Source organism: Epilithonimonas xixisoli (assembly GCF_004365655.1).
Taxonomy (GTDB): domain Bacteria; phylum Bacteroidota; class Bacteroidia; order Flavobacteriales; family Weeksellaceae; genus Epilithonimonas; species Epilithonimonas xixisoli.
The window spans coordinates 1-229183 of the sequence record NZ_SOEO01000002.1 but is presented as its reverse complement, the minus strand read 5'-3'; the positions used below and the strand labels follow the sequence as shown (position 1 = coordinate 229183).

At 36.1% G+C, this 229183-nt stretch carries 259 protein-coding genes, 1 tRNA gene and 1 other RNA gene (1 of these 261 cut by a window edge); 140 read left to right on the top strand and 121 right to left on the bottom strand.

The genetic code is table 11. The features are described from left to right. The 5 genes from B0I22_RS08340 to B0I22_RS08320 all read left to right on the top strand — a co-directional run. On the top strand, positions 1–735 hold the 3' portion of the coding sequence (locus B0I22_RS08340) for a serine hydrolase domain-containing protein (protein ID WP_133944203.1). It extends 522 nt beyond the left edge of the window; only the last 735 of its 1257 coding nucleotides appear in the window; the start codon falls outside the window, past its left edge; the stop codon is at positions 733–735. A 375-nt stretch (positions 736–1110) separates the two neighbouring features. Further along, positions 1111–1629: an RNA polymerase sigma factor gene (locus B0I22_RS08335; protein WP_133944202.1), complete on the top strand. Its 519-nt coding sequence runs from the start codon at positions 1111–1113 to the stop codon at positions 1627–1629. Further along, the gene (locus B0I22_RS08330; RefSeq protein ID WP_133944201.1) at positions 1595–2332 is read left to right on the top strand and encodes a hypothetical protein; all 738 of its coding nucleotides are present in this window, start codon (positions 1595–1597) and stop codon (positions 2330–2332) included. The genes B0I22_RS08335 and B0I22_RS08330 overlap by 35 nt, the downstream gene beginning before the upstream one ends. A gap of 91 nt (positions 2333–2423) precedes the next feature. Further along, positions 2424–3671, top strand: a complete 1248-nt coding sequence (locus tag B0I22_RS08325) for a DUF4252 domain-containing protein (RefSeq protein WP_133944200.1) — start codon at positions 2424–2426, stop codon at positions 3669–3671. Positions 3672–3683: 12 nt separating this feature from the next. Next, complete coding sequence (locus tag B0I22_RS08320; RefSeq protein ID WP_133944199.1) at positions 3684–4208, top strand: DUF4252 domain-containing protein; 525 nt, start codon at positions 3684–3686, stop codon at positions 4206–4208. A 15-nt stretch (positions 4209–4223) separates the two neighbouring features. On the opposite strand, the gene B0I22_RS08315 is transcribed toward B0I22_RS08320, so the two are convergent. From B0I22_RS08315 to B0I22_RS08290, 7 genes are all read right to left on the bottom strand, one after another. Next, positions 4224–4595: an iron chaperone gene (locus B0I22_RS08315; RefSeq protein ID WP_133944198.1), complete on the bottom strand. Its 372-nt coding sequence runs from the start codon at positions 4593–4595 to the stop codon at positions 4224–4226. Beyond that, a complete protein-coding gene (locus B0I22_RS08310) occupies positions 4595–5050 on the bottom strand; it encodes a YciI family protein (protein WP_133944197.1) in 456 nt (151 codons plus the stop codon). The genes B0I22_RS08315 and B0I22_RS08310 overlap by 1 nt, the downstream gene beginning before the upstream one ends. Before the next feature lie 60 nt (positions 5051–5110). Continuing rightward, a complete protein-coding gene (locus B0I22_RS08305; RefSeq protein ID WP_133944196.1) occupies positions 5111–6316 on the bottom strand; it encodes an NAD(P)/FAD-dependent oxidoreductase in 1206 nt (401 codons plus the stop codon). 109 nt (positions 6317–6425) lie between these two features. Continuing rightward, on the bottom strand, positions 6426–6617 hold the full coding sequence (locus tag B0I22_RS16245) for a hypothetical protein (RefSeq protein ID WP_221411226.1): 192 nt from the start codon (positions 6615–6617) through the stop codon (positions 6426–6428). A gap of 97 nt (positions 6618–6714) precedes the next feature. Then, positions 6715–10062 (bottom strand): methylmalonyl-CoA mutase family protein, encoded by a 3348-nt coding sequence (locus tag B0I22_RS08300; protein WP_133944195.1) that lies wholly within the window; start codon positions 10060–10062, stop codon positions 6715–6717. A 262-nt stretch (positions 10063–10324) separates the two neighbouring features. Beyond that, positions 10325–11962 (bottom strand): leucine-rich repeat domain-containing protein, encoded by a 1638-nt coding sequence (locus B0I22_RS08295; RefSeq protein WP_133944194.1) that lies wholly within the window; start codon positions 11960–11962, stop codon positions 10325–10327. Between the two features lie 166 nt (positions 11963–12128). Beyond that, positions 12129–12605, bottom strand: coding sequence for a Dps family protein (locus B0I22_RS08290; RefSeq protein ID WP_133944193.1), 477 nt, complete (start codon positions 12603–12605; stop codon positions 12129–12131). Between the two features lie 138 nt (positions 12606–12743). On the opposite strand from B0I22_RS08290, the gene B0I22_RS08285 reads away from it, so the two are divergent. The 39 genes from B0I22_RS08285 (at position 12744) to B0I22_RS08095 (ending at position 39683) form a co-directional block, all read left to right on the top strand. Then, positions 12744–14117 (top strand): hypothetical protein, encoded by a 1374-nt coding sequence (locus tag B0I22_RS08285; protein ID WP_133944192.1) that lies wholly within the window; start codon positions 12744–12746, stop codon positions 14115–14117. Between the two features lie 115 nt (positions 14118–14232). Then, positions 14233–14646: a 30S ribosomal protein S12 gene (gene rpsL / locus B0I22_RS08280; RefSeq protein ID WP_028122160.1), complete on the top strand. Its 414-nt coding sequence runs from the start codon at positions 14233–14235 to the stop codon at positions 14644–14646. 23 nt (positions 14647–14669) lie between these two features. Beyond that, positions 14670–15146 carry a 30S ribosomal protein S7 gene (gene rpsG, locus B0I22_RS08275; RefSeq protein ID WP_034962875.1) on the top strand — a complete coding sequence of 159 codons (477 nt, stop codon included), beginning with the start codon at positions 14670–14672 and terminating at the stop codon, positions 15144–15146. Positions 15147–15152: 6 nt separating this feature from the next. Then, positions 15153–17270: an elongation factor G gene (gene fusA, locus B0I22_RS08270; RefSeq protein ID WP_133944191.1), complete on the top strand. Its 2118-nt coding sequence runs from the start codon at positions 15153–15155 to the stop codon at positions 17268–17270. Between the two features lie 17 nt (positions 17271–17287). Beyond that, on the top strand, positions 17288–17593 hold the full coding sequence (rpsJ, locus tag B0I22_RS08265; protein WP_002661363.1) for a 30S ribosomal protein S10: 306 nt from the start codon (positions 17288–17290) through the stop codon (positions 17591–17593). A gap of 330 nt (positions 17594–17923) precedes the next feature. Continuing rightward, complete coding sequence (locus B0I22_RS08260; RefSeq protein WP_133944190.1) at positions 17924–20131, top strand: zinc-dependent metalloprotease; 2208 nt, start codon at positions 17924–17926, stop codon at positions 20129–20131. Between the two features lie 99 nt (positions 20132–20230). Beyond that, on the top strand, positions 20231–20677 hold the full coding sequence (locus B0I22_RS08255; protein ID WP_133944189.1) for a low affinity iron permease family protein: 447 nt from the start codon (positions 20231–20233) through the stop codon (positions 20675–20677). 222 nt (positions 20678–20899) lie between these two features. After that, a complete protein-coding gene (gene rplC / locus B0I22_RS08250; RefSeq protein ID WP_133944188.1) occupies positions 20900–21526 on the top strand; it encodes a 50S ribosomal protein L3 in 627 nt (208 codons plus the stop codon). After that, entirely contained in the window at positions 21517–22146 is a 630-nt protein-coding gene (gene rplD, locus B0I22_RS08245) for a 50S ribosomal protein L4 (RefSeq protein ID WP_133944187.1), read from the top strand. Before rplC ends, rplD begins: the two co-directional genes overlap by 10 nt. Positions 22147–22149: 3 nt before the next feature. Then, positions 22150–22437, top strand: a complete 288-nt coding sequence (gene rplW / locus B0I22_RS08240) for a 50S ribosomal protein L23 (RefSeq protein WP_133944186.1) — start codon at positions 22150–22152, stop codon at positions 22435–22437. A 19-nt stretch (positions 22438–22456) separates the two neighbouring features. After that, positions 22457–23278: a 50S ribosomal protein L2 gene (gene rplB, locus B0I22_RS08235; protein ID WP_133944185.1), complete on the top strand. Its 822-nt coding sequence runs from the start codon at positions 22457–22459 to the stop codon at positions 23276–23278. Between the two features lie 2 nt (positions 23279–23280). Further along, positions 23281–23559 (top strand): 30S ribosomal protein S19, encoded by a 279-nt coding sequence (gene rpsS / locus B0I22_RS08230; protein ID WP_028122169.1) that lies wholly within the window; start codon positions 23281–23283, stop codon positions 23557–23559. A 2-nt stretch (positions 23560–23561) separates the two neighbouring features. Next, positions 23562–23957: a 50S ribosomal protein L22 gene (gene rplV / locus B0I22_RS08225; protein ID WP_133944184.1), complete on the top strand. Its 396-nt coding sequence runs from the start codon at positions 23562–23564 to the stop codon at positions 23955–23957. An 8-nt stretch (positions 23958–23965) separates the two neighbouring features. Next, positions 23966–24703 (top strand): 30S ribosomal protein S3, encoded by a 738-nt coding sequence (gene rpsC / locus B0I22_RS08220; protein WP_133944183.1) that lies wholly within the window; start codon positions 23966–23968, stop codon positions 24701–24703. A 78-nt stretch (positions 24704–24781) separates the two neighbouring features. Continuing rightward, positions 24782–25207: a 50S ribosomal protein L16 gene (gene rplP, locus B0I22_RS08215; protein WP_133944182.1), complete on the top strand. Its 426-nt coding sequence runs from the start codon at positions 24782–24784 to the stop codon at positions 25205–25207. 11 nt (positions 25208–25218) lie between these two features. Next, positions 25219–25404, top strand: coding sequence for a 50S ribosomal protein L29 (gene rpmC, locus B0I22_RS08210; protein ID WP_133944181.1), 186 nt, complete (start codon positions 25219–25221; stop codon positions 25402–25404). Positions 25405–25415: 11 nt separating this feature from the next. Further along, positions 25416–25670: a 30S ribosomal protein S17 gene (gene rpsQ / locus B0I22_RS08205; protein ID WP_015806738.1), complete on the top strand. Its 255-nt coding sequence runs from the start codon at positions 25416–25418 to the stop codon at positions 25668–25670. Next, on the top strand, positions 25670–26038 hold the full coding sequence (gene rplN, locus B0I22_RS08200; RefSeq protein ID WP_027383311.1) for a 50S ribosomal protein L14: 369 nt from the start codon (positions 25670–25672) through the stop codon (positions 26036–26038). Before rpsQ ends, rplN begins: the two co-directional genes overlap by 1 nt. A gap of 17 nt (positions 26039–26055) precedes the next feature. Further along, positions 26056–26376 (top strand): 50S ribosomal protein L24, encoded by a 321-nt coding sequence (gene rplX, locus B0I22_RS08195; protein ID WP_133944180.1) that lies wholly within the window; start codon positions 26056–26058, stop codon positions 26374–26376. A 10-nt stretch (positions 26377–26386) separates the two neighbouring features. After that, positions 26387–26938: a 50S ribosomal protein L5 gene (gene rplE, locus B0I22_RS08190; protein WP_133944179.1), complete on the top strand. Its 552-nt coding sequence runs from the start codon at positions 26387–26389 to the stop codon at positions 26936–26938. Between the two features lie 3 nt (positions 26939–26941). Then, a complete protein-coding gene (rpsN, locus tag B0I22_RS08185) occupies positions 26942–27211 on the top strand; it encodes a 30S ribosomal protein S14 (RefSeq protein ID WP_034962852.1) in 270 nt (89 codons plus the stop codon). A gap of 126 nt (positions 27212–27337) precedes the next feature. Further along, a complete protein-coding gene (gene rpsH / locus B0I22_RS08180; protein WP_027383307.1) occupies positions 27338–27736 on the top strand; it encodes a 30S ribosomal protein S8 in 399 nt (132 codons plus the stop codon). Positions 27737–27754: 18 nt separating this feature from the next. After that, the gene (gene rplF, locus B0I22_RS08175) at positions 27755–28300 is read left to right on the top strand and encodes a 50S ribosomal protein L6 (protein ID WP_133944178.1); all 546 of its coding nucleotides are present in this window, start codon (positions 27755–27757) and stop codon (positions 28298–28300) included. A gap of 11 nt (positions 28301–28311) precedes the next feature. Then, on the top strand, positions 28312–28665 hold the full coding sequence (rplR, locus tag B0I22_RS08170) for a 50S ribosomal protein L18 (protein ID WP_133944177.1): 354 nt from the start codon (positions 28312–28314) through the stop codon (positions 28663–28665). 19 nt (positions 28666–28684) lie between these two features. Beyond that, positions 28685–29203, top strand: coding sequence for a 30S ribosomal protein S5 (rpsE, locus tag B0I22_RS08165; protein WP_133944176.1), 519 nt, complete (start codon positions 28685–28687; stop codon positions 29201–29203). 11 nt (positions 29204–29214) lie between these two features. Beyond that, positions 29215–29391, top strand: coding sequence for a 50S ribosomal protein L30 (gene rpmD, locus B0I22_RS08160; protein WP_027383303.1), 177 nt, complete (start codon positions 29215–29217; stop codon positions 29389–29391). Positions 29392–29476: 85 nt separating this feature from the next. After that, on the top strand, positions 29477–29926 hold the full coding sequence (gene rplO / locus B0I22_RS08155; RefSeq protein WP_027383302.1) for a 50S ribosomal protein L15: 450 nt from the start codon (positions 29477–29479) through the stop codon (positions 29924–29926). Between the two features lie 10 nt (positions 29927–29936). Next, on the top strand, positions 29937–31316 hold the full coding sequence (secY, locus tag B0I22_RS08150; RefSeq protein ID WP_133944175.1) for a preprotein translocase subunit SecY: 1380 nt from the start codon (positions 29937–29939) through the stop codon (positions 31314–31316). Between the two features lie 9 nt (positions 31317–31325). Beyond that, positions 31326–31541 (top strand): translation initiation factor IF-1, encoded by a 216-nt coding sequence (gene infA, locus B0I22_RS08145; RefSeq protein WP_027383300.1) that lies wholly within the window; start codon positions 31326–31328, stop codon positions 31539–31541. 10 nt (positions 31542–31551) lie between these two features. Next, on the top strand, positions 31552–31668 hold the full coding sequence (gene rpmJ / locus B0I22_RS08140; protein WP_007839480.1) for a 50S ribosomal protein L36: 117 nt from the start codon (positions 31552–31554) through the stop codon (positions 31666–31668). 15 nt (positions 31669–31683) lie between these two features. After that, positions 31684–32061: a 30S ribosomal protein S13 gene (rpsM, locus tag B0I22_RS08135; RefSeq protein WP_116034136.1), complete on the top strand. Its 378-nt coding sequence runs from the start codon at positions 31684–31686 to the stop codon at positions 32059–32061. Positions 32062–32073: 12 nt separating this feature from the next. Further along, positions 32074–32463, top strand: coding sequence for a 30S ribosomal protein S11 (rpsK, locus tag B0I22_RS08130; RefSeq protein ID WP_027383298.1), 390 nt, complete (start codon positions 32074–32076; stop codon positions 32461–32463). A gap of 24 nt (positions 32464–32487) precedes the next feature. Further along, entirely contained in the window at positions 32488–33096 is a 609-nt protein-coding gene (gene rpsD / locus B0I22_RS08125) for a 30S ribosomal protein S4 (protein WP_133944174.1), read from the top strand. Positions 33097–33127: 31 nt separating this feature from the next. Further along, on the top strand, positions 33128–34123 hold the full coding sequence (locus B0I22_RS08120) for a DNA-directed RNA polymerase subunit alpha (protein ID WP_133944173.1): 996 nt from the start codon (positions 33128–33130) through the stop codon (positions 34121–34123). A gap of 8 nt (positions 34124–34131) precedes the next feature. After that, a complete protein-coding gene (gene rplQ / locus B0I22_RS08115) occupies positions 34132–34647 on the top strand; it encodes a 50S ribosomal protein L17 (protein ID WP_133944172.1) in 516 nt (171 codons plus the stop codon). 171 nt (positions 34648–34818) lie between these two features. Then, positions 34819–35523, top strand: a complete 705-nt coding sequence (locus B0I22_RS08110) for a T9SS type A sorting domain-containing protein (protein ID WP_133944171.1) — start codon at positions 34819–34821, stop codon at positions 35521–35523. Between the two features lie 94 nt (positions 35524–35617). Next, a complete protein-coding gene (locus B0I22_RS08105; protein ID WP_185145342.1) occupies positions 35618–37624 on the top strand; it encodes a glycoside hydrolase family 97 protein in 2007 nt (668 codons plus the stop codon). 191 nt (positions 37625–37815) lie between these two features. After that, positions 37816–38175 (top strand): hypothetical protein, encoded by a 360-nt coding sequence (locus B0I22_RS08100; RefSeq protein ID WP_133944170.1) that lies wholly within the window; start codon positions 37816–37818, stop codon positions 38173–38175. A 131-nt stretch (positions 38176–38306) separates the two neighbouring features. Next, complete coding sequence (locus tag B0I22_RS08095; RefSeq protein ID WP_246022171.1) at positions 38307–39683, top strand: DUF4403 family protein; 1377 nt, start codon at positions 38307–38309, stop codon at positions 39681–39683. Here the strand turns inward: B0I22_RS08095 and B0I22_RS08090 are convergent. The 11 genes from B0I22_RS08090 to B0I22_RS08040 form a co-directional block, all read right to left on the bottom strand. After that, complete coding sequence (locus tag B0I22_RS08090) at positions 39680–40198, bottom strand: DUF6759 domain-containing protein (protein WP_166668205.1); 519 nt, start codon at positions 40196–40198, stop codon at positions 39680–39682. The two genes, B0I22_RS08095 and B0I22_RS08090, sit on opposite strands and share 4 nt — an antisense overlap. A gap of 449 nt (positions 40199–40647) precedes the next feature. Then, positions 40648–41355 carry a purine-nucleoside phosphorylase gene (gene deoD / locus B0I22_RS08085; protein WP_133944168.1) on the bottom strand — a complete coding sequence of 236 codons (708 nt, stop codon included), beginning with the start codon at positions 41353–41355 and terminating at the stop codon, positions 40648–40650. Positions 41356–41504: 149 nt separating this feature from the next. Beyond that, positions 41505–42455, bottom strand: a complete 951-nt coding sequence (locus B0I22_RS08080) for a transporter (protein ID WP_133944167.1) — start codon at positions 42453–42455, stop codon at positions 41505–41507. After that, a complete protein-coding gene (locus B0I22_RS08075) occupies positions 42455–43531 on the bottom strand; it encodes a cytochrome-c peroxidase (RefSeq protein WP_133944166.1) in 1077 nt (358 codons plus the stop codon). Before B0I22_RS08075 ends, B0I22_RS08080 begins: the two co-directional genes overlap by 1 nt. Beyond that, entirely contained in the window at positions 43524–44351 is an 828-nt protein-coding gene (locus tag B0I22_RS08070; RefSeq protein WP_133944165.1) for an MbnP family protein, read from the bottom strand. The genes B0I22_RS08075 and B0I22_RS08070 overlap by 8 nt, the downstream gene beginning before the upstream one ends. A 433-nt stretch (positions 44352–44784) precedes the next feature. Beyond that, entirely contained in the window at positions 44785–45111 is a 327-nt protein-coding gene (locus B0I22_RS08065) for a hypothetical protein (protein WP_246022170.1), read from the bottom strand. Positions 45112–45157: 46 nt separating this feature from the next. Further along, the gene (locus B0I22_RS08060) at positions 45158–45826 is read right to left on the bottom strand and encodes a superoxide dismutase (RefSeq protein ID WP_133944163.1); all 669 of its coding nucleotides are present in this window, start codon (positions 45824–45826) and stop codon (positions 45158–45160) included. Positions 45827–45896: 70 nt separating this feature from the next. Continuing rightward, on the bottom strand, positions 45897–46589 hold the full coding sequence (locus B0I22_RS08055) for an SCO family protein (protein ID WP_133944162.1): 693 nt from the start codon (positions 46587–46589) through the stop codon (positions 45897–45899). Beyond that, positions 46570–46845: a YHS domain-containing protein gene (locus B0I22_RS08050; protein WP_133944161.1), complete on the bottom strand. Its 276-nt coding sequence runs from the start codon at positions 46843–46845 to the stop codon at positions 46570–46572. The genes B0I22_RS08055 and B0I22_RS08050 overlap by 20 nt, the downstream gene beginning before the upstream one ends. A 65-nt stretch (positions 46846–46910) precedes the next feature. After that, positions 46911–47279 (bottom strand): hypothetical protein, encoded by a 369-nt coding sequence (locus B0I22_RS08045; RefSeq protein WP_133944160.1) that lies wholly within the window; start codon positions 47277–47279, stop codon positions 46911–46913. Positions 47280–47408: 129 nt separating this feature from the next. After that, entirely contained in the window at positions 47409–47579 is a 171-nt protein-coding gene (locus B0I22_RS08040) for a lmo0937 family membrane protein (RefSeq protein WP_133944159.1), read from the bottom strand. A 173-nt stretch (positions 47580–47752) separates the two neighbouring features. On the opposite strand from B0I22_RS08040, the gene B0I22_RS08035 reads away from it, so the two are divergent. Both B0I22_RS08035 and B0I22_RS08030 read left to right on the top strand, forming a co-directional pair. Continuing rightward, a complete protein-coding gene (locus B0I22_RS08035; protein ID WP_133944158.1) occupies positions 47753–48745 on the top strand; it encodes an SDR family oxidoreductase in 993 nt (330 codons plus the stop codon). A 77-nt stretch (positions 48746–48822) separates the two neighbouring features. Then, a complete protein-coding gene (locus B0I22_RS08030) occupies positions 48823–49020 on the top strand; it encodes a hypothetical protein (RefSeq protein ID WP_133944157.1) in 198 nt (65 codons plus the stop codon). A gap of 67 nt (positions 49021–49087) precedes the next feature. Here B0I22_RS08030 and ssrA read toward each other — a convergent pair. Beyond that, positions 49088–49487: a transfer-messenger RNA gene (gene ssrA / locus B0I22_RS08025) on the bottom strand. Positions 49488–50108: 621 nt separating this feature from the next. Here ssrA and B0I22_RS08020 point away from each other — a divergent pair. The 5 genes from B0I22_RS08020 (at position 50109) to B0I22_RS08000 (ending at position 55589) form a co-directional block, all read left to right on the top strand. Beyond that, a complete protein-coding gene (locus B0I22_RS08020) occupies positions 50109–50942 on the top strand; it encodes a hypothetical protein (RefSeq protein WP_166668204.1) in 834 nt (277 codons plus the stop codon). Between the two features lie 381 nt (positions 50943–51323). Next, a complete protein-coding gene (locus B0I22_RS08015) occupies positions 51324–52298 on the top strand; it encodes a ribonucleotide-diphosphate reductase subunit beta (RefSeq protein WP_133944155.1) in 975 nt (324 codons plus the stop codon). Positions 52299–52739: 441 nt separating this feature from the next. Continuing rightward, the gene (locus B0I22_RS08010; RefSeq protein WP_133945134.1) at positions 52740–54395 is read left to right on the top strand and encodes a ribonucleoside-diphosphate reductase subunit alpha; all 1656 of its coding nucleotides are present in this window, start codon (positions 52740–52742) and stop codon (positions 54393–54395) included. Between the two features lie 9 nt (positions 54396–54404). Further along, positions 54405–54632, top strand: coding sequence for a hypothetical protein (locus tag B0I22_RS08005; RefSeq protein WP_133944154.1), 228 nt, complete (start codon positions 54405–54407; stop codon positions 54630–54632). 69 nt (positions 54633–54701) lie between these two features. Beyond that, the gene (locus B0I22_RS08000) at positions 54702–55589 is read left to right on the top strand and encodes a DUF72 domain-containing protein (protein ID WP_133944153.1); all 888 of its coding nucleotides are present in this window, start codon (positions 54702–54704) and stop codon (positions 55587–55589) included. 90 nt (positions 55590–55679) lie between these two features. Here the strand turns inward: B0I22_RS08000 and B0I22_RS07995 are convergent, their stop codons facing one another. Continuing rightward, entirely contained in the window at positions 55680–55976 is a 297-nt protein-coding gene (locus B0I22_RS07995) for a hypothetical protein (protein ID WP_133944152.1), read from the bottom strand. Between the two features lie 219 nt (positions 55977–56195). On the opposite strand from B0I22_RS07995, the gene glyA reads away from it, so the two are divergent. The 23 genes from glyA to B0I22_RS07880 all read left to right on the top strand — a co-directional run bounded on the left by glyA (position 56196) and on the right by B0I22_RS07880 (position 81942). Further along, complete coding sequence (glyA, locus tag B0I22_RS07990; protein WP_133944151.1) at positions 56196–57464, top strand: serine hydroxymethyltransferase; 1269 nt, start codon at positions 56196–56198, stop codon at positions 57462–57464. Between the two features lie 59 nt (positions 57465–57523). Beyond that, positions 57524–57994: a regulatory protein RecX gene (locus B0I22_RS07985; protein ID WP_425459596.1), complete on the top strand. Its 471-nt coding sequence runs from the start codon at positions 57524–57526 to the stop codon at positions 57992–57994. A gap of 113 nt (positions 57995–58107) precedes the next feature. Beyond that, positions 58108–58806 (top strand): outer membrane beta-barrel protein, encoded by a 699-nt coding sequence (locus B0I22_RS07980; protein WP_133944149.1) that lies wholly within the window; start codon positions 58108–58110, stop codon positions 58804–58806. A gap of 79 nt (positions 58807–58885) precedes the next feature. Further along, on the top strand, positions 58886–59641 hold the full coding sequence (locus tag B0I22_RS07975; RefSeq protein ID WP_246022168.1) for a polysaccharide biosynthesis/export family protein: 756 nt from the start codon (positions 58886–58888) through the stop codon (positions 59639–59641). 5 nt (positions 59642–59646) lie between these two features. Beyond that, positions 59647–61956 (top strand): GumC family protein, encoded by a 2310-nt coding sequence (locus tag B0I22_RS07970; protein ID WP_133944147.1) that lies wholly within the window; start codon positions 59647–59649, stop codon positions 61954–61956. 32 nt (positions 61957–61988) lie between these two features. Next, entirely contained in the window at positions 61989–63176 is a 1188-nt protein-coding gene (locus B0I22_RS07965; RefSeq protein ID WP_133944146.1) for a UDP-N-acetylglucosamine 4,6-dehydratase, read from the top strand. Positions 63177–63178: 2 nt separating this feature from the next. Then, positions 63179–64321 (top strand): LegC family aminotransferase, encoded by a 1143-nt coding sequence (locus B0I22_RS07960; RefSeq protein ID WP_185145341.1) that lies wholly within the window; start codon positions 63179–63181, stop codon positions 64319–64321. Continuing rightward, a complete protein-coding gene (locus B0I22_RS07955; RefSeq protein ID WP_133944145.1) occupies positions 64311–64937 on the top strand; it encodes an acetyltransferase in 627 nt (208 codons plus the stop codon). The genes B0I22_RS07960 and B0I22_RS07955 overlap by 11 nt, the downstream gene beginning before the upstream one ends. Then, positions 64938–65948, top strand: coding sequence for an N-acetylneuraminate synthase (gene neuB / locus B0I22_RS07950; protein WP_133944144.1), 1011 nt, complete (start codon positions 64938–64940; stop codon positions 65946–65948). 1 nt (position 65949) lies between these two features. Continuing rightward, the gene (gene neuC, locus B0I22_RS07945) at positions 65950–67107 is read left to right on the top strand and encodes a UDP-N-acetylglucosamine 2-epimerase (RefSeq protein WP_133944143.1); all 1158 of its coding nucleotides are present in this window, start codon (positions 65950–65952) and stop codon (positions 67105–67107) included. Between the two features lie 2 nt (positions 67108–67109). Then, entirely contained in the window at positions 67110–68159 is a 1050-nt protein-coding gene (locus B0I22_RS07940) for a nucleotidyltransferase family protein (protein WP_133944142.1), read from the top strand. 4 nt (positions 68160–68163) lie between these two features. Then, positions 68164–68847: an acylneuraminate cytidylyltransferase family protein gene (locus B0I22_RS07935; RefSeq protein WP_133944141.1), complete on the top strand. Its 684-nt coding sequence runs from the start codon at positions 68164–68166 to the stop codon at positions 68845–68847. Beyond that, positions 68844–70280, top strand: a complete 1437-nt coding sequence (locus tag B0I22_RS07930; RefSeq protein ID WP_133944140.1) for a lipopolysaccharide biosynthesis protein — start codon at positions 68844–68846, stop codon at positions 70278–70280. The genes B0I22_RS07935 and B0I22_RS07930 overlap by 4 nt, the downstream gene beginning before the upstream one ends. After that, complete coding sequence (locus B0I22_RS07925; protein ID WP_133944139.1) at positions 70277–71443, top strand: hypothetical protein; 1167 nt, start codon at positions 70277–70279, stop codon at positions 71441–71443. Before B0I22_RS07930 ends, B0I22_RS07925 begins: the two co-directional genes overlap by 4 nt. A 12-nt stretch (positions 71444–71455) precedes the next feature. Next, positions 71456–72610, top strand: a complete 1155-nt coding sequence (locus B0I22_RS07920) for a glycosyltransferase (protein WP_133944138.1) — start codon at positions 71456–71458, stop codon at positions 72608–72610. Further along, positions 72610–73758 (top strand): glycosyltransferase, encoded by a 1149-nt coding sequence (locus B0I22_RS07915; RefSeq protein ID WP_133944137.1) that lies wholly within the window; start codon positions 72610–72612, stop codon positions 73756–73758. The genes B0I22_RS07920 and B0I22_RS07915 overlap by 1 nt, the downstream gene beginning before the upstream one ends. Then, positions 73752–74831, top strand: coding sequence for a polysialyltransferase family glycosyltransferase (locus B0I22_RS07910; protein ID WP_133944136.1), 1080 nt, complete (start codon positions 73752–73754; stop codon positions 74829–74831). Before B0I22_RS07915 ends, B0I22_RS07910 begins: the two co-directional genes overlap by 7 nt. 9 nt (positions 74832–74840) lie before the next feature. Then, complete coding sequence (locus tag B0I22_RS07905) at positions 74841–75920, top strand: glycosyltransferase (protein ID WP_133944135.1); 1080 nt, start codon at positions 74841–74843, stop codon at positions 75918–75920. Positions 75921–75939: 19 nt separating this feature from the next. Next, positions 75940–77136 carry a glycosyltransferase gene (locus tag B0I22_RS07900; RefSeq protein WP_133944134.1) on the top strand — a complete coding sequence of 399 codons (1197 nt, stop codon included), beginning with the start codon at positions 75940–75942 and terminating at the stop codon, positions 77134–77136. Continuing rightward, on the top strand, positions 77133–78263 hold the full coding sequence (locus B0I22_RS07895; RefSeq protein ID WP_133944133.1) for an SDR family NAD(P)-dependent oxidoreductase: 1131 nt from the start codon (positions 77133–77135) through the stop codon (positions 78261–78263). The genes B0I22_RS07900 and B0I22_RS07895 overlap by 4 nt, the downstream gene beginning before the upstream one ends. After that, entirely contained in the window at positions 78260–79492 is a 1233-nt protein-coding gene (locus tag B0I22_RS07890; protein ID WP_133944132.1) for a glycosyltransferase, read from the top strand. The genes B0I22_RS07895 and B0I22_RS07890 overlap by 4 nt, the downstream gene beginning before the upstream one ends. 223 nt (positions 79493–79715) lie before the next feature. Continuing rightward, complete coding sequence (locus tag B0I22_RS07885) at positions 79716–80675, top strand: hypothetical protein (protein ID WP_166668203.1); 960 nt, start codon at positions 79716–79718, stop codon at positions 80673–80675. Positions 80676–80880: 205 nt separating this feature from the next. After that, the gene (locus B0I22_RS07880; RefSeq protein ID WP_133944130.1) at positions 80881–81942 is read left to right on the top strand and encodes a hypothetical protein; all 1062 of its coding nucleotides are present in this window, start codon (positions 80881–80883) and stop codon (positions 81940–81942) included. Positions 81943–82191: 249 nt separating this feature from the next. Here B0I22_RS07880 and B0I22_RS07875 read toward each other — a convergent pair whose 3' ends face one another. Beyond that, complete coding sequence (locus tag B0I22_RS07875; protein ID WP_133944129.1) at positions 82192–82485, bottom strand: helix-turn-helix domain-containing protein; 294 nt, start codon at positions 82483–82485, stop codon at positions 82192–82194. A gap of 543 nt (positions 82486–83028) precedes the next feature. Here B0I22_RS07875 and B0I22_RS07870 point away from each other — a divergent pair. The 5 genes from B0I22_RS07870 to B0I22_RS07850 all read left to right on the top strand — a co-directional run bounded on the left by B0I22_RS07870 (position 83029) and on the right by B0I22_RS07850 (position 89390). Further along, on the top strand, positions 83029–83673 hold the full coding sequence (locus B0I22_RS07870) for a DUF6266 family protein (protein ID WP_133944128.1): 645 nt from the start codon (positions 83029–83031) through the stop codon (positions 83671–83673). Between the two features lie 508 nt (positions 83674–84181). Continuing rightward, positions 84182–85360: a glycosyltransferase family 4 protein gene (locus tag B0I22_RS07865; protein WP_133944127.1), complete on the top strand. Its 1179-nt coding sequence runs from the start codon at positions 84182–84184 to the stop codon at positions 85358–85360. A 98-nt stretch (positions 85361–85458) separates the two neighbouring features. After that, on the top strand, positions 85459–87666 hold the full coding sequence (locus B0I22_RS07860) for a T9SS type A sorting domain-containing protein (RefSeq protein WP_166668202.1): 2208 nt from the start codon (positions 85459–85461) through the stop codon (positions 87664–87666). 210 nt (positions 87667–87876) lie between these two features. Beyond that, positions 87877–88467 carry a hypothetical protein gene (locus B0I22_RS07855; RefSeq protein ID WP_133944125.1) on the top strand — a complete coding sequence of 197 codons (591 nt, stop codon included), beginning with the start codon at positions 87877–87879 and terminating at the stop codon, positions 88465–88467. An 86-nt stretch (positions 88468–88553) separates the two neighbouring features. Continuing rightward, positions 88554–89390 carry a mechanosensitive ion channel family protein gene (locus B0I22_RS07850; RefSeq protein WP_133944124.1) on the top strand — a complete coding sequence of 279 codons (837 nt, stop codon included), beginning with the start codon at positions 88554–88556 and terminating at the stop codon, positions 89388–89390. Positions 89391–89546: 156 nt separating this feature from the next. On the opposite strand, the gene B0I22_RS07845 is transcribed toward B0I22_RS07850, so the two are convergent. The 3 genes from B0I22_RS07845 to sucC form a co-directional block, all read right to left on the bottom strand. Further along, complete coding sequence (locus B0I22_RS07845; RefSeq protein WP_246022166.1) at positions 89547–90773, bottom strand: hypothetical protein; 1227 nt, start codon at positions 90771–90773, stop codon at positions 89547–89549. Beyond that, a complete protein-coding gene (locus B0I22_RS07840; protein ID WP_133944122.1) occupies positions 90757–93309 on the bottom strand; it encodes a DUF2339 domain-containing protein in 2553 nt (850 codons plus the stop codon). Before B0I22_RS07840 ends, B0I22_RS07845 begins: the two co-directional genes overlap by 17 nt. Positions 93310–93688: 379 nt before the next feature. Next, complete coding sequence (gene sucC, locus B0I22_RS07835; protein WP_133944121.1) at positions 93689–94879, bottom strand: ADP-forming succinate--CoA ligase subunit beta; 1191 nt, start codon at positions 94877–94879, stop codon at positions 93689–93691. A gap of 427 nt (positions 94880–95306) precedes the next feature. Here sucC and B0I22_RS07830 point away from each other — a divergent pair, with 427 nt between their 5' ends. Genes B0I22_RS07830 through B0I22_RS07820 form a run of 3 tightly spaced genes read left to right on the top strand, consistent with a single transcriptional unit; the run spans position 95307 to position 99692 of the window. Beyond that, positions 95307–96980, top strand: a complete 1674-nt coding sequence (locus B0I22_RS07830) for a peptidase domain-containing ABC transporter (RefSeq protein ID WP_133944120.1) — start codon at positions 95307–95309, stop codon at positions 96978–96980. Between the two features lie 5 nt (positions 96981–96985). Further along, positions 96986–98302, top strand: a complete 1317-nt coding sequence (locus tag B0I22_RS07825; protein WP_133944119.1) for an HlyD family secretion protein — start codon at positions 96986–96988, stop codon at positions 98300–98302. Next, complete coding sequence (locus B0I22_RS07820) at positions 98286–99692, top strand: TolC family protein (protein ID WP_133944118.1); 1407 nt, start codon at positions 98286–98288, stop codon at positions 99690–99692. The genes B0I22_RS07825 and B0I22_RS07820 overlap by 17 nt, the downstream gene beginning before the upstream one ends. A 14-nt stretch (positions 99693–99706) precedes the next feature. On the opposite strand, the gene B0I22_RS07815 is transcribed toward B0I22_RS07820, so the two are convergent. Genes B0I22_RS07815 through B0I22_RS07795 form a run of 6 tightly spaced genes read right to left on the bottom strand, consistent with a single transcriptional unit; the run spans position 99707 to position 102803 of the window. Further along, a complete protein-coding gene (locus tag B0I22_RS07815; protein ID WP_034962750.1) occupies positions 99707–99967 on the bottom strand; it encodes a zinc ribbon domain-containing protein in 261 nt (86 codons plus the stop codon). Between the two features lie 19 nt (positions 99968–99986). Beyond that, complete coding sequence (locus tag B0I22_RS07810) at positions 99987–100526, bottom strand: hypothetical protein (RefSeq protein ID WP_133944117.1); 540 nt, start codon at positions 100524–100526, stop codon at positions 99987–99989. 4 nt (positions 100527–100530) lie between these two features. Beyond that, entirely contained in the window at positions 100531–100917 is a 387-nt protein-coding gene (locus B0I22_RS07805; protein WP_133944116.1) for a DUF423 domain-containing protein, read from the bottom strand. Between the two features lie 3 nt (positions 100918–100920). Beyond that, positions 100921–101250, bottom strand: a complete 330-nt coding sequence (locus B0I22_RS07800) for a hypothetical protein (RefSeq protein WP_133944115.1) — start codon at positions 101248–101250, stop codon at positions 100921–100923. Between the two features lie 49 nt (positions 101251–101299). Further along, complete coding sequence (locus tag B0I22_RS16135) at positions 101300–101470, bottom strand: hypothetical protein (protein ID WP_166668201.1); 171 nt, start codon at positions 101468–101470, stop codon at positions 101300–101302. 4 nt (positions 101471–101474) lie between these two features. Continuing rightward, positions 101475–102803 carry a hydroxymethylglutaryl-CoA reductase, degradative gene (locus tag B0I22_RS07795; protein WP_133944114.1) on the bottom strand — a complete coding sequence of 443 codons (1329 nt, stop codon included), beginning with the start codon at positions 102801–102803 and terminating at the stop codon, positions 101475–101477. Positions 102804–102976: 173 nt separating this feature from the next. Here B0I22_RS07795 and B0I22_RS07790 point away from each other — a divergent pair, with 173 nt between their 5' ends. Together B0I22_RS07790 and B0I22_RS07785 are read left to right on the top strand one after the other, a co-directional pair. Then, positions 102977–103654 (top strand): carboxypeptidase-like regulatory domain-containing protein, encoded by a 678-nt coding sequence (locus B0I22_RS07790; protein WP_133944113.1) that lies wholly within the window; start codon positions 102977–102979, stop codon positions 103652–103654. A 132-nt stretch (positions 103655–103786) separates the two neighbouring features. Then, on the top strand, positions 103787–105043 hold the full coding sequence (locus B0I22_RS07785) for a putative DNA modification/repair radical SAM protein (RefSeq protein ID WP_133944112.1): 1257 nt from the start codon (positions 103787–103789) through the stop codon (positions 105041–105043). On the opposite strand, the gene B0I22_RS07780 is transcribed toward B0I22_RS07785, so the two are convergent. Both B0I22_RS07780 and B0I22_RS07775 read right to left on the bottom strand, forming a co-directional pair. After that, entirely contained in the window at positions 105040–106470 is a 1431-nt protein-coding gene (locus tag B0I22_RS07780; protein ID WP_133944111.1) for a S41 family peptidase, read from the bottom strand. The two genes, B0I22_RS07785 and B0I22_RS07780, sit on opposite strands and share 4 nt — an antisense overlap. 63 nt (positions 106471–106533) lie before the next feature. After that, a complete protein-coding gene (locus tag B0I22_RS07775; RefSeq protein WP_133944110.1) occupies positions 106534–107355 on the bottom strand; it encodes a helix-turn-helix transcriptional regulator in 822 nt (273 codons plus the stop codon). A 136-nt stretch (positions 107356–107491) separates the two neighbouring features. On the opposite strand from B0I22_RS07775, the gene B0I22_RS07770 reads away from it, so the two are divergent. Next, positions 107492–108250 carry a TIGR03915 family putative DNA repair protein gene (locus tag B0I22_RS07770; RefSeq protein WP_133944109.1) on the top strand — a complete coding sequence of 253 codons (759 nt, stop codon included), beginning with the start codon at positions 107492–107494 and terminating at the stop codon, positions 108248–108250. A 93-nt stretch (positions 108251–108343) separates the two neighbouring features. Here B0I22_RS07770 and B0I22_RS07765 read toward each other — a convergent pair whose 3' ends face one another. Beyond that, a complete protein-coding gene (locus B0I22_RS07765) occupies positions 108344–110371 on the bottom strand; it encodes a TonB-dependent receptor (RefSeq protein ID WP_133944108.1) in 2028 nt (675 codons plus the stop codon). A 143-nt stretch (positions 110372–110514) separates the two neighbouring features. On the opposite strand from B0I22_RS07765, the gene B0I22_RS07760 reads away from it, so the two are divergent. After that, positions 110515–111024 (top strand): YceI family protein, encoded by a 510-nt coding sequence (locus B0I22_RS07760; RefSeq protein WP_133944107.1) that lies wholly within the window; start codon positions 110515–110517, stop codon positions 111022–111024. Between the two features lie 58 nt (positions 111025–111082). Here B0I22_RS07760 and B0I22_RS16130 read toward each other — a convergent pair whose 3' ends face one another. The 3 genes from B0I22_RS16130 to B0I22_RS07750 all read right to left on the bottom strand — a co-directional run bounded on the left by B0I22_RS16130 (position 111083) and on the right by B0I22_RS07750 (position 112865). Further along, complete coding sequence (locus B0I22_RS16130) at positions 111083–111229, bottom strand: hypothetical protein (protein WP_166668200.1); 147 nt, start codon at positions 111227–111229, stop codon at positions 111083–111085. Between the two features lie 255 nt (positions 111230–111484). Next, on the bottom strand, positions 111485–112324 hold the full coding sequence (locus B0I22_RS07755; protein WP_133944106.1) for a hypothetical protein: 840 nt from the start codon (positions 112322–112324) through the stop codon (positions 111485–111487). Positions 112325–112631: 307 nt separating this feature from the next. Further along, positions 112632–112865 carry a hypothetical protein gene (locus tag B0I22_RS07750; RefSeq protein WP_133944105.1) on the bottom strand — a complete coding sequence of 78 codons (234 nt, stop codon included), beginning with the start codon at positions 112863–112865 and terminating at the stop codon, positions 112632–112634. Positions 112866–113056: 191 nt separating this feature from the next. Between B0I22_RS07750 and B0I22_RS07740 the strand changes: the two genes are divergently transcribed. Beyond that, positions 113057–113341: a hypothetical protein gene (locus B0I22_RS07740; RefSeq protein WP_133944103.1), complete on the top strand. Its 285-nt coding sequence runs from the start codon at positions 113057–113059 to the stop codon at positions 113339–113341. Positions 113342–113345: 4 nt separating this feature from the next. Then, complete coding sequence (locus B0I22_RS07735) at positions 113346–113543, top strand: hypothetical protein (RefSeq protein ID WP_133944102.1); 198 nt, start codon at positions 113346–113348, stop codon at positions 113541–113543. A 5-nt stretch (positions 113544–113548) separates the two neighbouring features. On the opposite strand, the gene B0I22_RS07730 is transcribed toward B0I22_RS07735, so the two are convergent. From B0I22_RS07730 to B0I22_RS07685, 10 genes are all read right to left on the bottom strand, one after another. After that, on the bottom strand, positions 113549–114154 hold the full coding sequence (locus tag B0I22_RS07730; protein WP_133944101.1) for a hypothetical protein: 606 nt from the start codon (positions 114152–114154) through the stop codon (positions 113549–113551). After that, positions 114108–115277, bottom strand: a complete 1170-nt coding sequence (locus B0I22_RS07725; RefSeq protein ID WP_133944100.1) for a hypothetical protein — start codon at positions 115275–115277, stop codon at positions 114108–114110. Before B0I22_RS07725 ends, B0I22_RS07730 begins: the two co-directional genes overlap by 47 nt. 22 nt (positions 115278–115299) lie before the next feature. Further along, positions 115300–115584, bottom strand: coding sequence for a terminase gpP N-terminus-related DNA-binding protein (locus tag B0I22_RS07720; RefSeq protein WP_133944099.1), 285 nt, complete (start codon positions 115582–115584; stop codon positions 115300–115302). After that, positions 115581–116096: a hypothetical protein gene (locus tag B0I22_RS07715; RefSeq protein WP_133944098.1), complete on the bottom strand. Its 516-nt coding sequence runs from the start codon at positions 116094–116096 to the stop codon at positions 115581–115583. Before B0I22_RS07715 ends, B0I22_RS07720 begins: the two co-directional genes overlap by 4 nt. Positions 116097–116232: 136 nt before the next feature. Beyond that, positions 116233–116865: a hypothetical protein gene (locus tag B0I22_RS07710; RefSeq protein ID WP_133944097.1), complete on the bottom strand. Its 633-nt coding sequence runs from the start codon at positions 116863–116865 to the stop codon at positions 116233–116235. 104 nt (positions 116866–116969) lie between these two features. Next, entirely contained in the window at positions 116970–117431 is a 462-nt protein-coding gene (locus B0I22_RS07705; protein ID WP_133944096.1) for a hypothetical protein, read from the bottom strand. A gap of 8 nt (positions 117432–117439) precedes the next feature. Continuing rightward, the gene (locus B0I22_RS07700; RefSeq protein WP_133944095.1) at positions 117440–117682 is read right to left on the bottom strand and encodes a hypothetical protein; all 243 of its coding nucleotides are present in this window, start codon (positions 117680–117682) and stop codon (positions 117440–117442) included. 31 nt (positions 117683–117713) lie between these two features. Beyond that, entirely contained in the window at positions 117714–118589 is an 876-nt protein-coding gene (locus tag B0I22_RS07695; protein ID WP_133944094.1) for an ATP-binding protein, read from the bottom strand. A gap of 16 nt (positions 118590–118605) precedes the next feature. Next, complete coding sequence (locus B0I22_RS07690; RefSeq protein ID WP_133944093.1) at positions 118606–120684, bottom strand: hypothetical protein; 2079 nt, start codon at positions 120682–120684, stop codon at positions 118606–118608. Positions 120685–120843: 159 nt separating this feature from the next. Beyond that, on the bottom strand, positions 120844–121047 hold the full coding sequence (locus B0I22_RS07685) for a hypothetical protein (protein WP_133944092.1): 204 nt from the start codon (positions 121045–121047) through the stop codon (positions 120844–120846). Between the two features lie 59 nt (positions 121048–121106). Here B0I22_RS07685 and B0I22_RS07680 point away from each other — a divergent pair, with 59 nt between their 5' ends. From B0I22_RS07680 to B0I22_RS07670, 3 genes are all read left to right on the top strand, one after another. Next, positions 121107–121703, top strand: coding sequence for a hypothetical protein (locus B0I22_RS07680; protein ID WP_133944091.1), 597 nt, complete (start codon positions 121107–121109; stop codon positions 121701–121703). Between the two features lie 720 nt (positions 121704–122423). Then, positions 122424–123251, top strand: coding sequence for a 4,5-DOPA-extradiol-dioxygenase (ygiD, locus tag B0I22_RS07675; RefSeq protein ID WP_133944090.1), 828 nt, complete (start codon positions 122424–122426; stop codon positions 123249–123251). Between the two features lie 873 nt (positions 123252–124124). Then, entirely contained in the window at positions 124125–125297 is a 1173-nt protein-coding gene (locus B0I22_RS07670) for a peptidase associated/transthyretin-like domain-containing protein (protein WP_133944089.1), read from the top strand. A 94-nt stretch (positions 125298–125391) separates the two neighbouring features. On the opposite strand, the gene B0I22_RS07665 is transcribed toward B0I22_RS07670, so the two are convergent. The 7 genes from B0I22_RS07665 to B0I22_RS07635 form a co-directional block, all read right to left on the bottom strand. Continuing rightward, positions 125392–125838, bottom strand: coding sequence for a GNAT family N-acetyltransferase (locus B0I22_RS07665; RefSeq protein WP_133944088.1), 447 nt, complete (start codon positions 125836–125838; stop codon positions 125392–125394). Beyond that, on the bottom strand, positions 125787–126431 hold the full coding sequence (locus B0I22_RS07660; protein WP_133944087.1) for a hypothetical protein: 645 nt from the start codon (positions 126429–126431) through the stop codon (positions 125787–125789). The genes B0I22_RS07665 and B0I22_RS07660 overlap by 52 nt, the downstream gene beginning before the upstream one ends. 68 nt (positions 126432–126499) lie before the next feature. After that, positions 126500–127987, bottom strand: a complete 1488-nt coding sequence (gene hutH / locus B0I22_RS07655; RefSeq protein WP_133944086.1) for a histidine ammonia-lyase — start codon at positions 127985–127987, stop codon at positions 126500–126502. An 81-nt stretch (positions 127988–128068) separates the two neighbouring features. Beyond that, positions 128069–129412 (bottom strand): metal-dependent hydrolase family protein, encoded by a 1344-nt coding sequence (locus B0I22_RS07650; protein WP_133944085.1) that lies wholly within the window; start codon positions 129410–129412, stop codon positions 128069–128071. A gap of 247 nt (positions 129413–129659) precedes the next feature. Then, positions 129660–129902 (bottom strand): lysozyme inhibitor LprI family protein, encoded by a 243-nt coding sequence (locus B0I22_RS07645; RefSeq protein WP_133944084.1) that lies wholly within the window; start codon positions 129900–129902, stop codon positions 129660–129662. An 18-nt stretch (positions 129903–129920) separates the two neighbouring features. Next, on the bottom strand, positions 129921–130451 hold the full coding sequence (locus tag B0I22_RS07640) for a YfiT family bacillithiol transferase (protein WP_133944083.1): 531 nt from the start codon (positions 130449–130451) through the stop codon (positions 129921–129923). After that, positions 130451–131104 carry an SGNH/GDSL hydrolase family protein gene (locus B0I22_RS07635; protein WP_133944082.1) on the bottom strand — a complete coding sequence of 218 codons (654 nt, stop codon included), beginning with the start codon at positions 131102–131104 and terminating at the stop codon, positions 130451–130453. Before B0I22_RS07635 ends, B0I22_RS07640 begins: the two co-directional genes overlap by 1 nt. Before the next feature lie 82 nt (positions 131105–131186). Between B0I22_RS07635 and B0I22_RS07630 the strand changes: the two genes are divergently transcribed. Then, entirely contained in the window at positions 131187–131432 is a 246-nt protein-coding gene (locus B0I22_RS07630) for a VF530 family protein (protein WP_133944081.1), read from the top strand. Positions 131433–131435: 3 nt separating this feature from the next. Here the strand turns inward: B0I22_RS07630 and B0I22_RS07625 are convergent, their stop codons facing one another. Genes B0I22_RS07625 through B0I22_RS07615 form a run of 3 tightly spaced genes read right to left on the bottom strand, consistent with a single transcriptional unit; the run spans position 131436 to position 134358 of the window. Next, positions 131436–131813 carry a YchJ family protein gene (locus tag B0I22_RS07625; protein WP_133944080.1) on the bottom strand — a complete coding sequence of 126 codons (378 nt, stop codon included), beginning with the start codon at positions 131811–131813 and terminating at the stop codon, positions 131436–131438. Between the two features lie 9 nt (positions 131814–131822). Beyond that, positions 131823–132203, bottom strand: a complete 381-nt coding sequence (locus tag B0I22_RS07620; RefSeq protein ID WP_133944079.1) for a DUF2255 family protein — start codon at positions 132201–132203, stop codon at positions 131823–131825. A gap of 58 nt (positions 132204–132261) precedes the next feature. Continuing rightward, on the bottom strand, positions 132262–134358 hold the full coding sequence (locus B0I22_RS07615) for a M3 family metallopeptidase (protein ID WP_133944078.1): 2097 nt from the start codon (positions 134356–134358) through the stop codon (positions 132262–132264). A gap of 406 nt (positions 134359–134764) precedes the next feature. Here B0I22_RS07615 and B0I22_RS07610 point away from each other — a divergent pair, with 406 nt between their 5' ends. Further along, on the top strand, positions 134765–135295 hold the full coding sequence (locus tag B0I22_RS07610) for an SRPBCC family protein (protein WP_133944077.1): 531 nt from the start codon (positions 134765–134767) through the stop codon (positions 135293–135295). A gap of 54 nt (positions 135296–135349) precedes the next feature. Here the strand turns inward: B0I22_RS07610 and B0I22_RS07605 are convergent, their stop codons facing one another. Next, complete coding sequence (locus B0I22_RS07605) at positions 135350–138175, bottom strand: alpha-amylase family glycosyl hydrolase (RefSeq protein WP_133944076.1); 2826 nt, start codon at positions 138173–138175, stop codon at positions 135350–135352. A 421-nt stretch (positions 138176–138596) separates the two neighbouring features. Here B0I22_RS07605 and B0I22_RS07600 point away from each other — a divergent pair, with 421 nt between their 5' ends. The 3 genes from B0I22_RS07600 (at position 138597) to B0I22_RS07590 (ending at position 142731) form a co-directional block, all read left to right on the top strand. After that, positions 138597–139067: an Lrp/AsnC ligand binding domain-containing protein gene (locus B0I22_RS07600; protein WP_063970831.1), complete on the top strand. Its 471-nt coding sequence runs from the start codon at positions 138597–138599 to the stop codon at positions 139065–139067. 164 nt (positions 139068–139231) lie between these two features. Beyond that, entirely contained in the window at positions 139232–140230 is a 999-nt protein-coding gene (gene deoC, locus B0I22_RS07595) for a deoxyribose-phosphate aldolase (protein ID WP_133944075.1), read from the top strand. Between the two features lie 92 nt (positions 140231–140322). Beyond that, positions 140323–142731, top strand: coding sequence for an aldehyde dehydrogenase family protein (locus tag B0I22_RS07590; RefSeq protein WP_133944074.1), 2409 nt, complete (start codon positions 140323–140325; stop codon positions 142729–142731). Between the two features lie 60 nt (positions 142732–142791). On the opposite strand, the gene B0I22_RS07585 is transcribed toward B0I22_RS07590, so the two are convergent. Together B0I22_RS07585 and B0I22_RS07580 are read right to left on the bottom strand one after the other, a co-directional pair. Beyond that, the gene (locus B0I22_RS07585) at positions 142792–143706 is read right to left on the bottom strand and encodes a hypothetical protein (RefSeq protein WP_133944073.1); all 915 of its coding nucleotides are present in this window, start codon (positions 143704–143706) and stop codon (positions 142792–142794) included. A 97-nt stretch (positions 143707–143803) separates the two neighbouring features. Continuing rightward, a complete protein-coding gene (locus B0I22_RS07580; RefSeq protein WP_133944072.1) occupies positions 143804–145273 on the bottom strand; it encodes an alpha-amylase in 1470 nt (489 codons plus the stop codon). A 68-nt stretch (positions 145274–145341) separates the two neighbouring features. Between B0I22_RS07580 and B0I22_RS07575 the strand changes: the two genes are divergently transcribed. Then, entirely contained in the window at positions 145342–145578 is a 237-nt protein-coding gene (locus tag B0I22_RS07575; protein WP_133944071.1) for a hypothetical protein, read from the top strand. Between the two features lie 90 nt (positions 145579–145668). Here B0I22_RS07575 and dinB read toward each other — a convergent pair whose 3' ends face one another. From dinB to lpxK, 4 genes are all read right to left on the bottom strand, one after another. Next, positions 145669–146754: a DNA polymerase IV gene (dinB, locus tag B0I22_RS07570; RefSeq protein WP_133944070.1), complete on the bottom strand. Its 1086-nt coding sequence runs from the start codon at positions 146752–146754 to the stop codon at positions 145669–145671. Positions 146755–146936: 182 nt separating this feature from the next. Then, complete coding sequence (locus tag B0I22_RS07565) at positions 146937–147452, bottom strand: TlpA family protein disulfide reductase (RefSeq protein WP_133944069.1); 516 nt, start codon at positions 147450–147452, stop codon at positions 146937–146939. A 99-nt stretch (positions 147453–147551) separates the two neighbouring features. Further along, entirely contained in the window at positions 147552–148364 is an 813-nt protein-coding gene (locus tag B0I22_RS07560) for a purine-nucleoside phosphorylase (protein ID WP_133944068.1), read from the bottom strand. Next, positions 148348–149373 (bottom strand): tetraacyldisaccharide 4'-kinase, encoded by a 1026-nt coding sequence (lpxK, locus tag B0I22_RS07555; RefSeq protein ID WP_133945130.1) that lies wholly within the window; start codon positions 149371–149373, stop codon positions 148348–148350. The genes B0I22_RS07560 and lpxK overlap by 17 nt, the downstream gene beginning before the upstream one ends. Before the next feature lie 124 nt (positions 149374–149497). Between lpxK and B0I22_RS07550 the strand changes: the two genes are divergently transcribed. From B0I22_RS07550 to nadA, 4 genes are all read left to right on the top strand, one after another. Continuing rightward, the gene (locus B0I22_RS07550; protein WP_133944067.1) at positions 149498–150355 is read left to right on the top strand and encodes a YicC/YloC family endoribonuclease; all 858 of its coding nucleotides are present in this window, start codon (positions 149498–149500) and stop codon (positions 150353–150355) included. Positions 150356–150537: 182 nt separating this feature from the next. Then, positions 150538–151131, top strand: coding sequence for a hypothetical protein (locus B0I22_RS07545; protein WP_133944066.1), 594 nt, complete (start codon positions 150538–150540; stop codon positions 151129–151131). Between the two features lie 10 nt (positions 151132–151141). Continuing rightward, positions 151142–151708, top strand: coding sequence for a guanylate kinase (gmk, locus tag B0I22_RS07540; protein ID WP_133944065.1), 567 nt, complete (start codon positions 151142–151144; stop codon positions 151706–151708). Positions 151709–151723: 15 nt separating this feature from the next. Further along, the gene (gene nadA / locus B0I22_RS07535) at positions 151724–152740 is read left to right on the top strand and encodes a quinolinate synthase NadA (RefSeq protein WP_185145340.1); all 1017 of its coding nucleotides are present in this window, start codon (positions 151724–151726) and stop codon (positions 152738–152740) included. Between the two features lie 4 nt (positions 152741–152744). On the opposite strand, the gene B0I22_RS16125 is transcribed toward nadA, so the two are convergent. After that, complete coding sequence (locus B0I22_RS16125) at positions 152745–152933, bottom strand: hypothetical protein (protein ID WP_166668199.1); 189 nt, start codon at positions 152931–152933, stop codon at positions 152745–152747. A gap of 197 nt (positions 152934–153130) precedes the next feature. Here B0I22_RS16125 and folB point away from each other — a divergent pair, with 197 nt between their 5' ends. Then, complete coding sequence (folB, locus tag B0I22_RS07525) at positions 153131–153505, top strand: dihydroneopterin aldolase (protein ID WP_133944062.1); 375 nt, start codon at positions 153131–153133, stop codon at positions 153503–153505. Between the two features lie 163 nt (positions 153506–153668). Beyond that, positions 153669–154400: an SIMPL domain-containing protein gene (locus B0I22_RS07520; RefSeq protein WP_133944061.1), complete on the top strand. Its 732-nt coding sequence runs from the start codon at positions 153669–153671 to the stop codon at positions 154398–154400. 25 nt (positions 154401–154425) lie between these two features. Here B0I22_RS07520 and dtd read toward each other — a convergent pair whose 3' ends face one another. After that, positions 154426–154875 (bottom strand): D-aminoacyl-tRNA deacylase, encoded by a 450-nt coding sequence (gene dtd, locus B0I22_RS07515; protein ID WP_133944060.1) that lies wholly within the window; start codon positions 154873–154875, stop codon positions 154426–154428. Positions 154876–154877: 2 nt separating this feature from the next. Continuing rightward, positions 154878–155336, bottom strand: a complete 459-nt coding sequence (locus B0I22_RS07510) for a Rieske (2Fe-2S) protein (protein ID WP_133944059.1) — start codon at positions 155334–155336, stop codon at positions 154878–154880. A 98-nt stretch (positions 155337–155434) separates the two neighbouring features. Between B0I22_RS07510 and greA the strand changes: the two genes are divergently transcribed. The 8 genes from greA to B0I22_RS07470 all read left to right on the top strand — a co-directional run bounded on the left by greA (position 155435) and on the right by B0I22_RS07470 (position 161745). Further along, entirely contained in the window at positions 155435–155902 is a 468-nt protein-coding gene (gene greA, locus B0I22_RS07505; protein ID WP_133944058.1) for a transcription elongation factor GreA, read from the top strand. A 57-nt stretch (positions 155903–155959) separates the two neighbouring features. Continuing rightward, on the top strand, positions 155960–156349 hold the full coding sequence (locus tag B0I22_RS07500; protein ID WP_133944057.1) for an HIT family protein: 390 nt from the start codon (positions 155960–155962) through the stop codon (positions 156347–156349). A 48-nt stretch (positions 156350–156397) separates the two neighbouring features. Next, the gene (gene clpX / locus B0I22_RS07495; RefSeq protein ID WP_133944056.1) at positions 156398–157582 is read left to right on the top strand and encodes an ATP-dependent Clp protease ATP-binding subunit ClpX; all 1185 of its coding nucleotides are present in this window, start codon (positions 156398–156400) and stop codon (positions 157580–157582) included. 71 nt (positions 157583–157653) lie between these two features. Beyond that, positions 157654–159621, top strand: a complete 1968-nt coding sequence (locus B0I22_RS07490; RefSeq protein ID WP_133944055.1) for a T9SS type A sorting domain-containing protein — start codon at positions 157654–157656, stop codon at positions 159619–159621. A 52-nt stretch (positions 159622–159673) separates the two neighbouring features. Next, positions 159674–159862 carry a hypothetical protein gene (locus B0I22_RS07485; protein WP_133944054.1) on the top strand — a complete coding sequence of 63 codons (189 nt, stop codon included), beginning with the start codon at positions 159674–159676 and terminating at the stop codon, positions 159860–159862. A gap of 61 nt (positions 159863–159923) precedes the next feature. Continuing rightward, the gene (locus B0I22_RS07480; RefSeq protein ID WP_133944053.1) at positions 159924–161204 is read left to right on the top strand and encodes a peroxiredoxin family protein; all 1281 of its coding nucleotides are present in this window, start codon (positions 159924–159926) and stop codon (positions 161202–161204) included. Between the two features lie 46 nt (positions 161205–161250). Further along, a tRNA-Met gene (locus B0I22_RS07475) sits at positions 161251–161324 on the top strand. Positions 161325–161472: 148 nt separating this feature from the next. Further along, positions 161473–161745 (top strand): hypothetical protein, encoded by a 273-nt coding sequence (locus B0I22_RS07470; RefSeq protein WP_133944052.1) that lies wholly within the window; start codon positions 161473–161475, stop codon positions 161743–161745. Positions 161746–161755: 10 nt separating this feature from the next. Here B0I22_RS07470 and B0I22_RS07465 read toward each other — a convergent pair whose 3' ends face one another. From B0I22_RS07465 to B0I22_RS07370, 20 genes are all read right to left on the bottom strand, one after another. Continuing rightward, positions 161756–161953, bottom strand: a complete 198-nt coding sequence (locus B0I22_RS07465; RefSeq protein WP_133944051.1) for a hypothetical protein — start codon at positions 161951–161953, stop codon at positions 161756–161758. A gap of 50 nt (positions 161954–162003) precedes the next feature. Further along, a complete protein-coding gene (locus B0I22_RS07460; RefSeq protein ID WP_133944050.1) occupies positions 162004–162855 on the bottom strand; it encodes a hypothetical protein in 852 nt (283 codons plus the stop codon). 2 nt (positions 162856–162857) lie between these two features. Beyond that, entirely contained in the window at positions 162858–163991 is a 1134-nt protein-coding gene (locus tag B0I22_RS16340; protein WP_246022165.1) for a head fiber protein, read from the bottom strand. Then, positions 163988–164623 (bottom strand): glycoside hydrolase family 19 protein, encoded by a 636-nt coding sequence (locus B0I22_RS07450; RefSeq protein WP_133944049.1) that lies wholly within the window; start codon positions 164621–164623, stop codon positions 163988–163990. The genes B0I22_RS16340 and B0I22_RS07450 overlap by 4 nt, the downstream gene beginning before the upstream one ends. A 3-nt stretch (positions 164624–164626) precedes the next feature. Continuing rightward, the gene (locus tag B0I22_RS07445; RefSeq protein ID WP_133944048.1) at positions 164627–165331 is read right to left on the bottom strand and encodes a hypothetical protein; all 705 of its coding nucleotides are present in this window, start codon (positions 165329–165331) and stop codon (positions 164627–164629) included. Beyond that, on the bottom strand, positions 165328–165624 hold the full coding sequence (locus tag B0I22_RS07440) for a hypothetical protein (RefSeq protein WP_133944047.1): 297 nt from the start codon (positions 165622–165624) through the stop codon (positions 165328–165330). Before B0I22_RS07440 ends, B0I22_RS07445 begins: the two co-directional genes overlap by 4 nt. Positions 165625–165635: 11 nt before the next feature. Further along, the gene (locus tag B0I22_RS07435; RefSeq protein ID WP_133944046.1) at positions 165636–165902 is read right to left on the bottom strand and encodes a hypothetical protein; all 267 of its coding nucleotides are present in this window, start codon (positions 165900–165902) and stop codon (positions 165636–165638) included. A 6-nt stretch (positions 165903–165908) separates the two neighbouring features. Beyond that, on the bottom strand, positions 165909–166226 hold the full coding sequence (locus tag B0I22_RS07430) for a hypothetical protein (RefSeq protein WP_133944045.1): 318 nt from the start codon (positions 166224–166226) through the stop codon (positions 165909–165911). Between the two features lie 11 nt (positions 166227–166237). Beyond that, positions 166238–170764, bottom strand: a complete 4527-nt coding sequence (locus B0I22_RS07425; protein WP_133944044.1) for a coiled-coil domain-containing protein — start codon at positions 170762–170764, stop codon at positions 166238–166240. Continuing rightward, positions 170749–171762: a hypothetical protein gene (locus B0I22_RS07420; RefSeq protein WP_133944043.1), complete on the bottom strand. Its 1014-nt coding sequence runs from the start codon at positions 171760–171762 to the stop codon at positions 170749–170751. Before B0I22_RS07420 ends, B0I22_RS07425 begins: the two co-directional genes overlap by 16 nt. Further along, positions 171750–172253: a hypothetical protein gene (locus tag B0I22_RS07415; RefSeq protein ID WP_133944042.1), complete on the bottom strand. Its 504-nt coding sequence runs from the start codon at positions 172251–172253 to the stop codon at positions 171750–171752. The genes B0I22_RS07420 and B0I22_RS07415 overlap by 13 nt, the downstream gene beginning before the upstream one ends. A 5-nt stretch (positions 172254–172258) precedes the next feature. Beyond that, entirely contained in the window at positions 172259–176293 is a 4035-nt protein-coding gene (locus B0I22_RS07410) for a hypothetical protein (protein WP_133944041.1), read from the bottom strand. 212 nt (positions 176294–176505) lie between these two features. Then, positions 176506–177024, bottom strand: a complete 519-nt coding sequence (locus B0I22_RS07405; protein ID WP_133944040.1) for a hypothetical protein — start codon at positions 177022–177024, stop codon at positions 176506–176508. A gap of 71 nt (positions 177025–177095) precedes the next feature. Beyond that, positions 177096–177563: a hypothetical protein gene (locus B0I22_RS07400; protein ID WP_133944039.1), complete on the bottom strand. Its 468-nt coding sequence runs from the start codon at positions 177561–177563 to the stop codon at positions 177096–177098. Positions 177564–177582: 19 nt separating this feature from the next. Continuing rightward, complete coding sequence (locus B0I22_RS07395) at positions 177583–178032, bottom strand: hypothetical protein (protein WP_133944038.1); 450 nt, start codon at positions 178030–178032, stop codon at positions 177583–177585. Then, positions 178023–178397, bottom strand: coding sequence for a hypothetical protein (locus tag B0I22_RS07390; RefSeq protein WP_133944037.1), 375 nt, complete (start codon positions 178395–178397; stop codon positions 178023–178025). Before B0I22_RS07390 ends, B0I22_RS07395 begins: the two co-directional genes overlap by 10 nt. Further along, on the bottom strand, positions 178397–178708 hold the full coding sequence (locus B0I22_RS07385; protein WP_133944036.1) for a DUF6706 family protein: 312 nt from the start codon (positions 178706–178708) through the stop codon (positions 178397–178399). The genes B0I22_RS07390 and B0I22_RS07385 overlap by 1 nt, the downstream gene beginning before the upstream one ends. A 3-nt stretch (positions 178709–178711) precedes the next feature. Further along, positions 178712–179785 (bottom strand): major capsid protein, encoded by a 1074-nt coding sequence (locus B0I22_RS07380; protein ID WP_221411224.1) that lies wholly within the window; start codon positions 179783–179785, stop codon positions 178712–178714. A 28-nt stretch (positions 179786–179813) separates the two neighbouring features. Next, positions 179814–180344, bottom strand: coding sequence for a hypothetical protein (locus B0I22_RS07375; protein ID WP_133944035.1), 531 nt, complete (start codon positions 180342–180344; stop codon positions 179814–179816). Positions 180345–180362: 18 nt separating this feature from the next. Further along, positions 180363–181067 (bottom strand): hypothetical protein, encoded by a 705-nt coding sequence (locus B0I22_RS07370; protein WP_133944034.1) that lies wholly within the window; start codon positions 181065–181067, stop codon positions 180363–180365. A gap of 42 nt (positions 181068–181109) precedes the next feature. Between B0I22_RS07370 and B0I22_RS07365 the strand changes: the two genes are divergently transcribed. The 15 genes from B0I22_RS07365 (at position 181110) to B0I22_RS07300 (ending at position 187018) form a co-directional block, all read left to right on the top strand. Further along, positions 181110–181613: a YopX family protein gene (locus B0I22_RS07365; protein WP_221411223.1), complete on the top strand. Its 504-nt coding sequence runs from the start codon at positions 181110–181112 to the stop codon at positions 181611–181613. Positions 181614–181659: 46 nt separating this feature from the next. Further along, complete coding sequence (locus B0I22_RS07360) at positions 181660–181845, top strand: hypothetical protein (protein ID WP_133944033.1); 186 nt, start codon at positions 181660–181662, stop codon at positions 181843–181845. Between the two features lie 32 nt (positions 181846–181877). Further along, a complete protein-coding gene (locus tag B0I22_RS07355; RefSeq protein WP_133944032.1) occupies positions 181878–182186 on the top strand; it encodes a hypothetical protein in 309 nt (102 codons plus the stop codon). Positions 182187–182219: 33 nt separating this feature from the next. Next, entirely contained in the window at positions 182220–182624 is a 405-nt protein-coding gene (locus B0I22_RS07350) for a hypothetical protein (protein WP_133944031.1), read from the top strand. A gap of 24 nt (positions 182625–182648) precedes the next feature. Then, positions 182649–182843 carry a hypothetical protein gene (locus B0I22_RS07345; protein ID WP_133944030.1) on the top strand — a complete coding sequence of 65 codons (195 nt, stop codon included), beginning with the start codon at positions 182649–182651 and terminating at the stop codon, positions 182841–182843. Between the two features lie 12 nt (positions 182844–182855). Then, positions 182856–182984 carry a hypothetical protein gene (locus tag B0I22_RS16420; protein WP_281276578.1) on the top strand — a complete coding sequence of 43 codons (129 nt, stop codon included), beginning with the start codon at positions 182856–182858 and terminating at the stop codon, positions 182982–182984. Between the two features lie 2 nt (positions 182985–182986). Continuing rightward, positions 182987–183283 (top strand): hypothetical protein, encoded by a 297-nt coding sequence (locus B0I22_RS07340; protein WP_133944029.1) that lies wholly within the window; start codon positions 182987–182989, stop codon positions 183281–183283. Continuing rightward, the gene (locus tag B0I22_RS07335; protein WP_133944028.1) at positions 183280–183525 is read left to right on the top strand and encodes a phosphopantetheine-binding protein; all 246 of its coding nucleotides are present in this window, start codon (positions 183280–183282) and stop codon (positions 183523–183525) included. Before B0I22_RS07340 ends, B0I22_RS07335 begins: the two co-directional genes overlap by 4 nt. Before the next feature lie 85 nt (positions 183526–183610). Then, positions 183611–184087 carry a hypothetical protein gene (locus tag B0I22_RS07330; RefSeq protein WP_133944027.1) on the top strand — a complete coding sequence of 159 codons (477 nt, stop codon included), beginning with the start codon at positions 183611–183613 and terminating at the stop codon, positions 184085–184087. Between the two features lie 2 nt (positions 184088–184089). Next, the gene (locus B0I22_RS07325) at positions 184090–184638 is read left to right on the top strand and encodes an NUMOD4 domain-containing protein (protein ID WP_133944026.1); all 549 of its coding nucleotides are present in this window, start codon (positions 184090–184092) and stop codon (positions 184636–184638) included. A 76-nt stretch (positions 184639–184714) separates the two neighbouring features. Further along, the gene (locus B0I22_RS07320; RefSeq protein ID WP_133944025.1) at positions 184715–185056 is read left to right on the top strand and encodes a hypothetical protein; all 342 of its coding nucleotides are present in this window, start codon (positions 184715–184717) and stop codon (positions 185054–185056) included. Beyond that, complete coding sequence (locus B0I22_RS07315; protein ID WP_133944024.1) at positions 185053–185382, top strand: DUF7736 domain-containing protein; 330 nt, start codon at positions 185053–185055, stop codon at positions 185380–185382. The genes B0I22_RS07320 and B0I22_RS07315 overlap by 4 nt, the downstream gene beginning before the upstream one ends. A 55-nt stretch (positions 185383–185437) precedes the next feature. Further along, the gene (locus tag B0I22_RS07310; protein ID WP_133944023.1) at positions 185438–186043 is read left to right on the top strand and encodes a SprT-like domain-containing protein; all 606 of its coding nucleotides are present in this window, start codon (positions 185438–185440) and stop codon (positions 186041–186043) included. A gap of 9 nt (positions 186044–186052) precedes the next feature. After that, positions 186053–186634 (top strand): hypothetical protein, encoded by a 582-nt coding sequence (locus B0I22_RS07305; protein WP_133944022.1) that lies wholly within the window; start codon positions 186053–186055, stop codon positions 186632–186634. Positions 186635–186775: 141 nt separating this feature from the next. Continuing rightward, positions 186776–187018, top strand: a complete 243-nt coding sequence (locus tag B0I22_RS07300; protein ID WP_133944021.1) for a hypothetical protein — start codon at positions 186776–186778, stop codon at positions 187016–187018. Between the two features lie 196 nt (positions 187019–187214). Here the strand turns inward: B0I22_RS07300 and B0I22_RS07295 are convergent, their stop codons facing one another. From B0I22_RS07295 to B0I22_RS07150, 31 genes are all read right to left on the bottom strand, one after another. Continuing rightward, positions 187215–187628 carry a hypothetical protein gene (locus B0I22_RS07295; protein ID WP_133944020.1) on the bottom strand — a complete coding sequence of 138 codons (414 nt, stop codon included), beginning with the start codon at positions 187626–187628 and terminating at the stop codon, positions 187215–187217. 12 nt (positions 187629–187640) lie between these two features. Next, positions 187641–188726, bottom strand: coding sequence for a structural protein (locus B0I22_RS07290; RefSeq protein WP_133944019.1), 1086 nt, complete (start codon positions 188724–188726; stop codon positions 187641–187643). Continuing rightward, positions 188727–189212, bottom strand: a complete 486-nt coding sequence (locus B0I22_RS07285) for a hypothetical protein (protein ID WP_133944018.1) — start codon at positions 189210–189212, stop codon at positions 188727–188729. 7 nt (positions 189213–189219) lie between these two features. Then, complete coding sequence (locus tag B0I22_RS07280; RefSeq protein WP_133944017.1) at positions 189220–190695, bottom strand: phage portal protein; 1476 nt, start codon at positions 190693–190695, stop codon at positions 189220–189222. A 21-nt stretch (positions 190696–190716) separates the two neighbouring features. Next, complete coding sequence (terL, locus tag B0I22_RS07275; RefSeq protein WP_133944016.1) at positions 190717–192204, bottom strand: phage terminase large subunit; 1488 nt, start codon at positions 192202–192204, stop codon at positions 190717–190719. A gap of 3 nt (positions 192205–192207) precedes the next feature. Continuing rightward, positions 192208–192594: an HNH endonuclease signature motif containing protein gene (locus B0I22_RS07270; RefSeq protein ID WP_133944015.1), complete on the bottom strand. Its 387-nt coding sequence runs from the start codon at positions 192592–192594 to the stop codon at positions 192208–192210. Between the two features lie 17 nt (positions 192595–192611). Continuing rightward, complete coding sequence (locus B0I22_RS07265; RefSeq protein ID WP_133944014.1) at positions 192612–193022, bottom strand: hypothetical protein; 411 nt, start codon at positions 193020–193022, stop codon at positions 192612–192614. Between the two features lie 12 nt (positions 193023–193034). Continuing rightward, a complete protein-coding gene (locus B0I22_RS07260) occupies positions 193035–194237 on the bottom strand; it encodes a radical SAM family protein (RefSeq protein WP_133944013.1) in 1203 nt (400 codons plus the stop codon). Beyond that, positions 194234–194563, bottom strand: a complete 330-nt coding sequence (locus B0I22_RS07255) for a hypothetical protein (protein ID WP_133944012.1) — start codon at positions 194561–194563, stop codon at positions 194234–194236. The genes B0I22_RS07260 and B0I22_RS07255 overlap by 4 nt, the downstream gene beginning before the upstream one ends. A gap of 4 nt (positions 194564–194567) precedes the next feature. Continuing rightward, a complete protein-coding gene (locus B0I22_RS07250; RefSeq protein WP_133944011.1) occupies positions 194568–195149 on the bottom strand; it encodes a ParB N-terminal domain-containing protein in 582 nt (193 codons plus the stop codon). Positions 195150–195277: 128 nt separating this feature from the next. Further along, on the bottom strand, positions 195278–195658 hold the full coding sequence (locus B0I22_RS07245) for a VRR-NUC domain-containing protein (protein WP_133944010.1): 381 nt from the start codon (positions 195656–195658) through the stop codon (positions 195278–195280). Further along, positions 195646–195963 carry a hypothetical protein gene (locus B0I22_RS07240; RefSeq protein WP_133944009.1) on the bottom strand — a complete coding sequence of 106 codons (318 nt, stop codon included), beginning with the start codon at positions 195961–195963 and terminating at the stop codon, positions 195646–195648. Before B0I22_RS07240 ends, B0I22_RS07245 begins: the two co-directional genes overlap by 13 nt. 38 nt (positions 195964–196001) lie before the next feature. Next, on the bottom strand, positions 196002–197510 hold the full coding sequence (locus B0I22_RS07235; RefSeq protein ID WP_133944008.1) for a replicative DNA helicase: 1509 nt from the start codon (positions 197508–197510) through the stop codon (positions 196002–196004). After that, entirely contained in the window at positions 197500–198351 is an 852-nt protein-coding gene (locus tag B0I22_RS07230) for a DUF6291 domain-containing protein (RefSeq protein ID WP_133944007.1), read from the bottom strand. Before B0I22_RS07230 ends, B0I22_RS07235 begins: the two co-directional genes overlap by 11 nt. A 1-nt stretch (position 198352) precedes the next feature. After that, entirely contained in the window at positions 198353–198517 is a 165-nt protein-coding gene (locus B0I22_RS16120) for a hypothetical protein (RefSeq protein WP_166668198.1), read from the bottom strand. A 2-nt stretch (positions 198518–198519) separates the two neighbouring features. Continuing rightward, entirely contained in the window at positions 198520–198693 is a 174-nt protein-coding gene (locus tag B0I22_RS07225; protein WP_166668197.1) for a hypothetical protein, read from the bottom strand. 20 nt (positions 198694–198713) lie between these two features. Beyond that, a complete protein-coding gene (locus B0I22_RS07220; protein ID WP_133944005.1) occupies positions 198714–198977 on the bottom strand; it encodes a hypothetical protein in 264 nt (87 codons plus the stop codon). Beyond that, positions 198974–199660 (bottom strand): DNA cytosine methyltransferase, encoded by a 687-nt coding sequence (locus tag B0I22_RS07215; protein WP_133944004.1) that lies wholly within the window; start codon positions 199658–199660, stop codon positions 198974–198976. The genes B0I22_RS07220 and B0I22_RS07215 overlap by 4 nt, the downstream gene beginning before the upstream one ends. Before the next feature lie 2 nt (positions 199661–199662). Beyond that, on the bottom strand, positions 199663–200382 hold the full coding sequence (locus B0I22_RS07210; RefSeq protein WP_133944003.1) for an MBL fold metallo-hydrolase: 720 nt from the start codon (positions 200380–200382) through the stop codon (positions 199663–199665). 6 nt (positions 200383–200388) lie between these two features. Then, positions 200389–201150, bottom strand: coding sequence for a phage recombination protein Bet (gene bet / locus B0I22_RS07205; protein ID WP_133944002.1), 762 nt, complete (start codon positions 201148–201150; stop codon positions 200389–200391). Between the two features lie 22 nt (positions 201151–201172). Then, positions 201173–201493: a hypothetical protein gene (locus tag B0I22_RS07200; protein ID WP_133944001.1), complete on the bottom strand. Its 321-nt coding sequence runs from the start codon at positions 201491–201493 to the stop codon at positions 201173–201175. Next, positions 201462–201893, bottom strand: coding sequence for a topoisomerase DNA-binding C4 zinc finger domain-containing protein (locus B0I22_RS07195; RefSeq protein WP_133944000.1), 432 nt, complete (start codon positions 201891–201893; stop codon positions 201462–201464). The genes B0I22_RS07200 and B0I22_RS07195 overlap by 32 nt, the downstream gene beginning before the upstream one ends. 2 nt (positions 201894–201895) lie before the next feature. Beyond that, positions 201896–203869 (bottom strand): ATP-binding protein, encoded by a 1974-nt coding sequence (locus B0I22_RS07190; protein ID WP_133943999.1) that lies wholly within the window; start codon positions 203867–203869, stop codon positions 201896–201898. Positions 203870–203871: 2 nt separating this feature from the next. Then, a complete protein-coding gene (locus B0I22_RS07185; protein ID WP_133943998.1) occupies positions 203872–204141 on the bottom strand; it encodes a hypothetical protein in 270 nt (89 codons plus the stop codon). Then, complete coding sequence (locus B0I22_RS07180; RefSeq protein ID WP_133943997.1) at positions 204138–204479, bottom strand: hypothetical protein; 342 nt, start codon at positions 204477–204479, stop codon at positions 204138–204140. Before B0I22_RS07180 ends, B0I22_RS07185 begins: the two co-directional genes overlap by 4 nt. Next, complete coding sequence (locus B0I22_RS07175) at positions 204476–204787, bottom strand: DUF3853 family protein (RefSeq protein WP_246022164.1); 312 nt, start codon at positions 204785–204787, stop codon at positions 204476–204478. The genes B0I22_RS07180 and B0I22_RS07175 overlap by 4 nt, the downstream gene beginning before the upstream one ends. 101 nt (positions 204788–204888) lie before the next feature. Further along, on the bottom strand, positions 204889–205143 hold the full coding sequence (locus B0I22_RS07170) for a hypothetical protein (protein WP_133943996.1): 255 nt from the start codon (positions 205141–205143) through the stop codon (positions 204889–204891). A 6-nt stretch (positions 205144–205149) separates the two neighbouring features. Continuing rightward, complete coding sequence (locus tag B0I22_RS07165) at positions 205150–205497, bottom strand: LuxR C-terminal-related transcriptional regulator (RefSeq protein WP_133943995.1); 348 nt, start codon at positions 205495–205497, stop codon at positions 205150–205152. Next, positions 205494–205790, bottom strand: a complete 297-nt coding sequence (locus tag B0I22_RS07160; RefSeq protein WP_133943994.1) for a hypothetical protein — start codon at positions 205788–205790, stop codon at positions 205494–205496. Before B0I22_RS07160 ends, B0I22_RS07165 begins: the two co-directional genes overlap by 4 nt. Further along, the gene (locus B0I22_RS07155; RefSeq protein ID WP_133943993.1) at positions 205790–206518 is read right to left on the bottom strand and encodes an antA/AntB antirepressor family protein; all 729 of its coding nucleotides are present in this window, start codon (positions 206516–206518) and stop codon (positions 205790–205792) included. The genes B0I22_RS07160 and B0I22_RS07155 overlap by 1 nt, the downstream gene beginning before the upstream one ends. Positions 206519–206529: 11 nt before the next feature. Continuing rightward, positions 206530–206739, bottom strand: a complete 210-nt coding sequence (locus tag B0I22_RS07150; protein WP_133943992.1) for a hypothetical protein — start codon at positions 206737–206739, stop codon at positions 206530–206532. 194 nt (positions 206740–206933) lie between these two features. Between B0I22_RS07150 and B0I22_RS07145 the strand changes: the two genes are divergently transcribed. Genes B0I22_RS07145 through B0I22_RS07125 form a run of 5 tightly spaced genes read left to right on the top strand, consistent with a single transcriptional unit; the run spans position 206934 to position 210616 of the window. Then, positions 206934–207725, top strand: a complete 792-nt coding sequence (locus B0I22_RS07145; RefSeq protein WP_133943991.1) for a S24 family peptidase — start codon at positions 206934–206936, stop codon at positions 207723–207725. Beyond that, positions 207722–208516: a hypothetical protein gene (locus tag B0I22_RS07140; protein ID WP_133943990.1), complete on the top strand. Its 795-nt coding sequence runs from the start codon at positions 207722–207724 to the stop codon at positions 208514–208516. Before B0I22_RS07145 ends, B0I22_RS07140 begins: the two co-directional genes overlap by 4 nt. Continuing rightward, complete coding sequence (locus B0I22_RS07135) at positions 208517–209044, top strand: hypothetical protein (protein WP_133943989.1); 528 nt, start codon at positions 208517–208519, stop codon at positions 209042–209044. A 5-nt stretch (positions 209045–209049) separates the two neighbouring features. Continuing rightward, complete coding sequence (locus B0I22_RS07130) at positions 209050–209334, top strand: hypothetical protein (protein WP_133943988.1); 285 nt, start codon at positions 209050–209052, stop codon at positions 209332–209334. Further along, positions 209327–210616, top strand: a complete 1290-nt coding sequence (locus B0I22_RS07125) for a site-specific integrase (RefSeq protein ID WP_133943987.1) — start codon at positions 209327–209329, stop codon at positions 210614–210616. The genes B0I22_RS07130 and B0I22_RS07125 overlap by 8 nt, the downstream gene beginning before the upstream one ends. 430 nt (positions 210617–211046) lie before the next feature. Here B0I22_RS07125 and B0I22_RS07120 read toward each other — a convergent pair whose 3' ends face one another. From B0I22_RS07120 to B0I22_RS07105, 4 genes are all read right to left on the bottom strand, one after another. Beyond that, complete coding sequence (locus B0I22_RS07120) at positions 211047–212114, bottom strand: DUF3810 domain-containing protein (RefSeq protein ID WP_133943986.1); 1068 nt, start codon at positions 212112–212114, stop codon at positions 211047–211049. Then, positions 212101–213537 (bottom strand): MFS transporter, encoded by a 1437-nt coding sequence (locus B0I22_RS07115; protein ID WP_133943985.1) that lies wholly within the window; start codon positions 213535–213537, stop codon positions 212101–212103. The genes B0I22_RS07120 and B0I22_RS07115 overlap by 14 nt, the downstream gene beginning before the upstream one ends. A gap of 74 nt (positions 213538–213611) precedes the next feature. Beyond that, positions 213612–214340: a lysophospholipid acyltransferase family protein gene (locus B0I22_RS07110; protein WP_133943984.1), complete on the bottom strand. Its 729-nt coding sequence runs from the start codon at positions 214338–214340 to the stop codon at positions 213612–213614. A 42-nt stretch (positions 214341–214382) separates the two neighbouring features. Further along, the gene (locus tag B0I22_RS07105; RefSeq protein ID WP_133943983.1) at positions 214383–214841 is read right to left on the bottom strand and encodes a GtrA family protein; all 459 of its coding nucleotides are present in this window, start codon (positions 214839–214841) and stop codon (positions 214383–214385) included. Positions 214842–215100: 259 nt separating this feature from the next. Here B0I22_RS07105 and B0I22_RS07100 point away from each other — a divergent pair, with 259 nt between their 5' ends. From B0I22_RS07100 to B0I22_RS07060, 9 genes are all read left to right on the top strand, one after another. Beyond that, the gene (locus tag B0I22_RS07100; protein ID WP_133943982.1) at positions 215101–215355 is read left to right on the top strand and encodes a hypothetical protein; all 255 of its coding nucleotides are present in this window, start codon (positions 215101–215103) and stop codon (positions 215353–215355) included. Between the two features lie 53 nt (positions 215356–215408). Beyond that, complete coding sequence (locus B0I22_RS07095; RefSeq protein WP_133943981.1) at positions 215409–216269, top strand: BadF/BadG/BcrA/BcrD ATPase family protein; 861 nt, start codon at positions 215409–215411, stop codon at positions 216267–216269. A gap of 244 nt (positions 216270–216513) precedes the next feature. Beyond that, entirely contained in the window at positions 216514–218796 is a 2283-nt protein-coding gene (locus B0I22_RS07090) for an NADP-dependent malic enzyme (RefSeq protein ID WP_133943980.1), read from the top strand. Between the two features lie 102 nt (positions 218797–218898). Beyond that, the gene (locus tag B0I22_RS07085) at positions 218899–219135 is read left to right on the top strand and encodes a hypothetical protein (protein ID WP_133943979.1); all 237 of its coding nucleotides are present in this window, start codon (positions 218899–218901) and stop codon (positions 219133–219135) included. Positions 219136–219144: 9 nt separating this feature from the next. Next, on the top strand, positions 219145–219741 hold the full coding sequence (locus B0I22_RS07080; protein WP_166668196.1) for a leucine-rich repeat domain-containing protein: 597 nt from the start codon (positions 219145–219147) through the stop codon (positions 219739–219741). Positions 219742–219942: 201 nt separating this feature from the next. Beyond that, a complete protein-coding gene (gene ruvA / locus B0I22_RS07075; protein WP_133943977.1) occupies positions 219943–220527 on the top strand; it encodes a Holliday junction branch migration protein RuvA in 585 nt (194 codons plus the stop codon). A 42-nt stretch (positions 220528–220569) separates the two neighbouring features. After that, positions 220570–227718 carry a T9SS outer membrane translocon Sov/SprA gene (gene sov / locus B0I22_RS07070; protein WP_133943976.1) on the top strand — a complete coding sequence of 2383 codons (7149 nt, stop codon included), beginning with the start codon at positions 220570–220572 and terminating at the stop codon, positions 227716–227718. A gap of 152 nt (positions 227719–227870) precedes the next feature. Then, on the top strand, positions 227871–228248 hold the full coding sequence (gcvH, locus tag B0I22_RS07065) for a glycine cleavage system protein GcvH (RefSeq protein WP_133943975.1): 378 nt from the start codon (positions 227871–227873) through the stop codon (positions 228246–228248). Next, positions 228241–228609: a VanZ family protein gene (locus tag B0I22_RS07060; protein ID WP_342772851.1), complete on the top strand. Its 369-nt coding sequence runs from the start codon at positions 228241–228243 to the stop codon at positions 228607–228609. The genes gcvH and B0I22_RS07060 overlap by 8 nt, the downstream gene beginning before the upstream one ends. Positions 228610–229183 lie beyond the last annotated feature (574 nt).

The following is a 229183-nucleotide window of genomic DNA, read 5'->3' as shown; positions in this document are numbered from 1 at the left end:
ACGCCTGCGCCCGAAGAATTGAAACAGGAATTCCTGACCAATCAAAGCGTTTTGGAAATGCTCATCAAGTACAAACCCGAGTTGGCAAGGATGTCCAACACCGGATTTATGTATTGCAACACCAACTTTGCGCTCTTGGCTCTGATTATCGAAAAAGTGACGGAAACACCTTTCCCTGAGGCGATGCAGGAGATTGTTTTCAAACCTTTGAAGATGAATCATTCCTACATTTTCCAGAAAAAAGACATTCCCACTGCGTCGCAATCCTTCTTCAGCGGTTATAGATTGTATCCATTGGACAATCTCGATTTGATTTATGGAGACAAAAATGTTTACACCACGCCAAGGGATTTGCTCAATTTTTCTGTGGCGATGTTTTCCAAAGATTTCCTGAAGCCAGAACTAGCAAACAAAATCTTCGAACCTTACAGCAACGAGAAAAAAGGAATAAACAATTACGGTCTTGGGTTCCGGATGAAGCAATTCGATAATGGCGAAAAACTGACCTATCACAACGGTTGGTGGCACGGAACCAATTCGGTTTTTGCCCATCTTTTGAAATCGAAAGTCACGATAATTGCCATTGGGAACAAGTATTCTCAGCGCGTTTATTCTGCGTTGGCATTGTCCGGATTGTTTGAAAATTTCCCTTACGAGACGGAGAAATTGAACAAAACATTGAATCCGAAAGGCGCAACTGAAACCGATTCCGCAACTGTGAATTCTGGGGAGTAATAATTTAGCGGGCGCCTATTTCCGCCTTCCACTCCCAATCTTTTTGCCTAGCTTTTCCAGCCACAAAAAAGGATTTCCGCTCAAGTCGGGGCGCAGATTCTGCATAAAATCAACATTCAAAATAAAAATTTAGTTTTGTAATTCTATCGGAAGCTAAAAAGTTGAGATTCTTTCAGAATGACAAATCAACGTAAGAAATGTAAAAATATTTCGCAAAATAATAAATTGATTATCAGAACTTTAATAATTATTGAAGTTCTTTTTTTATTTTTGATGTAATAAAAGTGAAACTACAGATGTCTTACTTTTAAACAACCAAGAAATACGAGGTTTCAAAACCAAAAACTTTGAACCTCAAAACATTAAACTGAATCTATGACTCAAGAAAACTTTAAAGAAACCGTATATATTCTCAAGGATGAGATGTATCGTTTCGCCAAAAAGTTTTTGATGAGCGCAGACGAAGCGGAAGATGTGGTAATGGATTTGATGATGAAGTTTTGGCAAAAGAAAGACGAGCTATCAATCATCGAAAACGTGAAAAGTTTTGCAATGAGAAGTGTCAAAAACGAATGCCTCAACCGACTGAAACACCACGAAGTAAAATTAGGATTTGCAAGCCAGACGAGACATCGGTCCGAGCTTTATCAAATCGAAACAAACAATATGAAAGAGCAGATTTTGGGATTCATCTCCCAACTGCCCGAGAAACAAAAAATGGTCATTCACCTGAAAGATGTAGAGGAATATGAAATCTCAGAAATCGGAGAAATGCTGGATATGGAAGACAACGCCGTCCGAATCAACCTGATGAGAGCCAGACAAAAAGTGAAAGAATCTATTAACAAACTTTATGCGTATGAAAACCGACAGATACAAGGATTGGGAATCTAAATTCTTCGAAGGCGAGGAATTGACGCCAGAAGAAGAATTGTTCCTGAAAAATGAAAGCGATAATCTATATTTCTCTTTTCTGAAAGAAGAGAAACAGGAGAAACTAGACATCAGCTTCGAGGATTTCTTAAACAAAGCGACAAAGCAAAATGTGACAGAAGAACATAAAATAGTGGCACTTCCAGTTGCGAAAAAGAAATCTTACCAACAATATTGGATGGCCGCAAGTTTGGTTTTATTGATGGGAATCAGCGGATTTTGGATTTTTAATAATCCAGAAAATGTAGAACCACAAATTGCAAATGTTGTAGAAACACCAAAACCAATTGAAGAGCCGAAAGCTTCTCCAGCAGAAGATGTTACAGCACAACAACCGGCTTTAGCTCAACAAAATGTACAGCCTGAGAAAGAAAAAATTGAGAAAAAAACTGTTTTTGGAAAGCAGGAATCAAAAGCGCAGTTCGCGTCTCATCAACCAAAACAAAAAGATGAAAATCTTAATCAAAATAAAGTAAACTCCGATTCAGATTACAATCCGAATTACGTCATCATCAACGGAAAACCAATCTACAACGAGCAGGAGGCGATTGCTGTGGCAGAGGATACTTTTAATTATTTCGCAAGTAACGTTACCCAAACCATAAATCAAGCGGAATCTGCACAAAATCAAACGGTTGATTTTTACAAGATTCTTAATTTTTAACACCAAACAAATAATGAATTGCTATCGTAGAATATTCGATAAATCAGTACTTAATAAGTAGCAAATCATTAATTAAATTTTAATATCAATTATGAAAAAAATATCATTATTAATCGTATTATTTCTCCTGTCCACCAATATTTTCGGACAAACGGAGGAACTTAATAAGCTCTTTGATAGATATCAGGACACGGAAGGTGTGACCTCTATCAAGATTGCAAAACCGATGTTCAAATTGTTGAATAATCTTAAAATCGACAATGAAGAACTTGGGAAAATCCAACCACTTTTAGGAAAAGTGAATGGGCTGAAAATGCTGGTTCTTGAGAAATCTGGAACTTCAAAAAATCCAAATTTGAATGAAGGAAAGATTGAAAAGGAAATTGCTAATTCTCTCAAAAATATGAAATATGAGGAATTGGTTACTGTGAACAATCGTGATGCTAAAATCAAATTTATGACTCAGGATATCACTGCGAATGTGATGGATAATTTGATTCTCAACATTATGTCAGAAGATAGTTCTGTGCTGATGATGCTGGATGGCAAAATCTCTATGGACGATGTGAGCAAACTGATGGAAGAAACTCAGACAAAAACTTCTGTAAACCCAGTTTCAACGATTAAATCTGATAACACTAATCTGGTAAGTGTGAGAAATGTTCCCGCTTTCACGGGAATTGAAGCTTCGACTGGCGTTTCTGTAGATTTCACGCAAAGCAACAATCAAAGTGTGACCGTGAATGTGGATTCGGACAAACAGCAATACGTCATCACCGAAGTGGAAAATGGAATTTTGAAAATCTTCATCCGAAACAAAGGTGTGAAAAACCTGAATATCAATAATCTGAAAGTGGCCGTTTCTGGTCCAAAATTATCAAGATTGACGACAAAATCCGGCGCTTCTTTCAAAGCGGTGACGCCTATCAACGAAAGTAGTTTTGTGGCAAGTTGCAACTCGGGATCATTGGTTTCCGGAACTTTCAAAATCGCTACCAATACTGCTTTGGAAATAGAATCTGGCTCCAGCGTAAAAATGAATCTTGATACCAAATCTTTGGCTCTGGATGCGAGTAGCGGAAGTTCTTTGAAATTATCTGGAACTGCCAATACAAGCGTCATCAGCGCGAGCAGTGGAAGTTCGGTTTCTGCAGGTGATTTTGTGACAAAATCTACAGTTGTGGATGCGTCTTCGGGATCCAGTGTGAAAATCAACACCACGGAAAGCATTACTGCAAGTGCAAGTTCTGCCGCTTCTATCCAGTACAAAGGAAATCCTTCCAAAGTGACCAAGTCTGCCCAGGAAGTGACGGGCGCAAGTATCTCACCAATCAATTAAAACTAAAGAATTATGTTACGATTTTTATACATTATTATTTTGACGATTGTCGGTTTTTTTCTACAGTCGTGTATGGTTTCTCATAAAAAAGTTCACACCGATTTCTTTGACAATCCGGGATTCAAAAACAGTTCGACTTTTATAAGCATCAACGTTCCGACTTTTCTTGCAAGATCTTATGTGAAAAAAGCTTTGCGTGAAGATAATGAGAGCCAAGAAGTGATAGATCTGGTAAAGAAAGTGAAAGATGTGAAAGTGCTGATCGTTGGAGATTCTAAAACGCCTATTAGAACTGAATTTCAGAAATATCTGAACAAAAATAATTACGAAGAATGGATGTCTATAAAGCAAGAAGGCAATCTCATCAGCCTCAATGCACAGCAATCTTCGGACATCATCAAACGAATGATTATCACGGTGAGAGCAGAAAATGACGAAACGATCTTTGTGGACGTTAAGGGAAAATTTTCGCCAGATGATATTTCAAAATTGATGAATGCTACAGAGAAAAATCAAATCAAAATCAATAGAAATTAATTTTTCACCAAGCCACTATTTATTAGTGGTTTTTGTGGTTTTGAGAATTCGTTCCTTTCCGTGTTGCACGATTTTTTTGATTAAATCTAATGGAACATCTTCCTCCAAAGGAATTTGAATTGCGCCTTTCGAAGTTTTATAATTTGATAATTCTTTTTCGTAGAAGGTAATAGCTTCTGGACCAGGATAGATTCCGATATGATTTTTGTAGGACGCAAAGTGAATCAGATTTTTCTTGTGGAAAATGAAAGTCGGCATCGCATATTTGATACATTCTTCAACCTCCGGAATTTCTTTCTTGATATCAATTCTGATTTGTTCTAATTTCTCAATCACATCCTCATTGAAGTGAGAAAAATAATCCTCAAAAGTTTTGTAAGTTTCCATCAGAATTTGACTTTGGTGATTTTGTCGTGAGATTTCAAATAGAGTGGAAGTGCAGCAGAACCATACCATTTGTAAATTTCCACATCGAAGATTCCTGATTTTACAGAAGGATCTGTCAGAACCAAACTTTCCGCTTCTTCTTTGGTTTTCGCATCCAGAATAAAAATCCCGCTGTAATCACTTTGATTTTTCTCCGCCATTGGTCCAGCGACAATCAGTTTTCCATCTTTTGCCAGTTTGTTGATGTTGTCCATATGACCTTTCATCAATTCTGATTTCTTGGCTTTGTCCGTGATTTCAGCTTTTCCTTTTTTGAGAATGACAAGATAATAGGATTTCATTCCATATTGGTCTGCTCCAAGAGAATCTGCCAGTTTTTGATTAAAATCTTTATTCTGAGCATTTGCGAACGAAGAAAATATAACTAAAGAAAGAATTGCAAACAGTGATTTCATTTGTTTAAGTTTATTCCAAATTTAGAATAAAAAATGACATCTCAAATTCGCATAAGACAATTATCTTCGGAATCTGAAATATTCTGATAATTCGTGTTTTTTTCCTTTGAGAAAATCAGAAGCCATTTCCATCCCGATAACAGAAAAAGTAATCCCATTTCCGCCAAAACCTAAAACAAAATAAGCACTCGGAAATTCTGGATGTTCACCGATGTAAGGCAGTCCATCTTTGGTTTCACCGAAAGTTCCTGCCCAGACAAAATCTGTGCGGAAATCATTTTTAGGTAAATATTTGTCCAATTTTTTAACCAGCTTTTGTTCCTTTTCGTGAAGTAAAGAATCTCGTTTTTTTGCATTCACAAATTCCTCATCTTCACCACCGATCAAAACCCGATTGTCATCAGTCGTTCTCATATAAATGTAAGGTTCGGCCGTATTCCAAACCAAAAGGTCATTCAATTCTTTGTGGTTTTTCTCGTTTTGTTCACCGACAATCGCATAAGTTGACAATAGATTTACAAATTTGTCTTTGATGATTTCTGTACTTTCGAAACCATTGCAGAAAATCACTTTCTTGGCTTTGATTTTATTTCCAAATTCTGTGGTTGCAGTCACTCCATTTTTTTTATAATCGAATTTAATGATGTCGGTCTTATCAAAAACTTGCAAACCTTTTTTATGATTGTAATTCAGAATATCGTGCGCCAGGCAAAAAGCATCGATGCTTCCGCCTTGTTCGGAAAGGATTCCGCCAAACGTATTTTCGATTTTAAATGTCTTGCTGATTTCCTCAGACGAAAGCCATTTCACAGGAAACTTCGCCGATTTTCTGGCTTCGAATTCCTTTTTCAAATCCGCAACATCCTTTTTGAAAGCTGCAAAATAAAGGGATTGTTTTTTCCTAAAACCACATTCTGATTTCACTTCTTTAGCAATTTTCTGCAAATCATTAATAGAATCATAACAAGCCCAATAAGATTTCTCCGCACCTTCTTTCCCAATCATTTCTGAGAGTTCGAAAAGCGGAATATCAATCTCATATTGCAGCATTGATGTTGTAGCACTCGTACTTCCGTTCCCGATTTCTCGTCGGTCAACTAAAACAGTTTTGAAGCCGTCTTTTATCATTTGATGTGCAAGAAAAGAACCGGTAATTCCACCACCGATGATTAGAATTTCAGTTTCGATGTTTTCTCTGAGCGAAGGATAAGAATGTTTGATGCCGTCTTTTACAAGCCAGAATGGTTCGGGAGATTTGAGTTTCATAAATTAATATTTGATTCTGATGCTTGTAATCAAAAAGCAAACCGAGAATTTTTGGAATCAAAAAACCGCAGAGATTTCTGCGGTTTTGGATTTTTTTCGTTAATGAATCTTATCGAGATCCAGGCTTTCCAAAATCATTTATTGAATTGACTTCCACTTTTGTTGTTTCTATTGTCTTTTTCGATTCTTCTGTATTTCTACTGATATCACTTGGTGGATATTGGCTCATTTGTTGAGGCTTACAAGAGTTTAATAATGAAACGCAGGATATTATTGAAATGATTGTAATTAATTTGTTCATTTTTTGTTATTTTTTACAAATATAAATTTCCTTTTTAGAAAATAATTATTTTAAGAAAACTTTATATTTTTATGAAAACAAACTATTAATACTTCGCCTACATATTTCTTCTGTACTTCCCACCCACTTCAAACAAAGCATTGGTAATCTGCCCAAGCGAACAGTATTTCACAGCATCCATCATTACATTAAATAAATTTTGTTGATTGATAGCAGCGTGTTGTAACGTTTTCAAAGCGGCCTCCGATTTATCTTCATTAGACTTCTGGAAATTATGAAGCGTTTCAATCTGAACCTGTTTTTCTTCTTCAGTCGAACGAATCACTTCTCCCGGACGAACCGTTGGCGAACCATCTTTTCCTAAGAAAGTATTTACCCCGATGATTGGATATTCTCCGGTGTGTTTCAGCCATTCATAATGCATTGATTCTTCCTGAATTTTCGAACGTTGGTACATCGTTTCCATTGCACCCAAAACGCCACCTCTTTCTGTGATTCTGTCGAATTCTGCATAAACAGCTTCTTCCACCAAATCCGTTAATTCTTCAATAATAAATGAACCTTGAAGCGGGTTTTCATTCTTCGCCAATCCTAATTCTTTATTGATAATCAACTGAATCGCCATCGCTCTTCTTACAGACTGCTCAGTCGGCGTTGTAATTGCCTCGTCATACGCATTGGTGTGAAGTGAATTACAGTTATCGTAAATTGCATAAAGCGCCTGAAGCGTTGTTCTGATATCATTGAAATCAATTTCCTGAGCGTGAAGCGAACGACCCGAAGTTTGAATGTGGTATTTCAACATCTGGCTTCTTTCATCGGCTCCGTACTTTAATTTCATTGCTTTTGCCCAGATTCTTCTTGCTACACGTCCGATTACTGAATATTCAGGGTCGATACCGTTGGAGAAGAAGAAGGATAAGTTGGGTGCAAAATCATTGATGTTCATTCCTCTTGACAGATAATATTCCACATACGTGAAACCATTTGCCAATGTAAATGCCAACTGAGAAACCGGATTTGCACCCGCTTCGGCAATGTGATAACCTGAGATGGAAACCGAGTAAAAGTTTCTTACTTTTTCTGTGATGAAATATTCCTGAACGTCACCCATCAATCTAAGGGCGAATTCAGTGGAGAAAATACAGGTATTTTGAGCCTGGTCTTCTTTTAAAATATCAGCCTGAACTGTTCCACGAACGGTCGCGATTGTTTTAGCCTTAATTTCAGCATAAGCTTCGGCTGGAATCACTTCGTCTCCGGTAAGTCCTAATAATTTTAAACCTAAACCATTATTAGAAGGCGGAAGTTCTCCGTTATATTTTGGTCTTGCTAAACCTTTATCGTCAAATTTTGCTTTTAAAGCTCTCTCAACATTCGCTTCAAGATTGTGTTCAGCAATATATTTTTCAACATTTTGGTCGATCGCGGCATTCATAAAGAAAGCCAGCAACATCGGCGCAGGTCCGTTGATCGTCATTGAAACGGAAGTCATTGCATTCACCAAATCAAATCCGGAATACAATTTTTTAGCATCATCTAATGTTGCGATTGAAACTCCCGCATTTCCAATTTTACCGTAAATATCCGGTGGTAGGGCAGGATCCTGTCCGTACAAAGTCACCGAGTCAAACGCGGTTGACAAACGCTTTGCATCCATTTCAGCAGAAACGTAATGGAATCTTCTGTTGGTTCTTTCCGGTCCGCCTTCTCCGGCAAACATTCGCGTCGGGTCTTCACCAGTTCTTTTGAAAGGATAAATTCCCGCTGTGTACGGGAATCCTCCAGGAAGATTTTCCTGACCTTTCCATTTAATCAAATCTCCCCAATCGGTATATTTTGGAAGAGATATTTTTGGAATTTTTAAATGAGATAAAGATTCTGTTGAGGTTTCTACTTTAATTTCTTTTCCACGAACGAAATAGGAATAAAATTCAGCTTTGAAAGCCTCTTTCGTGTCATCCCAGTTTTTCAAAAAGTCGATATTTTCCTGTTGAAGGTCTTTTTCTGCTTTCTGATATTCAGTATCTAAAGTTTCATTAGAAAGGAATTTTTTCACTCCTTCAATATGATACATTTTTCTTGCTAATTCTGCCTGTTTTTCAACATTGGCGTCGTAGATTCTATTATTTTCAACAATTTCAGATAAATAACGGACTCTTTTTGGAGGAATAATCGTGATGTCTTCTGAAACTTCCTGTTCAACAAAACCTTTCAGATTTAAATCAGAATATTTAGCATTAACTTTTTCGATTAATCGATTATATAAATCGGTCGTTCCGTGGTCATTGAACTGAGATGCTTTTGTAGCATAAACCGGCATATCATCCAACGGACTTTCCCACAGCAAATGGTTTCGCTGGAACTGTTTTCTTACCGCTTGAAGTGCATCCAAAGCACCACGTTTGTCGGATTTATTTAATGCAACCAAATCTGCATAATCCAACATATCAATTTTTTCCAACTGTGTGGAAGCTCCATATTCAGGAGTCATTACGTACATTGAAACATCAGCAAAATCCGAAACTTCCGAACCGGATTGTCCGATACCTGAAGTTTCCAAAATGATAACATCCGGATGAGCTAATTTCAACACATTTAAAGCAGAATGAATGAACGGAGAAACAGAAACATTGTTTTCTCTCGTCGCCATCGAACGCATATAAACTCTCGGGTCATTGATCGCATTCATACGGATTCTGTCTCCTAAAAGTGCACCTCCGGTTTTCTTTTTTGAAGGGTCGATGGAAATAATCGCAATTTTTTTACCAGGATTTGAACGGAGGAAACGTCTTACCAATTCATCTGTCAAAGAGGATTTTCCGGCTCCACCTGTACCCGTAATCCCGATGATTGGAATATTTAAATCTTTTGATTTTTCGTCAATGGCTTTAACCAATTTCGGTTTTTCTTCTGAAAAGTTTTCAACGGCAGAAATGATTTTTGCAATGCTTGTAGAATTTTCAAAACTGATATTATCTAAATCTTCGGCAGTCACTTCTTTTCCTGTTGCAAAGTCTGATCTTTTCACCAAATCGTCGATCATTCCCTGTAAACCAAGTTCACGGCCGTCGTCCGGAGAATAAATTCTGTCGATTCCGTAAGACATAATATCTTCGATTTCTTCGGGCAGAATGACGCCGCCGCCACCACCGAAAATTTTGATTTGCGGAGAGTTTTTTTCCCTTAAAAGGTCGTAGATGTATTTGAAATATTCGTTGTGACCACCTTGATAAGAAGTTAATGCAATGGCATTGGCATCTTCCTGAATCGCTGTGTTCACTACTTCTTCAGCAGATTTGTCGTGGCCAAGGTGGATAACTTCGCATCCTGTTCCCTGAATGACACGACGCATAATATTGATGGCCGCATCGTGCCCGTCGAATAATGAAGCTGCTGTTACAATTCTTACTTTGTTTGTTGGCGTATATTTTTGGGTTTCCATTTTATATTATCGATAGGTTTCAAAGATAATATTTTTTGGGAAATGGGAAAGGATGGGAGATGGATGTTTGGGAGATGCGAGATTAAAAGATTTGGAGATTAGAGACAGAGAAATGAAAAAAACAAGGCTTCGATTTTTTTTGACTTTTTGATTGGATGACAAACCCCATAGCCCCGATTGCAACGGATACCCCACAGCTAGCGATGGGAAATGCATTGGCGCGAGGAGTAGCAGTGAAAAGCGGGAAATAGCTCCTAAAAAATTATTGTTTGATGAATTTGAAATTTTTGATGCCAACATTTGTTTTTACGGACAGCAAATAAACACCTGATGGGAGTTTGGAAACGTGGATTCTTTGTTTGCTGTCTGATAGCATTTGCTTGCCACTTAGGTCAAAAATTACAACTTTTTCTATGTTGTGTCTTAGATTGATGATGTTGACATAATCTGTTGCTGGATTGGGATAGATGTTGAGATCCTTAAGTTCTGATGTTTCTAAAGTTGCCAAGGCATCGCCCAATGTGATCGGCTCACGGAATAAAGAAAGATCGAATAGAATATTGTTTTGCAACATTTTGTAACTGTAAGCTTCGGCGGTGTAAACAGCAAAATCTGTTTGTTCTACATTGTTGAAGTTGAGGTTTTCTGTGCTGTTATTAAGTTTTTGATCTAGATTTTTGAACCACGTGAAAGTGTAATCTCCAGAAAGGGATTGATCCAAAGTTGCCGGTTGACCTGCGACTGCCAAAACGGTTTTCACAGCATCGTAACGCTGAGGCGAATAGTTGAAATCTGTTTGCTCTGCAAAATCTTCGATATAATTGGAGAGGTCATTTTTGGAAAAACGATTGTTGCTGATGTGCGTGATTGCCGGAAGTCGGTTTGGCAACTCGCCAGTGAGTTGGTTGCTGTTGAGATTCAGCATCATCAATCTGGACATTCCCAATAAAGCTGATGGAAAACCGCCTGAAAGTTGATTGTTGTTTAGAAATAATTGCTGAAGACTGGATAAAGATGCCAATGCAGAAACGCCTCCAGTGATTTGGTTTCTACCGAGATTAAGTGTTTGTAGCTTTGTGAGTTGCGGAAGTTGTGCCGGAACTTGAGCCAATTGGTTGTTCTCCAAAGAGAGCCATTGTAGGTTTACTAGATTGGAAAGTCCGGTAAGCGTTTGCTCGGTGAGAGCGTTGTTGCCAAGATTCAAGTTTGTGAGTTGCGTGCGTTGAGAAACCTGAGTTGGGATTTGAGCCAGGCTATTTCCGGAAAGTGAAAGTGTTTTCAAATTGGTAAGTCCGGCGATGTTTCCATATCCGTTTGGAACAATTGGATTGTTGTCCAAAACCAAAGTTTCTAAATTGCTGAAAGTGGCAATCTTTGCAGGAACTGTTGTCAAACCTAAATCTCCAATATTTAGAATCTTGATGTTGTTGAAGTTTTGGAGTAACCCATTCACATCAGAAATTGTAAATTGATTACCGCCCAAGCCAAGATCTTCCAGATTGAAAAGTCCGGCAAGAGAATTGGTAGGGTCGCCAATGAGTCGGTTGTTGCTGACGTCCAGTCTTGATAAAGAACTAAGAGCGGAAACGCCCATTGCAACTTCACCGGTCAGTTTGTTGTTGCTAAGATCTAGTTTTGTAAGTCTGGATAGAGAGGAAACGTAAGTTGGGAAATAACCACTTAACGCATTGCCAGAAAGATTCAGTTCTACCACAACACCATTTTTGATAGCAACACCAAACCAGTTTCTAGGATCTTTTTCCAAATCCCAAGTTCTGTTCCAGTTTTCGCCGTCGGTAGCGTTGTAAATATTAATCAATGCGCCTCTTTCTGCATTGGAAATGCTCCATTGCGCCAGGATAAAATTGGAAATCAGTAAAAAGAATAAAGTTTTTTTCAAGACTGTGTAAAATTAAAACGCAAATATAAAGGATAATAGAATTAGTTAATCTGTTTTGTGAAAAATTAATGATATTTTTATATGAAGATAGTATGCGATTTTGATTTAAAATAAAAAAATCCAACCTCGGAATAAGGCTGGATTTTATTTTTTCGTGAAATTAATTTTACTTCCCAAGATAAGAATTGTACATCCACACTTCTTTTTCCTGTTCTGTAATATAGTCGCTCATTTGGGAATTGGTTCCCTCGTCGCCAGCTTTTTCTGTGATATCCAGAAGTTCTCTTTGGAGATCAATCACCACTTTGAAGGCGTTGAGAATGATTTCCACACTTTTGTTTCCATCGCTCACTTCTTTGCTTTCTTTGATCGTGGAAACTTGAAGATAATGAGAATAGTTGTGAGCGGGCGTTGCACCAAGAGTCAGGATTCTTTCCGCAATCTCATCAATCTTAAGAACCAGACTATTGTACAATTCTTCAAATTTTGGATGAAGCGTGAAAAACTGTTCACCTTTGATGTTCCAGTGCGAACCTCTGGTGTTCTGATAGAAAACGGAATAGTTGGCGAGTAAGATATTTAGTTTTTCTGAGATTTTTTTGCAATCGGTTTCTTTAAGCCCGATCAATGCTGCATTTTTCATATTTTATTAATATTTTGGTTGCTCAGATTTAAGAAAAATCCGTGCCGAAAAAGCAAGGTTTGATAAAAATCAAGTTTCAAATTTTTTCAGAGAAAACACTTAAAATCCTTAATATTGCTCAAAACTTACTTTCGAACCATGGCAAAATATATAGTTCTGGCTGTTGTCATCCTTATTCTAAATTTCATTCATAGTTTTTTTCTTCCTTCTGGCGGAGTTTATGCGGACAGTTTATCATATTTTGGGATTGCTGCAGATTTGCCAAATCCGGAGACCAATCTTTTTCCCATGGGATATCCGGCGGCTTTAAGATTGTTTTTTGAAATTTTTGGCGATTATTTTTGGGCATCAAAAATTTTGAATACTACAATGATGATTTTCATCTTGCTGTTTTCCTATTTCAAAAGATTTTTTTCCCGAGAAACAGTTTTGCTGATGACAGGGAAGACGATTTTGTTTGTTTTCTCGATTGCCATTTCTGAAAGCTTATTCATATTTCTGTTTTATTTTTTGCTTTATTATTTGTACAAAATCCTTAGTGATGAAACTAAATCTTACAGGAATATCATCTTTGCATCTGCATTGATGTTGCTCATGTTTTCTGCCAGATATTCCGGGATTTATGTTTACATCTCGATTGCCGCATTCTTTGCGCTGATGTTGTTAAGAAAAGCTGAGAAATCTCAACTGAAAGGTATTTTTATATTTTTGGTGTTGTCTGGATTGGGAATTGCAGGTTATCTATTGTTCAATGTTACGCAGTTTGGGAGTTTTACGGGCGAAAATCTTCGAGGAAAGCCGGCGGAGATTCTTCCTATATATATAGTTAGAGATTTGTTGGGAACTGCAAATTCAGTAAATCCCTACATCGGGTTGAAACCGGCTTCCAATAGTTTGACAAGTTTGGCATTTCAATTTTTTATTTTACTGATAGATATTGGTGTATTGGTTTATCTCATTAAATATTTCAGAAAAGCAAAAGAAACGAGATTGCAGGTTTTTCACATTCTACTATGGACAATCGCTTCTGTTTACGCTGTTTCTCTTTTGGTTTCCGGATGGATGCAACAGATCGAAGAGATGAATACAAGGATGATGGCGGCTGCCAATGTTTGTCTTTTCTTTTCGTTTTTAATATTGTATTTTAATAATTTAAAATCTGATAAAACACTTTTTAAGATTGCTTGTTTCTTTCTTATATTTTTCACGGTTTACAGTCTGAAAAGTCCTGCGAATTACTTCGAAAATAGAAGTCAGATAGAACCTCAAATGTCAAAATTCAGTCATAAGAAATATCTTTATAATAATGAAAGAGGCGGAAGCGAATCTTTGACAACGTATCAAATTCCTTTGATTAATAAATCTTTCCAGTACAAACATACCAACAACCAAAAAGGCGATGTGAAACAATCCATTGCCGGAACCATCAATCCGAAAATAAAATGGTTAAAATATGATACCATCAAAGATAAATCTCAGGTTCTATATACTTCTGAAATTATTTTAAAATAACCATTCCATAGTGCTTTTGTTTTTGTGAAAATTTATTTGCTAATTATTTTAATCTAACTACTTGTGGATTAAAAAATTATTCATAATTTTGCACCCTAAAATAAAAAGCAATTAAATGCCTACTATTCAACAATTAGTTAGAAAAGGAAGAGTCGCACTTACCAAGAAGAGTAAATCGGCTGCCCTTGATTCTTGTCCTCAAAGACGAGGTGTATGTACGAGAGTATATACTACCACTCCTAAGAAACCTAACTCTGCACTTAGAAAAGTTGCAAGGGTAAGACTTTCAAACGGTAAAGAGATCAACGCCTATATCCCAGGTGAAGGACATAATCTTCAAGAGCACTCGATAGTATTGGTACGCGGGGGGAGAGTAAAAGATTTACCAGGAGTAAGATACCACATCGTAAGAGGTGCGTTGGATACTGCTGGAGTAAGCGGTAGAACTCAAAGAAGATCTAAGTATGGAGCTAAGAGACCTAAGCCAGGTCAAGCTGCAGCTGCACCGGCTAAAGGAAAGAAAAAATAATCATTAAATAAGGTACAGAAACAATGAGAAAGACAAAAGCGAAAAAAAGACCGTTGTTACCAGATCCAAAGTTTAATGATCAATTGGTAACTAGATTCGTAAACAACTTGATGCTAGATGGTAAAAAATCTATCGCATTCAAAATATTCTATGATGCATTAGATATCGTAGAAACTAAAAAAGGAGAAACTGAAAAAACTGCCCTTGAAATCTGGAAAGATGCATTGACAAACGTTATGCCTCACGTAGAAGTACGTTCTAGAAGAGTAGGTGGAGCTAACTTCCAGATTCCTATGCCAATCAGAGCTGATAGAAAAATTTCTATGGCTATGAAATGGTTAATCCTTTACTCTAAAAAGAGAAATGATAAGTCAATGGCTTTGAAATTGGCTAACGAAGTGGTAGCTGCTTCAAGAGAAGAAGGTGCTGCTTACAAGAAAAAATCTGATACTCACAAAATGGCGGAAGCTAACAAGGCTTTCTCACACTTTAAATTCTAATTAGAAATGAGTAGAGATCTTAAATTTACAAGAAATATTGGTATTGCCGCGCACATTGATGCTGGTAAAACTACCACTACAGAAAGAATTTTATTCTATACAGGAGTAAATCACAAAATTGGTGAGGTTCACGATGGTGCTTCTACAATGGACTGGATGGAGCAAGAAGCAGAAAGAGGTATTACTATTACTTCTGCTGCAACGACTTGTTCTTGGAACTTCCCAACAGACCAAGGCAAACCATTAGTTGATACTAAACCTTACCACTTCAACATCATCGATACACCGGGACACGTTGACTTCACAGTAGAGGTTAACAGATCTTTGAGAGTATTGGATGGTTTGGTATTCCTTTTCTCTGCAGTAGATGGAGTAGAGCCTCAGTCTGAAACAAACTGGAGACTTGCTGACAACTACAAAGTGGCGAGAATGGGATTCGTAAACAAAATGGACCGTCAAGGTGCTGACTTCCTTAACGTGGTAAACCAGGTTAAGACTATGTTGGGATCAAACGCAGTTCCAATCGTTTTGCCAATCGGTGCTGAAGAAGATTTCAAAGGTGTTGTTGACTTGATCAAAAACAGAGCGATCATCTGGGATGAGGCAGGACAAGGTGCTACTTTCGAGGTAGTTCCAATTCCAGAAGACATGAAAGCTGAAGTTCTGGAATACAGAGAGAAATTAGTAGAAGCTGTTTCTGAATATGACGAAACTTTGATGGAGAAATTCTTCGAAGATCCGGATTCAATTACAGAAGAAGAAATTAATGCTGCATTGAGAGCTGCTACTATCGATCTTTCTATTATACCAATGACTTGTGGTTCTTCATTCAAGAACAAAGGAGTACAGTTTATGTTGGATGCAGTATGTAAATACTTGCCTTCTCCATTGGATAAAGATGATATCAAAGGTACAGATCCAAGAACTGATGCTGAGATTTTCAGAAAACCAGACGTAAAAGAACCTTTCGCAGCTTTGGCATTTAAAATTGCTACCGATCCTTTCGTAGGAAGATTGGCATTCTTCAGAGCATACTCTGGAAGACTTGATGCTGGTTCTTATATCTTGAACACGCGTTCAGGAGATAAAGAAAGAATCTCTAGAATCTATCAGATGCACGCTAACAAGCAAAATCCTGTAGAATATATTGAAGCAGGAGATATTGGTGCAGCTGTAGGTTTCAAATCTATCAAAACTGGTGATACAATGTGTGACGAGAAAAATCCAATCGTTCTAGAATCGATGGTTTTCCCTGATCCGGTAATTGGTATCGCTGTTGAGCCTAAAACTAAAGCTGACCAGGATAAAATGGGTAACGCTCTAGCTAAATTGGCTGAAGAAGATCCTACTTTCACAGTGAGAACTGATGAAGCTTCTGGACAAACGATCATTTCTGGTATGGGTGAGCTTCACTTAGATATCATTGTTGACCGTATGAGAAGAGAATTCAAAGTTGAAGTTAACCAGGGTCAGCCTCAGGTAGAATACAAAGAAAACTTAACAAAAGTTGCCAGCCACAGAGAAGTTTACAAAAAGCAGTCTGGTGGTAAAGGTAAATTTGCTGATATCGTATTCGAACTTGGACCTGCAGAAGAAGGTAAAGTTGGTTTGGAATTCATCAATGAGATCAAAGGTGGTAACGTTCCTAGAGAATTTGTTCCTGCAATTGAAAAAGGCTTTAAAGCTGCAATGAAGAACGGTCCTTTGGCTGGTTTCGAAGTTGAAGGTATTAAAGTTACTCTTAAAGACGGATCTTTCCACGCGGTGGATTCTGATGCACTTTCTTTTGAATTAGCTGCTAAGCTTGGTTTCAAGGAAGCAGGTAAAGCTGCTAAGCCAGTAATTATGGAGCCTATTATGAAATTGGAGGTTGTAACTCCAGAGGAATATATGGGTAACATCATTGGTGACCTTAACAAGAGAAGAGGTACAATCAGTGGACAAGAAGAAAAGAACGGTGCCGTTGTAATCAAAGGTTCAGTTCCATTATCTGAAATGTTCGGATATGTTACGACTCTAAGAACACTTTCATCAGGAAGAGCTACTTCTTCTATGGAATTAGAGAAGTATCAAGCTACTCCTCAAAACGTTGCTGAAGATATTATTGCTAAAGCAAAAGGTTAATTTTTAAAGTTAAAGAAATGTCACAAAGAATCAGAATAAAATTAAAATCTTACGATTACAACTTGGTGGACAAGTCTGCTGAGAAAATCGTAAAAACGGTAAAGGCTACTGGTGCTGTTGTAAACGGACCAATTCCATTGCCAACGAACAAGAGAATCTTTACAGTACTAAGATCTCCGCACGTAAACAAGAAAGCAAGAGAGCAGTTCCAATTATCAGCTCACAAGAGATTGATGGATATCTACTCTTCTTCTTCAAAAACTGTAGATGCTCTAATGAAATTAGAACTTCCTTCAGGAGTTGACGTAGAAATTAAAGTGTGATAAATGCACGAAGATGGAAGTCGGAAGATGGAAGTCGGAAGATGGAAGTTTTCAAAGCAAATCAAACTTTGCAACTATACTAAATCCGTTCTCGAAAGAGAGCGGATTTTTTTGTTGATAATATAGTTGATGTTCTTCTGATTTATTATATTATTTTAAAGTGACTTTATTTCTTTCGATATTGGTAATAATAATTTATTATTTTAATTGTGTTTGGATTGGTTATTTGATGTTAAAAAACGTTTTAAATTGTCAAATATTTATTTTTTTTGAAATAATATTTGGGATTTATCATTAATTGATTACATTTGTCGCCCTAATTTTAATGATATGAATAAAAAATTAACTACTTTGCTATTCCTTGGAGGTTTATCCCTTGTGAATGCGCAATGGAGCAAAGGAACTCCTAATGAAACGATAAACAGAAAAAGTGATAACTCGGTTTATTATAAGTTAGATATCAACGCCATCAGAGGTCAGTTGTTGGCTGCTGACAAACTTGAAAATTCAGCAGGAAAAGTAACTGTAAGTTTACCAACTGCAGATGGGAAAATCGAAAGATTTGCTGTTAATAGTTTTCCAGTAATGGATGAGGCTTTGGCAAATCAGTACCAACTGGGTTCTTATGTTGGAGTCGGGATAGATGATCCTTCCAAATATGTAAGATTCAGTGTAGCACCAAATGATTTCCAATCAATGATGATCAGTAATGGGAAGTATGAGTTTATAGAGCCTGCTACAAGTAGTAAATCTTTTTACTCCATTAAAGGGAAATCTTCCAAAGAAGGTCATGCTTTTGTTTGTTCTACAACAGAAAGTCCAGAACTAAGAGCAAAAATGAAAAGCTTGCAAAAACAATCAGATAGAACAGCTTTTGCGCGTGCCGGAAATAAGAAGTTTCATACACTAAGACTTGCTTTGTCAACTACTGCAGAATATACAAATTATTTTGGAGGTGTTGCTGGAGCCTTGACTCAGATGAATGCTACTCTTACCCGTGTAAATGGAGTCTTTGAGCAAGAGTTCAATCTTCATATGAATATGATAAATGCACCAGGAATTATTTTCACTAATGCAAGTACTGATCCTTATAGCAATGCTTCTGCGATGGATAATTGGAATTTGCAGTTGATGAATACCCTACACGGAGGTAGTTATGGTGTTACAGATGCGAGTTTTGATATAGGGCACTTGTTTGGAGCTACAGGTGGTGGAGGTAATGCAGGATGTTTGGAATGTGTTTGTAGTAATGACACTTCTACAGAAGTATATCAAGGTGTAACCTATCCAATTAATTATAAAGGAAGCGCATACACCTCTCCTGCAGATGGTGTTCCAAAAGGGGATAGTTTTGATATTGACTATGTAGCTCATGAGTTTGGGCATCAGTTGGGAGGTTCTCACAATCACAGCGAGTACGAAAATTACAAAAATAAAGAAGTTGAGCCAGGAACAGGGTCTACAATTATGGGATATGCGGGACTTTGGGGGGCAAACTCTGATGTTCAAGCCCATTCGGATCCTTATTTTAGTCATACAAGTATAGAACAAGTTCAGATACATTTGGCGGCTGTGTCCTGTGATGTCGAAACCAATATAGCAAATAATCCACCTGTCGTTACTGCTATGCCTACTGTTTACAATATTCCTAAAAGTACAGCATTTGTACTAACTGCCAATGCGACAGATCCGGATGGCGATGCGCTCACTTATACTTGGGAGCAGTCAGATCCTAGCAAATTATCCTCTGGCATTACAAAATCAAATTTAGGAAATACGGCTTCGGGCGGTTCTTTTAGATCACTCAGTCCTACGAGTAGTCCTACGCGTTTTTTTCCTAGATTAGCTACGGTTTTAGGCGGAGCTGTTAAGAATACAACAAATTGGGAGGCTGCTTCTACTGTCGCCAGAACAACCAATTTTACTGTAACTGTAAGAGATAACAAACCTGGAGGACAGGCGCAAACAGCTGCGGCAACACAAAGAGTAATTGTTGGATCCGCAAATGCATTTACAGTAAACTCTATTCCTACATTAATTGCTGGTGGAAATTCCACGATTACTTGGGTGGTTTCCGGTACCAATGCTTCGCCATACAATGCCACCAATGTGAAAATTGATTTCACTTCCGATGCTGGTGCAACTTGGACAACTTTGGCAGTTTCCGTTCCGAATAATGGAACAGCAAGTGTTGCAATCCCTGCAAGCTTGGTAGGAAAATCTGGACATGTCAGGGTTTCTGCAATTGGTAATATTTTCTATGCGGTGAAACCTGCAACGGTAAGCTCGACTTTGGCAGTTTCCGATGTTAATGCCAAGTCTGTACAGATCTATCCAAATCCAGTAAAAGATGTTTTGAATGTTTCTAATGTTACGATCAATTCTGCGTACGAGATTTTCAATGCAGCAGGACAATTGGTTTCCAAAGGCAATCTTGGAACAGGAAAAATTATGGTCAACAAATTAGTGAAAGGTGTTTATTTTATTAATATTGATGACAACGGAACTTCTGTTAAGACCAAATTTGTAAAAGACTAATAATTTAGTTTTTCAATAATTAAGAAAGGCCTTCAATTTTTTTGGAGGTCTTTTTTTGTTTAATTAATGATAACTTCGAATTCTCAAATATTATTAAAAATGAAGAACAAAAATCTTTTTGAAAAATTCTCGAACTGGGCAACCAACTTTACGGGAAGCTCACACGCATTTATCGGAGCAGTACTAATTGTTGTGATTTGGGCGGTGAGTGGTCCGGTTTTCAAATATTCAGAAACTTGGCAACTTGTCATTAATACGGGGACTACAATTATTACTTTCTTAATGGTTTTCTTAATACAAAAAGCACAAAACAAGGATAGCAAAGCCATACAATTAAAACTGAATGAACTAATCGCGGCCAGCAAACAGGCTAGCAATAGAATGGTAGATATTGAGGATCTTACGGAAAAAGAATTGGATCAGCTCCATTCGTACTTTGTGAAAATTGCAGAATTGTCCAAGCAGGACGAGAATATTCATAAGTGTTATTCTATAGACGCAGCAGTAAAGAAACACCATCACAAATATCAAGACCAAAATCAATAATTGTAAATCAATCATCTTGACCGGGGTTTTTCAGCCGATTCTTTGTCAAAATTCCGTAACTCACAAATTATCAAATAATTTCCGAATAATTATTTGTCATTATAAAAAATATTCTTACATTTGCACACTCATTTTAGGGAAGGAGTATGCCTATTTCAAACATAGAATATGACGAAAACCGCTAAAATGCTAAGTTTTAATATAATAGATATATAATAAATAATGTCAGGTATTATTGGTAAAAAAATCGGTATGACATCTTTGTTTAACGAAGACGGGAAAAACATTCCTTGTACAGTTATTCAAGCTGGTCCATGCGCGGTTTTACAGGTCAGAACCATTGAAAAGGACGGTTACAAATCCGTTCAGTTAGGTTTCGATGACAAGAGTGAGAAGAACGTTGGTAAAGCGTTAGCTGGTCATTTCAAAAAGGCTGGTTCAACTCCTAAAGCTAAGTTGGTAGAGTTCTATAGAGAATTCGTTGACGAAGTAAAAGTAGGAGAAAATGTAACTGTTAACTTGTTTGGCGAAGGAGAATTCGTAGATGTAACAGGTACTTCAAAAGGTAAAGGTTTCCAAGGTGTTGTTAAAAGACACGGCTTTGGAGGTGTAATGCAAGCTACTCACGGACAGCACAACAGACTTAGAGCTCCAGGTTCTATCGGTGCGGGTTCAGATCCATCTAGAGTATTCAAAGGGATGAGAATGGCAGGCAGAATGGGAGGTAAGCAGGTAACTGTTCAAAACCTTCAAGTGTTAAAAGTAGATGAGGAACAAAATCTTTTAGTAGTAAAAGGTGCTATTCCGGGAGCGAAAAATTCTTATGTAATTATCAGAAAATGGAACTAGTAGTATTAAATACATCAGGAAAAGAAACCGGAAGAAAAGTAACTCTTGACGAAACAGTTTTCGGAATTGAGCCAAATCAGCACGCGGTTTACTTAGAGGTTAAACAATATCTTGCTGCTCAGCGTCAAGGTACTCATAAGTCTAAAGAAAGAAGCGAGATTACTGCTTCTACTAGAAAACTTAAAAAGCAAAAAGGTTCAGGTTCTGCAAGATATGGTGATATCAAGTCGCCAACTTTCAGAGGTGGAGGTAGAGTTTTTGGTCCAAAACCAAGAGACTACAGATTCAAATTGAACAAATCTTTGAAAAGATTAGCTAAAAAATCTGTTCTTTCTCAAAAATTGAAAGATAACAGCGTTAGAGTTTTGGAGAATTTCAGTTTTGATGCGCCTAAGACAAAAGAATTCATCACATTGTTGGATGCTTTGACTCTTACAGGTAAGAAATCATTATTCGTACTTCCTGAATCTAACAAGAATGTATATTTATCTTCAAGAAACTTACCTAAAACTAAAGTTTTGAATTATAACGAGATTTCTTCTTATGATTTGATCAACGCAGGTGAGATTATCTTCTTGGAAGATGCAGTAGAAAAATTTCAGGAAAACTTAAAGAAATAAATCATGTCACTTATTATTAAACCAATTATTTCAGAAAAAGCAAATTATCTTACTGAGTTGAGAGGTGCTTATTCTTTCTTGGTAGCTCCAAAAGCGAACAAGATACAGATTAAAGGTGCTATAGAAGCAGCTTACGGTGTAAAAGTAGCAGACGTTAGAACGATGATTTATGCGCCTAAAGTTTCTACTAAAAATACAAAAAAAGGACTTCAAGTTGGGAAAACCAATAAATTGAAAAAAGCAGTTGTGACTTTAGCAGCTGGAGAAGTTATTGACGTTTTCGCAAATTAATTAATTATAAATAATAGTAATGTCTGTTAGAAAATTAAAACCTATCACCCCGGGACAGAGATTCAGAGTTGTAAACAACTTTGAGGAAATTACTACCAACAAACCAGAGAAATCTCTAACTGTTGGTATTAGTAAGTCAGGTGGACGTAACCAAACTGGTAAAATGACCATGCGTTACACCGGCGGTGGACACAAAAAGAAATACAGAATTATCGACTTCAAAAGAAACAAACATGACGTTGAAGCTACGGTAAAAACTGTAGAATATGATCCAAATAGAACTGCTTTCATCGCATTGGTGGAGTACACAGACGGAGAGAAAAGATATATCATCGCTCCAAATGGTATCAAAGTAGATCAAGTAATCATCTCAGGAGAAAGCGTAGAACCTAATGTTGGTAATGCAATGAAACTGAAAAGCATTCCACTAGGAACTGTGATTTCTTGTATCGAAATGAAGCCAGGGCAAGGTGCAATTCTTGCTAGAAGTGCTGGATCATCTGCTCAATTAACTTCAAGAGACGGAAAATATGCAATCGTTAAATTGCCTTCAGGAGAATCTAGAATGATTCTTACTGAGTGTTATGCAATGGTTGGATCTGTTTCTAACTCAGACCATCAGTTGACTGTATCAGGTAAGGCTGGTAGAAGCAGATGGTTAGGAAGAAGACCTAGAACAAGACCAGTAGTAATGAACCCTGTAGATCACCCAATGGGAGGTGGTGAAGGACGTTCTTCTGGAGGTCACCCAAGATCTAGAAACGGTATGCCGGCTAAAGGTTACAAAACTAGAAAGAAAAACAAAGCGTCTAACCGTCATATCATATCTAAACGTAAATAATTATGGCAAGATCACTTAAAAAAGGACCATTTATTCATCATACTTTAGATAAAAAGGTTCAGGCAAATATAGAGTCTAACAAAAAGACTGTCATCAAAACTTGGTCTAGAGCGTCTATGATCTCTCCAGACTTCGTAGGTCAAACTATCGCAGTACACAACGGGAAATCCTTTATCCCAGTTTATGTTACAGAAAACATGGTAGGACACAAGCTAGGCGAATTTTCTCCGACAAGATCTTTCAGAGGTCACGGTGGTAACAAAAATAAAGGAGGTAGATAATCATGGGATCAAGAAAAAGAGAAAGTGCATTAGCACGTAAAATAGCAAACCAAGATGTGGCAAAAGCGTTGCACAACGACTGCCCATCTTCTCCAAGAAAAATGAGATTAGTTGCTGATATCATTAGAGGAGTAGAGGTAGAAAAAGCTCTATCTATTCTTAAATATTCTAAGAAAGGTGCTTCTGAGAAATTAGAAAAAGTATTACTTTCTGCTATTGCTAACTGGCAATCTAAAAACGAAGGTGCTGACATCGAGGAGGCGAACCTTATCGTGAAAGAAATATTTGTGGATAGCGCAAGACAATTGAAGAGACTAAGACCAGCACCACAAGGTAGAGGTTACAGAATCAGAAAAAGATCTAACCACATTACATTAATCTTAGGTACTAAAAATTAATTCAAGGTATGGGACAGAAGACAAATCCAATTGGTAACAGATTAGGTATCATCAGAGGATGGGATTCTAACTGGTTTGGTGGTAAAAACTACGGTGATAGAATCGCTGAAGATTACAAAATCAGAAGATACCTTGAAGCAAGATTATCTAAAGGTGGTATTTCAAAAATATATATTGAGAGAACACTTAAATTAGTAACTGTAACTATCACAACTGCTAGACCAGGTTTAATCATCGGGAAAGGTGGACAAGAAGTTGACAAACTAAAAGAAGAGTTGAAAAAATTGACTGGAAAAGATATCCAAATCAATATTTTCGAAATCAAAAGACCTGAGCTAGATGCAGTACTTGTTGCTGACAGCATTGCTAAGCAAATTGAAAACCGTATCTCTTACAGAAGAGCTGTGAAAATGGCAATCGCTTCTACAATGAGAATGGGTGCAGAAGGAATCAAAGTTCAGATCTCTGGAAGATTGAACGGCGCTGAGATGGCACGTTCTGAAAACTTCAAAGAAGGAAGAATTCCATTATCTACTTTCCGTGCAGATATCGATTATCACATCGGTGAAGCATTGACTCAATACGGTAAGTTAGGTGTTAAAGTTTGGATTATGAAAGGAGAAGTGTACGGTAAAAGAGACCTTACTCCACTTGTAGGACAACAGAAAAAAGCACCAGCTGGCGGTAGAAACGAGAGAAACGACAGAGGAGATAGAGGCGACAGAAAACCAAGAAGAAATAATTAATAAAATTTTAGAGGATAGTTTTTAAATGACCGTTACTTTTTTAAAATCTAAATTCTAAAATCTAAAATTTAAGAAATTATGTTACAACCAAAAAGAACCAAATTCCGTAGAGTTCATAAGATGAAAATGAAGGGGATTGCCCAAAGAGGGAATCAACTTGCTTACGGAACTTTCGGAATCAAAGCGACTGAGGGAGCTTGGGTTACTGCAAGACAAATTGAAGCAGCTCGTATTGCTGCGACAAGATATATGAAAAGAGAAGGTCAGTTATGGATCAAAATATTCCCAGACAAGCCTATTACTAAAAAACCAGCCGAAGTAAGGATGGGTAAAGGTAAAGGAGCTGTAGAATATTGGGTAGCTGTAGTGAAACCTGGTAAAATTATGTTCGAAGTTGGTGGAGTACCTTACGAAGTAGCAAAAGAAGCGCTTAGGCTTGCTGCTCAGAAGTTACCAATTGTTACCAAATTTGTAGTTGCAAACGATTTTGTTAAACCTCTATAATCTCTATTAAAATGAAAAACGCTGACATCAAAAATTTAAGCAAAGAGGATTTAATCAACCAATTGGCAGAGGCTCAAGCTAACTATTCAAAATTGAAATTGGCTCACAGAATCAGCCCAGTTGAAAATCCAATTCAGATCAGAGATTTGAGAAGATCAATTGCAAGACTAAACACAGAGTTAACTAACAAACAATAATTCCTTTTACAATGGACAGAAATTTAAGAAAAGAACGTATTGGAATCGTTTCCAGCAATAAAATGGAAAAGACGATTGTTGTTAGCGAAACTACAAGAGTTAAGCATCCAATGTACGGTAAATTCGTTTTGAAAACGAAAAAATATACTGCACACGATGAGAATAACGAGTGTACAGAAGGGGATACAGTTTTAATCACTGAAACTAGACCTTTGAGCAAGAGCAAGAGATGGAGATTAGTAAGAATCATAGAAAAAGCTAAATAATGTTACAAACCGAATCAAGACTAAAAGTTGCTGATAACACAGGTGCTAAAGAAGTACTAGTGATCAGAGTTCTAGGTGGTACTAGAAGAAGATATGCTTCAGTTGGTGATAAAATCGTTGTAACTATCAAAGATTCTACACCATCAGGAAACGCTAAAAAAGGTCAAGTATCTAAAGCAGTTGTAGTAAGAACTAAAAAAGCAGTTAGAAGAAAAGATGGATCTTACATCAAATTCGAAGACAATGCTTGTGTACTTCTAAACGCTGCTGGAGAGATGAGAGGAACGCGTGTTTTCGGACCGGTTGCTCGTGAGTTGAGAGACAAAGAATATATGAAAGTTATTTCATTAGCTCCTGAAGTACTTTAATTTTAAAATTTACAAAAATGACAAAAGTTAAAATAAAAAGAGGAGACAACGTACTTGTAACTACTGGAAAAAACAAAGGTAGTAAAGGTGAAGTTCTTGAAGTAATTAAGAAAGAAGGTAAAGATCCAAGAGTAATTGTTGCAGGTATTAATATTGTTAAAAAACATACTAAGCCATCTGCACAAAACCCTCAAGGTGGAATTGTAGAAAAAGAAGCTTCTTTGCATATCTCAAACGTAGCACTTGTTGATAAAAACGGGAAAGCTACTAAGACTGGTACTAAAGTAGAAGGTGATAAAAAAGTAAGAGTAGCTAAAACTACCGGTGAAACTTTATAATTAAATTACGATGGAATATATAGTAAGACCAAAACAACAATATAAAGAGAAAATTGTTCCTGCAATGATGGAAGAATTTGGGTACAAATCTGTGATGCAGGTTCCTAAATTATTGAAAATCGTTGTGAGCCAAGGACTTGGTGCAGCTGTTCAAGATAAAAAAATCGTTGACTATGCTGTAGAAGAATTGACTGCAATCACTGGACAAAAAGCTGTAGGTACTTTATCTAAAAAAGATGAGGCTGCTTTCAAACTAAGAAAAGGAATGCCAATCGGAGCTAGAGTAACTCTTAGAGCTGATAAAATGTATGAATTCTTAGACAGATTGACATCTTCTGCATTACCAAGAATTAGAGATTTTTCTGGTATCAAAGCTGAAGGTTTCGACGGAAGAGGTAACTACAACTTAGGAATCACTGAGCAAATTATCTTCCCAGAGATCGTAATTGACAAAGTGAAAAAAATCCAAGGGATGGACATCACTTTCGTTACAACTGCGAACACTGATAAAGAAGCTAAAGCATTATTAACTCACTTCGGTTTACCGTTCAAAAAGAACTAAGAAATGGCTAAAGAATCAATGAAAGCGCGTGAGCGCAAAAGAGAAGCTACTGTAGCTAAATATGCTGAAAAAAGAAAAGCTTTGAAAGAAGCTGGAGATTATGATGCATTACAAAAATTGCCTAAAAATGCTTCTCCTGTAAGATTACACAACAGATGTAAACTAACAGGAAGACCAAGAGGATATATGAGAACATTCGGGATTTCCAGAGTAACTTTCAGAGAAATGGCAAACAATGGTCTTATCCCAGGAGTTAAAAAAGCTAGTTGGTAAGCAATTAAAAACAATCGAGGCAATTAAGTTGTTGAGATACTAAAGATAGAGATGTCATTTTTGATGTCTCTATCTTCAAGTCTTTTCAATACTGGTTGTCATAAACCAATAATTTAAAACAAAGAAATGGTAACAGATCCAATTTCAGATTTCCTAACTAGAGTAAGGAACGCACAAAGCGCAGGCCACAAAGTGGTGGAAATTCCTGCATCGAAAATCAAAAAAGAGATCACTAAGATTCTTTTTGACCAAGGTTATATCTTGAACTACAAGTTCGAGGACAACGCTGTTCAAGGAGCTATCAAGATCGCTTTGAAGTATGACAAGCAAACGAACAAACCGGCTATCAAGTCTATCCAAAGAGCTTCTAGACCAGGTCTTCGTCAGTACAAAGGTTCTGAGGAACTTCCAAGAGTACTAAACGGACTAGGTGTAGCTATCATCTCTACTTCTAAAGGAGTAATGACTGATAAAAAAGCGAGACAAGAGAAAGTTGGAGGTGAAGTAATTTGCTACGTATATTAATTTTTTAAAACAAGGAAAATGTCAAGAATTGGTAAAGCAATTATAGAAGTTCCTGCTGGTATTACAATTTCTCAAAAAGATAATGTTGTAACAGTTAAAGGTCCAAAGGGTGAATTAACTCAGGAGCTTACAGGAGGAATCAGCTTCTCACAAGAGGATGGTGTACTTACGTTCACTCGTCCTTCTGACTCAAAAGAACACAAAGCGCTTCACGGTTTGTACCGCGCGCTTGTCAACAATATGATTGTTGGTACTTCTACAGGATTCACTAAGCAATTAGAACTAGTAGGAGTTGGATACAGAGCATCTCACAATGGCCAAAGATTAGAATTGGCTCTTGGATTTTCTCACGGTATCGTATTGGAACTTCCAAAAGAAGTAACATTGGATACATTGACTGAAAAAGGGAAAAACCCGATCATTACATTATCTTCTTACGATAATCAACTTCTTGGAATGGTGGCTGCGAAGATCAGATCTTTCAGAAAACCTGAACCTTACAAAGGAAAAGGTGTGAAATTCGTGGGTGAAATCATCAGAAGAAAAGCCGGTAAATCTGCATAAAATTTAAGAAAATGGCATTAACAAAAGTTGAGAAAAGAAACAGAATCAAAAGAAGAGTAAGAGGGAAGATCTCCGGATCTGCAGTATTACCAAGATTATCTGTATTCAAAAGTAATAAAGAAATCTACGCACAATTGGTAGATGACAAAGAAGGTAAAACATTAGTATCTGCTTCTTCTAGAGATAAAGGAGTTGACGCTAAGGGTACAAAAACAGAAATATCTACTGCTGTAGGTAAAGCAATTGCTGAAAAAGCAAAAGCGGCTGGTATCGAGAATATTGTATTTGATAGAAATGGTTTCGTTTACCACGGTAGAGTGAAAGCTCTTGCTGACGGTGCTAGAGAAGCTGGTCTTAAATTCTAATTTTAAAAATTCAGAAAACATGGTAGATAGTAATATAGAAAGAGTAAAACCTGGAGGATTAGAATTAAAAGATCGTCTGGTTGCTGTTAACAGAGTAACTAAGGTAACCAAAGGTGGTAGAGCATTCGGATTTTCTGCAATCGTTGTTGTAGGAAACGAGGACGGAATCATCGGATACGGACTTGGAAAATCTAAGGAAGTAGCTTCTGCTATTGCAAAAGCAGTAGAAGATGCTAAGAAAAACTTGGTAAAAGTTCCGGTAATCAACCATACAATTCCTCACCAAACTTCTGCAAGATATGGTGGTGCTGATATCTTCTTGAGACCTGCGTCTCACGGTACAGGACTTATCGCTGGTGGTGCTGTAAGAGCGGTACTAGAATCTGCAGGTGTACACGATGTATTGTCAAAATCTAAAGGTTCTTCTAACCCGCACAATGTGGTGAAAGCTACTTTCAACGCATTGTTGGACATCAGAAGACCAGAAGAGATAGCAAGAATGAGAGGAGTTTCTTTAGATAAAGTGTTTAACGGTTAATCAATATAGCAATGGCAACAATCAAAGTAAAATTAGTTAGAAGTGCTATTAATCGTTCTAAAACTCAAAAAAGAACACTTGAAGCACTAGGATTTAAAAGACTTCAACAAGTTGTAGAGCACGAAGCAACACCTTCTATTTTAGGAATGATTGCTTCTGTAAGTCACTTATTAGAAGTTCAAAAATAATAATAGATCATTGAGATACGAGATTGGAGACTTGGTCTTCGATCTCAAACCTCAAATCTTTTAATCTCAAATAGTCAATACAACAATGAATTTAAATAACTTAAAACCATCAACTGGTTCTACATTCAGCACAAAGAGAATTGGTAGAGGTCAGGGAAGTGGATACGGTGGTACTTCAACAAAAGGACATAAAGGTCAAAAAGCTAGAGCTGGTTATTCTCAGAAAATCGGTTTCGAAGGTGGACAGATGCCTTTGCAAAGAAGATTACCAAAATTTGGTTTCAAAAATATTAATAGAAAAGAGTTTAGAGCAATCAATCTTGATACCATCCAAACTTTGATCGATACCAAAAACATCACTGGTGATATCACTAGAGACGTATTGGTAGAAAACGGTCTTGCATCTAAAAACGAATTGGTAAAAATCTTAGGAAGAGGTGATTTGAAATCTGGTGTTTCAATCTCTGCTGACAAGTTTACTAAATCTGCTGAAGAAGCAATCAACAAAGCTGGAGGTAAAGCAATTACTCTTTAATTAATATATAATGAAAGAATTTATACAAACACTTAAAAACATTTGGAGTCTAAAAGAGCTTAGAGACAAGATTCTCTTGACGCTTTCTTTGGTCCTTGTGTATAGATTCGCATCTTACGTTTCTCTTCCAGCTATTAATACAGCAGAAGTTGGAAACCTATTACAACATTATCAAAACCAAGGCGGGAACCAACAAGGGGCCGGCCTTTTGGGTTTATTGTCATCTTTCACAGGAGGGGCATTTAGCCGTGCTTCTATTATGGCATTAGGAATTATGCCATACATTTCTGCATCGATTATTGTACAGCTGATGGGTATGGCAATCCCATATCTTCAGAAGTTGCAAAAAGATGGAGAAAGTGGAAGAAACACTTTGAACCAAATCACACGATGGTTGACTATTTTGGTTTGTCTGGTTCAGGCACCATCATATTTGACTTCTGTGACGCAGTTTTTCTTACCTTATTCACAGTTCCAGTCAGCATATTTTATAGACCCAGCGTCTATTATGTTCTGGTTGCCAAGTATCATCATCCTGGTAGCAGGATCGGTATTTGCAATGTGGTTGGGAGAGAAGATTACGGACAAAGGGATTGGTAATGGTATTTCTATCTTGATTATGGTGGGTATCCTTGCGGATCTTCCTACAGCTTTCTACCAAGAAGTTTTGACACAGAATGGTAAAGGTGGATTGGGTAGCATTATGATTTTGATTGAGATCGTGTTCTGGTTATTAGTTATTTTATTAGCTATTATTCTATCTGTAGCAGTAAGAAAAATTCCAATCCAGTATGTAAGCAGAGCTCAGGCAAGAGGTGGCGTAAGCAGAAATCTGATGGAAGGTGCTAGACAATGGATTCCTTTGAAAGTAAATGCGGCGGGTGTAATGCCTATCATCTTTGCGCAAGCATTGATGTTTGTTCCAGGATTGCTGACAAAAGTTGATGAGTCTAACACATTTTTGGCAGGTTTCAAGAATGTTTTTAGCTGGCAGTACAACGTATTGTTTGCATTATTAATTATAATTTTCTCATTTTTCTATACAGCAATCACTATTCCTGTAAATCAGATGGCTGATGATTTGAAGCGTAATGGTGGGCTGATTCCTAAGGTAAGACCAGGGAAAGAAACGGCAGATTACTTGGATGATATTTTATCTAAGATTACCTTGCCAGGTGCAATATTTTTATCTATCTTTGCAGTCCTTCCGGCAGTAGTGCACGGAACCTTTGTTCAGACAGATAGATTTGCTCTCTTTTTCGGGGGTACTTCGTTGTTAATTATGGTTGGAGTTGTCCTAGACACTGTACAACAAATTAATACGTATCTGCTGAACCATCATTATGACGGGTTGATGCAATCTAAATTATCAAGATCATCAAACCTATAATAGAAGTAAATGGCTAAACAGAAACATATAGAACAAGACGGCGTGATTACGGAAGCACTTTCCAACGCACAGTTCCGTGTAGAGCTAGAGAATGGGCATGTATTGATTGCCCATATTTCTGGTAAAATGAGAATGCATTATATTAAACTCTTACCTGGAGACAAGGTAAGACTCGAACTCTCTCCTTATGACTTGACTAAAGGGAGAATAACTTTTAGATATTAAAATTAACAAAATGAAGGTTAGAGCATCTATCAAAAAAAGAAGTGCTGATTGCAAAATTGTACGTAGAAAAGGCGTACTTTTCGTAATCAACAAAAAGAACCCTAAATTTAAACAAAGACAAGGTTAAGAACCAAATTAAATTATGGCGAGAATTTCAGGTATTGATTTACCAAAGAACAAAAGAGGCGTTATCGGTCTTACTTACATCTATGGTGTTGGAAGAAGTACAGCTTCAGAAATTTTGAAAAGCGCTGGAATCAGCGAAGACAAGAAAGTCAACGAATGGAATGACGATGAATTGGCAGCAATCAGAACTTATATCTTAGACAACGTAAAAGTTGAAGGAGAATTGCGTTCTGAAGTGCAATTGAACATCAAGCGATTGATGGACATTGGATGCCAACGAGGAATACGTCACAGACTAGGACTACCTTTAAGAGGCCAGAGAACGAAAAACAACTCTAGAACCCGTAAAGGAAAGAGAAAAACAGTTGCTAACAAGAAAAAAGCAAGTAAATAATCGTTAGGAATTATGGCAAAACAAACTAAAGTAGTTAAGAAAAGAAAAGTAAAAGTTGAGGCTATTGGTGAAGCGCATATTCAAGCTTCTTTCAATAACATCATCATTTCTTTAACAAATAAAGCAGGAGAAGTGATCTCTTGGGCTTCTGCCGGTAAAATGGGTTTCAGAGGTTCTAAAAAGAATACTCCATTCGCAGCTCAAATGGCTGCAGAAAACTGTTCTCAGGTCGCTTTCGAAGCTGGTCTTAGAAGAGTTAAGGTGTTTGTAAAAGGTCCAGGTGCTGGTAGAGAGTCTGCAATCAGAACGCTACACAACTCAGGGATTGAAGTAAGCGAAATCGTTGACGTGACGCCTATGCCACACAACGGATGTCGTCCACCTAAAAGAAGAAGAGTATAATCTTTTAACCTCAAATCTAAAACAATGGCAAGATATATTGGCCCTAAAACAAAAATTGCTAGAAAATTTGGTCAAGCAATTTTCGGAGATGATAAAAACTTCGAGAAAAGAAAAAATCAACCACCTGGACAACACGGTGTAAACAAAAGAAGAGGCGCAAAGAAATCTGAGTATGCAGTACAGTTGATGGAAAAGCAAAAAGCTAAGTACACGTACGGTATTCTTGAGAGACAATTTGCTAACCTTTTTGACAAAGCTCATAGAAGTAAAGGTGTAACAGGTGAAGTCCTATTGCAACTTTGCGAATCAAGATTGGATAACGTAGTTTACAGATTAGGTTTTGCTAAAACCAGAGCTGGAGCTAGACAATTGGTTTCTCACAGACACATCACTGTGAACGGAGAGCTGGTAAACATTCCTTCTTATTTGCTAAAAGCTGGTGACGTAATTGCGATCAGAGAGAAGTCAAAATCTCTTGAAGTAATTGCTGACGCTCTAGCTTACAAAGCAAATTATGAGTGGTTACAATTCAATGACGAGAAAAAAACTGGTACTTTTACGACTGCGCCTGAGAGAATTCAGATTCCTGAGGACATCAAAGAACAGTTAATCGTCGAATTATACTCTAAATAATAATTTTTTCAAATTTTTGCTCAACCAGACTATGGCAATTTTAACATTTATAAAACCCGATAAAGTAATCCTTTTAAACTCGACTGATTTTAAAGGTCAATTTGAATTCAGACCTCTTGAACAAGGTTTCGGGCTTACAATCGGTAATGCATTGAGAAGAGTTTTACTATCTTCTCTGGAAGGATATGCTATTTCATCTATCAAAATAGAAGGCGTAGAGCACGAATTTTCAACTATACCAGGAGTGATCGAAGATGTTACTGAAATCATTCTTAATCTAAAACAACTTCGTCTTAAAGCGAAAACTGAAAACCCGGGAAGCGAGCAGGTAACTGCAAAAATCTCTGGTAAAGATGTTGTAACTGCTGGAGATCTAGGAGATTCAATCGTTAATTTTGAAATCCTTAATCCAGATTTGGTTATTGCAACTCTAGCTAAAGACGTGACGTTTGAAATTACTTTCAACGTAGAAAAAGGAAGAGGATATGTTCCGAGCGATCAGAACAAATCAAACAATGCGCCTGTTGGGACTATTGCTATCGACTCTATCTTTACACCTATCAAGAAAGTACAGTATAGTATCGAGAATTATCGTGTAGAGCAAAAAACAGATTACGAAAAATTAGTATTGGATATTGAAACTGACGGATCTATCACTCCTCAGAATGCTTTGACAGAAGCTTCTAAGATTTTGATCTATCACTTTATGTTGTTCTCCGATGAGAGAATCACATTAGAGACTGAGGCTGTAAAAGCTTCTATCCAGTACGATGAAGAAACCCTTCACACAAGACAACTTCTTAAGTCTAAGTTAGCAGATATGGATCTTTCTGTAAGAGCCCTAAACTGTCTGAAAGCAGCTGAAGTAGAAACTCTTGGAGAATTGGTATCTTTCAGTAAATCTGATTTGATGAAATTCAGAAATTTTGGTAAAAAATCTTTAACAGAACTTGAAGAATTGGTTCACTCAAAAGGACTTAATTTCGGGTTTGATGTTGCAAAATATAAGTTAGACGCTGATAAATAATCCTTACAATGAGACACGGTAAAAAAATAAATCACTTAGGGAGAACAGCCCCTCATAGAAAAGCAATGCTTGCTAATATGGCTTGTTCACTAATTGAACATAAAAGAATCAACACCACTGTTGCTAAAGCGAAAGCTTTAAGAGTTTACGTGGAACCACTCCTTACAAAAGCTAAAGAAGATACAACACACAATAGAAGAACAGTTTTCTCTTACCTACAAAGTAAAGAAGCTGTAACTGAATTGTTCAGAACTGTAGCTCCTAAAATCGCTGAAAGAAACGGTGGTTACACAAGAATCATCAAAACTGGTTTCAGACTTGGTGATGCTGCCGATATGGCAATGATCGAGTTGGTAGATTTCAACGAGATCTACAATCCAAACGCAGAAGAGAAGAAAACCACCAGAAGAAGTAGAAGATCTACTGCAGCTCCTAAAAAGGAAACTGCTGCTGTGGAAGCTACTGAAGCTAAAGTTGAAGAAACGCCTGCTGAAACTTCTACAGAAGAAAAAACTGAAGAATAAGAATTCTAAGTTTTTAAATATAAAACCATCTCTTTTAGGGATGGTTTTTTGCTTTTTTATCAATGAGATATTAAATTTATATTATAATTCAATATTGTTTTAATGATTATTGATTTTTATTTTGTTGAAATTACTAACTTAGTAAGTATTAATAACCTATATTGAAAACTTATGAAATCTATTTATGTTTTTTTATTAATAGTTGTTGGACTTTTTACAAAAGCTCAACAATCTGATTTGATTAATAATACTTGGTATTTAGAAAAATTAGTTTTGAATAATCAGGAATATTATTATCCTAATACACCAATAGAGGGTAATCATCCAATACCGGAAGGAAAAGCGCAATTTTTAGAAGATGTATTTGTAGCAAAAATTTGCAATAGTATGGGAGGAGATATTGTTTATTCTGAAAATAATGTTACTATAAAAGCTTCAGGTCTTACATTGGGTGGTTGCCCAACTGGTTATGATAGTTATGAAAACCATTATTTCGGAGGCTTTTTTGGTGTTAGTAATTCAATTGGGATTAATTTGGTTTATTCTTATACTATAAACAATACAGATATTGCAAAACGTCTTATTTTAATTAATCCTAATGGAGATAAAGCGTTTTATTATTCTAACAAAGCATTTATGTCTGTTGGTGCTATTGAAAAAGAAAAAATATCATTGTATCCAAATCCAGTAAAACAACATTTCACGATAGATATTAATGATCAAATTGAACAAGTAGAAATCTATTCCATTAATGGACAATTATTAAAAACGGTAAAATCTAAAAAAATTAATATTTCTGATTTGGCAAAAGGAAATTATCTTGTCAAAATAAAAACGGATAAAGAGATAATTACTCAAAAAATCATCAAAGAATAATTACAAAAACCATCTCAATTGAGATGGTTTTTTGTTTTAACCAATTTCAAAAATGTACTTTTGTAGATATATAAACCTTTTAAATTTATTATTAATGAAAGTAATTCACAGAAATCTGCTGAGGATTTTTTCTGTCGTTGTTTTATTGTTCGGATTTTCGGCAATGATTAGTGCACAGAAACTTAAAAATAGTATTGTGAAGTCACCCGACGGAAAAATTGTCCTAGAAGTAGGATTAGAGAATTCCAAAATCTATTACAAAGTTTCCAAAGAAGGAAAATCAATTTTAAAACCATCATTTCTTGGTTTTGATTTGAAAGATGGTTCGCTTAAGGACAATCTTTCTGTGAAGAATATTTCTCATTCTAAGTGTGATGAAACCTGGAAGCAGCCTTGGGGCGAAGAGATCGAGGTACAAAATCATTACAATGAGATGAAGGTCTTGATCAAGGACAATTCGAAGCTATCCAGAGAATTCATCATCAATTTTAAAGTTTATGATGATGGCTTCGGTTTCCGATATGAGTTTCCTAAACAAAAGAATCTGAATGAATTTGTTATAATGGATGAACTCACGGAATTTAACTTTCCTGAGGATCATAAAACCTGGTCGATTCCTTACAATACAGAATTCTATGAAGGTTTGTTTAAGTCCAATCCGATTTCAAAGCTTGACACCATTGCAACACCTTTGACGATGGAAACAAAGTCAGGTTTATTCCTAACCGTTCATCAAGCAAATCTAACCGATTACGCGTCAATGAATCTTGCAAAAGTTGGAAATTCAACCAAACTAAAAAGTTATCTCACACCTTGGGCAACTGGTGAAAAAGTATTTGCGAAAGTTCCTTTCAACACACCTTGGAGAACAATGATTATTGCCAATTCTGCAGGTGACTTGATGCTCTCAAGATTGATGCTGAATCTGAACGAACCAAACAAACTTGGTGATGTTTCGTGGATCAAACCTGGAAGATATATTGGCATCTGGTGGGCAATCCATATGGAAAAATACACTTGGAAAGCCGGACCGAAACACGGCGCAAAAACCGAGAATGTTCTAAGATATATTGACTTCGCTGCAAAACATAAGTTTTCCGGTGTTTTGGTAGAAGGTTGGAACAAAGGTTGGGAAGATTGGAAAGATTTCAAATTTACAGAACCATATCCGGATTTTGACATCAAGAAGATCACAGATTACGCGAAGTCGAAAAATGTAAAGTTGATAGGTCACCACGAGACAGCAGGAAACACAGTCAACTACGAAAACCAAATGAGCGATGCTTTTGCTTATTATAAAAAATATGGAGTCGATGTGGTGAAGACCGGTTACGTTGGTGGAAAATTGGATGGCAAGCAGCCACACAGCAGCCAATATGGCGTTCGTCATTATAGAAAAGTCATCGAAGAAGCGGCGAAGCACAAAATAATAATCGATAACCACGAACCCGTAATGCCAACAGGTTTGCAGAGAACACTTCCTAATCTGATGACGCAGGAAGGCGTAAGAGGTCAGGAATGGGACGCGTGGTCCAAAGATGGTGGCAATCCGCCTGAACATACTACGATCATTCCTTTTACGAGAGGTTTGGCTGGTCCAATCGACTTCACGCCGGGAACTTTCAATTTCACAAATCCAGTATTGCCAAACACCAAAGTTCACACGACCTTGGCAAAGCAGTTGGCATTGTCGGTTGTAATTTATAGTCCACTTCAAATGGCATCTGATATGATCGAGAATTATGAGAACAATCCAGCTTTCGAATTCATCACATCTTGCCCGACAGATTGGAGTAAAACGGTAGTTCCAGATGCGAAGATCGGTGAATTTGTGACGATTGCCAGAAGAGACAAAGCGACGGATAATTGGTTCCTAGGAAGCATCACCAACAAAGATGCAAGAACTGTAAAATTAGATTTGAAGTTTTTGGACGCAAATAAAAAATACAAAGCGAAAATCTTCCGAGACGGGAAAGGTGCAGATTATGAAACGAATCCTTATCCAGTCATCATCGAAGAAAAAGAAGTGAATAGCAAAACTATTTTGTCAGTTGACTTAGCGAGAAGTGGTGGTGTTGCGATTATTTTGACGAAGATTTAAAAATATTCTATTGTCACCTTGTTTCTAATTTATCGAAGATTAAGCGGATTTAGTTTGGATAAAAAAAGGTGACTTTTTCATTCTTAAGGAAGCCTAGTTTATTCTAACGGATATCCTATTTTTTAGCAGATATCTTAATCGCTTTGGCGGAAGGTTTTAAGTGGATAGGACAATTAGATAAATTTATTACTATGAAAAATATAATAATACTTGCGACTATATTTATCTGTTTTAATTCTTGTATTGATTGTAAGAGAGATACTGAGGCGGCATACAAAGAACAGTGCAACTTAGTAGTAGAGATACCTCCATCACAATATCCATATTTATTCAAAGCTAAGGGCTACAATCCAAATACACAAGAAAGAGAAATTTGCCATAATGATAGTAGATGGTGGAGTTTATATAAAAAAGAGATTGAAGAAGGAGATACCATTGTGAAGAAGAGGGGGGATTTAGTGTTTTATATCCATAAGAAAGATACTGTAATTGCTCACGAATGGGTTTGTTATGATGGAGATAATAAACATACATATAGTAAGAAAAAGTAATTTTATTTGTAAAAAAAAATAGGGCGCAAATGATTGAGACTTATAACAAGTGTATCAGATTTATTGATGAGATTTTCTATCTCATTAATAAAACCATTAATTTTGCGTTTTAAATTTCATCAAAAACATTTATGAATCCAATTCGAAAAATTACTTCAATATATTTTCTACTGATTAGTTTGATCGCTTTTTCTCAAGCAGCAGAGCCTGTTTACACTTTGCCAAAGATTAAATCTAATATCACATTGCCAGTTTCGCTTCCTATTTCGGAAATCAATAGTTTGATTAATCAATCCGTGAAAGGTGTTTTGTACGAAGATCAATCTTATACAGACAATAACAATGATCAATTCAAAGTGAAAGTCGAGAAGCAAGGAAACATCACCATAAAAGCTTTGACAGAAAATCGATTGATGATTTCTGTTCCATTGAAAATCTGGGCGGATAAAGGTTACGGAACATTTGGAGTTTATGTTTACAAAGACACGAATTTCAATTTGATAATGAATTTCATCACCGAAATCTCTGCATCGAACAATTGGAAACTGAATACCAAAACCACAACCGCAGGATTTGTCTGGACTCAGAAACCAGTTCTTGATTACGGAAAAATCAAAATCCCAATTGCGCCTTTGATTGAAAGTACTTTGAAGGAACAGCAAGCGAAATTCACTACAATTATCGATCAGCAAATCAAATCTCAATTCAATCTTCAGCCTTATCTGGTGATGGCTTGGAATCAATTTTCAAAACCAATCAATGTTTCTGAAGAGTATAACACTTGGCTAAAAATTTCGCCTCAAAACACCTTTATGTCACCGCTTCAGGTTTTTCAGGATAAGATTAAAACGACTATTGGAATTGACCTTTATTCTGAAACTTATGTTGGGCAAGTTCCGTTGGCGGCAAGAGATGTGAACACGATCCCGAATTTTACACTAAACCCAAATCTTCCAAACATTTTCAATCTTCAAACGACTGCAAATATTAGTTTCGATGAAGCCACAAGAATCGCAAAACAGCAATTCCTTAACAAAGAATTTGCGATGAGTAGCGAGGATAAAAAAGTGAAAATTACGGATATTAAAGTTTATCAAGAAAAAGAAAATATCGTGATAGAAGCGCAAACAAGTGGCGAAGTGAATGGAACGGCTTTCATCAAAGGGAAACCTTTTTACAACGCAGAAGAGCATAAGATAAAATTGAATGTCACGGATTTTAATCTTAAAACGAAAAACTTTTTCCAAAAAGCTCTAACCGTTCTATTTGAAGGGAAAATCCGGAGAATGATAGAAAAAGATTATGGAATTCCGCTTCTCGATATCGAGAATGCTTCTAAAAAAAGTATGATGGAAAACTTCAACAAAGAATATGTGAAAGGCATCAAACTCCAAGGAAACGTTATCGATTTGAAACCAACGCAATTTCTACTTTCAGAAAAATATATCACGATTGTGATAGACACCAAAGCGCAATTGCAGATGAATGTTTCCGGCTTGAGTTTTTAATTAATTTGGCTGTGTTTTAGTGTAATCATTTGATTTTGAGTAAGATCTTTTCTTTTCAGATATTCCGAATTGCAGATTTTACCTTTGATGATGTAAGAATCTTTATTGATATTAATGAAATTTTCTCCTTTCGAAGGCACGGGTAAATTATATTGCGTTTTACCTTGAAGTCTTAGAATAATATCGCAGGAAGAATCATTTCTAACAAATAAAACCGTTTCTGACTCTTCTTTGCCAGTGTTGAAAATGTTGTTTAGAAGCATTACCGTTCTCTTAAGTTGCAGTTCAGCAGATTCTTTCATTAGGATGTGGAACTCTTCTTTTTCAGGATCTATGGGGATCTCCACAGATTTTTTTTCGGCATTTAAAATATCAGATATGAGCAATCGTGGTTCAGATTTCCAACTTCCATTTTTTAGTTGTTTCAGTCGGTTTAAAACTGCTTTCTTTTGAGGATCATCTTGCTGTAAATTTTTAAGATAATTTGAAATTTCAAAAATATTTGTACTTGCCAAGACTTGATGATAATTATTTATATTTTGTGATTTGACTAAAGTATTTGTGAATATTAAAATAAAAATTAATAATAACAGATAAAATTTTCGCATTTATTCTTTTTGTTTGACGAATGCTAAAATAATAAAAATGTTATAATTATTAACAAAAATTTAAGTTTTGGAGTTTATTGTAAATTTTATTTCTAATAATTCGTAAATAATTATTTTAATCTAAATAATAATTAATTTTAAATATGTTTGACTAATTATGATTAATTTTCTTTTATAATTGTGGTAATGGTAATTTTAATGAGAATTCTTTTAACTGGATGAAGCTCGATGTAATTTTATTTTTTTTTAATTTATTTAATTGTAATTCATTAAAAATCAAATCCTAAATAAACCTTGACCAAAAAAAATACCTCTGAAAAATCAGAAGTATTTTTTAAAAATTTATAGAAATTTGATTAAAACTTAATGGCAGTTTCCAAAGATAATTCCATCATTTTTCTCAAAGCCATCTCTCTTTCGTCTGCCGAAATCTGTTCGTGCGTTGGGATGATGTCGGAAACGGTCAAAATAGTTGCCGCATTTTTTCTTAGATGTTTCGCATTGGCAAACAAAGCAAAAGCTTCCATTTCTACCGCAGGACAATCATGTTTAACTGCGATTTCCGGAACAGCTGGATCTTTTCTGTAAAAAATATCGCTGGAATGGATGTTGGTCGCTTTAACAGTTAGATTAAGTTCTTTCGCTGTTTCATTGATTTTCTCAAAAGCTGATCCTTGGTTAGAAATCGCGTCTTCTTCAATTCCCCAAGCAAATTTTGCGTAAGTACTTTCGCTCGCCGCGTTTTCTACATTCAGAATGTCAAACAATTTCAAATCTGTTGTGTAAGCACCGCAAGTCCCGATTCTAATGATCGTATCAACTTCGTATTCCGTGAACAATTCAAAAGAATAGATCCCGATACTTGGAAATCCCATTCCGCTGGCACCAACCGTAATTTCTTTGCCTTTGTAAAAACCCGTGTAGAAGAAAATATTTCTCGTTTTGCTTACCAATTTAGAATCAGTCAGATAATTATCTGCAATGTATTTTGCTCTCAAGGGATCGCCCGGCATCAAAACCGTTTTGGCAATTTCTCCTTTTTTAGCACTAATGTGAACACTCATTTTTATGAATTTTTTTAAGAACGTGAAGATAAAATTAATTTCCAATCTGAGCCAAACTTAGCCTATCATAATTTATGAAGGATGACTGGTCTTAAATATTATCTCAAAATCTGCTCAATCTGCGAGCGTATTTTTTTTGTTTAATTTAATTAAATTCCAAAATTCACAAACAACCCAAACCTCGATTTAGCCTCAATATCGCCACTGGCAAGATTCGTATAAGCCGGCAACATCACTTCACTTCCGATGCTCCATTTTTTATAAGAAGCTTCGAAACCGATTTTTCCGTAAAGCGCACTTCCAGCGGTTCTCGGCATCACTTCGCCAAACTGTTTGTTCCAATCGTAAACTTCGCCTTGCAATCCCAATTTTCCGGAAATAATACTGTTTTCATTTCGCCAAATCCGCTGAAATCCAGTCATCGCATAATTCCATTGATTACCAAATTGATAATGTTTTTTATTTTCAGTTTTTAAAGTGTAATCTGTATTAATGAGCAATGCGAAAAGATTTTTCTGAAATTTATAATTAAGAGCCAGCTGATAATCCCAACTTCCCGTTCCCAATTGAAAACTTGGATTCACGCCCGAAATTCCTCTTTCATCAAATTTACCAATCGGAATTTTTACTCCGAAACCACCATTCAATTGATGAAATGTATTTTTAGAATTAAGGATTTGATAAATTCCCATCAAACTCGCATCGCCGATTCCATTGATTCTGATGTCGCCTTGCAAAGTCTTTTTCTCGTGAAACTGAAATGGCAAACTTCCATAAACACTCAGCTTTTCCGTAATCGGAATCTTTCCCCAAATCTGAATCGTGTTGAAATATTGGTCTTGCGTCAACTCATTTGTAAAGAGATTTTCCTTCGCTTTGTAATGTTGTGAAAAATATTTGATGCCGATGAATTGTGGATTTAATAAAGATTCAAAACCGGAAGAACCATTTCCCGCACCGCAACCACAAGCGTCACAAAAGAATTCCTGAGATTTCAAAAGATTCTGTGTTTCATACTTCGGAATATAGAGACTGTCTTTCTCATTCGCCGAAATTGAAATATTAAGGATTAAAAATATAATTAAAATAAGCTTCTTCATTATTCTGCAAATTTTTTGTTTTTGATGAAATTTTGGTCGGTCAAGGTTTTCAGAAAAGCGATGATGTATTGTTTTTCCAAGTTTGTCATTGAGATTCCGATGTGTCCGTTTTGTTTTAAAATCGGGTCAAGGTTTGGCTGATTTTCCACATTGTCGGAATAGAAATTCAGAACGGCTTCCAAAGAATAAAATCTTCCGTCGTGCATATAAGGCGCGGTCAATTCTACATTTCTCAAACTCGGAACACGGAATTTCATATTGTCACTCCAGTCCAAAGTCACGCGATATCGTCCGCGGTCATCGTACTGCGAATTGTAGTACATTCCAGTATTTCGATAACTTTCATCCGTGAATAATTCTCCTGAATGGCAACTCGAACATTTGTTTTCGAATAAAGTTTTTCCCTGAGATTCTTCAATTGTGAAATTCGCTGTTCCATTTTTGACTTGGTCGTATTTGGACTCCGCAGAAACCATCGTGACCATAAATTGGGATAAAGCTTTCAGAATTCTTTCGCCATTAATTTGGTCATCGCCAAAAGCCGATTTGAACATTTTTTTATAATTCGCATCCGCACTTAACTTCGAAATCACTTCCGGAATCGAGCTGTCCATTTCAAAATCTGTGGTGATTGGAACCAGCGAACGCTCATCCAAATTATGACTCACGCCGTCCCAAGTGTAATTTTTCAGCCAAGCCATATTTTGAATCGCCGGCGCATTTCGTATTCCCAATTTGTCGTCGATGCCGTGACTTACAGGATGGCCGTGGTGTGTGAAAGCATATTCCTGAATGTGGCAAAATCCACAGGAAATTGTATTATTTCGGGACAATTTTCCTTCATAAAATAATTTTTTCCCCAACGCAACGCCATTGACAGTCACCGGATTTTTATCTAAATCAAAAGCCAAAGCCGGAAAATAAGTTGGGATTTCCAGATTGTAAGCTTTGTCTTCCTCGAAAACTTCGCCTTCTATTTCGTTGGAGCAGGACGTTAAAATTCCTGCAACTAAAACAAGGAAAATCCAAAGAGAACGCAATCGTCCTCTCTGGAATTGTTGAAATGGATTAATCATTATGAACGTGGTCAACTTTGAACATTTGGATTAAGTTGTTGCTCACACTCACCAGATGCGGACTGCTTCCCATCGCCATTTGGTTCGCTTGGGTTAATGTCAAAGCGGTTTGTCCACTCAAATATTGATTGAAATCTGCCAGAATATGAATCGAAGGTGTGATTTCTTTGCTGACTCTCGCCGTTGTTGGCAAATCCAAAACCACTTCTCTGTACAAGTCTGCAGTTCCGTTGACAGTTGTATCGCCCATATTTCCGGTGTGATTCATAAATTCTGTGTCGGCAGATGAAGTTCCATATTTCCCTTCGATTCTGGCAAAAATATAGCCGGCTGACCAAGACCAAGCCATTCCTTCCTGCTTGGCTTTGTCCCAGAAAATCCCTTGTCCGTCTTGTCCAATCAAATAAGCTGTTGGGCTGATTCCCAATCCGAGTTTGATTTTCTTGTAATTTCCTTTTGGGATTTCTGTGAGATTGGCATAGACTATTCCGCCTTTTGCATCGGCTTGGTTGATGATGAAGGCGCCTTTGTCTGGATTGTTGTAATTGTATTTGAACTCGGTGCCGTTTTCATCGATGAGGGAAATGTTGCTGATGACATATTTCAAAGTGGAAAATTGGTGCTTTTGCCCGCTGGAAGATGTTTGTATCGTTTGATTTAAAACGATGTTTCCGAGGTTGTTGAATCCGTTTTCGAATTTGATTTGGAGATTTCCTGGTTCTGTGTTTTGTACTTCATCGTCGTCGTTATTTGAACAAGATGAGATTGTTATTAAGGTAAAAGCAATAAGTAATAATGATAAAAATTTATAAATTTTCATATGATTTTTATTTTTTTAATGGTTGTCCGATAAAAAATATAAACAAATTGAAGAACTCAATCTTTATAAGATAAATTAACAGTTCGCTCCTATGGAGCTTTGTTTTTGGGACTTCTTTTTTCTATTAACAGTATGTCCTGATGGGACTTTACAAAGCTTCGTTAGAAGCGAACTGTTAATAGCAAATAGATATCATAGAATTAAAGCTCTGGAAGAGCGACCTGATAATTGTATTTTAATATTATTGGACAATAATGATTTTTTAGTTGAAACGTTGATTTTATACTGTATCCCGCGATAGGGATGGTAGCGGATATCCTTTTTTCGTTGCCTGAGCGTAGTCGAAGGCAATGAAAAAAGATAGTAGCGGACAGCCCGACCCGAGCTAAGGCCTTAGCGTTGGAGAGGGAATCGCCCAAATTAATATGTTCAACTAAAAAATTGGAGGTCTGAAAATGTGTCTCAGAAAGAGGAATGTATAACCTGTTTTGTACGTGAAAGTCAGGTTTGGGAGGGAGAAATTGTGCTCGATTGAGGCTTTGAAAATCTCAGTCGGAATGTAAAAATCCAATACTTTTTGGACTTGGTTTTTGCCTTTGGAAAGTGGCGATGAATCGGATTCGGTGGATTTTGCCAGTTCTTTTCCGAGGTAGCATTTTCCGTTGCAATTGAGTTCGGGTCGCGCCTTGTTGATGCAGAGAACCTGAATTTGATTATAATTTACAACATATTCCGCCAGTGGAAATGCGGGTTTGCACACCAAATAAAGGATGAGGAATATGTTGCAAATTAATTTCAAGGAGGGATTATTTTGTAGCTTCTTCGTAACGTTTGCTCACTTCTTTCCAGTTGGTCACGTTCCAGAATGCGGTCAAATAATCGGCTCTTTTGTTCTGATATTTAAGGTAATACGCGTGTTCCCAAACATCGATGCCCAAGATTGGCGTTCCTTTGATTTCGGCAATGTCCATCAATGGATTGTCTTGATTTCCGCTGGAAGTGACTGCCAATTTTTTGTCAGCCGTCACGACCAACCAAGCCCAACCAGAACCGAAACGGTCTGCGCCAGCTTTGCTTAATTTCTCTTTCAAAGCGTCCAAACTTCCGAAAGATTCGTTAATGGCTTTCGTCAGTTTTGCGGATGGTTGCGTGTTTTTCTCAGGCGTCAAAACGGTCCAGAACAATTCGTGGTTGTAATGTCCACCGGCGTTGTTTCTCACGGCTGGCGTTTCTTTGGAAATGTGCGAAAGGATTTTGGTGATGCTTTCTTTTTCCAAAGGTGTTCCGGCGATGGCTTTGTTCAAATTGGAAACGTAAGCTGCGGCGTGTTTGGAGTAATGAATTTCCATCGTCTCCGCATCAATAGAACCTTCCAAAGCGTTGTAAGCGTAAGGTAAAGGCGTTTGTTTGAATTGTGCCGTCGCGAAAGTGGCTACAGAAAGCGCACTTGCGAGAAATAATTTCTTGATTTTCATAATATTGGATTTAGATTAATATTTAATTTTTTAAATGCAAAAAAGCTAATAGCCATAAGAGAATCGCTCTTTATTGTTTTAATAATTTTCTAATGTCTTCTATCAACTTTTCACGGTCGGGATGATATTTGCCGACGAGCGAAGTTGTTTTACCTTCTGGGTCTTCATAATTCAAGCCAGAGTAGTATAAAATCGGGCTGTTGTTTTCATCAAATCTGGAACGGAGATTTCCTTCTTGGTCAACCAGAGCAATCATTCCGCTGTGGTTCAGGCTTTCCGCTTCATCTTCTTTATCGCCAACAAAAATATCAAATTGCTCTGCCAATTTTCCGATGTAATCTCTGTCGCCGGAAAGAAAATGCCAGTTTTCAGATTTAGTTCCCAGTTTTTTAGCGTGGTTTTTCAAAACTTCCGGCGTGTCATTCGTTGGGTCGATGCTGATTGATATGATTCCGAAATTTTTGTCATTGATGTTTTCTTCGATGTGTTTCATATTGGAATTCATCACGGGACAAATCGTTGGACATTTGCTGAAGAAAAACTCTACCAGATAGACTTTGCCAAGCATATCTTTGTTGCTGATTTTCTGATTGTTTTGATTTGTCAGTTCAAAATCAGGAACTTTCATCACAGTAAAAAGACTTTTTTTAAAATAGCTCATTCCAGCGCCAATTGTTACAAAAATCAAAGCTAAAACAACAATCGGAATGATGATTTTGCTCTTCGGGTTTTGCTTTGCTTTCTTATTTCGCATTTTGGGCATATTTCTCAGGATTCTTTTTGAATTCCGCTTTGCAATGGTCACTGCAAAAACCGTACTTTTTTCCTTTGTAGTCGGCGGTATCTTTCAGATAATCTGCAGTTTTCATTTTACAGATAGGGTCTTCGGTGTTGACGACTTTGACATTTTTGAGGTCGGTCGCTGGTTTCATTTTCGAAACGTGTTTTACCTTTGGCGTTTCCTGAGCGCAGGAAAATGCAGATACGGAAAGGAGTATCGCTAAAACGAATATTTTCATTGATGTTGATTTTAATTTTAATAATTTAAAAAATTGCTCTTGTAGAAGAGAATTAGACTATTAAATCAAACCAACGGCGGATGGAAAATTTGTGAGAATAGGGAGAAATTATAAGAAGTTGAAAAATCAGAATTGATTTTTAAGTTTTCAATTAGAATAAAATCATTAGATGAAAAAGTGAATGTTTCATTAATGATAAAAGTATCTGCTAAAGCGGAAATGTTGATTCGGGAATCATTCTTAGATTGGTCTGTAGAAGACTTTGCGATTTCCTTTTTCAAATAACATTTACCGTTGCAAAGCAATTCTGGTTTCTTTTTGTTTTCGCAGAGATTTTTTGAAATGAACTTGTAATTTACCGCATAATTCATCAATGGCATCAGCGGACGCAATGCAAGGGAAAAGATGACGAAAAATGTGATAAATACTTTCAATACTAAAAATTACTACAAATATAAAGCATTATTTTTTTCGATACATCAATGATTTTGGTCACGAAAAAACCCACAAATTTGTGGGTTAGATTTTCGTTTGCAAAATGTTGCAAGTGTCATTTGGTAAATTTAATCCAAAGGCTTACGTCCTGAAATAATATTGAATAAAACCACGATAATTGCGATTACCAATAAAACGTGAACCAAATATCCTGTACTCATTCCGGGAACGATGCCCAACATTCCTAGCAGCCAAACGATGATGCAAATCACTGCTACTAGCCATAATAGATTTCTCATAACTTTTATTTTTTTGTTTATTTGAATTAATGCTAAACATATTTTGTGCCGTAATTTCAAAAACTGGAAATTGAATTTTTACAACTGCAGAAAAATTATTGTGGTATTAGAATTGATTGCTAAGGAGTTATAAAAATTATTTCTAAAATTTTTTTAATTCAAAATATACTACTATGAATTCTAATCATAATTTAACAAGAAGTTTAGCAGGAAAAACAGTCGTCATCACAGGCGGAAGCAGTGGTGTAGGAAGAGCGACGGCTGAGGCATTTGCTTTGGAAGGTTGCAACGTTGTTATTGCGTCCAGAGGACAGGAAGCTTTGGATGAAACAGTCAGCTTGTGTCGTGATTTGGGTGCGATCGCGTTAGGTGTTCCGACCGACGTTTCTGTTGCAGAAGATGTTCAAAAACTAGCTGAAGAAGCTTTGCAATTCAATGGGCGAATCGATATTTGGGTGAATAATGCTGGTGTGATGTCCAGCGGAAAATTTGAAGAAATCCCAATGGCAATCAACGAGCAGGTTATTAAAACTAATCTTTTCGGTTATATGCACGGCGCCTACAGCGTTCTACCGATTTTCAAAAAACAGGAAGAAGGAATCTTGATTAATAATGTTTCAATTGGTGGGTTTATGCCCGCGCCGTACAGTGCCGTTTATTCCTCTACAAAATTTGGAATCCGTGGAATGATGGAAGGTTTGCAAGGCGAAATTTCGGATTTTGCGAACATTCATATTTGTAATCTCTTTCCTCAAATTCAACGCTCGACAGGAAATGCACATTCTGCAAAATTCTCAGGATTGGATTTCAAAGTACCACCTTTCGCGGCGGATCCAAGAGACACAGCTTCTAAAATAGTTGAGCTAGCGAAGAATCCACGAAAAGGACTTTTCCCAGATGTTCAATCACTCATCATAAAAAACCTTTACGGACTTTTTCCAAAAACGATTATGAATACTGCGTCCGCAGCTATGCGCACTATGATGAAAATCAAAAATGCAGACCCAACCCCAGGAAACATTATGTGGCCATCTCCAAAACCCCACAGAATCTACGGCGAAACCAGTTTGCCAGTCCCGAGTAGAAAAACCAAATTAGCTTTGTTAGCAGGAATCGGATTGGGATTGTCTTATATGATTATTAAGAATAATTCTTCGAAGAAGTAAATTCTCAAAATTTAAGCAAAAACTTGTTTCTGTGTATGCTGTATTACTTTTGTTTGATTAATTATAAAAAAATCAAAATGAAAAAAGAAGTATTAAAATTTGGAACAAGAATTCGATTAACAGATTATGTGCAAGGCTATTCGGCAGGAAGTATTTTTATAATAAGTTCTTTACATAGTGATATGCAAAAGAGCTTTGAATATAATTGTTATCTTGAATCTGATAAAAGTAAAAGAAGTACATTTTTTGATGATGAATTTGAAATTATTTATTGAACGAAATAAATAGTATTCAACTAAAAAAAAACAAAAACCACTGACAATCAGTGGTTTTTGTTCTGTAAAGTGGAGTTGGAGGGATTCGAACCCTCGTCCAAACAAGCAATACATAAGATTTCTACATGCTTATTTCGCTATTGATTTTCGAGCCCAGGCAGAGAGCAAACACCCAACCTAAACCTTATCTTCTAAAATTTTCGAATCTTGGTCGAAGTGCCCAAAACCTTATTTCTGCATTGCTATGCCCCAGAATCAAACGCCGCAGAACAGAGCGTTTGTGAGACATCTTGCTTCCTTACTATCTTCGGGAAAGCGCTTGAAACCTACTAAACTTCGGATTAAGCTGCAAGAGCGAACTCTTCGTTGCCAGTTAAAATTTTGTAGCAAGGGATTTAAGAGATCGCGCTACGGTTCTCTGCATGCTTACTTACCCATTGACCTTGCTGTCGAAACCAGTCAACCCCAATTGTAAAATAAGACAACAAATTTATACAAAAAAAGCAGTCAAACAAAATCATTTATCAATCATCACTTATCATTCATAAATATCTGGGCGTATCCCTCGCCAAGCTTTTCCCACCGCTCGGGTCGGGCTGTCCGCTACAATCTTTTTGTCTTCCCACACTAAATTTACGAAAGACGATTTCAAAAAGACAAAAAGGATTTCCACTACCATCCCTTACGCAGCTTCGCAAAAATCCACCATTCCCAACATTTTGAGCTTCACTCAAAAAAATGAAGGTTCAGAAATTTAAACAAAATAAACAACCACCAAATTTCCTTCACAACCTTCTCATCAAAACAAAAAAAATCCGCACAACCAGCCAAATCTACAAGAGACTCCAAACTCTGCTAAGCGAAGCGCCTTTGCGGACCTCAAAAATATTTTCAATAATGACAAAAAATCTTAGTGCTCTTTGCGTTTAAAATCCTTAACCATAGCCAATAATTTTAACAAAATCCAAAACCTCAATTTCTAAAAAAATCACAAAACTCCTTAAAGTCGGTTAAACTACTGATTCATACAAATCAGATTCAGCATAGCAACTCAAATTAGAATTAATTTTGTGCAAAACTTTAAAACCGTGAAAATAAAATTACTCTTCCTCCTCATATTCTTTAGTTCAGTTAAGATCTTGGCGCAGTCAGATTATATTCTCGGCAACGTGGCCAATCAGGACGGCGACAAGTTGCCCACGACCCGGATTTACAACTTGCGCACAGATCAGGTAGTGCTGGCGGACAAGATGGGAAACTTCGCCATTCTCGCAAAGACGTCAGACGAATTGCGGATTGTGAAAGAAGGCTACGAGAGACAAACAGTCGTGCTCACACCCGAGAGCTTTTCCAAAAGTCTGGATGTAAAACTCACGGTCATCCCCTTAGAAATTGAAGAAGTAGCTATCGGTTTCAATCCAACTGGAAATCTCAAAAAAGACGTTCCAAAGCTCAATCCGCCTGCAAAAGTCACCGCACTCAATATGGCGATGAACAATTATATGAGAACACCAATGAACGAGGTGGCGCCAACGGCGAAAATCCCGTCAGCTTTTGCACCAAAAAATCCGGGAGAAGGTCAGCTCAGTTTATTTTCCATCGGATCTGGCGGTGGCGGACTCGTGGGAGCGCTTGCTGGATTGGCGAAAAAATCGGTGAGTTCGCCTAAAACCACCGCAAACTATGCGGAGAAGCAGGAGTTCTACAAACGCGTAAAATCTGTTATCACGCTAGATTATGCAAAATATGGCTTGGATGAGTACGACTTCGACATCTTTCTCGCTTTTGCAGATGAGGCGCACGGGCTTTCTAAGAACTACAGGAAGAATTTCAACAGAGCCGCGATAGAATCTCAACTCAAAATGGCATTCGAAGAATATATCAAGACCCATAATTTCTCCAAGAAAGTGACAGAAGGTTAATATTTTTAACCTTTTTTCGATTTGTTAATATTGGATTTGTAAGATTTGATTGTTTTGTTTAGTTGTTTTGATTAGGTTCTAAAGCGTAAATTTGATTAATGTTTAATTTAATTTAAACGAAATAATCGCCTTTAAGAATTACAAAATCCAAAGAAATCCCTATCCATCCACCTTTTAACATAATGTGGAAAACTTTTACAGATGATTGTCAGTTTTTTGACTTTTTTCCGCGCTTTGCCCTTTTATTTTCACACATCTATTTCTACTTTTGTATCTCACGTCAGAAGCTAAAAACGATTTTGTTTCCTACTTATAAACGAACAACTTACAGCGCTTCTCACTTCACAAAACAAAAATATTAATTGATAAAACTGAATGCTAATGGGAATTTTTGAGAAAAGAATAAACTACAAACCTTTTGAATATCCAGAAGTATTACAATTTATAGAGGCCATCAACAAGTCTTACTGGGTTCACTCCGAGGTAGATTTTACGGCAGATGTTCAGGATTTTCATTCTCAATTAGAACCACACGAGAAAAATGCAGTTAAAAATGCCTTGCTGGCAATTGCTCAGATCGAAGTGAACGTGAAAACCTTTTGGGGAAATCTTTACGACCACCTTCCAAAACCAGAATTGAATGGGTTGGGAGCAACATTCGCTGAGTGCGAGTTTCGCCATTCCGAGGCTTACTCCAGATTGTTGGAAGTTCTAGGTTATAATGATGAGTTTTTGGATGTGGTAAATGTTCCAGCCGTAAAAGACAGAATCGAATATCTTGGGAAAATGTTGAAAAATGCGAATTCTCAAGATCCGAAAGCTTACGTTTCTTCATTGTTGCTATTCAGTATTTTGATAGAAAATGTGTCTTTGTTCAGTCAGTTTGCGATTATTTTGTCGTTCACGAGATTCCAAGGCTATATGAAAAATGTGTCCAACATCATCGCTTGGACTTCTGTAGATGAGCAAATCCACGCGAATGGAGGAATTTATTTGATTAATAAAATCCGCGAAGAGCAACCAGACCTTTTGACGAATGCTGATATAGAATCCATTTACGATTTGGTAGATGAATCCATCGAGATGGAATCTAACATCTTGGATTGGATTTTCGAATTAGGAGAACTGAACAAGATTTCCAAAAAGAACCTTCTCGATTTTATGAAATACAGAGTAGATGACTCTTTGAAGAAAATCGGGATGAAAACGAGATATAACATTTCTGGTGAAGATTACAAACCGATGATCTGGTTCGAAGAAGAAGTTTTCGCCAACTCTATGGATGATTTCTTCGCAAAGCGTCCGGTAGATTATACGAAACACGATAAGAGTATTACGGCGAACGATTTGTTTTAGATTTCTGCTGGAAGCTTGGATGTCGGAAGATGGAAGTTTTTTGACTGCAAGTTTTGGATATGGAATTTGAAAGCGACGAAGTCGTGACATATTGGTAGAAAATTCAGACACAGCAGATTTAAGGTGCGAAGCACCGACATAATGAGCTTGAATTTATAAACAAATCCTTTCAAAGTTTCAAACGGAGAAAGGTGTAAAAAAGAAAATTTTAAGAAATAGTTGATAAATCTTGGAGTTTTCTTTTTTATGTGAAATCGTCAAAAATGGCGAAGCGCGCCCCGGCTTGAGTGGAGCTCTTTTTCTGGCATTGCGATGTGGAAATGTTCAAATGGAAAGATTCACGTCGTTCGGAATGTCAGAAAAAAGCGGGAACGGAAGACGGATAAAGGCGCCCAAAATAAAATTAATAAGTTGCTAATTCCCTAAAATATAAAAGTTATGATGGACGAAAATATAGATATCTGGTGGCTCAACGAAGAGTCTGAACAAATGTTGAACAGAGGCTACCTTTTGAAAGGTGAAACTGTAGATGGCGCAATCGACCGTATCACAACGGCAGCGGCAAAACGTCTTTACAAACCGGAATTGCAACCGGCTTTCAAAGAAATGATTGTGAAAGGCTGGATTAGTTTCTCTTCTCCTGTTTGGGCGAATATGGGAACGCAGCGTGGTTTGCCGATCTCTTGTTTCAACGTCCACGTTCCGGATAATATCGAAGGCATCACGCACAAGTTGGGAGAGGTCATTATGCAGACGAAAATCGGTGGTGGAACGTCTGGTTATTTTGGTGAATTAAGAAACAGAGGAACTGCAGTGACAGACAACGGAAAATCTTCCGGAGCAGTATCTTTTATGAAATTATATGACACGGCGATGGATGTTGTGTCGCAAGGTGGCGTGAGAAGAGGTGCGTTTGCTGCGTATCTTGACATCGACCACGGTGATATTGAGGAATTCTTGAGTATCAAAGATATTGGAAGTCCAATCCAGAACTTGTTTACAGGTGTTTGCGTTCCAGATTATTGGATGCAGGATATGATTGATGGTGATGCGGACAAACGTAAAATCTGGGCGAGAGTTTTGGAAAGCCGTCAACAAAAAGGTTTGCCTTATATTTTCTTCACAGATAATGTGAACAGAAATAAGCCTCAAGTTTATAAAGATGCAGGATTGATGGTCAATGCAAGTAACCTTTGTTCCGAGATTATGTTGCCTTCTACGGCTAACGAATCTTTCATTTGCTGTCTGTCTTCTATGAATTTGGAATTATACGACGAGTGGAAAGATACAAACGCTGTGAAATTGGCAATCTATTTCTTAGACGCAGTTTTATCAGAATTCATTGAGAAAACTGAAGGAAATTATTACCTGACTTCAGCTAGAAATTTTGCAATGCGTCACAGAGCTTTAGGTTTGGGTGTTCTTGGATACCATTCTTATTTGCAGAAAAATATGATTCCGTTCGAAAGTTTCGAGGCGACTCAGTTCAATGCGAGAGCGTTCCGTCACATCAAAGAACAATCTGAGATTGCTTCCAAAGAATTGGCAAACATCTATGGAGAGCCAGATATGTTGAAAGGTTACGGATTGAGAAACACGACGTTGATGGCTATTGCACCAACAACTTCAAGTTCTGCAATCCTTGGACAAACTTCTCCTGGAATAGAGCCATTTGCTTCCAACTATTACAAAGCTGGTTTGGCAAAAGGAAACTTTATGCGTAAGAACAAATATTTGGCGAAATTGTTAGACGAAAAAGGTCTTGATAACGAAGAAACTTGGAGAACGATTATGCTAAACCACGGTTCTGTACAGCATCTTGAAGGATTGTCTGATGAGGAAAAAGCGGTATTCAAAACGTTTAGAGAGATCTCTCCAATGGAGATTGTTTCTCAGGCGGCGCAAAGGCAACAATATATTGACCAAGCGCAGTCGCTTAACTTGCAGATTCCATCTACAATGCCAGTAAAAGACGTGAACTACGTAATGATTGAAGCTTGGAAGAAAGGTGTTAAAACCTTGTATTACCAAAGAAGTTCATCAGTTTCCAAGGAGATGATGGTGAACTTTGTGACTTGCTCTGCTTGTGAAGCTTAATATCTTATAATGGATAATAGTTTTGAAATTATAAAAGAGAGGAGAAGTTGCTTTGATGATAAATTATTAATGATTCAAGAGGATTTTAAAGTTTTCTTCGAGAATAGGAAAATTTTAGATTATATAGTTACTACTCATACAGCAACAGGAATTGGATTATTTAAGATTGATGAAGAAATACCTTTAGAAATTAAGAATAAAATTGAAAATGCATTTAATGAGTGCTATAAAAAATGATTTTAAAACCACAGAATTTTCTGTGGTTTTTTTGTTAACTTTAAACCTCGAACTTTAAATCAAATTCCAATGAAATTCGGACAAGTCCCAGATCCTTCGCAGATAGATTTTACATTACCAAAAGATCATTCTCAAACCAAATTCATTCTCGAGCAGAATAAAAAAGGTTTGGAAAATATCTCCATCGGTTGTGCAAAATGGAACAAAACCGATCTCAAAGGTTTTTATCCGAAAGGAACTAAAGATGAGCTGACGTATTATTCCACACAATTCAATTCAATTGAGTTGAATGCGACTTTCTACGGAATGCCAACTGCAGAACAAGTTCAGACGTGGAAAGAGAAAACACCGAAAGATTTCAAATTCTTCCCGAAGATTACTAATACGGTTTCCCACTTTCGAAGATTGCTTAATATTACAGATGTGGTTACACAATTCGCTTCGGCAGTTTTGAATTTTGATGAAAAGTTAGGAATGGTTTTTCTTCAGCTTCACGATAACTTTAAACCAAAAGATTATGAGCGTTTGGAAAAATTCGTTCAGGATTGGCCAAAAGAAGTTCCGTTAGCAATCGAACTCAGAAATACGGAATGGTTCACAGACGAAGAAGTTTTCAATACGGTTTGCGAATTGTTTGAAATGAATCAAATTACAAATATCATCGTTGATACAGCCGGACGACGAGATATGCTTCATATGCGATTGACAACACCGAATGCTTTCATCCGCTACGTTGGTGCCAATGCCGACAGCGATTATGAAAGATTGGAAGATTGGCTGGAAAGATTGACCAAATGGAAAAAAGAAGGTTTACAAAATCTTTATTTCTTTGTTCATCAAAATATCGAAAAAGCATCGCCGTTATTATCATCACATTTAATTCAAAAAATGAATGAAGATTGGAAGACTGATATTCACATTCCTGTAATGGCAGATGGCCAACCGACTTTATTCTAAAAGATATTCAAGAAAACAAAAATTCCCTTCAATCTGAAGGGAATTTTATTTTGAAAAGTGTCAGTCTGAGGCTCTCGAAGACAATAAAAATTAAGCCAAAAACTTCAGCTCTTTATCCTTGAAATTATTATTCTCAACCAATTTGTTCATCGCCTTCATTGTTTGCTTGCGAAGTTTTGCAAGGATACGGACGTTTTTGTCATCGCTGTAATCAAAAATTGTGTCTTCAAAAGAAAAAACATCACCTTTTTTGAAACTGATATTATTTTCTTTCAATTCTTTCAGAAGCATAAGATTGGTCATCACTTTTAGAGCTGTACTTTCGGCAGCTTCCATATGTTTCAGAGATTTCAGGAGTTCTTTTTTATATTGTTTTTTAGATTTCATAACTTTTTTTATTAATGGGATGTAAACTTAGTTAATAATATCTGGAGTATCAAATAACTTTTTTAAAACCATCAGCTTTTGGGCATTTCTAACTTGTTACAAGTCATTTTAAAATGAATAGAATCCGGTTGCGTATTCAAAAGAATGATTTTAATTCAGACTTAAAGTTATAAAAATATCTCGAAAATTTCTTACTTTTGGGAAAAATAAATCTAAAAAATGCAGGACCCAATTTTCGACCTTATTGAGAAAGAAAGACAAAGACAAACCCACGGAATTGAATTGATTGCTTCGGAAAATTTTGTTTCCGAAAATGTGATGAAAGCAATGGGAAGCGTGCTCACCAACAAATATGCAGAAGGCTATCCGGGCAGACGTTATTATGGCGGTTGCGAAGTGGTAGATGAGGTAGAACAGTTAGCAATCGACAGAGCTAAAGAGCTTTTCGGCGTAGATTATGTGAACGTTCAGCCACATTCTGGTTCTCAGGCCAACGCAGCAATTTATCTTTCAATCTTGAAACCAGGCGACAAAGTGATGGGAATGGATCTTTCTATGGGCGGGCATTTGACACACGGTTCTGCGGTTAATTTCTCAGGAATTCAGTACGAAGTTTGCTCTTATGGGGTTCAAAGAGAAACGGGTTTGATTGATTATGACCAAATGAGAGAAATGGCTTTGAGAGAAAGACCTAAGATGTTGATTGCTGGATTCTCTGCTTATTCCAGAGATTTGGATTATGCCAAATTCCGTGAAGTGGCAGATGAAATCGGTGCAACACTTTGGGCTGATATTGCACATCCTGCAGGTTTGGTGGCAAAAGGGCTTTTAAATAATCCATTCGAACATTGCCATGTAGTGACGACGACGACTCACAAAACCCTGAGAGGTCCAAGAGGAGGAATGATTATGATGGGCAAAGATTTCGAAAATACCTACGGACACAAAACACCGAAAGGCGAAACCAAATTGATGAGCGCAGTACTTGATAGCGCAGTATTCCCAGGAATCCAAGGTGGTCCTTTGGAACACGTGATTGGGGCAAAAGCAGTAGCCTTTGCAGAAGCGATTGATTCCAAATTCGAAACCTATGCAAAACAAGTGAAAGCAAACGCACAGGCACTTTCAAAAGCAATGGTAGGTTTAGGTTTCGAAATCGTAAGTGGCGGAACGGACAATCATCTGATGCTAATCGATTTACGAAACAAAAACGTAAACGGAAAAGAAACCGAAAAAGCTTTGGTAAAAGCGGACATTACTTGTAACAAAAATATGGTACCGTTTGATGATAAATCACCTTTTACAACTTCTGGAATCAGATTGGGAACAGCAGCTATTACGACAAGAGGACTTAAAGAAAATGATATGGAAACCATTGCGGGATTGATTTCTGAAGTGGTAGATGATATCAAGAATGATAATGCGTTGGAGGCGGTTAAAAAGAAAGTCAATCAATTGATGGAAGGAAAAGAGCTTTTCAACTATTAATTAAAATATAAATACCACAATAAAAGAATGGACAGTTTCGTTCATTCTTTTTTGTTGGAATCAAAATGGAGAAGAAATCTTATACATTTGACGAAATCAAACAAAAGCTGGTCAACTATTGCGTGTACCAAGATCGTTGCCACGCGGAGGTCGAGCAGAAGATGCGAGACTTCTTATTGATTCCGGAAGCCAAGGATGAGATTTTTCTCTATTTGATGAAGGAAAACTATCTGAACGAAGAGCGTTTTACGAGGAGTTACATCCGGGGCAAATTTTACATCAAACATTGGGGCAAGACCAAAATCAAAATAAACCTCAAGCAGAAAGGCGTGACAGAAAAACTGATTTCTAAATCGATGGATGAGATTGATGACGAGGATTACGAAAAAACGATCAGAAAAATCTACGAAGATTATTTTTCCAAACAGAAAGGCTTGAAAGAATATCAGAAAAAAAGCAAGACAATCAAATATTTACTGTCGCGCGGATTCGAATACGATGTAGTTTTAGACCTTATGAATAAAGATTAGATTCTAACATTAACTTAAATTAATATAGCAAATTAATGAGGGCATTAAAATATTTTCTTAAAATTAATAAAAAATTCTTAATTTCGTCCCAAATTTGATTAACTAAAAATTCGATGAAAAAACTATCAATCATATTGTCTCTCTTTGCATTAGGGTTTACAAGCGCTCAGTCCTTTAAGTATGGGGTTACTGCTAATTTTCATAAAGGCTCAACGGTGAATATCCATGACAGATCCAAAGGAAATTTTGGGGGAGGTATTGGAGCGTTTGCAGATTTTTCTTTAGTAGAGAATGATATTTACGACTCGGCGTGGTTGTATTTTAGTCCGCAATTAGAGTTTAGTATGGAAGGCGAGAGAGGGCAGGCGTGGAATAATGCAGATGTAGCGGTACAGAAGTACAACAATTATTACATTGCGATGCCGCTTTATATCAAATATTTTTTTAAAAATCATGGATATAAATCAGATATTTATGTGATGGTGGGTCCGAAATTGGAATTTCTTGCTTCTAATAAAGTAGATGAAAAGGAGGCGATAGAATATGCCAACGCTAGAGGCTATACGAATAATCCAACAGCCATTGCTATGGGGGCGAAGTCCCTTAGTAGTATAGGTTTGGATAATAAGATAGCAAAATTTGGTTATGGCGTTTCTCTGGTAGCGGGTGTGAAAATAGATGAAAAATGGAATGTATTTATAAGATTTGACAGAGGGCTTTCAAAAGTCTACCCAGATTACACCAAGTATAACACTTACAATAGAATGTTAGGCATCGGGATCAACTATTACATAGGAGAGTCTAACTACTAATATTTATTAATAAACTGTAATAGATTATCAATATCTTTGCAGGATTCCAATGAAAAAACCATTATTTTTTTTGCTTATCATGTTCTTAGTTTGGTCTTGCAAGCCAAAGCAGAATATGATTTATATGAGCAACCACAACTTTGAGCAGGAAGTGTCGCAGGCACGTTATGAAGGGCTTCGCATTCAGGAAGGTGACGTTTTGGAGGTTGTAGTGACTGCATTAGATGATTTAGCTGTTAAACCTTTTAACAAGACTACGATGCAACAGACTGGTGAAGAAGGAAGAGGTGGCGGAATGAGATTGGGAAATAATGAATATCAGATTACTTCTGAAGGCTATATGGTATTCCCTGTTTTGGGTAATATCTACTGCAAAGGGATGACAAAACAGCAACTCAAAGCAGAGCTGGATGACCGTTTGAAACAATACCTTACAGACCCGGTTGTTACAATTAGACACATCAATTTTAACATTAGCGTATTAGGAGATGTTGGCAGTCCTGGGCAAAAAAGCAGCCCTACCGAAAAACTAAATATTTTACAGGCATTGGCATTGGCAGGAGATATGAGAGATTCTGCGGATAGAACACGCGTTAAGTTAATTCGTTATTCGGAAGAGTCTGGAAAAGACATTACCTATTCTTTAGACCTTTCTGAGGCAGCTATTGTCAATTCGCCCTATTATTATTTACAACAGAATGACATCCTGTATGTAGAGCCCGATCGCAACAAGCAGATTGCGGCCAATACCACGAATCCAAATCGAGCTTTGTTTTTACAGATTATGGGGGTAGTGATAGGATTAGTAACCTTTGTGATTGCAATAGCAAAATAATTTTTATGGAGTTAATGGAGAGCCAGACGGCGGTGAAGAAGACAAAACTCAACCTCAAAAAAGAGGTGTTAAAATACCTGCGCTATTGGTATTGGATTCTGTTGAGTATGCTCATATTTTATGCTGGAGCTAAGATTTATTTGCGTTACACCACACCACAATACCTTTCAAAAACCACTTTGCAATTTCCACAGTCCAAAACCAAAGGTGGTGTGCCGCTTACGGATTTAACGACTTTAGGGAACGGTTTGGGTGGTGACTCTGAACTGCAGGGAGAGGCGACTGCTATTTTATCCAAACCCATTTTGGCAAAAGTAGTAGGGCAGTTGGATTTAAATACGAGTTTCTATGGGGTGGGGGCTATTAAAGAAAACGAACTCTACACATCCTCGCCTTTGCAGGCAAAGATTTTGTCGATATCCAATCCTAAATTTTCTGCAGCTTCATACATCGTAACCCCTATCGGTAATAACAAATACAAACTTTCAGAAGGAGCGCTTAGCAAAAACAAAAGCGAGTTCAGTTTTGGACAAGTAGCAGAATTACCTTTTGGGAAAGTGATTTTAAATTTGAAGCCAGGAAGAAAATCTTTTGAAGCCGTTAAAGTAATTTTTAGAAGCACGGCTAGCATCGTTTCATCATTAGAAAAATCGGTTTCAGTCACCTTGCCACCCAATAAAGGATTGATGATGGAGTTGAGTCTCACGGGGCCAGTTCCTGGGAAGTCAGAGGATATTTTGAATAGCATCACTTCGCTTTATAATGTGGAAGGAGTCAAAGATCGCAACTTGGAAGCGCAGAACACTCAGGATTTCATCAATGGAAGACTGGAGATTATTTCTGGAGATTTGTCTGGTATAGAAGGTGAAAAGGAAAGTTTCAAACGCCAAAACGAGATTACAGATTTGGATACGCAAGCCAATTTAGCGGTCAATAATGCAAATACCAATAATCAGCAGTTGGTGGTTTATACCACCCAGTTGGATTTGGTAAATTCTATATATAAGGCTAGTTCCGCCGAAAGATTGTTACCATCTAATATGGGGCTTTCTTCTGTCACAGAAGGTTACATTGCGAAGTATAATGAAATGTTGCTGACGAGGAACAAAACCTTAAAACAAGCAACTGCACAAAATCCATCTGTCATTCAATTAAACCGAGATATAAGTGAAATGCGGGGGCTGATTCGTGACAATCTGATGGAGTCCAAATCGACTTTGCAAATGCAGATCGCACAATTGCAGGGACAGCTGAATGCAGATCGTACAAAGATTTATAATTACCCTACTCAGGAGAAAGTATTCAGAGGGATTGAGCGTCAGCAAAACCTCAAAGAGCAATTATATTTGTATTTATTACAAAAAAGAGAAGAGAATGCCATTACTTTGGCGGTTACGGCGCCAAAAGCAAAGGTGATCAATCCGGCATACACCATCGGGATCGTAAAGCCGGATAAGCAACAGATTACTTTAGGGGCAACTTTGGCTGGTTTGTTATTACCATTAGCGATTATGTTTGCGATATATGCTTCGGATACAAAAGTACATACAAGAGATCAGGTGCTGGCACACATTGCAAATGCTTCCGTCATCGCAGAGATACCTTCTAATGAAAATGATGCCAAAGCCTTATCCAAAAATGATTTCACAGTATTCGCAGAATCATTTAGAATGCTGACCTCCAATGTCAAATTTATTTTGAGATCACGAGAGAATGGAACCAATGGAGGCGTACTTCTCGTGACATCCTCTATCAAAGGCGAAGGAAAAACAACCATAGCCATCAATACAGCTTTAGCGTTTGCCGGAGCATCCAAAGTTTTAATTATCGGCGCAGATATTCGCAGTCCGCAGCTACACCGTTTCATTAAGGAGAGCAAAAAAGGTCTTACAGACTATTTGATTTCTGATGATTCATCGCCCGAGTCTTACATTGTGCCTTCTGGCCTTCATCCCAACTTAGACGTGTTATTCAGTGGGGCAATTGCACCCAATCCCAATGTGCTGCTGGATATGAAGAAATTCGATCTGATGATTAAGAATCTAAAGCAGAAATATGAATATATTATTTTGGACTCTGCACCAGTGATGCTGGTGAGCGACACTTTGCATTTGATGAGTAAGGCAGATTCCATATTGTATGTGATCAAGTCTGGCTACACAGATATGAAAATGTTAGATTTTGCAGAGGAATTCCAACAGTCGCACGAGTTCAATAATATTTCATTTGTACTAAATAATGTTAAGCCAGAGGACAGCCGATATGGTAGTAAGTATGGCTATGGATATTTTGCAGATGAAAAAAGGAAAAAGTAAGAAATCCAATTTTTATCAATCCCCAATACAATATGAACACCTTAAATCTTATAGGAAGGCAAAAAGAGTTGTTTGAAATGGATATAAAAAACCATGAAAAAGAACTATCTTCAATTGTTTCAAATTCCAAATTTCTAGTCATTGGTGGAGCCGGATCTATTGGATCTGCTACTACTAAGGAAATATTTAAACGCAATCCAAAAAAACTACACGTTGTTGACATTAGTGAAAACAATATGGTTGAACTGGTGCGTGATATCCGAAGTTCTTTTGGGTATATTGATGGCGATTTTCAAACCTTTGCTTTAGATATCGGTTCGATTGAGTATGACGCCTTTTGGGAAGCAGACGGAGATTATGATTATGTATTAAATCTTTCTGCGCTAAAGCACGTACGTAGCGAAAAAGATCCTTACACTTTGATGAGAATGATTGATGTCAATGTTTTCAATACAGATAAAACATTACAACAATCAATTAACAAAGGCGTGAAAAAATATTTTTGCGTTTCTACCGACAAAGCTGCCAACCCTGTGAATATGATGGGCGCTTCAAAACGAATTATGGAAATGTTTCTAATGCGTAAAAGCAAAGAAATTACAATTTCCACAGCACGTTTTGCTAATGTGGCTTTTTCAGATGGCTCATTATTGCACGGATTTAATAAGAGAATTGAAAAAAAACAACCAATCGTTGCACCAAATGACATCAAACGTTATTTCGTGATTCCGAAAGAATCGGGAGAATTGTGTTTAATGTCTTGTATTTTTGGAGAAAACAGAGATATTTTCTTTCCAAAATTAAGTGAAAACTTACACCTGATTACTTTTGCAGAAATCGCTGAAAAATATCTTGCAGAAATCGGTTACGAACCTTATTTATGCAAAGACGAAGATGAGGCAAGAGTTCTCGTTGAAACTTTACCACAAGAAGGAAAATGGCCGTGTTTATTTACCACAAGTGATACAACGGGTGAAAAAGATTTCGAAGAATTCTTTACAGACAAAGAAACTTTGGATATGGAACGTTTCGAAAATTTAGGCGTGATTGAAAACGAACTAAATATCGAAGAAGATAAACTCCATTTATTTGAAACGAAAATCAATGGATTAAAATCCGCACGAAAATGGAATAAAGAAGAAATCGTTGATTTATTCTTTACAATGATTCCGGATTTCGGACACAAGGAAACTGGTAAGTATTTAGATTCTAAAATGTAACAATGGAGAATATTCAAAATATGGTCTCTTTTGTAAGAGAACATTTCAATTCAGATCAATTCATTCCGCTTCACGAACCGCGATTCAGAGGCAATGAAAAAAAATATTTAGCAGAAACAATTGATTCTACTTTCGTTTCTTCCGTAGGTGCATTTGTTGACCAATTCGAAAATATGATGCAGGACATTACTGGTGCAGCAAAATCTGTTGCAGTAGTCAATGGTTCAGCATCGTTGCAGGTGGCTTTGCGATTGGCAGGTGTGAAAAAAGACGAAGAAGTCATCACTCAAGCACTTACTTTCATCGCTACAGCCAATGCAATTGTTTATAATAATGCAATTCCGGTGTTTGTAGATGTAGATTTAGATACAATGGGACTTTCGCCGAAAGCACTCGAAGATTTTTTAGAAGAATTCGGGGAACTTCGTGAAGATGGTTGCTACAACAAATCTACCGGTCGCAGGATTTCGGCTTGTATGCCGATGCACACATTCGGTTTTCCGGTTCATTTAGATGAATTGATGGCGGTTTGCAACAAATGGCAAATTCCGTTGGTAGAAGATGCTGCCGAATCTTTAGGGAGTTTTTACAAAGGAAAACATACAGGAACCATCGGATTAATCAGTGGTTTTTCATTTAATGGAAACAAAGTGGTAACCAGCGGTGGCGGTGGCGCAATTGTTACAAATGATATTGAATTAGGAACACAAGCAAAATATTTAACGACCACAGCAAAACGACCACATCCTTACGAGTTTTTCCACGACGAATTAGGATATAATTTCAGAATGCCCAATCTGAATGCAGCTTTAGCTTGTGCGCAATTAGAATCTCTAAACGGTTTTCTTGAAGACAAAAGAATTTTAGCGAACAAATATGCTGAGTTTTTCAATGGTTCAGGAATTAAATTCAGACAAGAAACTGCCGACACAAAAGCAAATTATTGGTTGATGTGTGTTGAGCTGAATAATAAAGCTGAAAGAGAAGAATTTCTTAAAAATACCAATGACCAAGGCGTAATGACACGTCCGATTTGGAATTTAATGTATCGCCTTCCAATGTATGCGAATTGTCAACGCGATGCACAGAAAAATGCTGAATTTTTAGAAGAAAGAATTGTAAATATACCAAGCAGTGCCAGATAAAAATTCTATAGCAATCATAGGCTATTCCGGACATTCGTTTGTTGTTTTAGATGCAGCAAAACAGATGAATCTGGATGTGAAATATTATTGCGAAAGAAATCAGGCTACTTTCAATCCTTTTGAAATTAACTATTTAGGAGACGAAGGAAGTGATTCTTTTGATTGGAATTCTATCGACCAGTTTATTTTAGGAATTGGAGACAACAAAATTCGTCAGAAAGTAGCGGATTTAATTTTATCTAAAAAAAAGATACTATTAAATGTTGTTCATCCTTCCTCAGTCATCAGTAATTATGCGACCTTTGGAGTTGGAAATTTTGTAGCTGCTAATGTTACCATTAATGCTTTAGCCAAAATTGGAAACAATTGTATTTTAAATACAGGATGCATCATTGAACACGAATGTGTTATTGAAAGTGGAGCACACATTGCACCTGGAGCAGTTTTAGCAGGAAATGTATTTGTTGGAGAAAATTCCTTCATCGGAGCGAATTCTGTAGTAAAACAAGGCGTGAAAATAGGAAACGGAGTTACAGTAGGAGCAGGAAGTGTAGTCATTAAAGATATTCCGGATAATGAAATTTGGGCAGGAAATCCTGCAAAAAAATTGAAGTAGATGAGTAAAGTTTTAATTATCGCCGAAGCAGGTGTTAATCATAATGGAAGTTTAGATAATGCCTTTAAACTAATTGACGTAGCAGTAGATGCCGGTGTTGATTATGTTAAATTTCAGACGTTTAAATCTGAAAATTTAGTTTCCAAATCTGCTAAAAAAGCGGATTATCAAATTCAAAATACAGGCAATTCAACAGACTCACAATATGAAATGTTGAAGAAGCTCGAACTTTCTCACGAAAATCACGAATTATTAATTGACTATTGCAAACAGAAAAATATTCAATTTTTTTCCACCGCTTTTGATTTAGATTCATTACAATATTTAAAAGAAATTGGTTTAGATTTAGTAAAAATTCCTTCAGGAGAAATTACCAATCTGCCCTATCTTAGAAAAGCAGCACAACTTTTTAACAAAGTAATTCTTTCCACAGGAATGTGTACAATGGAGGACATAGAAGCTGCAATCAATGTTTTTTTAGCAGAAAATATTTCAAAAGATAACATCACGATTCTTCATTGCAACACAGAATATCCAACGCCAATGAATGATGTGAATTTGAAGGCAATGCTTACCATTCAGAAAGAGTTTGGAACAGACATCGGATATTCCGACCATACTTTAGGAATTGAAGTTCCGGTTGCAGCTGCTGCTTTGGGAGCTTCTGTGATTGAGAAACATTTTACATTGGACAACACAATGGGAGGTCCGGACCACGCGGCGTCTTTGGAACCTCAGCAATTGAAAGAAATGGTAAAAGCCATTCGCAATATAGAACAGGCTATTTCTGGCGACGGAATTAAAAAGCCAAGTGAATCGGAAATGAAAAATATAGAAATCGCACGCAAAAGCATCGTAGCTTTGACATCGATTTCAAAAGGAGCAATTTTCACAGAAGAAAATTTAACCATCAAAAGACCCGGAACCGGAATTTCGCCAATGAAATGGGATGAAGTGATTGGTAAAGTGGCTGACAGAGAATATAAAGTAGATGAATTAATCCAATTATAAGATGAAAATTTGTGTAGCAACAGGAACGCGTGCTGAATATGGTTTACTGAGACCATTGATGACGGCAATCAAAAACGAACCAAACTGGCAATTGCAGATTTTGGTGACTGGTGCGCATCTTTCACCTGAATTTGGATTGACTTTTCAGGAAATTGAAAAAGACGGTTTCCAAATTGATAAAAAAGTGGAAATGCTTTTATCATCTGATACAGCATCCTCCATTGTAAAGTCGATGGGATTGGGAATGATTGGATTCTCCGATGCTTTGCGAGATTTGAATCCCGATCTTTTGGTAATTCTTGGAGACCGATACGAAATGCTTGCCTTGGCATCCTCAGCTTTGATCTTTACAATCCCAATAATACATCTTCACGGTGGCGAAATTACTGAAGGCGCTTATGATGATGCTATTCGCCATTCTATAAGCAAAATGAGCCACTTTCATTTTGCTTCCACAGAGGAATATAAAAACAGGATTATTCAATTAGGCGAGAATCCAAAGTTTGTACATAATGTGGGAGCGATTGGTTTGGATAGTGTAAAAAAATTACCTTTGCTCAGTCAAGATCAATTGGAGAAAGAATTAAACTTTCAATTCAAAAAATACAATTATCAAGTGACTTTTCATCCTTCGACTTTAGATAAAGAATTACCTGAAAAACAGTTTCAAATTTTGCTTGATGCAATTGACAAACAGGAAGATAGTTTTTTTGTCTTCACAAAAGCCAACGCAGATACAGGCGGGAGAATCATTAATAAGATGATTGATGATTATGTATCAACAAATAGTAATAAGGCAAGAGCGTTTTCTTCATTAGGAAATCTAAGATTTTTATCATTGGTGACGTTTTGTGATGCGGCGGTAGGAAATAGTTCCAGCGGAATTCTGGAAGTTCCTTCTCTTAAAACGGCAACCATTAATATTGGCGACAGACAGAAAGGGAGAATTCAGGCAGAAAGTATTATCAATACAAAGGTTTCCGAAATTGAAATTTTAGAAGCTTTTGAGAAAGTAAAGTCCGAAAAATTTAAAAATAAAGTTGAAAATTGTGTAAACCCTTATGGGAGTGGGGATACAACGGAAAAAATAATGACTGAATTAAGAAAAGTTAATTTAGAAGCTTTTAGAACAAAACAATTTTACGATTCAAATAACTAAATATGGATTCATTTAAAGAACATCTTATATCAAAAAATCAAAGTGTTCGTGAGACTCTTATCCATCTGGATAAACTGGCTTCGGATGCTATATTGTTTGTCGTAGATGATAGAAATACACTTTTAGGATCGCTTACAGATGGTGATTTAAGAAGAGGATTTATCCGTGGTTTAGGGTTTGAAAATCCGATTACAGATTTTATTCAGCCCAACCCTAAGTTCATATTTGACAAGGAATTCAATCAGGAAAGATTAAAAGAATTCAAGGATAATTTGATAAAAATTATTCCAATCCTAAATAAGGAAAATCAAATTGTAGATGTGCTGAATTTCCGATTCAGAAGCACATTGCTTCCTCTAGATGCTGTTTTGATGGCTGGCGGAGAAGGAAAAAGACTTCGTCCTTTAACAGAAACGATCCCGAAACCTTTGTTGAAAGTGGGAGAGAAGCCAATCATCGAATATAATATTGACAGATTGGCGAATGTAGGAATTGAGAATGTTTATTTGAGCATCAATTATTTAGGCGAGCAATTAGAAGCATATTTTGGAGATGGAAGTTCGAAAAACATCAAGGTCAATTATCTTAGAGAAGAAAAACCGTTGGGGACAATTGGTTCTGTTTTGTTAGTTGAAGAATTTGAACACGAAGATGTTTTGGTAATGAATAGTGATTTGCTGACGAATATTGACTTCGCAGATTTCTACAAATCATTTAAAGATTCGGGTGCAGATATGGCGGTGGCTGCAACATCATACCACGTAGATGTTCCTTATGCCGTGTTAGAAACAGACGAAAATCAAAATGTAAAAACGCTGAAAGAAAAGCCTCGATATACTTATTTTTCAAATGCAGGAATTTATATTATCAAGAAAAAACTACTGAGTATGATTCCCAAAGGAGAATTCTATGACATCACAGATCTCATGGAAAAAGTGATTGAAATGGATCATAAGCTGATTACTTATCCTATCAATGGCTATTGGCTGGACATTGGGAAGCACGAGGATTTTAAGAAGGCGCAGGAGGATATTAAACATATAAAGTTTTAAATTGATGATTGCTATTATTCCTGCAAGAGGAGGTTCCAAAGGCTTACCTGGCAAAAACATAAAATTATTAAATGGAAAGCCACTGATTGCCTATACTATTGACGCCGCTTTAAATGCAAAAAAAATATCACGTGTGATAGTAAGTACAGACGATGCCGAAATTGCAGAGATAGCAAAGAACTATGGGGCTGAAATCCCTTTTATGCGACCTGATTTTTTAGCAAATGATAATGCTAAGTCAATAGATGTTTACAATTATACTATAGAAAGATTAGAAACTGAGGAGAATACAGATATTAATGAAATTGTAGTTTTGCAACCCACAAGTCCTCTTCGTACAGCTCAACATATAGATGAAGCGATAGATACTTACTTAGAAAAAAATGCAGACTCGGTAATCAGTTATTGCAAAGAAGATCATCCCATATTCTGGCACAAGTTCATTACTGAAGATGGTAAGTTCGAAGAGATTTTTTCTAATGATTACCAAAAGAATAGACAAGACATTAGGTCAACTTATCATCCAAATGGTGCTATATATATATTAAAAAAAGACGTGCTTTTGTCAGGTAATTATTATAATGAGGGTTCTTATGCGTACATTATGGATAAGAACGTGTCGATTGATATTGATACTCAAGAAGATTTTGAATTAGCACAGTGGCAAATGACTAAAAAAGAACAATGATTAAGAAGTTATTTTCCCATACTGCAATTTATGGATTTGCACCTCAGATAGTCAAAGTTGCGCAGATTTTTATCTTACCACTTACAACACCTTTTTTATCTCCTCTTGATTATGGAGTTGCTGGAGTTGTGACAGCTGTTGTAGGTGCTATCTCTGTTTTTCAGGGATTAGGATTAAATATGATTCTTTCAAATTCATTTTACAAATCACCAGGTCAATTTAAATGGCTTTGGCGTCAGATTTACGCTTTCATGATGCTCTGGAATTTAGTTTATGCAGTGATTATTGGAGTGGTAATATGGTTCTTTATTCCAAAGGAAGCAGAAGTTAATCGCATCTGGATAATTATACTGAATGTCCTACCGCTAGTCTGTTTTGGAGCCTCTGCAACAATAGGAAGTTTGTATTACCAGCTCAAGCAAAAGCCCATTAATATAGTTACGCGTTCGGTAACAATTGGTTTCATCGTCCTTGCATTAAATTTATATTTTATTAAGTACCTGCGGATGGGATATATGGGATGGTTCACAAGTGCAGCAATTTCTTCAGTTCTTTATCAAGTTAGTTACTTTGTGCCTTTAAATTTCCGTTATGGCTTAAATCCAATTTTCAATTTTAAAAGAAGAACAATTTTAAAATCATTGAAAATTGCTTTGCCAACGCTGCCACATTACTATAGTAGCTATTTTTTAAATAGTTTTGATAAAGTTATCCTAAAAATTTTAGCAGTACCCACGCCGCAAATAGGCATATATAATGCTGCTCAAATACCTGGAAATTTAATGGCTTCAGGCGTAGCAGCTTCAAATCAAGCAGTAGGTCCGATGCTATTGCAATGCTACAAGAATAATGATAGGAAAACTGAGCGACAACTAAATTTTACGGTGATTATAAGCGTATTATTTATCACCTCAATTATGTCACTGTTTAGTAAAGAATGGTTGCCATTGCTTATTAGGAGTAAAGGATTAGAAAATATTTACACCTATGCTGTGTTAATAATTATGGCATATAACTATAGACCTATGTATGTTGCCGCAAATCAAAGATTATTTTATGTGGAAAAAACCAAAGCCTTGTTGAAAGTTACAACTATAGCTGCGATTCTTTCGGTAGCTTTAAATTTTATCTTAATTTATTTTTTAGGGATAATGGGTGCTGTAATAGCGATGTTTTTATCGCTAATGTACATGGGATATTCTGGATTTTTCATTAAAGAATTTAAAGATAATAATGGGACACAACATTATCCTATATTTTGGCTTGCAGTAACTTTAGCGTTGACTTGTTTACTATCTTACATTGTAGAGTTTGATATCATAGTTAAAATATGGATATTGTGCATAAGTGTTATTTTGGGCTTATTAATTTATTTCATAAATAAAATTTTTCCTCTATCAAAATACATCCCTAAAATTAAAAGTAAGCCTTGAATAATATTATAATAATTGATACAGAACCATTTTCTTTGATTAGAAAAAGAAATTTTTTTGTAGAAGAATTTTTAAGTCGTGGGTACAATGTCAAGCACTACAGTCTGACCAATTTTATTTCACCGCCAAATGCCGTACATTATACAAATACAACAAAGTCAGAGTTAGCATTTTATCTAGATACAAAGAAAGAAATAAAAAAAATGCTCAGATCTATTGATGCCAGCAATACCTTTGTTTTTGTAGAATTGCATTTTAATAGAAATACTTATTTTATTTTTAAATATCTATATAACCTTAAGTTAATATGGGGAAGATTAAGCTACTATACAAATCCTGCTGTTAACTTGTATAAAAGAAATACAATACAGACAATCCAAAGAGTAAAAAGATACAAGAGTATTAGTTATGTAAAATTCGCTCTTTTTGTAAAGCTTTTTAGTAAAAGGATCAACAAGATCACCCAGTCCCACATCACTTTTAAAACCGGACAAAATGACTCCAATTTTCCAAAATCGAAAAAAATGATTACAATCAATTATTTTGACTTGGAAGAATACAACCTAAGGAAGAATGAGCCAGCTATTTTAGAAAAAGATTACATTGTATTTAACGATATCTACCTTCCATTTCACCCTGATTTGCAAGCAAGAAATAAAGGTTCAGAATTTATCAATCCAACCAACTACTTTAAAGAGCTAAATCATTTTTTTGATAAAATTGAGAAACAGTATGGTTTCGAAGTGGTGATAGCGGCGCATCCGAAAGCAAATTATAGTACTGAATTTGGCAGTAGAAAAGTAATAGCCGGACAGACTTTAAATCTTATAAAACATTGTAAATTACTGATTACGCATCTAAGTATATCAATAGACTATGCCTTGTTTTCTCATAAACCAGTCCTATTTTTTCATACACCGAGTTTATTCAAAAGCTCTGCGTTACAATATATGATAGATTATATGGATATTTATGCAACAAAAATTCATACATTAGTCATGAACTCAGAATCTTCCAATTTGCCACCTCTTAATAATCTGGAAGTTGATAAAACATCCTATGATGAAATTGTGAAAAATTATTTTGGAGAACTAGGTAGTGACAAAACTAATTTTGAAATCGTTCAAAATGAAATTGATTCTTTATTAAATTCACAAATTTAACCGAAAAATTAAATGGAGAAAAAAGTTTTAGTTTTCATGAATTATTATGGAAAATCATCCGAAACCTTTATTGCGGATGAACTTCAATTTCTTTTTACAAAATCAGAAATAAGCTTAGAAATACTGCATTACGGAAAGTCGAATGATCGAATTTCTGGTTTAGACATGCCAACGTCTACATTAAAAAGATTTGTCCAAAACCCCGCAAAATTTTCTTTGTATTATTTTAAAAGTTTAAAATTTAAGAACGGACTGAATGGGTCTCTGGGATATTTAATCAATTTCTTTAGGGAACGTAAGTTCGACACTATATATTGTCATTTTGGAACTAATGGAAAACTAATTGCACAACTGAAAGCCATAGGAGTTATTCCCAAAACGACCAAGTTAATCATTAGGTTTCATGGCTTGGACATGAATTTTGAGAAATATAATATTGGTTTTTATAAAATATTACGAACACATGCAGACATAGTACTTTATGGTACTCAGATGGCAAAAAGTAAATTGTCAAAATATGGATTGACAAGGCAACTTGTTAAACTTCCTGTAGGTATTAGCAGAAATAACATAGTATCCATCAAAAATTTGTCTAATTATGGCATTTGTATTGGTGATTTTAAAGTGTTGTCAGTCGGCAGATTTATTGAGTTAAAAGGACACCGGCTTGCTGTCGATATCTTGTCAAAGCTTAATGATGATAATGTTAAATTCGAAATAATAGGCGATGGACCTCTTTTTTCTGAGATTGCTAATTACATCAAATTAAAAAAAATTGACAAGAAAATAAATCTACTAGGGATGAAAAATCACCACGAAGTCATTTCCGAATTACAAAACAGTATCACATATTTGTATTCAGGAGTATATGATTCCGAAGGAAGATGTGAAAACCAAGCAACCTCGGTTTTAGAAGCGATGGCGCAAGGAAAAATTGTATTATCGTCTGCTTTAGGTGGAATTCCAGATTATTTGATTGATAATGTGAACGGATTTCTATGTGAACCTGGTAATGTCAATCAGTTTGTAGACAAATTGAGATGGATAGTACAAAACTATACATCCAATGAAATGTTGGAAATTAGAAAAAATGCAATTATCACAGTACAAAGTAGTTATTGTCAGGAAAATTTGAATGAAAAACTTTTGAAACTACTAATAGAATAATGGAAAACAAAATTAAAATTTTACATATCCTAGAGTCTGTTACAGGAGGTGGCGTAGAAAAAAGAAGATTGTCTTTAGCAAAATTGTTAGATAAGAATAAATTTACGCAAGTAATCATTTGCAGTCAAGCATTAAGATACATACCAGAAGAAATCAGAAAAAATGGAGTTGAAATAATAGAAATTGGAGAGCTTGGATCACCATTTAATATTAAATTGCACAAAAAAGTGCAGAAAATTATTGATGATTACAGACCCGATATTATTCATGGTGCTGTTTTCGAAGGGGTTACTTTGGCTGCTGTAAATGGTTGGCTCCGGAAGGTTCCAATAATAATTATAGAAGAAACATCGGATCCTCAGAACAGATCTTGGAAAGGAGATTTTTTGATGAAAATATTTGCAAAATTATCTGATAAAATAGTTGGAGTTTCGGAAGGAATTACCGAAGAATATCTTAAAGAAAAACTCAAAATACCAGCTTGTAAAGTACAATTAATTAATAATGGAGTTGTTCTCCCACGAGAAGTTAACAATGCAGAAATTTCAAATGCCAAATTACAATTCAACATTCAAGAAAAAGATTTTGTAATCGGCTCAGTCGGTAGAATGTTAAGTGATGAACATAAACGATTCTCAGATTTAATTGATGCATTTGCAATTTTTGCAAAAAATAAAACGAATGTCAAATTATTATTAATTGGAGAGGGACCGGAAAAAGCCAAATACCTAAAAAAAGTTGCAGAATTGGATATCAAAGATAAAGTTATATTCGCAGGATATCAAGCAGATGTTACCTTGTTTTACAAACTAATGAATGTATTTTCATTAGTTTCGGCAAGAGAAGCTTTTGGATTGGTATTGGCAGAAGCAATGTTAAATAATTTACCAATAGTAGCTACCAGAGTTGGTGGTATGAAGTATATTGTAGATGATAACAAAACAGGATTTTTGATAGAAAAATCTGATGTTACTGATTTAGCATTAAAATTTAATATACTTTATAATGATAGTAATCTGAGAGAGAAATTTTCTCGAGCAGGATTCGAAAAAGCCGTGCTGGAATATACAGAAGAAAACTATGTGCAAAAAGTAGCCAATCTTTACGATGAATTGTTAACAGCAAGAAAAATCAAGAAACCATGGTAGCTTTTTTTTGTGCCACTCCTTATCAGGTTCTAGTTTCCATACATATTAAAACAACATTTTTTAAGAATGTAAATGCAGATATTTATATATTAAATCATTTCGCAAATTCAAGTAAATTAGTAAAAAACCTATCCTCTCAAAATATTTTTAGGACAGTAAAAGAAGTACCAGATTCTTTAAACTTTACAAAATCATTATCCCAAAAATCGCGAAAAAGACATTTTATAAAATTTTTCAGTTATTATAATTATAAAAAGAGTGCAAGTCGTTTTTTTGATATAGACACTCAGATTTATGATGATGTATTCTTTTCTTATGCAGATGTAATTATTCAATTAGGGTTAAAAAAAATTCTTTTTAATAATAGAAATTGTAAGATTCATCTTTTTGAAGATGGCGTTGGTGGTTATTTAAAATTTGGAACGACTACAACTCAAAAGAAAAAATTATTTAATAGACTGACAAACTCAAATGGTTTAGAAAATTATGTAGATTTATATGCATTTGCACCAGAATTAATGTATCAAACTACCATACCCATTGTGAAAATGCCCAAAATTAATAAAACGAATTACATATTTTCTAAACAGCTTAATGCCGTTTTTAATTTTAATGATAGCAAGGTGACGGATAAATTTATTATTTTAGAACAGCCCTTGGATTTTAAGCCTTATATTAATGAGATTCAGTTTTCGACTTTTATGGAAATTAAATCTTATAGTCACATAATTAAGATACACCCTAGAAGTAAAAGCGAGCAATATGAAGAGTTTAATAATTTTTGCAATTCTGATGTACCTTGGGAAATAATCTCTTTAAACTCAAATTTTCAGAATCAAGTATTAGTCACTTATTACTCTACAGGGGCAATTACGAATAAACTCATATTCGATGTTGAGATGCCAATTATATTTTTATATGAAATGGAAGAGTTTAAAACACATTTCTCTTTGTCAGAAGATATAAATTTATTTTTTAAAAAATTTCAAAAAAGCTGTCGAAATCCGGCGAAAATATTCTTTCCAAAAAATATAAGTGAATTAAAAGATATTATAGAAGTTTTAAATGCTTAGTTTTAGAAAATGCAAAAGAAAAAAATTCTCCGACTAACTACATTGTTGGATTTTGGTGGTCAAGAAAAACAATATCTGAGTTTCACAGAAAAACCTGAATTATTGCAGCATCATTATGTGTTTGCAGCAATTGGTTTTGGTGGAAATGCAGAAGGGATTCTTAGAGAAAGAGGATTTGAAGTTTACATCTTTAATAGAAAATTTGCAATAAAAAATATTTTAAATATATGGACTGTTTATAAATTTATTAAAAAAATCAAACCAGACGTTGTGCACACAGCAGCAGCGGAAGCTAATTTTCATGGTATCATTGCAGCAAAGCTAGCGGGTGTCAAAATAATCGTTGGAGAAGAAATTGGAATTCCTAATCATTCGCCAATCGCTATAAAAATTTTTAAATTAGTTTATAAGTTAGCAGATAAAATAATCTGTGTCTCTAAGTCAGTGAAAGATCACTTGATTATAATAGGAGAGATACCTTCATATAAAGGAGAGGTTATTTACAATCCAGTCAGCATTCCTAGTCAATTTCCTCAGCAAAAATCAGACAACTTCAAAATAGTTTATGTCGGACGTTTGGAAAGTGTTAAAAATGTTGAGATTTTAATCAAAGCATTTTCTAATATTGAAAATAATAATGCAATTTTAACAATTGTAGGAGACGGTAGAGAACGATCAAATTTGGAATTGCTTGTAAAAAAATTGAATTTAAAGTCTAGAATTACATTTGCTGGATTTTCTTCTGAACCATCAAAATATGTATCATCGGCGAACTTATTTGTTTTGCCATCGTTCTCAGAAGGATTCGGGATTGCCGCAGTTGAAGCAATGTTTTTAAAAGTTCCCGTCTTAGGTTCCCGTGTTGGTGGGATTCCAGAATTTATAAGTGATAATAAAAACGGATGGTTGTTTGATCCTAAAAATCAGAATGAACTTGAGTCTAAGCTAAAAATGATTATGTCTATGGATGATGCTGATAGGGAGAAAATTGGAAAAAAAGCTTATGAAGATGTCATAGAAAAGTTTACAGTTAAAATGTATGTTAATAACCTTGAAAAATTTTATGAGTCATTTAATCCACCAATATAATCTGCATTTCTAATAAATTATGAAAAACCTCCTCTTCATCACTTGGGACGGACCACAGACCTCATACATGGAAGGTCTTTTTATGCCCATTTTTCAAGAAATAGCAAAGAATGAAGATTTAAAGTTTCATGTCTTACAGTTCACTTGGGCAGATGAGAAAAAAATCAACCAAACCAAGAATGTCGCAGAAAAAATGGGAATTCAATACTCTGCTTTTCCAATCATTAGGAAACCAAACGTATCCTTTGGAAGCCTTTTGACCGTTTTTACCTCATCAAACAAAATCAAAAAATACATTGAGAAAAACAGGATTGACATCGTTATGCCGAGAAGTACATTCCCAGCAATGATGGTCAACCAAATTAAGTCCTCCTTTGGAGGATTTAGGAGGATTATTTTCGACGCAGACGGACTGCCAATCGAAGAACGGATAGATTTCGCTGGTTTAAAAAAGGGTTCCTTCCAATATAAATTGATGAAAGCAACAGAAACAAAAATGCTGAAAAATGCAGATGCTGTAATCACAAGATCTCAAAAAGCAATCGATGTGCATATTCAAAATATTGGCGAACAGCATAGAAATAAGTTTTCGGTGGTATTGAATGGGAGAGATAAGAACAAATTCACGAAGGATGATTCGTCCAGGACATTAGCACGTGAAGAATTAGGAATAGCGTCAGAGTTTCTTTTTGTATATGCCGGTTCATTAGGCCCACAATATTGTTTTCCTGAAATGCTGGAAATATTTAAAAAGCATTCGGATAAAAATAATTCAAAGTTTCTAATCCTAACAGGAAATATAGAATTTGCAAAACAGAATATTCCTATAGAACTGCAATCAAACATTATTTTGAAATCTGTAAAATCGGATGAAGTTCCCTTTTATCTTAATGCTGGAGATGTTGCTTTTGCATTGCGCCAGCCAAGCTTCAGTATGCAAGGCGTTGCGCCAATCAAATTAGGGGAATATCTTCTTTGCGGTTTGCCTGTGATTGCCAGCAAAGGAATTGGAGATACAGATGATATTTTGAAAAACTTTCAAGAATGCTTTCTCTATGATCATTCATTAGGTTTAGATATCCAGGCAGAAAGTATCAATCACTTTTTAGAAAAGGCTATATTTGCCGATAAAAATAATATTGCAGTTAAAGCCCAGGATTATTTCTCTCTGGAGGCATCTGCAGAATCATACCAAATTGTTTTAAGAAATATATGAAAAATAACAGAGTCCTAATTACGGGAGGTGCCGGTTTTATCGGATCCAATTTGTCACTTAAATTAATAGAGAAGGGCTGCGAAATTACAGTATTGGATAATCTTTCAGAACAAATTCATGGAGATGATTCTGATCTTCTGAAATCAATCGAAGGTAAGGTTAATTTTATAAAGGGCGATGTTAGAAACATTGAAGATTGGGAAAAAGCATTGGTTAATCAGGATGTTGTGGTGCATTTGGCAGCAGAAACAGGAACTGGTCAGTCGATGTACGAGGTTCAGAAATATGTGGATGTTAATATTAATGGAACTGGTATTTTTTTAGATTACCTCGTTAATAGAGAGCACTCTGTCAAAAAAGTCATTATTGCTTCTTCCAGAGCCATTTATGGAGAAGGTAAATATCAATGTGAAACGCACGGTTTCCAATATCCAGATGAGCGTTTGGAAGAAAACCTTGCTAAAGGCGAATTTGAACCTAAGTGTTCAATCTGTAATCAGAATTTGATACTTTTGGCAACAGACGAAACTTCAACAATACATCCGTCATCAGTCTATGGGATTACGAAGCAAAATCAGGAACAAATGGTTCTGAATGTTTGCAAATCTATAGGGGTTGGCGCAGTGGCATATCGTTACCAAAATGTATATGGCCCTGGGCAATCTCTCAAAAACCCATATACAGGTATTCTCTCCATATTTTCAACACAGATTAAAAATGGAAATGACATCAATATTTTTGAAGATGGATTGGAAAGTCGTGATTTTGTATTCATCGACGATGTAGTAGATGCCACCATTGCAGGAATTGAGAATGATGAGGTGACGAGTGAAGTATTCAATGTTGGAAGTGGTGTTTGTACTTCGGTTATCGAAGTGGCAGAAGCGCTGAAAAGATTGTATAATTCCGATGTCAACATTAATATTTCAGGCAACTTTAGATTAGGCGACATCAGACACAATTATGCAGATTTAACTAAAATTAAAGACAAATTAAAGTTCACACCAAATTTTACCTTCCAGCAAGGGGTAGAAAAATTTGCAGAATGGGTAAACACACAAGAGGTACAAAAAGATCAGTATGAGAAATCGATTGAGGAAATGAAATCCAAAGGCTTGTTCAAATGAAAAAAATAGTGTTCTTCACGATGAATGATTTTCGCAAAGAGGGTGGTGGTACCATCCGTATGTTGGGAATCATAAATGAACTGGCTAAGATTCATTCAGATATCACATTGATTTCTAATTTGGAAGATCATTCCAAAATTGATAGCACTGTTAAAACCATTGCATTAGATACCAAGTTTACACCGGAAAATAAAAGAAAGTTTCAGTTTCTTTTGGGTGTATTTGGTTACAAGAGATTGAATAAAGAATTTCTCCAACTCTTAAATGAACTTCGTAATAAGTTCTCTTCATTCGAGCAAGATACACAAATCGTATTCTTTGAATATCTCGACAATTCTATAGGTTATTGGTTGCAGAAGAATAATGTTATTAAAGCTTATATTAATGACATTCACGGAATTGCAAGCAACGAGTTTGATTTTCAGGCACGAAAAGCGACTTCATTAAAATCAAAACTTTTATTCCGTCTGAAGGAAAAAGTGTCTAAAAATGTAGATCGTAAAGTATTTGGAAATGCAGATGGAATCATCTATGCAAGTGATGCAATGGATCAATATTTTAAAAAATTATATCCATCACTTTCTACTAAAAAAAATTATTATTTGCCTTATGTGCTTAATAATGGGAATATAAAACCTCCACAGGATGAGGTTGTAGAGAAAATTAAAAAAGATCTGAATCTAAGTTCAGAAAATTTTGTCTTTTTATTTGCGGGTGCTTACAAAGAAACAGGTGGAATTCAGGATTTGATTATTGCTTTTGATAAAGTAGCTTCCGAGTTTCCACATGCAAGACTCATTTTGGTGGGCGACGGTCCTACCTTCGAAGATTGCAGGAGAATTAAGGATACTGCTGCTAATACGGACAAAATATTTATGTTGGGAAGACAACCCTACGATTATTTGTCATCGTTTCAGGAAGTAGCCAATGTTCTCGTATGTCCGGATCGTCAAAATCTATTCTCTGACCTAATTGTTCATGTCAAATATTTGGATGCTTTAGTTTCGGGTAAAATAGTAATCAATGGTAATTTTAAAAGTGTGGCAGAGATTAATCAGGCTAAACAGTTGTCACTGCTATTTACACCATCTGATGTGAATGATTTGATAAGTAAAATGAGACAGTCTATTAATGAATACAATAAGCTAGCTACCGACTTCGCAGATTCGGCACAGCATACCTTAGATAATTTGACTTACGCACAATTCATCACAAATTTAATACATTGATGTGATTTTAGATATTCTTTATATCCCGCTTTTTGTTTTGCTTGCTTTGCAATTCCCTAAACTCCTAATGGAGGATAAGGAATATTTGTTCTATCCATCACTTAAAAAACTTGCATTATTTCATTTTTTATTAGGAATTGCATATTTTCTTACTACTAACAATGGTGGTGGGGACGCATGGGGGTATTGGGTCGTTGCAAAAAACATGAACTATTTACAGTTTATGGCAGATATCACTGGAGGAGAAGGAACAGCGTTTATGAGAGCGTTTAATTTTATTCCTGCAAATCTGATGGGTATGTCTTTTTTGTCAAATACAATGTTCTATAGTATGCTGGGATCGTTTGGCATAACTTACTTTTTCTTAATTGCAGCAAGATTGGTTCCTTATAACATAATGATCCGTGGATACGTTTTATTTCCTTTGATTTTCTTCTTGCCCAACCTACATTTTTGGAGTGCTGGAGTTGGAAAAGATACTTTGCTTTTCCTTTGCATTGGAATGTTTACCTACGGTTTAATGAAACCTTTTCAGAGAATTCCTTTATTAGTAATTTCTATTTTGTTATCTATGGCCATCCGTCCCCATATCACATTATTCTTAATGTTAGGTTTCGGATTAGCTTATGTATTTGGTGGAAAGGTGTCACCTTTTCAGAGGTTTTTATTTTCTGCCGTAATGATAGGAATAGGAATAGCTATTTTACCAAGCGTGATGGAGTTCGCAAAGATAGAAGAAGCTTCTGCAGAAGGTTTCGATAAATTTGCGACAGGAAAAGCGGAGGTGCTGAGCCGCGCAAGCACGGGCTCAGCTATCGATATTTCATCATATCCTTTCCCGCTTAAAGTGCTTACATTTTGGTTCAGACCTTTCTTTTTTGACGTTAGAAACATCAACGGACTCATTGCGTCGCTGGAGAACTTGGTCTTAGTGATTGTATTTATCAAAGCGATGCGAACCAACCCAATTGGTGCGTTCAAAGCAGCACCATTTGTAATCAAAGGCCTTGTGATATTCTTAATTGTAGGAACCTTGGCCTTCTCGCAATCATTGGGTAATGTAGGAATTATGATCAGGATGCGAAATATGTTCCTCCCGGGATTAATCATCTATATGATGTGGGTCTTCTCTTATCAGCAGCAAAGAATTAGGGCTTCAAAGACACGACCAAAAGTAAAATAAGATAGTTTTAAATCATTTTGACAAATTTTTAATTAACCTGTCATGCTGATGCTCTCGAAGCACTTAAATTAATTAATATTTATTTGTTCAATAAAAATGTCCTGCTGAGGTTCTCGAAGCATCTTAACAAAGCACTTCCAAATCCTAAAATTCCTTAACTTCGCATTCATTACTGATTAGACAAAATATTAGCAAAAGCTCCGAGATGAAAAACAAAGAACAGGTTTTCCCTGCCTTTTTATTGGTTTACCACCTCTTGTTTGCCGTCTTGGCTTGGCAGTACAATCTACAGAATCCCTCAGATGCTTACAGATACTGGCATTTTACAGGAGATTGGTTCTCATATTTTAATGTAGGAACAGACTTCATCAAGTTTTTTAACTACCCATTTTCAAAAATACTGCAGTTGCCATTTTGGGCAGGTTTTGTAATTCATAGTTTGGTTGGGTATTATGCAATCTTAGAGCTTTATAGATGGGCTTTAAAATACATCAGTCCAAAAAAAAAATGGAGCAAATATTTGTTGATGCTGGTCTTTCTGCTCCCAAATCTACACTTTTGGACTTCAATCATCGGAAAAGAACCTTTGGTATTTCTAGCCACCACTTGGATAATCACCAAGTGTTCAGAAAACAAGTATTTTAGTCTCAAATTCGCATTGGGTAGCTTGTTGCTGATACTCATTCGCCCGCACGTGGCCATGTTTCTTTTGATGGCCATATTACTGACGACAGTTTGGGATAGTAAAAAATGGAATTGGAAAAAGTCGGGTTTAGTAATCGGCGGTGTTTTGGTGGTCTCTGGATTATACCTGATGACAATGCAGCTGCTCAACCGCAATCCGTTTGATTTGGCCTACATCTTAGAGCGCAACAAGGCCTCATTAATAGCCTTTAAACGGGCAGGTTCTTATGTCCCAATGATAGATTACAATTGGTTCGAAAGAATATTGGCACTCAACTTCCGGCCGCTTTTTGAAACGCCCTTTTCCTGGTTTTCGGTGATTCTAAGTGTGGAGAATCTAATTGTGTTGATGATTTTGATGGGTGCAGTAGGAGTCTATATCAAGAATTTTCGAAAAGTGAAATTGAATAATTTTGCTAAAATAGCATGGTTCTTTTTCATCATTTCCTCCTTGTTTTTCATCCAGCGTTATTCCTGCCTCGGTATTTTCGTCCGGACAAAAATAATGTACCTGCCATTCCTGTTAATAGCAGCTCTCCAGATCATCACACAAATCAAATCACCACCCAGAGATAAAGCATAATCGAATGATTCAACAATCTCAGAAAATTCACAATCTCCAGTGAAAATTCTCCCACTAAGCTTGGGCAAAGATTTTCATCTACCCATCATCCATCATCCATCACCAATCTTCACACCTTCACTCAATCCCTTAGGGTTTAGGGTCGGGCGAAAATTTTCACTGTTCCCAACCAGTAAGATTGAGACGAAAAATTTCACTCCCACACTTGCACGCTCCAACCCCGCCACCTCGCACCTAGCAACCCGCCACCTAAACACAACTCTCCAAACTCAAAACAATCAAGTCTAGAAAAAGGATAAGTGTCAGATAATAAACGTTGCCTTCAATTTTGATGTGATGAAAATATTTATGAGTACGGTAAGTGCGCATTGTCCGCTCGCTCACCCTCAGAAGCTGGGCGACCTCCTTTTCGGTCATAAGCATCGTCCGATCGAGCTGGATGCCATTGGATAGAATGTTTTCAATGGTTTGTCTGAGATTCAAAATCCATTCATTGATTTGGCTCTCACTGAAAAGCAAAAATTGTTTCATGATGGTTTGCATTTTATTAAACCAAATTAGTAAGCTATGCCAAAAAAATTTTACGGTTATCCGTATTTTGAATAATTTTTTTAATAAATTAAATAATAATGCTGATGATGTTCAATGAAACCTGCCAAACCCACCATGCTACAATTGATGATAAAAAAAGAACTTCCAAATCCCGACACAAGCCAACTTTCCAATACAGAAAAACTCACAATTTATTGGATTTACCCCAATGAAAATTCACCCTTCATGGTTGGGGTAAAAATTTTCATTTGTACGTTCCCATCCTCCCACCAGCATCCCAGTGAAAATTCTCCTTTTAGGGTCGGGGTACAAATTTACACTATCCATCATCCATCATCGAACCAATCCTATACAAGCCCTATCCAGAGCCTATAGCGAGCCTATATAAAGCCTATAGCGAGCCTATACAAACTCTATAGCGAGCCTATAGAAATTACTTCAAAAAGGAAAATATCGGCAAATTTCGGAAGCTTTCGAAAAACAGCCTCAGAGACATTCTACCTTTGACATGTTTAACCCCGTAAAATAATTATCATGGGAAAACTTAATGATTCTTTATTGTCAGGATCCAGTGGAAGAACTGGACGACTAGTCGTGGCAAACGTTGCCGGAACTGAAATCTTAAGAGTACGTCCGCGTAAGAAGAACACGCCGCTGTCTCCTAAGCAGGCTTTGATCCAGGAAAGGATGAAGCGATGTTATGATTTTATCCTCCCGTACAAAGGCTATGCATCTATGCACTTTGGCTACAAACAAGGGATGAGGTCCAGCTACAACCAGGCGATTACAAATCTGTTGAATGCCTTCAAGTTAGATTTTGCACAGATGACCATCACACCAGTGTTCTCGGAGATCGAGTTCTCATTAGGGAATCTCCTTGCTGCCGTTCCCACTGGAGTGGATTCAGCAGCCGTGGGGGCATTAACAGTCGAGTGGTACAACAATGCGGGAGGCAATCCAGACCGATTGCAAGATCAGTTGCAACTGCTCTACTATGATGAATCGCAGAAGAGCCCCGTCTTCTTGGAAAACTTGGGCGAACGCACAGACACGACCATTACGGTCAATGTGCCACCGTATTTTTCAGGCAAAGAGGTGCACGTGTGGATAGCGTTCCGCTCTCAGGATGGGATGGAAGTGTCTATCTCAGCGTATGCTGGTAGTGTGGTGATTTTGTAGCGCATCACAATTATTTCAGCGAGCCAGTAGGCTCGGTTTCTAAGTCCCATTCCTCAGGAGTGGGATTTTTGATCAATGGATATTATTAGTATTGTTATTAGTATTATTATGAGTAGATTAAAATTTTCACACTTTACTTCTACAAACTTTCACCTAAAGTCTGGTACCTCCCTTTAGGGTAGGGGGGCAAAAATTTTCACTGTTCCCACCCATAAGTTGAGACAAGAACATTCCCTCATTCACCCTCAAACTCTCAGACGCTCCAACCTTCCTCCTCCCACCTAAAACCACCAACCTCCATCTTCGCCCAATCCCCCAGTGAAAATTCTCCCTTTAGGGTAGGGACAAAAATTTTCACTGTTCCCAGCCCGTAAGTTGAGACAAGAACATTCCCTCATTCACCCTCAAACTCTCAAACCTCCCAACTTTCCTCCTCCAACCTCCCACCTAAAACCTAAAACCTCGAACCTCCCTCCCTTTTCCTATATTTGCAAAAATTTTCCTTTAAATGGCAAAACTCTTTCGCATTACCACAGTTCCTATTTCTGTAGAAAAATTACTAGGCCGGCAGTTGTCTTTTATGAATCAGTATTTTGAGGTCACAGCCATTTCAGCAGACAGAGAATATTTGGAAAGAGTAGGCGCAGAATTGGGAATCAAAACCCATCCGATTGAGATGACGCGCAAGATCACACCGCTTCAGGATCTCAGATCACTATGGGAAATGTACCGGTACATCAAAAAAGAAAAACCAGAAATAGTCCATACACATACCCCGAAAGCAGGCTTAATAGGAATGATGGCGGCAAAATTAGCCGGCGTGAAAATCCGACTGCACACCGTTGCAGGATTACCATTAATGGAAGCTTCTGGCAGTAAAAGAAAAGTTTTGAATGCCGTAGAAAAGTTCACTTACAGTTGTGCCACGCATGTCTATCCCAACTCACAAGGGTTGTATGATTTTATTTTAAACGAAAAATTAGGCAAGCCCAATAAGCTGAAAGTCATTGGAAACGGAAGTACCAACGGCATCGATACCAGTCACTTTGATCCCGCATTATTCTCCTCAGAATCAAAACAGCAATTAAGGAAAAACCTGGGTTTTTCAAAAGAGGATTTTGTTTTCGTATTTGTTGGCAGATTGGTAAAGGACAAAGGCATCAATGAACTGATTTCAGCCTTCAAGACGCTCCAGTCCTCCAACGCTCCAATCCTCAAACTCCTCTTGGTTGGCCCTTTAGAACAAGATTTGGATCCATTGTCTCCAGAGGTTTTGAGTGAAATTGAAACCAATCCAAACATCAAGTCGGTGGGATTCCAAAAAGATGTAAGACCGTATTTTGCAGTCAGTGATGCATTGGCATTTCCGAGTTACAGAGAGGGTTTCCCCAATGTTGTACTCCAGGCTCTGGCGCTGGGAATTCCTGCGATTGTATCGGATATAAACGGGTGTAATGAAATTATTACTCATAATGAAAATGGGCTCATAGTTCCTGTAAAGGATGCGGAGTCGCTTCAGAAAGCAATGAATGATTTGATGAATCAGGAATTTTATCAACAACTTCGATCCGCTTCAAGACCGAGTGTAATGAAGTACAGACAGGAATTAATTTGGGAATTATTAAAAGAAAATTACAAATCTCTTTTGAATTCGCAAGGTTTCGAATTGAATAGTAATAAAAATTAATATTTATACATTCTTGGGTGTTTTCGTCACTATTGGTGTTTTTTTAGCATTTAATTATGATTATTTTTTTTAATTTTGTAACCAGAAAATTTATGGTTATGAATAAGAAATTAATACTTTTTACGATAATGCTTTTCGGCTTTATCACGATAGAGGCGCAGTCTATTCTGAACGTCTATCCAATATTTAAAAAAAGACACGAAAGTGCCACCACGGCTTATTGCGTAAATAATGGTGGTTCGTGTAGTGGAAATCCAGCTTTCGAAGGGGCTAATTTGGGTACTTTCGTTTCTGGAGGTAATATCTTGAGATTGGCGGGCATTCAGTCTGTGGTGAATAGATGTGCAGGACAAACGGTGACGGCAGTTACTGCTCATTTTCGGTCTTACCTTACAGCTTCTGGGCCAGGTTCACTAGGCTTCACGGCTGCTGCTTTGGCAAAAGGAACTACAACCCCGAATGGTTGTGGAGGTACAAATGAACCTTGGAATGCTGCTTATTCTGGTGATGGTACTTCACTGGCAACTGGATTTGCAACGCCAGGAGCATATACATTGGAGATGTATTATTCAATTACGACTTCTACAGGCACAATTCTATTGAATAATGCTGGAGCAAATTACAAAGCGTCATTTATTATAACAGCAGACACAACTTGGAATGGAACTGCTTGGAATTATGGCAAACCTGCTTTGCAATCCAATGCTATTTTCGCTGGCAATTTCAACATGTCAGGAGAGAGTTTGTCTGTTAATAATATTACAGTCAATTCTGGCGTTACAGTATCTTTGCAATCCGAGAGGTCTCTAAAAATTAATGGTAATGTAGTAAACAACGGAACCATCATCGTAAACAATGATGCGACATACTTGTTGGTAGATGGTTCTACAAGTACGGGAACAGGTAAAGTAATCGTAAGAAGAGAAGCTAATCTCAGAAAAGATGATTACACCTATTGGAGCAGTCCGGTGAGTGGCCAGAATTTGTACAATTTCTCTGTAGGAACACCGACGAATAGATTTTATCTTTACAATGAAGCTAATGACAGATTTCATTCTACAGGACTTAATGCTGCTTCTACTTTCTCACCAGGGGTAGGTTATGCGATCAAGGGAAAAGATACATATTCACCGACTTCTCCTGCAACAGAAATATTTACTTTCGAAGGTAAAGATCATAACGGTAATATTACGGTTAATTTAAATCGAACAGCGGGTGATGATAAAGGATACAATTTAATAGGAAATCCTTATCCTTCTAATATTAATTTCCAAAATCTTTTTAATTATGGGACTAATAGAACATCAATATTCAACAAACAATGGTTTTGGACCACTTTGAATGAGGTCGTAACTCAGCAGGGTTCAAACTATGCGGGAAACAACTATGCAACATTCGTTGCTGGTGTGGGCGGAGTAGGTCCGTCTTACGTATCTGGAAATATTGAAGAGCCTTCTCTTAGACCGCTAGGTTTTACGAAAGTTGGGCAAGGGTTTTTGGTACAAGCAAGATACAACAATGCACTTTTGACTTTTAATAATTCAATCCGTTCTTCCAATACTGTAGATTCAATATTTTTCAACAAATCTGCAAATAAAGAAGGTGATGATGAAGACGAAGATGATGAGGAGCCACAACCAACAATCGATAGATTCTGGCTCAAGTTTGTGAATCCGAAAAACATTGCGAACACTATTTTGGTAGCTCATATCCCTTATGCAACCAATGGTTATGATGAGGATTACGAAGTCAATCTTTTCTCTTTAGGAGATGATGCGTTTTTCTCTGTGGTAGATCCATACAAGTTTCAGATTCAGGCGCGTAGTTTGCCTGTAATGAACTCAGATTCCTTTGCATTGGGTTATGTATCATCAGAAGCAGGTGAGGCAATCATTGCATTGGATGATAAAGAAGGTGTCTTCAAAACAGAATCAAAAGCAATCTATCTGAAAGATAGCCAAACGGGAACAGTTACCAATCTACAAGAAGGATATTATACTTTCAACACAGCTAAGCAATTCAACGATACAAGATTTTCAATAATGTATGAAAACAATGTACTTTCTACCAACACGACAAAAGCTCAGGAAGTATCAGTTTACAAGCAAAACAACGAGCTAGTGGCAAAAAGTAATGTCAATATTTCCAATGTGGAAGTCTTTGATGTGTCTGGAAGAATGATTAAAAATGCAGTAGGAAACAACACCAAAGAAATCAGAATCAATACAGTTGGTTTGAACAAAGGCGTTTATATTTTGAAAATCACTACAGCCAAAGGAATTACAACCAAAAAAGTAATCATCTAACGATTAGTTTTTTTAATAATCAACAAGCCAGTCTTTTTTAAGATTGGCTTTTTTATTTTATAGATAACAATTGGCTTATTTTAAGATATTTTTCATTTTTATTAAATTTTCTTAAATAGGTAGAACTTGTATTTCTCACTGTGTTTTTTAGAAATGGCACAACCTTTGTAAATTATAGAAAATATAATTATTAACGAAAAATTTAACAATATGAAAAAATTATTTTTTGGAGCAATAGTCTTGGCAGCAGGATTATTCTCCACAGCAAATGCGCAGATACAAGAAGGAAACTGGATGGTTGGAAGCAGCTTGGTAGCAAGTAACTTCGGATTGAATTCTGGTGCAGGTTATGATTTCGCAATTCAGCCAAAAGCAGCTTATTTCATCAAAGATAATGTAGCATTGGGAGGATATGTGAATCTAGGTTTCCTGAAAGCAGCGAAAGGTTCTCCTACACAATTTAACTATGCTGTTGGTGCTTTGGGACGTTACTTCATCTCTCCGGGAGAAGCTGGCGTAGATAATCTTCTAAACCACGGACGTTGGTTCTTCGAAGGTAATGTAGGAATTGGAGGAACTTCTGTAGAAAACGGAATCTCTACAACAGGTCTTGACTTCGGTGTTGGTCCTGGTTATTCATACTTCATCACACCAAACATTGGAGTGGAAGGATTGGTTAAATACAATGGTGTTACCGGATTTGGAAACGAAGGATTGACTTCTAAAGTAAGTTTCAATGTAGGTTTCAGCATTTATTTGCCAACAGGACAAGCAAAAAGAATTGCCAACGAAGCAAAATAATTCTAAATTTGTACATTCATATTAAAACCGGCTTTTGTCGGTTTTTTTATTAATAATGAAATCAGTTTATCATTAAAATTAATCCAATGGAGTATTTAAATACGGTTTACAACGTACTTCAAAGATGGTACATTAGCTTTGCGGAGCTCACTCCAAGATTGGTTGTGGGAATCTTAGTATTTCTCTTTTTCCTTACGACCAGTACCTATCTTAGCCGTTGGTCTGTAATACTTTTTCATAAGTTTTTCCCAAAAACCAAAAACGAGTCAGTCGTTACATTGATTTCAGTTTTCAAATTCCTCATTATTTTGATGGGAACTTTCATCGCATTGGAAATTATGGGATTCAGCGGTTTCTTTATGAAATTCTTAGGAAGTTTGGGAGTTGCCGGGGTGATTGCCGGGGTTGCGCTCAAAGATTTGGTTTCCAGTATGTTTTCCGGAATGTTGGTAAGCGTGGACAAGGCTTTCAAGATTGGAGACTACGTCACAATTGGAGGCAATTCAGGAACGGTCCAAGACATCGGATTGCTCACTACGAAGTTGATTACCGACGACGGAAAGAAAGTTTATATTCCAAATCAGGTCATCTTCAATTCACCATTTTTCAACATCACAGCATCGCCTCAGCGCAGAATTATTTTCGACTTCGAAGTTCCGATGGGCGAGGACATCAGCAAGGCAAAAGATGCGATATTGGACGAGATCAAAAAACTGCACCACGTGGATAAAGCAGATTCTGCCGATGTCATCATTACCAATGTGAAGCAAGGCGTCTTTACTTTGCAGGTCAAATTCTGGCTGGAGATTGGAAGCGATTTTGGCAAATTAAAAAGTGAAGCCATCATTAAAATTAATGACAGATTGATGAAAGAAGGCATCGATCTCGTTTCGCCAAACAGCATTAACATCACAAATTCCTAACCTACAAAAGAATAATTTTTTATTGTTTAGTAAATAAGCTGAGTTCTTAAATTTTTTAAAATATCAATAGGAATGGGCTTTAGCCCATTTTCAGAATTGTTTTTGAAAATGGCTTTAGCCGAAATCTATTACAAATTTCGGCTAAAGCTTATTTTCTTATGAAGAGCTTTCCTTATTCATATCCTTTATCATAGCCACAGCAAAATAACCAATAATCAAAACAGCAAGACCAATGCAAAGCCACATAAACAAAGGCGTTTGCCAAAAGCTATCGGCAGTTTCTGAGTCTTTAGGATTGTCAATTTGTTCTAAATTTGAAATCGTTGCTATCGGATAATTTTGGTTAAAATTAATTCCTGACTGAGCCAAATCATAAGCTGGAGCAGAAAGTTTGGAATCGATTTTCAAAGTATAATTTTCATTCGCTTTCAAGTCTGCTAGAATGCTAATTGGTTTTTGAAACAATGAGATTTTTTTGATTTCCAATTCCGGATTGTCTTGATTATCAATTTCAATCGTAAACTCTTTAACGAACAATTCTGAAATTTCAAAGCTATTTTTAACTTTCGAATTCAATTGAAAATTGCTAACCGTTTCAGCGTAATTGACTTCTGTTCTTTTCTGAGTTTTGGTTTTATTAATGACAATTCTTGCGTCTCTCAAATAAAAATTCGGAGCAGAAATATCAAAACCAATCGCATCAATCACCTGCGGATTTTTGAAGCTGATATGGATTTTCGTTTGCTTATTCTTTTTGTCAGTCGTTATTTTTTGTTCGAAATCTTGAAGTTCTATTTTCGATTTTTTAACAGCGAAATTCTTCTCGAAACCAACTTCCAAAACATTGATTGGAAGCGAATTCTTATCAACGAAATCAAATTTCAGAAACTTATAATTATTCAATGGAAAAGAAAAACTGCGCTCCACAGAGGTTTTTCCGCTGTCATTCAAATCTGTGATGGTTTGATTAATGACCAAGCCAAACCATTCCAAGTTGTCATTGCTTCCGCTGATGCTGTAGGTTTTATCAACATCAGTATTAGCAATTTTCAAAATGAGATGTTCCAGATTCAGGGCTTTTTCGTTGGAAACAATCACGGAAGTTACTTTGTTTGGAACCGAATTTTTTGATAGGATTGAAAGATTTTCATATTGAGAATCCATTGATTTTCCTTCAAAAAGAACATAAGGAACTTCAATGTTTTTTGCATCAAAAATTCTTAAGTAATCTAAATTATTCTGAGAAGCAGAACGCACTTCCGGAGAAAGCAAAATCTGATTCAAACCGCTTTCCGAAACTTGATTTAATTTCCCTTTATAATTTTGTGCAAAAGAAAAACTCACTATAAAAAGAGCAGAAATTAGACTAAATATTTTCTTCATTGTCTGTGTTTTTTGGTTGCTCATCAATCACCAATTTTTTGATTTTCTGATAAACGAATGAAATAATTAAAATAAGAACGCCCAGCAAAATAAATGCGATGATTTTCCCAGTTTCAGACACATTCTTGATGTCGAACAAGAAGAGTTTCGCAATCGTTAAACCTAATAACGACAAGGCAATAATTCGCAAAGTTTTGTTCTGCTTTTTGATGCCGATAATTAGGTAAACAAAGGACAAAACGCCCCAAAGAATTGGATAACCAATTTTGATAATCTGAGTTTTTACATTGTCATATTTAGTCTCAATCAAAATCTCTTTGTCAAAGTTGTATTCATTGTTTTTCAAGTTTGAGAATTTCGCCAGTTCCGCTTGAGAAACCAAGTCGTTATTGAAAATCAATCCGTGAATCATCACTTCGTTGCTCAAAATGTAAACTGTACAAAATGCTAAAACCCAAAGTGCAATCTTGTGATTGAGGAACTTTGAAAAGTCACTTTCATTCCTGATTTTAATGATATTGTAAATGAAATATCCTAAACAAATCAATAAGATATAATGGATGATAAAAGCAGAATTGTTCGCTGTATTTCGGGCAAAGTTTTCCACCATTTCGCTGTAAGTCAGTTTATAGAAAATGGCGATATAGAGTAGGATATTAACCGAAGCCAAAACGATGATTGCGCTGTTCCAAGTTTTGTTTTTTAGTTTTAGAATGAAATAAATCAAACCTACACTGAAAACGAAATGATACAAGACACAATAGGATGTCGCTGAATGATAATTCAATATATAATCCGCTGACTGATAACTGATTTCCAACATCCCGGTGAAGTATCCAACCAAAATCAAAACACCCAATACGCCATTTCTGTAATAACTTGGGTCAAATTCGAAACCGAAAATATTGGTGATTTCTTTTTCTTTTTTTAATAAGAAATAAGTGAAAATCAATGATGCGAGAGAAACGATTCCAGTGAGAAACATTCGGTTTAGGACAGGTTTTAGTTCTATCACGTTTCCGGAATAGTATTTTTCCCAATCCATTATCAAACTTCCAATCATCAAAAGCTGAACGATGATTGCTCCCAATTTGAACGTGCTGATTTTCGATTTCTGAGACAGCCAAAAGAGCAAAACTGCTTCGCCCGCCCAGAATAATGTGATGTAATTCCCCTCAAATTGAATCGGGATTGCTAAGGTCACAAACGTTAATGTCAATCCTAAGAGCAGATAAATCGCATTTTTGTCCAAGCCAAATTTTCGGTAAAGAAATATCGCGTAAACCAAATTGTACAAAGCCAACGCCACTGTGAAAATCCCTTTGTAATGCGGTTGCCAATTCTCAATGATACCAATTCCGATACCAAAATAAATGAAAGTATTAGCAACTATAATGAAATATTCAAGCTTGGTAAAACTGCCCTTGTTTCTAAGATTGTTGATAACCGTCACAACGCTGAAAATAATATAAAAGATAGTGGCGAAAAATAAAGCGCCTCTGAACGGAAGTTTGTTGTCATCAAAGCCAATCCAGCTCCAGCCGGAAAACAAAATATAGGTGAAAATAAATGCCAGCAAAGTCACCAAATTCCACTTTTTGAAATAGGCAATAATCAGCATTCCGATGTTCAAAATTGCAATGTAGGTGAAGAGAACTTTATAATTTCCTTCGCCGGTGCTAACCATAAATGGGACGGCAAAACCGCCAATCAAGGAGAGAACTGCCAATTCTTTTCTGTCATAAGAAACCGAAACCAAAACACTAAAAATGGTAATCACCACCATAATAATGAAGGCGACAGTTTGGCTGAATAATTTATAATCGTGGAAGGCAATCCCAATTGTGAGATAGAAAATACTGATCGCTCCAGCCACAAAAACGGAACTGAACGCGGCGTAGTTTTTCTTCAATCGATGTGCGACAACCATCACGATAGCTCCACTTAAAATCCCGATGCCGACACGAGCTGGCTCATTGATCCAGTCTTTGTCAATCGCATATTTCACGAAGAAACTGATTCCGAGGACTAATATTAAGATTCCGATTTTGTTGATGAGGTTTTCTCCGATGAATTTCTCGATGTCCGGATTTTTCTCTTTGAAGTTTTCTATCCAGGATTTTTTTGGAACGATTGGTTCGGAAACAATTGGAGTTGCAGGTTCGAGGATTTCTTCTTTGAGCTCAACTGGATTTTCATTGGAACTGAACGCAACTTGTTGGATCTCTTCTGTTTCCGGATTGATTTCTTCTACAATTTGTTGCTGTTCAATGATTGGTTCTTCAACGATTAATTCCTCGTTGGCAATAGTTTCTTCAACTTTTTGTTCTTCTTTGTTTGGAAGCGTTTCCTCTTTTACAGCTGGTTTTTGCAAATCGTTGAGGATGAATTGTAAGGTTGAGATTTGGCTTTTCAAGCCGTCGATTTTTTCATTCAGTTGCTTGAATTCCTGTTGCTGATCTGCTGGTTTTTGATTGGTCCTGTTGTAGATAATCAAGGTAAAAATCAAAATGGCAAAGAGTAATACGAGTTCCATAGGTGTGTTTTATGAAACAAATATAATTTAAAAATAAATGGTTTGTGGATTTGCTTGGGAAATAGTGTTCGATAAGTTCAATCAAAGTGTATTTTTATTTGAAATGTTTAACCGTTTGTGAATCCGCAGCCCGACTTGAACGGAAATCCTTTTTTGATTGTACTCAAGTTCTATTTAGACTGAAATGGTCGACAAAAAAGATTGGGAGTGGAAGGCGGAAAAGCTGCCCCAATTTAGAAAATCTTAAAAACTTTGTCAAAGTACAATGATGCCGCTGAAAACTTTGACAAAGTAGTGTGTGGATAGCTTTGATAAAGTGCAAAAAAAAAATCCGTCCAAAAAAATTGAACGGATTTTGATTTTATTTGAAAATTAAAGCTTAAGCTATAACTTCTTTTACTTTGTTTGCTGCTTCTTCCAAAGTGATTGCAGAGTGGATTGGCAATCCAGCTTCGTCGATCAATTTTTTAGCTTCTACAGCGTTTGTTCCTTGCAATCTTACGATCAATGGAACTGGAAGGCTTCCCATTGCGTTGTATGCATCTACAACACCTTGTGCAACTCTGTCACATCTTACGATTCCTCCGAAGATGTTGATTAAGATTGCTTTTACGTTCGGGTCTCTCAAGATGATTCCGAAAGCAGTCTGAACTCTTTGTGCATCAGCAGTTCCACCAACGTCCAAGAAGTTTGCTGGATTTCCGCCAGATAATTTGATGATGTCCATAGTTGCCATTGCAAGACCAGCTCCGTTTACCATACAAGCTACGTTTCCGTCCAACTTCACGAAGTTAAGACCAGCTTCGCCAGCTTCTACATCCAATGGATCTTCTTCTCTTGTATCTCTCAACTCAGCAAGATCTTTGTGACGGAACAATGAGTTACCATCCAAAGTTACTTTTGCATCTACAGCGATGATTTTGTTATCAGAAGTTTTCAAAACCGGGTTGATCTCAAAAAGAGATGCGTCAATTCCTACGTAAGCGTTGTATAATGAAGTGATGAATTTTGTAAATTCTTTGAAGGCGTTACCTTCCAATCCAAGTCCGAAAGCAATTTTTCTAGCTTGGAAACCTTGAAGTCCGTAAGCTGGATCAATTACTTCTTTGTGGATCAAATGAGGTGTTACTTCTGCAACGTGCTCGATGTCCATTCCACCTTCTGTAGAGTAAACGATTGTGTTTTTTCCAAGAGCTCTGTCCAAAAGGATAGAAACGTAGAACTCGCTCGTTTCAGTTTCACCTGGATAATATACATCTTCCGCTACCAAAACAGAATGTACTTTTTTACCTTCAGCAGAAGTCTGAGGTGTAATCAATTGCATTCCGATGATGTTTCCAGCGTTTTCTTTCAGTTTGTCCATATTTGGGGAGAACTTTACACCGCCACCTTTTCCTCTACCACCAGCGTGGATCTGAGCTTTTACTACCCAAGCTTGCGCTCCAGTTTCAGCAGTAAGTTTTTCGGCAGCAGCAACAGCTTCGTCCACATTGTTTGCAACAAAACCACGTTGGATATTAACCCCGTATTTTGCTAAAATCTCTTTTGATTGATACTCGTGAAGATTCATAATATATTATTGATTAATTTTTAGATTTTATAAGATTTACAAATTTAAGAAAAATGACCCACGCCAAAAAGAAAATTACGTAAGTTTTAATGACTTAAATCAGATAATTGCAATTTACCCTATTAATAAAGATAAAAGGAGCTTTTATATTTTGATATTCATTAAAAAAGTGATTATGAAGAGTTTTTATAATCGTATTTTAATACAGTTCTAATTTGGAGTGGTATTTTTATTGCGCTAGTTTTTTATAATTTTGGCGTCGGAAACTTTTTTGTGAATGTCTTGATGTTGTCCGCTCTAGGTAAGCGGATTTTCGGAAAGTATCTTCACAAAAAATGACATTTTAAAATTCAAAATGAAGCATAAATAATATCTTCTAGATGATTTGAGTTTTATCACATTACCAAAATATAAATAAAATATAAAGATGAAAATCTCTCCCAAAGAGCACGGTTACAACCTTTTCAAATACGTGACGAAAGAAAAGAAAGATGTGACCAATATTTATTTTTACGCTATTCTAAACGGTCTCGTGCAACTGAGCGTTCCGCTGGGCATACAGTCTATTGTCAGCTTTGTGATGGGTGCTACAATGGCGACTTCTATTTATATATTGATAGGATTTGTGGTGCTGGGAACTTGGCTGGTGGGCTATTTCAGATTGAAGGTGATGCAGATTATCGAGAAAATACAGCAGAAGATTTTTGTAGAATTTTCGATTGCATTTGCTGAAAAACTTCCGAAAGTCAACCTTTCTGAGACTAAAAAATATTACTTGCCAGAGTTGGTCAATCGTTTTTTCGATACCCAAAATTTACAAAAGGGAATCTCCAAAATTTTACTAGAAATCCCAACAGCCTTGATTCAGATTGTTTTTGGGATTTTGTTGCTTTCATTTTACCATCCGTGGTTTTTGGTTTTTGGCGCTTTGGTTATCATTTGTGTGGTCATCATTTTTAGATTTACAATGGAGAGTGGCATCCAATCTAGCATAGAAGAAAGCGATAAAAAATACGAAGTCGCATCTTGGCTGGAGGATATTGCGACATCCATCAAAACGTTCAAATTAAATTCCCAAACAGAGATTCATCTCGCTGGCGTTGATGAACGTGTTTCAAAATATCTGGATGACCGGACCTCGCACTTCCGGGTATTGGTTTTTCAATACAAGACCATCATCGCATTCAAAGTGGTTATTACTCTGGTGATGCTAGTGATTGGAACTTATCTTTTGGTAAATCAGCAACTTAATATTGGAGCGTTTATCGCAACAGAGATTGTGGTTCTAAGTATTATGATGGCGGTTGAAAAACTGATTATTAGTCTTGAAAGTTACTACGATGTGATAGCGGCGTTGGCAAAACTTAAGAAAGTGACAGATTTGCCCGAAGAAAAAATGGGCGCTATCACTTTTGAAGAAGAGAAATCAGGTTTTGAGATTGAGTTTAAAGATGTGAGTTTTGCATTCAATGACTTTCAGAAGATTTTGGAAAATGTCAATTTTAAGATTAAAGAAAACTCTATTAATATTATCACAGGAGAACTGGGTGCAGGAAAATCTCTCCTTCTCAATATGATGACCGGATTCTACGAGGCGAGTTTCGGAAGTATTTTGTTTGATAAAATCCCGCTCAAAAATATTGATAAAGTTTCCCTCAGAAATCAAATCGGACTTTATCTGGAAGATATGACAATCATCAAAGGAACCGTTTACGAAAACATTATTCTTGGTCATAATGAAACCTCCGCCGAGCAGATTTTGGATATTTCGGAAGAGATTGGGATTGAAAACTTCTCAAGCCAATTCAGCAACGGATTTTTCACGAATGTCAGCGAGACGGATACGGAGATTTCATTCAGTTCCAAAAAGAAAATTCTGCTTCTCAGAGCAATGGTTGGCGCAAGAAGATTATTGATTCTGGAAGACCCATTGGATGGAATGAATGACGAATTTAAAATCAAAATGAAAGAGTATCTCTTGAAACTGAAAGAAACAACTACAATAATCATCGTTTCGGAAGATGAAAATCTCATCAGTCACGCAGACCAGCATCTTCGTATTGAAGAAGGAACTGTAAAAACACTATTCAATAAAAACTAAGAAAGATGGAACTGCAATCAGTCAAAAAAATATACCTTATCGATAAAAAATCGAAAGTAAAAAGATGGTTTTTATTCATCTTTCTCGGTGGCATTACTGTCCTTTTTCTGCCTTGGACACAGAATATAAAAGTGATGGGAAATGTGAGTACACTTTATCAAGAACAACGTCCACAACAACTCAATTCCCCAATTCCGGGAAGAATCATCAAATGGTATGTGAAAAATGGGGATTATGTAAAAAAAGGTGATACACTTCTTCAACTTTCCGAGGTGAAGGAAGATTATCTAGACCCACTTTTGGTAAAACGAACCGAGCAACAAGTGGATGCGAAAAAAGGTTTGCAGAAATATTACGAAGCCAAAGTTGGAACCACCAATAGCCAAATGCAGGCTCTAAATTCTGCACGAGATTTGAAACTGAGTCAGCTGAAAGTAAAAATCAGCCAGCTCAACAATAAACTGGCAGGCGAAGAAGCAGAGCTGGTAGCAGTAAACAATGAACTCAAGATGACCTCTGACCAATACGAAAGACAAAAGAAAATGTATGACGAAGGTCTGGTTTCGCTCACGCAATTCCAGCAGAGAAGCGTGTCTTATCAGAATGCTTTGGCAAAGAAAACCTCCACCGAAAACAAACTTGCTCAGACGAGACAAGAAATCGTGAATACAAGCATCGAACAAAATGCAACCATTCAGGATTATAACGAAAAATTGAGCAAAACCGAAGGAGACAGATTTCAAAGTATGGGACAGATTGAAGGTAGTGATGGCGATATTGCAAAACTAGAAAATCAAGTTGCCAATTACCGAGCCAGACAAGGTTTGTATTTTGTGATTGCGTCTCAAGACGGGCAAGTGGTGCAAATCAACAAAGCTGGAATTGGAGAGATTTTGAAAGATGGGGAAAGTATCGGAATCATTGTTCCGGAAAAAGTAGATTATGCTGTGGAAATCTTCATCAAACCTGTAGATTTGCCTTTGGTGAAAGAAGGGCAACGCGTGATGTGTATTTTTGATGGTTTTCCGGCGATTGTTTTCTCAGGTTGGCCAAACTCCAGCTACGGAACTTTTGCGGGAAAAGTAATTGCGGTGGAGAATAACATCAGTGCCAACGGGATGTTCAAAGCATTGCTGATCCAGGATAAAAATGAGAAACAATGGCCTCCGAAAATCAAAATGGGAACTGGCGTTCAAGGAATCGCGATTCTAAATGACGTGCCAATCTGGTACGAACTTTGGCGAAACATCAACGGTTTCCCACCAGATTATTATGAAGTAAACACAACGGACAAATCTGCAGGAAATGAAAAAAGTAAATAAATTATTTTCGATTTTTCTAATTTTCTTTTCTGTTCAGTTTTCTTTTGCGCAGGATTCGCTCAAGCTTTCGCATCAGGAATTTTTGAATGTTGTTAAAAATTATCATCCGCTGGCTTTCAAATATCAGCTTCAAAATAGAATTGCCAATGCAGAAATCACCAAAGCGAGAGGTAATTTCGACCCAGTTTTAGCAGGAAAATTAGGAGAAAAGAATATTGACGGAACTCATTATTACAAACAAAAAAATCTGGAACTGGGAATCCCGACTTGGTACGGGATTGATATCCACGGAGGCTACAATTATATTGAAGGAGATAAGCTGAGTAATACCGAAACTTTGGGCGGTTTGTACCAATTTGGAATCACAATTCCATTGGCCAAAAATCTGCTTTATGACAAGAGAAGAGCAATGCTGGACCAGTCAAAATTTGGTTTGAAAATGACCGAAGCCGAGCAAATTGTTTTGACCAACGAACTTCTTTTGGACGCAGAAAATACGTTTTGGGAATGGGTGAAAAATTACGAAATCTATAAGCTTCAAAAATCTGCAGTTGAGATCAATAGAAAACGTCTGGAACTTACCATAAAAACCTTCGAATATGGAGAAAGACCTGCGATTGACACTGTGGAAGCGTCTTCACAATTGCAAAGTTTTGAACTGCAGGAGCGTGATGCTTATCTTAATTTTGTCAAAAGCACGCAGGATTTGCAGATGTTTCTTTGGAAAGATAATCAGGAATTGTTTGAGATCTCGCAATTGATTTTTCCTTCTTCTAATTTGGATGAACATTCTGGCTATTCGGATTATGAGTTTTTGGTGCAAGATGTACAATCCAAACAATTGGAAAATCACGCTTCGCTGGAGTATTATTTGCAGAAACAGAATATTCTGGAAAGTGAAAGGCGATTGAAATGGCAAAGTTTTCTGCCAAAAATAGATTTCACCTACAATTTCTTTAACAAAGAAAACTATAAAGCAGACAATCTTCCTTTTTTTGAAAATAATTTCCAGTACGGATTGAAGCTAGAAATCCCAATTTTCCTAAGACAAGCGCGAGCAGATTATGAAATTGCCAAATTGAAAATATCACAAAACCAGCAGGATTCACAACTTAAGTTTCGGGAAATCAATACCAAAATCGAAACATATAAAAATGAAGTGAGTAATTATTTTACGCAAATTGATATTTCTACAAAAAACCTCAACAATTATCAACGTCTTTTGAATGCGGAAGAAATGAGATTCAGCAACGGGGAAAGTTCTTTGTTTTTAATTAATACGAGAGAAAATAAATTGCTGGAGGCGCAAGAAAAAAATCTTGAACTCAAAACCAAATTCCTGAAAAGCTACAACAAGCTGAAATGGTTCAATGAGAATTTCATCAGATAAAAAAAAGGGAGAAATCAATAATTTCTCCCTACTTCTTTACAAAGTTCCAAATACTCTTTTGGCATATTTGATGAGCCAAATCCGGTCTCATAATATTCGTCGGAATGTGGAATATAGATGCTGTACTTTTTACTAAATGGAAATATCGGAATGAAAAACAACTCGAAATAATTCTTGTAAACCGACACAATCGCATTTGCCATAAAGCCATTTTTCAGGACTTTACGGTCTTCTTTTCCTACGAGTTTGGTTTTGATTCCGAAGATGAAGAACATTTAGTTATCTCAATAAAAATTAATTTGTTTCTTTGAAAGAACTCAAGATTTTCTCAAATTCTTCATTGTATTTCTCACGTTTGTTAACATCAGACCAAAACAAAAATTGGTAATAATAATTAGGTGTTTCAGCAAGTACAAATTTGTAAGCAATAGTTAAAAATTTTCCATCTTCGTCCACTTCTACATCGCCATCTATAGTAAGTTCAGTTGCATTGTATCCATTGATTTTAAAATGCCGATATGATGATATTTTTTTATTTTTATTTTCAGGAATGCTTGAAATAATATTTTTTGAATAGAATTCTGCCGCTTCGTCAATATTTGCAAAGTTGACTTGCAAACTTTTTAAAGCTTCTTTTTCCTCTTGAATTACAATTAAATATTTATCCTGAACGATGTTGGATAATTGAATGCTTGCACTTTCATTTAAATTAAACACCTTGGAGTACGATGATGGATAACTTAGATTAAAGGTTTGTCCAACTTTAACTTGTTTAAATTCTTGAGAAAATAAAACATTTGAAACCATTAAAAATAATAGAAATAGATTTTTCATTTTCTTAAAATTTAGCTTTAGCAAAATACCAAATCAACATCGCCCAGCTGATAATCATAAACAATCCGCCAAGAGGTGTGATTGGTCCAAGAAATTTCAAATTAACGCCCCAAACATCCTGAAAAGCCAAACAATAAATGCTCACAGAAAATATAAAAGTTCCGGCAATCATCAAAATAGAAATCCATTTTTCAGAACTTGTTTCGAATTTCAAAATATAACCGACAATCAAAAGAAAAAACGCCGCGTACATCTGATAACGAACGCCCGTTTCGAAGCTTTCCAATCTTTCGATTGATAATATTTTTTTGAAGGCGTGCGCACCAAACGCGCCAAGAATTACGGATAGCAAACCGTAGATTCCGCCGATGATTAAAGTTAAGTTTTTCATAATTTAATTTTTACAGATTTCTTCAATTCTATGATTGAAATTTATTTTCCAATCTTCATTTCTCTTTTCAGTCTCAATTTCCAACAATTCAAAAATTTCATCAATTCTCTCAATAGTTTCTTTCCTATAAGAAATAGCATCTATTTCAGAATCACAAAAATAAGTATGGAACATCAAATTGTAAATTGCAATTGTAACAGAAAATGGTGCAATATTGCCATCTTGTTCAATTGTTATTCTCGCACCATTGCTATTTTCAAAATCGGAAAGAATAATTCCTCCTTCAGAACCTTTTTTACCAATTGAATTTGAATTGTCAAAGATATACCACATTTATTTATTACCTACTTTCAATTCTGCAATTACTTACAGTTTTCATAATTTACAATTCTCCTTTTTGATATAAAATAATAATTTTTCCAACCAATGTGATGATTCCCAAGATAATGAACAGCCAAGAAAACCGTTTCGAACTTGCGAATCCGGGATTGTTTGTCGTTTTCAGAAATATTCCGAAAATCAAGATTAATGCTGATAATGCGAGTCCAAACATAAATCTATCTATTTCTCAATTTTTCCAACTCCGAAATCACCTCGTGATGACTCACCGTTTTGTCTTTGAAGTAGGTCACAAAATGCTGTTTCTCCTCTTCCGTCGCGCCAAATTGATTCAAAATGTTGAAAAGGTGCATTTTCATATGACCTTTCTGGATTCCCGTTGTCACCAACGAACGAAGCGCTCCAAAGTTCTGCGCCAATCCTGAAACTGCCAAAATACTCATCAATTCCTGAGCAGATGGTTTTCCTAATAAAGCCAAAGAGAATTTCACCAACGGATGAAGATTTGTCAAACCACCAACTACACCAACCGAAATTGGCAAGTCAATCCAAAATCTGAAAATCCCATTATCTGTAGTACAGTGCGTCAACGAAGAATATTTTCCATTTCTCGCAGCATAAGCGTGGGCGCAAGCTTCCGTCGCACGGAAATCATTTCCTGTTGCGATGACCACAGCATCAACACCGTTCATAATGCCTTTGTTGTGCGTTGTTGCTCTATAAGGCTCGATTTCTGCAATCGTCACCGCACGTTTGAATTTCCACGCAAATTCTTCGTTGGAAATTCCACTGTCGTCTTTCAAATCTTCAATTTTGCAGGAAACTTCGGCTCTTACGATGCAATCCGGCGTGTAATTGGAAAGAATATTCATCACAATCTGCAACGAATCTTTTTCTTCCTGAGAGAAACTTTCTTCATTGGCAACTTCTTCCTTCAAAGTTTTTCCGAATTGCTCCAGACAAGAATTAATGAAATTCGCGCCCATAGAATCTACGGTGTCAAAACTCGCTTTCAGTTGAAAATAATCTTCCAATTCCGAAGTTTTATCGATAAGTTTGATATTCAGAATTCCGCCGCCACGGTTGCGCATATTTTTGGTAATATCTTCCGTCGCTTCCAACAATTTTTTCTTCAGTTTAAAATTGAAAAAATGTAACAATTTATGAGCCTCGGTCTTAAAGATAAAATGCGTGTGACCAAGCTTTTCTGTATTGATGATGGTTGTTTTGAAGCCACCTTTGTCAATCCAAAATTTTGCCGCTTTAGATGCTGCTGCCACCACCGAGCTTTCTTCAACGGCCATTGGAAGTGCCAAAAGTTTCCCGTCAATCAGGAAGTTTGGGGCAATTCCGTATGGCATAAAAAAGTTGGAAATTGTGTTTTCCGAGAATTCGTCGTGCAGTTTTTGCAGGTCTGGATTTTCGTTCCAATATTGAGTGAGAACAGTTTCGTGTTCTTTATTTCCGTCGAGATATTCTTTGATTAGCCAATCGATTTTTCCTTGTTTTGACAATTTGGAAAAACCTTCAACCGGTTGATGGTTCATAAGTGATAATTAATAAGTGATAATTGATTTGATTTTCAATAATTTAAAACTTAGAATTAAGTCTAAACTTATTTCAAATGCAAAATGAATTTTATGCTTTGTAAAGATAAGGATTTTGGAAGATTGTGATGGAATTGGTTTGTATATTTGTTTTAAATATTAATCTTTTAAAAATGAAAAACCATTATCTATTGATCGCAATGTTTTTGATTTTATCTTGTGACAGAGATGATCGCAAAATAGATGCGGGCATTACTACTTCTGTTTCAGGCAAGATTAGTGAACAGGCTGGAGATCCTGTTCCAAACGCAAAAATTATGATCGGCGAATATGTTTATTATAAACATTTTGATAAGCTGGTTAAGTGGATAGATTCTACAACAACAGATGTAAATGGGAACTATCAGAAGACTTTTACGAGTACTGGAAATGGGGATTTTTACAAATTGGTAATTAAACCTTCTCCTGTGACCGAACAAAAATATTTTGGCGAAAATGAGAATGGTGTTGAAATCACGAATATTGGCTCTAATTTTATTTATGATAACAATCGAATGTTTAATTTGTATCCTTGCGACGTGACGTTCAACACACAAGACATTTCGGTTTTTCCTTTATTGATAAATCACGGGACAACAAATACATTTCAAGATGATTCTTATTTTATTTATGAAAAAGGCAGTGCTGTAAAAAGACTCTACAGAACCAAAAATTATAATGAGCCTCTTTTTATATTAAGATCTGTGGACAATAAAAGGCAGATGGCAAAGGTTATACTTCCAGCAACCAATAGTAATCAAAATACCACTCAAAATGTTGTACTTAAAGAAAGTGATTTTGATTTCTACTAAAGTTTTTGAAATTAAAATCAAAACTTTCTGTTAGTAACTTAATTCAAAATATCTATCAACAATTCCCTCAAATGGTTTTATTTTTGACATTCATTTAGAACATAATTTTTTCTAAATAAAATCCTCCCAAATATGAACTTTGACCGCACAAAAGAAAAACTGGAAATACTTGCCGATGCTGCTAAGTACGACGTTTCTTGCTCATCAAGTGGCGGAAAAAGAAAAAACAATGGCGGATTGGGCGACAGTTCTGCCAGCGGAATTTGTCATACATATACAGAGGATGGGCGATGTGTTTCGCTTCTCAAAATCCTTTTGACCAACCATTGTATTTACGATTGCATCTATTGCGTTTCCAGAAAATCAAATGACATCAAACGCGCCGCTTTCACAGTGGAAGAAGTGGTGGATTTGACCATCAGTTTTTACCGCCGAAATTATATCGAAGGTTTATTTCTAAGTTCTGGGATTTTCAAAGATGCGGACACGACGATGGAACGTTTGGTCCGGGTGGCGAAAAAATTGAGAAACGAACATAACTTCAACGGTTACATTCACCTCAAATCGATTCCGGGAGCGAGTGATATTTTGATGCAGGAAGCCGCACTTTACGCGGACCGACTTTCCGTAAACCTAGAAATTCCGACTGAATCTGGATTGAAGCTTCTGGCGCCTGATAAAAATCGGGAAGATATGTTGCAACCAATGCGAATCGTGCAAAAAGGAATTCAACAATACAAGGACGAGAAAAAAACTATCAAAAGTGTTCCGAAGTTCGCTCCAGCCGGACAATCCACACAAATGATTGTCGGCGCAACCAATGAAAATGATTTGCAAATCATCAAAGTTGCTGACCATTTCTATCAAAATTATGGGATGAAACGCGTCTATTATTCGGGTTATATTCCTGTAACTGTGGACAATCGTTTGCCGGCAATCACGGCGGAAGTTCCTGTTTTGAGGGAAAATCGATTGTATCAATCCGATTGGTTGATGCGTTTTTATGGTTTCAAAGCGGATGAGATTTTGGATTCCAATATGCCATTTTTGGATTTGGAAGTTGACCCGAAATTGAGTTGGGCTTTGAGACATCTCGAACAATTTCCAGTCAATCTTCAAACAGCAGATTACAAAATGATTCTAAGAATCCCGGGAATTGGTGTGAAAACGGCGATGAAAATTGTCAGCTCCAGACGTTTCCAAGTTTTGAATATTGATAACTTGAAAAAGTTAGGCGCCGCTGTCAATCGCGCAAAATATTTTATTGATTTCAGTTACGGCAATCCATTTTTGAAACATTTGACCGATTTGAATTTGAGGAAATTAATTATCGGTGGAAGTCAATCAAAATTTCAAAATCAGTTTTCTCAGCAATTGACTTTGTTTTAATTTTCCAAATAATCAACTGCAAATTTCTCCCAATTTTCAACGCTTTCATCAAGATAAATATCCGGCTGAACTCCGATATTATCAATTGGATAATCTGGCAATCTGAAAGATTTGTAAGTCGGCATCAAAAGTTTATAATTGTCACATCCGTATTCAAAAAACATCGCATTAGCATAGTCCAAAACGCCTGAAGATGGGATTCCCATAAGTTTCACTTTCTTACTTTGTTTAGCATTTAAAAGAAAATTTTCGGCCGCACTTCCTGTATGATTATTGGCTAAAACGACAATTTGAGAAGGGCTTTTAACGGCAGGAGAAACCGAGCTGATATTGACTTTGTTTTGATTATAATTAACATATTTTCCAAGATTGGCTTTTAGCAATTTTAGTCTGCTATTGATATCGCTGATTTCATCTTTGTTTTTTATGCTGTCTTTTTTTACTCCGAGTAAATAATTTTCCATTGTTTTAATTAAAGTAGGAGAAGCCAAATATTCTGCTCCAACATTTCGCACAGAATTTGTTACCAGATAAGGCAGAATTTTTTGATATGCATTATCTGTTCCGCCACCGTTATCTCTCACATCGATGATTAGGAATTCCGAATTTTCCAATAACGTTTTATTCTTTTCAATCAGCTTTTCAATCGTATTGACAAACATATAACTGAAATACTGCATTTTGATGATTGTGGTTTTAGGAGTCAGTTTTTTGATGTAAAAACCATTGATTTCATTTATTTTGTCCTCAATTTCGTTTTCATTCAAATTTGACTGAGGAAAACTTTTTGTAAATGCAGATTTGATATCATCAAAATACAAAAGACTATTGTCAATCATTTTGTATGTCCCTTTTTGCGAAGAATGGTCTTGCATATAATATTCATAAGTTCCGTCTGAGAATAATCGTAATTTCACTTCGTTTGGTTTCCAAAATTTTGGGTTCGCTTTTATGATAAAACCAACAGATTCTTTTTCATTTAGCTTTTTGATTCCAATCTCATAACTATCATCTTTCCAAATTCCTTCGAAACTGTTTTTCTGAGTTTGAACTTCTTTCTTAAATTTACCAAGATTAATATTAAGAGGTTTCGATACATTTTTTGAGGAAACATTATTAGCAATTTGTGGTGTTGAATTTCCATTTGGAAGAACCCAAATATGTCTGTCTTTGAAAAATCCGGTATAGCTTTTCAGTATTTCCAGACAATTGTCGTCAGATTTAGCTTCAGCAGAAGCTTTTATCGCATTTTCTTTAACGCTATTGTATAATAATTTGTCTTTAGTTTTAATATCAAAACCAGGATATTCGCTTTCAATCTTTGAAATTATTTTTTGCAAAGTCTCATTACAACTGCATTTTGTCTGTGCATTAGTGAAACCGAAAAATAAAAAAAGAGCGAAAAATAAAAAGACTTTGGTTTTCATTGATAAAATTTTCAGCAAAAGAAATCATTTCTGAGTTTCAAAAATTGTAAAAATCATTCAATTTTAATCTTTATTGTAAATCCAAGTCAAATCTTTTTGATTCACGGAGATTTTCTCCGCTAATTTTTTGGGCGAAAATCCTGAAAACATTTTGAAATCTTTGATGAAATGAGCTTGGTCATAAAACTGATTCTGATAAGCGACCGTCGTTAAAGAATTATTGGGTTGAGAAAGGTCACTCAATATATTTCTGAAACGTAATGTTTTAAGGTAAGATTTTGGATTTTGTCCCAGATTATTTTTGAAAAGCCGGAACAATGTTGCCTTACTGATTTTAAGATTTTTTGAAAGTTCATCGATACTAATCATATTATTTTGATTAATGAGCATCAAAGCTTCTTTCATTTTATCTGAAATAGAATTATTCAATTTTTTAAGAAGCAGAATTTCCAGTTCTTCCGCGCGTTCCGAGAAATCAGTTATTTCAAATGTTTTTTCTAAAACATTTTTATCCGAAGAGAATATTTCATCAAAAACAGAATCGGAAAACATCAGTTCATCGTAAGATTCTTTGGTAAAAGCTCTTAACGCAGAAGGCTGAAAAATAATACAAATCTGGCTGAGAGAAGAGTCAATATTCACCTGGAAAGGTTTTTTATGAAATCCGTAAAACCGACTTGTAAAAGCATTTCCAACGTTCACTTCGCACAAATTATTTTGATTGTTATAAGAAATTTTATTTTCCTTATAAATGGCGAGACACAGATTGCTGTTGGGAAAAGTGGTGTACGTTAAAAAATCGGGATTGGTCTTTTCGAAGAACAGAAAATACTGAACATAGTTTTTCAGAATCTCATTTTTTGGCTTTATGATTACTGAATTCATTGTATGATTTTCTGTTTTAAAATATATTCTGTCGTAAATTTGGAAAACTGTTCCAGAATGTAAATTTAATAAACTTTTGTTTCTGATAAAGCTTTGGAAAGACTTTTGAGCTAATAAAAACTTAGAAAACCCAAAAATGACAACCCTTCTCTACGACGGCAGTTTCGACGGACTTTTAACCGCAGTATTCGAAGTGTTTGAATACAAGTACAATGATGTCGAAATCCGAAACAGAGAAAGATTCCAGCAGGAAAATATGTTCGCTGAGATTCACGAGGTTGTGACTCAAAACGAAAAATCTGACAGAGTTTTAAAGAAATTAGAAACAAGCATTGGAAAATCAGGAATCAAACAATTGTTGATGGTTTTCCTCTCAGAACTTCCGGAATCTGAAGATTTGATTTTTTCCGCCATCCAACAATCCATTAAAAGTCCTGAGAATAATGTTTTGCAGAATTTCGCTAATGATGATATTCTTCAAATCTCAAAAATTTGTAAATCAGTAAGTCGAGAACGCCATCGAATGACTGCGTTTGTAAGGTTTGAGAAGATGAAGGATGATATTTATTTCGCCAAGATTGACCCTGATTTTGATGTTCTGCCTTTAATCCGGAAACATTTCAAAGACCGTTACGCCGACCAAAAGTGGATGATTTATGACCTCAAGCGCCATTACGGATTGTTTTATGATTTGGAGGATTGTGAATTTTTCTATCCGGATTCATCGTTCAACTTGAATCAATACCAGCAAAAATTCCACGATGAAGAAATCAATTATCAGGAACTTTGGAAAAGTTATTTCACGAAGACAAATATTAAGGAACGGAAAAATATCAAACTCCACGTCCAACACGTGCCGAAACGTTATTGGAAATATCTGACTGAGAAATTTTAAAGTTCTCGCAAATCAGGCAGGTTTAGCAGATAAAAAATGCTTGAAATTAATCTGCATAATCAAGAAAATCTGCGAGACATTTTTCAGTTTAAATTATAATTCAATAGTCGCTCCCACCACAAAATTCCGTTTTGCCGATGGATTGTAAAATCGGTTTCCAAAAGCATTGATGTCAAATCCCAAAACATATTCCTCATTGTACAAATTCTGAATTTGGAAAAACAAATCCAGCCTGGATTTTTCGAATTTAATAGGATATCGGAATTGGATATTCGAAACCAGACTCGGTTCAGACCAAACAGAATTCGAATCTGTCAAAGGAATTTTTGAAGTCAGAAATTGAGAATAATCAACGGCTAATTTTTTAAAGAAAGTAAAATTCAACAAACTGTTGATGGTGGTTTTCGGAACGCCGGTCAAAGCATTTCCTGAAAAGTCAGAACTTCCTTGGATATAATTTTTAAATTTAAAATCATAAATGCTTCCCGAAAATCTGAATTTGAAGTGACTCAAAATCTCATTCTTTAAATCAAATCTTTTCGATTCCAAAAGAAATTCCCAACCTTTCTGAACGGTATTTCCCTGGTTCACAAAATATTCCTGTCCGGCTTCATTCTGCCTTCGGACAATCGCATCCTTCATTCGGAAATCAAAGTAATTAAATTCCACAAAAATGGTATTTCCAAATTGTTTCCGCACACCAATTTCCTTATTCCAGCCATATTCCGGAACGAGATTGAAATTGAATTCCTGATTAGAAGAACGAATCTCCTCATTCGTCGGCGCCGAATTTCCTTTTCCGATTTTTCCTCTCAGAGAAAATCCTTTATCCAAAACATAGGTCATCCCAAAATTCGGCAACCATTGGTTTTTAAATTTCACATTTCCAGTTTCCGAAGTCGGAAAAATCTTTTCCCATTTGTAAGCATTAGAATTTAAACTAATGGAAATATCAGTAAATAACCGCTCATTAAAATTCAATTTCTGCGACAGAAAATAGAATCCAGAATTGTTTCTCAGCTTATCAAAATTCTGCGGATTGCTTTCTGTCCCACGGTTATTGTCGAAGTTTTTGATGAAGATTGGATTGGTCGCACCTTCGTAACCCAATCGCCATTCGGCAGAAACCTTGTCCCAATTTTGCTCGTAATTGAAATGTGTTCGCAAGGCAAAATTACTTTCAAAACGGTTTTCAAAATTGGTAATGAAAGGATTCTCAAAATCAACATAAGAACCTTGAACCAAAACAAAATGTGAAAGTCCGTTTGTCAATTGATATTGATTGGAAAGTCCTGCCAAAACCATTTTATTTCGAATTCCTGCATTTTGTTCTTTCGCTCCGGGAAGCGTTGCCGTTGCTGGTCGGGCTTGTTTTCGGTTAGCTTCCATCTGCGCCAAAGTCAGTCCGCCAGGCGTTTCATAATCCAAATCCGAAAAGAGGAGCATCGCCTTCAATTCGCCTTTCTCAGAATATTTGAAATTGTCCTTAGTGAAAATCTGTTTTCGCTCCACCGCAGATTGTTCTCGGTAAGAATCTGTTCTGTAATAGTTTTGATAAACCTGAAAAAAGTGCTTTCCAAATTGCTTTGAAAAATTGATACTTTCATTAAAAGTCCCATAACTTCCAGACGAAAGATTCAAAGACAGGTCATCAGAATTCTGAGTTTGAAGCAACAAAGTTCCGCCAGTCACCGCACCAAAATCACCACTTTCCGGACCTTTGTAAATCTCGATTTTATGAATTAAATCCGGCGAAATCTGATTAAAATAAGTATTTCCCGAAGCATCAGACAAAATAAAATCATCCAAATAAACTTTCACATTCCGAACGCCAAACGGCGAACGCAAAGAACTGCCTCGCACCGCAATCCTGTAGCTTCCCGGCGAACGTTCTTCCATCCTCGCACCAGCGATTTGATTCACAGATTCCAACAATCGGTCAGGCGGATTCTGAGAAAGCAGATTTTCCGAAACCACAGAAACCGATTTGGTAGAAGCAATAAATGAAACGGGTTTTTTGTAAGCATCGATTTTGACCTCCGAAATCAAAGCCACTGAATCGCTCTTCTGGGAAAAATAAAACACGCTGGAAAGCAGGAATAGAAAGTAAAGTTTTTTCATTGTTCTCAACACAGAAATCATTGTGCCGAAACAACGCAATCGTTAAAAAATTCACAAAAAAGTAATTCTTAACTTACATCAATGTGAGGCGAAGCTCGGCGCTATAAATTTGCACTATAATTAATCAACAAAATATTAAAATTATGGCAACTAAATGGTTATTAGACCCAACTCATAGCGAAATCACTTTCAAAGTAAAACACTTGATGATTTCTAACGTGAAAGGAGAATTCACAACTTTCAACGCAGAGATTGATGCAGAAGATGACACATTCGCAAGCGCAAAAGTTTCCGCTTTCATCGATACAGATTCTATCTTCACAAACAATACAGATAGAGATAATCACCTGAAATCAGCAGATTTCTTCAACGCAGAAGCTAACCCAAAAATCACTTTCGAAGCTTCAACTTTGAATGGCGATGTTACAGGAAACCTAACATTGAACGGGATTACAAAAGAAATTACTTTGGATGTAGATTTCGGAGGAATCAATTCTGATCCTTGGGGAAACACGAAAGCAGGTTTCTCATTCGAAGGAAAAATCAAAAGAAGCGACTTCGGTTTGACTTGGAACGCAGCCTTGGAAACAGGCGGTGTGATGGTGAGCGAAGACGTGAAAATTGCAGGAGAACTGCAGTTCGTAAAACAATAATACATCATAGTATTTTTATAGTTTGAGTTTTTTAAAGTGTGAGCAAAGGCAACTTTGTTCACGCTTTTTTGATTTTAATTGTAATGATTTGGGCAGCTTTTCCGCCTTCCGTTCCCAATCTTTTTTGCAGACTATTTCTGTCTAAATAGAACTTGAGAAGACGCAAAAAAGGATTTCCACTCAAGTCGGGCTGCAGATTCAACATAAAAACAAACTTTGTCAAAAAATACGAAGTTTGTCATTCCGAAGGAATCTAAATCTCGCTGCCTAGATTCCTACGGAATGACAATATTGTGTTTCAAAAATCTGCTCAATCCGCCAAGTTCTGCAAGAAAAATTTAATTAAAATTATTTCCCCAAATCCGCAATGTATAATCGGTCAAACTAAATGTAAAACTTACTAAAACGAAATGTAAGAAAAAAACACATACAGCACTATTTAAGCCACTTTTGATATGCTTTATCTATTATTGATATGAAGATAATAATTAATCTTTTCAAAGAATTCATTCATCTGTTTTTCAACCTGTTTTTTTTCGTTTTCTCTAAATCTGTTAGGTTGCACCTTTGCCGTTTCAATTCCTTCTTTATTTGCTATTAAAACATCGTCAGTTTTAGAGTTTAAAACGAAATAGTAACCTGATGTTTCACCAATGTATTTATAAATATTATTGTCTGTTGAAATATCCCCAAAAGTAATGATTTTTGATGTGTATTCTTTCTTTAAATTAGAGGCGTCAGTATGTCCCCAATAGCTATAACTCAATAGTAAAACAATAAGCAGACTAATAGAAGTGATGTTTCTTTTCATCTTAATATCTAATACCCCCTCTTTTGGTTCGATTAGTTGATACAAATGATATAGAAAGTTTATTATTAAGATGGAATAAAAGTAAATTGAATCATCAAATACAAAAGCGCCAACGAAAAAGAAAAGCACAGTTAATGTAAATGAGTAATACTTCCTATTTTTAGAAATTAAATAATCTTTAAATCTGTCAAGTCTGAATTTAATTTTATAAGATTTGGTTTCGTACTTATTGTAACTTTTATACCTAAATAGATAAGCAGTGAAAAAGTCCGCTGGAACTAAAATTAAAACTTCTATAAATAAAAAAATAATTAAGGAAGTGACCAAATTCCCAATCGATGTAAAAATTATATCTGTGAGAGATATGTAATACTGAATTTCGATATCAAAATATTGATAGTAACAAAATTGGTAACAGAAGCCCAAAATATAAAAAAGAAGTATTATTACAGATAGATTCTCGGTGTATTCCTTTAAATATTTTTTCATAAATATTCTAGCTTTTTGAATTATTCAAAATACTAGAAAAAAAACAATCAGCCTAATTAAAAGCCGATTATTTTTATAACTTAATTTTCCTTTGATTGCCGTTTCTGACAATTCTACAAGCTTTAACCAATTTTTCTATTGATAAACTGATTGCACCGGTTTTTTCACTATCTTTAGATAGTTTGACTTTTTGCATTAATTCTGACATAAGATTATTTGAGGTAAAAATATGAATCAATGAATAATCAGTTTTACGGATTTCCGTAACAGAAAATAATTATTTATAAAAAGTGACTTTAAAAGCTATTTAAACCAGTATTAAATCAGAATAAAAATATTCGTCTTTAATATTTTCGGGATCGTGGATTGCAATCATTTTATTTTCACTGTTTGCTTTTACTAGCAATGAAAAAAAGTTCTCAATCTCATTAGAATTTGATAAATGGAAAAATATAGTAGAAAGCAGTTGAGCATAATTGTCTAAATCACTTCCGGAGTAATCTCTGTGACTTAGCTTTTGAAATAATTCATTACCTATCATTAGTCAATCTTTTGTATTTCTCTGTCAATTGGAGTATTTAGAATTGTGTTTAAAGTTGTTCTACTGATTGGATAGACTGGAAAAATGTATTTGCGTAAAACAACTGTATCAGGAATATCTTCGGTCTTATGTTTTAGGTAGAGATCTCTAATATTTTTGTAACGAAATAAAGTATTTTTTTGCATTTAAAAATGGCTATTAGTTTTTGTAAATATCTGAAAATAAAATTAATATATTTGCTAAATATGAGCAATGAAAATAATTTTCAAGGGATTGATATTTCAAAAATTACCCAATATGATTTAATATCTGTTTTTCCCGACTTCCAACCTCTTTTAGTTTCAACTACGGAAAATTGGGATGATGATAAATTACGAGTGATTGAAGTTTTTACATTTTCTAATCATTATGATATTTCAGAACTTACCACAAAAATTATTGATTATTATCAAAACATTTATCCAGATATTTTTTAAAACTATGCTCCAAACTATTTTTATTTCACAAAAATACTTCACTAAAGAGGAACTATCTCTTTTCAAAGAAAAATTTGGCTATCAAATAAATGAAATTAGTTATTCTTCGTCTGGCGGTGAAGTTGATTTTGCTGATGAAAATGAAAAAACCTTTCTACTAGAGAAAGGTTATCCAAAAATTTTAGCTCGTTTTTTCGCTTAAATGTTTTATAAAATAGTACCATCATTTTTACAATCAGAAATTAATTTGTTTAGGAAAAAGTAAATTGTTCTTTTTGATTCTAGGAGAGTGATTTTATGTTTCTTCGAAAGTGTTAAGAATCCCGGAGCAAAGGCGGTGGCGTAATCTTTAAAAATATCAAGGTTCTGCGTGCCTTTGTATTCTAAAAAAAAGTTTCTCACACTTAGTACTGCTAATAGATTCATCCTGTATCTAAAGACATCCCTTAAATTATTTAATTTATCGTGCCTGCAATAGTAATTTATCACATTCAATATATCCGTATCGGTTGGCGGTTCTACTACAGATAATTTGGTTTGATATTCTAGGTTGGAAATGTTATAATTTTTCTTATTTCCATCCTTGAAAATAATATGCCCGTTTCTAACTGGATTTTTATTAAACGTTTCTAACATCAGTTTTGGCAAATTGATAGGCTTATCTTTATAGGTAAAGTATCCACGTTTACCCACCTTAAGAATTTTATTTGTCCTAATATTTGTAACCGTTCCTAATGTATCAATATGAATATCTGGAATACTTGTATTACTTTTCATTTTCTTTTTTGGATTTATCTGTTTTGCTTTTTTCATCAACACTCAACTTTATACCTGGTGTAATTGTTCTGCGTCCACCAGCTTCAGAAAATGATGTAGTAACCGAATCAACATTGTAAACGCCATCTTTTTCCGGAAAATCTTCATCATCTATAATGATACTATAATTTGGTTCTACATAAGGAATTAACCAACAATCAAAAGTCCCTGTGTAATGTGGTTGCATCAGTTTAAAATGTTCCATTTTGGCTCTTTTTTTCATTTCTGCCTTTGATAAACGGTTAACTTTAAATTCTTTTTCTGTTCCTCCAGTACTACCAAATTCTTCTGTTCTGATTTCGCCATTGATACTAACACTGGTAACCTTAACTTTTACTTTATTATCCTTTGAATCTATATACTGGAGTTGACCAGTTTCTATATTATGTTGGAATGAAAAAGCGCAGTCAGCTTCTGTATTTTTTTTCATATATGGCATTGAGATATGTAACTCTAAAGTGGATTCTTTAAATTTTGAATTATTAGAACTAATTTGATATTCATATCCAGATAATTGATCTCTGAAATTACTTTCATCAATCTGAACCGTGTTACCAATCGCATTAGAAAATACACTTTTGAAAAATATATTTGCTCCTGTATCCTGTTGTAATTGTGAAAGCACATCAAAACCTGTAGCATCAATTATTGTAAATTTTTCGTATCCCATATCGTACTCACAGACTACCTTTATTTTAGGATTTATTAATCTGCAAACATAATTCGCAATTTGTTTAACATTGGCAGGCGTAAAAGTTTTATTGGGAATGTTTTTTTCTCTGAATATAAATAATTCGTCCTCACACATTAATTTAGCTCCAGTTTCATCTGTCGTTATATCTTTAATGTAGCCCACAAACTCCAGCCTTAGTTCCTCATTATAACCTAAAAATATTCTGATTTTCTGACCTCTTTTAAACAGTTTATACAATTGATTTCCTTCATCGGGTAAATCTTTAATAAAGATATGCTGATTAAAGTTAAATATTGCAAAAGAAACGGTTGCAGTATCTGCTAGGTTGGCGATTGATTTCTCTATATTAATATCTGATACAAAAGGAACTTCTACAAAACTACCTTTTTTATCTTCTATTTCTACGTGGTGTATAAGCTGAAACATTTTATTTAGTTTAAATTATTTTTTATTTACAGTATCTCCAGACCGTTGTCAAACTGATTTTTAGAATAGAACTTATTTCTTTTGTGGAAAGCCCTTTTGCTTTTAATTCCAATGCTTTTGATTTCGCAAAATTGTTTTCTTTTAAATCTTTCCAGTTATATTTTTGCTGCCATTTTTCAAGCGTTTTTTTTGGAATATCCATTAATTTGCTGACCTCTTGCAAGTTTAATCCTAAAAGATAGTATTTGCGAGAATTCTCCCTTTCTGATACGGTGTATTTTCTTTTATTCCGATAATTTAAATTCATTTTAAAAGCTTTTTAAAATCAGTTTCAAATTTTTCTATAGATAAAATTGAGTCTGGTAATGGTGTTCCGGATGGACCCATTGATGTATAAACTTTAAGCTGTTTCAGTAGATTTGTTAAATCCTGTAATAAATCAAATAAACTAGCATTATCATTTTTTATCATTACTTTTCCATCCGTGCTGTCAATTTCGACATTTAAACCATTTTCGTTAAAAACTATTTTCTCAGCCACATCTACTTTAATAATGGTAAGATTATCAATTGAACCATCATTACTTATCATTGTTACCCTGCTTCCAATCTTCGGAATTGTAAGTAGATTATTTTCGCCGTTTGCTGTGCTTTTTAATTTTATATCAGAGATTTCAAAATTTTGAGATATTTCCACAGTACAAGTATCATCTTCAATTGACTTTACAATTCCATAAATTGAATGTAGATTTTGAAAGCGTGGATCTTTTGCTACAATTGCTCTGATATTTCTAGCTAATTGTGTGTATTTACTTACCATTGTGCATAATTTTATTATTACCCTAAAAAACAACTTAAAACATGCTTGCTTTTGTGAGTAGTCAGATATTGTATAATTTAAAAAAGTAACTCCACAAATGTGGAGCTACCCAATCAAAATGAAAAAAATACACAATTTAAAAAGCAGATATAATGCTTGCTAAATCGGTTTCGTAAGTTCGATCTTTGCCGTGTCCACTACCTTTAAATATTGCTTCTAAAGGGGCGCTAACATCCTCTTTCGAACGTAAATTTCTTGTATCGCAAATGCTCATTAATTCATTGATTTTTAAAACAATTTCATTTGCGAGTGCCTGCGCTGTAAATTGATTTTCAGTTTCAATGTAATATGAATGCTGTTCTGTAATAGCATCTATCCAACTTTGTTTATATTGTAAAGTACCATCTTTAATTTCTACTTTTACCAAATCACCAAAGTGACGACCCATGAAATTTCTATCTTTCTGTAAAGCTTCAATATCACTTACTAATTTATCTAATCCTTCTGGTCGATCTAATAAATCATAAACTTTCTCCGAACTTAACTTTAAATCTCCAACATTTAAAGTTTCACCTTTTGTAAGTTTTAATACAAAAAATGTTTTTGGATTAAGAAAGAAATCTGAAAGGCTTTCTGTTTCTAATGGTGGAATTACTGATAGTGAATTACATCTTTCAAGAAATGGTCTAAATTCCATTAGTGAATAATCCACATTATCCTTTAATCGGTTTATTTCATAGTCGTTTTTCCAAACAAATTGTTTTTCCATTGATATATTTTTAGAATTAATTTTTGATTTAAAAGCAATCCCAACAATTGGGATTGCTGTAGCCTACTGGCGTTTTAAAAGTGGTTGTGAGAAGTTTTTTATTTTTACTGTTTTGGTTCTGTCGAGATTATTTTTTTATAATCATCCGGAAAATTATTTTTGAATGCTAATTGATCTTCTAATGATAGTTTCTCCAGTTCTTGCATGCTTGTAACCTTTTCATTTAGTGGCTCATATTTGCTCAAAAACTCTTTTAATAATGCAGTATCATTTTTATCATTAAACAACGCTTCATACATTTTAGGCTCACTGGTTTTAATTATTGTTTGTTTAAGCAGTGGTAACCTAGAAAACACGTGTCGTGCCCTCTCTGATATATTAACTTCTGGTTGATACCTATCAATGAAATCATTTAGAATATTTGCATCTAAAAGAGCATCATTACTGAAAATTGCTTTGTAAACTTCTGGTTCATTCTTTTTGATGTGCATAGTCTTTTTCAAAGGTAAAATTTGAAAAATTTCCTGTGCCTTTGTCTGTGTTGCTGATTTTTTGTTCATTGCCATTTTTTTAATTATTGTTTGGTTTGATTAAATGTGATATGTAGTATTTCCAATATTTCTTTGATCTGCATAAAATGAAACACATCACCCGATGTAACCGCTAAATTTTCATTTTTATGTAGAGATTTTAAAACTGATTCATAAAACAGAGTATCAAGTGATTTGGCAAAATCTCTGAAAGTCTCATCAGAATGTTCTGATATACTCTGTAACTGTTTGAGTGAGTCCGGTGTAAATTGTGGCTGTGTAATCATTTTGGGAAGATTATAAGTTATTTGTTAATTTTTATGCACTAATTTTTAGTAAAGTATCTAAGTGTCTAAGTGTTGTTTCTTTGTCTAAACATTTTTTTACGAGTGTATCAATTGGAATAGTTCCGGAACTGTTGGCATTTGCCACCTGTTGTAATAGTTCCTGTCTGAAAGCTTTTTTATCTGCAATTCCATTTGGTGTTATGCGTATATATTCATCAGAAAAACGGCTGAAAATTTCCGCAAAACCAACTTTTTTAGAATTGATTCCTTTTTCAATTTTTGCCTTTAATCCATCAGCACCCATCATAAACCATCCGCAAAAACCGTCTGTAGCATTCCAGAATTCTTTCAGTTCTAAAAAGGCGGTATATTCTAGGTCTCCGGCTTCATCCAATATGATTATAGGATGATCCAATTGATTGAGGTAATATTTTAAGTTTGATTTTACATCAATATATTTTCCTTTATTATCCAGTCCAATAGTTTTAGCCAAAAGCTTTACAAATTGCTGTTTGCTTTTTGCCTGTGAACAATCGATATAGAAACCATTGGTAAGCGATTTTACAATATTCTTTGCGCTACAAGTTTTTCCGATTCCGCAATCATCCACCAGAACCATAGAACTGCTGTACATCTGGCAAAAATTTATGCTATCTTCTATTTCGGTATAAACCTTTGTTCTAACTATTTTCCAGTTGGATTTGCGTGTATTTATTTCTAGTTCTCTACCGATCTGAATCCATTGACTGTCTGAAATAATCTTTTCAGTTTCTCCACTTTGAAGCCTGCTGTAGATTGCTCCAGAGATTCCGTAAATCTTTGCAAATTGGGCATTAGTTCCGCCAAAGTTTGGACGACGGTTTAATAAAGCCGTTCTCACGTTGTTTTTGTATTCTGATGTTATCATAGTGAACGATTAAAGATTAATGTAAAAACTTGTTTTTCCAGCTGATGCTGTTGGGTTGTATTGTAGGAAAGAAATTATCATCTGGCGTATCAACAATTTCTACAGTTTCCGGATCTAATGGAATAAAGTTTTTTTTACGCTCCATTCCTGGAATAAAAAAACCGTTCTTTAGCTGTGGCTTTGGCTGGTGAATGATGTTGATTCTTTGCAGTTTTCGTTCCTGCAATCTTATGAAGCCCTCAACGCTTGCAACGTATGCAGATTGTAGTTCTCTAGCTTTGTCCTGTTCTGGAGTTCTTTCCAATTTTGCCCTGTTGTATTTCGGCATTTCCTGCACCTCGCAAATAAATCTACCTTGATAGTACGCTAATGCTTTTAGGACATTTCCGGAATTGTCATCCAGCCAAAAAACATCAATCTCCTTTCCTTCAATTGTTTTGAGAGCTGTGATCAGATCATTCCCTAAACAGATTTCGCCATTCATTGCAATTGCTCTGTCTTTTCCTTGCAGTTTGATGTACCCTCTGTTACAAGATGTTTTTTGTGGATATCCCAGATGTGGCAAAATTGCCTGCCAATTTGTCGGCTTCAATTCCGGATGCTGATTGTCCAAGAAATACTCCCAGCGTGTTTTTGTGGGATCATTTGAATGTGGCGAATTGTTCCATTCAAAAAGATCTTCGATTCCGTTCTCAATAATTTCATCGTATGGAATCATCGGAACATTTTCAGAATTAGACTGGTTAGATTCTGATTTTGCTGTAGGACGGGCTAACCATCCATCACGTTTTTTTTCTATTCCATATCGTAGCGCCCCAAAATATCGCTCAATTCTTTTACCTCTTGCGTTATTTGCTTCGATTCTTACATTTTGGAACATATACCCATCTTGCAGAAAAGTATTCGTAAAACTGCTATTTAATGAGTTTTCGGCTTCAAGTTCATAAGGTAGATTCAAACCCCATTCCGTGTAGTTCCGTATCAGCTGGCGATAAAAATTAGTGATAATTCCCTCTTTTGATTTTCCGTAAACAAAGACCGTAAAACATTCTGATGCTAGATCAATCCCATTGTAGAACCACACTCTTTTTCCTGTAAGATCTTTGAAAGGTGGATTCCTGTCATCAATGGATATAATTGATCCGGCAAACTTTGGATGTTCCAATTGATGATGTGGTTTGAATTGTGACATATATTTCTGACGGTTTCCGGATCTCTGTTTGTAGGAAGCGGATTTGTTTTCCCATTTCATCAAATAAACTTTTACGGTACTTTCTGAAAGCGTTGGATATTCTTTGGGATCATAGACCTCTCCAGTATCTTCATTGTAAACCTGTGCATAACCATTTAGAAAAGCGTCATAAGCTCGATGTATTTCGGATAGGCTAGGTTTGTGTTTCATAGTTGTAAAAAGACCGTTTAAAATGGTTAAAACCCTATCGTCTACTTTCAAAGAATTTGCCTTGCGTTTTCCGTCCACATCTTTGATGATTGACAAATAGTTGTATTGGAATGTTTTTCCGTTGTATTTAAATTCGGTATCAAAGGCTTTTAAAGCTTCTTTAAATCTCGTTGGGTGTGTTGGCAGGTTGTGAGTCGGCATTTTCTTTCTTTCCAGATATTCATTAAAACTATTGCTCTCATTGCACAAAATTGTATTGATTCCTTTCAGCGACATATTAAGCTTTATCCTTTCTATTATGTGATTTTCTCGTAATTGTATCAGTGCTGTCATAATGCTACTATTTGTAATATATCGCTGTTGTTCTGCTGGTATCAGAGAATTACCGTCTGGTCTTCTAAACATCGTGTAAAAATCTACAGCATTGGAATCTGTTCTGTAATAATTCTGTAGATTATGCTCTACTTTGCGTGGATCTCCCAAAAGCTTTTGAACGTGTTCGGGAAGAGAATCAAAATCTATGATGAGCTTCATTTTCTTACCTCCACCACGTTGCAGGGCTTTGATTCCGTACTGTTTATTTCTGTCACGGCTTACAGTTGCTGATAAAACATTTTGACTGCTCCAAAATTCAGGAACCAGTTCAGCAACTGTTACAGCGACTTTGTCGGTGTTGTTCCAAAATTTCGGCATCACACTAATATTTTATTATTGTAAATTCTTCTTGTAGTGAAAGCAAGTAAGCCCCAAAAACAAATATGCTTTGTTCTTTCTTCGATGCAATTGCTGTACAATGCGTAATGTGTAGTTGTTGTTTGTGTATGGATTTTTTTCATTGGGAATGTTTTAATGTTAGTCCTCAGTAACTGCTTTATATTCAGTAATTATTTTTTCAGCTTCTGTAATCACTTTCATCTTGTTATTCATTCTACATTTTTTACCTTTGAAAATATTATCAATGGTTCTGGTAGTCAGTCCGGTTCTTTTTGAAAGTGCAACCATACCTCCAAGAGGTAGATTGTTTTTTAAATCGGTAATTTTCTTGTTATTTTGCATTTTATTAAATGTTAAGTACAGAGCAAATATAGAATAAATTTTACCTAACTAACAAATAAATGAGTATTATTTTACCTACTATCAAAGACAGGGTATTGCATATAGCTGAAAATAAAGAAGTTAGCAAGCAAGAATTTTTTAGAAAAACTGGATTGAAGTATAGTAACTTTACAGGAAAATCTAAGGAAAGTGATTTAAATTCGAAATCAGTGGCGGAAATTTTACTTAAATACCCTGAAATAAATCCTATTTGGTTAATAACTGGATTTGGAGAAATGGAAAATCGTAGTGAGGAAGAAAACCACAAAGACGAATCATTAAAAAGTTTGATTAATGCTCAGTATTTCAAGGCAAAAGATTTAACACTTTTATTAAATGATAACATAAAGTTTATTTATGTTTTAGGCAGAATTTTGATAAAGAATAATTACAAGTTCTCCCAACAAGAAAAGAAAAAGATACTTTTTTACGATAAGCTAAATAAGGAATATGAGAATGTAGGAATGGGTAAAACGGCGTTGGATTTAGAGACTTATAACCATTTAGAATTTTTAGTTAGAGAAGATTTATTTGGCTTCGTCAATAATCTCATTATAAAAGCGGATGAAGTTTTGGAACTTGATATAACTTTTGAATTAGATAAATTGTTTGACTAATTACATTATACTGACTTGCTACAAGCGCAATACACATCACTTTTACTTTGACTCCTCTATTAAATCTCATTTAAAAGCTTAACAAACAGCGATTTAATAGCTTTTACAAGATGCTAGCTATTGTAATTATCTTTCATTTGATGGCGTTTTTGTGCTTTTTTGTATATTTTTTTGTTGATTATAGTTTGTTTTGATAATGTTTAAAAACTATACTTTGTTAATGCAAGTGTTAACCCAAGCGTTAATGCACTATACTTTTAGAATAAATAAGCAGGATTTTGAGACAACTCGGAAAACTGGTAAAAATCAGCAAAAGATAAAGCCTAAAAACAACGTTAATAGGCTTTGTATAGTACAATAAGACTGCTAAAAGGTAATACAATCTTATATCGTTTAAAAGATGGTTTATTATGGCTTTTTAATAGTATAAAAACTGTAGTAAATGGTATTAGATTTCAAAAAATTTACATTTTGCGCAATCCTCTATTTTTGGCTTTTTTGGTTTGAAACCCTATTAATAAAGGCTTTTTTTGGCTTTTTTATATTCTAATCATTTATTTACATTTAGCTATCCCCATAATAAATGGAGGAAGTAATTTTAATGAAATTTTCAAATCATTTTCTCTTGTCATCCTGAGCGGAGTCGAAGGAAGGGTTGGGGTAAAAAAAAGATTTGAAAATACATTTTACATCAATCCATTTTACTTTTTACAAAAAAAAATGAACCTCAACGACCTTTCCAACATCTCCGATAACTTCAAAACCACACAAAAAATGCCAGCCCTTTTCCTCGGGCACGGCTCTCCGATGAACGCCATCGAAGAAAATATCTTTGTGCAAGGTTTCCGAAACATCAGCAAAGAGATCCCGAAACCGAATGCCATCATTTGCATTTCGGCACATTGGTTTACCGACGGAACATTTGTCACAGCAATGGAACTTCCGAAGACCATTCACGATTTTGGAGGTTTTCCGCAAGCTTTGTTTGATGTTCAATATCCCGCAAAAGGAAATCCAGAATTGGCAAAGGAAACTGCAGAATTATTGTCTCCTGTTTTGGTAGAAGAAGACCACAATTGGGGATTGGACCACGGCGCGTGGTCGGTTCTTCGGCATCTTTATCCCGATGCAGATATTCCGGTGATTCAGCTGAGTATTGATTATACAAAACCACCACAGTATCACTTTGACTTAGCAAAGAAATTATCCAAACTCCGCGAAAAAGGAATTCTGATAATTGGAAGTGGAAACATTGTTCATAATCTTCGACTAATCGACTGGAAAAATATCGATACCGTTGGAGCTGGCTGGGATTGGGCAATCGAAGCTCGAGAGAAAACCAACAATTGGCTTTTGGACGACGATTTCCAAAAGTTAATTGATTATCAAAAGCAAGGTTCGTTTTTACAACAAGCAGTTCCGACTCCTGACCATTTTCTACCACTAATTTACAATCTTGGTTTGAAGGAGAAATCAGAAGAATTATCATTATTCAATGACTCGTTAATTGGTGGCTCATTAAGTATGACGTCATTAAGAATAGGATAAATTTTTCCCAATGCTCCATCGGAGCAATCTGTTAATAGAATATCAGAAATAAACATACAAAAAGCTCCGTAGGAGTGACCTGTGAAGTACATTTCTTATCAGGTCGCTCCTAACGGAGCTTTAATGTGATGATGGATTTTTATTCTTCTATTAACAGTTCATCCCGCTGGGATTTTAACAACTCAGATTAAATTATTTGTTTAGAATTTTTTCGCAATGCTCCATCGGAGTAATCTGTTAATAGCAACATCAGATATAAACATACAAAAAGCTCCGTAGGAGCGACCTGTTAATCACATTCAATAGCAGACCGTTCCTACGGAGCTTTAATGTGATGATGGATTTTTATTTTCTATTAACAGGTCATCCCTTTGGGATTTTAAAACTTAGATTCAATTATTTAGTCGAGGGATTCAATTAGTCTGTTGTTGCAAAAAAACATTTGTTAATTGCGTTCAATCGTACAGTTGACATAACCAACTGCTTAGTTGAGGTGGTCAATTACTTAGTTATGTCATTCAACTAATCAGTTGAGGCGTTCAACCATTTAGTTGGTGCAGTCAAGTAGTTAGTTGAAGCAATCAACCACTTAGTTGAGGCGTTCAAGTAGTTAGTTGAGGCAATCAACTGCTCCGTGAAGACAATCAACCATTCCGTTGAAGCGTTCAACCACTCCGTGAAGGCAATCAAGTACAATTTGTTGCATTTCAGTGGTATGGGTGTTTCGAAAAGTTTATCTAAGCCGAAAGAATAATGAATCCTCACTAATTTGCTTTAAATTTCTTCATTTTGAATATTTAAAAAGAGATTATAAGGATTTTGCGTGGCGAAATCCCTTTTTAATTTATTAAATTCGGAGTTCAAATATTTCACGTGAGGTTTTTACAGTTTTTAATATTCGTTTTCGGGTTTTCAATTTTATATTCCCAGACTATTTCAGGGAAAATCCAGACTGAAAGTGGTTCAGCTATTTCTGATGTCAATGTCTATCTGGATGGAACCAAGATTTCAACAGTTTCCATTAATGACGGAAGTTTCCAACTGGATGTTCAAGGTCAGAAAAGTGGAAACCTAATCTTCCAAAAAGACAACTACGAAACCAATATTTTCCCACTGAATCAAGCGATTGGAAAAACTGTAAAAGTGATTATCAATCCTCAGAAAGAAATTGACGAAGTCGTTATCATTCCTTACACAGAGCAGGATTACAAAGATTTTATCAATTATTTTCTGGACAAATTCCTTGGGTTTGATAGGGAAGGAGCTACGATTAAGAATCAACGAACGCTTAAGTTTTCTTATGACAGAAAAAATCAATTTCTGAAAGTGAAAGCGCCACAAACTTTGATTATTGAAAACAAGAATCTGGGTTACACGATTCAGTACAATCTTATCAATTTTGAAGCAGATTATAAAAAGAAAACGACAAGCTATCTTGGAACTTCATTTTTTAAAGAAAATAACAGTAAGAAAAATACCATTCTGAATCGGATGAATGCGTACAAAGGCAGTCTGATGCATTTCCTGCGAAGTCTTTATCATAACGAATTGGAGAAAGAAGGTTTCATAGTAAATCACGCTAAAAGAATAAAAAATCCTTCATACCCAACAGAAGTCGAACTGCAAAAACTTCAAGACCATTTCGAAATTGTGAAAGCTCAGAGAATCTCCAACGTTCCTTGGACGGATGAGTTAGAAGCTATTTCCCAGAAGAAAAGTAAAAATCCCGAATTTGTAATGGCGATCCTCAAAACAAAAATCAAAGAATCTGAGTTTACAAAACGAAAAGATGGAAGATTGTTTTTAGATTTCGAAGATTTGTTGATGGTGAATTATCAAAAGTATTTTTACGAAATCAAGAAAGGCGAATTTGTAAAAGCCAGTACATTTTCTACACAATCTTCAATCCTTCATCCCGAAGCTTTGGAGTTTGAAGTGTTTCCTGAGGGTAATACTTCAGAACCGGATTTATTAATTTTGGAAGAACATTTTTCTAATCAGAATGTTTCAAAAATGCTGCCTTTGGATTATCAATTTGGGAATTAATTAAAGATTTTAGTTCCTCGCAGATTGAGCTAATTGCAGATTTTTTAATATTAATAATCAGCTAAATCTGTACAATCAGCGAGAGAAAATAAATTTATAATTCTTTTTCGAAACAAATACTATTCTCAATTCCAATGTATTGTCCGTAATTAGGGATGACTTTGTATCCATATTTATTGTAAAGAGCAACCGCTTCGGTTTGTCTTTTTCCGGTTTCAAGAATGGTTTTTTCGTAACCTAATTCTTTAGTCCAAGTTTCTAATTCAGTTAAAATTTTAGAAGCCAAACCTTTTCCACGTTTCTCCGGAAGTGTGAACATCCTTTTGACTTCCATCGATTTTGAATCTAATTCTTTTATTGCTCCAATTGCAACCGCATTGTCATTATCGAAAATCACGATGCAATTTTTAAGCATATCAATTTTGTTGTATTGATGATAGAAAGCGTGTTCTTCGCCATCCATTACAGCGAGATATGCATCAAGTTGTTTTACGAGGTTTTGAAAGTCTGGATTTTCGGACGTTGTTCTGAGGGTTTGCATTGACTCAATTTTTTACTTCTATTATATTTCCTAATTTTTTTATTTGTTTTAAGCTCTTCAACTTTACAGGTTCCATATGCTCCATTATAATTTTTGTAACAAACAAATGGAATTTGATTTGAAAATGTATTAGAGATTTCTTTAATATCAATTAATGAAGTAATAAAATCATTAAGCTCTAAATGTTTTTTAGCTTCGGAAATGTCATTGCAACAAGTTGCGTATGATTTGTAATCATAAAAATTGAAATTTTTAATTTCATAAATAAACAGATTCCCATCAAATCCACTTTCCCATTTAAGATTTGGAAGATTGAAATTTTCATCAGTTATTTTATTGTAAATTTTCTCTGTTTTTTTTCTATCTAAAACAAATTCTTTTCTGAAATAATTCTTTTTAATATTTGTGTCTTCAACGGAAAAAATTAGTGAGCCAAAGATTTGGTCTTCATTTTTTTTAATTTCAAGAACATAACTATCTGTCCAAAATCTAAAAATAAATTTAGAATCAATGTTTTGTATTTCGGAAACTTTAAAGAATTCGCATCTGTCTTTTTGATACTTAATAAATGTTGAATCACTATCTTTTGTCATAACCAAATTTGATTTTTGACAAAAAATATTTATTGATACAAATAAAAATAAATAGCAGATTTTTCTCATTAATTCACTACAAATTTTCTCTCCCTAATCAATTCAGCAATTTTCAAAATATCTTCGCCTATTAATCTGTCATTCTCCAGTTTCGGAACTACAGAACGAATGATAGCATAATTTTTCTCAACAATCTCAGAGCAAACTGCAGGTCGTCTAAATTCCAAACCTTGCGCACCAAACATTAATTCGATTGCCAATATGTTTTCAAGATTTCCAAGAATCTGATTGAATTTTCTGCCAGAAATACTTCCCATAGAAACGTGGTCTTCTTGACCTAAACTTGTCGGTATAGAATCTGCTGAAGCTGGGAAACAAAGCGTTTTGTTCTCTGTAACCAATGCAGCGCTTGTATATTGTGGAATCATAAAGCCGGAATTAAGGCCAGAACTTTCTATTAATAATTTAGGTAAACCGTATTTTCCTTCCAACAAAAGATAACTTCTTCTGTCAGAAATATTTCCTAATTCTGCCGCAGCCAATGCGCAATAATCTAATGGTAAAGCCATCAACTGTCCGTGGAAATTACCGCCGGAGATAGATTCTTCTGCACTCAAAATAATAGGGTTGTCTGTTACAGAATTCAGTTCTGTGTCTGCCATTTGTTTTAAATGTTCAAACGCATTTCTGCTCGCACCGTGAACCTGCGGAACACAACGCATAGAATATGGGTCTTGAACTCGGTCACAGAATTCGTGAGATTTTAAGTTATCAGAATCTTTAAGGAAATTTCGCATTCTTTCTGCCACTTTTCTGCTTCCGTCAAACGGACGAATGTCGTGCAATTCTTTTTTGAAAGGACTAGCAGAACCTCGGTAAGCTTCCAGGCTCATTGCTGCAGTCAAGTCTGCCAAATCCAAAAGATATTCGAATTTTGAAAGTCCAATAATGGCGTGAGCTAAGATGAATTGCGTTCCATTGATTAAGCCTAGACCTTCTTTTGGCCCCAATTTTAATGGCTGAATGTTATGTTTTTCAAGAACTTTTGATGTCTCAACAGTCTGATTATTTTCCCAAACCTGACCTAATCCCAAAAGAGGCAAAACCAAATGTGCTAAAGGCGCCAGATCTCCTGATGCACCCACAGAACCTTGCTCCGGAACAACTGGAATGATGTCTTTTTCCAACATCAATATCAAACGCTCAATCACTTCCAAAGAAACACCCGAAAACCCTTTCGACAAAGCGTGAATTTTGGCAATCATCATTATTTTCGAAATATTCTTGTCAATCGGTTTTCCAACGCCAACAGCGTGAGAAATAATCAAATTGTGCTGAAGTTGCGCTGTTTCCGATTCTGATATCTTGGTGTCGCAAAGTGGTCCAAATCCTGTATTGATGCCGTAAACTGTTCGGTCAGAAGCTACAATTTCTTGAACATTCTTTTGCGATTTTATAATTTGTTCTCTTGATTTTTCACTGAGTTTTGCAAGGGAAGGATTTTTTGCTATTTCCAAAACATCCTGATAGCCAAGCGTATCGATTCCGTAAATCATTACTAAAAAATTTTGCCTAAAAATACACTTTTTAGGTAAGAATTTAGAAAAGTAGTTTAATGAATTATAACTTGTTTGTAATTAATTTAAAGTATTTTTATAGATTACGCCATCTTTCATAATAATCAAGAATTTGTTTTCGGGATCTGCAACTAAGTTGATTTCCTTCAGGGGATTTCCATCTACAAGAATCAGATCGGCATAAGCGCCTTCCGTAATCTGTCCTAATTTTCCTTTTTGGTATGGATCTCTTTTTCCACTCATTCTTAGAAGTTCTGCATTGGTAGAAGTAGCCATTTTCAAAATTTCGTACGGCGTGTACCACTGTTTCATCTTGGCAAGTTGCTTCCCTTGTTTCTTTGCCAATTCTGGATCGAAGAGGACATCTGTTCCCCAAGCGGTTTTTATTTTGTACTTTTTGGCGAGTGCATAAGCTGTTGCAGTTCCTTTTGTCATTTCGATTTGCTTGAGTTTATAAGGCGATCCAGCTGGAAGTGGATTAGCATCTTCGTCATCCAAGAATGGTTGCAGGCTCCACCAGATTCCTTTCTGCGACATTAGTTTTGCAGTAGCTTCGTCTGCTAGTTGACCGTGATCAATACATTTTACGCCCGTATCTATTGCCGTTTTGATGGCTAAAGGAGTGTAAGCGTGCACTGTAACATAGGTGCCCCAATTTTCTGCTGCAGAAACTGCGGCTTCAAATTCTTTACTGGTATATTGAGTGACATCTAGTGGGTCATAATCTGAGGTCACGCCTCCGCCGGCCATCAATTTGAGCTGTGTTGCACCTTGCCTTAGTTGTTCTCTTGATCGTAATAAAACAGCATCTGAGCCATCAGCGACAGCTACCATTCCGTTTCTTTCGGCATAGGATAGCTCCCCGATCTTTCTTGGAACATCTGTTGGCAGACCAAAGTCGCCGTGTCCGCCAGTTTGTGATATGAAAGCACCACTGGAGTAAACTCTAGGTCCTGTAACTAATCCCATATCGATGGCTTTGGCAAGCGATAGTGAACCTCCGCCAAGATCTCTAACTGTAGTGAAACCTCTCAGTAATTGCTTTTCTGCAGCTTTTGCGGCAAGCAAATTCAACATCGCAAAATCTGAGGTCATAGCCTGCATTTTCGGAACAGATTCGAATAAAAGATGAACGTGAGCGTCTATCAAACCTGGCATTAGGAACTTTCCTTGTCCGTTTATTATTTTGGTAGCTGCTGATCGGTCGGTCGCAATGGAAGACTGCGATATTTTCGAGATGATATTGTTCTCAATTAAAACATTCCCTTTCACAACTTTGTCATCAATTCCATTGAAAATCTGAACGTTGTTGATTAGGATTTTTGTGGGCTGGATTTGAGCATTGGTTTTAATGCACAAACTTGATACTAAAGTAATAGCAAAAAGTAGATGTTTGGTTTTCATAGAGTTATTTGTTGTAGTGGGAAACAATTTTCCTACAAATACATTTTTTAACAATATGAAAATAACATTTTAGTGAAATATTTGATTTTTATTAGTCAAATTGATAATCATAATCTTTTATTTGTAACGCTCTTTCCTTTACGATTTCCAATTTTTTATTCTCAGCAATTACATAAAACATTGTTCCTTTTTTGATGTCAAAATAATATTTGTCAATCAATTTGAATTCTAAATCACGGAAAAGAATCTAGTTTCTTTGCGCTTCCACCAATTCCTTTTTTCCATTTTTCGTCAGTTTTTGGCTTAATGAAAGATAAGATTTATTGAGTTCTTTGTCCCAAGAATTACGTGCAGAAGAGACGCAACTTACCTGACCAGCCGTAGAATTTCTTTGACTTAAACATTTTTCTAAATCGGCATCAATTTTATTTTGAGCCAACGAAATAACATTGATTAAAAACACAAATAAAATAGAGATTGACTTTTTCATAGTTCGATTTTAAAGTTTTCAATTCAATCTCAATTTCTTCGCCTGACAAATGTGCACCAAATGATGCTGACAATGCCAACTGTAAATCAAAATGTTTTCTTTCAACGAAATCTTTTCAGATTGTTCGGGATGAATGAATTCTTTCTTCAAATCTTCGTCAGACAAATTTTTCAAAATGAAAACCCATCTTTCGTGCAACGATTCCAGCAACTTCAAAGAAACAAAAGGCGAAAGTTTGCTATCCGGCAATTCTGCCCAAAGACTTTCTTCGTAAGGTTTTATCGTAGGAAGATTTTCCGTCAACGCTAATTTGAATCTCACATAACTATTGATGTGACTGTCCGCGCAATGATGAACAACTTGAGAGATGGTCCAGCCTTCTGGTCTGTATCTTAGTTTTAAATCCTCTTCATCCAGATTTTCGATTTCAGCTTTTACAAGATTGGGAAAGTTTTGAATTTCAGAAATGGCAGAATCGATGATTTCTCTTGTGATTGGTTCTGGCTTTACGAATTTTCCGATTGGAAATTTTAATGCTTCGAGATTCATTATTTCAAATTTTTCATCAGAATGGCTTCCATTTTTTCGTAACCCAATTTGTTCGGATGGATTCCATCTTCTGCAATTTCTTTTGGTAAACCGTTTTTGTCGTCTTTCAAAGGCGTGTGATAATCGATGTAAATGATTTTGTTTTTCTGAGCGTAATCTTTTATCATTTGATTCAGTGCAATCACTTTGTCGGCGGGATTCATTCCTTTTCTCCAAGGGAAATCGGAAGCGGGAAGCGCCGAACACAAAACGACTTTGAGATTGTTTGCTTTCGCCAGTTCTACCATCGAAACAATATTCCCGAAAATTTTATCCATCGAAATCGGACCTTGATTTTCCGCAATATCATTGGTTCCAGCGAGGATAATCACGCGTTTTGGTTTCAATAAAATCACATCTTCCCGAAATCTCAAAAGCATCTGCGATGTCACCTGACCACCAATTCCTCTTCCGACAAAATTATTTTTGGTGAAAAATTCCGGGTCTGTGGCAAACCAGCCTTCTGTGATTGAATCGCCCATCAATACAGAGTTTGGGGTTGTAGTTTTGGATTTTACTTCTTGATTTTGTTTTTGATATTTGCCGAAATTGGCAAAGTCCTGAGCGTGAGACATTGTAGAAAATAAAAGGATAATAAAAGTTAGGATTTTCATTTTTTCTGATTTATAATCAAATATATGAAATCTCGACAATCAGAATTTCTGTTTGTGAATATAAAATCAATAATTTTACAAAATGGAAAACACTTCGAAAGACCCTTTGCACGGAAAAAGACTCGACGCAATTTTGGAAGAATTGGTGGATTACTACAATGGCTTCGAAGAGTTGGGAAAGCAAATCAACATCCGATGTTTTAATGCGGACAACCCAAGCATCAATTCCTCATTGAAATTCCTTAGAAAAACCGATTGGGCAAGAGCGAAAGTGGAAAGTTTGTATCTCTATGTTTTGAGACAGAAAAAGAAAAAAGGTTTGTTGTAAACCTTAATCCAAAAATATTCCGCTCACATAATACCAGCGATTCTGAATCGTTTTGAAGGTCGATAACTCGTGATGAACTTGCGGATTTCCATCTTCATCCGTATAAAATGCTTGGAATTCCACCTTGTTCATTGATGGCGTATCCAAGATTTCCAACTTTGTCCAGTCGTTGATTTCGCCCCATTCCTGCAGACTTTTTTTATTATGAAATTTCCGTTTTCCAGGCGACGTAGTTTCCCAAAGATATTCACCATTTGGAATGGCAAACGCCGAAAAACGTGAACGCATTAGAGCTTCCGCAGTTGGCGGGAATTTTTCTTTTGTGTGATAAAGGTGACAACAATCTTCGTAGGATTTTCCGGAACAGCAGGGGCAAGTCATTGGATAAGATTAATTTTCATTATTAAGAATTACAAATTCCATCGTTTTCTCAACGTGTTCTTTTTCCGTAATTCCTTTTGCGTAAAATGCGTTGTCTCCAGAATCATATTTTTGAAGATAAGCTTGATTGATTTTATTTTCGATATCGGCTAAATCCGATGGAATCCTAGCTTCAATCTTGTAAATTGTCTCTCCACATTTTATCTCGCCAAGATTGTCCTTCAGAAAAGTATTGTACCAGCTTCTTTCGGCAAATCCCCAAGAGCGTGCGAAAATTCGGTTTTCAAAAGTTACCATCCAGATTTCCAAGAATGACTCTCTTTCTTTGCCAGCTTTTATGCCAATAAGATTATGAGAATCAATATATTCGATTGCGTTTTTGTTTTTCATTTTTTTATTTTAATTAAATCTTCAAGGTTTCAAAAACCTTGAAGATTTAGAGTTAATTTTATCCAAAAGCTCGCTTCAGTAAACTCTCCACTTTCGGTTCGCTTCCACGAAAAGCTTTGAACAATTCCATTGGGTCTTTGGTTCCGCCGGAAGAAAGAAGGATTTTATATTTTGAAGCGATTTCTGGGTTGAAAATGCCATTTTCTTTGAAATACTGGAACGCATCTGCATCCAAAACTTCCGCCCATTTGTAAGAATAATAACCAGCTGAATATCCACCTTGGAAAATATGTGAAAAACTCGGTGCAGTCGCCGTTTCCGGATTCAAAGGATAGATTTGTGTTGCTTTTGTGAAATGATTTTCAAATTCTTTGACGTCCGTTACTTCGTGTTCTGAAACGCTTGAATGAAAAGCCATATCCAACAACCCAAGACCAACTTGTCTCATCGTCTGATAACCTTCCATAAAGGATTTGCTTTGAGATAATTTCTCGATTTTTTCGTCGGGTAAAATTTCGCCTGTTTGATAATGTTTGGCGAAAGTTTTCAGAAATTCTGGTTCGTAACAGAAATTTTCCAAGAATTGAGAAGGCAATTCTACAAAGTCCCATTTCACCGATGTTCCGGAAAGATTTGGATATTGAGTATCTGCCAAAATGCCGTGAAGTGCGTGTCCAAACTCGTGGAATAATGTCGTCACTTCTTGAAAAGTCAACAAACTTGGTGTGTCTTTCGTCGGTTTCGTGAAATTACAAACCACAGAAATATGCGGACGAGAATTTTCTCCGTTTTGTTTGTACTGATTTTTATAACTCGTCATCCAAGCGCCGGCACGTTTTCCTTTTCTTGGATGATAATCTGCGTAGAGCAGGGATTTGTATTTAGTTGTCGGTTGTTGGTTGTCGGTTGTCAGGCTGAGGTTCTCGAAGCCTTTTTCATTTCCATCTTCCAACTTCTGACTTCCAACCTCAACAATTTCGTAGGTTTTCACATCATCGTGATATTTCTGAACATCATTGATTTCTTTAAATTCCAATCCAAATAACTTTCCGGCTAATCCAAAAACGGCTTCCTGAACTTTCTCCAATTGGAAATAAGGTTTCAGTTCTTCATCATCAATATCGAATTTTTGTTTTCTTAATTTTTCAGCGTAAAAAGCGTGGTCGTAACTTTGAATTTCGTCTATTCCATCGGCTTTTGCTAAAGTTTTTAACTCTTCGATTTCCTTTTGGGCGTAAGGTTTTGCTTTGTCGAGAAGTTCGTTTAGGAATTCGAAAACTTTTTCCGGCGATTTTGCCATTCTTTCCTCTAAGACAAAATTTGCATAATTTTTATAACCTAATAGTTCCGCTTTTTCCTGACGAAGTTTTACGATTTCTTTGATGAGATTTTGATTATCAAATTCTCCGCCGTCAAAAGATTTTTTTCCGTTTGCTAAAGCCAATTCTTTTCTGAGTTCTCGGTTTTCTGCGTAAGTCAATGCAGGAAGATAACTCGGATATTGAAGTGTAATCACGTAACCTTCCAAACCTTTTTCCTTTGCATCTTCTTCGTATTGCTCAAGAATCGCTTCCGGAATTCCTTTTAATTCTTCTTTGTTTGTAATATGTTTGAAATAAGCATTGGTCGAAGCCAAGGCATTTTGTCCGAATTGTAGAGATTTGATAGACAAATCCATATTGATTTTTTCCAGTTTCTTTTTGTCTTCTTCATTCAATAATGCTCCGCTTCTTACAAAACCTTTGTAAGTTTCGTTGAGTAGCATTTGTTGTTCCTCATTCAATGACAAATTGTCTTTTTGGTCGTAAACGTTTTTGATTCTTTCAAATAATTTTTCGTTTTGAGAGATTTTGGAAGAGAATTCTGTCAAAAGTGGCGAAACTTCCTGAGCGATTTTCTGAATTTCGTCGTTGGTTTCCGCGGAATTAAGATTGAAGAAAATGCTGGAAACTCTGTCCAATTGTTCTCCGGAAAAAGCCATTGCTTCAATCGTATTTTCGAAAGTTGGCGTGTCGGGATTGTTTGTGATTTCGTCGATTTCCTTTTCAGCGGTTTTCACCAATTCCTGAAATGCGGGAAGATAATGTTCTTCTTTGATGTCGCTGAAAGGGGATGAGGTATATTTTGTATTGAATTTTTCTAAAAGTGGATTCATAATTTTAATATGGAATTTTATTTTTTTTTCTGTGCTTCGAGAGCCTCAGCAGGACAACGTTAATATGATAGTGTTTTTAGATTGTTACGCTGTTTAGCCTTGTCAAGGTTTCAAACCTTGACAAGGCTTTGCGACTGTTTGTCAGGCTGAAGCTCTCGAAGCCTTTTCTATTTTGGTTGAAATCACAAATTTAGTACCTAAAGTTGAAAGTATGACAAAATTGCGCCCCGGCTTGAGCGGAAATCCTTTTTTGCTTGTACTCAAGTTCTTTTTAATCTGAAATCGTCAGCAAAAAAGATTGGGAGCGGAAGACGGATTAAGGCGCCCAAAATAAATATTGTCTTAGGAAAAGTTTTTGTATTTAAATTCTTTTTAGATTTGTTTTAAACTTAAACTATTCTTAATTATGAAAAAATTTCTGAAAATTATTGGCGTGATTCTAGCGATTTTTGTTGCTTATTGTGCCATCGCAATGTTATTTTTTGACAGCAAATGTCACAATGAACAATCGATTGTCATCAATGCGCCTAAAGAAAAAGTGTGGCAAAATGCCAATTCATTGAAAGCTTTCAACAATTGGAATCCTTGGATGAAGTACGACCCAAATGTGGTAGTGACTTACAAGGGAACGAGTGGGGAAGTGGGTGATAGTTACCATTGGAAAGGGAATGATGATGTGGGAGAAGGTGAGCAAACGGTGACGTCTATCGTGCCAATGGAAAAGATTTCTTCTGATATGCACTTCATCAAACCGATGGAAGATGATGCGACGTCGGATTTGATTTTTGCTTCGGAAGGTGCCGGGACGAAGGTGACTTGGTCTCTTGATTATGAAGTAGAAACGGTCTTCAAACCGCTGAAACCTGTAATGACTTGGGAAATGAATAAGTCATTCTCGGAAGGTCTTGGAAAACTGAAAGCGCTTTCTGAAAAATAAAAAATCGCCCCGAAATATTCGGGGCGATTTTGTTTTAGCTAAAATATTATTGTGTTATTTCACAATCAATTTTGAAACTGCCAAACCTTCGTCAGATTTCAACTGAACCATATAAACGCCGGAAGCCAATCCGTTTACAGAGAATGTTTCGTCTCCTTTTGCAGATTTCACTCCGAATGTTTTTACTAGTTTTCCGTTGATATCGAAAACGTTAATTTGTCCGTTTTTCGCTTTGTTGTATTTGATTTTCAACAATCCGTCTGTAGAAGGATTTTGAGTAATTTGAAGTGATGTTTTGTTGATATCAATCTTCGTTTCATCTGTTGCCAAAGCTGTTTGGTTACCATAGATTCTGAATTCTCCCGGCTGAAGAACGACTGTAGTAGAACCACTTGCAGACATAGATGTATTGTTCATCAAGTTGTACCAAGTCCCGGAATATGGGAAGCTAGGCGTTACCGTTTGTGCAGAAGTGGTGAAGTTGGCAACCACGATGACGTTTTTCAAAGAACTTGCTGGCAAAGCATCATTCCAAACATAAATTTTTGGTAATAAGTTTCCAGATTCTACTGTGAAAGTAGTTGTATCAAAAACTTGACTTGACAATCTGATTTGTAAGATTTTTGCCCAAGTGTCGTAGATTGCTTTTCTCTCAGCATTCGTGTCGTATCCTAAAGAGAATGCAACTGGTTTTGGAGACGTTCTACAATCGTTGTTGATGGTTCCATTTTCACATCTGTTGATGCTGAATTCGTAACCTAATTCTCCAAATTGCCAAATCATTTTTGGTCCTGGAACAGTGAAGAAAACTGCACCAAATGCTTTTTGTCTTTCTAATGCTGTTGAAAGGTTTGTTACAGTTCCGTTTCCGTAGGTAAGGTTTTTGAACATTAATCTTTCCTCATCGTGGCTTTCTCCATAAGTTACGTTTCTTCTTTCGCTGAACTCGTGGTTTCTGAAATCTATTCTGTTGAAGTTGCTGTTTGAGTCATAACCCATTGTGTTTTGTCCAAATGGTCCAGTTACGTTGTCCCACATCATCACACCTTTTCCTTCATTCAGTTTATAGTTTGCCCATTCTTTTTCTTCTTGATTTCCACCTAAGTGTTCAAAAATGATGTAAGAAGTTGGGTCGTGTGACCATTGATTGTCTGAGTATAATTTCAAAACATCCACTCTGTCTTGCTGGTAAGAACCCGTACAACCTTCGTCTGAAGAAGTACAATTTTGAGTAAATCCTTTAGTCAAATCCCAACGGAATCCATCAATTTTATATTCTTTGATCCATTGTTCCAAAACTCTGTTGACATAATATCTTGTATCTGGTTTTGAATGGTTGAAGTCATTAAACACATTATAAGTATGCGTTGGCAATTGGTTGAAATATGGATTGTTAGACGCTGTAGATCCGTAGCCTGTTCCAGATGGATCATTCATCCAAAGTCTTTGCAGTGGTGATCTTCCTGTTGCGTGGTTTAATGCAATATCCAAAATAACGGCAATTCCATTTTGATGACATTTATCTACAAATTCTTTGAATTTTTCCGGTGTTCCATAAGTTTTATCCAAAGCCATATGGAATCCTGGATTGTAACCCCAAGAGTTGTTTCCATCAAATTCCATAATTGGCATTAGCTCGATAGCGTTCACGTTCAATCCTTTGATGTAAGGGATTTTGTCAATCATAGACTGCCAGCTTTGCTCTGCCGTGAAGTCTCTTACAAGCGCTTCATAGATAATAAGGTTTTGTTTTGCTGGTTTTTGGAAGTTGGTCACCGTCCAGTTGTAAGCCGGTTTTGCGGTTTGGATTACAGAAACATCGAATTGTTGTCCTGCAGGATATTTCATTGTAGTTTGAAGCTCAGGATACACTGCAGATGAAATCCAAGGGTCATCATCCGGAGAAAGTACCAAAGTAGAATACGGATCCGCCACTTTCACACCATCGCTGGTTCTGTATTGGAATGTGTAAACTTGTTGAGGTGTCAATCCTGTGATTTCTATCCAATAGATATTAGCGTTGTTTGTATCCTTCTTCATCACATAGTTAGAAGAAATCTGCCAGTTGTTGAAACTTCCAATCACGTGAACATAGCTTTTGAAAGGCGCATACAATGCCAATCCAACTTTTGTAGGGTCATTCGGATCGTAGCTAATTCCTTGTCTCATATAAGCCGGCATTGTAGCAGACTGAGGCGTAGGTGTAGGAGAAATACTGAATTTTGAAGTCAAAACAGTTCCGTCTGCAACACTTGTCGCTTTCAGTTCCACTTGTGTATCAGCGGTTACGTTCAGAACTTTCAAAGTAGAAGAAACATTGGTCGCTGTGTGGATTACCGTTCCGTTGGCTTTAATCTCGTAGTTTGCCGGAAGCGAAGTGCTGTAAGAAATCGGATAATTTCCGCCAGAAGCAATGAAATTAACCGTGTTATTTCTAGGCGTTGTATTCACAAACTGGAATCTTCCAACTTCTGAGTACAAGTTTTGAGATTGCCCGTTTCCTGTTTTTGTTTTTACCAAAAAACCGATTCTACCTAGGTTTGTTCTGTTGTAGAAAGTAGAGGGAACAAAAGTGATTGTGTAGGTATCGTTTCCTGCGTTGTACGTCAACTTGTTCGCTTCATTGGATGAATTCCAAGTTCCGTTTGTAGGGCTGTCCAGACTATTAGCATCATTAGCATCATACGACCAAGCCCAAAGATAAAGAGCATTATTGGTGACTCCCCAAGTGGATTCGTTGATACTATTTCCAGTAAAAGTAATGGTAATCGACTCATCTTCGTTGAAAGCAACGGGATTGATCGAATGCGTGACGGTCTGCATCTGCGCAAATGCGGTGATTGCAATGAAGAATGCAATCAGGTTGTAAAATTTTTTCATTGGTCTATATATAAGGTTTTAAATATATCACTTTTTAAGGACTTAGAATGTGTTTTTTAATTTTTTCAAAATTTAAAATTAACTAATTGATTGTGAGTGTTTTGTGTATTTGTTTTTAAGATTATTTTTAATTTTTAATCTGAAATCAGTCAACTCAGTTAACCCAGAATTAACATTCAGTACACATATTGTTCAGGTTGAAAATAATTGTTTTTTATGTGTATTTGAAAAAATAAATGCAATAAATTTTTATATCTCGTATATTTTTCTATATTTTTACAGCTAAATAAAAAACAATAAACAGTTATTTTAATTAAATGATTAATGTTAGGTTTTTGTTCGTAATATTATTTTATAATTAAAGTTTTTTTTATTAATTTCATTTTTTTATCTTTCAATCAATAAAAATCTATTATAAATTATGAAAAGTGCATCTGAATCCGGTTATCATTTAGACGGAGTTGATAAAGAAATTGTCTATATGTTGATGGATAATGCGAAAACTTCTCTTGCCCATATTTCTAAGCATGTAGGGATTTCTACCACCGCAGTTCACCAGAGAATCAAAAAGCTGGAGCAAGCGGGCGTTATTGAGAATTCAATTTCATTTCTTAATCCAAGAAAAATTGGGTACAAAGTCGTTTCATACATTGGCGTCTATCTAGATCAGCCTAGCCATTATCAAGATGCAATTAAGAACTTAAATCTTGTAAATGAAGTAGTAGAGGCACATTACACCACAGGAAATTACACCATTTTCTTAAAGGTTCTTTGCAAGGATAATGACCACCTGATGGAAATCCTGAACAAAATCCAAAAACTGAAAGGTGTTACGAGAACAGAAACAATTCTCTCCCTAGAACAAAGCATCAGCAGACAACTGAAAGTGTAACTCAGAAAATTTTAAATAATACAATAACACATTCCTCACCGGATGTGTTTTTTTTATGAATGTTTTAAAAATATTTTTAATAGATGTAAAACGTTTGGAGATAATTATTAAATTTACAATCCTCTCAACTCAAATATTGAGATTAAACTAAAACTAAGACTTCTATGGCAAAAGTTCTGGAAAAAAACGGAGCCCAAAACGCTTCTTCCCACGCTTTGGAAAGAAACGAAGGCATTCCTTACAACGAAAAATATTTTGATGAAATCAACATCAACAGAAGTGCAATCGAACGCCGAGTGAATACTTTGGGCGGAAGAAGAAGCGTGAAAAAAGAATTTCAGGCGGCTTGGTTGCTGAAGGCTATTACAATGATTGACCTTACGACTCTAGCCGGAGATGATACACGCGGAAACGTGCTTCGCCTTTGCGAAAAAGCAAGAAATCCCGTACGTCAAGATATTCTGGAAAAGCTAGGAATGGCAAACAGCAATCTTACAACAGGCGCAGTTTGCGTTTATCACAATTTGATTCCTTATGCAAAAGAGGCTCTGGAAGGAAGTAATCTTCCAATTGCGGCAGTTTCCACAGGTTTTCCGGCTGGGAAAAACTCTTTGGAGGAAAAAATTGCAGAAATCAAAAAATCCGTTGCGGCAGGTGCAACAGAAATTGACATTGTGATTTCTAGAGATTTGGTTTTGGAAAGCAAATGGAAAGAATTGTACGATGAGGTTAAGCTTTGCAGGCAAGCCTGTGGAGATGCTCATATGAAAACCATTTTGGCAACCGGAGAAATCCCGACTTACACCAAAGTTGCGAAGGCAAGTTGGGTGGCAATGATGGCGGGCTCAGATTTCATCAAGACATCCACAGGAAAAGAATCTGTGAATGCAACATTGGCTGTTAGTTTGGTAATGATTCGTTGCATTAGAGATTATTATCAGCTGACAGGTGTTAAAGTAGGTTACAAACCAGCCGGCGGAATTCAAAAAGCGAAACAGTCTTTGGATTATTTGGTTTTAATCAAAGAGGAATTAGGCGACGAATGGTTAAATCCGGAGTTGTTTCGTTTTGGCGCAAGTTCATTGCTTGGCGACATCGAGAGACAGTTGGAGCATTACGTTACCGGAAGTTATTCCGCAGGATATCGTCATCCGATGGCATAAAAATTTGAAAATTCAGATTTGATATTTGAAATATTTTTTCAATTTCAATTTTGAATCTCGAATTTCAAACCTCAAATTTCAAATTAAAAAAAATGGAAATAAAAGAAATATTCGATACAATGGTTTACGGTCCCGCTCCGGAAAGCGCAGCTCCGGCTGTAGATTATCTGGAATCTCACAATAGAACTTTCGACTTGTTCATCAATGGAGAATGGACAAAACCCAATTCCAAAAAATATATGGAGTCTCACAATCCTGCCAACAAAGAACTTCTAGCAAAATTTGCAGAAGCCGATGAAAAGGATGTGGACAAAGCTGTTAAATCAGCAAAAGAAGCTTTGCCAAAATGGGTTGCTCTCGGTGGATTTGAGCGTGCAAAATATCTGTACGCCCTTGCAAGACAAATCCAAAAACATTCCAGATTGTTCGCAGTCTTGGAAACTTTGGACAACGGAAAACCTATTCGCGAAACAAGAGATATTGATATTCCAATCGTTGTGCGACATTTTTATCATCACGCAGGCTGGGCAAAACTGATGGAAACCGAACTCAGAGATTACAAAGAAGTCGGAGTCATCGGGCAAATCATTCCTTGGAATTTTCCATTGATGATGCTCGCTTGGAAAGTTGCTCCAGCTTTGGCAATGGGAAACACAGTCGTTTTAAAACCAGCTGAATATACCTCATTGACAGCATTGTTGTTTGCGGAGATTTGTGAAAAAGTAGGACTTCCAAAAGGTGTTCTCAATATCGTTACAGGAAAAGGAACCGTTGCAGGAACTGCTTTGGTCAATCATAAAGATGTGAACAAAGTGGCTTTCACAGGTTCTACGAATGTGGGTAAAATCATCAGAAGAGAAATAGCAGGAAGTGGAAAAAAAATCTCTTTGGAATTAGGTGGAAAATCGCCATTCATCGTTTTCGAAGATGCAGATATAGATTCTGCGATCGAAGGGATTGTGGATGCAATTTGGTTCAATCAAGGGCAGGTTTGCTGTGCAGGTTCCAGATTGTTGGTTCAGGAAAGTATTGCAGAAAAATTCTATGCAAAACTGAAAGACAGAATGGGAAAACTCCGCGTAGGGAATCCGATGGACAAAGTCATTGATATGGGTGCCATTGTGGACGAATCACAATATAAAACTATTGATAAATTAGTAAAACTAGGAATCAGCGAAGGCTGTGAAATCTATCAGGCAAAAAATGCAGTTCCTAAAAACGGATTCTATTATCCACCAACTTTATTTACCGATGTTTCAACTTCCGCAACGATTGCCCAGGAAGAAATTTTCGGGCCAGTCTTGGTAGCGATGACTTTCCGTTCTCACAACGAAGCGATTGCTTTGGCAAACAACTCGAGATATGGATTGGCGGCGAGCATCTGGACAGAAAATATCAATCTTGCATTGGACGTTGCTCCAAAAGTAAAAGCAGGAGCCGTTTGGATCAATTGTACCAATCAGTTTGATGCATCAGCAGGATTTGGTGGTTACAGAGAATCGGGATTTGGAAGAGAAGGCGGAAAAGAAGGTTTGTACGAATATACAAAACCAAAAATCGAAGACGAGTTTTCATCAAAACCAATTATCCCAAAAACTGAAAAGCCAAGTCTTCGACAAGCTCAGACTGACAAAAAATCAAAATCAATTCTTGAAGATATAGACAGAACTTCCAAATTGTACATCGGTGGAAAACAAGCCCGTCCTGATGGCGGTTATAGTTTAAATGTTCTGAATGCTTTCGGGGAATACATCGGCGAAGTTTCAGAAGGGAATAGAAAAGATGTCCGTAATGCAGTAGAAGCAGCTCACGCAGAAAAATCTTGGGCTGGAATGACTGGCCACGCAAGAGCTCAGGTTCTTTATTACATCGCAGAAAATCTGGCAATCCGTTCTGAAGAGTTTGCAGAAAGAATTGTGGAAATGACCAATCAGTCTTTGGAATCTGCGCAGGAAGAAGTAGAAAAATCGATTGAGAGAATTTATACTTATGCCGCATTTGCTGATAAATATGATGGACAGGCACATTCTACCGTTCAGAGAATGGTAACCTTGGCAATGCCGGAAGCAGTTGGCGTGATGGGAATTGTTTGTCCCGATGAGAATCCTTTGCTTGGATTTATCTCGACAGTGATTCCAGCAATGGCAATGGGAAATAATGTGGTGGTAATTCCTTCAGAAAAGCATCCTTTCTCGGCGACAGATTTTTATCAAATCCTTGAGACATCCGACGTTCCTGCTGGAACGGTGAATATCGTAACAGGACATAAAGATGAGCTGGCAAAAGAAATAGCAAAACATTATAATATAGATGGAATCTGGTATTTCGGTACAAAAGAAGGTTGTAAAGATATTGAGTTTTTAGCCTCAGACAGTATGAAACGCACTTGGCTGAATTTCGGTAAATACAGAAACTGGCTGGACAATGCACAAGGCGAAGGCGAAGAATTCTTGCGCCACGCGACAGAAATCAAAAACATCTGGATTCCTTACGGAGCTTAGAATTAAGTAAAAAAACCTCTCAAATTTTTGAGAGGTTTTTTTTTAATATAGAAATTATTATTACTTTTTTGTTAGTAATTCAGTGAGGTCATTCTCTAATATTTTCTCGCCAAAAGATTGTAAATCCTCTTTTGAAAAAGGCATTTCCCTAAATGTTCCGAATCTTTGAATTTGATTTCTTATTTGTGGAGATGAATTCTCGTATATAAACTTCTTTTTATAATTAGAATATCCAATAGAATTTGAGAAGCTAATAAAATAAATTATTTCAATTTTTTCTGGTTTGTGAACTTCCAAAATTTTTCTAAATTTTTCATAATCATATGCATAGGAAAAAATATTATCTATTGATATGTCTTTTTTCTCGTTAATGTTCCAAATGTCTTTATTTTGCAATATTTCGTAAGGAGAATAATAAAAGAACTGCTTATTAGGAAATTTGTATGTTATTAGGGTTGTTATTGTTGCTTTTTCAAGGTTCTGATTCGTATTATTTTCAAGAGATAAAGAACCTTCTATGCCTGTTTTGTCAATTTTGAATAAAGAATTTCTTGTATTATCAATTTCTTTTTTATTTTCTTCTTCAATTTGTTGTTGAAGTTCTTTATCTGCATCATATAATTTACCAAGGTTTTGCATTATCTTGATATTTTCTGGAGAATAAATTTTTTTATCTAACTGAATACTTTTTTCAGATTTGATTACTCCACTCTTACTTTCTTGAATTATTTTTTCTTTTTTTTGTCTTGGATTATTGTTAGAATAATTTATTTCTTCAAGACTATTATTTTGCACTTTTTTTACATTTCTCTTTTGGATAAGTGGCAAATAGTAATCATTAAGATATGTCTTAGTTTGCTCTGCTTTATTTATCTCAGTATTATCTAATTTTTTTATTTTACCGTCAATTAATGTAATATCTTTTTTACAAGATATTAATATCAAGGAGATTAATAATATTTGTAGAAGTTTCATCAGAATAGTTTTAAATTGGTTTGGAATTTCAAATATAATTTTATTATTCTGACTTTCCTTCTAATTTTTATCCATTATTTCAAAAGTTAATGATAATTTATTCCGCCACCCAAACACTCACATTTCCCGCAGGACAAGGAAAAACTGCCCAGCCATTTTCATCAATCGTAATTTTATCCTGAATATGTCCTGTGAAATCATAAAACGTTTTCCCTGCGTATCGTTTTCCAATTTCCATCGATTTTTGATTCACATCTTTGTTGCTTAGAACAACCGCACAACCGTAATGTTCATCATCACCTTCCCGCGTCCAGCCAATGCAATGCGCATCATCAAAATAATCTCTTTGCTCGCCATAAGCAAAATCTTTTCTGGCTTTCAAAAGTTCTTCTATTGCATCCACTTTGTCAAGGAAAATCTCGTGCTCGTTTCCATCTTCGCCGTGATCTTTGTAACTCGCGCCGTATAAATCTGGATAGAAAACACAAGGATAACCATCTTGTCTCAATAAAATCAAAGCATAGGCAATCGGTTTGAACCAAGTCTCCACTGGCGCTTGCAAAGCCTGAAGCGGTTGCGTGTCGTGATTATCGACTACGGTTACGGCTTTTGTAGGATGAGAACCAACCAAAGTTTCATTGAAAATCTCCCTCAAATCATAATCAGGATTGTTGGAGGCTTGGTGTAAGCGATGTTGCAAAGACGAATCAAACAAACTCATACATCCATCTGTAGAATCTATATACGCTTCCAAAAGTGGCAAATCGCCAGGCGCCCAATACTCGCCAACAGCAAAAATATCAACGCCCGTGTTGGAACGCAAAAGGGCAAGCCACTCTTTATAAAAATCCGGCGAAATATGCTTCACGGCGTCCAGTCGAACACCTTCAAAACCGATTTGCTCTTGGTACCATTTTCCCCAATAATTCAGCTCTTCACGAACGAATGGATTTCGATGTTCGATGTCATTATACATCAGGAAATCATAGTTCCCTTTTTCATCATCAATGATATTGTCCCAATGGTCGCCATAATCATTGATGATTCGGAAAATCGCCGTCTCTTGTCCTTCGGCATAATCTACGCCAGTAAAACAGGTGAAATTCCACTCGAAGTCAGAATATTTCTTTTGTCTTCCGTCGAAAGTAAATTTAGTGTACGACTCAATTTCCATCACATCAGAAATCGCCACAGTTCGGTCATCTTCGTCCACTTTTATAGCATTGAATTTCTCCAGCTCATCGCCTCCAGCCTTATGATTAAGCACAATATCCGCAATCACTTGAATTTTATTTTCTTTCAGCGCTTTCACGGCTTCCAGATATTGCTCCTTCGTTCCATATTTTGTCGGAATGCCACCTTTTTGGTCAAATTCTCCCAAATCGAAAAGGTCGTAAGGGTCATAACCAACAGAGAAACCTGCGTTTGTACTTTTATAAGCCGGCGGAAGCCAAGCCGAAGTAATCCCAAGGTCCGACAAATATGTTGCCTGGTCTTTTGTGTGTTTCCAAAGGAATGAGTCGCCATCGGTGTACCAATGGAAAAACTGTATCATCGTTCCGTTCATAAGAATGTAGATTTTTTCAGATTGTTTGATTTGATATTCCGTTCTATGAAAATATCAAGCCAAGGAAAATGGGGAAGAAACAACAGAAAAGTAAAAAGAATCAGGAAAGAAAGCTTGCAGTCATCAAAACAAATTATTTGGACGCCTATTTCCGTCTTCCGCTCCCAATCTTTTTGCCATCGCTAATTCCAGCCACAAAAAAGGATTTCCGCTCAAGCCGGGGCGCGCATCACAAGATTGAAGATTTGCAATTCAGTACAACGTTTGTCAATCAATCGACTATTGACAGAATCTTCAAGAAATAGAAAATCTCAGCTGAGCAAAGCGCCTTTGCGAACCTTAAAATATTTTCAAGTCATTCAAAAAAAACTTCGCTGACTTTGCGTTTTAAAATATCAATCATCAAACTCAGCAAAAGGAATCTTCAACTGAACAGAAACCTGCTTTTTCTCGTCTGTATTAAGATTGGACAAAGAAAGTCCAAGAAGTCGAATCGCCTTATCAAAAGGTCGCAATTCCCAAAGTTGTTTCGCCGTGTTGTAGAACTTTTCCGCGTTTTCGAAATATAAATCTTGCGTTTTGCTCCTCGTGTAAAGCGTGAAATCTTTGTATTTGATTTTCAAAGTCAAGGTTTTGCCTTTGATCTCTTTTTTGCCAAGGCGTTCTTCCAGTTCTAGACTTAGAGATTTTAGTTTCTGGTCCACTTCGTCATCTTCATTGATGTCGTCCCAAAAAGTCCTTTCTACCGCTACACTTTTCTGGATTCGGTTGGGTTTTACTTCTCCATTATGGATTCCACGAACCACATTATAATAATATCTTCCCGATTTTCCGAAAAGCTTTTCCAATTCGTCCAGAGATTTTGCCTTCAAATCAGAACCTTTGAAGATGTGGAGCATATGCATTCGGTTAGCCGTGACTTTTCCAACGCCGTAGAATTTCTCGATTGGAAGATTTTCCAAAAACTCATCTATCTTGGTTGGATGAATGGTTTTCTGTCCATTGGGTTTATTGATGTCCGAAGCTACTTTTGCCAAAAACTTATTGACAGAAATTCCTGCTGAAGCTGTGAGTCCGGTTTCTTCAAAGATTCGTTTGCGGATTTCCCTCGCAATGTCATTCGCCGACTCGATGTCTTTTTTATTTTCGGTCACGTCGAGGTAAGCTTCATCTAAAGAAAGTGGTTCGACCAAGTCTGTGTATTCGTGGAAGATGCTTCTGATCTTGCTGGAGATTTCTTTATATCTCGCAAATCTCGGTTTCACAAAAATGAGATGCGGACATCTTTCTCTCGCCGTCTTACTCGGCATCGCAGAACGCACTCCAAATTTCCTTGCTTCGTAGCTTGCAGCAGAAACCACACCACGATGTCCGCCACCAACGGCAATGGCTTTTCCACGCAGACTCGGGTCATCGAGCTGTTCTACGGAGGCGTAAAAAGCGTCCATATCGACATGGATTATTTTGCGTTGAGGTTGCATTCGTTAATTGGGTGTAGAAATCTTGTTATTATAAGAAATCTCGCAGCCCGACTTGAGTGGAAATCCTTTTTTGTGGCTGGAAAAGCCAAGGCAAAAAGATTGGGAACGGAAGGCGGAAAAAGCTGCCATAATTTTAAGACAAATTTAATCAAAAAAAATCCCGAAAATTTTCGGGATGTTGATTATTTTGTAAGCTTGTCTATCGTGGTTTGGATTTCCGGATCTTCCGGAGAAATGGCGTAATATTTTGCAATGTCGGATTTTTGATCTACTACAATGAATCTCGGAATCCAGTTGAGATCTACATAATTATTGAAATCATTTTTCCAACCGGAAGAGAACCAATAGTTTTCTTTTTCAGTCATTTCGAATCTGTCGAGACTTTTCAAAAAACCTTCTTTTGATCTTTCCAAAGAAAGAAAAACGAAATTGACATCGGGATTTTTTTCTTCCAATTCTTTGGCTTTTGGAAAAGCTTTGAGGCAATCTTTGCACCAGCCGGCCCAGAAATCGATGACTAGTATTTTATCTTTATGAAGTTTCAGAATTTCATTGATGGAAATTTCATTGCCATTTTCGTCTTGTAATTTTTGAGCTAATGCTTCTTTGGAAAATTTGGTTTTCAAAACTTTTGGGACTTGCTGAGAAAATCCAAATTGGAAAACCAATAATAATGTGTAAACTAATATCCTCTTCATTATTAAAATTTTGACAAACAAAGCTAAGCAATATTATGTTAAATGAAATAAAAAAGACAGCGAAAAAAGCTGTCTTGATGATTTATATTTTGAATAATGTTAGTAATTCCTTACCAGACCTTTTACAATTTTGATGACATTCGGCATTGCTTTGTTTGCGGCTTCCAAAACTTCGTCGTGCGAAACTGCAAAGGCAATATCTGGCCCACCCAAATCGGTGATAATTGATAAACAGAAACAATCCATTCCTTGATGTTTTGCCACAATCACTTCTGGAACGGTGCTCATTCCGACAGCATCTCCACCGATGGCTTTTATCATTCCGTATTCTGCTGGTGTTTCGAAAGTTGGTCCCGTTAAAGCAACGTAAACGCCTTCTTTTAGGTCGATGTTTTCTTGAGTTGCAATGTCTTTTGCAATCGAGATCATTTTGCGGTTGTAAGGCTCGCTCATATCCACGAAACGTGGTCCGAATTCGTCGAGATTTTTTCCTCTCAGTGGGTGTTCTGGCAACATATTGATGTGATCTGTCAAAACCATAATGTCGGCTACTTTGAAGTTCGGATTCACGCCACCGCAAGCATTAGACAAAATCAAATTCTTAATTCCTAACAAATGAAAAACGCGGAAAGGAAAAGTAACCGTTTCGATGGAATGACCTTCGTAATAATGGAAACGACCGCTCATCATTAATACTTTTTTGCCTTCCAATATTCCGTAGATCAATTTTCCGCCGTGACCAACTACTGTTGTTTGGGGAAAATTTGGAATGTCTTTATAATCTAAAGTATGAATCGCCTCAACTTCGTGTTGAAGTTTTCCTAAGCCAGAACCTAAAACAATCGCAAAATCGGGTGTTTCGCCAATGATGTTTTTGATAAATTCTGCTGTTTCTTTATACTTTTCTAACATAGTTTTGAATGATATTATTAAACTCTTCTCGCTTGTCAATTTCCACATTGATAGGCCAATAGAAAATCTTGTTTCGAAGATAATCAAAAGTTTTTAGGCGGACGTAATCTTTCTCGGTTGTTAGAATGATCTTGTATTCACCAAGTTTTTTGTATTCTGCGGTTATTTTTTTGATGTCGTCATCAGTAAAATTATGATGGTCTTTGAACTGCAGATGTTTAACTTTTTGATTGTATTTGGAAATCTCTTTTAAAAGTTGGGAAGGGTTTGCAATTCCTGTAATTAACAAAACATCATAATAATCCAAATTTTTCACAGGCATCATACTATCAAGCCCAAGGATATTCTCGTCATAAGAAATGGCTGAAAAGAAAACTTTCTGATAATGCTGAGGTCTGATTCTCGAGATGTAGAATTGCTTTTTCTCCTCGGTCAAATCATCTGGACACTTGGTTACCAAGATAATATTGGCGCGTTTCATTCCGTGTCGACTTTCACGCAAATCACCTGCTGGTAAAATGAAATCTTTGAAATAAGGGTCATTATAATCTGTCAAAAGAAGATTCATTCCCGGCTTTATGGCACGGTGCTGATAGCTGTCATCCAGAAGCAAAACTTCCAAATCCATATCTTCTATGATTTTTTTAGCGCCAAAAACACGGTCTTCGCAAACACCGATTACGAAACGGTTTCTGAAACGTTCGAACAACTGCATCGGCTCGTCGCCAACCAACTTATAATTGCTGTCGTAGTTTACAATGCTGTAGCCTTTTGTAATTCTTCCATAACCTCGGGAAAGTACGCCTGTTCGGTAATATTTGGAAAGATATTCTGCCAGATACATTACCATCGGTGATTTTCCACTGCCACCCACGGACAGATTGCCAACACCAATAATTGGTGTTCGGAATTTCGAAGAAGAGAATAGTCCCCAATCATACATCCGGTTTCTAATCGAAGTTCCGAGATGATAACCTAGGGAAAAGGGGTAGAGATACCATCTTTTCATAGGTTGCAAAAATAGGAATTTCAAATTTCAAAATCCAACTATATTGAATATGAAAATTGTTAAAATTGAAGCATTATTTCAAATCAATGAAAACCTTATCTTTGCAATCTTATAAATATTCAATATGATATTATCTATGACAGGTTTTGGGAGAGCCGAAACTGTTTATGAAGGCACAAAAATAACGGTCGACATCAAATCTCTGAACAGCAAAAACTTTGATCTCAACGTCAAAACACCGCTTAGATATAAAGAAAAAGAATTCGAAATCAGGAAACTTTTGAATGACAAAATCCTTCGTGGAAAGGTAGATTGCTACATCAATTGCGAAAGTCTCGAAGACAGCAACGATGTGAAAATCAATCAGGAAGTTGTCAAAAATTACATCGAACAATTAAGAGCTATTGCTTCTGATGCACCAGATTTTGAATATTTGAAAATGGCGGTAAGAATGCCAGATGTTCTATCAACCAAAAACTCGGAACTTGAAGAAAACGAATGGAAAGCGCTTCTGCAAGTTGTGCAAGATTCAGTTTCTAAGTTTATAGAATTCCGCAAAACTGAAGGCAATAATTTGGCTGAGGAAATCGAAAAAATCGTTCAGAATATCGAGAACAATTTGAATAAAGTTGGTCAATACGAGGAGGAAAGAATCCAACCCATCAAAGACCGTTATCAAACTGCACTTAAGAATTTCGAGAACATCGATGAAACAAGATATTATCAGGAAATGGTTTATTTTGTTGAAAAATTGGATATTTCTGAAGAAAAAGTTCGCCTTTCTCAGCATATCAAATATTATCTTGAAGTAATGAGAAACGAGGATTTCAATGGTAAAAAACTAGGCTTCATTGCTCAGGAAATGGGAAGAGAAATCAATACTTTGGGTTCGAAAGCCAATCATTCTGAGATTCAGAAATTGGTGGTGGAAATGAAAGATGACTTGGAAAAAATCAAAGAACAAACTTTGAATGTTCTTTAGAAGAAACAAGATAAAAGTAAAAAGATTCAACTCGGAAGGTTTTTGAATATTAAAGCTTCGAAGAAGTGAAATATTGGTAGAAAAAAATCATCCAGTAAATTAAAAGCTCCGTAGGAGCGAAATGTTTGTAGAAATTCTAATAACAACACGCAACAAAGCTCCGTAGAGCGATACATTTTGATATGCAATTTTCGCTTCGATTTTTATTTCTCTTCTTATTTGCGATTGTAAAATCACAAAATATAGATTCATTAGCAAATGTTCCTTCTGAACTGAAAGAAACTGAAATTAGAATATATAAAGACCGAGGAATTACAAACAGCGGTTTTGTTTTCAGAATTTATAAAGAAGATAAAACTTGGAAAGCAAATTTAACCCAATGGTTTTTGCCTAAAGAAATCAGCAGAGATGAGGTTGAATGGATAAAACCAGAAATCACAATTCTGAAATCTGAAAAATCTTTGGAGGAGGTTTTTGTAAACGTTGAAGCTAGAAATATAAAATTTCTCCCAAAAGAGGAAACTTTTAAATATAAAAAAAGCAATAAGAAAGTTGAATACGATGAAGATGAAAAAGCTTTTTTAATGACAACATTATTGATGACTGTTGTTGACGGAACTGGATATTCAGTAAAATACCAATCTGGAAAACAACAGAACGAATTTAGTTATAACAATCCCGAATCTTATCTGAAAGAATATCCTAATATTGACGAGCTTAATGATTTCGTAGATATTCTGAAATACATTAGAAAAGAATTTAATATTGAATTTTAAAAATCAAATTTTGAAACAAAAAGTCATCATATTCTCCGCACCATCCGGAAGTGGAAAAACAACTTTGGTAAAACACGGTTTGTCGGTTGTGCCAGAACTCTGTTTCTCAATCTCCGCTACTACAAGACAACCACGAGGCGAAGAAAAACATTCTGAAGATTATTACTTTCTAACGCCAGAAGAATTCAGAGCGAAAATTTCGGAAGATGGATTTGTCGAGTTCGAGGAAGTTTACACGGACAAATATTACGGAACGCTGAAATCCGAAGTCGAAAGAATCTGGAATCAAGGCAAAGTCGTGATTTTCGATGTCGATGTCAAAGGTGGAATCCGTTTGAAAGAGATTTTCGGAGACAAAGCGCTATCGATTTTCGTAATGCCACCAAGCATCGCTGAGTTGGAACAGAGATTGATAAAAAGAAATACCGATTGCGCAGAAACCATCAAAACCAGAGTGGAAAAAGCAGGCGAGGAAATGACCTATCAAAAACATTTTGATAAAATTATTATTAACACAGATCTTGACGTGGCAAAAGCAGAAGTCGAGAAAATAATTAATAACTTTATCAACGAATAAAATCTGAAACACATAATGGACAATACATTAAACACCGCAATAAATAATATGCCTGTCAAAGGCTTTCTTGATCTTAAAGAATTCGCGATCCCAACCGGAGACGCTTTGGTGCAAGCCATTCTTGACCTTAAAAAAGAAAAAAATGCCGTGATTCTGGCGCATTATTATCAGCCGGGACCTATTCAGGATATTGCGGATTTTCTTGGAGATTCTTTACAATTGGCGAGACAAGCCAAGGAAACCGATGCCGATATGATCGCATTTTGTGGCGTTCACTTTATGGCAGAAGCAGCGAAAATCCTTAATCCAACCAAAAAAGTTGTTTTGCCAGATACGCTTGCAGGTTGTTCATTGGCAGATGGCTGTTCCGCAGAAGGTCTCAACAAAATGCGTGAGCAACATCCAAACGCCTTGATTGCGACTTACATCAACTGTAACGCAGAAACCAAGGCGGCTTCGGATATCATCGTAACGAGTTCCAACGCAGAACAGATCATCGAGGCTTTGCCAAAAGACCGACCGATCATCTTTGCTCCGGACAAAAATCTGGGACGTTATCTCAGCAAAAAAACCGGTCGAGATATGATTCTTTGGGACGGCAGTTGCATCGTTCACGAGGCATTTTCTATGGAGCGCATCGCTAAACAATTGGCGGATCATCCAGGTTCCAAAATGATTGCACATCCGGAAAGTGAAGAGGCTGTTTTGGAATTGGCACATTTCATTGGCTCAACTTCAGCTTTGTTGAATTACGTTGAAAAAGATGATTGTCAGCAGTTTATTGTGGCGACCGAAGAAGGAATTCTTCACGAAATGAGAAAACGTGCACCTCACAAAGAGTTGATTCCCGCTTTGGTTTTCGACGAAAGTTGCAATTGCTCCGAGTGTTTTTATATGAAACGCAACACGCTGGAAAAACTTTACCTCTGTATGAAGTACGAACTTCCAGAAATCATCATCGAAGAAGAGTTGCGACTGAAAGCACTCAAACCAATCGAAGAAATGCTGGAACTTTCCAAAAGCATCAAATAAAAAATTACAAACCTTGTCTTAACTGATGAGGTTTTTTTATGAAGTGATTTGGGCAATCCCCTCGCCAACGCTTGTCATCCTGAGGCTCTCGAAGGGCCACCGCTCGGGTCGGGCTATCCGTTGCAATCTTTTTTGTGGACGGTGCTTTCCGAAAAGTTTGAACATCATCCAATCCACAAAAAAGGATTTCCACTACTATCCCTATTGCAGCTTCGCAAGAAAGAAAGTTTTTTAAATAGATAGAAGATTTCCTGTAGTCTATTCCTTTGCTAAGTTTGAAGTTTATGCAGAGCTTGTCGAAGTACCTTTGCGAACTTAAAAATGTTTTCATTTTTTGATAAAAGAATCTTTGCGAACTTTGCGTTCAAATTTTTTTTCTATTTTTAAAAAATGAAATCAAAAATAATCCTCGAAGACATAAAAATATACGCTTACCACGGCGTTTTACCAGAAGAAGCCATTATTGGAAATCATTACGTTGTGAATCTGGAAGTCCATTCGGATTTGGAAAAAGCATTGCAATCTGATGACCTTAAAGATACCATCAATTACGCAGAAATCAACGACATAGTCCATCAGGAAATGGGAATTCGTTCCCAGCTTTTGGAACACGTGATTGGAAGAATCATTACGAAAATCGAAAATCAGTTTCCACAGATTACATTCATCAAAATAAAATTAACGAAAACCATTCCGCCAATGCCAGGCGAAATGAAAGGCGTGAGTTTGGAATTTGAGAAGGAGTCTTCGAAAACCACAGACTGACAATGTTGATGGGCTTCGAGAGCATCAGCCTTATAAGTCAAAACACAATTCAACCCCTTCAGAGTTTGAAACTCTGAAGGGGTTTTGTCTGAAAAAATATATGTTAATAAAATCTTAAAATTTGGTATCAAGTTTGATACAAAGAATTCATATACAAAATTTTATGAAGAATTATATTGCAGTGGGAATTGCTGCTTTAGGTTTTATTATTGCCTTTGCTTTACTCGGTAATGCTGTGAAAAATAGAAACAAATCTGAAAACACAGTTTCTGTGACAGGACTTGGTTCCAAAACTTTCACATCAGATTTTATCGCTTGGTCTGGGAGTTTTTCCAAGAATAATTTTGAATTGAAAACTGCCTATGATGATTTGGCTAATGACAGAAAAGTGATTTCCGATTACCTTAAATCCAAAGGTGTGAAAGAAAACGAAATGATTTTTTCCGCTGTTGATATCCAAAAGCAATTCAGAAGTTTTACAGACGCGAGCGGAAATTATCAGCAAGGTGAATTTGCAGGTTACAATTTGACTCAAAGTGTTTCCATCAAATCCAAAGAAGTTTCAAAAATCGAAAATATATCAAGAAACATCACGGAAATCATCAACCGCGGAATTGAATTCACATCTTCTTCTCCGCAATATTTTTACACAAAACTAGCTGAGGTCAAACAACAAATGATTGCCGACGCGACTAAAGATGCGAAAGAACGCGCAGAAAAAATCGCTGAAAATGCAGGAAGCGGTTTGGGAAATCTAAAAAAAGCAACAATGGGCGTGATTCAAATTACAGCGCCGAACTCCAACGAAGATTATTCCTACGGCGGAACTTACAACACGACTTCGAAAGAAAAAGAAGCGAGCATTACGATAAAATTAGAATACGAAGTAGATTAATAAAAGGAGCAAAATAGTTGCTCCTTTATAATTTTGTTTTGGTGTCGAAAACCAAAGTAACTGGTCCGTCATTGATTAATGAAACTTTCATATCTGCCCCGAAAATTCCACTTTCTATTTTGAGTCCCGACTTTTTTAATTCATCTTTAAAATATTCGAAAAGCGGAATGGCTTTTTCTGGTTTTGCCGCTTTGATGTAAGAAGGTCGGTTTCCTTTTTTGTAATCCGATATTAATGTGAACTGGCTGATGCAAAGTATTTTGCCATTGATATCTTTGACGGAAAGATTCATTTTTCCATCATTGTCTGAGAAAACCCGCACATCAATTATTTTTTTAACTAGCCAATCTGCATCTGAAAATTCGTCGGATTCATCTACGCCAATTAGCAACATCAATCCTTTGTCGATCGCGCCTACAATTTGATTGTCAACTTTTACATTGGCTTCGGAAACGCGTTGGAGAACTATTTTCATAATTAATTATAGACAGATATTTGTCCTGTTGATGGGTTGTAATCAAACATATATCGTTTTGGTGAAACACCTTTGGTTTGGTCATTAAGTGGTTGACCAGAAGACATTATCCATTCTGCGCCATCTTTTGGACAAACTATTTTTTGATTGTTAACTTCTAAAGTTGTGTCGGAACCGGGGCAAATATGAGGTGCATTTCTGTCAAAAACGAAGATTTGACCATTCAGATTTTTAACTAAAATCAATCCTCTGGTTCCAGCTTGTTGTTCATCAATATAAGTCCAGCCTTTTTGTTGAAGATCATTTATGTACGGTTGTAAATTTAGATTTGTGTTTACAGAGACAAGCGTGTTTGGAAAACAGTTAACCGTTTCGTTTCGTTCACTACAAGAATTGTTAAATGTTAAGAAACTGAAAGTCAGTATTAAGGTAAAAAGGGATATGTTTTTTTTAATTTTCATTTCAAAATAAATTATATATTTGTAAACTCAATTCGAGGCAAAATAGTATCCGGCAAAGGTCGGATTATTTTTTTATACCAACGACAAATTTTATTGTTATGAACTACGTAACCAAAGAAGGTTTGGACAAAATGAAGTCTGAACTGGAACAACTTGAAACCATCGAAAGACCAAAAGTAACTCAGCAGATTGCTGAAGCTAGAGATAAAGGTGATTTGTCAGAAAACGCAGAGTATGATGCGGCGAAAGAGGCGCAAGGCATGCTGGAAATGAGAATTTCTAAACTGAAAGACATTGTAGCGACTTCAAAAATCATAGATGTGACTCAGCTAGATCTTAGCAAAGTTTCGATTCTTACAACAGTTAGATTAAAAAACAATGCAACAAAAGGAGAACAAAAATTCACTTTGGTTCCTGACAACGAGAGTGATATCAAATCAGGAAAAATCTCTGTAAATACACCTATCGCAAAAGGACTTCTTGGTAAAGTAGTGGGCGAAACGGCTGATATCATCTTGCCAAATGGCAACAAACTTTCTTTTGAAGTTTTGGAGATTTCATTATAAAAATCAAATAAATGTTGGTTTAATAGTTGCTGAAAATTATGATCAATATTAAAAATTATGAGCAGTATTTTTTCTAAAATCATCAGCGGAGAGATCCCAAGCTACAAAATTGCAGAAGACGATAAACACATCGCTTTTTTGGATGCCATGCCTTTGGTAAAAGGACATACATTGGTTGTTCCAAAAAAAGAAACCGATTTGATTTTTGACTTGGAATCAGAAGATTACAAAGAACTTTGGGCTTTCACACAAGACATTGCTAAACAGATCAAAAAAGCAATTCAATGCAAAAGAGTAGGTGTGGCTGTAGTTGGTTTGGAAGTGCCTCATGCTCATATCCACTTGATACCTTTAAACAATGTGGATGAAATGAATTTTAAAAATATCAGGCTGATTTTGTCGCCGGAAGAATATAAAGAAATTCAGGAATCCATCATCAATGCATAAAAGAAGTTTCTGACTTCTTTTTTTTAATTAATAGAATTCTAAATAGTTATGAATCCAAATCAATGTTCGTTTTGTGGAAGAAAAAAGGATGAAGTTCAAATCCTGATTTCTGGGCAAAACGGCTTTATATGCGAAAATTGTATAGAACAAGCTCATTCTATCGTAAAAGACAGCGTGAGCAATACACCAGAATCAGCTATGGCAGAATCTCTGGATGAGCTGAAAAAACCAAGACAAATCAAAGCTTTTTTGGATGAGTATGTCATTGGGCAGGATCAGGCGAAGAAACAATTGTCTATCGCAGTTTACAATCATTATAAAAGATTACTACACGCTAAAACCGAAAACAGAGAAGTAGAGATTGAGAAATCCAACATTATCATGATTGGTGAAACCGGTACAGGGAAAACCTTACTGGCAAAAACCATCGCAAAACAATTGAATGTTCCTTTCTGTATCGTAGATGCAACGATTCTTACGGAAGCTGGTTATGTTGGGGAAGATGTGGAAAGTATTTTGTCCAGGCTTTTGATGGTTGCAGATTATGATGTGGAAAAGGCAGAAAGAGGTATTGTTTTCATAGATGAGATTGATAAAATCGCCAGAAAATCGGACAATCCAAGTATTACCCGTGATGTTTCGGGAGAAGGTGTACAGCAAGGATTGTTGAAACTTTTGGAAGGTAGTATTGTAAATGTACCGCCACAAGGAGGTCGTAAGCATCCGGATCAAAAATATATTCAAGTTAATACACAAAATATCCTTTTCATAGCAGGAGGTGCGTTTGATGGCATGACGGAGATTATTGAAAGAAGACTTAATAAACAAGCTATCGGATTTTCTAAAGATAAATTAGAAAAAACAGATGATGAAGATTACATCTTGAGTCAAATTAATGCAATTGATTTGAAGAGTTTTGGTCTCATCCCAGAACTTTTGGGGAGATTTCCGATTATTACATATTTGGAAAAATTGACCAAAGAAACTCTTGTGAGAATTATGAAGGAACCGAAAAATTCCATCGTCAATCAATTTGTAGAGTTGTTCAAAATGGATAATGTGAGCCTAGAATTTTCTGATAATGCTATATATGAAATCGTGGAAGATACGATGAACAAAGGACTTGGCGCAAGAGGACTGAGAGGGACGACTGAAAAAGTTTTAGAAGATTATATGTTCAATATTGAAAATAATCAAGAAGTGAAGATTGACTCAATATTATTAAATTCTTAATTATTGATATATTATTTTCCGTTATTTAAAAAATTAATATCTTTGCCGGATAAACACACAAAACCAAAAGGATGATTAAGAAAATATTTACTCTTAAATTAATACTGTTCAATATCATTGCAAATTCCCAAACTGTACTTACGTATGTGGGAAATACTGCTACTGTTACAGTACAACCGCAGACTCTAGTTTACAATGGAGGCGGGCTGGAGCTTGCAGGTACCGGACTTATCAATAACTCTGGTAACATTATGATTGTGAAAGATGCGGCCTTTGCTAGTAAAGTAACTGTTGGGACTAATTCTAATTTCAATCTAATTTATAACGGATCTAACAGTTACGGGCAGTTGTATGTCAAAGATATTCCTCAAGGAGATATTACTGGAATCGTGAACAAAGAATACCGTTCTGATTATAACAATGGTATCACGGGAAGACAACAGATTGGATTACCTTTCTTTAATTATAAAATTCAAGATTTGGTGGGCGTTTTTCCAGAGTTGAACGTAACGAACCTTACGAATAATTCTACAGGACGTTTTAGCCTGAATTCCGCTTTTTGGTGGAATCATTGGAAAGCACGTTTCGATCAAATTGCATATGGAGGTTCAGCATATGATGCAGCTGGAAATCCCAGTAGTACATTCATAAGCCCGTTGACCTACTATAGTTTACCAAGAAGAAATCCAAACGAAACTTATTTTTGGATTCCAGATACACAAAAGAAAATTTTCAAAGGAACTCCAGCATCTGATGTTTTAACAAGCAATGTACAGATAACATTATCTGGAGCTTATGCGGGAGGGTTTGGAATAAATGGTAATGGGTCTAATATTTTTGGTGAGAAATATTATAGCTACATTCACGATCCTTTCCTGCCAAAAACACCTAACTGGGATGCTAATTATGGTTTGAATCTTTATCAATTGGCCAATCCTTTTCTTACAAACGTAGATTTGAGATTTATTGCGAGAGATAATGAAGGAACCAATGCAAGTGATGGGAATTTTATTTCAAATCTTGCGGGAGTGGCATATTATACATCTTCTAACGTAGAATGGAATATTACGCAAGGATCTACTTATCCTGGAACATTAGTTGTCCTAAGAACTTCTGATGGATATTTCCAGGCGGGAGATACAAGATCTACTATGATAAAGCCTTTGGGCGCATTTATGGTAAAGTTGAACAACAATACTTCTGCAACACTTAATTTAACTAAGACAAGAAGATTTAAAGAAGCTTCTCGTCAGGATGGAGTTAACTATTCCGTAACTGCTGCTAAAGGAGCTTCTCAGGAGAATGATGGAATTGCAGCCGACAAGATTGTAAAACAAGTTGCTGTTGTAATGTATGACACAGATGGATTGGAGATAGACAGAACTTATTATGCAGTTTCACCATCGGCAATTACTGGTTTTAGTAGACAGGCTACACTTCAAGCTTATACAGACGAGAGAAAAATATTTACGAAAGAAGAAAAGTCTGAAGGCGGATTAGATTATAATTATAATGAAAAATTATACATCAATGAAGCTAATGAAATTGCTTTCAAATCTAAAGAAATTCCGCTTTACATCGATTATAACGAAAAGCCTTACACTGTAAAATTTGAAGTTTACGAAAAAGGTGATAGAGTGCCAGATGGTCTTTCCAATGGTAACAGCTTCTACTTCAAAAATGCACAAGGACAATTTGTAAAGATAGTAGATGGCGAGTCTATTGCAATGAGTGGATCCCAGAATTTAGGATTGTACTATGAGATGCCAGAAGGTGGAACTCTTGGAACGGATAATACTTCTCTATCTCAAACAATCATCGCTAAAAAAGATGCAAAATGGGTCGTTAGATTTGCTAAAGATTGGAAAAACGCAAAAGTAGAAGTTTATTCTGCTGCAGGACAATTATTAAGTACAAAATCACAGATTTCTACTAGCGCTAATTATGTTATTCCAATGGATTATCAAGCGAAAGGGATTTTCTTAGTGAGAGCAACTTCAGAAAATGGGGAAGTGGTTATAAAGAAAATAGTTAACTAAACACACAACCAACAATATGATGAATTTTATATCAAAAAAAACTTATAGCTTTTTGTTAGTTTTAATAAGTTTAGTCAGCTTCGCACAGTCTGTGCCACCTCCGCCGGAGAATCCCGAGTCTGGAGATATTGGAGCCTATCCAGCTTCTCCGATAGATTCTTATACTTTGATTCTATTTTTTGTAGCAGCAGTTATTATCACTTTTGTTACGCTGAAACAGAGACAAAGAATCTTAGAATAGAAAAATTTAGATTTTAATATTAAAACTCACTTTTTTAGTGAGTTTTTTTTATTTTTACCTTATGAAAAAAACATTGCTAGCTTACGGTTTTTTCTTATCCGTAAACGTATTCGGACAGTTTAATGTGAAAGTAGCTGTTCCATCTTATTTATCAGATTCCGATATTTATCTTTATAGTTTCAATGGTTCTAAGGAGATTCTACAATCCAAAGCCAAGTTTTCTAATAATGTGGCTACCTTCAAAGTAGATAAGGCATACAAGGGAATGCTTAGGGCGTTTTTTAAGAAATCGGCTTCCTCTGTCAATATGGTTTCGGAGAACAAAGATATCAGCTTCAAAATTGAACTCGATTCTAAGAACAAAATATCAGACGTCATCTTTGATGATGAAGTTAATAAGCTATTCAGCTATCAGGCAGATATTCAGAAAAAACAGGATTTGATTCTTCCTGCTTTGATTCAAATCAAAGATTATTACACTACGAGCGACAGTTTCTATAAGTCTTTGGATAGTGAGATCAATTTGCTTTCGAAGAATGACACATCAGCTTACGAGACGTATCCTTTCCTTAGTTTTTATAGTAAGAATCAAAAATTTTCCCAGCAAGAAAAAGTAGCAGAAATCAAAAGTCAAGATTTTATAAACTTCTTTTCCAAGTCTGGCGAGTATCTTGAAACTTCTACGATTCTAAAACCAGCGCTTGTGAATTTTCTAAATGTTTCTAAATCCAATGTTGAAGGCAGTGTAGATCAACTTTTGGAAGCAGTCAACGTGGAAACGCCAAGAGGACAGACCATCATGTCGGAATTGATCGAGATTTTCAGTACTTATAATATGGATAAGCTGAAGGATAAATATCTTACCCAAGCGAAAAATCTGAAATGTACCATCAACGATAGATTGGCATCTACAATACAGTCTAATAAGAATACAGAGATAGGAGCAAAGTTTCCTAATTCGGTTTTTGTAAATCCAATTCATACGAAGTCAAAATCTTTATATGACGTGAAGGCAGCTAAGAAAATTGTGGTTTTCTGGTCATCTACTTGTTCGCATTGTGAAGCAGAAATGCCAAAGTTACTGGAGAAATATGACAAACTGAAAGCTCAGAATATAGAGATTGTAGGATTGTCTTTGGACTCAAATCTAGACGAGTTTAAGAGCAAAGCCAATCTCTATCCTTGGATTAATGATTCGGAAGGAAAGGGCTGGTACAGCTCATACGGAGAAACTTATAACATTGTTGCTACGCCTACTTATTTTGTCTTAGATGCTAATAATGTGATCCTTAGCAAGCCAAATCATGTGGGCGATGTATTAGAGTATTTAAAAGTTAATTAAAAATTTGTGGAAATGCAAAATATCCTTATATTTGCACCACAAAAATGGCGAGGTAGCTCAGTTGGTTAGAGCGCAGGATTCATAACCCTGAGGTCACGGGTTCAATTCCCGTCTTCGCTACTAAAACACCCTATTAATAGGGTGTTTTTTAGTTGTACACCCATTATTACACCCAATAACCTATTTTTACACGATAAAAAATAAGTTTTTTTTTGATCTGCATTTCCTACATTATCTACATACTTACAATAAAATTCAAATTTGAAAAATGAAATTGCGAGCAAGAATTCAGGAGTCCGTGGAAGTTGATGGAAAAACCATCGTGGTTCAATTTGTCAAAGATCCAAAGAAGCAAGATTTTGAGGTAAAATGTGAATTTAATGCTTACTTAGAAGGAATACGTAAGTGGGAAATCTGGGATTTAAAAATTCGTTGGGAGAGCGAAATTTTTACTGATCCCAAAACACAGAAGAAATCTTATTTCACTCATTTGGTTTGTAGCGAAGCTAAACCACAGATGGAATTTGGTAGTGGAAAATAAAAAAGCGAGACTATATCTCGCTTTCATCTATCTCCAAAGGCTCAAATTCTATGACCTCAATATCGGAAATGCTCATATACTGAGCTTCAACAAGTGAGACTATCCAATTACCCTGATTGTCTTGTACAGGTGAGAATTTTGCTCCTGACTGGTATTCTTGACCGACTAACTCGCTGGCTTTTTCAGCCGTTATTTTTGCTACTAACATAATATTTTTGATGATTTTGGTTTAAATTCTACGATCATCATTTGTGTTTTTTATGCTATCTGTGGAAGTCCGAGATTTGCCATATCGGCGTTTTCTGCCGTTCTGATTTGTTGTGAAACTTCGAAAGGGATGGATTTTCCCATAAAATATGATGATATTTTCGATTGGGAATAAAAATTATTGGCACGTAAAATCATTTGTTTTTGATTTATTAAAATAGAACTATTGCTTCTAAATTCAGCAAATAAACTCTTGTTTATTGCAACAACAAGTGAAGACGTAATTCTATTAAAAACTTTTAATCCAATACCTATGAAATCTGTATTTCCAGATGTATTTGATGTTCCCGAATTAATCCTATTACTATTTGCTTGAGTAAAACCTCCCATCTGATTAGATGGGCTTCCTAAAACTCCATCTATTAATGCGGAAACATAACTCCCACCATCTGATTGAGCAACAATCGCACCTCTGCTCGCATCATTCAACTGATATTTCTGCCCACTTACCAAAAGCGATGGATTAAAATTTGTGTCAACATAGGCGTTAACGCCATTTCCTTTAAATCCCGAAATATCCAAAGTATAACCGCCGTAAAAGTCAGCCAACGCACCTTCGGGATTTGCTAAATTTATTCTTTTGAAATTCGTGTCGCCTGTACCACGAAAACGAAAGAATACATCACAATATTCTGTCCATATTGCAACCATCGAGCGAACGTAAGTATCGAAATGCGCAATATTAGTCGGTGGTGTTGCTCCTATTGCCGTTGCTCGTGCTAATATCCTAACCGTGTGAGAATGCAAAGTTTCCCCTAAAATTTGTTTACCGTTCAAATATCCTTTGTCGTATTGCTTTCCATTGAGCCAAAAGCTTTGATATTGTTTGCCGTTCAAAAACATAATTAAACTTTTTCAATGAAATAAAATACGGTCGCATCCTTAGTAGCAATTGCGTCGTAAGCGTTTTGCGTTCCCGACCAGATTTTCAAACCTCCTAAAGTTGTTGCCGTTGCTTGTGGTAATGTATAGTTGTTTGCATTTGCCGAAATTCCATCCAACTTAGTTTTCAAAGTGTTTGTGAAATCATTGGCAGAAAGTCCTTTCCCAGATTCTTTATCAACTTTATTCGTTACAGCATTCCAAAGCAATGTATCATTGTAATTGAAAAGATTTTCAAGTTTGATTTTCAGCGCATCAGTAAAGGCGTTTGTGTCGGGATTGCTTTCATATTTTGATTTTACGCTCGATGGCGTTTCCGCAGTTCCTTCTGATGAATTTTGAACCCAGATATTATCATCGTCATCCCAAATGTATGATTTGTCGTTTTCGCCCTCTATTCCTACATAAGCATAAGCGCCACTCTCTCCAATGATGAGATTTAACGCGGAAACACTCGGGAATTTACCCTTGAAAAGATTACTTTTAATTCCTGCAAGTTTGTCTTTTTCGGCTTGTGAAAAATTAGTTTCCGACAACCCAAAGCCGTCAATCTTATCTACTTTCTCCGCAAGTTCCCCGAGAATTTGAGAATCGTCATAATTCTCAAGTCCTGCCAATTTCGCTTTCTCATCATCGGTGTAAGCGTTGGTGTTGGAGTTTCTTTCGTAAGCTGTTTTGATTTGCAAATCGGTCATAAAACCACCATCACCGCCAATAATCACAGTTTCGGAATAAGCGAAATTAAAAACTTCATCACCATCTTTAATCGTAAAATTTACAACGTCAGAAGATTCACAACTGCACTCGCTTGCTTTTTTTGTAACATTATATTCTCCGCTAAGAATGAGTTTTGGCTTACCATTATGAATTCGAATTATCTCGTAATAATATTCTGATGTTGGCAATTCGAATTCAGAAAAATAAATGGAGCCATCAGGCGCGAAAATTCCATCTTTACCCATCATAAGAACCCTTCCAAACTCCTGATAAATATTCAGCGTGAAAGTATCTACTGAAATATCAGAATTGAATTTTAATATTGGAGAGCGATAACCGTCTTGGATTAATCTTGTTATGTTTTTTTTATTACAACTCATTTGAATATCTTTCTGAATTTATTAGTTTGTGCTACCCTATCTGCAAGTCCTTTGGGAGCACCTTTCGCTCCAACCGATCCAAGATTAATAATTTTTGAAACTGCCAATAGATTATCTTGCTCAGCATATTTCTGAATTCCTCTCACGCTCCAATACCACAAAGCACCGATGATGCTGTCTGCTTCGTTCAATAGTGCATCTGGATTTGCTACATAATCAACATTGAATCCTTTCGATTTTGCCCATTTTGTAAGAGCTTCATAATTTGCTCGTCCAGTTATTTGGAAAATTCCACGACCACGATATTTCCAACCATCCCCAAATTGCGTATTTCCGAGATTGGTTTTACCCCAAGCGCCACCATATATGATATTGGCAATTGCTTCTTGATTGGCTTTTTGAGTTGCGGTTCTACCGTATTTTCTTGCATCGGCAATAGATATTCTATGCCTGCCAAATCCCTCTATCAAAGCATCTGCTTTGTAATTGAGATTTTCAACTTTTGGAAGCAAATTAGATTCGTGCGAAGCCTGCCCGAAAAAATGAGCTAAACCTAAAGATGAAACCAATCCAACTTTGATGAAAGTAGATTTGTATTTACTTGTCAAAGGATGTTTTTGTAACGATTCCATTTATTAAAAATTTAATAGGTTGTAACTTGCTCCGACACCAACCGCAGGAACTATTTTCCCACTTTCAGGAATCAAATAATATCCAGCCTGAATTCCTATCCCAAATCGCTTTGGTGGAATACTGATATTTTTCTTAAAATGTTCCACCCCGTTTATTTTCAGATTTTTATCAGGACTTGTAATTGAAACTTCCTGTACTTCTTTTGAAAGAAGATGTTTCTTTTTAAGTTCGGAAATAATATCAATTTGAGCGTTGTATTTATAGTCTAAAGTTGAATTACCCGCTGTATCTGTTTTGCTAACCGCCGAGAAATATTTGTCCTTATAAAAAACTGACCTATTTTTTTCCTTGTCTATTTCCGATTTCTGACTTTTAACAGTTCCTTCCAGAGATGCTTTGATTTGTTGCAACTCATTGATTTTATTGGTCGCAATCTTCAAAGCTGGCGCAAGGGTATCATAGACATAAGTATTGTATTTCTTGGTTACATTATTTTGCACAAGTTCGCCCATATTAGGGGTGTACTTTACATAGATTGTGCTGTCTTTTGTGATGTGCTTTTCCAACGTTATGGTATCGTTTTTCGGATTTTCATAATCCTTCATCAATCGTTCATCTTCGGAGAGCGTGAACCATCCGAAAACTGTATTTAGTATTAAGACGGTCGCTAATAGTAGCAAAACCGCAATGATTACATTTTTTCTCATTTTTTTGAATTTAGAATTTGTTTAGCTTCTGGAAGTGTATTATCTCGCAAAGTGCTGTCAGCATACTTGATAATCTCGTCCTTATTTTCATTTTCTTTTTTCAGTTCTTGGATTTTATAATCTTTTTCCCAAATCCTGTCCGTCATCATATTAACACGGTCAACGGCTTCATTTCGCTGTGATCTCATATCAAAATAGGCAATGGAGGAAACGGTTGCAATCGTACCCGATAAACCGTATAGAACCCACGAAAAAAAGTTTTTTGGCGTGGTCAAGTCTTGTTTCTCTGCCATTATTTTTGATGCTATTTTTTGTTAATATTGTCAAGTTTTTCACGAAGCGAAATTTCAATACTGTCAGATTTTACCATCAAATCTGTCCGCATTTCAGATTGTTCGTTTCTAATAATATCAAGCTTTCCCTGCGTAGTTTGCCTGATATTCTCTCTTTGATTTGTACTGTTCCAAATCCCGAAAATCAACAATCCTGTAATAATCAGAAGAGAAGCGAGAATCCCCGTCATTATTTCAGAGAAGTATCGGTGATAGATTTTGTTTAGTTTGGTTTTCATTGGTTATTAGATTTCTGGTTCGTTTGGCTTCAAGTCCTCAATAATAAATTGGCACGTTTCAAGTAAATCTTGATAAATATCCAGATCACCAGCAACGAAATTGTTATTGTTTACATCAAATTTTCCTGATTCCGGATAATAAGCACCAGTCATCATTTGATTCCCAGTAAATCCCTCCAATCCAACTATGCCACGTTTTAAATTAAAATTGATAGCTGTTGGTAACTTTCCTTCTTGATAATTCCAAGCGAATTCTGCCGTATTTCCGCTTATTTCCTTTTGTGCTTGCACTGTAATTGAAGTGCTCATAATTTGTAGATTCATTTTATTATATTTTATTGTATTATAAACCAAGACCAATTTTCTGTATAAGTAGCGCCTTCCATAAGCGTTGGTAATCCGTTTTCGATGTAGTATATTTCAACTGTAAATTCAACCGTTGCGCTCTGAGGAATATCCCTTCGATAAGTAACTCCATACCAACCATCAGTAATTTTTGCACCTAGTTTGTTTTGGGTTGAAAAATATTTGAAATTGTATTGATCATTATTAGCGCTTTCGAAATTGTAACCAGCAAAATAGAGATATGCACTTAAGTTTGGAGCATTTATAGTTTGTTTATAAATGCCATTACTCTCTGTCAAAACTCGACTTCTACTTTTGGAGTCAGCAAACATCTGCGCTATTGTCAGCGATTGATTTGGAAATCTGTAAAAATCCTGTTGCTCATAGCTCTCTGGTAAATAACCGTTGAAAACTATTCCACGATCACCGATTGATGCAACCATTAAACCGTCTGAGTTATAGATGTTGAATACCTCTTTTTCATTTACTACACCAAACTCAAATGCTTTAATTCCGCTATTTCTAGTGATAGTAATAAGTCCATCTTTAATTTTTACACCAGCGTTTGAGTTTGGTTTTTTGCTTTCGATTTCTATTCCAGATAAATATGTATGTCCTTTTTGGGTCGTTCTAAACGGAGCGTTATATCTATTAGCGTAATTAGTTCCAAACCATAAAGAAACCGAATCAATACCATTGTCTATTACTCCTGTAATTCCTCCATTTGCTCCATTAGCAGAGCCTACAAGCATTGTTCCCGTGGCTACTACATTACCATCAATGGTAGTTTGCATAAAATTAGTCATCTGCGATGCTGTATTTGCTGTATTAATTGCATTTTGTGCTTGAGCCAAAGCATTTGCAGAATTTGTGTTTGCATTTGAAATAGCTACATCAACATCCTCTGGTGCCGGCGTCCAATCTGTTGCTTTGTTTCCTTTTTCTATTTTTATCCATTCAAACTGATAAAATGTAGAATCATTTGGAATACGGTAAAGATTTATCTTTCGTTTGTTCGCGATTGATTGATTGAAAGTGAATTTTCTTTGAAAAGTCACAGAATCAATTTGCAACATCTCGGTGATAAGAATATTTCCACTAGAATCCCACAGTCCAAATGAAGCTGATGGATTTGAAGGAATAACTTTGTTTTTCACTGTAACTATATATTCCTGTCCAATAATAAAATCTTCTGATAAATCGAAAGTCTTCACCAAGTAAGCATTTGAATCGATAAATTCCTTTGAGAAGCGCACAATATTTTTACCTCCCACCCGAATATTTTCAATTTGCTTATTAGCGATAGCTGTTGTAATCGCAATGTTTTGATCGTAGTATCCTTTGAATGTTGCTCGGAAAATAGCTCCATCAATTGCTGATGTCGTTGTAAGATTACTTAATAATGGTGTGATATAGCTATTTAGTCCATTATAGGCGTTTTGATAATTTGTGACAGAAATAGAAAGACTTGATGCAAGTGCATTGTTTTGCAAGTATTCAGATTTGATTCTATTCCATTCATTTAATGTTGTCTGTTTTTCCGAAGCCGTTAATTTGCTATCACTCGCAATATCTGTCAATTGGCTCAAGGCTGAATCTGCTGTTTGTTGAGCTTCGTTTACCATATCCCCAATCTCAGACAGATCATCATTTACCATATCTGTTACCGCTTTCAAAAGATTTACTTTCGCGGTGTAATATGTAGAGTAAGTTGATCTTAATACAGTTCCTACTATATCGGATGTAATACTCAGATTGACAAGTAGTGGATTCGTGTAAACCACAAGGTTATTATAAGCATTTACATAATTAGTCACACTCACTCCGTAAGTTGTAGCTTGTGCCTGTAACTGTGGTTTTTCTGCAAGGATTATATCGTACTCCTTCTTTAACGCTTGTTTTTCCTGTGCAGTAAGTTTGTTATCATTAGAAATATCCGACAATAAAGCATTAGCTGTGTTTGCTGAATTTTCTGCATTCGTTATTGCTTCCTGAACATCTTCAGGCGCCGGCGTCCAATCAGTTGATTTTGTACCTTTTTCAAGTTTTATCCTCTCAATCTGATAAAATGTAGAATCATTTGGCAAGTGATAAATTTTGATCTTTTTCTTATTCGCTATTCCAGTTGGAAAAGTGAAAGTTTGTTGATATTTATTAGTCGAGATTTTAGTGATGTTGCCCACTAAAATACTACCAGTCGAATCCCATAATCCAAAATAAGATGCTGGATTTTGATTTTCAGATCGGGTTTCAATTGTTATCGTATATTTTTGAGCCGTGACAAAATCCTCGCCCAAATCATATTCTTTCACTAAATAAGCACTTGAATCAATGAATTGATTTGATTTTTTAACAAGATTTCGCCCACCAATAATGATAGAATTATTGATCTGATCGTAAGCTGGTGAATCTGGAAGAAATTCAATTTTGCCTTTAATTTGTCCTGTATCAAGATCAAACCACGTCAAACCATCAACTGATTGAATTCTTCCAGTTGTAATTGTACGTCCGTGAATAAATGTAGATCCATACATCAATTCAGTAAGGCGAATTCCATTTTGTGGAGCAAATAAAACAGCTACTAAAAAATTGTAGAAATTAGCTTCAGAATCAAATTTTCGCTGTTCTGTTGTAATTAAAAACGTTCCAGTATTGTTTCCTCTCGGTACTCTCGCATAAATATAATGCGGTGCATTTGACAATAAAGTCTGTTCTATTCCCAATAAAAACCACTCGCGAATACCAGTTTCATCAATTGAAAAATGAACTAATTTTCCATTAGAAATATTAACTAAATTCGGATTATTGTTTTTGTTAGCCGTGAAAATTACACTTTCAAGTGTTAACTGTTGAGACTTAGCACCCACAGTCAACATATTTGTCTCGATGGAATTTGGTTTGATATTAATTGGATCAAAATAACCATCAGTATCGAAAACTAATCCCTGCAATTCTTTCATTCTGCGATAGCCAGAAAGCATTGCTTCTTTATTTCTCACAATTACAGTTTCAACTTGTGAAGAAACTGTCTGAATATCTTGAAGAATCTGTGTTACGGTAGATATTTCGTAAGAATCAGAAATATCTACCGAATATTTGTACCCATCAAAATTCAACAAATCACGAGTTAAGGAAATTATTCGGCTCGTTTTATTAATGCCAAGTGCAGTATCTTTAATATTAACAAAATCCCCAATGCCAAGATGCTTAACATCAACACCACCGTCAATGGAAGCAAAAAACAAAGGATCAATATCAAGCGAATATTTAACATTATTCTGTGAAAGTTTTTCATAATCTTCAAGTGCTTTTTCCTTTAGTTTATTTTCAGCATTAGCGATATAAATATCAGGCATTATAATATCAATCAATGTAAATTCGTCACCAGGCGCAAAAGTGAAAATAGTTGCGGTGTCAGGGAATTTTTGATCTCTTTCGTCTGCAAATTGCTTTATTTCAAAAGTTTTTGTTGCGTGTGTATATTTATGAAGTTCGAAAGAATACCCCGCAAGATTGCCCTTGTTTATGTGTATTTTTGCAGGAGTTCCGGCAATTAGATATTTAGTAGAAACTCCATCTGTTTTCTTTTCATTCAGATCGAAATCCATATTATCACAAACAAAAGGCATTGTACCTTTATTTGCATCAAAAGCACCAACGGAAGAAATAATTCCTTTGAATGTTGGCTTTATATCATCGTAATTTTTAATTTCCTCAACAAGTCCATACAAATCTACCTTAGCATTATCTTGAATGTAAGAGCCAAATGATTCTGGAAGCTTTAATCTCGGGGAAAAGTTTCTGTAATCGGTTGGTATGTTTGAATTTGATCCATACGGATATAATCTTGTTATTACTTGTCCTTCTGATACTTTTTCACGGGAAAGACCATATAAGCCATTACCCATCCCGTACTCAAAGGAATATGGCAATGTTGTACCAATCTTTTTAATGTTAAGAGTGTTCGTTTTTTCGACTATATCCTGAATGATCTCAAATTCTTGCTCAAATTCCTCACAAACTGTTTGAAGCGCAGACAAACAATTGGCATTGTCAAAAGTGATCGTTTTTGTATCTGTATCTTGAGGAACTTCGCCAAGAATCCAGTCGTATTCTATTTCATCACGCTCTGCATTGTTAAGCAAGGTCACAAGAAAAACATCTATTTCACCTGTTAATGGGAAATCCCCAGTTGTGTAGAAACCTTCTGAATCGTAATTGAAATATTTTTTTCGCAAAAGATCATACTGTACGCCTTCAAAATTTAGATTGTAGATATAATGTGTCTCATTAAGTTTCTGCATTTTAGGATCTTGATTAAGCGTGAACTTTCTTCCCGCTTGAATAATGTAATCTCCTAAATAGAAAAGCATTGGATTGACAGTTTCAATCGTGATTTCTATTCTATCTGCAGATAATATCTCTTGAATATGATTTGCGTTTGTCACCGTCACAAACGGAATCAAACTCAATAAATCAATTTTTTGACTTCCTCTATTGATTACAATTTCTCCCATAATACTTCTGCGTTTGTGGTTAAATTTGTAATCTCATCAATCTCACCAGCTATGACAATAAAATGCTGATCTTCAGGCGCAGGAGTCCATCCGGTAGATTTATTCCCCTTCTCTATTTTAAGTGATAGGAATTGGTAGAAAGAATTGTCGTTTGGTTCTCTAAAGAGAATAATTTTGTTTGTTGACCTTGGCGCTGTAAATGTTATCTCAAATCTTGTTGATGATATTTTATTCAGATACGTAATTCTTCCAGAGCTATCACCAATCTCAAAATATGCATTAGGGTTTTGCGATACAGTATTAGTATTAACTGTTACCGTATATTCCTTCCCCACAACTAAGTTTTCACTCAAATCAAAATCACGAACCCAATAACTATTCTGATCCAATAAATCCTTACTATTTTTTGCCAAATTACGTCCGCCATTGTCATAAGGACTTAAAATTCTATTTGGAATATTCTGATTAATGACAACAGAATTTTTATAAATCCCAATATTTCCATCAATATTTACTTCTACCCATTTAGGTGTGTTGAAGGACAGTTGTAGATTTGCTTTATCAATGTAAAGAATCTTTTTTATTGGTTTTTGCTCCACGAGTTTCACAGTAAAAATCGCATAGCATTCACCATTTTTGAATGTCTTCTTAACGTCGATTGTTTCCTCATTTGTCACATCATAAACGAGTGTTTCAACGTCAAATGGTTTGATAAGCAATCTTTGTCTTCCAGGTTTATTCAAATCGCCAAAAACTGTCCAGAAATTGTCCATCATCTTTTTCCAATCGCTTCCTTTTACAAATCCTACAAGTGTGAATTTTCGAGGTTCAAATCTTTTCTTCTGGGTAATATCCGAAGCTGTTCCCGAATATTCCGCCCAATCGTAGGTATTCTGTTTTTTAGGCTTCAAACCATCAAACAGCCCATCGCTGGAACTGATGAAAATATCGTAGTCCTTGAAATATTTACCGTTTAAAGAATAAATTACTTCTGCCATTTTGATGGTGTTATTTTTATATTTCCGCTGGTTTTTATTTTTGTGTTTTTTCCGTAATCATAAACAGATACTACTGCATTGTCTTGACAATCAATTTCTATTTCGGCGTTATCCAAAATATTGATCTGAATTTTAGATTCATCTTTTACAATTATTTTAACTTTGGAATTGTGCCTAATGATAACTTGAGCAACTGAATATCCCGAGTAGTTGATATTAACTTCTGAATCTCCGAAAACCGCCAGATAGCGAATATTATTATAAGTTTCTTTGACATCAGTTACCATCCCAACTGAAAGCAGACCGACTTTATGTTTTCTCAACAGCTCTAATCTTGGAAAATCATTCTCCATAGACCAATCCGAACCTTTGAAATACATTGTTGCCAATTGAGCATAATTTGAGAAAGTCATCATATTTTGATAAAATTCTTCACATATTTCAATCTTTGCCTTGCGCAATTCCAGCGTTATCTCTTTGCCTATTCTCATAATTTTTATACTAATCCTGATGATCTTAAATCAAGTGTTTTTTGGCTATTCAAAACCATATAAATTCCTTTCAAATACCTTGTGTTGATCTCAATCTGAGTAAGTTGTAATAATTGATTTCTAAGTACATTCTGAGATTCACGATTAACATTCAAAGCTTCTCCCTGCATAATTCTGATAGCGTTCATCTGTCCTGCTAAAATTGAAGCCGTTTCCTCTGTGATTCCTTTGATTGCACCAGATAAACTACTTGCATTAGTGGAAGCCGAACCAAAAAGGTCTTCATATTGTTGAAGCGCTGCCATATATTGCTCCATTGCACCTTGACCCATTGCTTTGATTTCCTCTCGTTCAGCATCTGTAAGTCCATCGAAACTTCCGCCGGTAGATTGATTTTGTAAAAGCTGTTTCAATCTTTCCAGCTCTTTCTTCAACAGCATTTCTTTAGCTCGTAATGAACCATTCGCATATGATGGCCCATTTTGCAAATCTTTTTGAACTTGTGCTAATTCTTTTTCTAAATCTGTGATCTGAGATTGCGTTTGCGATGATTGCGAGTTTCCATATCCCATAGAAGAGTAGAGTTTATCAATCATTTCTTCAATAGCAGGTTGTAGAATTTTAATCCTTAAAGCATTCATCACAGCATTTCGCATAACGTCATCAACCGTTTTTTCAAAAGCCGCTGCTGCATCTTCTCCTTTCCCGAATGCTTCAACCAATGAAGACGCAATATCCTCAGAAAGTGATCTCAAATCAGTTGTTATTACAGAATCTTTGAAATCATTTACTAAATCTTCAATCTTATTGTTAACGTCTTGAATTTGACCATTTAAGTCGTTTATTTTCCCTGCGTCAGCTTTCTTTTTGTCAGCTTCTGCACTTTTCATCTGCTTCAAAAGCCTTTGCTGTTCTCGGAGATTATCAATCAATTTTCGCTGTGCTTCAATTGTTCCTTCCTGCGCAGAACCTTCTATCGCTCGGGTAAGTTCATCATATTTGTTTTTTAGATTTTCAACTTCATTTGCCCAAGCTTTGATAGCTTTTTCCTTTTTCTTATCACCAGAAAACAAACTGAATAAGCTGATAATCATTTTAACAGCCATCATTACTATTTGAAGGATAGCTAATATGACTGATCCCATTTCAGCTTTTTTAATTCCTTCAGAAGTTGCTTTGACTACAACACCAATTTGCTCCACCATTACAATCGCACCAGTAGCAACTGTGGAAATTGTAGAGAGTACTTCCGAGCCAGTTTCTCCAAGAATATCTTGAAAAGGTTCTAAAGCTTTTGTGGCAAGTTTTATTTTTCCTGCAACATTACTTACTCGTTGTGCTGTATTTTCCCAAGAAGAAGATTCCTCACCAGTTTTCCCCAATTCACCCGAAAATTCCTCAAGATTTTTTCTCGCCAAACTCAACATTCCTGTAAATGGGTTAAGGTTGAGCAATTGCTGTCTTGCAGATCTCAGATTTTGCTTTACTTTCTCAAAATCCATTGGTGTCATTTTAGCCGCCAATTCCGGAGCTTTTTCATCAAGGATTCGAAGTAGGTTTTCTATCTGTGTAGCTGTAAGGACATCAAGATTCTCATTAAGCGTTTGCCAAACATCTGAGTTTTGCAATTCTTCTAATGCAGCAGCAGAAGTAGCATTGTTTTGTTCTTTTGTAATCTTATTAGTAAGGTCTGCTTTTCGTTCAGGTGTTAGATTCTCATCATTAAGAATTTGGATTCTTTGCTCCGACGCTTGCTTTGCGATTTCATTTCGCTTGTCTTCAAAAGACTGATGTTGTAGTAATAAATCTTGATACTGACGTTTCTGGTCATCAATTTCATTTCTTTTAAGCTCTTCCAATGAAGCATATTTTCCATTGGATTTGTCATCTTCATTCAATCCTGCCAGTTGATCTTGTAAGAATTTAAGGCGTTCAGTTGCAGTTGTCATTTTTGAAAGAGAAAACTGAATATCAGAGTTGAATTTTTCCAAAGCTGATTGCCTCCCCAACATAGCATCGATCGCCTGAGTTGCCTGAACATATACTTCTTTTTCTTCTGATGTAAGAGTTCCTTTCGCAGATTTTTCAGAAAGTTCCTGATGCAATTTTACAAGTTGGTCAAATTGAGACTTTCCTTCTTTCAACAAATCACCATAAATATTGTCAGCAACATTTTTCCCGAGAGATTCAACAGTAGAGTAGTATTCTGACCAGAGCTTATTACTTTCATCAAGTTGTTCTTGGATAGAAAGAATCTGGATTTTCTTCTCAGCTTCTGCCAACTCTTTTGCGATGGCAATTCTTTTATTTTTTAACTCGGCAATTTGTTTATCTCCGGTAGCTTTAGAAAGTGCATTGTCAATTTCTGCAATTCGTTTTTGTATTTCTCCAACAGAACCTGGTGGAAAAAATTCATCAACTTTTTCTTTTTTTGTTTTCTTTGCTTTTTTTGGATTGATTAGATCTTGATAATTCTCGATTTGTTTTTTATAGGAATTCCATTCTTTAGACCCAACAATTGCTTTACTCTTCAATTCTTCCAAACGAGCAATTTCAGATTTATACCATTCCTCCGAACCTTTTGCGGGTGGAGATCCTGCTATTTTTATTTTAGCCTTTTCTAATTCTTGCGCTGCTTTTTCTGTGGTTTTTACGTGATCTTTAATCTTTTGATTGGCTGTTGTGAGATAGGAGTTATTTGTGTCTTTGGAAACACCTCCAATACCAAGATAATCACGTCCGAAATTATCTACCGCCCTGTTTATTCCTCCGAAAGTCTGACCCTTATATTTTTCTTCATTAGAATCAACTTGATCTTTATTTTCAAGATATTTCTTATAGTTTTCCTGAGCGATTTGCATCTCTGCGGCTGCTCTAGCACGAAGCATCAAAGCATTTAGGAAAGATTCTGTATTTTTAATTAAGACATTCTCAGCATCAGCAACATTCTCAACTTCAGTTCCTAATTTTTTAAATTCATCTTTATTGTCTTTAATGAACTGTTCTTTCTTTTTCAGATCATTCCCCAATGCATTCCATTGGTATTGTAATTTTTTATAACTGGAAACAGATTCTGCTGCACCTTCTGCGGTTGCTTTTGCTAATGCTGATTCATTTTCACGAGCATCTTTTGTTCTTTTTGAGAATAAGACCAATGCGCCAACTACCGTAATCAATGCTGTCGCTAACAAAACATAAGGATTTGCTTTTGCGACAGCATTAAAAACCCTTTGGGCGACAGTTGATGCGATTGTATTTGTGGTGGCTAATTTTTCTGCTCTCGCTCTCGCCATAGCCTGTAAAGCCATAACAGATTGGATAACACCGGATTCTTTTTGCAGAGAATTTTGAATTTGTTGAATACCGATTGCGATCGACATTGTAGATTGCAATTTGACCATAATCTGGTCAAGTCTTTCGTTTTCCCCTGCGCTCATTGCAGAAAGTCCCTGAAATGTAGCCATTGCTCCGGAAGCAAGACCTAAAGTCTGAACTAAAGCATTCAAACCGGTATTTCCTCCCAAAGCTTTCATTGTGCCATTTACTTCATCAATAGCCTTTTGATAGTCCTCAGCTTTTTTGGAAAGTTCATCGTATTGAATCGAATCTCTTTTTCCGGCAACTGCCAATTCCTGCATCTCACTTTTGACTGCAGTTAGTTTTTGGCGAAGAGATTCGTGTGTTTCTTGGTTGGATTTGACAAAGGTCTCAAGTTCAATCAAAGCTTTTTTCTCAACTTCGATTTCTTTCGCGATTCCGGCTGCATCACCCATAAGATTGAGTTTAGCTTGACCAGGTGCGATTTTGTCAATTGTTTTTTGAAGTTCTTTATATTGATTTTCAAGATCTAGAATTACCTCTTTCTGGATCTTAATATTTTCTTTTGTAGCACCAAAGGCATCATCAATACTTTCCCCTGTTTTTGTTGCGGTATCAGAAAGCTTTGAAAGAGATACATTTCCTTCCTGCGCAGCTTTCTTTAGGCCAGAAACATCAAGTTCAGCAGTATATTTTAGTGATCCTCCGTTAATTTCAGCCATTGGTTAGAATAGTTTTGAAAGTTTTTCATTGACTTGCTCAGCTGTCATCTCTTCGAAATTGAATTCATCATTAGAATTGTTTTCATCCTCGTCGTAGCTTGGCATATCAGTAAGTGTTTTTTGAAGCCTATTGAAAGAAATCTCATTTTCAAGATATTCTATCGTCCATCCGAAAGTCTGGCAAATCTGCCCTCTTCTTCCATAAATAGAATTTAGTCCTGTAACTCCTTTTTCTCTACCAGATCCGTCTCGGCTAGTACGTTGGCGGCGGTCACAAGTCGGGTAGAGTTTATAAAATCCATTAGATTGCTCGTAATGTCAATCATTTGGACGATATTGTACAGATCAGAAGGTTTTAAATACTTGAAGAAAAGATTTTTAAATTCTGTGATTTCTGATTCTTCTCCGTAGGGGCCAGCGACAGCAATTGCAATTATTTTTGCCATCAATTTGTAATGTTTCCGGCTGAATCTCTTTTGGTCCGCAAAAGTTTTTAGATCATTAAATTCAGATTCAATCAGATTGATCGATTCCAGCGAAATGCGATCTAAAACAGAAAGCGTAGGCTCTTTGATTTGAAATGCTCTTGGAATAATTTGATATTCTTTTTTCTTGAAAAATGAAAGCAATCCTTTTGGTTTGATTTCTATTTTTTCAGCAATTTCAAAATGAAAACCTTTCCCTAAAATCCTTGTTATTTCTCTTCTTTTTTCCTCTAAATTATTTTTCATCTGATGCTTTTACTTTGAAAAAAAGTCCGTCCGAAGTTGGACGGACTTTTATAATTATAATTTAGTTTTGTCTATGCTTTCTCTGTTGCGATAAAAGGCTTTTCAGTTGGATCTTCCGGAGTTAGTGGAGTGATGATGAATTTCACAAGTAAAATTCCCTTATCAGAAACCTCGAAATCAATTGTAACATCAGAATCTCCTTTCGGAATTCTAAAATCCATACCTTTTTTGGTTTCGATTTCCCATTCGCCAGGTTCGACAGTTTCTGAACCATCGAATGACCAAGATTTATCAGTTGCGTTATATGTTCCTCCCAAATGATCCGCAAGAAACTTAGCATCAGGATTCATAATGGAGAATTCAGCTTTTGGAATCTTTTTATCCTTTGTTTGGATCGCTGGAGATGATTTACCTTCTTCAAAATGTTCTGTAACTTCCGCAGCATCCTGCGTGATTTTACAAGTATCTTTATAGGTCATTCCAACCTTGGTTCCATTGTATTTAATTTGGCTTAAACCAAATGTGAAAAGAGTTGCCATGGTTATTGGTTTTTATTTTTTATTGGTTTTGTGGTATAAAAAATTGAAGTCTGATGTTCTGGTAATATTCCTTGTTTGTGGAATCTTGATTTTCAATAGTTTTTTGACCAACTATATTGAAAGAGCAATCTTTAAAATCACCTGAAATCAATTCATTTTCAATCAAGTTTCTCACAGTATCAGCAATTTCGCTGAGCTTAACGCTATCTGGAACATATTCGTCTGCGCCTTCAATTTTCTGCTTTAATGCTTTTGTATAAATATTGATGTTGAAAAGTCCTACTTGTGGATTATCCTGTGTTAAAGAAATTGTACTGATACAAACATCTTCTTTCTTTGAGTTTGTAGGCCGGAATCCTTCTTTGTAGATCTTTCCGGAAATCATAGCTTTCAGTTCCGTTGATTTATTGCAGATCTTCCAAAGCATCGTTTCTACATCCTGAGAGAAAAGTCTGTTTTTTACACCCATAATCTTATATTCAGTTTGCTTTTTTCAAAGCCTTTTACAATTCCACTTAATCGGATTTTACCTTCCTGTCTTAGTGTTTTAAGTTGTGATTCGTCATTGATCTGTGATGAACAAAGTTTTTCAGTACTTACTAAAACTCTCTGTCCTTCTGGAATTATGCCTGCAGTCGAATCCAAATAGATAACTCCCGTAAAGACATAATTGGACCCATCTGCCAATGCTATTGATCTTCCGGAACCGTTTACTTCATCTTCACATTTTGAGTGAAGAATCCATTCCGGAGGTGCGCTCGAAAAATCTCCCTCAAGACTTTGTACCGCTTCCTCCGTGGATTCCTGCTTATATAAATAGTATCGCCTTACCATCACATCATAAAACTATAATCAGAGACTTCATCATCACTTACATTCAAAAGATCGTCTTGATTTAATTCTTTGGCCAATAGAGAGTACCACATTTTAATTGCTTCAATATTCCAAGTGATAGATCTTCCTCCTTCCTTTTCATCGGCAATCGGAATGAACATCGGGATCTCTTTGAACATTGCTAATTTCGCAACCGCAACATCAACATCAGAACCAGCGTTTAATCCTTGATTAATTAGAATCAAATCAATTTCTGTTTCACTTACATTGAAGCGAGATAATGTTGCGGTGAAATACTCTTTATTGGTCATTGGTTAGACACTCAAGATTAATGATCTGTTTGCTCCGTTCCACGCTGGGAAAGCATTTGCAATTCCTTGCGTTACTTCCTCAACTGGCTCTTCGTTTGAGAACTTCTTGATCATAATAGGACCATTCATCACTTTGATTGCAGAAGATGCTTGCAACTTCATATCTACCGGAGTTTTCCAGAATGTGTTACCCATTACAGGAGATTCTACCAAAGTCGCAACATCGTCGATAAATGGATTGGAAACAGTTCTTTTCCCATCAATCTCAATTGCAATATCCTGATCGATTACAGAAATCTGCAAGCCATTCAACCACGCTTCACGTCTCAACATATTGTTGATATCTTCCAAAGAAGGCGTCTGAGAAATACCCAAAGCGTTATTGGCGAACGAAGCTGATTTCTTGATGACTTCTTCTGTAGAAGCGAACTTTGCAAAAGTGTTTTTGTTCATCAAAACAACTTTGGGGTTAAAGCCTTTAGATTTTGCAAATTTCACACGATCTTCCAAATCCTTGACCGGCGTGGCATCCGCTTGGCTTCCCCAAAGAGTTCCAACTGTATTTCTGTTTGCAGCAGGAATTTGATAATCAACATCAAATTCAGTAACCACATTTTGATTATCCGATTGCGTTAATTTCAATTTACCAGTCGAAAGTTGACGAAGTGCCATCCATTCAATTCTGGAAGCGACAGCATCCCAACAAAACTGCATATCCTCACCCCAGAATCTTACGATAGATACAAGGTTTGGATTTCCACCTGCTAAAGCAAGTGCGGTCTCGTATTCAGTAAGATCGTTCTCGTCCATTTCTCTCGAAACAGCGATTTTAGGAATGATCCCACCAACTTTTCCGATGGCTTCTCGCTTCTTTCTTCCGATGGTTGAACCTCTGGAAACAATATCCCCAGCTACTTTAAGTCCGGCAACTGCTTCCAAGGTTTTGAAGTCAAGCGTTAAATTTTCTTTCAGCGGAAAAAGAGTAGGGAAGTAGTACGGCTTGAAATCATAAGATCTGATCACCGCGTCCATTCCTTTCTCGGACACTCCTGCTAATAATGTTTTATTAATTGACATTGGTTATTAGTTTTTTAATGGTTAATAATTAAACATACTGCACTAATGCGGGTTTGTTTGCTGGCTCCGGAGACATATTCTTGTTCACCACCGCAATTACCCAACCACTTGCAAATACATTTCTACCAGCCTGAACCGTGTGAGATTCCCCAGTGATTGCAACTGACTGTGCAACATTTCCTTGTGATAACAAACCTCCAATAGCTTTCGCCCCAAGCGTAGCACTCACTGTTACTACATCTTTTGTTGGATCGGTTGTGTTGATTGCAGAAATATCTACGTTTGTAGAAGCATCTTTGTAAAGCTTTTGCCCTACCAATAAAGTATGACCTTTCGCAACTGAATAGTTTACTGCATTCGCCGCTGCAACTTCAACAACCTTAGCCGTTCCCAGAACAGCGTAAAGACCATTGGCATCAGGATAAAGCGGTGTCGCTTCTGCGATAACAGTTCCGTTCGCTAATCCTGTGGTTTTAATAGTCACACCATTCGGAATGTCTGCAACCTTGTGCAGAATCGACGTTGCCGGAGTTTCTTCTTGTTTTCTTTCGATATACATCGTTATTAGTTTTAATGGTTAAAGTTCTTTACCTCCAAGAGTATTGGTAGCACCTCCCGCTTGCGTTTCTTTAAGATATTGCTCGACGGCAGTTGGAACGGATCCAGCTTCGCTGCCAGCAACAATTGGCTTTCCGAATGCAGAAAGTGATTGATTGCTCACTTCTTGGGTGTAGTTCGTCAAATCAGCGTCTAATTCCGTCAAATATCCAGTAAACGCTTCGTCATTTTCGAAATTCATCCTGCCGTAATCTCTGAGAACACGATCTTTGAAAGCTTGCGGAGCGTTAGCCAGCTTGCTGTTTAACTGCTCACTTCTTGTAGCTGTGATGTTTCCTGTTTCGATTGCGTTAAGTTTGTCCGCAAATGGCTTGATCGCCGCCTGAATAATTGATGCTATGTCAGCTGGAACATCCGCAGGTTTTGGCTCTACTGGTGGATCTCCTGGCTTCGGTTCAGCAGGTACGTCGGTAATGTTGTATTTCTTTTTGAAATTGCTTTCAGCAGTCTTTACGCCATTTCCGACTTCTGCATCCACGTCTTTTCGCCAATCATTTACGAATTCAGTAACCTGTTCTGGTGAATAACCATCAACGAGTGCCTGAGCTTCTTCTTCGGATGTAGCATTTAGCTTGATGAATTTAGCAAGTTGCGCCAGTCCGTCTTTTCGTACGCCTGCAAACTTAGTTGTCAGTAATACAATGATTTGTTCAAGTGTAAGCATTAATAAAAATTAGATTTGATTTTAATAATACAAATATATTAAATGTCAGTAACTGATATTTATTTAATTAAAAAAGTTATTGCAAAAATAACAGTTACTGATATTTTTATTTTACATTTGCAATGTGCATTGAAATTAAAATCAAATAACAGAATTATGAACAGAGAAATAAAATTTAGAGGCAAGACAACAATCGGTGAAAAGTGGGTTTTTGGCCACATAATTTTTTGGGGTAGTAATTATCAGATTTGGGAAACAGAGCAAGATGGAGAAACTCACAACTATCAAGTAATACCTGAAACCGTAAGCCAATTCACTGGATTAAAAGACAAGAATGGCAAAGAGATTTATGAAGGAGATATTTTAGATTCATCTGAAAAAGTACCATTAATTTTTGAAGTCTATTATGAAGATGGTGGTTTCAGGTATGGCACCAAAGACCGAAGCGTAGATATTGGTTTTTCTGGTGATACTTGGCTTAAAGAAATTCTTACTCGATTCCACGTGATTGGAAATATCCACGACAACCCCGAATTACTCTCTTAACCATTAAACAAACTATTATGAAACTAATATCAGATTTAGATAAACATTGGAAATATATGATTTGATTGAAGATGAATTTGGTCGAATCCCTGAAGAAGATGATGAAGATTACAATGACGAAGATTACGGTGATTTAAATAAATGTTATCCGATGATAGTTTCAAACGACGGTGTACTGTGGGGATCACAAGGTTTTTTAACCTATTCAGCTATAAAACAACTAGGTCTTTGACAAATTAGAATTAACAATAAACAATAGATATTATGCACGCAGATTTAAAAGGCTCATTAAGAGCGATTAAAAATAGTTGGAAGTCATTTGAAAATAATGGTAAACCAATGGACAAAAAAGAAGTAGAATATATTCTAAAATATGGTATCGAAAAAGGATATAAAACGACTGCTGATTTTAAAGATAATGAAGTTGATTTAGTTTTATCAAAGTATTGGTGGGATAATCTTGCTCCATCATTTCAATATTATCATCTGCGCAAAAATGAAGTTGAAGTTACTGATGAAAAATCAATAGTTGAAATGTACAACAAAAAAGATTTAAAACTAAGAGCGGATTAACCCCCGCTTTTGGCGGTAATAGAATACAAGATTATGGAAATAGATTTAAATAAATTATCAACGAAAGAAGTATTTGAGCTTATCAATGCTTTAAATAAGAGATTTATAGCCGTTTCGGGATGGGGGTTTATAAAAGATTCAATAATTACAGACTTTGATGAATCTTCATATTTTATCGAATCCGGATATTCAGTCGACCACGATTTGATTGAAGAATTTTTCAAGGAATTTGATTATGAAGTGGAGGATGGATTTTATGAATTTAAGTTTCTATTATCTTATAGTCCTGCACAAGTTGGATGCTACCCGCCGCCAAATATTGAATGTCACGCATATTACGATTATGTTGATTCAATCATCGAATTAAAAGCAACAGTTGAAGAATATAAAACAGTAATTGAAATTGATAATAACCATTTAAAAGAATTGCCTTTTTAACCCTAACCATTAAAACCTAATATTATGCACGCAGACTTACAAGGAGCCTTAAGAGCTATCAATACAAGTTGGAAGACTTTTGAGCATAACGGAAAATCCCTTTCAAAACATCAGGTTAAAATGGTTTTGATAGCTGGCATTGACAAAGGCTATAAAACGACTGCAAACTTCAAAGAAAATGAAGTTGACGAACTTTTAAAACAATTAGAAACTAAATAACACTTAATAATTATGACAGATATGCGAAGTTATTGGAGCGTGAAAAGACTTTCTCCTAATTCAGTTAATGGTTCAAAATCCACGCAAAGACGTAAAAAAGTCAAATTAGCAAGAAAAGAAAATCTTAAAAACCGAAAATAATTATGAATACAGAATTAAAAATAGTGATGCAAAATGAAGTTGGAACAGCTATCGGAAATGATACTAAGTCACTTTGTTTGGTTTGGAAAAATGAAGATGAACAAAACAACGAATTAGCTAATTTAATTATCGATGCCGGAAACACCATCCAATCCTGCGGACTTCTCCCCTCTCAATTATTAAAGCAGAGAGATGAAATGAGAGAAATGTTGAAATTATTATTCGACAAACTACCATATGCAAAATATCAAGTTGAAAAAAATAAAATAAAAAATATTCTCGAATCAACAAAATTATGAAGCCAAATTACATATACGAACCATTTGTTAAGTGCTTAAAAATTGTACTTCCAGATTTACAAAACCATCAAATAAGTGATGATGTTACTTTTGACTACTTAGGATTTGATTCATTAGACAAAGTTCAATTTATAATTGAAATTGAAAAAGAATTCGACATTATAATTCCAGATGAAAAAACTGAGAGAGTTAAAACAATTGGAGAAGCTTTCAAATTACTACTATCAATTCTTAACCCTTAATACTTATACTAATGACTAAGCAAGAAAACGTTTAAAAATCGACATATCATTTAAACGTGTCGAAATAATCTAAAAAAATAAACAAATGAAAAGCACAATATTAAACATAAATAAAAGAGTTCTTGTAGTGGAGACACCGAGAATTTATGATTATTACATTTATGAAGATGCATTATATATTTTCGGAAATGATACAAAAGAAAATTTTAGAATGAGTGGTAAATTCGATTTGATTTGCAAAGGATCTGAATTATCGGAAGAGATAGCGAAAGGATTAGTGGTTGGTGGTTATTGTTCTTCAAACGGTCAATTTCTTTATAAATATTATAACGCATTATACGATGATGAAGATTCTTGTACTTCCGCTCTTGACTCTTTCATATCAGCGATAGAAGCTTCGAATTATTATTGGGAAAAGAATCCGATTGAAAAACCTGCTAAAAATGATTTGAATGGTTCATTTTTTACAATGCAAACGAACTTTCATCAAGAAAAAGCTTTTGACGAAGCCGAATCCAAAACCTTCCATCCCGACAGAACTTTAATTTTTGAAATACTTTAATTATGAGCAGACTTAACGAAAATTGGAGAGACATAGTAGGATATGAAAATATCTACCAGATATCTGACAATGGAAAAGTTAGGAGTTTAGATAGGAAATCAAACCATAATAGAGGACAATTCCAAGCAATAAAAGGAAAGATATTATCAATAAATATACGAGGTAATTATTATGAAGTTGGGTTAAGTAAATTCGGATTAGTTAAATCTAAAAGAATCCATAGATTGGTTGCCGAATCATTTATACCTAACCCAGAAAATAAGCCTTTTGTTAACCATATTGACGGAAACAAATTAAATAATGTAGTAGAAAATTTAGAATGGTGTACGCCTTCATATAATATACAACACGCTTTTGATAATAAATTAATGGTTGCAAGGTCTGGTAAAAATCATAAAGATAGTAAGCCAATATTTCAAATTGATGATTCAGAAAATGTAATTGATAGCTTTATAAGTATTAAAGAAGCTGCAACTAAATTAAATATTTGTAGAGTTGGAATAAGCCTAGTATGTAGTGGAAAATTAAAAAAGACAAAAGGGTTTAGATAGAGGATGAAGAATGGGCGAAAGCAGGAAGCATCGGCGACATTATCGAAATTATATCGAACCTTAAAACTGATTAGCTATGAGCAACACTAAATTTATAAAGGTAGCCGTGAGTGAGAGACTGCCAAAAGAAGATGGTAAATACTTTGTCTGGGTAGATTGCCCTAATGCGAGATCCGCTGAAAATCCAGACGAATATAATATGAACAAGATGTACTTTAGTAAAGCCGATAATGAGTTTAAATCATTCTATGAAGTTACTCATTTCCTCGAAGAAGTTCCCGACCGAGAATCAGAATTGATTGAGATGTTGGAGGAAATATTAAAAACAAATAGATTCGTATGGAAAAATGATAAATATGCTGAATTTCAAATCAAAGAAATCGAGTCTTTAATCCAATCAGTAAAGCAACCAAAATGAAAGTCACACTTAAAAAAGCATTTTCGATAATAGATGGCAGATTATCGACTGAAATCGGAGATGTATATGAAATGTTGAATTATATTTTTGACGATAATTTTATGACCCACCAACTACCTACAGCTATGAATCGACTGAAAGAATTAAATCCTAATTGGTTTTCTGGAATGGTAGACGTTCTTAATGATGTTAAAAAAACAAATAACACAAACGATTTCGGTGAACTTATAAAAATTATTGATAAATCATTTCCAGCATATGAATTTCAACTAGGCAAAATAAGTTCAGAATTCTCATTTTTTGATGGAATTATAAAACAAAAATAGAATTACGGAAACCCGTAAACAAATCCAAAACCCAATAACTATCTTACCAAAATTTATGCAGAACTTCAATTATATATCCAACACCTTCAGCTACTACAACAAAGAATTGTTTCAGGATAAACTTCCAGAAGTAATAATCACTATTTCCAGAGATCATAAAATGTCGGGAATGTTCCAGCCTGACAAATGGAAGTCAAAAGACGGTCAAATGATTCACGAGCTGACTGTGAACCCAGACTACATCGAGCCTTATGACATCGAGTTTCACCAAACAATTGTTCACGAGATGTGTCATCTGTATCAGTATCTTTTCGGCAAACCTGGTAGATCCGGTTATCACAATTTAGAGTTCTCTGAGATAATGAAAAATGTAGGTTTGCAAACATCCGACACAGGAACGCCCGACGGATTCAAAACTGGCAGAAGGATGTATGATTACGTTATTGACGACGGACCATTTGAAAAAGCATTTCAGAAACTGCAGGAAACCCGATTCAAAACTTTGGAAATTAGCGCGGTCAAAAAGGATAAAGTACAGAAGAGTGGAGCCGATGGCAAACGCTCAAAATATACCTGTTCCTGCGGGTGCAACGTCTGGGGGAAGACTGGTCTTGAGATTGTTTGTAAAAAATGTGATGTTGAGTTTGAAGAAAATAATTAAATTTGAGATATGGGAAATGACTTTAATAAAGAATCTTTTGCGCCATCCACTGAAAATGGTCTTATTTCAATAAATGGAAAAGGCAAAGAGATAACAGGTAAAACAGTAGAGGTTTTTCGATCTTTTGACTCAGAAGGGATTGAAGTCGGTCGTTTAGAAATTATTGTAACTGATATGGACCAAAAAGAATTAAGATTAGGAAATCTTGTAAATCATTCTGTATTAGGAATTGTTGAGATTATTGGCGTTGGCAAAGATTATATACACTGTCTTTACAATGGTGAGACTCATTATGAAAGTATAAATTCATTTTTTCCTATTCCATTAACAGAAGAATGGTTATTGAAGTTTGGTTTTATAAGTTGTGATTTTAGGGAGACTTATGACCCAAATGATAAATTTTCTGAAGATTTTAGCTACACACTAGACAGCGGACTTTCTAATCGTGAATTTGTTTGTTATCCTTACAATGGATGGTATATTGAAATAGGCCAGTATGCTCAAATAAAAGAAAAGTTAAAGATTAAATTTGTTCATCACTTTCAAAATATTTATTTTGACATGACCGAAAAAGAACTTGAAATAAAATAATTTTTTCGCACCCTCACACGAGTTTGTGAAATTGTTGTAAAATAATTGTATTGGTTATCAATGAGTTATATAATATTTAGTTCTTATATTTGGAACTAAATATATTTTTTATTTAGATTTGTACCTATAAAAATAAATATTATGTCAACATTTAAAATTACACAAAACGGAAAAGATTTAAAAACCGGATTAACAAAACAAGAGGCCTTAGGTCAGTTGTTCGTAGTGGTAGAAGATTTCACTAATAACAATTATGTTTACGACAATGAAAATGAAACTATAAAATCTCCGTCAGGGCAAATAATTGCAAAGCAAGGTGATGAGTATGTTTCAGCTGGTGATGATTATTTCGAGGTAGAGGAAGAAAACAACGAAGAGGATTGACTACACTTTAAAATATTAAAATTAATTAGGTTATCTAGATACAACGATCGCCAGATTGCTGAAATTATTGGTTGTTCTACTAAAGGCGCTGAGCTTAAAAGAAAAAGAAAAGGGAGTAATAAATATTTACTGACAGACTTGCAAAAATTAAAAGATCACATAGACAAATTAATAAAAATAGCAGGATAATTTCCTGCTATTTTTTATATCTATTAATGTATCGTAATACCATTTGAACCTGCTTACTCTCTCTTAATTCATTGCTTTGAGAAATATTCCACTTACTTGGTTGATTAGAGTCAGTGTAAACACTTAACTTACCTGTATTAAGATCTACATATACAGATTGTTTTACTTTCTTAGTGTTGTAACCTGCGCCATTAATATAAATACGATTGATGTCACCTTTATTCCAAATTCCAATTTTAATACCACTTAAAAGTCCTTTCCCTCCGTGTTTTTCATTAAAATGAGTTACTAAATCTTCTGGATCTAATTTAGTAGCAGTCTCTGGCTTAGTTGCTTCAATTTCCGCTGCTGCATTAGCCATTCCTAAAGCAGCAGCATTGCAAATTTCTTTTCTCTTCTCTATGTAATGTATCGCTCTCATTGGTTTTAGTTTTTACAAAGTTAATATCTTCTGCAATTCTTCCACATTATCCTCAAACCAATAAGGCAAGCTCGAAGCATTCGAAATCCGTTCCTTGTTGTCTTGTAAGTAGCTGATAAATTGAGGTGGAAGATCTTTGATAAATTTCGGTTTAAACTCGCTTTTCTTTCTCTGTAAAGTGAGAATTGCTAATTGTTGTCGCTCAGCCATTGTAATAAGAATTGGAATCATTCTACATCGGCAATGTGGATGCCAGCTACTCCATTTAAACCATTTTGGATAAATTCCAGCCAAGCGTTTGCAGGTTTCACATTGATTTTCAGTATTATTACTCAGCATAATTTCAAAACCACTTATCAATGGATTATTTTGGTACCCGTTCCATTCCGCTAATCGATAAGCGCCGTTTATTTCAGTTCTTGCCAATCGTAATCCATTTTTATACGAAGATCGATAAACTCCCTGACCGGGATGATAATTTTTTGCTGCTTTACTCCATTCAAGTTTACCCGTTTTCGGATTTGTCACTCGTCTAAAAATTCGATTTGGCTCAGTTAGATTCTTTTGAAGCTCACGCGCCAACATCTGTGGAGATTTCCCCTCTTTGATGTGATTCTGCACCATTACATCAATTTCTTTCGGGATGTTCTCAAAAGCCTTCCAAACTCGGTCAGATAATTTCAGTCCCCCCTTCTGGGTGTCAATAAAAGTTTTGCTCTGCGAAGCAATATCTCGTACGGTTCCGGTCGCCTGATTTCGAATAAAATCAAAAGCTTTGGCCTGCGCTATCGATTTAGAATATCTTTTACCGAGATTATTCCAGAGATCATCCGAGGCAATAGTAAATTCTTTCTGAATGCCATTGATTAAAGTCAGATTAAATTTTGAAAACTGATTTCGGAGAATGGTGTTTATTTTACGGACCAATAATTTATTCTGAGTAATCGAAAATTGCCCATTCAGATTCTTGATAGCGTTCTGGATCTGTGGCAGATTGATAGATAGGGAAAAGCTTTGGAGAAGGATTTTTTTAAGTTCCTTTTCCAAAGTCTCCAAACGTTTTTGGCGTGCGATTTCTTCTGGTGATAGTCTGCGCATCTATTTCTTATTTACGAATTCAATCCCTGTCGCTAAGCTTATATTCTCTGCATTTTTCTTGAAAATAGAATCAAATTCCATCCAACTTCCAGTCAGAACATCAAATCCTTTTGATTCAACATATAAAGCGTAATCAGCACCCGCAACCATCACGCAAACAAATCCAGATGTAAAATTCTGTGCCACTTCGTTACCTAAGTCTTCACCTGTTAATACGCCTTTTTGCCCATCTTTCCCTTCTCCAACTCCGGAAGCAAAAAAATTAGATTTAACAAACTCCCCATTTTGATATATCACAAAACCTATTGATGAATTAAGAAAATTTGTTCTGTCTTTATAAACTTTGTCGGAATTTGCATTCACTTTTTTTTTAGCTTCCTCTTGAATTTCCAAGAGTGTTGATTCTAAAATCTGGATAACAACTTCCTGCACAGCATCTGTAAACATTTCCGGATCGATGAGATTCATTTCAATTTTAATTCCCATAACTCAATTATTCTGCAGGTGGAAAATTATCGATGATTTGCGCCGCTCTTTCTTCGGCTTGGATCTGAGCAAATTCTTTGTCAGCATCTTGCACCCAATCGAAGTTGGATACCGCTGATTTCTTGCTCATAAATCCTGAGTTTACGGCAACTGAAAGTATATCGGCAGTTTCTTTGTCGTCTCCGAGAATGTAAGGCGTTACAACCGGTTTGATAATGACTTTATCACAAGCATCTTGCATAGAGGTGTTGAACATTGCAATGTAAGCCTTGATGATATTGATTCGTCTTTGCAGATATGGACCAAAGACAAGCATATTATCTTTAACTTTCAAGTGAGCATCCATAAACAGCATTTTCTGCGCACCAAGTCCGAGATTTCCTATGTCTTTGATATTGTTGAAAGATATATCAGGCGTTTGTGTTAAAGAGAAAATATCTTCACGGTTCATAGAGTGTTCAAGTTTTACACTTTCAGACGCCGCCTTCCATTCCAGGTATGCCGCTTCTGTATTTGCGTCACCTTGAATTAGTTTTCCAGATTCACCTTTTTTAGCGAAGCCAGTTATTTTTCCTTTGATAAACATTGTCGGAGCGGAATGATACTTATTCGTATCGGAAAAGTTGGAGCGAAGATCTTCATCACTCTCGATGATGTTCTGGACTTTATCCCAATCCTTTGCGAGTTTGTTCCCGAAAACGATTGGAATTTTACCGATTGGATTTGGTTTCGGATATGTATCAGAAGCTTTCCAGCCATCGGTATTTTCAAACCTGTAAAAGAATTCAGCGGTATGCGTTTCAAAATACTTTACGCTCTTATCTCCAACCTTACGGGAGTAGGCACGGGAGAAAGCAACAAGATCTCCGTACTCGTCAAAAGTAGGATACAATTCTTCATCTTTTGAAGGTTTGAAGGAAATACACTTCAATTTGAATTTTGTCTTAAACCCGTATATCTCGTGTTCTTTGTCCGTTTCAACAGGGAACCACATCTCCGCAACCTCGGTAAAAGATAAAAGTTCTTTTGCCATATCGAGGTCGAAATATTCCATTTTGTTGTCGTGGATGATTCTTTGAACTGCTTTCAAGACTTCCTCTTCTTTGGCATCTTCGGATTCCGTTTGGTAATCCACGGGAAAACCAAAAAGAAAAGCTGCAGCACGATTGACAATAATCTCCTGGTACGCCAAAGCAATTCGAGTAACCGGCTCGATCTTCATTGCGATTTCTTTTTTTGCTCCGCTTACCGTCACTACCTTTACACCACCGTCAGCGGTTTCACCATCATCTGCTTTGACTTTTTTATCCTTTCGGTAAGTAGTGTCGAAAACTTTATGTTGCGCTGGGTCCAACTCCTTTTTGATGTCTTCAACTTTTGGAAGATCTACAATGCGTGTTTTCTTGAGTGCGGAAATAGTATCTTCCAGCTCGGAACCGCTTCTCAGTTTATCGGTTATCTCTTTTAATTGCTCAGTTGTCATTGGTATATAGTTAGTTTTTGTTTAAAAATAATCGCTTGGGTCTTCACCTTCCTCACCTCGTTTTTCAACCATTCCTGTAAGTACATCAGGACCATCATCATTTTTATTCTTTCCGGTCTTCATATAATTGGTAACGTGGGTGTAAAATGTTGGCCACATCTTATCCCAGCCTTCGGGAAAGAAAGTAAGATTCATAACTTCGTTTGATTTGGTGAAGATTCTGACATCTTTATTGTCGCCTTGGTGGAATAGATCAAATTCGGTTGTGTTGTTTCCCAGAATCCTTGTTTGTTGTTCCACATTACGCCCGAAAGTTCGCCCTCCATTGTTGGATTCGATGTAAGCAGTTGATGTTTGATGTTTTGCCAACATTTCGGCCATCTTCGGCTCGGTGTATTCCATCGATTTTGTCGTAAATAGAATATCTTCAACAAAGTTTCCGTAATCGGTTTCCGTGTAGCAGATGGAACATAAATAATCACCACCTGTGTCTGCGGAATCGGTGTAACTTTTTTTGATATTACTGGAAGTGTACGGAATTGTCGGATATGGATATGTCCGAAAAGGTCTGTCATACATTAATCCTTCTTTTGGTTTTGGATTTTGTTGATATTGCGTTTCGAAAACAAACGGACTTTTTAATCTCATCTGGTGTAACTCTTCCACCGTGTGTTTGTGTGGCCACAATGCTTTTTCTTCTCCGTTTTCATCGGTTTGGAGACAAGGAAGCTCGATCAATTCCCATTCACCGCCATCATCAATCCCGAGAACGCCTTCCAATTTTTGAAGGTATCCGCAAAGGTCGTTCATATGAAGCCTTTGCATAATGATGATTATCGGCGTATCTCGCGAATTTACACGGTTCCGAATCGTAGTGTCAAATTTAAGATTTACCGCTTCTCTCTTTTGGTCGGATTGCGCGTCATCTGGTTTTATCGGGTCATCGATAAGAATTGCACCGGCAAACTCAGAATCGAAATAAGGAATGAAGTTTTCAAAATCAATATCTTCATCATCTTGGTTTTCTGATTGGACCGCACCGGCTCCAAAACCAGTTACCTGACCACCAGAACTAACAGCGTAAAAACCACCGCCTTCGGTCGTCTGCCATTTCTTTTTTGATTCTGATGTAAGAGTTACGTCAAATAGTTCTTGAAAAGCTTCACTTGTTACCGTGTCTTGAACTTCTCGGCTGTTATCCATTGCGAGGTCGGCAGAGTAGGAGAGGTGTATGAATTTGGATGCTGGATTGATTGCGAAACCGTAAGCAGAGAAGTTTTTAATGACGAGTTCAGTCTTTGAGTAACGAGGTGCTACATTGAGCATTAAGCGTTTTGTCTTGCCTTGGATAACTCGATCAAGAGCGTTGCAAATAATTCTATGATGATCATTTACGATGAACTTTTTACCGAAATTTTTCTTGAAGAAATAGCGAGTGAAATTAAGTGTCGACTCTAAAGCCCACGTTTTTGTTATATCTACATCTCTTATTTCGGTGGCGGTGGACATTTGTTATTTTATTGTTTCGAAATAAAATACAACTTCGATTTCGGTCTCATTAATGAGGTTGTATTTCTTCGCCATTTGATATTGAACTGAATATTTATTAAGGCTTTGAACATACTGTTTGATTGAATCTCGAAATTGTTCTATAGTCATTTGATGCTTATTGATATTGCATTTTGGACAAGAAGGATTGAAATTACCGATATGATTATTTTCTGGCTTTTCAAATGTTCCATCGAAGATCCATCCTTTACCGTCAACATAACTGCGATTTCTCACACAAGCTTCTATATGATCGGCGTGCCAGCCTTTTTGCAACTCACAACCGCAGTACGCGCACTTACCATCATACTTTTGAGATAATATCTCTCTTTGAGATTTGGTGAGTTTCATAGTTTTTATTTTGATATTTAATATTCGTCGTTCAAGTTTTTAAGATGTTCTTTCATTTCTTCGGGAGTAAGTACACGAGCCTTAACGGTGTGGTTTATCTCCTGCATAGCTTGACCAAACATATAATTTCGAAGATCGGCAATCGCTTTGCTTCGGGTGTTCTTATCATTCAGCTCGGTAATTATCAATCGAAGAGCGAAAGGCGTTTTTTTATCAACAGCAATTCGTTTTAGTTCCTCTTCGGTCGCATTGAAGATCAAAGTGTAACTTTCAATCAGTTCGTTCTTTTTCAGTGGCTGGATGCCTTTCTTTTTCAAAGCTTCATTGATGGTCGAAAACGACTTTCTATTTGCCCCAGTACGGTTGATGTTCTGTGGGTTTTTATGAAAGCCTGCGGTGCCATCTTTACCTTTGAAATTCTCTTTCATAGTTGGATTGCTTTAGGATTGCTTTGTTTCTTCTAAAATCAAAAATTCCTTCGTGTTGTAATTGTTCGGATGGTAAATCAAAAGTCTGTCACCATTGCCATCTTTCGCCCAATCCAATTTCTTTTCCGTCTGCACTTTGAACCAGCTGAAAACCGGATAATTCTTTGCGAGATTCAATCCTGCTTTGCTATCCCAGTAAACGTGAAGAATGTTTTTTAATCTCGTTTTCTTCATAAAGGTTTTATCGTCGAGATTCGATTTGTTGTAGATGAATTTTGAAATATCCGTTTCCCAATCTGGAATGAGTGGAGCGAAAAAGTCAAAGAACTCGTCAAAGGAAATCGTGTCGCCTTCGCTTTTGTTTTCCTCACACCATTTGAAGAAATCATTTTGCGTCGGCATTGTCTTCGGGTAGATGGAATAGAAATCATCAAACCAGGATTCGTAATGTCCGGAAGGTGTACCGATGATCTCGCAGTCTTTTTCTTTAGCATAATCTCGTAGAGCAATGTAAAGCTTCACGGTCTCGGGATTAATATCTTTCGAAGCTGCTTGTTTCAAAAACTCTGGTCCAAATATCTCTTTTTGACTATCCGTAAGATTTGACTGTTGTTTGTAGTTCAAATGAAAGCGATTGATCCAAAAATGCTTTACTCCGATCTCTGAATATTTATCGATAATCGCTTTGTGATCGTCTGAAAACTTAGCATCAAAAGGATTGATCCCAATCATTACCTTGTGTTTTTTCACCAGCTCTTTCACCATTTCAAAACGCTCGTCAAGACTTGGAGCGTTCGGCTCGAAGATTTTTCTGACTTCATCATCAGAGTAGGGAACGGAAACATACCAAATCGACGGTTTTATTTTTTCGCTGGCTTCTTGCCAACCATAACCGCCACGAGTGTTCAATTGAACCGGAATGTCCATAGCAACCAAAAGTTTAAGAATCTGATTTGTCAGGACGTGATTGTTTTTTGAAAACGGATCAACATTGTTTGAGATCAAGACCGGATATTTATCTTTCAGAAAAAGACTTGTGATGTCGTTTCTGTTTTTGTGATGCTTAAGAATTGAAAGAATTTTTTTCAAGTCCGCTTTTCGCTTCGGGTCGTTCAAGATTGAAAAACAGTAAATACAACCGTGACTGCAAAGATTTAAAGTCAGTTGCAGTGGCATTGGATTGATCAGAAAAGCGTTGGTGAGTGGAGAGATCATAGATTATGCTTTTTCTTAAGTTTTCTAATTCTATCCTGATTAATTTTCAATAATGATTTATCACTTTCGATTGAATCTGTGAAAATCTTCTTTTCAGACGGGAATAGGTAAGTGCCTTGACCTTCTGTCAAATATTCAGTATCTTCTTTGATTCTTTTTATTCTCTGCAGATTTTCTTTTTCCAGTTCTTGAATGAATTTTGATATTTTAGAGCTTTGGCTTTCTTCGGTCTTATTTGCTAAAACTTCCGCTGCGGCATTAGCGAAACCCAACGCCGCAGCATTACAAACCTCTTTTGCTTTCTCAGAATTTAAAACCTGTCTCATAATTTTAGTTATTTTCAGCTTCGTAAAGCCTTAGAATTATTTTGAAGAGGGATTTTTTATCGTCTTTCAGTTTTACATAGGCCTTGGCATTTTCCCATTCAGCTTTTTCTTCATCGGTCAAAGTGATGGCGATCATATTGTCTTCGTCAGCCTTTGGAAGCGTTTCTTTTTCTTCTTCCGGTTCTTCGAAAATTGGAAATTCAACACCCCAGTGTTCGAGTTCAATTGCATCCCATTCGTTTGCTAAGGCATCATTATCGTCAGATCCGTACGCAACGTTATCTTTGATGGCATACGCACGAAGTTTTTTAACTGGCGTATCTTCTGGAAGTACTTTGCAAATTGCTTCGGTAAATCCAAGCTCTCGCATTGCGCGCAGTCGCATATTTCCACCGATAACGAGATAACAGTCATTGAACGGAATTACGATCAATTCTCGGATCTCAAGCATTTCTGGATCATCTTTCAGCGATTGCACAAGCTTTTCAAAGCGATAATCACGGATAAATCGTGGATTTTTTGGAAGTCCATCGATCTGCCCGTCGTTGAAGCGGAGTTTTGATATTTTGATGTTTTGTACTTGCATATTCTCGGAATTTTGAAATCCTCACTACTTCGACGAATCTGGTAGCGAGGAATCTCAAAAAAATAAACTATGAAAAGAATTACTAACCACAAAGATAAAAATAAATATCAGTTACTGATATTTTTTAATCAAAATTTTACACCAAACTTTGTGCTTTTCAAATAGTTATTGATCTCGGTCATAAATTCGGGAACTGTTCTGCAAATCACATACTTTGCCCCCAGCTTCTCGACATCCTTTTGCCAAATCTTCTGGTTTGGATTCTGTCGGCCATCTGTTGTTTTCATCTCGATTGCGAGGAAATTAAAGTCTTCGTTCGGCGTGAGAAGTAGCAGATCTGAAACTCCGGCCTTCGTTCCTTCAGCTTTCATTATTTTCGCTTCTGTCTTATCCCGTCTTCCACCGTTCGGCACCGCAAAGAACACCGGCGACAAAACGCGATATTGGTAATTGAACCAATCTACGCAGGCGATTTGCAATCGGCTTTCTGCGTGGTTTAATCTTGCCATTCTGATTTCGTTTTTAAAAATTGTTTTTCCATTTCGGTGAATTTCTTGTCACAGAGTTTGCAACTGTCGTAGGTCTTGAGGTAGTATTTCACGAGAAAAATCCTTTTCCGTAATGCGGATGAAATTTCTTTTTCGCAATGCTCAGCGCTTAAGTTTTTGAAAATTAGCAATCGGATGTAGAAAACCTTTCTCTCTCTGCTTTTGCTCTCGATCCTGCTCTGCGAGATTTCGAAAGTCGCTTCGGCTTGCTTCAATTCGGTCTGATATTGACCCTTGATTTTCTGAATAAGATTTTCTTCTATCATCTCGTTTGGCTTTGTAGGTTTGTTTTAGGTCTTGGAGTTTAGAATTTGAAGTCGTCATCTTCTTCGATTTTGTTTTCAGTTTTAATTTCTCCAAAAGCATCTTTCAGATTCCCAAGTGGCACTGGATTTTGATAATCAAAATCAGTTTCGATAGGGAAAAACTTCTGATAATCCCCTCTGAACTTCATTCTCTCCGTAAAGACTGAACCGCCACGGAATTTCTCAATCATTAATTCCACCTGCCCTTTGGTATCAGTTTCTGCTCCTTCCGGATCATTATCCCACTTTTCGATTTTGTAATACTCTGGACGGAATAGAAAGCCAACCACATCAGCATCCTGTTCGATTGCTCCCGATTCACGAAGATCAGAAAGCATTGGTCTTTTTCCTGGTCTGGATTCAACACTTCTCGAGAGTTGTGACAATGCAACGATAGGTAAATCCAATTCCTGAGCGAGTTGCTTCATCTTTCTGGAAATCGTGGAAATAATCTGCTCCCGATTTTTACCTTTGTCTAATCCGGAAACTTCGGTCAGCTGAATATAATCCCAAATAATCATCTTCAAACCTTTTTCCTTTTTCAGCAATCTCAATTTTGCCATTGTTCGGTAAAGGTCAAACCCAACGCTTTTCCCTTCGATGATGTAAAGTGGTAGATTTTCGAATGTACTGCATTCCGATATTCTCTGCCAATCGTAATCCGTGAGATTTCTATCTCTGAATTTGTTTCCGCTGATTTCAAGTTCGTTAGCCATTTGTCGCTCCTGCAATTCCAAAGCGCTCATTTCGAAGCTGACAAATGCAACTGGATCACCTTTTTTGGCAATTCCCAAAGCTTCATCCAAAACAAAAGCGGTTTTTCCCATAGCAGGTCTTGCTCCGATAACGACGAGTGAACCATTACGCCAACCGTTCATCCGCATTTGGATGTCTCGGTTTTTGCAAGGAACGCCAGGAATTGTTTTTTCTTTCTGTTGTTCCAAAACCTGCACAAAAAGCTGTTGCGCCGTTGCTGTTTCCTGCTGTGAAGCAATTTCTTCTTCAATATCGTGGACTGCATTTTGCAATTTGGCAAATAGTTCAAACATATCCGTCGTTTCTGAGTAAGCTTCGTTTATCATCTGCATTGAGATGTTTATCACTTTTCGAAGCAGATATTTCTCCAAAACCACCATACAATGATGCTCAAGATGAGCTGACGAACTTACACCCATTGATAGATCGATGATGTAATTGTCACCACCTGCAATGCTCAATTTTTCCGTTCTTTTGAGTTCCTGTATCACAGTCATCAGGTCGATTGGCGAATCTTTTTCCTTGATTCTCTTGATCGATTTGAAAATCTGTTGATGTCTTGGATCGTAGAAGACATCCTCGTTTTTACCAAATCTTTTGATCACCATATCGTAGGCTTTCAAATCTACCAGCAAGGTTCCGATGATGATTTTTTCGAACTCTACCGCACTTGGTGGCATCTTCCCATCAGAGATCGATAACTCTCTTACGTGGTCTTTTTCTTTTTTGAAATTATTTTTATCAGGATACATTGGCAAATTTGTTTTGTGAGTTGATCCATTTTTTCATTCTGGTCTTGGTATCCCAAGCATTGAAGCTTTGGAATAACATTTCTCCGGATGGCGTAGGCTGGCTGTAATGATTGAAGAAATCTTGTTTTACCTCTTTCGAGACAGTTCCCGAAGATGTGTTAATATTTTCGAAGAATTGTTTTTTATCCCAATCCTTGAAGCTTGAAATTTGAATCTTCGGATATTTGTTCAACCAGAATTCAAAGTTTTTAGCCATATCGTTGGTGTTGTGCCACTTCTCATCATCACCCCAAGAAACTTTCTTTTCCACGAATTCATCGATCTTCAAATCCAATTCTTCATCTGTAAGTTTGTGAGCCATTCTCAAGCGATCCATTTGGATTTGCTTTTCAGTTTTTAGGAAGTTTTTGAATTCGGAGATTTTTTCGACGTTTTCCGCTTCATCATCTACTACGTATTTTGTTTCTTTTTTTAAAAGAATAACATTATCATTAACATTATCATTAACACGTTCGTTTTGCTTCGGAGTTGAAGCATTTGCTTTGTTTGCTTCATCTTGCTTCGATGTTCTTGATTTTCCGCTATTTACACCGCCTTTTTTTCCAGCTTCTGACCTTTTTTGGATAACTGCTTCATATTTTTTCAAGTCCTTTTTCATCACAGCTTTCATTTTTTGCGCGGCAAATTGCAAAAGACGGTCTTCATTTTCTATCGTTGGATTTTCGTCCGAAGCAAAACGAAGCAAATGCTTAATTAGCTTCCCTGCTTCTTCATCTGTTAAAAATTCGAAGTCTTGCTTCCAATCGGTGTAGATGATAAAACTATTTTTATTTTCAGCCATTTTATTTCAAATCTTTAATATTACAAGGGAATCTTTTCCCTTGTAAATCTTCATATATTACAGCGTTTCCGCTTACGGATATGATCTTCACTTTGTCGCCTTTTCTTCCCCAGATGTTGCCTTTTGAGAGGTTATCTTTGTTCAAAGTCTTGAAAGTTCCGATCATTGCTACTTCTCTGTTTTAAGTCTTTCTTCCATTTCCTTATGCCCGAAGATCTCACGTTTCAAAGCTGACCGGATAAAGAATTCCTTTGCGAAGTTTGGCTTTGGATGTAGCGGAATGAGTCCGATCCCAAATAGCCAATAACGATACGTTTTATCTTCTGTTTCTACTGAGTACACGCTCCCGTTTTGTCTTATTGTCATAATTTCAATTCTCTTTTAATGTGTTCGTAATTTCTCCAATTGGCAGAAAAACCTGGTGGTATTTTCCCCTCGAAATCCAGTATGTTGAATTGCAGTTCGATCTTGTCCTTTTCGAACCTTCTTCCACAGATATAGACCTCGTAAATTCCTTCTGTAAAGACAGCGACTGAGTGATATTTCTCTTTTTCTTTCAGTCCGTAGTTTATCATATCCAAAAGCTGGTCTGCGGTCTGTTTTTGTAGGTCAGAGAAGAGATTCATAATTCAAATACTTGTTCGTCGAATAGTGATTGGATGATTCTCTTTGGTTGGTTGTAGATTCCTAAAGCGGTGTCGAGGATTGCCTTTCCTTCCAATGGATGAATGCAGTTTCTTAAAACTTGCGCCGGGTCGTGATTCCCTTTTATGTAAATATTTTTACCTGGATAATCAAAGCCTAACCATTCAGCAACTTCACTTCTTTTTGCTTGGCTGAAATTTTTCATCGGTTTTATCTTTATCTCGGGAATTTTAAAATTTGCCCAATAATAATGTCGATTTATATGTTGTGGCTCTATCAATGGGTCGTAATAAGATTTAACATTTTCTATTACGAATTTGCCTTTAAAAAAATGTTTTAACAAAAGAATCTCTTCATAAAGCTTCATATCAGGATAGGCGCTTATGTCGTGTTTTGTTGCCTTCATCATTTGGCTGTGTGTAGGGCAAGGAGGCGAACCCCATATAAAATTAAATTCTTTATAATGATCAAGTAAATATTGGTGGGCATCGCCGACAATAACAATATCATCTGGAAAACGATCTTGATAAATCTTGGCGAGTTCTGGGCAAATCTCAACAGCTGTCACTTCCAATTCAATGCCCACTTCTTTGGCTGATTCATCCCATTCAAAACGGTTGCCGCCTAAACACGAGTAGAGATTAAGGACTTTGTATTTTTTCATCCCTAAAAAGGTGTTTCTGTTAAACTTATTTCCATTCCTTTGTCGGCGGTGTACGTCGTTTTCCCAAAGGCTTTTTCAATGTCATATCTGAACTCACGAGCGTTGCTGTTACCATCGGATAAGTGGATTAGAATGATGTTGTTTGTCTTGCTCAGGTCATTGGCCTGTAAAGCTTCCAGACAGGTTGCAAAACTCATATGAGATTCCAATAGTCTGTTTCTTCGTCTGGCATCAATAGAACTGCGGTCCAGGATGTCTTTTCTGTAATTACACTCTATCATCCAGTGTCTCACATTTGGAAACAAAAAAGGCAGATAGTAGGTGTCTGTCGCAAAAAGAATATTCCCAGTCTCAGGATGATTGATGTAAAATCCTAAAGGCTCGTTGCAATCGTGTTTCAAAGCAAAAGGCGTTATCGTGAATTTTCCTATTTTAGTTGAAACATTGGAAGATATCACGTTTTGACCTTTGATGTTCTTGGCTTCAAAAGTTCCGGCGGAAGCGTACACCGGAATTCTTTTGTTTATGAAATCACCAACGTGTTTAAAATGGTCGCCGTGTTCGTGCGATACCAATACTCCAACAACTTTGGAAAGGTTGAAATTCAAAGCTTTTTGAACTTCTGAGAACCTGATACCACATTCGAGAATTAACGCTTCTGAATCGTTATGAATGATGTAGCAGTTTCCGTTGCTGTTGGAGCCTAAGATGGATAGTTTCATAATTGATTAGAAATTAGGTCCAGCAGAAACTTTATTTTCATCCTTCGGGAAAGCGATTTCTGCAGAAGCTGTTGGAATTACTTCTTTTTGCGGTTCGTCTGCAACGTCTGCAATCTCGAAAACGGTCTTGTTTGCTTCGGACTTTATCTCGTTTGCAACTTTCACTTCTGTATATTCCGCATCGATTGTGTTGTTCGATTCTTCCTGAGTGTACATAGCACCAAGCTGGGCAGGGAATGCTTCACGCAGCGCTTGAACTTTTGCAACCTTTCCAATCATTGTAGATTTTTTCTCATTCCAGGAAGATTGCTTTTTGTCGTACTCTTCAAGCGATACTTTTGCAATCACTGGAAACTTTCTATCTTTTCTGTAAACTTCTGCCCAAGCTCCAAGAAGTGTATCTGTTTTCAAGTGGAAATTCCCTTCGATCTCTAAGATTTGATTTTCACGTTGGATGATAAGGCCACCTTTCAATCCATCGTACTGGTCGTTCGCTTCGGCTCTTTTCATTAAGGCTTCTTTTGATACGATCATTTGCGCTGGTGTTGTGCCAAATTTGACCAAATATGCTTCGTTCAAGAATGGATTCAGCTGATTGTACTTACAGATTGAGATGAACTGCACAAGATCTTGATCTGAGACTTGTCCGTTTCCTTTGGTGAGGAAATCTCTAACAATTTGATAAGAAAGTTTTACATCTTGACCTGCTACTTGGTAGGTTACGGTTCCTTTGTCTTGCACTGCTGGTGCGTTTTGTTCTTTTGACATTTTTTTAATATTTGAGGGTTAATTATTGATTCTGATTTTCTTCAATTTTTGATTTTTGAAGATTTTTAACATCATTCTTTTCTTTGAATGTTTTGGTGATAAAGTCGATTTCTTCTTGGAAAACAAAAGGACTTCTCAGTTTCATAAACCGATGCCATTGATTGTTTACAAAAGCGTATCTGTGAAAATCCAGATAGAGAAAAGCTTCCTGTCGGCTGTGGAATTGCTCCATTGATTTGTATGAAGTAAATTCCTTTTCTTTCATTTCGCCATTACCGTCCGTATACTCTAATTTGAAAGCCGTAGCGTTCTCAATGTTGATTCGTTTTCGGAATTTTTTCATTGTTAATTTTTAAAATTGATTTTGTTTTCTTGCATTTAGGGTAGTTACTGCATCCTAAAAATTCTTGACTATTACTTTTGTTAAGTCTAATTCGCCAATCACAGCCACAGTCACAAACTCCATATTTATCATTGAATTCTTCTCTCTCTTTCTTAGCCTTTCGCATTTTTTTAGCGTAAGTTTTTGAGTAGTAGTAGAATTCTGGTGCATCGCCGTCCATTAAGTTCTCTGGTCGTTTTTCTTCGATGATTTTCAGACACGCCCTACATTCAACATCGTTGATATATTCAGTTTCTGTGTTGTGATTATGAACGCATTCAACACCTTTTGCGTGACGAAATGTATTTGGTAGATGAAATGAATTCTTTTGCCAATATTCTGCACCGTCTGGTAAACTCATAATTATTTTATTACAAGTTCTTTATCGTTTGTTACCAATAGATTGATCACTTGGCTTTCAGTATAAATGATATTTGAAACACTTTCACGGTTATCGATAAAAATAGGAGCCGTAACACCGTGGAATTTTGAAAGGACATTTATCACATCCAGACCGGCGTTAATTTGAGAAGCTGTATTTGCATCGGAGTAAGGCACGCCGTTGATCAAGATTTCACAAGTCTCAGATTCACCACCGTTCAATTGTTGATTGAATAGTTTGAAACTTACCATTGAGAATTTGCCATTAATTCGGCTTTCGCATTCCTCGATCTTCGCCTTATTGAAAGCATCCACCGCGAACTCGTCTTTCTCAAGATCAGCGATCTGCTGCGCCAGGTTTCTGCCTGTTTCGTTCAGCTCAGCGATACGCTCGTTCAATCTATGGATCTGGTCTTTACCTGCAAGGATTTTTTTAAGCGCGTCGATCTCAGTAAGAAGATTTTGTTTTTCTTCTTTCAAAAGTGAATTATCGTCAGCTTTTACTTCTACGATCTTCTTGTTCAGAATATTGATCTGATATTGTAGTTCTGTAAAGGCAGGAACGTCCTCCCCAGTCAATTCTTTGATTGGTTCGTCTGCAGGAAAAGCATCTAATTGAGATTTTAATCCAGCAATCAAAGTTTCTTCTTTCTCGATGTCAGCATTTACGTTGGTAATCTCAGCTTCGTGATTTGCTAATTCCTGATTAAGTTCGGCACCATTCTGATTGATGGTTTCCAGTTCCTCAACTTTCTTTTTGTTGAAGGTCTCACGCGCTGTGTCTGCGTTGGCTTTGTGAAGCTCATTGGCTTTCGGACTATCACAAACGATGTTGAATACAGGACAAGTCAATTGACCATCTTTCTGAGTGAATTCAGAATTATCGACTGTGGAATATTTCTCACGAAGCGCGTCACGTTTTCCAAGTGTTATTTCTTTCGCTTTTTGAGTAGATGCAAGAGAGTTTTTTAAGATTCTGACTCTGGATTCTGCTTCTTTGATTTTTGATTCATTGTCACGTCTGCCAGATTTAGATTCAAAATCTTTTGTTCTTGCTTCTGTATTAGCATCGAAAACAACTTGCTGTTGCTTTGATCTCAGAGTATTTATCTCTGAAAGAACCGACTGATTTGAATTGTGTTTTTCGCTGAATGCCGAACTTGCAGATTCCAAAGCTTCATCGATCTTGCCAACTCTATCCGCAAGGAATTTGATTGTTTCCTCAGTTTTAGCGAAATCCGCTTCTTCCGGCTTGCTGTTTTCTGCTTCGTCGACACGAGTAGGAATTTTATCAAGATCTTCTTTCAGCTTTTTCTTCTTATCCCTTAATTCCAGTTTATATTTCTCAAGGTCTTTTCCTGAATTAAGAATATTTATCAATCCACCAATTTCTGTTTTGTTCTGGATGGTTGAAATTTTATCAAGAAGAAAATCATTTTCTACATCACCTGACATAGAAAAGAGAATTTCCCTCTGTTTCGTCCAATTAAGGTTAGCGAAGTATCTCGGATTCGTTATCAGTTTGAAAAGACTTTCATCGATCAATTCTCCGATTTCGTGAGCGTACTCAGTTGCTTTTCTTGGAACTTCATTGATATAAAAAAGCGTCTCGTGACCTTTAAGCGTGAGTTCTAATTCACCTCTGGTTTTCACCCAATTCTCCTTGTAAACTCGTCTCAGGTCATAATCTTTGCCGTCAACTGAAAGAACGCCTTGGACGGTGTGTTCTGTTTTTTCGATATTCTTTCCAGAAGATTCCAATGTTTTGATATTGAAATCTTTTCTGTCGTGAGAATCTTTGCCAAAAAGCAACCAGGTAAAAGCATCGAACAATGTAGTCTTTCCTGATCCGTTTGGTCCGGCAATATCTGTCTGGTGATCTTTGAAGATGACCTCTCTCTTTTTTGTTCCTTTGAAGAAATACAATTTCAAAGATTTTAGGAATACGTTTTTCATAGTTATCTGTAAGTTTGTACGTTATGAATGATGGTAGATTTTTCACTGGTGATGATGGCGGAATGGTCTTCTCCGTAAACTGTCTCTACGTGTTCTTTCACTCTGGCTGAAAGCCAACCGAAATCGACTGCATTAAGTTTCGAATACATTTCTGCTTCGTCTTTTTCCAAAACCTCTGTGGCGTAATTCTCAAGAAGTTCTTCGTGCGAGTATTGTTTTAGAATCTCGACCAAATCAGGTCTTCTTTCTTGTAACTTCTCTAAGTCTGTCATTTTGCTAATGGTTTTTTAGGAGGCAACAAGAAAACAACTGGACGTGCCGTAACGATGGATATTTTTTTTCTTTTTGCTTCTGTTTCGAAGACTCCACGATGATCACGTGTTTCAATTATCTCAAGAATCTGCATCATTCTTTGTTTGTAATCAAACATTATATCACCAGTTTTGGGATGATCGACTTTTTCGTGAACTATGGAATGAGATTTATCTTCATATTGAGTCATTCCGTAGTAAGCACCTTGTTTCAGAAACATTACTTGTTTCATTTGTTCTTGCTCGTCTTGAACTTTAATTTCTAGAGCATCAATAATTTCGTCTGAGGAATTTTTCATTTTGCGAGGGATTTTTTGATTTTTGATTTTATCTTGTGTTCATTCTCTTTGTAGAGACTTTGAAGTTTTTCTTTATCCACCAGCATTTGTCTTCCGGCCTGATAAATTGCGCCGTCGATATATCCGGTGTTCTTTACGCGCTGTGCTGTGGTGTTACAACAATTGAGGATCTTTGCGATTCCAGCGATTCCGTAATATTCTTCTTTCTGCTTTGGTGGTTCCAATTTTTCCACCTTCTCTGTCAGTTGTTGCATTTTTTGCAACAATTCCCCAACTGCTTGTGGTAAGCTATCAAAGGTTACTTCCATTTCTCAATACCATTTTCCGTTAAACCAATATTGTGTGTAGAACTTTCCATTGTTCAGTTCGTGGTGTCTGACTTTTAATCCGAAGATCATTGCAATTATTCTCATACTAATTCCGATTTGGATGGTTCTGTGGTACTTTTTTCAAACTCATTTGAATAATGATGGCGATTGTCTGATGATTCATTTTCTGTAAAAAATTGATAAAGTTGGACGTAAAAAATCCTAAAAAATCCGATAACCAAGATGGCTATAAGTAAAAGCGATAACTCGTCTAATCCTAATGCGCCACCCGCGAGAACCGCAAAAAGGAAAAGCAATCCGAGGATGCTGGTGAGCGTTTTTTTAAGTGTATTCATAGTATTTTATTTTGATGTGATGTATTCTTTTTGACATTTGTATTTGTGTCTGAATGATTGTCGTCTGATAATTGGATTGTCGTCATTCATTACTCCGAAACTTATGACCAGAACTCCGAGATATTGGAAGTAAGGGATTGCTTTCTTCGAGATTCCCATCTTCCGGACCATCCACCAGATCACTAATTCTGATTTGCTGTTGATCTCCAATTTGTCATAGATCCTGAAGGTGTGCGCGGACAAGGTGCCGGCTGATATGAAAAGTCGCTTACTGGCTTCGGTCTTATCTTTCGTAAAAGCCATCACTTCGGCAACTTCTTCTTCTCTTTTGCTGAGGGATGCAGTGAGATTCATTCTAAGCGGATTTTATAAGTTTCTGGATTCGCATTTATGAACTCAGCTAAAAAATTATACAGTTTTCCTATCTGTCCTTTATCGAGTAAAAAAAGATTTGGATAAGCGGTATGTTCTTTATCATCGCTTGCTTCATCAATTTTATCAACATAGAAAATGACATTATCTTCGGTATTTTGAAATGAAATAGCGTTATCTCCAAAGCCATTAAAAATCACAACACCGTTTGTGTCCTTTTCAAATTTTTCTAATTCTTCTGGATTAAAATCTCCAAATAATTTATTTTCTGCCATTATGCTGATTGTATTTTGGTTAAGTGATTCGTCACGGCTCCGAGTTTCATTGCCAAATGAGGGATGAAAGTCTGCGAGAAATATGGAGTTACAACTGGCTCTTCTTTCCCTTCGATCCATTTTTCTTTTAGCATTACCCATTTCTTATTAGCGTACTGCTGCATCGGTTCATTTTTGTTCTTAAAGAATATTCCGATTTCCCGAAGCTTTTTGTAAAGTGTGATATTTCCGTAGCCTAGATCAAGAACTTTACAAACCTGTGAGCCTGTCAAATACTTTTCAGCTCCAAACACTTTGTCATAAACATCTGAGCGGTTTTGAAGTCTGGCATTAGATATTTGTAACTGGTCCGCTCTGTCTTTTTCGTTTTTCCAATTTTGAGCAAGCATTAAAACAGTGTCCGGATTATTAAAGTCTATCGAAATTCCCTTCAACTTTTTTTCACAGTCAATGAAATAATCTCTTACTTTTTCACCTACTTTTGTTTTAGAAATCATACAAAGTTTTTTAGCAAAATCTAATGACAGTGCAAAATCTTTAACTTCGTTACCCTCGACAAACGTGTCGAACCCTTGGTAGTCTTCATTTTCAACAGAAAAGCTATTTTCTATAATGTGTTTTTTATACCATCTAGAATATTGGCTTTTATCATATCCTAAGTATAAATACAGTTCTCTAGCGCTTACCGCTTGCTTTCCGTTTTGTTCTGTGATTTTAATTAGTTCCATAATTTTCAGTTCTAAGCGATTACATTATACTTTGGCGTGATAATCTTTCCAGCTTCATTTTTCAATCTCATCACTTCATCATATAAGAAGAAGTTTCTGGTGCCAACTTTTTCAAGTTTTGTCAATCTTTGTTTGATTCTAATTTCAAACGTTGTACGGCTAACGCCAAGCTCTTTGCAGGCTCCGTCCGTTGTAAGGACTTTTAGTTTTCCATCTTCCATTTTAATATGTTTGTATTATTATTACTATTTGTTAATTTTATATATTTGTACTTAGTAAGTAAGTGAATTTAATACTATGTATGTAAATCTTGAATACAAATCTAAAACAAAGTATTAAACTAAACAAATAAATGTATTAAATTTTAATACAAAATAGTTTAATTAGCTGAAAATCAGATATAAAATTTAATACAATGAATGAACTGCCATCGGTAAATGCAAGGATAAGGAGGGTAATAAATGAAAAGTTTAATGGTAATGTTTCTCGTTTTTCTTCTGCGATTGATGTAGTGCCACAAAAAGTGAATAGATTTTTCAATATTGATGGCCGAACAAATAAATATCCTGATCCAAATAAGACAGATATTTTAGATAGAATAGAGAAGGTTTTTAATGATATAAATAATGTCTGGTTGCGAACCGGTGATGGCGAGATGATAAAAATGGAGGGGAAAACTCCGTTTGGGAAGAATTATCAGGTAGATAAGATGGGAAATGTCTCTGAGGTAAATATGAAAGATTCAGTCACACCCTTGGCAGACGAGTCACATATGGAAGTTGAATATCGCGATCTTTCCGTTGCGGCCGGGCCGCTGAGTAGAGTAGATGTAAAAGCACCAAAGAAAACTTTATTGGTTCCAAAAGAATATGATCGCGGAGAATATTTGGTGGTTAGAGTAGATGGACCTTCAATGGATGATGGAAGTATTTATTCTATTCCCAACGGCGCAAATATTTTGATCAAAAGATATTATTTGGAGAATGGCGAAAAATTACCAATTAGAGATAATCTCTTTGTTGTGGATGCAAAAGATGGACAAGCACTAAAACAAATTACTGAGCATAATACAGAATTAGGCTACATCACTTGTCATTCATATAATAAAGAGTTCAAAGATTACAATATTCCTTTGGAAGATGTTTTGGCTTTTTATGTTTTCAGAAAAATTGTTGGATTCAGACCACCGGTAAGAGATATTCAATGAGTTTTGGTCTTATTATATTTCTCTCAATTTTTGTCGTAGTGATTTTTTTATTATTATCTACTGGGTCTTCGATTGCGAAAAGTAAAGAAAATGAACAAAAGTCACTTGATATTTTAGAGAGAGAAAATATTAAGGTTAAAACAAACTACCTGCAGGCAGTTAGATTATCTGTAGAAATAAAAAAAAGAAACGAAAAGCTTTCAAATTCCTATAAAATATTTTTAACTGTAAACGAAGGTAATTTGAAATATTTCTCACATGAAGAATTTACAAATCGTAACTATCTTTCTTATTGTAATGAAGAGGTAAAAAACAGAAAAGCAATTACAGTTATTTTAGGATTAAAGTCAATTGGTATTACTAATGAAGAGTTTGAAGAAATTCTTATAAATATCACTGCAGAGGATAAAAAACGTAATGATGATGTTGAAAGGAAAAATTTGTATAATAAAGCAAGATCTTTAGAAGATATTGATAATTTGGAGGCTATAAAAATATATCAAAAATTACAAAATATTTCACAATACGATGCTTTAGATAGATTAATAATATTGTATCGTAAAACACATCAAAAAGAGTTAGAAATCCAAGCGATTGAATGGCTGATTGAGGAAGAGCAAAATAAGGAGTATAATAGAATGAGTTTTCTATCGATGAAATTTCCAGATGATGCTGCGAAAATTCGTAATTGCTATGACAATAATGAAACATATATTAATCCCCTTGGTGTTCCTATCAACTTTCACTCAAAAATTAATAGATTAAAAAATAGAATAAATAACTTTATATAAATGAAAAACCTGATTTTATTCCTACTCCTGATTTCTGGATTTGCATTTGGGCAAAAAATCCGTGAAGACAAGATTGATAAGTTTTCAAAGAAAAGAACCGTTAAAACTTCTTATGTAGAACTAACAAAATCCAAAGGCTTTCTGGTTCCCAATGACGCAATTGCTGTAAATATAGTTATGGAGCAAGAAAATGTTTACTTACATCTGCTATGGTATTCCGAGGGTTATGCTTTGAATATTTATGAGGGAGATAAATTTGTATTCTTAGATTCAGAAGGTGTAAGTTACGATTTTACAACTGCTGGAAGCAATCAGTTTGAAAGAGTGAAACAATCAATGACGGACGCCTTTTATTATAAAAATTACGTTATGCTAAAAGGCGATTTAAGTCAGTTTCAAGACAAGAAAATAACTGATATAAGATTTGTTCAAAATGGTAAATATCAAGATTTTGTTGTTCCTGAGAAATATCAGAATGAACTTTCTAAACTTTATAAGGTTTTTTCTAATCATATTGAAAAAAAATAATACCTATGCTCACATCCCTCAATGTACCCACAAAAGAAATTGTTGACAGATTTATGGAAGCAATTGATATGCTGAAATCCGATAAGACAATTCCAGGATTGGTTTATTTTTGCGAAGCGCATCAACTCCCAAAGACCACAATGTTTACTTTGAAAAATCATTTCGGCAAAGTTGTGAAGATCTTACCTATGGAAGCGGTTTATATTTTAGCTTTGGAATATGGTTTTTCTTTGGACTGGCTGATCTTAGGAATTGGCAAACCAAAAAAGAGATATAGGATAGATGCTTAAGCACGGCATTACATTTTCCCTCCACAAAAGAAATACAGATGAAAGCTCAGATTTAGAAACTTATTTTCCTGTACGGATGCGCGTGTCTTTCAATGGGCAGAGACCGGATTTTTATACCGGTGTAAGTATTCGGGAAATAGATTGGAATCCGGAAACGCAAAGATCCTGGCAGAAGAAAGGATTTGAAAACAGCGAGCTAAATAAGCTGGAAACTGTCATATCTGATATTTTCGACGATTTCTATTATCAGCATAAAAGATTCCCAACCGTCAAAGAACTCAGGAATGAGTTTAAATTTTCGACCAACAAATCTGTAAAAATTACCAATTCCGATATTAGTATTCTACAATTGTTTGATGATTACACAAACCACGTAGGAACTTTACACCAATGGAAAGAAGGGAGGTTTAAAAAATATAACCAGCTGAGAAATCACTGGGAAATCTATAATAAAGATTTACTTCTTAATGATTTGAAAGAAAAAGATCTTATTGGTTTTATTCAGTATTTCGAAAATGGGCCTTTAGATTTTAAAACCAGAAAGAAAAAGCAACCTCATAAAAATACATCAATCGCGAAAGAATTTGCAGATTTCACGGCAATGCTGAAATGGTCAGCGAAAAGAGATATTTACAAAGGAAATCTTCACGAGACATTCACTCCCGTATTCAAAGGATCCGAAGGTGGATTGATCGATTTGGTTTATCTCAGTTGGGATGAACTGATGAAAATGTACAATCACGATTTCGAAAATGCTTACAAAAACAAAATTCGAGATATGTTTTGTTTTCTGTGCTTCACAGGAATGCGATACTCGGATTTGAAAAAGCTAAAAAAGAGCCACGTTAAAGATGACTACATTATAGTGGTCACAGAAAAAACGATTGATCCTCTGAGAATTGACTTAAATGATTTTTCAAGAGAGTTGATAGAAAAATATTGGGAATTTTCTTTTCCAAACAACATTCTTTTTCCTGTTGTTTCTTCGCAGAATTTCAACGATGACATCAAAGTGATTTCTGAGATATTGGAATTTGATGAAATTATCAATGAGGTTTACTTTGTAGGAAGCAAACGCTTTGAGATAACCCACATTAAGCACCAAATAATTTCTTCACACGCTGGGAGACGAACTTTTGTAACTAATGGCATCACAATGGGAATCCCTGCAGACGTCATAATGAAGTGGACTGGCCACAAAGATTTAAGAGCAATGAAGCCTTACATCAAAATCGTGGACGAGTTAAGGAAATCCGAAATGTCGAAGTTCAACAAAAGGTAACACCCGATTTTACACCCACAATTTTAAATTGTAGTTTACTTTATATAAAATGTAAGCACGATAATATTTTTTACAACGTGTTGATTTGTTATAGGGTGTAATTTATCTGAAAAGTTGTGAAATGGGAGATTGATTCCCGTCTTCGCTACAAAACTCTCTTCTTTTAATTAAGAAGAGAGTTTTTTTTGTTGAAATATTTTTAGATTAATAAGGAACTCATTTAGAGACAATAAGTGATAAAATATTTTAGTTTGTAACGCTTTGATTTTTAATGTTTTTTAAATTATTTTAAATTTATTTCAAAATATATTTGGAGGATAATTCAGAATGTTATACTTTTACAGGGCTTTTGAGACAATCACTTAGAAGCAATAAATTTTTTTTCATCATTTGTGTTTTTAGAATCGTACTTCATCGTACGATTCTTTTTTTATTGCTGCTCGTAAGCCAGTACCAGATTGATAAAATAGGAATAGGTGATTCTCCCTTCCTGCTGGTTGGACTTCAGAAATAACTCATTCGTAATGCCAAAAAAATCACTGATGATTCCTTCGTTACTTTCATAGAATTCTACTTCCTTTTTACGGTCTCTCTTCATTTTTTCGGAGTATTGGGATGTCAAATTCAAAATAAAATCATTGTTCCTTTTATCTTGAGACAACGCTCTCAATAAACCTTTCAAAACGTAAAGTCGCGTGCTGTACTGCAAATCTAAATTATCGGAGTTTTTTACACATAAATAAGCGATAAAACTGGCTTCCTGCTCTCGCGCATAACCCAACTGATGCGCCATCTCGTGAGCAAGCGTAAAAGGAATGTTGGTGGCTGGAAGATTTGGATTGTATTGTGCTTCTGCTGAGAATGGGTTGTAATAACCCAAAATTCCCGTTTTGTTCATAAACTTATCATACAAGCTGGATTTTACAGAAAGTACGGGAACAGCCTTCTTTTGGTTGATTTGTTTGGGTAAATGATTTTGGAGCTTCAAGATATCCTCCTTGATTTTCTGAATATCATTAATTTTAAAAATTCCATTATCGTCTTCAGATACTTTTTCTCTGGTTTCCTGGCAAAGCTTTAGATATTTTGATGCTAATTGTTTTAAGTTGTCATTGCTGATTTCAACTTCTGTCCTTGATATTTTCTTAATGAGCAAAGGCTGGAAATACAACATTCCCCAAAAAAACTGATAAATAAAGTACGTTGTATTTAAAAAAATAAGTAGATGTTTTAAGGTTGAACTTTTTCTGTTTTTAATAATTTGAATCAAAGAATAAATTAAAAATAGAAAAGCAAGCGGATAAATAATATCTCCAACAGAAATTCTAACTCCTGAAAAAAGCATAATGTGAAACTTCTTTTTCCATTCAAAAAAATCAGAAAAGAAATGAATGGCAAAATCAATTTTTGACAATATAAAGAACAACAAAAATTGGGCAACCAAAATGATTGCCCAACTTTTATTTTTCAGAAAAATATTTTTTTTAGTGTCCTCCACCAGATAATTTTTCTTTTTCAAGATCGATGCCTTGTGATTTTAAAATTTGGGTAACTTTCCAAGCATAGAACGCAAGATACGCAAAACAAGCAACTCCTACAATATAACTAATTTGGATCGTAGCAACGTCGGCGACATAGCCCTGAAGAAGACTGATAAAGCCACCTCCCATAATCATCATAATTAAGAAACTACTTCCTTGGCTCGTGTGTTTTCCTAGTCCGCTCACAGCCAATGTAAAGATACAAGGCCAAAGCGTACTGCAGAACAATCCAACGCTGGTGAAAGCATAAACGCTAACCATTCCATCGGAAACCATTCCAATCACCAATGCAATAATTCCTAATGCTGAAAACAGAAGCAACATTCTTGCTGGATTTCCTTTGCTTGCCATATCAGCTCCAATCAATACTAAAATAATCAAACCGTAAACATAGAAAGGTGTCAAATCGTGCTTTGCAAGAGCATTTACCAATAGGAAAACTCCGAAAGCTAAATATGGCGCCAGGAATCTCAAAATCTTTTGCCAAGTCATGTTATCTGTAAAAGCTTCTACCGCTCCAGTCCATCTTCCAATCATCAAACTTGCCCAGTAAAGTGAAATGTAAGGTGCGACATCTTTGGTCAAGAATCCCAGGTTCTTCTCCATATAAGCCGGTAAATTACTCGCCGTAGAAACCTCTACGCCTACGTAAACGAAAATAGCTATCATTCCGAGAATCAATTGGGGATATTTGAGAGCGGAACTTCTGGATGAGCTTGCTTCTTCGTCAGACTCCACAATTGCAGCAGGCTTATCCGGAATAGATGAAAACTTAAGCAAAACAGCGACGAGTAAAAATGCGGCGCCAAGAATCAAATATGGAACTTTCACACTTTCTATATTCATATGCGTATTGGCCGAAGTTGCAGACCCGAAGATGGCAAAACTTACAATCAAAGGGCCAATGGTTGTTCCAAGGTTGTTGATTCCTCCAGCTAATGTCAATCTTTGAGAACCTGTTTTTACCGGTCCAAGCGCAATGGCTAAAGGATTGGCAACCGTCTGCTGAAGGGAAAATCCTAAGGCAACGATGAACAATCCGGAAAGCATCAGCGGAAAAGATTTCAAATTCGCAGCAGGATAAAATAGCAATGTTCCCAATGCCGAAATTCCTAGTCCAAGCGCCAAAGCATTTTTGTAACCGATTCTGTTGATCAAATCGCCTTTTGTGAGATATGAAATCAGTAAGTAGATTAATGATCCCACGGTGTAGGCAATATAAAATGCCAAGGAAACAAGCTGACTCTGTAATTGAGACAAATCAAACGCTTCTTTGAAAACAGGAATCAAGATATCATTACTCGCTGCAACAAATCCCCAGAAGAAAAAAACTGTAATCAATGGGATGAATTGTCCCCAATTGGTTTTTTGTGGTGTCATGTATTAATTGTTTGTTAATTTAAGGTTTATATTTTCAAGACAAATGTAATTAAAAAGTCTTATTGGATATTAATTTATTTTAATTTCTCAATTAGAGACAATTGAATTTCATTAAAGGCTTTTTCTTTCAGTTCTTTTTGAGGAAGGTCTGGTGTAAGGATGTTATTAAAAAAAACTTTTACCACGCCGGGATATCCTTTTCTATTATCGAATGGAAACATCTCCTTCAAACCTCGGAAAGTAAAAACGGCAATCGGAAATTGATGTTTGGTTGCGAGAATGAAAGCACCATCTTTGAACTGATCCAAGATTACATTGGTATCATCTGGCACGCCACCTTCTGGAAAAATCACCACGCTTTGTCCATCTTGCATTCTCTCGGCACATCGCCTGTAAACATCGGCGCGGCTTCTGGCACTTTTTCTATCCACCATCACGCAGACTCTTTTGTAAACCGTTCCGAAAATTGGAATTTTTTCGATCTCTTTTTTACCAACGTAGCAAAGTGGATGATTGGGGAAAAGAATGCAAGGCAACATCACATCCATAATAGAAGTATGATTGGAAATGATGACGTACGCCTGATTTTTATCGATTATTTTATTGGTTTCTTTAATCAGTTTGTAGCGAAAACCCATTCCGTAGAACATTCCCATCGCCCAAAGACGGATGAAGAAGTAACAGTATTTATAATGTTCTTTTCGGAAAGATAAAATGTAAACCGGAAGAAAAAATATTAACGTGAGAACGGTTCCTAAAATTACCATCCAAAATCGCCACGCATACACTAGAATTGTTCTCATTAATATTTTAAAAAAATGTAATAAAAATCAAAAATAGGTTTTTTATCCGTTAAATATCACTTTTTTCTTTACCGAATAATTAAGAAGTGACACAATGACGATGGATGTTATTTTGCTCATCATTTCTTGAGAAACCACGTAGAAACCCAAATCTATCACACTCTTGAAAACAAAATGATACAAAATCTGAAACAAAAACAAACTGATGAAAGTTGAAACCACAGAAACAGAAATGAAATAAGCGAACTCTTTTCTCTTAGAATGTTTCCCTCTTTCAAAGACAAACCAAATGCTCAAAAAATAATTGGTGATGATTCCGCAACTTGTAGACAAGATATTACTAAACGGATATTTAATTCCGGAGAGATTATATTCCCAAGAGAACAATTTTGGCAAGTACACACTTAGCATTTTAAAACTGCCGATTTCTACAATCGCACTTAGCCCACCAGCGATGATGAAGAGTAGGACTTGCTTATGACGGAAAAGTAATTCTTTCATTCTTTTGCAAATTTATACGATTTGTTAAATCTTTTAAAATAATTGTTAAAATATTTTTTAGTATCAAAAATATTTTTACTTTTATTAAGTGTTAATGATTTTTACGATTTGGTTGAAAGATTAATTATTATATAGTTAATAAATTGTGAAAAGCTTAACGCTGGTCGATGACGTTATCTTTCCCTGGCTTAGATGTTAGTCAGGTATTTTTTTCAGAATTTATCAACTCGCCCCAATCACAAAATAATTATTACAAAAAATGAAAAACTCTAACAGACCTTACAGAAAATTTCTGCCTCAGCAAAAAAAGATTGAGGAGTTGGAAAAGAGTAATTCCAGATTCAAAAGAATCTATTCAGAATATGAATTGATGTCCGATGAACTTTGGGATCTTGAAAGTAGCGAGAGCACAGAAAGTGTTCCCGACGATTTCATCAACGCCATCAAATTACAAACATCATATCTCGAAGAAGAGATCGAAGATTGGCTGGTACAAGACGGGCAATCAACATAATTATCACAAAATCTTCCCAAAAAATATTACATTAGCATCTTAAAACATATTATATGATTGCTATTGTTGACGGCGGATCTACCAAATGCGACTGGGTTATCCTGGAAAATGATGGTACAGAAGTACTCAAGACAGAAACCATCGGTTTCAATCCCAATATCATAAAAGCCGAATTAATTGCTCCTGAAATAGAGAATAATCAGGCACTTTCAAAATTCCACGATTATATAGAACACATCTTTTTCTACGGTTCCGGCTGTGGAACTTCAGAAAAGAAATTAATTGTGGAAAGAGAGATTCAAAAGGTTTTTACCAATGCCCAAATTCACGTGAAGGAAGATCTTTTGGCGGCCGCTTATGCAGCTTATAGAGGTGTTCCTGCAATCGTCTGCATTCTCGGAACTGGTTCCAACGCCTGCTATTTCGATGGCGAAAAAGTCAAAACCGAATTGCCGTCTTTAGGTTTTCTCATCGGCGACGAAGGCAGTGGAAGTGCGCTTGGAAAGCAGTTGGTGCGTCATTATTTTATGAAAAAACTACCGCCAGATTTGCACCAGCAGTTTACTGAGATTTATCAGTTGAATATTGACGATCTTCTCAAAAATATGTATCACAATCCGAGGGCTAACGCTTATATGGCAGATTTCACGCGCTTCATTGTTGATAGAAAAACACATCCATATTTTCAGAATTTTATTTACAAAGAACTCAAGAATTTCCTTGAGTTTCAGGTGATGCCGTACGAAGAGTGCCGAGAATGCGAAGTCAATTTTATAGGCTCAATTGCTTATTTTTTCGAAGATTCACTTCGCGCCGCTGCATCAGATTTCCATTTCAAAATCGGTACTGTTGTTCAGAAACCAATAGAAAGTCTGGTGAATTATCATCGTGACTATATCATTCCAAAGCTTTAACTTTGCATAAATATTTGGGCGTATCCCTTTGTTTTTGCTTTCCGGCTTTGGTCTTTCAATAGAACTTTTCTGAAACGCAAAAACAAGCGGGTCGGTCTACGGGCAGTCGCTTCCCGATAGAAACTTTGCAAAGTTTCTATCGGGAGAGCTCCAACAATGCCCTCCGCCCTTACGCAACCAGATTCGTAATAAAAACCTGTGAGTCAATATTTTCAAAATTTGATTCACTCAAAAGAAATTAAAAATGTCAAAAAATTCAAGAGATCAAATCGCTTTCGACAAGGCAGCGTTAGATTATCACAGCCAAGAACCGAAAGGTAAAATAGAAGTTATTCCTTCCAAACCGCATTCCTCGCAGAGAGATCTTTCTCTGGCGTATTCTCCGGGCGTTGCTGTGCCTTGTATGGCAATCCACGACGATCCTCAAAAAGTATACGAATACACATCCAAAGGAAATCTCGTTGCAGTAATCTCCAATGGGACAGCCGTTTTAGGATTGGGTGACATCGGTCCCGAAGCTTCAAAACCAGTAATGGAAGGTAAAGGTTTACTTTTCAAGATTTTTGCTGGCATCAATGTTTTTGATATTGAGATCAATGAAAAAGATCCAGACAAATTCATTGAAACTGTAAAAGCAATTGCGCCAACTTTTGGTGGGATTAATCTTGAAGATATCAAAGCGCCGGAAGCATTCTATATAGAACAAAGACTGAAAGAGGAATTGGATATTCCTTTGATGCACGATGATCAGCACGGAACAGCGATCATTTCTGCCGCTGCTTTGATCAACGCTTTGGAAATTGCAGGAAAGAAAATCGGAGAAGTGAAAATGGTGATCAATGGAGCAGGAGCTGCTGCAGTTGCTTGTGCAAAATTATACATTTCATTAGGACTTAATCCAAAAAATATCTTGATGTGTGACAGCAAAGGTGTCATCAATCATAAAAGAGAAAACCTAACGCCGGAAAAATTAGACTTCATTGCCCAGACGGATCTTTCAACTTTGGAAGATGCTTTGAAAGGCTCTGATGTTTTCATCGGTTTGTCAAAAGGGAATGTGATGTCTGCAGAGATGTTATTGTCTATGGCAGAAAATCCAATCGTTTTTGCTCTGGCAAATCCGGATCCTGAGATCAGTTATGATTTGGCATTGGCAACAAGACCAGATGTGATGATGGCAACCGGAAGAAGTGATTATCCTAATCAGGTGAACAATGTTCTTGGTTTCCCATATATTTTCCGTGGCGCATTGGACGTTCAGGCAAGAGGAATCAATGAAGCGATGAAGTTGGCTGCCGTTTATGCTTTGGCTGAAATTGCAAAAGAACCAGTTCCTGAAATGGTAAAATTGGCTTATAATGTGACGAATATGAGCTTCGGAAAAGAATATTTTATCCCGAAGCCATTTGATAACAGACTGATCACAAAAGTTTCTATCGCTGTTGCAAAAGCGGCAATGGAAAGTGGAATCGCTGGAAAACCAATTGAGGATTTCGAAGCTTACGAAAATCAATTGCTGGACAGAATGGGACGAGATGAAAAACTTGTCCGAATGATGCAAAACCGCGCCAAAGCAAATCCAAAAAGAGTAACGCTTGGAAATGGTGAAGAATATAACATTTTGAAAGCCGCACAAATTCTTCAGGAAGAAGGAATTGCTTATCCAAGTTTGTTGGGAAGTAAAAAACTTATCAAAGAAAGAATGGCAGAATTTGGGATGGATTTGGATATTCCAATCATTGATCCGAATGATGACGAAAACAAAGAAACCCGCAAGAAATACAGAAAAACACTTTGGAATCTTAGAAATAGAAAAGGTATCAATGAATATAAAGCCAAAAGATACGTAAGACAACGCGATTACTTTGGCCCATTAATGTTGGAACACGGCGATACAGATGCTTTGATAGTTGGTTTTTCCAAAAGTTATGCATCTATTCTAAAGCCTATTTTGGAGATCATTCCTAAAAAACAAGGCGTGAACAAAGTCGCAGCGATGATGATGATTTTGACAGAGAAGAAACCATTATTCTTTGCTGATACATCAATTAATAAAAATCCATCAGCAGAAGATTTGGTTGATATTGCAAAAATGGCAGAAATCACCGTGAAGTCTTTTGCGATTGAACCAAGAATTGCAATGTTGGGTTATGAGAATTTCTCTGCGAAAGCCGATTCTTCCAAAAAAGTAGCAGAAGCGGTGAAAATTCTTCACACAAAATATCCGAAAATGATTGTGGACGGAGAGATTCAGCCGGATTTTGCTTTGAACAGCGATCACTTGGCAGATTATCCATTCTCAAAATTAGGAACCAATCCAGCCAACGTTTTGGTTTTCCCAAATCTTGAAAGCGCGAACCTTTCTTATAAAATCATCAGAGGAATGAAGGCGGCTCAAACCATCGGACCGATCTTGATGGGATTGGATCAGCCAGTTCACGTTTTACAGATGAGATCTAGTGTGGACGAAATTGTGAATCTTGCAACGATTGCAGTGTTGGACGCGCAGACGAAAGAGAAAAAATAAAACATTTTTAATACAGACAGAAGCCATTTTAGTTAACTAAGATGGCGTTTTTGTTTTAGTATTTCTATCTTAGTCTTTTCGATATTCATTTAAAATTGAAATATGAATAAAGCCAGATTTATTTTACTGATATTTATTTTCATAAGTGGTTTTTCTTACGCTCAGCAAAAATTCTATGGATCTTTGGAAGAAGCGTTCAAAGAACCTTTGAAAGTCACAAGATTATCTATTTCTGATGATGAGAATATTGTGGAATTGCCTAATTCTATCGATAGATTTGTCAATTTAGAGATATTGATCATTGCGTTCAACCCCAAATTAAAATCTTTGCCCGAATAACTGGGAAGTTTGCAAAATCTAAAAACACTTAAGATTGTCGATAACAAATCACTTTCAAAAATTCCCAATTCGATTACGGATTTAAAAAATCTTGAAGAACTGGCCTTCGATCGCTGTAGATTTAAACAATTGCCCAAAGATATTGGGAAATTGACCAATTTGAAAGATGTTTACTTCACCGAAAACGATTTTAATACGTTGCCAGTTTCTTTCTCAAACCTAAAGAATTTGGAAGATTTATATCTCGATCATAACCAGTTTGAGGAAATACCTGCGGAAATTGCAAACCTCAAGAGATTAAAAAGAATTAATTTTAATAATAACAAAATCAAGGCTGTTCCAAATTTCATTTATGATCTGCCAAACTTATGGGGTTTGTTTTTGGAAAATAATCAGATTGAAAAAATTGGTCAAGAACTCAGTAATTTGAAAAGTTTGAAAGTACTCGCCTTAGAAAATAATAAGATTTCATCTTTTGCTTTGGACCTGTCAAATTTAGTTTTACTACAATCCATAGGTTTGGACAAGAATCCGGTTTCTGAAAATGATTTGCAATTTTCAAGATCCAAATTGTCTTCTGGAGAAATATATTTTAAGAAAAATTAGATTAAACTCTTTTTAAAATTAACATAAAAATAAATTGAAATTTTATTCAAATATCTGTAAAACGCTTGTTTAAAAATAAGGATGAGCGCGAAAGAAGAAAATTATTAAAGAAATATTGATAAAAAGCCATTTTAGTTGTTAAGATGGCTTTTTTCTTTGAGTTAATTTATATCTTCGCAAAACCCTAATTTTTGTATTTCAATGATTTATTCTATAAGAGGTTTGGTTCAAGAACTCACGCCCACATTTGCCGTTATCGAGGCAGGTGGAATTGGATATTATGTAAGTGTAAGCTTGCAAACTTCCCATAATCTAAAACTAAATTCTGAGGTTTTTCTTTTCATCCAGCAAATCATTCGTGAGGATGCGCATTTACTTTTTGGATTCTACAGCAAGGAGGAAAAGGAGATGTTTAACCTGTTAATAAGTGTTAACGGCGTAGGACCGGTTTCTGCCTTGATTTTGCTCTCATCTCTCAGTTTGTCCGATGCTGCAAATGCCATTCTTTCCGGCAACAGCGGACTCATCCAAAAGGTAAAAGGAATAGGTGTGAAAACTGCCGAAAGAATCATCGTCGATCTTCGTGATAAGGTTGGTGCATTCAGTATTTCTGAGGAAAAACTTTCTAATTTTGTAAACAATAAAATCAAGAATGAGGCGTTATCTGCTTTAGAAGTTTTAGGGATTTCCAAGAAAGTAAGCGAGAAAATTGCAGATCGTGTTCTGAAGCAAAAACCGGAAGCTTCTGTAGAAGAATTAGTGAAAGAGATTTTAAAAAATATTTAACAATTGGTGGTTTTTTATCATCAGTTTCTTAAAAAAATATAAGTGAAGAAAAATATTTACCTTTATAAATTAACCCTCCTTTTTTTATTTTTTGTAGGTTCTACAAGCATATTTGCACAGGAAAAACCGTCTGACAGCTTGGTAAGCATCAGAACAGATTTTAGTCTTGCAGATCCCATCCGCTATGATGCATTCTATGACATCAAAACGGGTATGTATTATCTGTATCCAAAAATCGGTAACTCGGTGGTGGGTGCTCCAATCGCAATGACGTTTGAGGAATACAAAACATACGTGATGGAGAACAATCTTCGTACCTATTATGAAGAAAAGTCATTATTAAATGATCTTGGACGTAGAAAAGACCAAAGCGATGCCAAGAAAAAGGGCTTGCTACCGGCAATTACGATCAAAAATAAAATGTTCGAAAATGTTTTTGGTGGCAACAAAATTGAGTTGATTCCGCAAGGTTTTGCCTCATTTGATCTTGGCGGACTTTACCAAAAAATCGATAATCCACTCGTTCTTCCTCAGAATAGAACCAGTTTTGCGATCAATATTCAACAGAGAATCCAATTGGGAATCACAGGAAAAGTTGGAGAAAATCTTCAGCTAAAAGCCAATTACGATACCCAAAGTGGATTTGCTTTTGAAAATCGTATGAATATGGTTTGGCAACAAAAGGGAACTTGGAAAGATCTGATGAATAAAGGTCTTAATGAAAAAGGAAACGACCCAGAAGATAAAATCATCAAGAGGGTAGAAGTTGGTAACATCAGTATGCCGCTTTCTACCAGTTTGATCCGAGGTTCACAATCGTTATTCGGTCTCAAAACAGAGTTTCAGTTGGGTAAAACAACGGGAACTTTAGTCTTTTCTCAACAGCAAGGCGAGGCGAAAACGATTGTAGCACAAGGTGGCGGAACAATGAGCACTTTTAAGGTAAACGCTTATGATTATGAAGATAACCAGCACTTTTTCTTAGGGAAATATTTCTTGGACAACTATGATACAGCTTTAGCCAATTATCCCTTGATTAATTCCCGAGTTAACATCACAAGGTTGGAAGTTTGGGTTCTGGATCAAGGTGGAGCCAACTTAGAAACTCAAAAACCAATTATCGGAATCCGAGATTTGGGAGAACAGGATGGGACAACGCCAAGTAATACCAATCAAGGTTTGTATGGAGCAATTACAAGTACATTAGGAACCAATAGAGAAGCTTCCTCTCCTCCAGATTTGTTGAATGGAAACACATTCCCGGGAAGTACTCAACCATATAGTAACAATGGTGAGCAATACATCTTCAACAGAAAAGCCAGAAGACTAACAAGTTCTGAATATAAATATAATACGCAACTTGGTTACATCTCGTTGAATCAAAGATTGAATAATGAACAGTTTTTAGCAGTATCTTATTCTTATACATTGAACGGATCTAGCCAAGTTTACAAAGTTGGGGAGTTTGCGGAGGAGAATAGCGTTCTTGTAGCAAAACTTTTGAGATCCAACGTTTCTGTGAATACCACATCTCCAATGTGGGATTTGATGATGAAGAATATCTATTCTCTTAACACAAGCCAGATTCAGCCACAGGATTTCTTATTGAATGTCTATTATAAAGATCCAAACTCTGGAGGTAAAGTTAATTATCTTCCCGGAGCGACATATGGTACGGACCCAAATAATCCTAATCTTAATCCTTTTCCACCAGATACAAATTTACTAAGATTATTCAATTTAGACCGTTTGAATATCAATAATGACGTCCAGACCAATGCTAATGGAGAAAGAGGTGATGGAGTTTTCGATTTTGTAAATGGGATTACAGTAGATGCTGAGAACGGAAAAATCATCTTTACAAAAGCTAAGCCTTTTGGAAGTTATTTAGAAAGTATCTTGTCAAATACGGATAAATCCAGTTATGTTTTTAATGATATTTATAATAAACAGAAAAACCCACAATCTGATGTCCCATTACGCTACACCATCGAAGGTCGCTACAAAGGAAGTCAAGGTCAAGGGATTTCTCTAGGCGCAATTAACGTTCCGCAGGGCTCTGTAAAAGTTACTGCAAACGGAGCACAGCTGATGGAAGGTGTAGATTACACGGTGGATTACATGACGGGAACCGTTAATATCATTAATGAAACCGTAAAACAATCCGGACAGGCGATTAATATTTCATTAGAAAATCAATTGACATTCAACACTCAGAGAAAAAGTTTCTGGGGATTGAATTTGGAGCGGAAATTCAGTGATCATTTGATGGTTGGTGCAACGGTTGTTAATTATTCAGAAAGACCTTTGACCCAAAAAGTGAATTACGGGCAGGAAGCTGTGAGCAACACGATGGCCGGATTCAATATGATGTACAATAATGAATTGCCATTCTTGACAAGATTGACCGACAAAATTCCATTCGTCAATACAGAAGCACCATCCAATTTGAACTTTAAAGCAGAAGGCGCTTATCTAATACCGGGACAAAGCAAAGGAATCAATGACCAATCTTACATCGATGATTTTGAACAAACAACCTCCAAAATCTCTTTGAAAGAACCAGCAATGTGGAGTTTGGCATCTCGCCCGGAGAAAAATAAGGATGATCTTGTGACTTTCCCGATGAATGTGGATAATGACAATCTTACAAGCGGATACGGAAGAGGTCTTTTATCTTGGTACACCATTGATCCGAGATTCTACGGTGTTGGTGGTGGTGCTCCAAATGGAATCAATGCACAGGCACTTTCCAATCACGCATCCAGAAGAGTAGAGATGAGAGAACTTTTCAACAGCCGAGATTTTGTGGCAGGAGAGCAAACGATTCTTAACACTTTTGATATTACTTATTATCCGGAGCAGAGAGGTCCTTACAACGTCAATCCACTTACCGAATCACCTTCTCAAAGATGGGCCGGTTTGATGAGACCAATTTCTGTTACCAACTTCGTCACATCCAATATCGATTATGTTGAATTTTGGATGATGGATCCAAGAGCTGACGGAAACAATTTGGGAACCGATCCAAAACTATTGCTACAGCTAGGAAACGTCTCCGAAGATGTCCTGAAAGATGGTAAACTACAATACGAAAACGGATTGCCGACGGGAAGTACCCCAACCAATACTTCTTCTACAAACTGGGGAACTCAGCCAAGTCAATTTCCAATTCTTTACGCTTTCTCCACAGAAGGTGATGAGAGAGCGCAACAAGATTTGGGTTATGATGGGATGAACGGAACTCAGGAGCAGGAGAAATTTGGAGTCAATTTTGTGAATCCAATTACGAATGAGTTAGATCCGGCTTCTGATAATTTTGTGTTCTATATGTCCGACCAATTCCAGGGAGATCTTGCATCTTCTTTGACAGAGCGTTACAGATATTTCCGAAATCCGGAAGGCAACTCTGCGGCAAACTCTATGGAAGTATCTTCCCAAACACCGGATGCAGAAGATGTAAACAGAGATTACAACTTAGATCTTACAGAAAACTATAATCAATACACCATCGACTTATCAGCTTCAAGTATGGTTTTGGGACAGAACAAAATTGTAGATGTAAAAGAAGTCGATGCAAAATTTGAAAACGGACAATCTAGAAAAGTTAAATGGTTCTTGTTCAGAATCCCTGTGGCACAATATGATGGTGTAACTGGAGGCGAAGTTGTTGAAGGTTCTAGCGCATCTGTTCTTAATAATGTGAGATTTGCAAGATTATTAATGAAAGGATTTGACCAGACTTCTACTTTGAGATTTGGAACTTTCGATTTGGTAAGGTCAGACTGGAGAAAATATGCAAACTTAATTGTAAGTCCAGCTGTTGATAATGAAGACGAAGGTAATTCACCATCTGTTCAAGATATCAATTCAAACTTTGATGTGGGGAGTGTGAACTTAGAAGAGAATGGTCAAGGTTCTCCACCTTACGTTTTGCCTCCTGGAATTGACAGACAAGTATTGAGCGGAAATGCCGGTGCACAAAGACAAAATGAGTCTTCACTATATATGAAAGTTACCAACTTGAGTGGTGAAGCTAGAGGTGTTTTCAAAAATACAAGTTTGGATATGCGTCGTTACAAAAAATTACAAATGTTTGTACACGCACAAAATCTACTTCAGACAAATCTTACTAAAGATCCAAATGCCAAATTCTTTATCCGTTTTGGTAGTGATGCGGTAGATAATTATTATGAATATGAATCTTCACTAAATTATACATCACAAAATGCAACGTCGCCATTGGATATTTGGCCATCAGAAAATGAAGTGAATCTTGAGATTGAAAACTTCGTGAATGCTAAATTGAAAAGAGATGAACTCATAAGATCCGGAGGGCAAAATATAGCAGATAGATATATATTCCCAGATTATGGAGATAATGATAAAAAAATCTACGTAAAAGGTCGTCCTAGTATCGGAAATATAACCACCATTTTGATTGGGGTTAGAAATACAGTTCCAGGTGCTGCAGACAAAATCTTTCGGGCAGATCCCAAAACTCTTGTTCTTTGGGTCAATGAAATCCGTCTTTCCGAAATCGAAAACAAAGGTGGATACGCAGGGAACGCAAGTCTTAACTTCAACCTTGGAGATTTTGCAATGGTGAATGCCAATGCATCGTATGCCTCTGTAGGATTTGGAGCGATAGATCAAAAACCATCCGAAAGATCTCAGGATGAGAATTCTGCTTTCAGCATCAACACAACTGTGAATGTGGACAAATTCTTGCCAGAGAAAGTCGGGATGAAGATTCCTGTAAATTATTCTTACACACAAACGATGACCAATCCAAAGTACAATCCTTTGGACAATGATATCGAATTGAGCAAAGCACCAAACGAAGGCGAGCTTAAAAAAGTAGTGAGCACCTACACACAGCAAAGAAGCATCGGTGTTGTGAATATGAGAAAAGAAAGAATGAATCCGGATAAAAAACCGAAGTTCTACGATGTGGAGAACTTAAATGTAACGGCGATTTATAACGACGATTTCTACAGAGATGTTTACACCAAGAGAAATTACAGACAATATTTGAAAGGTTATGTAGAGTACAACTATACCTTCAAACCGTATGTTTTGAAACCATTCAACAAAATGGTGAGCGATACTGCGAAGTCTTACAAATATTTGAGATGGATCAAGGAAGTCAACTTCAATCCGATTCCAACCAGGTTATCTTTCAGAACAATCTTGGACAGAAATTACAATGAGTTAGAATATAGAAATGTAGATGCACTTCTTTCCGGAAATCCAGGAAATGATTTTGAAACCATCAGAAACAGAAACTTCTTCTTCGGATGGCAGTACAGTTTAGGATTTAATTTTACGAAATCTCTAAAGCTGGAAATCAATTCCGAAACCAAAACGTTGAATGATCAGATAGACGTGAACTCTATGAACAACCGTTCGATCTTCGGAAATCCGTTCCGTGCAGGTCGTCCTGTTTTGTACAATCACAGAGCGCAGTTGAACTACAGATTGCCGTTTGAATATTTCCCATATTTGGATTTCATCAATGCCGAAGTGAGTTATCAGTTCCAGTACAACTGGAATGCAAGATCTACAGCAGTGAGAAACTTCCAAAACCCGGAAACTGGAGCAATTGATAATTTGGGTAATATTTCTCAAAATACCAATGCAATCGTAGCAACTTCGACAGTAGATATTCCTAAGTTCTTTGGCAAGTTCAATTACTTTAAGAAGATTAATGAAACAATGCAAAAGCGCCGTCAGGAAATTGACTCGTTGAACAATGTTTACAACACAGCATTTACCAAGAAAAATAGTAGATTCAAATTCAAGTCTTATAAATTCAAGAACAAATTGACGCCAATCCAAGCTGTGGCTTATGCATTGACCTCGTTCAAACAATTGGATTTTAATTACAATGAAAACAACGGAATTATGTTGCCAGGACTGTTGTCTGCTCCTAATTTCTACGGCGTTGGACAAACACTTGGCGGACCAACTGTTGGATTCTTGCTCGGATCTCAGGCCGACATCAGAAGAACGGTGATAGAAAACGGATGGGTTTCCAACTCTACATTGATGAACGATGTCTATTCTGAAATGAGCAACAGAACTTTCACGGGGAATTTGCAGGTGATGCCAGCCAATGACCTTAGAATAGATTTCAACGTCTTGCAGAATTATAACAGAAATTATACGCAGGGTGGATACAATGTAGTGGATGATCTTACGGATTATCGTGGTTACAGAGATGCATTTGGAACAGAGATGATTACTTATTCCAATACAACTTGGTCATTCAAAACGGCTTTCAAAGATGGCGCGGCGCTTTATCAATCGATTAAAGATAATGCATTGGCAATTTCTCAACAGTATGAAGGTATTCAAGACCGAGAAGGATTTACGGCAGGCTACTCCAAGAGCAATTCGTATGTTTTGATTCCGGCATTCCAAGCGGCGATAGAAGGGAAGTCTCCTAAGAAATTGAGCAACCCAACCAAAGCAGGAATTCCGTTACCAAACTGGAAATTGGTTTACTCCGGGCTTAGAAACCTTCCGATTGTAAATAGTCAGTTCTCCAAGTTTGATATTTTGCATTCTTATGTTTCTACATTTACAATGGCAGGCGTGCAGTCTAGCATAGATTATTATAACATAGATCCGTCCAATACATCAACAGCTTATGATTCCAATGGGAACAGGTACAATCCTTACTCATTTACACAAGTTGGATATGTGGAGCAGTTTTCACCACTTGTTGGTTTTGATGTGACGATGAGGAATAACATGCAGTTCCGTTTCAATTACAATAGAGACAGAACTTATGTATTAGGATTGGTCAACACCACTTTGACGGAGGAATTAGGAAACGAGTTCGTAGTAGGTTACGGTTACATCTTGAAAGATTTGAAAATCCGAATCAATTATAAGAGCAAACCGAGAGACATCAAGAGTGATTTGAACATCAGAGCAGATCTTTCTATGAGAGATAGCAAAACGACAATCACCAATATTTTGATAGACGATTCTCAGATTACAGGTGGACAAAAGATTTTCAGTCTTAAGTTCTCAGCAGACTACAATATGTCTCAAAACCTAAACCTGAAATTCTTCTACGATCAGATGATGACAAAATATAAGATTTCAACAGCATTCCCATTGTCCACAGTTCGAGCGGGTATCACAGCCACACTCACATTTGGAGGAACAGGAAATTAAAAATGAATCGATGATTTATCATTAAACAATTATCATTCATCAATTATGAAAAAGAGTAAGCAATTTGTTTACTCTTTTTTTTGTAATTTATTTTTATTCTATTGTTATATCTTAATTATATAATTAAATTTGCCAAAACCTAATCAAAGAAAATGAACACACCATCAGAACTAAAGTACACCAAAGACCACGAGTGGGTAAAAGTTGAAGGCGACGTTGCAACAATCGGAATTACAGATTATGCCCAAGGCGAATTGGGAGACATCGTTTTCGTAGATGTTGACACAGTGGACGAAGATCTAAACGAAGGCGACGTTTTCGGAAGTGTAGAAGCCGTGAAAACTGTTTCCGATCTTTTCCTTCCAATTCCGGGAACTGTTTTAGAAGTCAACGCAGATTTGGAAGATCAGCCAGAATTACTCAATACAGATCCGTACGGAAAAGGTTGGATCATCAAATTGAAAGTTGCTGACTCAGCAGATTTCGCAAACTTGCTATCCGCAGAAGAATACCAAGAAGTTGTTGGATAATCTCATAAACAAATACAGTAAGATCACATTGCCCATTTATTGGGCATTTCTTACTTATATGCTTTTGCGTCCCGGCGTGGAGAACAAAGAATATTTCTTTATGTTTCCGCATCTGGACAAACTCATTCACTTTACCATATTTTTCCTTCTAGGATTTTTCTTCCGGGTTCGTTTTCCCAAAGTATCCATACTTTACTACTTTCTCATTCTCATTTCTTACGCATTACTCACAGAGATTCTACAAGACGTTATGAAGTGGGGTCGCTCACTGGAAGTTCTTGATGCTATTGCAGACACATTAGGATTATCATTCGCATACTATATATATAATAAGTATGTGAAATTTCAAAACAAGATTTAAAATTATTTTCAATCATAATCAAATCTGCAAAATCCGCTTGATCTGCGAGAAATTTCAAAAGGATTTAGATATTCAATCAATTCCAATAGTCCTTTGGGCAACTGCCAAAAAGCCAATTCTTTCCCCACGCAATTTTTGTCACCGGGCTATCCGCTACTATCTTTTGCTTTTTTTTGTTATAGTTTCAACATACTATATATAAAGAACCATTCTTTCCCGACTCACATTTTCCCAATCCATCCACGAAAAAAGCAAAAGGATAACCGCTACTATCCCTGTCGCACTCCATAGAATCGATGTTTTTCATCCGTTTAACGATATTTAACATAATGTGGATAACTTTAAACTACGTTTTATCTTGTTGTTTTACAGTTCGTTAATTACGGTAGTTTTACACAATTGTAAACATTATGTTAAATCCATTTGCAAGTGCAGCTTTTTCCACCCTATATTTGCAGAACCAAAACGAGAGAATTGGTAGCGCAGAAGAGCTTACAGACGATGATTATGAATTTAGGGCTTGATGAAGAGTGCTAGATTTAGTTAAAAAAAGTCTTGTAGGATAAAAAAGGAA

Coding starts and splice junctions, on each gene's coding strand:
- B0I22_RS08335 (WP_133944202.1), top strand. CDS start 1,111: ATGACTCAAGAAAACTTTAAAGAAACCGTATATATTCTCAAGGATGAG.
- B0I22_RS08330 (WP_133944201.1), top strand. CDS start 1,595: ATGAAAACCGACAGATACAAGGATTGGGAATCTAAATTCTTCGAAGGC.
- B0I22_RS08325 (WP_133944200.1), top strand. CDS start 2,424: ATGAAAAAAATATCATTATTAATCGTATTATTTCTCCTGTCCACCAAT.
- B0I22_RS08320 (WP_133944199.1), top strand. CDS start 3,684: ATGTTACGATTTTTATACATTATTATTTTGACGATTGTCGGTTTTTTT.
- B0I22_RS08315 (WP_133944198.1), bottom strand. CDS start 4,595: ATGGAAACTTACAAAACTTTTGAGGATTATTTTTCTCACTTCAATGAG.
- B0I22_RS08310 (WP_133944197.1), bottom strand. CDS start 5,050: ATGAAATCACTGTTTGCAATTCTTTCTTTAGTTATATTTTCTTCGTTC.
- B0I22_RS08305 (WP_133944196.1), bottom strand. CDS start 6,316: ATGAAACTCAAATCTCCCGAACCATTCTGGCTTGTAAAAGACGGCATC.
- B0I22_RS16245 (WP_221411226.1), bottom strand. CDS start 6,617: ATGAACAAATTAATTACAATCATTTCAATAATATCCTGCGTTTCATTA.
- B0I22_RS08300 (WP_133944195.1), bottom strand. CDS start 10,062: ATGGAAACCCAAAAATATACGCCAACAAACAAAGTAAGAATTGTAACA.
- B0I22_RS08290 (WP_133944193.1), bottom strand. CDS start 12,605: ATGAAAAATGCAGCATTGATCGGGCTTAAAGAAACCGATTGCAAAAAA.
- B0I22_RS08285 (WP_133944192.1), top strand. CDS start 12,744: ATGGCAAAATATATAGTTCTGGCTGTTGTCATCCTTATTCTAAATTTC.
- rpsL (WP_028122160.1), top strand. CDS start 14,233: ATGCCTACTATTCAACAATTAGTTAGAAAAGGAAGAGTCGCACTTACC.
- rpsG (WP_034962875.1), top strand. CDS start 14,670: ATGAGAAAGACAAAAGCGAAAAAAAGACCGTTGTTACCAGATCCAAAG.
- fusA (WP_133944191.1), top strand. CDS start 15,153: ATGAGTAGAGATCTTAAATTTACAAGAAATATTGGTATTGCCGCGCAC.
- rpsJ (WP_002661363.1), top strand. CDS start 17,288: ATGTCACAAAGAATCAGAATAAAATTAAAATCTTACGATTACAACTTG.
- B0I22_RS08260 (WP_133944190.1), top strand. CDS start 17,924: ATGAATAAAAAATTAACTACTTTGCTATTCCTTGGAGGTTTATCCCTT.
- B0I22_RS08255 (WP_133944189.1), top strand. CDS start 20,231: ATGAAGAACAAAAATCTTTTTGAAAAATTCTCGAACTGGGCAACCAAC.
- rplC (WP_133944188.1), top strand. CDS start 20,900: ATGTCAGGTATTATTGGTAAAAAAATCGGTATGACATCTTTGTTTAAC.
- rplD (WP_133944187.1), top strand. CDS start 21,517: ATGGAACTAGTAGTATTAAATACATCAGGAAAAGAAACCGGAAGAAAA.
- rplW (WP_133944186.1), top strand. CDS start 22,150: ATGTCACTTATTATTAAACCAATTATTTCAGAAAAAGCAAATTATCTT.
- rplB (WP_133944185.1), top strand. CDS start 22,457: ATGTCTGTTAGAAAATTAAAACCTATCACCCCGGGACAGAGATTCAGA.
- rpsS (WP_028122169.1), top strand. CDS start 23,281: ATGGCAAGATCACTTAAAAAAGGACCATTTATTCATCATACTTTAGAT.
- rplV (WP_133944184.1), top strand. CDS start 23,562: ATGGGATCAAGAAAAAGAGAAAGTGCATTAGCACGTAAAATAGCAAAC.
- rpsC (WP_133944183.1), top strand. CDS start 23,966: ATGGGACAGAAGACAAATCCAATTGGTAACAGATTAGGTATCATCAGA.
- rplP (WP_133944182.1), top strand. CDS start 24,782: ATGTTACAACCAAAAAGAACCAAATTCCGTAGAGTTCATAAGATGAAA.
- rpmC (WP_133944181.1), top strand. CDS start 25,219: ATGAAAAACGCTGACATCAAAAATTTAAGCAAAGAGGATTTAATCAAC.
- rpsQ (WP_015806738.1), top strand. CDS start 25,416: ATGGACAGAAATTTAAGAAAAGAACGTATTGGAATCGTTTCCAGCAAT.
- rplN (WP_027383311.1), top strand. CDS start 25,670: ATGTTACAAACCGAATCAAGACTAAAAGTTGCTGATAACACAGGTGCT.
- rplX (WP_133944180.1), top strand. CDS start 26,056: ATGACAAAAGTTAAAATAAAAAGAGGAGACAACGTACTTGTAACTACT.
- rplE (WP_133944179.1), top strand. CDS start 26,387: ATGGAATATATAGTAAGACCAAAACAACAATATAAAGAGAAAATTGTT.
- rpsN (WP_034962852.1), top strand. CDS start 26,942: ATGGCTAAAGAATCAATGAAAGCGCGTGAGCGCAAAAGAGAAGCTACT.
- rpsH (WP_027383307.1), top strand. CDS start 27,338: ATGGTAACAGATCCAATTTCAGATTTCCTAACTAGAGTAAGGAACGCA.
- rplF (WP_133944178.1), top strand. CDS start 27,755: ATGTCAAGAATTGGTAAAGCAATTATAGAAGTTCCTGCTGGTATTACA.
- rplR (WP_133944177.1), top strand. CDS start 28,312: ATGGCATTAACAAAAGTTGAGAAAAGAAACAGAATCAAAAGAAGAGTA.
- rpsE (WP_133944176.1), top strand. CDS start 28,685: ATGGTAGATAGTAATATAGAAAGAGTAAAACCTGGAGGATTAGAATTA.
- rpmD (WP_027383303.1), top strand. CDS start 29,215: ATGGCAACAATCAAAGTAAAATTAGTTAGAAGTGCTATTAATCGTTCT.
- rplO (WP_027383302.1), top strand. CDS start 29,477: ATGAATTTAAATAACTTAAAACCATCAACTGGTTCTACATTCAGCACA.
- secY (WP_133944175.1), top strand. CDS start 29,937: ATGAAAGAATTTATACAAACACTTAAAAACATTTGGAGTCTAAAAGAG.
- infA (WP_027383300.1), top strand. CDS start 31,326: ATGGCTAAACAGAAACATATAGAACAAGACGGCGTGATTACGGAAGCA.
- rpmJ (WP_007839480.1), top strand. CDS start 31,552: ATGAAGGTTAGAGCATCTATCAAAAAAAGAAGTGCTGATTGCAAAATT.
- rpsM (WP_116034136.1), top strand. CDS start 31,684: ATGGCGAGAATTTCAGGTATTGATTTACCAAAGAACAAAAGAGGCGTT.
- rpsK (WP_027383298.1), top strand. CDS start 32,074: ATGGCAAAACAAACTAAAGTAGTTAAGAAAAGAAAAGTAAAAGTTGAG.
- rpsD (WP_133944174.1), top strand. CDS start 32,488: ATGGCAAGATATATTGGCCCTAAAACAAAAATTGCTAGAAAATTTGGT.
- B0I22_RS08120 (WP_133944173.1), top strand. CDS start 33,128: ATGGCAATTTTAACATTTATAAAACCCGATAAAGTAATCCTTTTAAAC.
- rplQ (WP_133944172.1), top strand. CDS start 34,132: ATGAGACACGGTAAAAAAATAAATCACTTAGGGAGAACAGCCCCTCAT.
- B0I22_RS08110 (WP_133944171.1), top strand. CDS start 34,819: ATGAAATCTATTTATGTTTTTTTATTAATAGTTGTTGGACTTTTTACA.
- B0I22_RS08105 (WP_185145342.1), top strand. CDS start 35,618: ATGAAAGTAATTCACAGAAATCTGCTGAGGATTTTTTCTGTCGTTGTT.
- B0I22_RS08100 (WP_133944170.1), top strand. CDS start 37,816: ATGAAAAATATAATAATACTTGCGACTATATTTATCTGTTTTAATTCT.
- B0I22_RS08095 (WP_246022171.1), top strand. CDS start 38,307: ATGAATCCAATTCGAAAAATTACTTCAATATATTTTCTACTGATTAGT.
- deoD (WP_133944168.1), bottom strand. CDS start 41,355: ATGAGTGTTCACATTAGTGCTAAAAAAGGAGAAATTGCCAAAACGGTT.
- B0I22_RS08080 (WP_133944167.1), bottom strand. CDS start 42,455: ATGAAGAAGCTTATTTTAATTATATTTTTAATCCTTAATATTTCAATT.
- B0I22_RS08075 (WP_133944166.1), bottom strand. CDS start 43,531: ATGATTAATCCATTTCAACAATTCCAGAGAGGACGATTGCGTTCTCTT.
- B0I22_RS08070 (WP_133944165.1), bottom strand. CDS start 44,351: ATGAAAATTTATAAATTTTTATCATTATTACTTATTGCTTTTACCTTA.
- B0I22_RS08060 (WP_133944163.1), bottom strand. CDS start 45,826: ATGAAAATCAAGAAATTATTTCTCGCAAGTGCGCTTTCTGTAGCCACT.
- B0I22_RS08055 (WP_133944162.1), bottom strand. CDS start 46,589: ATGCCCAAAATGCGAAATAAGAAAGCAAAGCAAAACCCGAAGAGCAAA.
- B0I22_RS08050 (WP_133944161.1), bottom strand. CDS start 46,845: ATGAAAATATTCGTTTTAGCGATACTCCTTTCCGTATCTGCATTTTCC.
- B0I22_RS08040 (WP_133944159.1), bottom strand. CDS start 47,579: ATGAGAAATCTATTATGGCTAGTAGCAGTGATTTGCATCATCGTTTGG.
- B0I22_RS08035 (WP_133944158.1), top strand. CDS start 47,753: ATGAATTCTAATCATAATTTAACAAGAAGTTTAGCAGGAAAAACAGTC.
- B0I22_RS08030 (WP_133944157.1), top strand. CDS start 48,823: ATGAAAAAAGAAGTATTAAAATTTGGAACAAGAATTCGATTAACAGAT.
- B0I22_RS08015 (WP_133944155.1), top strand. CDS start 51,324: ATGGGAATTTTTGAGAAAAGAATAAACTACAAACCTTTTGAATATCCA.
- B0I22_RS08010 (WP_133945134.1), top strand. CDS start 52,740: ATGGACGAAAATATAGATATCTGGTGGCTCAACGAAGAGTCTGAACAA.
- B0I22_RS08005 (WP_133944154.1), top strand. CDS start 54,405: ATGGATAATAGTTTTGAAATTATAAAAGAGAGGAGAAGTTGCTTTGAT.
- B0I22_RS08000 (WP_133944153.1), top strand. CDS start 54,702: ATGAAATTCGGACAAGTCCCAGATCCTTCGCAGATAGATTTTACATTA.
- B0I22_RS07995 (WP_133944152.1), bottom strand. CDS start 55,976: ATGAAATCTAAAAAACAATATAAAAAAGAACTCCTGAAATCTCTGAAA.
- glyA (WP_133944151.1), top strand. CDS start 56,196: ATGCAGGACCCAATTTTCGACCTTATTGAGAAAGAAAGACAAAGACAA.
- B0I22_RS07980 (WP_133944149.1), top strand. CDS start 58,108: ATGAAAAAACTATCAATCATATTGTCTCTCTTTGCATTAGGGTTTACA.
- B0I22_RS07975 (WP_246022168.1), top strand. CDS start 58,886: ATGTTCTTAGTTTGGTCTTGCAAGCCAAAGCAGAATATGATTTATATG.
- B0I22_RS07970 (WP_133944147.1), top strand. CDS start 59,647: ATGGAGTTAATGGAGAGCCAGACGGCGGTGAAGAAGACAAAACTCAAC.
- B0I22_RS07965 (WP_133944146.1), top strand. CDS start 61,989: ATGAACACCTTAAATCTTATAGGAAGGCAAAAAGAGTTGTTTGAAATG.
- B0I22_RS07960 (WP_185145341.1), top strand. CDS start 63,179: ATGGAGAATATTCAAAATATGGTCTCTTTTGTAAGAGAACATTTCAAT.
- neuB (WP_133944144.1), top strand. CDS start 64,938: ATGAGTAAAGTTTTAATTATCGCCGAAGCAGGTGTTAATCATAATGGA.
- neuC (WP_133944143.1), top strand. CDS start 65,950: ATGAAAATTTGTGTAGCAACAGGAACGCGTGCTGAATATGGTTTACTG.
- B0I22_RS07940 (WP_133944142.1), top strand. CDS start 67,110: ATGGATTCATTTAAAGAACATCTTATATCAAAAAATCAAAGTGTTCGT.
- B0I22_RS07935 (WP_133944141.1), top strand. CDS start 68,164: ATGATTGCTATTATTCCTGCAAGAGGAGGTTCCAAAGGCTTACCTGGC.
- B0I22_RS07930 (WP_133944140.1), top strand. CDS start 68,844: ATGATTAAGAAGTTATTTTCCCATACTGCAATTTATGGATTTGCACCT.
- B0I22_RS07920 (WP_133944138.1), top strand. CDS start 71,456: ATGGAGAAAAAAGTTTTAGTTTTCATGAATTATTATGGAAAATCATCC.
- B0I22_RS07915 (WP_133944137.1), top strand. CDS start 72,610: ATGGAAAACAAAATTAAAATTTTACATATCCTAGAGTCTGTTACAGGA.
- B0I22_RS07910 (WP_133944136.1), top strand. CDS start 73,752: ATGGTAGCTTTTTTTTGTGCCACTCCTTATCAGGTTCTAGTTTCCATA.
- B0I22_RS07905 (WP_133944135.1), top strand. CDS start 74,841: ATGCAAAAGAAAAAAATTCTCCGACTAACTACATTGTTGGATTTTGGT.
- B0I22_RS07900 (WP_133944134.1), top strand. CDS start 75,940: ATGAAAAACCTCCTCTTCATCACTTGGGACGGACCACAGACCTCATAC.
- B0I22_RS07895 (WP_133944133.1), top strand. CDS start 77,133: ATGAAAAATAACAGAGTCCTAATTACGGGAGGTGCCGGTTTTATCGGA.
- B0I22_RS07890 (WP_133944132.1), top strand. CDS start 78,260: ATGAAAAAAATAGTGTTCTTCACGATGAATGATTTTCGCAAAGAGGGT.
- B0I22_RS07885 (WP_166668203.1), top strand. CDS start 79,716: ATGGCAGATATCACTGGAGGAGAAGGAACAGCGTTTATGAGAGCGTTT.
- B0I22_RS07880 (WP_133944130.1), top strand. CDS start 80,881: ATGAAAAACAAAGAACAGGTTTTCCCTGCCTTTTTATTGGTTTACCAC.
- B0I22_RS07875 (WP_133944129.1), bottom strand. CDS start 82,485: ATGCAAACCATCATGAAACAATTTTTGCTTTTCAGTGAGAGCCAAATC.
- B0I22_RS07870 (WP_133944128.1), top strand. CDS start 83,029: ATGGGAAAACTTAATGATTCTTTATTGTCAGGATCCAGTGGAAGAACT.
- B0I22_RS07865 (WP_133944127.1), top strand. CDS start 84,182: ATGGCAAAACTCTTTCGCATTACCACAGTTCCTATTTCTGTAGAAAAA.
- B0I22_RS07860 (WP_166668202.1), top strand. CDS start 85,459: ATGAATAAGAAATTAATACTTTTTACGATAATGCTTTTCGGCTTTATC.
- B0I22_RS07855 (WP_133944125.1), top strand. CDS start 87,877: ATGAAAAAATTATTTTTTGGAGCAATAGTCTTGGCAGCAGGATTATTC.
- B0I22_RS07850 (WP_133944124.1), top strand. CDS start 88,554: ATGGAGTATTTAAATACGGTTTACAACGTACTTCAAAGATGGTACATT.
- B0I22_RS07845 (WP_246022166.1), bottom strand. CDS start 90,773: ATGAAGAAAATATTTAGTCTAATTTCTGCTCTTTTTATAGTGAGTTTT.
- B0I22_RS07840 (WP_133944122.1), bottom strand. CDS start 93,309: ATGGAACTCGTATTACTCTTTGCCATTTTGATTTTTACCTTGATTATC.
- sucC (WP_133944121.1), bottom strand. CDS start 94,879: ATGAATCTTCACGAGTATCAATCAAAAGAGATTTTAGCAAAATACGGG.
- B0I22_RS07830 (WP_133944120.1), top strand. CDS start 95,307: ATGAAAATCTCTCCCAAAGAGCACGGTTACAACCTTTTCAAATACGTG.
- B0I22_RS07825 (WP_133944119.1), top strand. CDS start 96,986: ATGGAACTGCAATCAGTCAAAAAAATATACCTTATCGATAAAAAATCG.
- B0I22_RS07820 (WP_133944118.1), top strand. CDS start 98,286: ATGAAAAAAGTAAATAAATTATTTTCGATTTTTCTAATTTTCTTTTCT.
- B0I22_RS07815 (WP_034962750.1), bottom strand. CDS start 99,967: ATGTTCTTCATCTTCGGAATCAAAACCAAACTCGTAGGAAAAGAAGAC.
- B0I22_RS07810 (WP_133944117.1), bottom strand. CDS start 100,526: ATGAAAAATCTATTTCTATTATTTTTAATGGTTTCAAATGTTTTATTT.
- B0I22_RS07805 (WP_133944116.1), bottom strand. CDS start 100,917: ATGAAAAACTTAACTTTAATCATCGGCGGAATCTACGGTTTGCTATCC.
- B0I22_RS07800 (WP_133944115.1), bottom strand. CDS start 101,250: ATGTGGTATATCTTTGACAATTCAAATTCAATTGGTAAAAAAGGTTCT.
- B0I22_RS16135 (WP_166668201.1), bottom strand. CDS start 101,470: ATGTTTGGACTCGCATTATCAGCATTAATCTTGATTTTCGGAATATTT.
- B0I22_RS07795 (WP_133944114.1), bottom strand. CDS start 102,803: ATGAACCATCAACCGGTTGAAGGTTTTTCCAAATTGTCAAAACAAGGA.
- B0I22_RS07790 (WP_133944113.1), top strand. CDS start 102,977: ATGAAAAACCATTATCTATTGATCGCAATGTTTTTGATTTTATCTTGT.
- B0I22_RS07785 (WP_133944112.1), top strand. CDS start 103,787: ATGAACTTTGACCGCACAAAAGAAAAACTGGAAATACTTGCCGATGCT.
- B0I22_RS07780 (WP_133944111.1), bottom strand. CDS start 106,470: ATGAAAACCAAAGTCTTTTTATTTTTCGCTCTTTTTTTATTTTTCGGT.
- B0I22_RS07775 (WP_133944110.1), bottom strand. CDS start 107,355: ATGAATTCAGTAATCATAAAGCCAAAAAATGAGATTCTGAAAAACTAT.
- B0I22_RS07770 (WP_133944109.1), top strand. CDS start 107,492: ATGACAACCCTTCTCTACGACGGCAGTTTCGACGGACTTTTAACCGCA.
- B0I22_RS07765 (WP_133944108.1), bottom strand. CDS start 110,371: ATGAAAAAACTTTACTTTCTATTCCTGCTTTCCAGCGTGTTTTATTTT.
- B0I22_RS07760 (WP_133944107.1), top strand. CDS start 110,515: ATGGCAACTAAATGGTTATTAGACCCAACTCATAGCGAAATCACTTTC.
- B0I22_RS16130 (WP_166668200.1), bottom strand. CDS start 111,229: ATGTTGAATCTGCAGCCCGACTTGAGTGGAAATCCTTTTTTGCGTCTT.
- B0I22_RS07755 (WP_133944106.1), bottom strand. CDS start 112,324: ATGAAAAAATATTTAAAGGAATACACCGAGAATCTATCTGTAATAATA.
- B0I22_RS07750 (WP_133944105.1), bottom strand. CDS start 112,865: ATGATAGGTAATGAATTATTTCAAAAGCTAAGTCACAGAGATTACTCC.
- B0I22_RS07740 (WP_133944103.1), top strand. CDS start 113,057: ATGGCTATTAGTTTTTGTAAATATCTGAAAATAAAATTAATATATTTG.
- B0I22_RS07735 (WP_133944102.1), top strand. CDS start 113,346: ATGCTCCAAACTATTTTTATTTCACAAAAATACTTCACTAAAGAGGAA.
- B0I22_RS07730 (WP_133944101.1), bottom strand. CDS start 114,154: ATGAAAAAAGCAAAACAGATAAATCCAAAAAAGAAAATGAAAAGTAAT.
- B0I22_RS07725 (WP_133944100.1), bottom strand. CDS start 115,277: ATGTTTCAGCTTATACACCACGTAGAAATAGAAGATAAAAAAGGTAGT.
- B0I22_RS07720 (WP_133944099.1), bottom strand. CDS start 115,584: ATGAATTTAAATTATCGGAATAAAAGAAAATACACCGTATCAGAAAGG.
- B0I22_RS07715 (WP_133944098.1), bottom strand. CDS start 116,096: ATGGTAAGTAAATACACACAATTAGCTAGAAATATCAGAGCAATTGTA.
- B0I22_RS07710 (WP_133944097.1), bottom strand. CDS start 116,865: ATGGAAAAACAATTTGTTTGGAAAAACGACTATGAAATAAACCGATTA.
- B0I22_RS07705 (WP_133944096.1), bottom strand. CDS start 117,431: ATGGCAATGAACAAAAAATCAGCAACACAGACAAAGGCACAGGAAATT.
- B0I22_RS07700 (WP_133944095.1), bottom strand. CDS start 117,682: ATGATTACACAGCCACAATTTACACCGGACTCACTCAAACAGTTACAG.
- B0I22_RS07695 (WP_133944094.1), bottom strand. CDS start 118,589: ATGATAACATCAGAATACAAAAACAACGTGAGAACGGCTTTATTAAAC.
- B0I22_RS07690 (WP_133944093.1), bottom strand. CDS start 120,684: ATGCCGAAATTTTGGAACAACACCGACAAAGTCGCTGTAACAGTTGCT.
- B0I22_RS07685 (WP_133944092.1), bottom strand. CDS start 121,047: ATGCAAAATAACAAGAAAATTACCGATTTAAAAAACAATCTACCTCTT.
- B0I22_RS07680 (WP_133944091.1), top strand. CDS start 121,107: ATGAGTATTATTTTACCTACTATCAAAGACAGGGTATTGCATATAGCT.
- ygiD (WP_133944090.1), top strand. CDS start 122,424: ATGAACCTCAACGACCTTTCCAACATCTCCGATAACTTCAAAACCACA.
- B0I22_RS07665 (WP_133944088.1), bottom strand. CDS start 125,838: ATGCAAACCCTCAGAACAACGTCCGAAAATCCAGACTTTCAAAACCTC.
- B0I22_RS07660 (WP_133944087.1), bottom strand. CDS start 126,431: ATGACAAAAGATAGTGATTCAACATTTATTAAGTATCAAAAAGACAGA.
- hutH (WP_133944086.1), bottom strand. CDS start 127,987: ATGATTTACGGAATCGATACGCTTGGCTATCAGGATGTTTTGGAAATA.
- B0I22_RS07650 (WP_133944085.1), bottom strand. CDS start 129,412: ATGAAAACCAAACATCTACTTTTTGCTATTACTTTAGTATCAAGTTTG.
- B0I22_RS07645 (WP_133944084.1), bottom strand. CDS start 129,902: ATGAAAAAGTCAATCTCTATTTTATTTGTGTTTTTAATCAATGTTATT.
- B0I22_RS07640 (WP_133944083.1), bottom strand. CDS start 130,451: ATGAATCTCGAAGCATTAAAATTTCCAATCGGAAAATTCGTAAAGCCA.
- B0I22_RS07635 (WP_133944082.1), bottom strand. CDS start 131,104: ATGAAAATCCTAACTTTTATTATCCTTTTATTTTCTACAATGTCTCAC.
- B0I22_RS07630 (WP_133944081.1), top strand. CDS start 131,187: ATGGAAAACACTTCGAAAGACCCTTTGCACGGAAAAAGACTCGACGCA.
- B0I22_RS07625 (WP_133944080.1), bottom strand. CDS start 131,813: ATGACTTGCCCCTGCTGTTCCGGAAAATCCTACGAAGATTGTTGTCAC.
- B0I22_RS07620 (WP_133944079.1), bottom strand. CDS start 132,203: ATGAAAAACAAAAACGCAATCGAATATATTGATTCTCATAATCTTATT.
- B0I22_RS07615 (WP_133944078.1), bottom strand. CDS start 134,358: ATGAATCCACTTTTAGAAAAATTCAATACAAAATATACCTCATCCCCT.
- B0I22_RS07610 (WP_133944077.1), top strand. CDS start 134,765: ATGAAAAAATTTCTGAAAATTATTGGCGTGATTCTAGCGATTTTTGTT.
- B0I22_RS07605 (WP_133944076.1), bottom strand. CDS start 138,175: ATGAAAAAATTTTACAACCTGATTGCATTCTTCATTGCAATCACCGCA.
- B0I22_RS07600 (WP_063970831.1), top strand. CDS start 138,597: ATGAAAAGTGCATCTGAATCCGGTTATCATTTAGACGGAGTTGATAAA.
- deoC (WP_133944075.1), top strand. CDS start 139,232: ATGGCAAAAGTTCTGGAAAAAAACGGAGCCCAAAACGCTTCTTCCCAC.
- B0I22_RS07590 (WP_133944074.1), top strand. CDS start 140,323: ATGGAAATAAAAGAAATATTCGATACAATGGTTTACGGTCCCGCTCCG.
- B0I22_RS07585 (WP_133944073.1), bottom strand. CDS start 143,706: ATGAAACTTCTACAAATATTATTAATCTCCTTGATATTAATATCTTGT.
- B0I22_RS07580 (WP_133944072.1), bottom strand. CDS start 145,273: ATGAACGGAACGATGATACAGTTTTTCCATTGGTACACCGATGGCGAC.
- B0I22_RS07575 (WP_133944071.1), top strand. CDS start 145,342: ATGGGGAAGAAACAACAGAAAAGTAAAAAGAATCAGGAAAGAAAGCTT.
- dinB (WP_133944070.1), bottom strand. CDS start 146,754: ATGCAACCTCAACGCAAAATAATCCATGTCGATATGGACGCTTTTTAC.
- B0I22_RS07565 (WP_133944069.1), bottom strand. CDS start 147,452: ATGAAGAGGATATTAGTTTACACATTATTATTGGTTTTCCAATTTGGA.
- B0I22_RS07560 (WP_133944068.1), bottom strand. CDS start 148,364: ATGTTAGAAAAGTATAAAGAAACAGCAGAATTTATCAAAAACATCATT.
- lpxK (WP_133945130.1), bottom strand. CDS start 149,373: ATGAAAAGATGGTATCTCTACCCCTTTTCCCTAGGTTATCATCTCGGA.
- B0I22_RS07550 (WP_133944067.1), top strand. CDS start 149,498: ATGATATTATCTATGACAGGTTTTGGGAGAGCCGAAACTGTTTATGAA.
- B0I22_RS07545 (WP_133944066.1), top strand. CDS start 150,538: ATGCAATTTTCGCTTCGATTTTTATTTCTCTTCTTATTTGCGATTGTA.
- nadA (WP_185145340.1), top strand. CDS start 151,724: ATGGACAATACATTAAACACCGCAATAAATAATATGCCTGTCAAAGGC.
- folB (WP_133944062.1), top strand. CDS start 153,131: ATGAAATCAAAAATAATCCTCGAAGACATAAAAATATACGCTTACCAC.
- B0I22_RS07520 (WP_133944061.1), top strand. CDS start 153,669: ATGAAGAATTATATTGCAGTGGGAATTGCTGCTTTAGGTTTTATTATT.
- dtd (WP_133944060.1), bottom strand. CDS start 154,875: ATGAAAATAGTTCTCCAACGCGTTTCCGAAGCCAATGTAAAAGTTGAC.
- B0I22_RS07510 (WP_133944059.1), bottom strand. CDS start 155,336: ATGAAAATTAAAAAAAACATATCCCTTTTTACCTTAATACTGACTTTC.
- greA (WP_133944058.1), top strand. CDS start 155,435: ATGAACTACGTAACCAAAGAAGGTTTGGACAAAATGAAGTCTGAACTG.
- B0I22_RS07500 (WP_133944057.1), top strand. CDS start 155,960: ATGAGCAGTATTTTTTCTAAAATCATCAGCGGAGAGATCCCAAGCTAC.
- clpX (WP_133944056.1), top strand. CDS start 156,398: ATGAATCCAAATCAATGTTCGTTTTGTGGAAGAAAAAAGGATGAAGTT.
- B0I22_RS07490 (WP_133944055.1), top strand. CDS start 157,654: ATGATTAAGAAAATATTTACTCTTAAATTAATACTGTTCAATATCATT.
- B0I22_RS07480 (WP_133944053.1), top strand. CDS start 159,924: ATGAAAAAAACATTGCTAGCTTACGGTTTTTTCTTATCCGTAAACGTA.
- B0I22_RS07470 (WP_133944052.1), top strand. CDS start 161,473: ATGAAATTGCGAGCAAGAATTCAGGAGTCCGTGGAAGTTGATGGAAAA.
- B0I22_RS07465 (WP_133944051.1), bottom strand. CDS start 161,953: ATGTTAGTAGCAAAAATAACGGCTGAAAAAGCCAGCGAGTTAGTCGGT.
- B0I22_RS07460 (WP_133944050.1), bottom strand. CDS start 162,855: ATGTTTTTGAACGGCAAACAATATCAAAGCTTTTGGCTCAATGGAAAG.
- B0I22_RS16340 (WP_246022165.1), bottom strand. CDS start 163,991: ATGAGTTGTAATAAAAAAAACATAACAAGATTAATCCAAGACGGTTAT.
- B0I22_RS07450 (WP_133944049.1), bottom strand. CDS start 164,623: ATGGAATCGTTACAAAAACATCCTTTGACAAGTAAATACAAATCTACT.
- B0I22_RS07445 (WP_133944048.1), bottom strand. CDS start 165,331: ATGAGAAAAAATGTAATCATTGCGGTTTTGCTACTATTAGCGACCGTC.
- B0I22_RS07440 (WP_133944047.1), bottom strand. CDS start 165,624: ATGGCAGAGAAACAAGACTTGACCACGCCAAAAAACTTTTTTTCGTGG.
- B0I22_RS07435 (WP_133944046.1), bottom strand. CDS start 165,902: ATGAAAACCAAACTAAACAAAATCTATCACCGATACTTCTCTGAAATA.
- B0I22_RS07430 (WP_133944045.1), bottom strand. CDS start 166,226: ATGAATCTACAAATTATGAGCACTTCAATTACAGTGCAAGCACAAAAG.
- B0I22_RS07425 (WP_133944044.1), bottom strand. CDS start 170,764: ATGGGAGAAATTGTAATCAATAGAGGAAGTCAAAAAATTGATTTATTG.
- B0I22_RS07420 (WP_133944043.1), bottom strand. CDS start 171,762: ATGGCAGAAGTAATTTATTCTTTAAACGGTAAATATTTCAAGGACTAC.
- B0I22_RS07415 (WP_133944042.1), bottom strand. CDS start 172,253: ATGAGAATAGGCAAAGAGATAACGCTGGAATTGCGCAAGGCAAAGATT.
- B0I22_RS07410 (WP_133944041.1), bottom strand. CDS start 176,293: ATGGCTGAAATTAACGGAGGATCACTAAAATATACTGCTGAACTTGAT.
- B0I22_RS07405 (WP_133944040.1), bottom strand. CDS start 177,024: ATGAAAAATAATTTAGAGGAAAAAAGAAGAGAAATAACAAGGATTTTA.
- B0I22_RS07400 (WP_133944039.1), bottom strand. CDS start 177,563: ATGGCAACTCTTTTCACATTTGGTTTAAGCCAAATTAAATACAATGGA.
- B0I22_RS07395 (WP_133944038.1), bottom strand. CDS start 178,032: ATGGGTGTAAAAAACAGACTTTTCTCTCAGGATGTAGAAACGATGCTT.
- B0I22_RS07390 (WP_133944037.1), bottom strand. CDS start 178,397: ATGGTAAGGCGATACTATTTATATAAGCAGGAATCCACGGAGGAAGCG.
- B0I22_RS07385 (WP_133944036.1), bottom strand. CDS start 178,708: ATGACCAATAAAGAGTATTTCACCGCAACATTATCTCGCTTCAATGTA.
- B0I22_RS07380 (WP_221411224.1), bottom strand. CDS start 179,785: ATGTCAATTAATAAAACATTATTAGCAGGAGTGTCCGAGAAAGGAATG.
- B0I22_RS07375 (WP_133944035.1), bottom strand. CDS start 180,344: ATGTATATCGAAAGAAAACAAGAAGAAACTCCGGCAACGTCGATTCTG.
- B0I22_RS07370 (WP_133944034.1), bottom strand. CDS start 181,067: ATGCTTACACTTGAACAAATCATTGTATTACTGACAACTAAGTTTGCA.
- B0I22_RS07365 (WP_221411223.1), top strand. CDS start 181,110: ATGTCAGTAACTGATATTTATTTAATTAAAAAAGTTATTGCAAAAATA.
- B0I22_RS07355 (WP_133944032.1), top strand. CDS start 181,878: ATGCACGCAGATTTAAAAGGCTCATTAAGAGCGATTAAAAATAGTTGG.
- B0I22_RS07350 (WP_133944031.1), top strand. CDS start 182,220: ATGGAAATAGATTTAAATAAATTATCAACGAAAGAAGTATTTGAGCTT.
- B0I22_RS07345 (WP_133944030.1), top strand. CDS start 182,649: ATGCACGCAGACTTACAAGGAGCCTTAAGAGCTATCAATACAAGTTGG.
- B0I22_RS16420 (WP_281276578.1), top strand. CDS start 182,856: ATGACAGATATGCGAAGTTATTGGAGCGTGAAAAGACTTTCTCCTAAT.
- B0I22_RS07340 (WP_133944029.1), top strand. CDS start 182,987: ATGAATACAGAATTAAAAATAGTGATGCAAAATGAAGTTGGAACAGCT.
- B0I22_RS07335 (WP_133944028.1), top strand. CDS start 183,280: ATGAAGCCAAATTACATATACGAACCATTTGTTAAGTGCTTAAAAATT.
- B0I22_RS07330 (WP_133944027.1), top strand. CDS start 183,611: ATGAAAAGCACAATATTAAACATAAATAAAAGAGTTCTTGTAGTGGAG.
- B0I22_RS07325 (WP_133944026.1), top strand. CDS start 184,090: ATGAGCAGACTTAACGAAAATTGGAGAGACATAGTAGGATATGAAAAT.
- B0I22_RS07320 (WP_133944025.1), top strand. CDS start 184,715: ATGAGCAACACTAAATTTATAAAGGTAGCCGTGAGTGAGAGACTGCCA.
- B0I22_RS07315 (WP_133944024.1), top strand. CDS start 185,053: ATGAAAGTCACACTTAAAAAAGCATTTTCGATAATAGATGGCAGATTA.
- B0I22_RS07310 (WP_133944023.1), top strand. CDS start 185,438: ATGCAGAACTTCAATTATATATCCAACACCTTCAGCTACTACAACAAA.
- B0I22_RS07305 (WP_133944022.1), top strand. CDS start 186,053: ATGGGAAATGACTTTAATAAAGAATCTTTTGCGCCATCCACTGAAAAT.
- B0I22_RS07300 (WP_133944021.1), top strand. CDS start 186,776: ATGTCAACATTTAAAATTACACAAAACGGAAAAGATTTAAAAACCGGA.
- B0I22_RS07295 (WP_133944020.1), bottom strand. CDS start 187,628: ATGAGAGCGATACATTACATAGAGAAGAGAAAAGAAATTTGCAATGCT.
- B0I22_RS07290 (WP_133944019.1), bottom strand. CDS start 188,726: ATGCGCAGACTATCACCAGAAGAAATCGCACGCCAAAAACGTTTGGAG.
- B0I22_RS07285 (WP_133944018.1), bottom strand. CDS start 189,212: ATGGGAATTAAAATTGAAATGAATCTCATCGATCCGGAAATGTTTACA.
- B0I22_RS07280 (WP_133944017.1), bottom strand. CDS start 190,695: ATGACAACTGAGCAATTAAAAGAGATAACCGATAAACTGAGAAGCGGT.
- terL (WP_133944016.1), bottom strand. CDS start 192,204: ATGTCCACCGCCACCGAAATAAGAGATGTAGATATAACAAAAACGTGG.
- B0I22_RS07270 (WP_133944015.1), bottom strand. CDS start 192,594: ATGAAACTCACCAAATCTCAAAGAGAGATATTATCTCAAAAGTATGAT.
- B0I22_RS07265 (WP_133944014.1), bottom strand. CDS start 193,022: ATGAAAGAGAATTTCAAAGGTAAAGATGGCACCGCAGGCTTTCATAAA.
- B0I22_RS07260 (WP_133944013.1), bottom strand. CDS start 194,237: ATGATCTCTCCACTCACCAACGCTTTTCTGATCAATCCAATGCCACTG.
- B0I22_RS07255 (WP_133944012.1), bottom strand. CDS start 194,563: ATGAGACAGGTTTTAAATTCTGAGAAAGCAAAAGAGGTTTGTAATGCT.
- B0I22_RS07250 (WP_133944011.1), bottom strand. CDS start 195,149: ATGCAAGTACAAAACATCAAAATATCAAAACTCCGCTTCAACGACGGG.
- B0I22_RS07245 (WP_133944010.1), bottom strand. CDS start 195,658: ATGGCAAGATTAAACCACGCAGAAAGCCGATTGCAAATCGCCTGCGTA.
- B0I22_RS07240 (WP_133944009.1), bottom strand. CDS start 195,963: ATGATAGAAGAAAATCTTATTCAGAAAATCAAGGGTCAATATCAGACC.
- B0I22_RS07235 (WP_133944008.1), bottom strand. CDS start 197,510: ATGTATCCTGATAAAAATAATTTCAAAAAAGAAAAAGACCACGTAAGA.
- B0I22_RS07230 (WP_133944007.1), bottom strand. CDS start 198,351: ATGGCTGAAAATAAAAATAGTTTTATCATCTACACCGATTGGAAGCAA.
- B0I22_RS16120 (WP_166668198.1), bottom strand. CDS start 198,517: ATGATCGGAACTTTCAAGACTTTGAACAAAGATAACCTCTCAAAAGGC.
- B0I22_RS07220 (WP_133944005.1), bottom strand. CDS start 198,977: ATGAATCTCTTCTCTGACCTACAAAAACAGACCGCAGACCAGCTTTTG.
- B0I22_RS07215 (WP_133944004.1), bottom strand. CDS start 199,660: ATGAAAAAATACAAAGTCCTTAATCTCTACTCGTGTTTAGGCGGCAAC.
- B0I22_RS07210 (WP_133944003.1), bottom strand. CDS start 200,382: ATGAAACTATCCATCTTAGGCTCCAACAGCAACGGAAACTGCTACATC.
- bet (WP_133944002.1), bottom strand. CDS start 201,150: ATGTCAAAAGAACAAAACGCACCAGCAGTGCAAGACAAAGGAACCGTA.
- B0I22_RS07200 (WP_133944001.1), bottom strand. CDS start 201,493: ATGAAAAAATTCCGAAAACGAATCAACATTGAGAACGCTACGGCTTTC.
- B0I22_RS07195 (WP_133944000.1), bottom strand. CDS start 201,893: ATGAGTTTACCAGACGGTGCAGAATATTGGCAAAAGAATTCATTTCAT.
- B0I22_RS07190 (WP_133943999.1), bottom strand. CDS start 203,869: ATGAAAAACGTATTCCTAAAATCTTTGAAATTGTATTTCTTCAAAGGA.
- B0I22_RS07185 (WP_133943998.1), bottom strand. CDS start 204,141: ATGACAGACTTAGAGAAGTTACAAGAAAGAAGACCTGATTTGGTCGAG.
- B0I22_RS07180 (WP_133943997.1), bottom strand. CDS start 204,479: ATGAAAAATTCCTCAGACGAAATTATTGATGCTCTAGAAATTAAAGTT.
- B0I22_RS07175 (WP_246022164.1), bottom strand. CDS start 204,787: ATGGAAGTAACCTTTGATAGCTTACCACAAGCAGTTGGGGAATTGTTG.
- B0I22_RS07170 (WP_133943996.1), bottom strand. CDS start 205,143: ATGAATACACTTAAAAAAACGCTCACCAGCATCCTCGGATTGCTTTTC.
- B0I22_RS07165 (WP_133943995.1), bottom strand. CDS start 205,497: ATGAATCTCACTGCATCCCTCAGCAAAAGAGAAGAAGAAGTTGCCGAA.
- B0I22_RS07160 (WP_133943994.1), bottom strand. CDS start 205,790: ATGGCAGAAAATAAATTATTTGGAGATTTTAATCCAGAAGAATTAGAA.
- B0I22_RS07155 (WP_133943993.1), bottom strand. CDS start 206,518: ATGGAACTAATTAAAATCACAGAACAAAACGGAAAGCAAGCGGTAAGC.
- B0I22_RS07150 (WP_133943992.1), bottom strand. CDS start 206,739: ATGGAAGATGGAAAACTAAAAGTCCTTACAACGGACGGAGCCTGCAAA.
- B0I22_RS07145 (WP_133943991.1), top strand. CDS start 206,934: ATGAATGAACTGCCATCGGTAAATGCAAGGATAAGGAGGGTAATAAAT.
- B0I22_RS07140 (WP_133943990.1), top strand. CDS start 207,722: ATGAGTTTTGGTCTTATTATATTTCTCTCAATTTTTGTCGTAGTGATT.
- B0I22_RS07135 (WP_133943989.1), top strand. CDS start 208,517: ATGAAAAACCTGATTTTATTCCTACTCCTGATTTCTGGATTTGCATTT.
- B0I22_RS07130 (WP_133943988.1), top strand. CDS start 209,050: ATGCTCACATCCCTCAATGTACCCACAAAAGAAATTGTTGACAGATTT.
- B0I22_RS07125 (WP_133943987.1), top strand. CDS start 209,327: ATGCTTAAGCACGGCATTACATTTTCCCTCCACAAAAGAAATACAGAT.
- B0I22_RS07115 (WP_133943985.1), bottom strand. CDS start 213,537: ATGACACCACAAAAAACCAATTGGGGACAATTCATCCCATTGATTACA.
- B0I22_RS07110 (WP_133943984.1), bottom strand. CDS start 214,340: ATGAGAACAATTCTAGTGTATGCGTGGCGATTTTGGATGGTAATTTTA.
- B0I22_RS07105 (WP_133943983.1), bottom strand. CDS start 214,841: ATGAAAGAATTACTTTTCCGTCATAAGCAAGTCCTACTCTTCATCATC.
- B0I22_RS07100 (WP_133943982.1), top strand. CDS start 215,101: ATGAAAAACTCTAACAGACCTTACAGAAAATTTCTGCCTCAGCAAAAA.
- B0I22_RS07095 (WP_133943981.1), top strand. CDS start 215,409: ATGATTGCTATTGTTGACGGCGGATCTACCAAATGCGACTGGGTTATC.
- B0I22_RS07090 (WP_133943980.1), top strand. CDS start 216,514: ATGTCAAAAAATTCAAGAGATCAAATCGCTTTCGACAAGGCAGCGTTA.
- B0I22_RS07085 (WP_133943979.1), top strand. CDS start 218,899: ATGAATAAAGCCAGATTTATTTTACTGATATTTATTTTCATAAGTGGT.
- ruvA (WP_133943977.1), top strand. CDS start 219,943: ATGATTTATTCTATAAGAGGTTTGGTTCAAGAACTCACGCCCACATTT.
- gcvH (WP_133943975.1), top strand. CDS start 227,871: ATGAACACACCATCAGAACTAAAGTACACCAAAGACCACGAGTGGGTA.